Below are 224,661 nucleotides of genomic sequence, written 5' to 3'. Positions count from 1 at the left end.
ACACCGGCGCGATCATGATGCTGTTCCTGTTCGTGCTGATGCTGGTCGGCCGTGACTCCTCCGACTCGGTTGTCGAAGTCCTTCGCGGGCAACGGGTCTGGGCGGCGATCCTCGGCATCGGACTGGCCGGCCTGCTGGTCTCCGGCGTGGCCGAGGCACTGACCTCGGTCCGGCCGGTCGGGCTGAACGAGCAGAACGCGGGCGGCGGCAACGTCGCCAACATCGGCCGCTCGATCTTCAGCGACTACCTGTTCCCGTTCGAGCTCACCTCGGCGCTGCTGATCACCGCCGCGGTCGGCGCGATGGTGCTGGGCTACACCGGCAAGAAGCGCAACACCCAGCGGGAGCTCGCGGACGCGCGCTTCCGCGGCGAGCACGACCGGCCGAGCCCGCTGCCCGGTCCCGGTGTGTACGCCACGGCCAACTCGGTAGCCGTCCCGGCCCTGCTGCCGGACGGCTCGATCGCGCCGGAATCGGTGTCGGCGATCATCGAGGCCACGGCCTCGCGTGAACTGGCCGCGGACATCGAGACCGTCGCTGGTGCCATCCCGGGCCCGGACGCGCACGCGCTGAAGGCCGCCTCGACAGAGGAGGGTGACAAGTGACCCCCACCTACTACCTGCTGCTCTCGGCGCTGCTGTTCACCATCGGCGCGGTGGGCGTGCTGGTCCGGCGCAACGCGATCGTGGTGTTCATGTGCGTCGAGCTGATGCTCAACGCGGTGAACCTGACCCTGGTGACCTTCTCCAGGATCAACGGTTCGCTGGACGGCCAGGTGATGGCGTTCTTCGTGATGGTCGTCGCCGCAGCCGAGGTCGTTGTCGGCCTGGCGATCATCATGTCCATCTTCCGCACGCGTCGGACCGCGTCCGTCGACGACGCGAACTTGCTGAAGTACTAGAGGGGTAGCAGGTGTCCCAGAATCTCAGCCTTGCCGCCGCCGAGCAGGTGATCCCGGCGAGCGGACTGGCGAGCTCGGCGTGGCTTCTCATCGCGCTGCCCGCCTTCGGCGCACTCGTCCTGCTGGTAGGCGGCCGTCGCACCAACGGGTGGGGCCACCTGCTCGGCATCGCCACGGTTGTCGCCTCGTTCGCATACGGCATCGCGCTGTTCTTCGACTCCGGCAGCAGTCAGATCCAGGAGACCAAGCTGTTCTCCTGGATCGACGTGAACGCGTTGACTGTCGACTTCGGACTGCGGATTGACCCGTTGTCGATCACGTTCGTGCTGCTGATCACCGGTGTCGGGTCGCTGATCCACATCTACTCGGTCGGCTACATGGCCGACGACGACGGCAGGCGCCGGTTCTTCGGGTACCTGAACCTGTTCGTCGCGGCGATGCTGATCCTGGTGCTCGGCAACAGCTTCGTGACGCTGTACCTGGGCTGGGAAGGCGTGGGTCTCGCCTCCTACCTGCTGATCGGCTGGTACCAGAACCGCCCGTCCGCGGCCACCGCCGCGAAGAAGGCGTTCCTGATGAACCGCGTCGGTGACGTGGGCCTGGCCATCGCGATCTTCCTGCTGTTCAAGAACTTGGGCACCACGCAGTACAGCGAGGTGTTCGCGCGGATCGGCGAGCTGTCGCCCGCCACGGTCACCGCGATCACGATCCTGCTGCTGCTGGGTGCTTGCGGTAAGTCCGGCCAGTTCCCGCTGCAGGCGTGGTTGCCGGACGCGATGGAGGGCCCGACTCCGGTCTCGGCCCTGATCCACGCCGCGACGATGGTGACCGCGGGTGTCTACCTGATCGCCCGCGCCAACCCGATCTACAACCTGACCGCCGACGGCCGCCTGGTCGTGATCATCATCGGCGCGATCACGTTGCTGATCGGATGCATCATCGGTTGCGCGTACGACGACATCAAGAAAGTCCTGGCGTACTCGACCGTTTCGCAGATCGGCTACATGATCCTGGCGGTCGGCCTCGGCCCGTTCGGCTACGCGCTGGGCATCATGCACCTCGTCGCCCACGGCTTCTTCAAGGCCGGACTGTTCCTCGGGGCCGGTTCGGTGATGCATGCCATGAAGGACGAAGTGGACATGCGCAAGTACGGCGGCCTGTGGCGGATCATGCCGATCACCTTCGGCACGTTCCTGCTCGGCTACCTCGCGCTGATCGGTATCCCGCCGTTCTCCGGCTTCTTCACCAAGGACGCGATCATCGCGGCCGCGTTCGGCCAGGAAGGCTGGCGCGCCTGGGTGTTCGGCGGCGCGGCGCTGCTGGGCGCCGGGCTGACCGCGTTCTACATGACCCGCCTGGTGCTGATGACCTTCTTCGGCAAGCAGCGCTGGAAAGAGCTGAAGGCCGAGGACGGCTCGGACTTCCATCCGCACGAGTCCAAGTCCGTGATGACCGTTCCGATGATCATCCTGGCGATCGGCTCTGTCGGCGCCGGCTTCTTCTTCACCAGCGGCAACCGGTTCGTCAACTGGCTGGCTCCGTCGCTGCAGCCGCTGCAGGAAGTCGAGCACGGCGTCCTCTCGCACGGCATGATCCAGATCCTGGTGATCGGCCTGTCGGTGCTCGGTGTGCTGCTGGCCTGGCTGATCGTCGGCCGCAGGGACGTCCCGGTGGTCAAGCCCGCCAGGGTCTCGCCGGTGGTCCGTGCGGCCCGCGCCGACCTGTACGGCAACGCGTTGAACGAGGCACTGGTCGCCAAGCCGGGTACCTGGCTGGCCCGCGCACTGGTCTATGTGGACAACAAGGGCGTCGACGGCATGGTGAACGGGATCGCGGCTTCGTTCGGCGGTAGCTCCGGCAGACTTCGCCGGCTGCAGACCGGGTTCGTGCGTTCGTACGCGCTGAGCATGCTGGCAAGCGGGATCCTCGTGGTCGCCGCGCTGCTGATGGTGAGGTTCTCCTGATGAACACACAGCCGGCCGCGATGATCGCGGGTACGTCCGGCGGCGGCTCGGGTCTGTTGCTCGCGCTGCTCCTGCTGCCGCTGCTCGGCGGCATCGTGGTGGCCTTCCTGAAGGACGACCGGATGGCCAAGGTGACCGCGCTGACGGTCTCCCTGGTCGAGCTGATCCTGGTCATCCCGGCGTGGATCACCTTCGTGCCCAACGGTTCCCGGATCCAGCTGGCCTTGTCGGTCGACTGGATCCCGGCGTTCGGCGTGCACTTCTCGCTCGGCATCGACGGCATCGCGCTGACGATGATCGCGTTGATCGGCATCCTGACGCCGATCGTGATCGGCGGTTCGTGGGCCGACAAACTGCCGGAAGGCCGTGGTGCGGCGGGCTTCTACTCGCTGCTGCTGGTGATGCAGACCGGCATGGTCGGCGTGTTCGCCGCGACCGACGTGTTCCTGTTCTACGTGTTCTTCGAGGCCGTACTGGTCCCGATGTACTTCCTGGTCGGCCGGTTCGGCGGCCCGCGCAGGCAGTACGCGGCGATGAAGTTCTTCCTGTACTCGCTGCTCGGCGGGCTGATCATGCTCGCGTCGGTGATCGGCCTGTACGTGGTGAGCGCCGACTACAACAACGGTGTCGGCACGCTGGACTGGCAGACGCTGTCGAACGTGATGGACCAGGCGCCGCTGAGTACGCAGATCTGGTTGTTCCTCGGCTTCTTCGTGGCGTTCGCGATCAAGGCGCCGCTGGTTCCGTTGCACACCTGGCTGCCCGACGCGACCGCCGAAGCCCCGATCGGCACCGGCGTGCTGCTGGTCGGTGTGCTCGACAAGATCGGTACGTTCGGCTTCCTGCGCTACTGCCTGCCGTTGTTCCCGGCGGCCAGCCAGGAACTCGCGCCGCTGGTGCTGATCCTCTCGGTGCTGGGGCTGCTGTACGGCGCGATCCTGGCCACCGGCCAGAACGACATGAAGCGGTTGATGGCGTACATCTCCATCGCCCACTTCGGGTTCATCGGCCTTGGCATCTTCGCCTTCTCGACCCAGTCGATCGCCGGTTCGGCGCTGTACATGGTCAACCACGGTCTGGCGACCGGAATGCTGTTCCTGGTCGTGGGCATGGTGATCGCGCGCGGCGACTCGCGCCTGATCTCCGACTACGGCGGCATGTCGAAGGCGACCCCGGTGCTCGCCGGGCTGTTCCTCTTCGGTGGTCTCGCGGCGCTGTCGCTGCCCGGCACGAACTCCTTCATCAGCGAGTTCCTTGTGCTGGTCGGGTCGTACCCGAACGCTCCGGTCTACGCGATCCTCGGCGCGGTCGGCATGATCCTCGCCGCGGCCTACGTGCTGTGGGCGTACCAGCGGGTGTTCCAGGGCCCGGTGCGCGGCAACGCTCTGGTCAGTGTGGCGGGTGGCCCCGGCACCGCGACCGACCCGGCCAAGGCAAAGCTCAAGGACCTGGACGTGCGCGAGAAGGTCGTGCTGGCCCCGCTGGTCATCCTGATCATCTTCTTGGGCTTCTACCCGGCGCCGGTGCTGGACGTGCTCCAGCCGACGGTGGACGCAACGCTGCAGTCGGTCGGCCTGGCCGACCCAGTGGGAGGCAAGTGACGTGTTGGCTCTACAACCACCAACGCAGGCACCGATCGACGCGCCGCAGATCGAGTACGCGGCGATCCTGCCGATCCTGATCCTGCTTGGCGCGGCGTGCATCGGCGTGCTGGTCGAGGCGTTCGTGTCCAAGGCAAGCCGGTGGGCCGCACAGGTCACGCTGTCGTTGCTGTCGATCGTGGCGGCAGGCGTGGCGTTCATCGTCTACGTCACCGACTCGCCGCAGCGCGGGCTGACCACGCTGTACCGGACCATCGCGGTCGACCGGCCGGCACTGTTCCTGTGGGGCACGCTGCTTGCCCTCGGCCTCGCCGCGATCCTGCTGATCGCTGACCGGACGGTCGAGCGTGGTGGCGCCTTCGTCGCGACGGCCGGCATCCGCCCGGGCACGCTGCAGGACCGGGCGCAGGCCCAGTCGGGCGGCATGCAGACCGAGGTCTTCCCGCTCACGCTGTTCGCGCTGTCCGGGATGATGATCTTCTGCGCGTCCAACGACCTGCTGACGATGTTCATCGCACTCGAGGTGCTCAGCCTCCCGCTGTACCTGATGTGCGGTCTGGCCAGGCGGCGCAGGCTGATCTCGCAGGAAGCCGCGGTGAAGTACTTCCTGCTCGGTGCCTTCGCCTCGGCCTTCTTCCTGTACGGCCTGGCACTGCTCTACGGCTACGCGGGTTCGGTCAAGCTGGCCGACATCGCCAACGCGGCAGCGGGTTCGGCGGCGTCCGACACGCTGTTGTTCGGTGGCTTCGGTCTGCTGGTCGTGGGTCTGCTGTTCAAGGCGTCGGTCGGTCCGTTCCACGCGTGGACGCCCGACGTGTACCAGGGCGCGCCGACGCCGATCACGGCCTTCATGGCCGCGTGCACGAAGGTGGCAGCGTTCGGTGGCATCCTGCGTGTGCTGACGGTCGGCTTCGAGTCGACCAGCTGGGAATGGCGCGGCGTGCTGTGGGTCGTCGCCATCGCCTCGATGGTGATCGGCGCGGTGCTGGGTCTTACTCAGACCGACGTCAAGCGGATGCTGGCGTACTCGTCGATCGCCCACGCGGGCTTCCTGCTCGTCGGTGCGCTGGCCCTTCGTCCGGAAGGCCTGTCCGGCACGCTGTTCTACCTGTTGACCTACGGCTTCACCACGCTGGCGGCGTTCGGTGCGGTGAGCCTGGTGCGCGACTCGTCCGGTGAGGCCACGCACCTGTCCCAGTGGGCCGGTCTGGCCAAGCGGTCGCCGGTACTCGCGGCGGTGTTCACGTTCTTGCTGCTCGCGATGGCCGGTATCCCGATGACCAGCGGGTTCATTGGCAAGTTCGTAGTGTTCTCGGCGGGTATCCAGGACGGCATGACCCCGCTCGTGGTGATCGCGCTGATCGCCTCGGCCGTGGCGGCGTTCTTCTACCTGCGGGTGATCGTGCTGATGTACTTCAGCGACCCCGCACCCGACGGCCCGACGGTGACCGTGCCCGGCACGTTCACCACTGCGGCTATCACCCTCGGCGTGCTCGTCACGCTGGTTCTGGGGCTCGTGCCTGCCTTTGCCCTGGATTGGGCGGGGACGGGGACGTTCGCCTTCTAGACCTTGAGGAACCCACGCGGGTCCGGCCAGGTGACAACTTGGTCGGACCCGTTTTGGCATATGGTCACGGCGTAGAGGTACTTGTCGGGCTCGTCCTGGTCGTCGAGAGTGCTGAGTTCGGCGCTGTACATGCCGAGCTGAGCGTCCTCGGCCCGGAGCACTTCCATCGCCCAAGCGGATAGTCGCTTCGCCAGCACCTCAAGGCCGAACTCGGCCGGGTCGACTTCAAGCTGGTGAACGATCTCGTAATAAGCCCGGTTCAGATCCTGCTTGCGCAGGTCGAACAGGGTGAAGCCGTATCGGGTGCTCATCTCAAACCTCCTGTGAGAACATTGCCATCAACCGTGTCAGATAATTATCTGGCCCGCAATCCACGATCGAGTGAAAGAAGGCGCACGACAGGTGGCTGAGCCGACATCAAACCCGACCTCAAGCACCGTGCAAGCGTGGGAGCTGGGCATTCGCCTGAAACAGCGCAGGGAAGAACTCGGCATGACCGTCGCGGCCGCGGGCAAGGCGACCGGCGTGGGCGGCCCGAACTTGTCCGCGATCGAGAGCGGCAAGCGCAAGCTGGCCGCGTTCAAGCTGCCGGATGTCGCCCAGGTCTACGAGCTCTACGACCATGAGGTGTCCTATTTGGAGCGCCTGCGCGCAGGCGCAGATCGCCGCGAGTGGTACCACGACTACGAGCACATTTACTCGGACGAATTCATCCGCTTCCTCGGGTTGGAAGCGGGCGCGGCCAGGGTTCAGATCTACCAAAGCGAGGTGATTCCTGGCCTGCTGCAGACCGCTGACTACGCCCGAGCGATGATCAAGGGTGGTGGCCCTTATATCCGGCCAGTTGACGTCGACCAGCGTGTGGAATCGCGCCTGCGCAGGCAAAGGCGGCTGTCGGGGGACAACTCCCTGGACATCTCGGTGGTGTTGGGACAGGCCGCGCTGCTGCAGCGGGTAGGGGGATCCGCTGTCCTGCGGGCACAGCTTGAGCACCTCATCGAGCTGGCCGCGGAACAGGTAGATGTCAGAGTGATGCCGTTTACCGCCGGGGCTCATCCGTTGATCGGCAACTCGGCGGAACTGTTCACTTTCGCCTCGTCGAGGCTGCCCAAGGTGTTGTGGCAGGAAACCGTTACCTCACAAGCGCTTGTCGACAAGCGAAGTAAAGTTCTGGAGGCGACCGCCAGCTTGGACGACGCGATGGAACGAGCGTTGAATCGAAAGGACTCGCTGGCACTGATTCGCGAGGTGCTCAGGGAGTTGGAATGACGCGTGGGTGGTTCAAGTCGAGCCTCAGCAACCCGAACGGCAGCTGTGTCGAGGTGAACCTCGACAGCCCTGGCTTAATCCGGGTTCGGGACAGCAAGAACCCTGATGGTGGCGAGTTGCGCATACCGTCTCGCGGCTGGTTCAAGTCCACCCGCAGCAACCCCAACGGCGAGTGTGTCGAGGTGAACCTCGACGACCCGGGCTTAGTGCTCGTCCGGGACAGCAAAAATCCCGATGGTGGTGTGCTCCGGATACCCTCCGTAACCTGGAAGCGTGCTCTGCGCCACGGTCTCCAGCCCTGACCGGTCTCCCGGCCGTATCAGCGTTTACGCTGGGCGGACTGGTACCACTGCTGCCGGGGGAGCGACAACGACGTGACAGCTGAACAGACGCCTGCCGTTCCTGACCCGCGCCTGCCTTTGGGTCTGGGCGCGGCCGATCCTGACCTGGTGCGGGCCGTTGGCCTGGCCCTCTCCGACGTGGAGAAGATCCTGCACGGGGTCGCCGACAGCGATGTCTCGTTCATCGACGAGGCTGCCTTGCACCTGGTCAACGCGGGTGGCAAGCGCTTCCGCCCGCTGTTCACCCTGATCTCCTCACACATCGCCGACGGGCCGTTGCCGGAGGTCATCACCGCGGCTGCCGCCGTCGAGCTGGTGCACCTGGCGACGCTGTACCACGACGACGTGATGGACGAGGCGACCATGCGGCGTGGCGCGGACAGCGTCAACGCCCGGTGGGACAACACCATCGCCATCCTGACCGGTGACTTCCTGTTCGCTCACGCTTCCGGCCTGGTCGCCGACCTCGGCACCGACGCCGCGCGGATCATCGCCGAGACGTTCTCCGAGCTGGTCACCGGCCAGATGCGGGAGACCGTCGGACCGGCGCCCGGCGAGGACGCCGTCGAGCACTACCTCTCCGTCATCGGCCAGAAGACCGGTTCGCTGATCGCCACTGCCGGTCGCTACGCGGGCATGTTCTCCAATGCCACCCCCGAGCAGACCGAGGCGTTGCACCGATACGGCAAGATCATCGGTGCGGCGTTCCAGATCTCCGACGACATCATCGACATCGCGTCACCCGCGGCCGAATCGGGCAAGACCCCCGGCACCGACCTGCGGGAGGGCGTGAAGACCCTGCCGATGATCTACGCATTGTCCGTGGACGGCAACGACCGCCTCGCCGAGCTGCTCGCCGGACCGATCTCCGACGACGCCGAGGTCGAGGAAGCACTTGAACTGCTGCGTGGCTCGAAAGGCATGCAGCGGGCACGGGAGACCCTCGAGCAGTACGCCGAGCGTGCGCACACCGCACTCGCGCCGCTGCCCGACAGCCCTGCCCGCGACGCCCTCGAGCTGCTGACGCGGTACGTCATCGAGCGGACCCGCTAAGGCTGTGATCCATTCACCCCGTAGGGTGGAAACGGGGTGGGGACCACGAGGGAGCAAGTGGATGCAGATCTTCGGCCAGGTCTGGCTATGGAGCCTGGGGTCGTTCCTGCTAGGCGTGCTGTTCACATGGTTGTTGCTGGTCAGGCCGATACGCAAGCGTGTCGGCGAGCTGGAGGACGCCGGCTCGAACCAGCCGCGTGAGTTCAGGCAACCGACTCGGGTGGCCGAGCCGGTCGGCCCGCCGACGGGCAAGGAAGCCGACAGGTTCCTCGACGACCTTTTCGACACGCCAAAGGCACCACCGGCGCCGCCGCAGCACCACGCTCCGGTCCAGCAGCCGATCCGCCCGCCGCAGCTGCCCCCGCCGCCCATGCCGGCGTCCGCACAGCCTGGCCCGACCGCTCCGCCCGAGCTGCCACCGCCACCGATGCCGATCGCTCCGCCGGAGCTGCCGCCGCAGCCTCAGCATTCCTTCTCCTCGCGGTTGGATCCGCAGGCTCCGCCCGAGCCGCCGATCCCGGACGAGAGCGACACCGAGCTGTCGGACGCCCCGTTCCGCCAGTTCACCGAGAGCACCACGGTTTTCGTGCCGCCCGCGGACCTGCGGATGCCCGACAAGGCCGAGTCGTCGGGTGAGGACTGGTTCGCCAAGGAAGCGCCGATTTCGGGCTCGATCAACGGCACAGCGGAAGAGGCGGACCCGCACCTGATCACCGACGTCGAGGACGACGAGCAGGTGGATGCCCAGGGCACGATCTTCACCCAGCACACCACGCCGATCCCGGACGGGATGATCCGGTCACTGGACAACGAGACGCCCGCTCAGCCGGAGCCTGAGCCAGCGTCCGAAGCCGTCCAGCACTACGAGCCGGACGCGCCGGCACCGGAACCCGTCCAGCACTACGAGCCGGAGCTGCCACAGCACATCGAGCCGCCGAAGCTGCCGGATCCTGAGCCGGTCGATGTGGTCGAACCGGCTGCGACGCAACGCTTCGAGCCGGTCGCGGCTCCGGCCGCCGAGCAGGATTCGAGCCGGTCGCTGTTCGAGCCGGTCGTGCCGGTCGCTGACCAACAGGACGAGGCCGCTGTTGCCGGGTCGGACGAATTCGTCCCGCCAGGGCCGTTCGGGCCTGGGTCGGCGATGCCGCTGCCGGGCGGCGGTGCTCCCGCGCCGGAGTTCAACGTCAAGGCCAGCGTCACCGCGCTGCGTTACTGCACGCAGGACAACCCGCAGTTTGACCGGATTGTCGCGGAGGTGTGGTTCCGGTCGCCGAGTGATGCTGAACGTGTTGGTTTCCGTGTTCTGTCATAGGGTTTACAAAAAGCTCTCAGTGCTTTGTATGCCCCTAATGTCGGAGTGACGCGCACCATGGGGTCCGTTACGGTGCCTCCATGGCGGACCAGATCGGCCGACTGGGGGTTCGGCGCTGGGGACGGATCGGATATGTGCTTGGCATTGACTTGCTGGCGGTGGCCGGTGTCGTCGTCGCTTTGTCACTGATTCCGATCCCGTCGGCGAATCTGCTTCCGTTTGTGCTGCTCGCCAGTTGTGCGCTGCTTTACACCGAACTGTCCGTGCGGACGGCGGGCCGAGCCTTCTTCGACCTTAATTCGGTGTGGATGTTCGCGGCGATACTGCTGCTGCACCCGGTTCTCTCGGCATTGGTGATCACCGTTTCGTACTTCGCGCAATGGGTGCGTGTCCGGCCGGACGAGCTGTGCGACAGGACCTTCCGTGCGGCGGCGACGATTGTCGCGGGCTACGCGGCGAGCGCGTTCTTCGCGATGGTCACCGACACCACGTTCGAGCACATGCCGCGCGACATCGCCTCGTTCGCTCTGGTCGTCGGGGCCGGTCTGGTCTTCCTGATCTTCAAATGGGCTGCCATCCAAGTGGCCGACCGCACGGCTGTGTCCGCGGATTACGCAGTGGAGGCTTCGGCGATCGCGCTTGGCATCGTGCTCGCGTGGGCGCTTGTCGACTGGCCGATTGTGCTTCTGCTGATCATCGGGATAACTCTGGTGATGCATCGAACTGTGCTGATTCGTCAGTTGCGGGATCAGGCGCGAGCGGACCCGAAAACTGGGTTGCTCAATTCCGCGGCCTGGTCGAATGACGCCACCGCGTGGTTGGCGCGCGGCGAGAGCGCCGCACTGCTGATGCTCGACCTCGACAATTTCAAATCGATCAACGACAGGTACGGCCATCTGGTCGGCGACAAACACTTGAAAGGCGTCGCCGAAGTGCTCAAATCCGAAGTGCGGGCCACCGACATGGTGGGGCGGTTCGGTGGCGAGGAATTCGTGATCCTGCTGCCGGGAACGACGCAGGACGATGCAATGGCGATCGCCGAACGCATTCGCCGCCGCGTCGAAGGCTTCGCAGTGGAGGGCCTCGGCACCGTGACCGTGTCGGTCGGCGTGGCAGCGCACCCGGACCACGGCACCACCCTCGAAGAGGTGATGAACGCGGCCGATCTGGCGTTGCTGGCCGCCAAGACCGCGGGCCGCAACCGGACTCTGCTTTTCGCTGCACCTCCGGCGTAGGTCGTTGGTAACGTGCTGCTGCGGAGCGCGCAGCAGAAGATTGGCGGGAAATGCCCACGACGTTCGGGTTGTCCTTCGCGGCGGTCGACATCCTGTCCGAGGGACTGCAGCTCAATTGCCGGGTCTACCCGTTCACGATTCCGAGTTTCGGTGAGTTCGCCGAGGACCGGGTGCGGATCGCGGGCGCGATCAGGGACGACCTGATCAACCGGGGGCTCGCCGACCACCAGGGCCTCGGCCCTGAGGTGACGGCAGCCCTGCGCCTCTTCAACGACTACCAGGTCGCGGTGGCTGTGATGGGCGACGTCGATGGCGGCAAGAAGGTCTACGCCCGCGGCGCGGTCACGGCAAGACGCGGCATGGTCGTCGTCCAGGACGACCAGCTGCTGAAGTTCGAGATGATCCGCCCGGAAGGCTTGGCCCGCAGCATCGCGGCGCTGCTGCCCCCGTTGAAAGCCGGGCCCGGCCAATCAGTGACCGTGACGCGTCCCAAGGCTCAGCCAGTGCGCGTGGACGACGAGCAAGGCGGCTTCCGCCAACCCATTGCCCGCCCCACGCAAACCGCCAACCCGGCACAGATGCGTGGCGCGGAGGAGATGTTGCGCCGCAAACGCCTTGGCTCAGGCCATTTCGTGGTGACCGGCCGCGACCGCAACGGTCACGTCATCCAGGCCCCCGGCCTCGGCTGGATCGACACGGACGCGGGCCGCTATCTCGTGCAGTCCATCGACCAGGACGACGTCGAAGGCGGCACGTTCTTCCCGGCCGACAGCGCCCGGATGATCCACCAGCTCAACGAGTTGCTGAAGTCGGTCAGCTGACCTTGTCGGCCAGGGCCGCGATGACCTGAGCGATCTCCTTGGGCGCCTTGAGATCCGCGCCGTGGTCACGTCCGTGCAGCATGCATGTTTCGGTGCGCGGCATTGCCTTGGCGACGGCGTGCACCACCGAGGTGAGTCGTTCCGGGCTGCGGCCTCCGCCAACCAGCACAGTGGGCACGGTGTTGTGAGCGTAGGCAGCGAGATGGTTGCCGACCTCGTGCATCGCGTCGAGATCGTCGATCTGGCTCGGCACAAGCCTGCGGTAGTGCGGAATGAGGGCGGTGAACCCGCCGACAAGCCGGGCTTGCCATGCCGGCAGGCCGATCGCGCGATGCGTGAAGATCGCCATGGCCTTTCCGGGCTTGCCCGCTGCGATCGCCGCCCGCATCTGTTTGATGACCTCGGGCCCGGTCCAAGGCCCGTTGACCGGTAACGCTGGTTCGAAGAGCACCGCACCGGCGAACGACGACGGCGACGCCACCAGGGCTTCGAGAGCGACGACCGCGCCGGACGAGTGACCGTAGATGATCACCGGCTCGCCGACGTACCGGGCAATCGCGATGACGTCGTCGACCTCTTGAGCCACCGAACACGGCTCGAGGTCCAACCGGTACTGGCGCCGATGCACACGCAGGACACGGAACCGGTTGGCCAGGATCGCGGCGAGTTTCTTGGTCCGCGTGCCGTCGTCCAGTCCGGGTCCCAGGATCACGATGGCCCGCCCGTGGCCTTCGTCGTAGAAGCGGACATCAGTGCCGTCCGCCGAAATTGTGGTCTCCATGGTCCCTCCTTAGCAATGCTAAGGCTGACTTAGCGGCGCTAAGGTGTCAACCATGTGCGCAGCCAACCGGCCCGGTCTGACCATGCAGCTGTTGATCGAGACGGCGTTGCGCCTGCTCGATGAAGTCGGGTTGGAAGGGCTCACCGTCCGCCGGCTCGCGGCCGAGCTGGGTGTGCAGTCACCCGCCCTGTACTGGCACATCCGCACGAAACAGGAACTGCTGGACGGTATGGCTGAGCACATGATCCTGGCCGCGGGAATGGGCCCACCGGAGGACGGCGAGACGTGGCAGGAGTGGCTGGCCCGACGAGCCAGGGCCTATCGCAAGTCATTGCTCGCGCATCGCGACGGTGCTCGCATCGTGGCCAACGCCGCCTGGTTGAGCCCGCAGACGATCAAGCTGTTCAACGACGAACTGTCCGCAATGGTCGACCGCGGCTTCCCGGCCGATCTCGCGTTGCGCACCATAACGGCGCTTTCCCAGTACACCAACGGATTTGTCCTGCAGGAGCAGGCGGCATCCAGCAAAGACCGCAAGCGGCCTGTGGAACTCGACAGCTCGGGTCCGCTGTTCGTGGCCATTCGCGAAGGCGCCAGCACGATCGGCGACGACGCCTTCGACCACGGCGTTCAGGTGATCATCGATGGCACAGCCTTGGCGCTAAAGAAAAGCGGGTGAAGGCCGTGGCCTCCACCCGCTTTCACTTCGGTGCTTTTACTCGACGGTCCAGGTGTCCCGGCCGTTCAGCAGTGCCTGCAGGTCGGCAGGCTTCGTGGCCTTGGCCGTCGTGATCTGCTGGCGTGCCATGTCGTCGTACGTCGCCCGCTGGACGTTCCGGAAGATGCCGGTGACCGTGTGGGACAGGTCCTCGCCGCCGATCCGTGACAGCGCGAACGAGTACGTCGGGTCCTCGATGGTCGGGTCGTGCACGACGAGGTTGTCCTCGCCGACCTCCGAGACCTTCGCGACCTCAAGGCCGCCCCAGCCACTGCGCACGACGCCGTAGTCGCCGTCGGGGCCGAAGCGGATCGGCTCACCCTGCTGCAGCGGGATCAGCCTGCGCTCCTTCTCCTCCGGGTCCTTCAGCACGTCGAACGCGCCGTCGTTGAAGATCGGGCAGTTCTGGTAGATCTCCACCAGTGCCGAACCCCGGTGCTGCGCCGCGGCCTGCAGGACCTCGGTCAGGCCCTTGCGGTCGGAGTCCAGCGCGCGCCCGACGAACGTCGCCTCGGCGCCCAGCGCCAGCGAGATCGGGTTGAAGGGGTGGTCAAGCGACCCCATCGGCGTCGACTTGGTGATCTTGCCGGTCTCCGACGTCGGCGAGTACTGCCCCTTCGTCAGGCCGTAGATCCGGTTGTTGAACAACAGGATCTTCAGGTTCACGTTCCGGCGCAGCGCGTGGATCAGGTGGTTGCCACCGATCGACAACGCGTCGCCGTCACCGGTGACGACCCACACCGACAGGTCGGGGCGGGCCACCGCGAGACCGGTCGCGATCGACGGCGCACGGCCGTGGATCGAGTGGATGCCATAGGTGTTCATGTAGTACGGGAACCGCGACGAGCAGCCGATCCCGGAGACGAACACGATGTTCTCGCGCTTGAGGCCGAGCGTCGGCATGAACGCCTGCACGGCGTTCAGCACGATGTAGTCACCACAACCCGGGCACCAGCGGACCTCCTGGTCCGACTTGTAGTCCTTGGCGGTCTGTTTCTCGTCCGTGGTCGGAATCCCGGCAAGGCCGGGCAAACCGAGGTCGATGGCGGTCATGCCGAGACCCCCTTCACAACGTCTGTGAACACCCCTTGTAGCTCCTCTGCCTTGAACGGCAGTCCAGCCACCTTCGTGTAGCTGATCGCGTCGATCAGGTACTTGGCTCGGATCAGCATCGCCAGCTGGCCGAGGTTCATCTCCGGGATCACCACCCGGTCGTAGGAACGCAGCACGTCACCCAGGTTGGCGGGGAACGGGTTGAGGTGCCGCAAGTGTGCTTGTGCGATCGCGAGCCCGAGCTTGCGGACCCGTCGGCAGGCCGCCCCGATCGGCCCGTACGGCGAACCCCAGCCGAGCGCGAGCACCCGTGCCTTGCCGGACGGGTCGTCCACCTCAAGATCGGGCACCTTGATGCCGTCGATCTTCCGTTGGCGCAGCCGCACCATGTAGTCATGGTTAGCCGGATCGTAGGAAATCGAACCCTTTCCGTCCTGCTTTTCCAGACCACCGATCCGGTGCTGCAGGCCAGCCGTCCCAGGGATCGCCCACTCACGCGCCAATGTCTCCGGATCGCGGACGTACGGCCAGAACTCGTCCGAGCCGTCGGTCGCGTTCGGCTTGGTCGCGAACGTCACCCGCAGATCCGGCAGCGACTCGACATCCGGGATCAGCCACGGCTCCGAACCGTTGGCGATCGCGCCGTCCGACAGCAGCAGAACGGGAGTGCGGTACTCCAACGCGATCCGCGCGGCGTCCACAGCGGCGTCGAAACAGTCCGCGGGTGACTGCGGCGCGATGATCGGCACCGGCGACTCACCGTTGCGGCCGAACATCGCCTGCAACAGGTCGGCCTGTTCGGTCTTGGTCGGCAGACCGGTGGACGGGCCACCGCGCTGGACGTCGATGACGACCAACGGGAGCTCAGTCATCACAGCGAGACCGATCGTCTCGGACTTCAGCGCGATACCCGGGCCGGACGTCGAGGTCACGCCGAGCGCGCCGCCGTACGAGGCGCCGAGTGCCATGCCGATACCGGCGATCTCGTCCTCGGCCTGGATGGTCGTCACGCCGAAGTTCTTGTGCCGGGACAACTCGTGCAGGATGTCCGACGCCGGCGTGATCGGGTACGTGCCGAGCACGATCTCCAGCCCGGACCGCTGGCCCGCGGCGACGATCCCGTACGCCAGTGCGGTGTTGCCGGTGATCTGGCGGTACGTGCCGGAGTTCAGCTTGGCCGGGGCGACCTGGTAGGTCGTGGCGAAGGATTCGGTTGTCTCGCCGTAGTTCCAGCCCGCGCGGAAGGCGAGGATGTTGGCCTCGGCGATGTCGGGCTTCTTGGCGAACTTCTCCCGCAGGAACTGCTCGGTGCCCTCGGTCGGCCGGTGGTACATCCAGGACAGCAGGCCGAGCGCGAACATGTTCTTCGCCCGTTCGGCGTCCTTCTTGGAAAGACCGGTGTCCTCGAGCGCGCTACGGGTGATCGTCGCCATCGCGACCTTGTGCACCTGGTAGGAGTCCAGCGACTCGTCCTCGAGCGGGTCGGCGTCGTAGCCGACCTTCTGGAGGTTGCGCTTGTTGAACTCGTCGGTGTTGACGATCAGCGTCCCACCTGCTGGGAGGTCGCCGATGTTGGCTTTCAGCGCGGCCGGGTTCATCGCGACGAGCACGTCCGGCCGGTCGCCGGGCGTGAGGATGTCGTAGTCGGCGAAGTGCAGCTGGAAGCTCGACACACCGGGCAACGTGCCCTGTGGAGCGCGGATCTCCGCCGGGAAGTTCGGCAACGTCGCGAGGTCGTTGCCGAAGGCCGCGGCTTCGGATGTGAAGCGGTCACCGGTGAGCTGCATGCCGTCGCCCGAGTCGCCGGCGAACCGGATCACGACTCGGTCGAGCTTCGTGATCTCGGTGTGCCTGGTCGACTTCAGCGCGTGGCCGTTGGTTTCACCCTCGACACCTGTGCTCATTGGGCTCGCCTGATCCCTCTCTGTCGCAACCGCGAATTCAGTTGCTTGCCCCACTTCGAGCCTAGTCCTCGAATCTCGCGTCGGCCTCGCACCTAGCTGCAGACGGACTAGTCCTTACCTGTTACCAAAGGTAGATACCGGGCTTGGACCGGTACTCCCGAAGCGGTCTACGTCACATGCCATAAGTATATGTTACCGGTGGTAACACCTAAGAGCGGCCGGTGATCCGCGCTCGCAGCTTGTCCAGCCGCTCAGCGAACTCGGTCGACGCCATGGTCTTCACCTGCGCTCTCAACTCTCTCTCAACGGCTGTCGCATGATCGACATTGCCGGATGTCGCTCGCAAAGTTTGTTTCGTAGTACGGACGAGGTCGCGTGGGGCGTTCACCGCGCCGCTCGCCAGTTGGACGGCGGCGGCGACCGGGTCGGCGGCCAATTGCCACGCAAGACCCTTCTGAACGGCGGTTTCCGCGTCCAGGACGGTCCCGAGCAACGTCATGGCCACGGCAGTCTGCCGGTCGACCGCGCGCTGCAACATCCAGGTCATGCCGCCACCCGGGTGAATCCCAATCTGTAGGAAACGGGCGTCGAACCTTGCCTTCGGGCCCGCGATGCGCATGTCGCACGCGAGCGCCAGATTCAGGCCCGCGCCGACCGCGGCGCCGTTGACCGCGGCGATGGTCGGCAGACTGCAGTCGGCGAACGCGAGGAACCCCGCGTAGATCTTCCGAAGCCCTTCTTCGTGCGCCTCGCCGAGCGTGGTGAGATCCGCGCCCGCGCAGAAGGCGGGCGGCGCGCCCGTGACGACGATCGCGTGCACGTCCTCGTCGTTCTCGCAGGTCTGGACCACGTCGACGAGGGCTGCGGAGATGGGCAGCGTCAACGCGTTGCGCCGATCCGGGACGTTGAGCGTGACGACCGCGACCCCGTCGGCACGCTCGAGCATCACCTCGGTCATGGCAAGAACCGTACGTTGTGGACCCTCGTGTTCGACTGCACGTTCCGGTTGGTTGGACAGTCCTCAGGGCCGCGGCTCGGGCGTCGGTGATCGTTCGAGCAGAGTGGACAGCACCACGGTGGACACGGTCCGGTCGATCATGTCGACCCCGCGCAGCCGTTCGAGTGCGTCTTCGAGGTGATGGATGTCCGCGGCACGCAGGTGCACGATCGCGTCGGCGGCTCCGGAGACGGTGTAGGCGGCTACGACTTCCGGCAGCGGCTCGAGGCTGGCACGAATCTGTCCCGGAGAAACATTGCCCCGGTAGCGCACCTCGACGAACGCCTCAGTGCCCCACCCGAGCGCCTCGGGGTCGACCACGGCCGTGAAGCCACGGAGCACGCCTTTGTCCAGGAGGCGATCGACCCGTCGTTTGACTGCGGGAGCCGATAACCCGACGACTTTGCCGATCTCGGCGTAGCTGGAGCGGGCGTCGGCGACGAGCTGCGAAACGATTCGCTGATCTATCGAGTCCACACGCAACATTCTGCATGCTCAAGCGCAATACTACGAGCTTGATCGATAGCAGACGTGACCCATACATTTCGATCCATGACATCTGCGGACCGGATGCCCACGACGCGGCGGTATCTGATGTGCGCCCCGACCTACTTCGAGGTCGCCTACTCGATCAACCCGTGGATGGATCCCACCAAGCCGGTGGACCACGACCTGGTGATGAAGCAGTGGCAGACGCTGCACGACACCTACGTGGAACTCGGGCACAAGGTGGAGACCATCGAACCCCAGCCAGGACTGCCCGACATGGTCTTCGCCGCGAACTCGGCGACCGTGATCGACGGCCGCGTCCTCGGCGCCCGGTTCCGCGCCGAGCAGCGCGCGCCGGAAGCCGACCACTACCGCAGGTGGTTCAACGAGAACGGCTACCACAACGTGGTGATGCCCACGTGCGTCAACGAAGCCGAAGGCGACTTTGCCTGGACCGGCAGGTATCTGCTGGCGGGCACCGGCTTCCGTACCGACCCAGGGGCGCACGCCGAGGCCCAGGAGGTGCTGGGCGTGCCCGTGGTGTCGCTGCATCTGATCGACCCTCGCTACTACCACCTGGACACAGCGCTGTTCGTGTTGAATGAGGACGAGCCCAACGTGGCGTACTACCCGGGCGCGTTCTCCGAGGGGTCGCAGCATGTGCTTCGCCGCCTGTTCCCCAACGCTGTGATCGCGACGGCTTCGGACGCCGAGTGCTTCGGCCTGAACGGGGTGTCCGATGGCCGCAATGTCATCTTGCCGACGGAAGCGACAGGGTTGGCCGCTCAGCTGACCGCGCGGGGTTACGAGCCGATCTTCGTGGACATCTCGGAGCTGAAGAAGTCCGGCGGCGGCCCCAAGTGCTGCACCATGGAGATCCGCGGCTGACCGCCCTCAAAGACCCAAGCCCCAGGCACGGTGGGTAGTGCCTGGGGCTTGTTTCAATCTGACGTGCGCCGCGCTGCGCTTGCATGGCTGATTGCGAGCGGGCGATGCGAAGCTCATGCGCAGATCCGATGGCTGGGGCTGGTGCTGGGCGGCTTACATTGGGCCTGATGAGTACTGAACGGCGGCGGGCACGCAGGCAGCCCACCAAACTGTGGCGGGTGCCGGTGCTCCGCACCCAGCGGATCACCCCGAGGATGGCCAGGATCACGGTCGGTGGCCCGCAGATCGACGACTTCGTCGGAGCGGGCACGGACGAGAACGTGATGCTTTACCTGTACGAACCAGGGGCTGAGCTGCCTGAGCCGCTCACCCTCGAGTCGGCGCGGACCGCGATGTCGCGAGTCCGGCCGTACATGCGCACGTACACCATCCGCAGGCACGACCCCGTGACGAACGAGATCGACTTCGACTTCGTGCTGCATGGCGATCATGGACCGGCGTCGAAGTGGGCAGCCAACGCCAAGCCTGGTGACGAGGTCATCTTTGTCGGTCCGTCGCCCGCGTATCAGCCGAACCTGGACGCTGACTGGCACCTGCTCATCGGGGATGAGACGGCCCTTCCGGCGATCAGCGCGATCATGCAGGCGCTTGCAGGCAAGACCGTGAAGGCGTTCGTCGAGATCGAGGACGCTGCCGAGGAGCAGGACCTCGACGTCACCTGGGTGCATCGAAACGGTGTTTCCGCGGGCAGTGCTGAGCCGTTGGTGAAGGCCTTGACCGACGCGGAGTTCCCTGAAGGCAGGCCAGCCGTGTGGGCTGCGGGTGAGCGTCAGGTGATGCAGGCTGTTCGTGAGGTCCTGGCGGAGCGGGGCGTCGACCGCGCCGGGGTGCGGCCTGCCACCTATTGGCGGCTGGGTCACGCCGGGTCCTAACAGGAACTTCCCTTCCTACGAGAGCGTTGTTTTGAAAGGAAGTGGGGAAGGAGGGCACCGTGCACGGTCACTACAACGGGTTGAAGACAGCGCTCCTGCTGGGCGGCATGAGTGCTCTCATCCTGCTGGTCAGCTCCCTGTTCGGGCGCACTGCGCTGATCATCGGACTGCTGATCGCCCTCGGGGTGAACGCATACGCGTACTTCAACTCCGACAAGATCGCGCTGCGGGCGATGCGTGCACGCCCGGTATCGCAATGGGAACAGCCTGCGATGTACCGGATCGTGCGTGAGCTCGCGAACGCCGCGCGCCAGCCGATGCCACGGCTGTACATCAGCCCGACGCAGGCGCCCAACGCGTTCGCGACGGGCCGTAACCCGCGCAACGCCGCAGTGTGTTGCACCACAGGGATCCTGGAGATCCTCAACGAGCGTGAACTTCGCGCCGTGCTGGGGCATGAACTGTCGCACGTCTACAACCGCGACATCCTGATCTCGTGTGTCGCGGGCGCGCTGGCCAGCGTGATCAGCTTCCTCGCCAACTTCGCGATGCTGTTCGGCCTGTTCGGCGGCGACGACGAGGACCGGCCGAACCCGTTGGCGATGCTGGCGATCGCGATTCTCGGCCCGGTCGCCGCCGGCGTCGTGCGGATGGCGATCAGCCGTTCACGGGAGTACCAGGCAGACGAGTCCGGCGCCGAGCTGACCGGTGATCCGCTCGCGCTCGCTTCGGCGTTGCGCAAGCTCGAGATCGGCACGCAGCAGGCCCCGTTGGCGCCCGAACCGGCGATCGCGTCACAGTCGCATCTGATGATCGCCAACCCGTTCCGGCCGGGTGAACAACTTGCACGGCTGTTCGACACGCATCCGCCGATCGCCGAGCGAATCCGGCGACTGGAGGACATGGCACGTCGCGGACTGTGACGTCTGGCGGTGTAACAGAACCGCTTCCGCTGGGATTGTCCGAGTCATGGTGGACGGTGACATCCGGCAGCGGTTGGCCTACGGCGACCACAACGCGCTCGCCGAGGTGTACGACCTGCACAGCGCGGCGGTGTACGCGGTCGCGCTGAGCGTCACATCGGATGCAACGGTTGCCGAGGACATCACCGTCAATGTGTTCGTGAGCCTATGGCGTCGTCCGCTCTCGTATCAGCCCGGTCAGGCGAGCCTGGGGTGCTGGCTGGCCGTGCTCGCTCATCGGCACGCGGTGGAATGGTTGCGTAACAACAACATTCCCGCCCAGCGAGTGACCGTCGAACGACCCGTCGTGTTGGCGTCCCTTCCGGACCTGACCAGACAGGCCCTCGAACTGGCCTACTTCAACGGCCGGACGTACCAGCAGATCGCCATCGAGCTCGGAATCCCAGCGGGCACAGCGAAATCCCGGCTGCGGGCCGGTCTGCGCGAGCTGGCGGCGGTGCTGTGAGTGACCACGCGGCAGTGTCGTCGCTGCTTGCTGCCTGGACGATGCACGCGTGCGACAGTCTCGAGTCGGACGCCGTCGAGGATCACCTGCGGAGCTGCGAAACGTGCCGGGCCGAAGTCCGTGGACTCGCTGAAGCCACCCAATCCCTTGCCGGCAAAGGATCCCCGCCACCGAAGCGAGTGCGGGAGAAAGTGGTCACCGCCGTGGGCGCGCTCGACATTCCGCGCTATGCCAAGGCTTACGCGGCCACCGTCGCCGCACTTGACGCACTGCTCAAAGAAATCGACGCGCACCAATGGACAGGAGTCGTGGCGCACGAGCCGTGGAGCGTCCTGGATCTGGTGGTGCACCTGACCGCGACCGACAACCTGGTCGCCGACCACCTCGGACTGCACGTCCACCCCCCGGTGCAGCCCGGCGAAGACCCGGACTCACGCACAGACGTGCTGCTGGCCATGCCGCGCAGCCAAGACGCGGCATGGCGGGAATGGCGACGCCAAGCCGAAGGGATCTGCCAGGCGTTGACCAAGAAGTCACTGCCGCCCGACTTGATGCTGTCGCGTGCGTACGAAACGTGGATCCACGCCCGGGACATCGCTTTGGTGACAAACAAAGACCTGCCCCCGCCGCCACCGGATCACCTGCACACCATCGCGGACTTCGCCGCGCGCCTGCTCCCGCACGCAGCCGCGTACCGCCGCGTCGCCCGCCCAGGCAACGCCGTCCGGCTCGTGCTCGCCGGGCCCGGCGGCGGCACGTGGACGCTGCCGCTCGGCGGCCAGATCATCGGCGTCACGGTCGAAATGACCATGGACGTGATCCAGTTCTGCCTGCTCATGGCGGACAGACGAGAACCGCGCGCGGTCGACGTGATGATCCGCGGCGACGTCGAACTCGGCTACGACCTGCTGGACGCAGGCCCGGCACTAGCTCCCCGTTGACCCAGCGGCGCGGGCGACGGCCATCACGTAGTCGCCGTAGCCGGACTTGGCCAGCTTCGCGCCAAGCGCGTAGCACTCGTCGGCAGTGATGTACCCCATGGTCAACGCGACCTCCTCGAGGCACGCGATGCGCACACCCTGCCGGTGCTCAAGCACCTGCACGAACTGACCGGCCTCCAGCAGCGAATCGTGCGTACCCGTGTCCAACCACGCGAACCCACGGCCCAGATCGACCAGCTTGGCGCGGTTCTGACGCAGGTACGCCACGTTCACGTCGGTGATCTCCAACTCACCGCGAGCTGACGGCGTCAGTCCCTTGGCGATCTCCACGACCTGGTTGTCGTAGAAGTACAGGCCGGTGATGGCCCGGTTCGACTTGGGCACGGCCGGCTTCTCCTCGATGGAGATCAGCTTGCCGGAACCGTCGACCTGACCGACGCCGTACCGCTGCGGATCCTTGACCGGGTAACCGAAGAGCGTGGCGCCGTCCAACGACCACGCCTCGACCCGCAGGATCTTCGAGAAGCCCTGGCCGTAGAAGATGTTGTCGCCCAACACCAACGCGACAGAATCGTCCCCGACGAAATCAGCACCGATGATGAACGCCTCAGCCAGACCGTTCGGTGCGGCCTGCTCGGCATACGAGAAGTTCACGCCGAACTGCGAACCATCCCCGAGCAGCCGCTCGAACTGCGGCAGGTCGGCAGGCGTCGAGATGACCAGGATGTCCCGGATCCCCGCGAGCATCAACACCGAAAGCGGGTAGTAGATCATCGGCTTGTCGTACACCGGCAGCAACTGCTTGGAGACAGCCTGCGTGATCGGGTGCAGCCGGGTCCCGCTCCCCCCGGCGAGAACGATGCCGCGCATCAGCGGTAGTTGGTGAACTGGAGGGCGATCCCGAAATCCTTGTTCTTCAACAACGCGATCACATCCTGCAGGTGGTCCTTCTTCTTGCCGGACACCCGGAGCTGATCACCCTGGATCTGCGCCTGAACACCCTTCGGGCCCTCGTCACGGACCGCCTTGGCGATCTCCTTGGCCTTGTCGGCCGCGATGCCCTGCAGGATCTTGCCGGACGCCTTGTAGATCTTGCCCGACGGCTTGGGCTCGTCGGACTCGAACGCCTTCAACGAGATCCCGCGCTTGATCAGCTTCTCCTTGAAGACCTCGATCGCGGCAAGACACCGCTCCTCGGTCTCGGCCTCGACGGAAAGCGACTCCTCACCCGTCCAGTCGATCTTGGCGCCGGTGCCACGGAAGTCGAACCGGGTCGACAGCTCCTTGCCGGCCTGGTTGATCGCGTTGGTCACCTCCTGCCGGTCGACCTTGCTCACCACGTCGAACGACGGGTCCGCCACGTCACCGCACCTCCGAGTCGATCCACCAAAAACCCAGGCGATGCTACCGCTGAACGCGCAACGGGATACCCGTTGGCACCCGGCTCAGGGCGTTGGGTACAGTTTCCTCACCCCGGCGGGTTGCCCGAGTGGCCAAAGGGAGCTGACTGTAAATCAGCCGCGCAAGCTACGGCGGTTCAAATCCGTCACCCGCCACGGGCTCTGGGCGACCCTGCTCGTTGCTTTGCAACTTCGCAGGGTCGCCCTCCATTATTTTGGGGGGCCGAGCCCCCCAAGCCCCCCACGGTGCTTGTTCCTTCTGAACCAGCGCTGGGCACTTTTTGCTTGGACCAACGCAGGCGGCTTTGCCGCTTCAGCCTCAGGCTTGGCCCTTTGTGGCTTTGGCCTGTTGTTCCGGACCTCTTTGGGCCTTGTGCGGTCGGTGGCGCTTTGTCGCTTCGGCTGCGGGCTTGGCTCTCTGTGGATGTGGTCTTGTTTGTTTCCGGGCTCTTCGGGTTTTGGCTTGCTTCGTGTTGTTGGGGCTACCGTGCGTGGTTCTTCGGGTCTGTCTGATTTCAGGGCGGGACTTGGTTGGGGCGTTGTTTTGGACGCGAGAGCGCTGGCCCGTTCGGCCGGGTGGCGGCGGGATGGGTCCTGTGTGGACTGACTGGCGTCCGATGATCTTGTTGTGGTTGCTTCGTTACCCCAGATGGGCGTAGTTGGTTGTGGTCGCGATAACAGATTGGTCTCAACGTTGGTGGTGGCCGGATAAAGTCTGCGTCGCGGCATCGTTCCGCCGCGGATTCTTCGCTACCAGCCGGTTCAGGCGTGGAAACTTCGCCTGCCGTCCAAGGGGTTGGAAAGTGATCAACGTCATGTCCGTGGTGCGGCACGAACGCGCCTGGTTGTCACCGGTTCGCGAGGTCGGCGGGGACTCTGTGCCGTCGGAATGGGTGGCTATTTCGCCTGATCGGGGTACAGTAGCCCGACTGCGCAAGCTGTGGTGACGCTGTGGTGATGCCGCGACGTACCCGAGATGCCCGTACCCCGGTCGGACGAGGAGGCGGCATGGCGGAGCGACCGGATGCCGTGGAGCCGGTAGATGAGACCCCGCTTGTCCGTCGTTTCCGTTTCTACTCTGTCAGCGTTGTCATCCTCGGTTTGCTCGGGGCCCTCCTTGTCTCGTGGTGGCTCCCGCCGACCGACTACAACACCGGCCACATCTGGACCGGGTTGTTGCTGGTCGTCGGCTTCCTTGTGGCCGAGCAGCTCGCCATCAACGTCGACGTCCGCAGTGGCGTGAGCTGGTCGATCTCGTTCACCGAGATCCCGCTCGCCATCGGCCTGTTCGTCGCGCCCTTCGAACTCGTGCTGCTCGCGCACGTCATCGCGGGCGTCAGCACTCTCCTTATCCGTGGCGTGCATGACCGCGTGCTCTACAACGCGGGCGTGCTGGTGATCGAAATCAGCACCGCGTTCGCCGTGCTGCACGCTTTCCAACTTGGCCTCGACGGCGTCGGCCCCAGTTGGGCGGGCGCGTTTGTCGGCGCATTCGCCGCGCCTGTCTCGAGCACGCTGCTCGGGCTGGTCACGGTGCACGTCCTCGGCAGGCGGATGCGGCTTTCCGCGGGCATCCTGCTGGTTGGCCGCACGCTCGTGCTTGGCATGGTCAACTCCGCGGTCGGTGTCGTCGGTTACGTGGTGACCGTGCAGGAAGAGGGCGGCTGGCCGCTGATCCTGCTTGCGCTGTCCGGCTTCGGTGCGCTGTACGTCGCCTACTCCGGCCTGCTCCGCGACCAACGTGATCTTGAGGCGCTGTCCCAGGTCAGCTTGATCGTCGCGCGCTCGGGCCAGCAAGCCGCCGCGAAACCGGCGTCCGGCCTCGACGACATCGCCGCGGGCGTCGCCAACGACGAGTGGCACGCGATCGCCGAACGGATCAAGGACCAGCTGTCCGCGACCAGAGTCGTGCTGCACATCAGGTTCGATCCGCAAGCGCCGATGCGAACCATCATCGCGGGCACGGACTTGCCGCAAGAACTGAACGCTGGTGACGTGACGGGCTCCAAGGGTGACCCGTTGCTGCGTCTACCTGGCTCGCACGTACGGCATTTCCGTCGGATCGACGCGATGCCCGAGATCCGTCAGTCCTTGCTGCGTAGGGACGCGACGGAAGCGCTTGTTGTCCCATTGCGGAGCGCGAGCCACCTGCTTGGCGTTGTCGAAGCGCACGACAGGCAGAGTCGTTGGCGTGGCTTCGGTACGGCCGACATGCGCTTGATCGGCACGATGGCCAGCCACCTCGCGACCGCGTTGGACAACCGCAGGCTGCTGTCGAGGCTGCGCCACGACGCGTACCACGATCCGCTGACCGGCCTGCTCAACCGGCCGGGATTCCGGCAGGCCGCGACCGAGGCGTTGCGCTCGGACCCGCAGGCCATGGTCGTCCGGGTCGACCTCGACGTGCTGTCCACGGTCAGCGACGCGCTGGGTTACGCCTGGGGCGACCGCATGGTCTCCGCGGCGGCGCGCCGGATCCGTGACACCCTCGGCCCGGAGAGCATGATCGCGAGGCTGGAGGGCATGGGCTTCGCGGCTCTGCTGCGCAGCCGTCCGATCGACGAGATGCACGCCCTCGCGGAACGCCTGAGGGACATGCTGATCGCGCCATACGTCGTGGAACGCCTCACGCTCGACGCGGGCGCCGTCGTCGGTTACGTCTCCGCCACGATGGAAGACGAGCAGACGGTCATCGACGTGGACACCTTGCTGCAGCACGCTGACGTGGCGGTACGCGCCGCGAAGGCGGGCGGCGAGCCGGTTCGCGCGTACATGCCGAGCATGGGCCAGATCTTCCTGCGCCGGTTCCAGCTGGTCACCCAGTTCCGGCACGCGGTCGAGACCGGCCAGGTCAAGGTCCACTACCAGCCGAAGGTCGCGCTGCCCAGCCGCAACGTGCTCGGCGTGGAAGCGTTGGTGCGCTGGACACATCCGGAGTACGGCAACCTCGACCCGGACGAGTTCGTGCCCGCCATCGAGGCCGCCGGCCTGGTCGGCGCGCTCACCGGGTTCGTGATGGAGCAGGCGCTGACCAAGGTCCGCAAGTGGCTCGACAAGGGCCTGCGCATCTCGGCCGCGGTCAACATCTCCGTGCGCAGCCTCGCCGAACAGGACTTCCCCGAGCAGGTCTCGGACCTGCTGTCCCGCTACGGCGTACCGGCCGAGCTGCTGACCCTGGAGCTGACCGAGTCCGGCGTGATGGCCGACCCGCAGAAGGCACTGCCGGTGCTGCGCAGGCTGCACGCGCTCGGCGTGATCCTCGCGGTCGACGACTTCGGCACCGGCTACAGCTCGCTGGCGTACCTGCGGCAACTGCCGGTGGACGAGGTCAAGATCGACAAGAGCTTCGTGTTCGGCATGGGCACGGACCTGTCCGACCTCGCGGTGGTGCGTTCGATCGTCGAGCTCGGCCACTCACTGGGCCTGTCCGTGGTCGCCGAGGGCGTCGAGGAGGACGTGGCACGCGACCAGCTGTCCGCGATGGGCTGTGACGTCATCCAGGGCTACCTGATCTCCCGTCCGCTGTCGGAGAGCAGGCTGGAGGCCTGGTTGCAGGCCAGGACGACGAAGACGTCGGGCAGGTTGGACGAGACCGTGCTCACTCTGTTGTCCTAGAAGGGGCCCCCGGTTTTTAATCCGTGGCGAGGGTTGTGTAGAGTTCACCTCGCTCCTAGAGCACGCCCCAATAGCTCAGTCGGTAGAGCGTCTCCATGGTAAGGAGAAGGTCTACGGTTCGATTCCGTATTGGGGCTCTGTGGGCCTAGCCGTGATGTCCACCAAAGGCATCGCGGCTTGATCCATGTGGCGGTGTAGCTCAGGTGGTAGAGCAAACGGCTCATAATCGTTGTGTCGCCGGTTCAAGTCCGGCCACCGCTACGCAATTGGCAGTGGTCTGCTCGCGGAAAGCGCGAGCCGACATTGCTCCGCATTACACTGGGGGCGCTGCCCCCAGACCCCGCCCAGGGGGCAAGCCCCCTGGACCCCCAGGCGGCTGGGGGACCCTCGTTTTACTTAGGAAGGTACTGCTGTGGCTGCCACTGACGTGCGACCGAAGATCACGCTCGCGTGCGAGGTGTGCAAGCACCGCAACTACATCACCAAGAAGAACCGGCGCAACGACCCGGACCGCATCGAGCTGAAGAAGTTCTGCCCGAACTGCGGCACCCACCGCGCGCACAAGGAAACTCGCTGAGCTAGTCCCTCATGGCTCTCGATACCTCCTACATCGGGCGTACTTATCCGGCGTCACCCGTCTACGAGGTGAGCCGGGCCAAGATCCGGGAGTTCGCAGAGGCGATCGGGGACGACAACCCGCTGCACACCGACCCGGCTGCCGCACAGGCCGCCGGGTATCCGGATGTCGTCGCCCCGCCGACCTTCCTGACGATCATCAACCTGGCCGCGATCAACATCGTGATCACCGATCCGGAGCTGGGTCTGGACTACGGCCGGATGGTGCACGGCGACCAGCGCTTCACCTACACCCGTCAGGTGCACGCCGGCGACCAGCTGCGTGCCGTCGTGCACATCGACGACATCATGTACCGCGCGGGCAACGACTTCATCAACCTGCGCGCCGACATCTGGGACGCCAGCGACCAGATCGTCGTGGTCACCCGGGCCCAGCTTGTGGTGCGCGAGGCTGTGAAGCCGGAGGAGGTGCCCGCATGACCGCCGTCGGCGACGAACTCCCGCCGCTCACCGTGCAGGTCACCCGCAAGGACCTGGTCCGGTACGCCGGTGCGGCGCTCGACTTCAACCCCATCCACTGGAACGAGCCGTTCGCCAAGGAAGTCGGCCTGCCGGACGTGATCGCACACGGCATGCTCACCATGGCCTTCGCCGGTCGCGTGATCACCGACTGGACCGGCGATCCCGGCAAGATCCTCGACTACTACGTCCGGTTCACCCGTCCCGTCGTGGTGCCCAACGACGACAAGGGCGCCACTGTCGAGCTCACCGGCAAAGTCGGTGCGGTCAACGACGACGGCACGCTCCGGGTCGACATCACCGCCAAGTTCGAGGGCAAGACCGTGCTCGGCAAGGCACAGGCGGTTCTCCGCCTGCCGTGAGCAGGCCAGTCAGCATCACCCCGTGAGCATCTCGAACCGGACTTTTCGGCTCGGATGCGCTTGACTCGGGGGTTATGAACCGACGTCAGCTGTTGCTCGGCACCGGTCTTGTGGCCGGCAGCCTGGCAGTCACTGGCTCGTCCGCATCGGCTTCCGGCTGGGAGGCTGTGCGCAGCCAGTTCCGCACCGATCCGAAACTGATCAACTTCGCCCACTTCTACCTGGCCTCGCACCCGCGTCCGGTGCGCGCCCGGATCGAGTACCTCAGCCGATCGCTGGACGAGAACTCATTCGAAGCCGTGCACGGCACCAGGACCGACGAGGTCGCTGACTCGATCGCGGGCTACATCGGCGGCAAGGGCGGCGACATCGCGTTCGTGCCGAACACCACGACCGGTCTCGGCATCGTGTTCGCCGGCCTGCGGCTGCGTGCGGGCCAGGAAATCGTTGTGCACGAACAGGATCACTACTCGATGCGGCAGTCCGCGCAGCTGGCCGCGGACCGTGCCGGTGCACAGCTGCGAACCGTCAGTATGTTCGCCGACTCCGCCAAGACCACAGTGGACGAGATGGCCGCCCGGCTGCGATCCGACATCACGCCCCGGACCCGCGCGGTCGGCGTGACCTGGGTGCAGTCGAGTACCGGTGTACGTACGCCCCTTCGCGAACTCGCGGCCGTGGTGGCCGAGGCCAACCGTGGCAGGGCGGAGCAGGACCGCTGTCTGCTGGTCGTTGACGGCGTGCACGGCCTGGCGGCGGTCAACGACGACCCCGCACTGACCGGCGTGGACGTTTTCGTTGCCGGAACGCACAAGTGGCTGTTCGGGCCGCGTGGCACCGGGATCATCTGGGTGAAACCGGACGCCATCCAGCATTTCGTCCCGACTGTGCCGTCGTTCGACCCGCGGACACCGACTTCCAACCTCGGTCCCGGCGGATTTGTCGCGTATGAGCACTTGTTCGCGCTGCCTGAGGCCGTGAACTTCCACCAGCGGTTGGGACGCGGGCAGGTGACCGCGCGGATCACCGAGCTGCAAACGCAGGTCAAGGACGGGCTGGCGAAGATCCCTGGTGTGACCATGCGCACGCCCGCGGATCCCGCGGTGTCGGCAGGAGTCGCGTGCTTCGACTTCGACCGGCTGCCACCAGACGAAGTCGTGAAACGCCTGGGCGCCAAGGGAATTCAGATCACCGTGGCGCCGTACGCCACCCAGCACCTGCGGATCGGGACGTCGATCCTGAACACACCAGAGGAGATCGGCAAGGTCCTGCGAGCCCTCGCCGATCTCCGCTGAGCTACTTGGCTTCGCGCAGCAGGTCGCCCATCCGGGTCAGGCCGGTCGCGAGGTCCGCGTCGCCCAGCGCGTACGACAGCCGGAAGTAGCCGGGGGTGCCGAACGCCTCACCAGGCACCACGGCGACCTCGGCGTGCTCGAGGATCAACGCGGCGAGTTCACTGCTGGACTCGGCCCGCACCCCGCGGATCTCCTTGCCCAGCAAGGCCTTCACCGACGGGTACACGTAGAACGCGCCCTTCGGCGTCGGTACCTCGACGCCAGGGATCGCCGAGAGCATGTCCACGATCGTCCGGCGCCGCCGGTCGAACGCCTCGTGCATCTCCCGCACGGCGTCCAGTGGGCCCGAAACGGCCGCCAGGGCGGCCCGCTGGGACACGTTCGCCACGTTCGACGACAGATGGGACTGCAGGTTGGCCGCGGCCTTCGTGACGTCCTTGGGGCTGATCATCCAGCCGACCCGCCAGCCGGTCATCGCGTACGTCTTGGCGACGCCGTTGATGACCACGCACGTGTCGGCCAGCTCCGGCACGACGACCGGCATGGACTCGGCCGTGGCGCCGTCGTAGACCAGGTGCTCGTAGATCTCGTCGGTGATCACCCAGATGCCGTTGTCGACCGCCCAGCGGCCGATCGCCTCGACCTGCTCACGCGGGTACACCGCGCCGGTCGGGTTGGACGGCGAGACGAACATCAGCGCCTTGGTCCGCGGCGTGCGAGCCGCTTCCAGCTGCTCGACCGTGACCAGGTAGTCCTGGGTCTCGTCGGTCACCACCGGCACGGCCACGCCGCCGGCCAGCGCGATCGCCTCCGGGTACGTGGTCCAGTACGGCGCGGGCAAGATCACCTCGTCGCCGGGGTCGAGCAGGGTCGCGCAGGTCTGGTAGACCGCGTGCTTGCCGCCGTTGGTGACGATCACCTGGCTCGCATCCACGTCGTAGCCGCTGTCGCGCTTGGTCTTGGCAGCGATGGCCTCACGCAGTTCCGGCAGGCCCGCGGCGGGCGTGTAGCGGTGGTTGCGCGGGTCAGCGGCGGCCTCGATGGCCGCCTGCACGATCGGCTCGGGCGTCGGGAAGTCCGGCTCGCCCGCGCCGAACCCGATCACCGGACGGCCCGCCGCCTTGAGCGCCTTCGCCTTGGCGTCGACCGCGAGGGTCGCCGATTCGCTGATGCCGCCGATCCTGGCCGAAACGCGTGCTGACATGGCTGCATCGTCGCAGATCCGCCAGGTGGACGGCCCTTGGGGTGACCGCGATTTCATGGCCGCTCGGGCCTTGCCGTACACTTTCGAACTCGGAACGAAAGTCACTTTGCCCCACGCGGTCAGACCTGACAGAGTGGGGACAGTGAACCTCGTCCTTCGAGTGGTTCGAAGGCCACCCGGAGGATGAACACAGGGGCGTAGCTCAATTGGCAGAGCAGCGGTCTCCAAAACCGCAGGTTGCAGGTTCAAGTCCTGTCGCCCCTGCAAAGCAAGGACAAGGCTGGCGAGCGGAGGAACTGGCGTGAGCGAGGAGCCGGGCAAGGATCGGGAAGAGGACCAGAAGCCTCAGTCCCGTCCGGTCACCGCCGCTGCGCGGCGCGAGCGCCGTGCGTCGGCGCGTCCCGCCGCGCGCAAGGACGCCGCTCCGGCCGCCAAGGCCAAGCCGAAGGGCAAGCCCGCGGCGGAGACCGAGGCCGAGGGCAAGAAGGGCCGCGCCACCCCGTCGCGCGACGGCAAGGAAAAGCGCGTCGGCATGTTCGCGCGGCTTTTCCGGTTCCTCAAAGAGGTGGTCGCCGAGCTGCGCAAGGTCATCTGGCCGACGCGCAAGCAGATGATCACCTACACCGCGGTCGTCCTGGTCTTCCTCGCCGTGATGGTGGCCATCATCGCCGGGCTCGACCTGGGCATCGGCAGGGGCGTGCAAGCCATCTTCGGGTAAGCAAGCCGCACGCGAGATGTAGAGATAGGAAGCGAGATCACAGTGACCTCCGAGAACGGCGCCGCTGGCGGCCAGGGGCTGACCAGTCCGGCCGACGACGAGGTCGTCGCCACTCAGGACGAGGAGCTCCTCGACCAGGCGGAGACCGACGAGGACGTCGACGCTGCCGAAGAGCCGGCCGCTGCCGTCGAAGAGGCGGTCTCCGAGGACGAGGACCCGGTCGCCGAGCTGCGTGAGGCACTGCGCCGCGCGCCGGGCGAGTGGTACGTGATCCACTCCTACGCGGGCTACGAGAACAAGGTCAAGACCAACCTCGAGACCCGGATCCAGACCCTCGACATGGAGGACTACATCTTCCAGGTCGAGGTGCCGACCGAAGAGGTCACCGAGATCAAGAACGGCCAGCGCAAGCAGGTGCAGCGCAAGGTGCTGCCCGGCTACATCCTGGTCCGGATGGACCTCAACGACCCGTCGTGGAGCGCGGTCCGCAACACCCCGGGTGTCACCGGGTTCGTCGGCGCGACCTCCAAGCCGTCCCCGCTGACCATCGACGAGGTGGCGAAGTTCCTGCTGCCGCAGGTCGAGCAGACCAAGCCGGCCGCAGGCAAGCCCGCGGCCGCCGCGGCGAAGCCCACCGTCGAGGTCGATTTCGAGGTCGGCGAGTCGGTTACAGTTATGGACGGCCCGTTCGCCACGCTTCCCGCGACCATCAACGAGGTCAACGCGGACGCGCAGAAGCTCAAGGTCCTGGTGTCGATCTTCGGTCGGGAGACCCCGGTCGAGCTGTCGTTCAGCCAGGTCTCCAAGATCTGACCGGCCTGTGTAAGGCCGGCCGGCCACGCGGCGGCACGGCAGGTTCGCCGCGCGGACCCACGCAGGAAACAGGAATACGAGAATGCCACCCAAGAAGAAGAAGCTTGCAGCGATCATCAAGCTGCAGATCACGGCCGGCCAGGCCAACCCGGCACCGCCGGTCGGCCCGGCGCTCGGCCAGCACGGCGTCAACATCATGGAGTTCTGCAAGGCCTACAACGCCGCGACCGAGTCGCAGCGTGGCACCGTGGTGCCGGTCGAGATCTCCGTGTACGAAGACCGCTCGTTCGACTTCAAGCTCAAGACCCCGCCGGCCGCGAAGCTGCTGCTGAAGGCCGCCGGTGTGGACAAGGGCAGCGGCGAGCCGCACCGGACCAAGGTCGCCAAGGTGACCTGGGACCAGGTGAAGGAGATCGCCCAGCAGAAGCAGGCCGACCTCAACGCCAACGACATCGACCAAGCGGCCAAGATCATCGCGGGTACCGCCCGCAGCATGGGCATCACGGTCGAATAAGTCCACGGTCGAACAAGAACTTTTCGCAAGACATGTGGGAGGGCCTCGCGCGGCCCGCGACCACAACTGTTAGTGAGGAACAACAGATGGCAAAGCGCAGCAAGGCCTATCGTCAGGCCAGCGAGCTGGTGGACAAGGAGCGGCTGTACTCGCCGCTCGAGGCCGCCAAGCTCGCCAAGGAGACCTCCAAGGTGAAGATGGACGCGACCGTCGAGGTCGCGATCCGGCTGGGCGTCGACCCCCGCAAGGCCGACCAGATGGTCCGCGGCACCGTGAACCTGCCGCACGGAACCGGTAAGACCGCCCGGGTCATCGTGTTCGCCACCGGCGACAAGGCCGCCGAGGCCGAGGCCGCCGGAGCCGACGCGGTCGGCGCCGAGGACCTGATCGAGCGCATCCAGGGTGGCTGGCTCGACTTCGACGCCGCGATCGCCACCCCGGACCAGATGGCCAAGGTCGGCCGGATCGCCCGGATCCTCGGCCCGCGTGGCCTGATGCCGAACCCGAAGACCGGCACCGTCACGCCCGCTGTGGCCAAGGCCGTCGCCGACATCAAGGGCGGAAAGATCAACTTCCGCGTCGACAAGCAGGCCAACCTGCACCTGGTGATCGGCAAGACCTCGTTCGACAACGAGAAGCTGGTCGAGAACTACGCGGCCGCGCTGGACGAGATCCTGCGGGCCAAGCCGTCGTCGGCCAAGGGCAAGTACCTGAAGAAGGTCACCTTCACCACGACGATGGGCCCCGGTATCCCGGTGGACCCGGCTCGTACCCGTAACCTGCTCGCCGACGAGGCCGCCGCAGTCTGAGCGGCCACAGAGGCAACCGAAAGGCGGACCCGGTCCTGGGTCCGCCTTTCTTTTCGGGCAGTGATGTTACATATCCGTATACACTCTTCGTATACATGGAGGTGCAACTGCGGTGAAGCTGCCGAGGGCGGAGCGGCGCGAACAGGTTCTTGCCTGTGCCACAACGGTTTTCGCAGACCGTGGCTACGCGGCGACCGGCCTGGACGACATCGCCGATGCGGCCGGGATCAGCCGGATGATCCTGTACCGGCACTTCGAGTCCAAAGCGGACTTGTACCGTGCGGCCTGTGTCCGTGCTGGTGAACGCCTTGCCGCGGCGACGGGTGACGAGCTCACCGAGTCCACTGTGGGCGCTTTGGTGATGTGGGCTGCCAAGGAAACCGCGGAGTTCCGGTTGCTGTTCCACCAAGCCGCAAGGGAAGCGGAGTTCCGTGCGGACATCGACGAGCTGCGTACCGAGCTGATCGAGACCCTTCAGCAGCGGATGGTCGAGGTCATCCCCGACAAGCTCTGGGCCAGGTGGGCCGCGCAGCTCGCGCTGACGGTGACCGTCGAGGCGACCATGACGTGGCTTGAAGTAGGAGGCCCAGATTCTGATGAAGCCGTAGATCGGATCACCGAGACGGTCCAAGCAGTGATCACGGCGGCTGTACGGCATTGAGCCGGGGATCTAGCCGGCCTCGTCGAGGAGCAGTTTCGCGGCCACCATCGCTCCGTCGGCCCGGATCGTTCCGGCCACGGTGCTGGCTTGCGCTTGGATCTCCGGGGAAAGTGCCGTGGTGAGCGCGGCGGACAAGGAGTCCACGGTCGGAATCGAGCCCGCGTGCGCCACACCGATGCCCAGCTCAGCCACCCGGGCGGCCCACTGCGGCTGGTCCGCGATCTGGGGGACCACCACCTGGGCAGCACCCGCGCGGGCTGCCGTCGTGGTGGTGCCCGCGCCGCCGTGGTGCACGACGGCGGCCACCCGGCGGAACAATGCTTGTTGGTTGACCTCGCCGACGACGAAACAGTCGTTGGCGTCGTCGATCGGGGCCAGCTCAGCCCAGCCACGGGCGAGCAGGACCCTGCGGCCCTGTGCGCGGACTGCATCGATGGCCACCTGGGCGATGTCCTTCGGGACGTACGAGGCCATGCTGCCGAAGCCCACGTACACCGGTGGCGCGTCAGCTTCCAGAAACGCCTCCAACCCGTCGGGGAGCGGACGGGTGTCAGGCAGGATCCACGCCCCGGTCTGCACGACATTGACGTCCGTGATGCCCTGCAACGGACACAGCGTCGGATCCGCCGCCAGCCACGGCCGGTCGGTGAAGACGTAATCGCGGACGTTGTCCACCGGCGGAAAGCCGATTGCCGCTCGATGGCTGTTGAGTGCCTCGCGGTACAAGCCATTCGCCCGCTGCGAACTCTCCTCCGACAGCAGCCCGTAGAGCTGGAGGCACGCGAACACATAGCGGATGCCCAGTTTCTCGGCCACATCACGTGCACCGGCTGGCATCAAACCGGTCGCCAGCAGCACGTCACACCCCTCGGCCGCCGCCGCACCGAGCGTGTCGAACCGGGCGGCGACCAGCTCGGAAGCGAACTGGAGCGCGTCCTGCGCAGTCGGCGGCTTCGAACCGCCGACCACCGAGCGCACCGTCCGGCCCAGCGGCACCAGCGGCACGCCGACCCGTGCCAGCAGATTTACGAAATCCTCATCCGGTGGCGCGCACACCCGCACCTCCGCGCCGAGTTCCCGCAATGCCACCGCGAGCCCGACCACCGGTTCGACATCCCCGCGCGATCCCGTCGTCGTCAACAACACACGCACTATGGATCTCCATTTCCCCAGGTCCTGGCATTAGGTCGGCAATTGTGCGGTACGAGCTGGGGCTTGCCGCAAGTCCCCCAGTCCGCTATACGTTGAAGAGGGGAGGAAAACGGTGACCAGTCCAGAGTCGGCATTCAGCCATTTCGCCAACACACGCCACAAGAATTGGACGATCATCGGCGTCGCTGATTCGGCGGATGACCCTGGTGTGCGGTCGATCGAGATCTTCCAGGGCCCGGACCGCGATGAGCCACGGCTGGTACTCGCGCCCGAGGAAGTGCCCCAGTTCGTCGCGGGCCTCATCGCCACGGTCATGCCCGGTGACTTGACCGCGGAAGACTGACCTTTGATTCCGGGGGTTTCTCCCGGAAGACACCCCTGAGGCCGCGCTCTACCGTGAAGTCGTGGGGAGATATCTGATCGCGCTCGCCGCGACGCTCGCGGCCATGCAGGCCTACCACTACTTGGGGTTCTGGCCTGGGCCCGAGCCGATTCCCTTTGTCATCGCGCTGTTTCTCGCCACGGTCCAAGGGCACAGGGCGTTGGCCATCGGTGCGGCGGTCGTGGCGGCCGTGGTGGTCACGGTTCCGGCGTGGTCCTTTGAAGACCTGCCGCAGGTCCTGCCGACGCTCACGGCGGTGATCGCGATAGGTGAGATCGTGCGGATCCGGCGGGCTTATCTGCGCCAAGCCAGGCAACGAGCCGTAGACGCTGAGCGGTTGCGGATCTCGCGCGAGCTGCACGACGTGCTCGTGCATCACATGTCCGTCGTCAACGTGCAAGCTGGCGCCGCATTGCTCAGGCCACAACGCGCGAATGATGCTTTGATAATTATCAGGCAGGCTAGCCGGGATGCTCTCGACGAGGTTCGCAGCGCGCTGGGCACATTGCGGGCACCGAGCATTCGCCAGCTGGATGAGCTGATCGATCGCGTCCGAACCGACGGCCTTGTTGTCAGCAAACGGATCCGTGGGCGAACCGAGTTGCCCGCCGAGGTGGACCAGGCGGCGTACCGGGTGGTGCAGGAAGCGTTGACCAACGTCGTGCGCCATGCCGAGGCGACCAAGGTCGCGGTCCATCTCGAATGCCGTCGTGACCGGGTGACCGTCCAGGTTCGTGACAACGGCAAGGGCGGCGATGCGTTGCCGGGCAATGGCTTGACCGGAATGCGGGAACGTGTGGCCGCGCTCGGGGGCCAGTTGACCACGTCCGGCGAAAGCGGATTTCGGGTCGAGGCAAGGATTCCGTTGTGATCAGGGTGGTTCTCGTCGACGATCAGGCCTTGGTCCGGGGCGGTCTGCGGGCGATTCTCGACGGCGAGGACGACATCGACGTGGTCGGCGAGGCGGGCGACGGCGCTCAAGCGTTGCGTCTGACTGCCGAATTGCGGCCGGATGTGGTGCTGATGGACGTCAAGATGCCCGGCATGGACGGCCTCGCTGCGACCCGGCGGATCCTGGCAGACCCGATGTGCCGCGGCAGCAAAGTCGTTGTGCTGACGACGTTCGACCTCGACGAGTACGTCTACGAGGCGCTCAGGCTTGGCGCCAGCGGCTTCCTGTTGAAGGACAGCGATCCGCTGGAGCTGATTCACGGCGTGCGGGTGGTCGCGCGGGGCGACGCGATGCTCTCGCCACGCGTGACCGCGCGTCTGATTGGTGAGTTCGCGCACCGAGTCCGTCCGATGAGGAAGACCTTCGACGCGTTGACTGAGCGGGAGCGTGAAGTGATGGACCGGGTTGTGGCCGGGCTGTCCAACGAGGAGATCGCCCGCGAGTTGTTCCTCAGCCCGGCGACGGTGAAAACGCACGTCAGCCGGATCCTCGGCAAGCTCGGCGTCCGAGACCGGGTGCAGTTGGTGGTGCTCGCGCATACGACTTGAGATGTACGCGCTTCGGTCTGAAGGCCGACGAAAACGCCGGAAAAGCACCGGATTCTCGGTCTATGAAATGGATTCTTCCCCTCCTGCTAGCAGTCGCGGTCCCGGTGCCCGCCGCGGCTTCGACGGCCTGTCGAACGATCGAGCAGCTCACCCCGGACGAGCGGCTCGGCCAGCTGATCATGGTCGGCGGCGACGTCAGCCGTGCCCATGAAGTGCATGCGGGTCTGGTGAGCTTGCCGGACATGCCCGATGTGCGCAGTGCCGCCGAATTCACCCGGCGCCAGGGCAAGGACGTGCTGGTCGGCGGCGACTTCGAGCACGGCGCGATCCAGGGAATCGGCGGGACGACGGCGTACCCCCGGCCGATGGGGCTCGGCGCGACCCGCGACCCGGCCAAAGCGGCTGCCGCCGCCCTGGGGACAGCGACCGAGTTGAAACAAGCCGGGGTGGGGCTGAACCTGGCGCCGTTGGCGGACGTCAACAGCAATCCGCAGTTCCCCTTCGGAGTGCGGTCGTACGGCGAAGACCCAGGTCTGATCTCCCGGATGGTCACCGCCCAGGTCCTGGCGTACCGCTCGGCCGGAGTGGTGCCGGCCGTGAAGCACTTCCCCGGACACGGTGGTGTGAACGCGGATCCGCACTGGGAACTGCCCACTGTGGACGCCGACCGGGCCACGATGGACCGCGTGCACTTCCCGCCGTTCCGGGCGGCGATCGCGGCCGGTGCGCCGATGATCATGACGGCGCACGTCGTGCTGCGGGCGGTGGACCCGGATCTGCCGTCGACGCTGTCCAGCAGGGTGATCACCGGCATTCTGCGGTCGGAGATGGGGTTCGACGGTGTCGTGATCACCGATTCCATCCAGATGGGCGCCATCAAGGAGCGCTGGGGCATCGCGGACGCATCGGTCCGTGCCCTCAAAGCGGGCGCTGACGTGGTGCTTTCCACCGGACTGCACAGTGATCACGTCGCGATCCGGGACGCACTGCAGGCCGGCCTGACGCAGGAGCGCATCGACCAGTCGGCGGCTCGTGTCCTGAAACTGAAGTGCCAGTACCGAGGCCAAGGACTGTCCACGCGGGTCGACCCCGATCCGATCGCGCAGGCCTCGATCACGTTGCTGGACAACCGATCCAAGGCGCTGCCGTTCAACTCCCAGGCGAGGACGCTGGTCGCGGGCGTGATGGACGTCGAACCGTTGGCGCAGGCAATGGGTGCGAACTGGTGGCAGGCATCCAGCGAAAACCCGACCGACGCGGAGATCGCCGAAGCTGTCCGCCGGGTTGAGGACCAGGTTCTGGTGGCGACGTACTCCCGTGGACCTACCCTGCCCGAAGGCCAGGTCAAGCTCGTCCACGCGCTCAAAGCTGCAGGCAAACGCGTTGCCGCGGTGTCTTTGGGGGTGCCGTACGACGTCAACTCCTACCCCGACCTGGGTGCTGCTCTCGCTGCCTACGCTCAGACCCAGGTCTGGGGCCCGCTGCCACCCGCGAACGGGACCGTGATGAAGGCGCTGGCCAGGGTCGTATTCGGGGCACAGCCGGGAGGCAAGCTCCCGGTCACGGTCAGCGCGCGATATCCGTCTGGCCTAGGACTGCGGTACTAGCGCGAAGTGGTGGTCGTCGGGCTTGGTGTCGTGCAGGTCTCGGTCTCGTGGCCGGAGATGATCCAGGCCCGTTCGAAGGGCGTGAAGACGAAGACGCCCAAGGACGTGGTGCCCGGTTTGACGAACAGGGAGCACGAGCTGACGCGGATCGAAGTCGCCCCCTGGGGGATTTCGATCCGCGGGTTCCTGGTCAGCGGCGCCACGTCGGGCTTCAACTTGGCGACCGCGGCCGGGCAGTCCGCGGCCCCGAAACTCGCGGCGAACGCCGCGGCCCCCGTCGGACTGAACGACGAGCAAGCGAACGTGGCCTCACCAGCGGCGATGCTCCGGTACAAGGTGCTCATCACCTCGTTGGGCATACCCGGGGACTGTTTCGCGCCGGGCCCGGCGCCGCCCTGCACGCCGAGGCCGTCGTCCTGCGGAGCGACGTTGAACACGTCACGCAGGTACGAGCATCCCCACGCGACCGCGGCGATCACGACAGCGAGCAACAACAACCGCCGGAAGGTCTTGCTGAACAGGAACTTGACCCAGCCGGGCAGCGGCTTCTTCGGCGGCGCCGGTGTGGCGGCAGGCGGCAGCTGACCTTGTCCCTGCATCTCCTGGAACTTCAGGAACTGCTGGTACTGCTGGAACTGTTCGAACTGCTTCTGCTGTTCCGGGTCGAAGGGTGCCGGGTGGTTGGGGCGCTCGTTGTCGGCCACGTCACCATCATGCCGGGGGCGATTTGGAGCGGCAGCGTTGTGTCCCGTATCGTTGTCGCCGTTCTACCGAAGACCGCTGGTCTCTTCCCCCGTGAAGATGAAGATCCCGCAAGGGTGGCCCGCGCAGGAGGAACGAGCTTCGAAGAAGTTTTGCGCTTCTTTCTTACGCCCGTGCCTGCGCGCCGGGCGTTTCGTCTTCTCCGGGCCTGGGACAAGCGGTCGTAGCCCAGAGAGGAGGCGAACATGGCGAAGCCGGACAAGGTGGCCGCAGTCGCCGAGATCGCGGACAAGTTCCGTACGAGCTCGGCCGCCGTCGTCACGCAGTACAGCGGCCTCTCCGTGTCGCAGCTCACCACGCTGCGTCGCGCTCTCGGCAAAGACGCGTCTTACCGCGTCGCGAAGAACACCCTGGTCAAGCTGGCCGCCAAGGACGCCGGAGTTGAGGGCCTCGACGCTCTCTTCGAGGGCCCGACGGCCATCACGTTCGTCGACGGCGAGCCCGTCGACGCAGCCAAGGCTCTTCGTGACTTCGCGAAGGACAACAAGGGTCTGGTCATCAAGGGCGGCTACATGGAGGGCCGCCCGCTCTCGGTCGACGAGGTCAACAGGATTGCTGACCTCGAGAGCCGTGAGGTGCTGCTCGCCAAGCTGGCGGGCGCGATGAAGGGCAACCTCGCCAAGGCCGCCGGGCTGTTCAACGCCCCGGCCTCGCAGGTCGCTCGCCTGGCCGCCGCGCTGCAGGAGAAGAAGGCAGCAGCGGAAGCTCCCGCCGAGAGCTGAAGTTCACCCCCACCCGCTTAGCTAGAAGAAAGGAGCCGCCATCATGGCGAAGCTCAGCACCGAAGAGCTGCTCGACGCGTTCAAGGAGATGACGCTGCTCGAGCTGTCGGCCTTCGTCAAGGAGTTCGAGACCACCTTCGAGGTCACCGCGGCTGCCCCGGTGCAGCAGGTCGTCCAGGGTGGTGGCGGCGGTGCCGCCCCCGAGGCTGCCGAGGAGCAGGACGAGTTCGACGTCATCCTCGAGTCGGCCGGTGACAAGAAGATCCAGGTCATCAAGGTCGTCCGCGAGGTCGTCTCCGGCCTGGGCCTGAAGGAGGCCAAGGAGCTGGTCGAGAGCGCCCCGAAGCCGGTTCTGGAGAAGGTCGCCAAGGAGGCCGCCGACGCCGCCAAGGAGAAGCTCGAGGCCGTTGGCGCCAAGATCACCCTCAAGTGATCACCGCGGCCTGAGCCGCACCCGCAACACCAAAAGGGCCACCCCGCGCACGGGGTGGCCCTTTTTGCTGTTCAGGCCAGGTGGAAAACACGGATGTCACGGCCCGCGCGGGCGGCGTAGTGGTCGAAGACCGGGAGGATGCGCAGGATCTGTGGCCGGTGCGCTGCGATCTGATCGCGGGAGAGCAGCGTTGCGGCGACGTGGTGAGCGCGGCCGTCGGCGGTGATGACGGCCTGCGGGTGGTGCAACAAGTTGGTGCTCCACGAGGGATGGCGCGGACGACCGAAGTTCGTGGCCGCGATGAGCCAGCTGCCATCTTCGTACTGGTACGCGCACAACGGTGTCGTGCGTGCGATGCCTGTGCGGTGGCCGGTTGTCGTCAGCAGTACGGATGGCAACGCCCAGCGGCTGGGCATCCACCGCCCGCCAGTGAGCCGGTGCGTCATGAGGTCGAGTCGTGGCAGCACGTGCGGTGCGAGCAGGCCGAATACGCGGGTGCGGCCGATCCGGGTGAACAGCGGGTGGATCATCAAGCGTCCTCCCACATGGCGAAGGCTCGTTCGGCCATGGCGGTGATGGTCAGCGCGGGATTGACGCCGAGGTTATGGGGAATCGTCGAACCGTCGGCGATGTGCAGCGTCGGATAACCGTGCACGCGGTGACGGAGATCCGCAACGCTGGTGGCCGGGTTGGTACCCAGAGGACAGCCGCCGAGCGGGTGGCCGGTGACTGGCAGCGCTGCCCATGCACGGCTGCCGATCTGCTCCATGAACTTCACGGTCACGCGACCGTAGTGGCTGACGAGATGGTCGTCGCGGGCCATCGCGTTGAGGAACGCGATTTGCCCTGGTCCGATTCGACACAGCTGAACAGTGGTCGCGGCGTCCGGGCGGAAGGCTGAGGAGATGGCGACACCATCGCCCACCTTGGCGCGGGTGACATACAGCCGTTCCCCGTTGGTGCACATACGGGTGCCCAGTGCCGGAGACAGGCCGGGAAGTGCCGAGCGGCGCAGTAGTTCGGTCGTGCCCCAAGCACCTGCGGCCAATACGACGTGTTTCGCGTGCCACACCCGATCGCGGGTGTACACATCCCAGCCGTCCGACCGGGGACGCAGCTTCGTCACCTCCGCGAGGGGATGGACCCGGGCACCCACTTGTCCGGCGAGACGCAGGTAGTTCTTGGCCAACGTGTTCTTCGCACCCGTCCGACAACCGGTGGTGCAATGTCCGCAGAGCGTGCAGCTACTGAAGTCGATGCCGACACGCGTGGGGTGGAACGTCTCGACGGCGCCGAGCGCGTTCGCGGTGCGCCGCAACGCCTGATCGCCGGGGCTGAGATCGGGAACCGTCGTGGTGCCGAGCATCTGCTCCGCGCGGGCGAACCACGGGTCCAATTCGGACGACCAGTCCACGGACCGATCCCACCCCGCCGCCTGGAACACCTCAGGATCTGGTCGGTAATGCACGCCCGCGTAAGCCAGGGATCCGCCGCCGACACCGATGCCGGTCAGCACGATCAGACGCCGTCGCACCCGGACGCGGATGATCCCGCGCATCCCGATCCGCGGTGCCCAAAGCACGCGGTGCAACTGCCACGGCCCGGAAGCCAAGTCGGTGTCAGCGAAGCGTCTGCCCGCTTCCAGGACGGTGACCCGGTAGCCCTTCTCGGCCAGACGCAACGCAGCGACGCTGCCACCGAAACCTGAGCCGACCACGAGTACGTCTATACGGTCCATTAGCGCTGCGCCGTCCGTCCTAATATCGTAAGCGAAGAGTACCGATTCAGATTCGGAGTGTGATCGACTGTGGACCTGGAGCGAGCACCGCGAGCTCTGCTCCAGTCGTTCGAGGCCTGCAAGCGAGTACACGCACGAGCGCACCGCCCGTCGTATCTCGCGATCGAGTTGCTGACCGCCCAGAAGCGTCCGTACTTGCACGCGTTGTTCGCGTTTACCGCGTGGAGCGATCGCCTTGCGGACGAAGGCGAAGCGGCACAGCGCCCACAAGCCATCGCGCGGTGGCGCGCGGAAACCATGGCGGAACTGCGGGACAAGCGCAGCGGGCATTCGTTGCGACGAGCCTTCGTGCACACCGTGTCCACTTGGGACCTGGACGTCCGGCTGATCGACGAATTCCTGGCCGCGTGCGAGAAGGACAGCAGTCAACCGACCCGCTTCGCGACCTTCGCCGAGTTGCGCGGGTTTCTGCGCGGTGTTTCCGGGACGGTGGCCGAGCTGACCACGCCGCTGCTGGAACCCCTCGACGCGGGCGCGGCGGAGTCGATGTCCGTGCTGGGCGAGGCGTTCCAGATGGCCGACAACCTCAGCGACCTGGCTGCCGACCTGCCGCGCGGCCGGTGCTACCTGCCACGATGCGACCTCGACCGATTCGGGCTCACCGTGGACGACCTGGTCGGCGGTCGATCCCGGGCACACGATGCCCTGATCGGCTTCGAGGTCCGGCGGGCCCGTGGCCTGCTGGCCGAGGGCGAAGACATCGTCGCGATGCTGCACCCCTCGAGCCAGCCGTTCATCTCCGCGATGGTGCGAGGTCTCGGACTGTGGTTCGACGAGATCGCACGCCGGAAATCCCAGCTGTTCGTCGAGCAGCTCCAGGTACCGCTGCCCGACTCGTTGCTGGACGTCGAGATCCCGCAACCGCGCCGACGGCGCCGGTCCGGCCTGGTCGACCGGTTCCGCCGGATACCGAAGACGGCCGTACCCCGGCACGTCGCCGTGATCATGGATGGCAACCGGCGGTGGGCTGCCGCTCGCGGCAAGTCGGCAGTCGACGGCCACGCCGCCGGGGAGGCCGCGCTGGACCAGTTGCTGAAGAACGCGATGCGGTACGGCATCCAGTACCTGACGGTGTACGCCTTCTCGACCGAGAACTGGTCACGGCCCCGCGATGAGGTGGCTTCGCTGTTCGACCTGCTGGCCGACGCGGTGTCGCGGCTGACCCAACGGGTGCACAAAGACGGCGTACGTATCCGATGGTGCGGCCGGCGCGACAGAATTCCCGTGTTGTTGCGGGAAAAGATCGAACACGCCGAGCAGTTGACCACGGCCAACACCCGGCTGACGCTCACCGTCTGCCTGGACTACGGCGGCCGCGACGAGATCGTCAAGGCCGCGGCCACGTTGGCTGCCGACGCCGTCGCGGGCCGGATCGACCCGGCAGCCGTCGACGAATCCGGGTTCGCCCGGTACCTCCACGCACCGGACCTGCCCGATGTGGACCTGTTGATCAGGACCTCCGGCGAGCAGCGGACGAGCAACTTCCTGCCGTGGCACGTGGCCTACGCCGAGATGGTCTTCGACGACGTGCTCTGGCCTGACTTCGACGACTCGCACCTGCGTCGGGCCATCAGCACCTACGCCTCTCGTCAGCGACGCTTCGGCGGCACCCGGAAGGAGACGCGCTGATGTTGCAGGTGACCGGCATCCATAAGGCATACGGGCCGAGGAAAGTCCTGAAAGGACTGGATTTCGGCGCGCAACCGGGTGAACTCGTCGGCATCGTCGGCGAGAACGGCGCGGGCAAGACGACGTTGCTGCGGATCCTGTGTGGTGAACTCGCGCCGGACGACGGTTCAGTACGGCTGACCGGAACGCCCGGATACTGCCCTCAGCAACCGGTGCTCAATCCGGAGCTGACCGTCGAACAGCACCTGCGCTACTTCCAGGTGGCCCACAAATTGTCCACGTTGGACCGTGCCGGTGAGCTGATCGAGCAACTCGGCTTCCAGGATTACCGGGCAACCAGGGTCAAGCACCTCAGTGGCGGCACCCAGCAGAAGCTCAACCTGGTCCTCGCCCTGATGCACGATCCGTCTGTCGTCCTGCTCGACGAGCCGTACCAGGGTTTCGACTGGGACACCTATCTCCGGTTCTGGGACATCGCCGCCGCGTTGCGCACCGCGGGCAAGACCGTCGTGGTGATTTCACACCTCGCCTATGACGCCGAACGGCTGGACACGCTGTACCGGTTGCGCGACGGGCTGTTGGAAACCACAAGGAGCCGCGTGTGAACGCCTATCGCGTCGCCACCCGGTACTCGCTGGTGGAGCTGGCCCGCAATCAGCTCGCCGCGCTGGTGCTGGTGTTTCTCATCCCGATCGCGATCTCGCTCGCGTACTTCGTGATAACCCGAGAAGTACTGACCTTCCGATTGCGCACGACGGGAACGCCGATCCAGGCCGCCGGTCAGCAGGCGACCACGATCAGCTGCGCGCTCAACGCGGTGTCCCTGCTTGTCGGATTCGCGATGTTCGCTTCGGCGCACCGGGCGGGCGCTTTCGACCGGCGCCTGGCCGGCGCGGGCTACTCCAGGCTCGCGCTGGTGCTGGCGAAACTCACCACGTTGCTCGTGGCCGCCGTGATCGTCGGTGGTTACGCCACCGCCTGGATCGCCTGGTACTGGTCGATCCAGCAGCCGGTGCTGCTGTGGACCGGGATGTTCCTCACCGGAGTCGTCTACGGTGCGATCGGGTTGTTCTTCGCCCTGTTCCTGCCCGGAGAACTCGAGGGCATGTTCATCATCATCCTGATCACCGTGATCGACAACGTGCTGCAGAACCCGATCACCAACCCGGCGTCCGATGCCGGTGTGGTCACGCTGTTGCCTGGCTATGGGGCGATGCAGACATGCCTGGCAGCGGGCTTCACGGACACTGCTCCGGTCAGTCCGATCCTGCTCAGCCTCGGGTGGGCCGCCGCATTCGGGGCGATCGCGTTCGGCACGTTCGTGGTCCGCACCAGGAACCGCACTCGCGCTTGGCTGCCGGCGCTGGCGAGTGCGGTCCGGTAACGGTGCTGGGCGTCAACGCCAGCCGGTGACTTCAGTCAGACGGGCCGCGGTGATTCGGGCACCGCTGTTCTGCGAGCCGCCATACGCGTGGAACGCCAGCGAACACCAACCCGAGCAACCCGGTGACCCGGCCGGACGGTTGGTGGCCACGGCGCTGCCGCTGTTTCCGCCGATGGTGTCGTTCTGGTAGTAGAGGCGCAGCGTGTTCGACACGCGGATCTGGTCGGTCGACAGCCATTGCTGCTTGTTCTTGTCGCCGCCGTAGCCCTGGATCGTGGTCGGGGTTCCGTTCAGGGACGCGGTTGTGGCGAACGCGCCGTACCAGCCGACGGTGTTGCCGATGGTGCAGTTCAGCTTCGCGCCGCCGTAGTCGTAGTCGGGTGAGCCGGAGCTGGTCCAGCCTGAGCTGGCGCGCAGCTGGGTTGCGGTGCACGAGCCATATGGCGCTGTGTCACCGTTGTAGCCGGGGTAGAAGCGCAGTCCTGTGTAGAACGAGCCGCCGCCGCCGGAGTGCACGCAGTGCCCGGCCGTCAGCACGAGGGATGGGCCGAACATCCAGCCGGTGCAGTGCTGGCGCTCGACTCCGCCGGAAACACGGGTGATCAGCACGGTCGCTCGTGCTGGGAAGGTCGTTGTCGGGTTGACCCTGACCCGGTTGTCCGGGCCGATGATCGACTGGATTCCGGCTCCGGTGAAGCCTTCGACCTTGTGACCGGGCCGCACCGGGTCTGCTCCGACGAGTGTGGGGTCCTGGATGCCGCTGCCCTCATATGCCGGGACGCCGGTCAACACACCGCTCGCGTTCGCGGGTGCGGCGAGGACGACTCCGGCGGCCAGGACTCCGGTGAGTAACGCCGCGAGGCGTTTGCCCATGTCTCTCTCCGTCCGTTGCAGGGAAGATGCAGGGAAGACAACTGACGGTATCCAGCCGACCCCGTTACGCACAGCATCGTTAGTAGCGAATACGAACCACTGAGCTGACTGGTCTAGGGTGCAGGTCCGGGTGGCAGATATGGTCGTCGGCCGTACTAGGTAGTAACTCCTGCGGGCCCCGCTCGTTGGGTGGAACAGGTACTTGAGCTCGGGAGGGTCGATGGGCGCCGAAGTGGTGGTCGAGGGTCTCACGAAGTCCTTCGGCCGGCAGACCATCTGGCGGGATGTCACCCTGACCCTGCCGCCCGGCGAGGTCAGCGTGATGCTGGGTCCGTCCGGCACCGGCAAGTCCGTCTTCCTCAAATCCATGATCGGCTTGCTCAAGCCCGACCGCGGCAAATGCGTGATCAACGGGGTCGACATCGTGTCGTGCTCCGAGCGCAAGCTCTACGACGTCCGCAAGCTGTTCGGCGTGCTGTTCCAGGACGGCGCGCTGTTCGGTTCGATGAACCTGTTCGACAACGTCGCATTCCCGCTGCGTGAGCACACCCGCAAGTCCGAGACCGAGATCCGGCAGATCGTGCTCGAGAAGATGGAGATGGTCGGCCTCACCGGCGCGGAGCGCAAGCTCCCCGGCGAGATTTCCGGCGGTATGCGCAAACGGGCCGGTCTGGCCCGCGCGCTCGTGCTCGACCCCGAGATCATCCTGTGCGACGAGCCGGACTCCGGCCTCGACCCGGTTCGCACCGCGTACCTCAGCCAGCTGCTGATCGACCTGAACGCACAGATCGACGCGACCATCCTGATCGTCACGCACAACATCAACCTCGCCCGTACCGTTCCGGACAACCTGGGCATGCTGTTCCGGCGCGAGCTGGTCATGTTCGGGCCGCGCGAGGTTCTCCTGACTTCCGACGAACCTGTCGTCGAGCAGTTCCTCAACGGCCGCCGGATCGGGCCGATCGGGATGTCCGAGGAGAAGGACACCGCGACCATGGCCGCCGAGCAGCGGCTGGCTGACGCCGGCCACCACGACGGGTCCACTGAGGACGTCCGTGGTGTGGTGCCGCAGCTGCAGCCGACGCCCGGTTTGCCTGAGCGCCAAGGTGTCCGGCGCCGCAAGGACCGGGTGATGAGCATCCTGCACACGCTGCCGCCCGCCGCGCAGGAGGGCATCATCGAAAGCCTTACTCCCGCCGAGCAGCAGCGTTACGGCGTGCACCCGCACATGATGGCGACCGTCCCAGCTGGACACAGACCGTCTCCGACGCCCAGAAGCAACGTGGGCAGTGAGCGCATCCAGGGTGATCTCGCCGATATCCCGCAGTCGCAGTGGCAGCCGCCCCAGCAGGGCCCGGGTGGTGGCGCGTGACCGTTCGCTCCACCAGGTCGTCATTCCCTGGTGCAGGCGCGCTACGGGAGACCGGCCAGATGTTCGCCCTCGGGCTGGACGTCGTGCGCGGGTTCTTCCAGCGGCCGTTCCAGTTCCGCGAGTTCGTCCAGCAGTCCTGGTTCATCGCGAGTGTCTCGATCCTGCCGACAGCGCTGGTCGCGATCCCGTTCGGCGCGGTAATCGCGTTGCAGCTGGGATCGTTGGTCACGCAGCTCGGCGCGCAGTCGTTCATGGGCGCGGCGAGCGTGCTCGCGATCATCCAGCAGGCCGCGCCGCTGGTGACCGCGTTGCTCGTCGCCGGGGCCGGTGGTTCGGCGATGTGCGCGGACATCGGTGCACGGACCATCCGTGAAGAGATCGACGCGATGGAGGTGCTCGGTGTTTCGGCCGTGCAGCGCCTTGTCGTGCCACGGGTGCTCGCCTCGATGCTCGTCGCGGTGCTGCTCAACGGTTTGGTCAGCGTCGTCGGTGTGCTGGGTGGCTACTTCTTCAACGTGGTCCTGCAAGGCGGCACGCCCGGTGCGTACCTCGCCGGTTTCTCCGCGCTCGCGCAGCTGCCGGACCTGTGGATCAGTGAGATCAAGGCGTTGATCTTCGGTTTCATCGCCGGTGTCGTGGCCTGCTACCGCGGCCTGCACCCCGCCCCCGGCCCGAAGGGCGTCGGTGACGCGGTGAACCAGTCCGTGGTCATCACGTTCCTGCTGCTGTTCTTCGTGAACTTCGTGCTGACCACGGTGTACCTGACGGTCGTCCCGGCGAAGGGGAGCTGAGATGGCTGTCCGAGACCAACTCCGAAAGCCACTGGACGTCCTGGACAAAGCCGGCGACCAGATGTCCTTCTACGTCAGGGCATTGGCGTGGATCCCGGCCACCATCACGCGGTACATGCGCGAGACCATGCGGCTGCTGGCCGAGGTGAGCTTCGGCAGCGGCGCGCTCGCGGTCATCGGCGGCACGATCGGCGTGATGCTCGGGCTGACGTTGTTCGTCGGCACGGTCGTCGGTCTGCAGGGTTACGCGGCTCTGAACCAGATCGGCACGGCCGCGTTCGCGGGCTTCGTGTCCGCGTACTTCAACACCCGCGAGATCGCGCCCCTGGTCGCAGGTCTGGCGTTGTCCGCGACGGTCGGTTCCGGGTTCACCGCTCAGCTCGGCGCGATGCGGATCTCCGAGGAGATCGACGCGCTCGAAGTGATGGGTGTGCCGTCGTTGCCCTACCTGGTGACGACAAGGATCATGGCCGGGTTCATCGCGGTCATTCCCTTGTACATCATCGGTTTGCTGTCTTCGTACGTCGCCTCACGGACCATCACGGTCTACTTCTACGGCCAGTCCGCGGGCACGTATGACCATTACTTCGACCTGTTCCTCCCGCCGCAAGACGTGTTCTGGTCGTTCGGCAAGGTCCTGATCTTCGCCGTGCTGATCATCCTGACCCACTGCTACTACGGCTACCGCGCCAGCGGCGGCCCGGCCGGTGTGGGTGTCGCCGTCGGCCGCGCGGTGCGGACCACGATCGTCTCGGTCACCTTGCTCGACTTCTTCCTGAGCCTGGCGATCTGGGGCACTACGACGACCGTGAGGATCGCCGGATGACCACGCTCCGCCGAAGGCTGCTTGGCCTGCTGTTCATCGCGACGCTGGTCGGTTTCGTCGCGCTGAGCGTCGCGTTCTTCAACAAGTCGTTCTCGTCGTTCACCCGCGTCACGCTGACCACCGACAAGGTCGGCAACCAGTTGCAGCAGCGCTCGGACGTGAAGGTGCGCGGCCTGATCGTCGGCTCGGTGGAGAAGATCACGCCGACCGCGCACGGTGCCGAGCTCACGCTGGCACTCGATCCGGACAAAGTGGACTTGCTGCCGAGCAACGTGTCCGCGCGGTTCCTGCCGAAGACCCTGTTCGGCGAACGCTATGTGGCACTGCAGATCCCGCAGCAGCCGTCTGGCCAGTCGCTGCGCGCCGGTGATCAGATCGAACAGGACACTTCGGCGCCCGCGATCGAGGTCGAGAAGGCGCTGAACGACCTGCTGCCGGTGCTGCAAGCGGTTCAGCCGCAGAAGCTGTCCAGCACGCTGACCGCGATCTCGACCGCGTTGGAAGGCAGGGGCAAGCCGCTCGGCGAGACCCTGTCCGATCTCGGGCAGTACGTCGGTGAACTGGCTCCGCACGTTCCCCAGCTGCAGCACGATCTCCAGGCGCTGGTGAAGTTCTCGGACACCTACAGCGACGCCGCGCCGCAACTGGTCCAGGCCCTCACGGACCTGACGACGACGTCGAAGACGATCGCCGAGCAGCGCACCAATTTGTCCAATTTGTACGCGAGCGTGACCACGGCAGGCACCGACCTGAGGACGTTCCTCGCGGTGAACAAGAACAACCTGATCCAGTTCGCGGAGACCTCCCGGCCGACCTTGGAGCTCCTGGCCAAGTACGCGCCGGAGTACCCGTGCTTCCTCAAGCAGATGGCCGAGACCATCCCGGTGCTGGACAAGGCATTCGGCAAGGGCACCAACGAACCCGGCCTGCACGCCACGATCGAGATCACGGTCAACCGCGGCGCGTACAAGCCGGGTAAGGACGAGCCGCGCTACCAGGACAAGCGCGGGCCGCGCTGCTACGACTTCACGCAGTTCCCGGACCCGTTCCCGCAGCATCCGCCGGAGGGCCCGCTCAAGGACGGCTCTACACAGCCGCCCGCGGCCCGTTCGGCGCAGGACGGTGTGTTGCCGCCGAGCCTGATCGGCCAGGTCGTCGAGGGCGGTACGTCCCCGTCATCCGCTGGTTTCGGGTTGGCGAACACGCGGACCGAGCAGGAGTTCGTGGCCGCGATGATGGCCGGAAGGCTTGGTGTGGAACCTGAGCAAGTGCCCGCGTGGACGGCATTCCTTGCCGCGCCGGTGTTCCGCGGAGCGGAGGTGACCGCCAAATGAGGGGTCTCGCCGCACCGATGATCAAGCTGACGGTGTTCATCGTCGTCACCGTGGTCGCGACGGCCGTGCTCGGGATCAGCATCGCGAACACGAACCTGAGCTCCACCAACACGTACTCGGCCAGGTTCACCGACGTGACGTCGTTGCTGCCCGGCGACGACGTGCGGATCGCGGGTGTCCGGGTCGGCCAGGTGGAGGAGGTCGGGATCGCGGACCGCAAGCAGGCCGAGGTGAAGTTCTCGGTCGACGCGGGGCGGCAGCTCCCGGCGGGCGTCACCGCGACCATCAAGTTCCGCAACCTGGTCGGCCAGCGGTACATCTCGCTGGCGCAGGGCACGGGCAGCGGATTGCTCGCGCCGGGCGCCACGATTCCGTTGGAGCGCACCAGGCCCGCGCTGGACCTGACCGAATTGTTCAACGGCTTCAAGCCCTTGTTCCGTGCGCTGTCGCCGGACGACGTGAACAAGCTGTCCTACGAGATCATCCAGGTCCTGCAGGGCGAAGGCGGCACGGTCGAGTCGCTGCTGTCGCACACCGCCTCGCTGACCAAGACGATCGCGGACAAGGACGCGGTGATCGGCGAAGTGATCACCAACCTGAACGGCCTGCTGGACACCGTGAACGCCCGCGGTCAGCAGCTGAGCGACCTCGTAGTGCAGTTGCAGCAGCTGGTTTCCGGCCTTGCCGCGGACCGCAAGCCGATCGGTGACGCGATCCAGGCGTTGTCCGGGTTGGCAGGCACCACGTCCGGCCTGCTCGACGAGGCCCGCGAACCGTTGCGCAACGACATCGCCGCGCTCGGCACGTTCACCAAGAACCTCAACGACAACGAGCAGATCGTGGAGCACTTCTTCCAGTTCATGCCGGAGAAGCTGACCACGCTGACCCGCACGGCCAGCTACGGGTCCTGGTTCAACTTCTACCTCTGCTCGGCGTCCGGTCAGGTCGCGTTGCCGCCGTTGATCACCCAGCCGATCAGCATCCCGGTCGCGCCGGTCAGTCAGCCGAGGTGCAAAGGATGAGGTCTTTCCGTTCCCGCAACCCGATCACCATCGGCGTCACCGGTCTGGTGGTGATCGCGCTGGTGCTGCTGGCCGCGATCTACTCCGACGACCTGCCGATCATCGGCGGCGGCACGACGTACCAGGCCCAGTTCTCCGAGGCCGCGGGCATCAAGCCGAGCGACGAGGTGCGCATCGCTGGCGTGAAGGTCGGCAAGGTCACCGACGTGGACCTGGACGGCGACTCGGTGCTGGTGTCGTTCAAGGTCAAGGACGCCTGGATGGGCGACAGGACCAGGGCGGCCATCAAGATCAAGACGTTGCTCGGGCAGAAGTACCTCGCGGTGGAGCCGGACGGCGCGGGCACGTTGGACCCGGGCAAGCCGATCCCGCGTAACCGCACGGTCGCGCCCTACGACGTGCTGGAAGCCTTCCGTGGCCTGGCTGAGACGGTCGACGCGGTCGACACTCCGCAGCTGGCCAAGAGCTTCGAGGTGCTGACGGACACGTTCTCGAACACCTCGGACAACGTGAAGGGCGCGCTGGACGGCTTGTCCGCGTTGTCCAAGACGATCTCCAGCCGCGACGAGCAGCTGGCCCAGCTGCTGGGCAACACCGCGCAGATCTCCCAGACACTGGCCGACCGGGACGCCGAGGTCGCGAAGCTGTTGGAGGACGGCAACAAGCTGCTCGACGAGGTCCGCAAACGCAAGCAGGCCATCAGCTCGTTGCTGGACGGCACCAAGAGGCTGTCCGCGGAGCTGAAGGGCTTGGTCGACGACAACTCCAAGCAGCTCGACCCGGTGCTGGCACAGCTGGACCAGTTCACCGCGATGCTCCAGCGCAACCAGGACGACCTGGGCAAGGGCATCGAGAAGCTGGCCCCGTTCGTCCGGCAGTTCGCCAACACGCTGGGCAACGGCCGCTGGTTCGACAACTACATCTGCGGTCTGCTGCCTCCGTCCGTCGGTCCGATCAATCCGCAGGGGTGCACGCCATGACGTTCAAAACGCGCCAGGGGCGCGACCTCGGACGTGGTGTGGCGATCGCCTGCGTGCTGGCCCTCGTCGCCGCGGTGGTGCTCTGGTTCGTGCTGACGGACAACGGGAGCAAGCGCATCACGGCCTACTTCGGTCAAGCGGTCGGCCTGTACGAGGGCAACGACGTGCGTGTCCTCGGCGTCGCGATCGGGACCGTGGACAAGGTCGAGCCGCAGGGTGACCAGGTCAAGGTCGAGATGCTGATCGACCGCGACCGGGCGATCCCGATGGACGCCAGCGCGGTCGTGGTCGCCCCGAGCCTGGTCAGCGACCGGTATGTGCAGATCGCCCCGGCGTACGTGGCCGGGCCGCAGATGAACACGGGCGCCACGATTCCCCGTAACCGCACGGCGACCCCGCTCGAGGTCGACGACCTGTACAAGAGCCTGAACCGGGTGAGCACCACGCTCGGTCCCAACGGCGCCAACAAGAACGGCGCCCTGTCGGACCTGCTGGACACCCTGGCCAAGAACCTCGAAGGCAACGGCCAGGCCACCCACGACACGATCAAACAGCTCGGCCAGGCGGCCAGAACCCTGTCCGGCAGCCAGGAACAGCTGTTCTCCACAGTGGACAACCTGAACAAGTTCACCGGGACGCTGGCCGCGAGCGACAAGCAGGTCCGGCAGTTCTCCGAGCAGCTGGCCGACGTGAGCAAGTTCCTCGCCGCCGAACGCGGCAACCTGGCACAGGCCGTCGCGCAGCTGTCGACCGCGCTGGAACAGGTACAGGCGTTCATCAGGGACAACCGGGACCGCTTGAAGTCCAACGTGGACAAGCTGGCGTCGATCACGCAGGTGCTCGTCGATCAACGAGCCGCGCTCGCCGAGGTGCTTGACGTGGCTCCGCTGGCCCTCAGCAACGTCTACAACACGTACAACGCGTCCTCCGGAACGCTCGACGCCCGCGCGAACCTCAACGAGTTGACGCAGCCGCCGATCGTGATGATCTGCAAGCTGCTCGAACAAGGCACGCCCAAACAGATCCCGCCGCTGCTGTCCGACACGTGCAAGACGGTCGCGCCGCTGGTGAAGGGCCTTCCGTCGGTCGCGCAGCTGCTCACCGCCTACGACAACGGCTTCAAGCCGCAGTTCCCGGTTCCGCTGGGAGGTGGGCGATGAAGTTCCGGCGGATTGTCGGCGCCTGCGCGGGCGTGCTCGTGCTGAGCTCGTGCAGCTTCGACGGCATCTACGACCTGCCGTTGCCTGGCGGTGCCGACCTCGGCGACCGGCCGTACACGGTGAAAGCCCAGTTCCGTGACGTGCTCGACCTCGTGCCGCAGTCCGGCGTGAAGGTCAACGAAGTCCCGATCGGCCGGGTCGAGGCGATCACCCTGGCGCCGGACGGCTGGACCGCCGAGGTCACCATGAGCGTGCGCGGTGACGTGGAGCTGCCCGCCAATTCGTTCGCCCGCCTGCGGCAGTCCAGCCTGCTCGGCGAGAAGTACGTCGAGCTGGCCGCGCCGGATCCGGGCAAGGAGCAAGGAAAGCTGGCCAACGGCGCGTACATCGGGCTGGACCGGACCAACCGCAACACCGAGGTCGAAGAGGTCCTCGGGGCGTTGTCCATGCTGCTCAACGGCGGCGGCGTGGATCAGCTCAGGACAATCGCCAACGAGCTCAACCAGGTCGCGGACGGCAACGAGCCGCAGCTGCGTGCCCTGCTGACCAACACGAACAAGCTCGTGTCCGATCTGGACGCTCGGCGCGGCGACATCACCAAGGCGCTGGACGGGCTGAACAAGCTGTCCGGCACGCTGGCCGGGCAGAAGGACAAGATCGCCAAGGTGATCGACGAGATCGGCCCCGGCCTGCAGGTGCTGGCCGAGCAGCGGCCCCAGCTGGTGACCATGCTGCAGAACCTCGACCAGCTGTCGGACGTCGCCGTCGACACGGTCAACAAGAGCAAGGCCAACGTGGTCGCGGACCTCAAGGCGCTCGCGCCGACGCTGCAGAAGCTCAGCGAAGCCGGCGCGAACCTGCCGAAAGCGCTGGAGCTGCTGCTCAGCTTCCCGTTCCCGGACTCCGCGGTGGCAGGCGTGAAGGGTGACTACTTCAACCTGTACGCCAAGATCGACCTGAACCTCGGCGAGATCGTCAACAACCTGTCCCGCAGCAGGCAGAACCCGCTGCAGGACATCCCGTTGCTCAACGATCTGCTCGTCGGCAAGGAAGGCACGCAGCCGGGCGCGCCACCACCGCTCGGCGTGCCGAACCTGGACAACCAGCCCAGCACCCCGAGCAAGCCGTGCGCCAACGGCGGTGGCCTGCTCGGCTCCATCCTGGGAGGCCAGCGATGCTGACCAAGCGGACGAGGCTGCAGATCATCGCGTTCTTCGTGATCGCGATCGTCGCGGTGGTGTACGCGCTGTTCCGGTTCACCGACATCGGCAAGGTCTTCGGCCGGGACGGCTACACGGTCCGGCTGCAGCTGGCCGACTCCGGCGGGATCTTCACCAACGCCGAGGTGACGTACCGCGGTGTGCAGGTCGGCCGGGTCGGCGAGATCCGGCTGACGCGCGACGGCATCGAAGTCGACCTGGACATCCAGCCGGACGCCCCGCAGATCCCGATGGACCTGCAGGCGGTCGTGGCCAACCGGTCCGCGGTCGGTGAGCAGTTCGTGGACCTGCAGCCCAAGAAGGACGCCGGGCCGTATCTCTCCGGGAACTCGGTGATCCTCGCCGACCGGACGAAGACACCGCTGTCCACCGACCAGGTCCTGCGTGACCTCGACGACCTCGTCGTGTCGGTGCCGACCGACTCGCTCAAGACGGTCGTCGACGAGCTGGACAAGGCCTTCTCCGGCACGGGACCGGACTTGTCGCAGCTGCTCGACTCGACCGGCGAGTTCACCAAGGCCGCACGGGAGAACCTGCCGCAGACGATCGAGCTGCTGCGCAACGCCGGGACCGTGCTGGACACGCAGAACCTGGAGTCCGGCAACATCAAGTCGTTCTCCAACAGCCTGGCGCTGTTGAACGAGCAGCTGAAGAACTCGGACGGCGACATCCGCAGACTGATCGCGGCGACGCCGCAGGCGGCTGAGCAGGTCACCGGTCTGCTCCGGGAGTCGGGCACCGGGCTGAGCGTGGTCCTGGCCAACCTGCTGACCACGTCGAACATCCTGGTCACGCGCAACGCCGGGCTTGAGCAAGCTCTGGTGACCTACCCGGTGGTCGCGGTCGGCGCCCACACCGTCGCCCCGAACGACGGCACCGCGCACCTCGGCCTGGCGTTGAACATCTTCAACCCGCCGCCGTGCGTGAAGGGCTACGAAGGCACCACCCGTCGCCCCGGCGACGACCAACGGCCGGTCGAGACGAACGAGAAGGCATACTGCGCCGAGCCCGTCGGCAGCCCGATCAACGTCCGCGGCTCGCAGAACGCCCCGTACGGTGGGAAGGTCGCGGCACCATCGCAGGCGCAGATCCAAGCCAACGCGGGCAGGCCGGCGCAGCAGCTGGCGGAGCAGTCCGGCGGGTTGATCGGCGTGCTCGGCCAGCCGACGCAGCCGGGACCGCTGACCTTCCTTCAGACGCTCGGAGGATCATGACGACGAACCGCCCACTTGTTCAACGCGGGGTGCTGATCGGCTCGATCGCACTGGTCGTGCTCGCGGCCGCGTTCGCAGCGGTTTTCGGCATCTGGTGGGCCAGCGCCAGCGGTGAGGACGCCGACGTGCGCCGCGCACGCGAAGAAGTCAGCACGACCGGCGCCGCGGCCGTGGCGACGCTGACTTCGCTGGACTTCAACAACGTGGACGCGACGTACCAACGGTTCCTCGACGTGTCGACCGGCGCCGTGCACGACGACTACGCCAAGAACCAGGACGCCTTCAAAAAGCGGATCTCCGACGCCAAGGTGGTCACCACGGCAGCGGTCCGGGAGACCGCCGTGACCGACGTGAACCTGCAGAAGAAGGTCGCGACGATCATGGTCGTGGTGGACACGACCGTGAAGGAGAGCGACAAGCCGCCGACCACCAAGCGGCTGCGCATCGAGGCCGCGTTGGACCAGACCGACAACGGCTGGAAGGTCAACGCCCTGCGCCAGGTCCCGTACTCCGCCACCGGCCAGCAGTAAGGACATCGACCGTGCCACCCCCTCGTCGCCGTCCAGCCACCCCGCCAGCCCGGCGCCCCAAGGTCGCCGGCCTGCACCGGCGCACGGACCAGCAAGAGCAGCCTGAGCAAGAAGAGGCCACGCCCGCGCTCGACGTCCCCGTGATCGGCGAGGAAGCCCCTCCAGCCGAGCAGCCGACGCCGCGCGAGCGTCGGCGCGCGGCTCGTGGGCAGGAACCCGACGAGGAACCGACACCGGGTGAGCGTCGGCGCGCGGTTCGCGGGCAGGATCCGGCACCCGAGGAGGAACCGGTTTCCACGGTGACCTTGGCTTCCGGAACGCTCTCGGAGCCCGAGACGGACGAGGACGTCTGGCAGGAGCCCGAGGAGCCCGCCTCGCCCGAACCGCTGAACCTGGTGATCCCGGCGGTGCTCGTGGTGGTCGCGTTGCTGCTGGGCGGTCTGGGTTTCTTCTTCATGCAGAAGCTCAGCGACGCCCGGATCGGCGCTGGCAACGAAGTGCTGTCGGACGCCAACACGACCAAGGACGTGGTGGGCGCCGCGAACACAGCGGTGGTCTCGGTGCTGTCGTACAAGTTCGACGACATGGCCGGCGCGACGGCGCGGGCCAAGGAATACCTGGCCGGTGAGGCGATCGACCAGTACGACAAGTCGATGAAAGCACTGGAGACCGAGATCCAGACCCAGAAACTGCAGGTCGTGGTCAACCCGGTCAGCGTCGGCGTGGTCAGCCTGACCGGCGACGAAGCCCGTGTCCTGGTCTTCGCCGACCAGATCGGCACCCGAGCGGACAAGCAGCCGTCCGGCGGCCCGACCCAGTTCGCGATGAACATGCAGCGCGTCGACGGCAAATGGAAGATCGTGAAGCTCGACTTCTTCGAGACCCCCAAGTAACCCCCGCGTGTCCACCACACCAGCACGGTGAGGTGCACTTTCCGGCACCGTGAGATGCACCGTGCGAGGGAATTTCGTGGTGCCGGAGTGGTGGACACGGGTGTCGGAACAGGTCGCGGGTCCAAGTGCGGCAGCACTGGGCGGTCTCTGCCCGGCCGCGAGGCACTTTTTCGGCGGCTTGGGGCTCAACTTTCGCCAGTGGCTGGCTTTCGCCGCCGCGAAACGCGCCCGCGGCGCCGCCAGGCCGGGAATTTCATGGTGTCGCAGTGGTGGACACGGGGTGTCGGAATGGTGGACACATGAGCGGGGTGACGAGTGCATCCGTCGCGGCGGCGTAAGAATCCCAATGAATCGGTGGCGTAGGAATTGATCCTCGGGTATTCGTGGACCTTGTGCACCTCACTGTCTGTTGGGACCGTGCCGGTGACGAGCTGATCGGCGTCTTCAGCCCGCACGCGGTGGCATGGCTGCGCAGGCAAATGGCTGGATATAGCGAGTTGCTCGAGTGGCGGTATACCAAATACGCGAGTGATGACCCGACCGCTGAGGCAATCGGCTTACCACTGGCCACTCGGCCCGCCGAATATCCGCCATTGGTCGCGGCATTGCGGGAGATCATTCCGGACGAGGAGCCCGAGCTGATCCGGCTGTGGTGGGAGCCGGACGTGGTGCGCTGGCTCTACGCGGGAACCCAGGTCGTGCTGGACTCGCTGCCGGAGAGCGGCGGTGTCGTTGTCCTGCGGGAACGTCATCAGATCGAAGCGTGGCAGGCGGCCGTTCCGAACATGCGCGTCGTTTTCGGGGTGGCCGCGGGTGTCATGCCGGTGCCCGCGGGCACTGAGTCGCACCGGCACACCATGCCCAAGGCGGTTCCCGGTCGTTTCGAGCACGATCGTGATCTGACCCAGTGGTTGCGAAGGGTGGTCGACGCGCTCACGGAAATCGCCGAACCTGCGGCAACTTCGTAAGCGGATTGAACTTTCCCAATAGTGGGTATCTAGAGCATCGGGTAAGGGCGGTAGCGAAAGGCGCAGGTCGTACCGGGGAGAAACAGTTTCTGTCGTACGGCCGTTATGCAAAAACCAGGCAATGTTCGTCGATGACAAAACATCAGACACGGTTGAGTGAACAGCGGGCGCGACGGCCGGTGAACGGGGGCAACGGACGGTAGTCTCCCGCGCACAATGAAGATAGCCCTGCCCTCGCACCGCGGCACCCTGGTCGCGGTCGCCGGTGCGACGAGCCCGGCCAAGACGGAGATCGTCGACGCGCTGGCCAAGCACCTGGGCCCGGCCACGTTGACCATCGGCACCAGGTCCCATCCGGATCCTGAGTCGTCGATCGACGCACTGGCGAAAGTCGACGGGCGGGCCGCTGAGGACGCGATCACGATCGTGCGGATGGCGGAGTCGGCCGCCGTGCGGGCGAGCAACCTGGTGATCACCGCGCGCCCCGTGCTCGACGAGCTCGCCCGCTACCGGGCGGCCCGCAAGATCCGGCACGAATACGTCCAGCATCACGTGATGCGCCGAGTGGAGGACACGGTCGCCTGGGAGGCCGCCGACTACGACTTTGTAGTGTGGTCTCGGTCACCTTTTCCGTCCCCCGGGGTCCGCGCTTTCGAGGCCGCACTCAGCGAAGTGCTCAAGGATCTGTGCGTGCCGTATCACTCGCTGTGCCCACCCTTGATCAACGAAACGGTCGAACGCCTGGTAGCCTCTATCGCCCGCTAGCTGGTCCAACAGGCTTGGATTTGCTGGTCCACGTGGGTGAACACCGCGTGGCCCCTTGACTGGAGAACCGGTCAGGGTCACGCTGTTGTCGTGAGCGGGGGGCCCGTTCTGTGGCCCCTGGACAGTCGCCGCTTGTTTGGCTAGACTGCGTCTTTGCTCTGCCCACTTTCCGTGCGCCCTTACCCGAGAGCTAGGATGCTGGGCATCAAGCACCCTTGACAGTTGCGTTAGTTGCCTGCTAGCGCGGCCGCTCAACCGCTCATAGTCCCTGGAAGGACGCATCTTGGCAGTCTCCCGCGCGACCGAAGCCACTGCTGCGACCAACTCCATGTCCGGAATCCCAGGTGCGCCCAAGCGCGTCTCGTTCGCCAAGCTGAGCGAACCACTCGGCGTACCCAACCTGCTCGACCTGCAGATCCAGTCCTTCGAATGGTTCACCGGAGCCGAGGCGTGGTTCCAGCGCCGTGTCGACGCCGGTGACGAGAACCCCGTCGGTGGTCTCGAGGAAGTGCTGAACGAGATCTCGCCGATCGAGGACTTCTCCGGCTCGATGTCGCTCTCCTTCTCCGACCCACGCTTCGACGAGGTCAAGGCCTCGGTCGAGGAGTGCAAGGACAAGGACATGACCTACGCCGCACCGCTGTTCGTCACCGCCGAGTTCACCAACCACACCACTGGCGAGATCAAGAGCCAGACCGTGTTCATGGGTGACTTCCCGGTGATGACCAACAAGGGCACCTTCATCATCAACGGCACCGAGCGTGTCGTGGTGTCCCAGCTGGTGCGCTCGCCTGGCGTCTACTTCGCCACGGCCGTCGACAAGACGACCGACAAGGACGTCTTCGACACCAGGATCATCCCGAGCCGGGGTGCCTGGCTGGAGTTCGACGTCGACAAGCGCGACACCGTCGGTGTCCGCATCGACCGCAAGCGCCGCCAGCCGGTCACCGTCCTGCTGAAGGCCCTCGGCTGGACGACCGAGCAGATCAGGGAACGCTTCTCTTTCTCTGAGACCCTGCTGGCCACCCTGGAGAAGGACCACACCGCAGGGCAGGACGAGGCGCTGCTGGACATCTACCGCAAGCTTCGCCCGGGCGAGCCGCCGACCAAGGAGTCCGCGCAGACCCTGCTGGAGAACCTGTTCTTCAAGGACAAGCGGTACGACCTGGCCAAGGTGGGCCGCTACAAGGTCAACAAGAAGCTCGGCCTGACCGAGTCTTACGACACCGGGGTGCTGACCGAAGAGGACATCGTCACCACCATCGAGTACCTCGTCCGGCTGCACGCCGGCGAGACCACGATGATGGGCAAGGACGGCCGGGAGCTGCCGGTCGAGGTCGACGACATCGACCACTTCGGCAACCGGCGGCTGCGCACTGTCGGCGAGCTGATCCAGAACCAGATCCGGGTCGGCCTCTCCCGGATGGAGCGGGTCGTCCGTGAGCGGATGACCACCCAGGACGTCGAGGCGATCACGCCGCAGACGCTGATCAACATCCGTCCGGTGGTCGCGGCGATCAAGGAGTTCTTCGGAACCTCCCAGCTGTCGCAGTTCATGGACCAGACCAACCCGATCGCGGGCCTGACGCACAAGCGTCGTCTCTCGGCCCTCGGCCCGGGTGGTATCTCCCGTGAGCGCGCCGGCATGGAGGTCCGTGACGTCCACCCGTCGCACTACGGCCGGATGTGCCCGATCGAGACCCCTGAAGGTCCGAACATCGGTCTGATCGGTTCGCTGTCGTCCTACGGGCGGGTCAACCCGTTCGGCTTCATCGAGACGCCGTACCGCAAGGTCGTCGACGGCCGGGTCACCGACCAGATCGACTACCTGACCGCCGACGAGGAAGACCGTTACGTCAAGGCGCAGGCCAACTCGCCGACCGACGCCGACGGCAACTTCGTCGAGGACCGCGTCCTGGTCCGTACCAAGGGCGGTGAGGTCGAGTACATCGACCCGCACGGTGTCGACTACATGGACGTCTCGCCGCGCCAGATGGTGTCGGTCGCGACGGCCATGATCCCGTTCCTCGAGCACGACGACGCCAACCGCGCCCTGATGGGTGCGAACATGCAGCGTCAGGCCGTGCCGCTGCTGCGTAGCGAGTCGCCGCTGGTCGGCACCGGTATGGAGCTGCGTGCCGCGGTCGACGCCGGTGACGTGGTCGTGGCCAGCAAGGCCGGTGTGGTCGAGGAGCTGTCCGCGGACTTCATCACGGTGATGGCCGACGACGGCACCCGCCAGACCTACGGGCTGCACAAGTTCCGCCGCAGCAACCAGGGCACGTGCATCAACCAGAAGCCCATCGTCAACGAGGGTGACCGGGTTGAGGTCGGCCAGGTCGTCGCGGACGGTCCGTGCACCGAAGACGGCGAGATGGCGCTGGGCAAGAACCTGCTCGTGGCGATCATGCCGTGGGAAGGCCACAACTACGAGGACGCGATCATCCTGTCGCAGCGTCTCGTCCAGGACGACGTCCTGACCTCGATCCACATCGAGGAGCACGAGATCGACGCCCGCGACACCAAGCTGGGTGCCGAGGAGATCACGCGGGACATCCCGAACGTCTCCGAGGAGGTCCTGGCCGACCTCGACGAGCGCGGCATCATCCGGATCGGTGCCGAGGTCCGCGACGGCGACATCCTGGTCGGCAAGGTCACGCCCAAGGGCGAGACCGAGCTGACCCCGGAGGAGCGCCTGCTGCGTGCCATCTTCGGTGAGAAGGCCCGCGAGGTCCGCGACACCTCGCTGAAGGTGCCGCACGGTGAGACCGGCAAGGTGATCGGTATCCGCGTGTTCTCCCGCGAGGACGAGGACGAGCTGCCCCCGGGCGTGAACGAGCTGGTCCGCGTGTACGTGGCACAGAAGCGCAAGATCCAGGACGGCGACAAGCTCGCCGGCCGCCACGGCAACAAGGGTGTCATCGGCAAGATCCTCCCGGTCGAGGACATGCCGTTCCTGCCGGACGGCACGCCGGTCGACGTCGTGCTGAACACCCACGGTGTGCCGCGTCGTATGAACATCGGCCAGATCCTCGAGACTCACCTCGGGTGGCTGGCCAAGACAGGCTGGAAGATCGACGGAAACCCGGAGTGGGCGGCGAAGCTGCCGGAGGAGCTCTACAACGTCGAGCCGGACACGAACACCGCGACCCCGGTGTTCGACGGCGCGAGCGAGGAGGAGCTGACCGGTCTGCTCTCGTCGACCCTGCCCAACCGGGACGGCGAGCGGATGGTCAACAAGGACGGCAAGGCGGTCCTGCTGGACGGCCGTTCCGGCGAGCCGTTCCCGTACCCGGTCGCAGTCGGCTACATGTACATCCTGAAGCTGCTGCACCTGGTGGACGACAAGATCCACGCCCGGTCGACCGGCCCGTACTCGATGATCACCCAGCAGCCGTTGGGTGGTAAGGCGCAGTTCGGTGGCCAGCGCTTCGGTGAGATGGAGTGCTGGGCGATGCAGGCCTATGGTGCGGCCTACACGCTGCAGGAGCTGCTGACGATCAAGTCCGACGACGTCGTGGGCCGCGTGAAGGTCTACGAGGCGATCGTCAAGGGCGAGAACATCCCGGAGCCGGGTATCCCGGAGTCCTTCAAGGTGCTGCTCAAGGAGCTGCAGTCGTTGTGCCTGAACGTGGAGGTCCTCTCCAGCGACGGCGCCGCGATCGAGATGCGCGACGGGGACGACGAGGACCTGGAGCGCGCCGCCGCGAACCTCGGGATCAACTTGTCCCGCAACGAATCGCCGTCTGTTGACGACGTTGTGAACTGACCTCGCCGAGGTGAGGGTCACCAGGCCCTCACCTCGCCTGATCCCCCCGAACATGCTGTCTTCAACCAAAGGGGAGAAGAACCGACGTGCTTGACGTCAACTTCTTCGACGAGCTCCGTATCGGCCTGGCCACCGCGGACGACATCCGTCAGTGGTCGTATGGCGAGGTCAAGAAGCCGGAGACCATCAACTACCGCACCCTGAAGCCGGAGAAGGACGGGCTCTTCTGCGAGAAGATCTTCGGTCCGACCCGGGACTGGGAGTGCTACTGCGGCAAGTACAAGCGGGTCCGCTTCAAGGGCATCATCTGTGAGCGCTGTGGCGTCGAGGTGACCCGCGCGAAGGTCCGCCGTGAGCGCATGGGCCACATCGAGCTGGCCGCGCCGGTCACGCACATCTGGTACTTCAAGGGTGTGCCGTCCCGGCTGGGCTACCTGCTCGACCTGGCGCCGAAGGACCTCGAGAAGATCATCTACTTCGCGGCCTACGTGATCACCGGTGTGAACACCGAGCTGCGGCACAACGACCTGCCCACTCTCGAGTCCGAGATGAGTGTCGAGCGCAAGCAGGTCGAGGCCCGTCGCGACGCCGACATCGAGGCGCGGGCCCAGAAGCTCGAGGGCGACCTCGCGCAGCTGGAGGCCGAGGGCGCCAAGAGCGACGTGCGCCGCAAGGTCAAGGAGGGCGGCGAGCGTGAGATGCGCCAGCTGCGCGACCGGGCCCAGCGTGAGCTGGACCGGCTCGACGAGATCTGGAGCACCTTCACCAAGCTCGACGTCAAGCAGCTGATCGCCGACGAGCTGCTGTACCGCGAGCTGGTCGACCGCTACGGCGACTACTTCACCGGCTCGATGGGTGCCGAGGCGATCAAGACGCTCGCGGGCAACTTCGACGTCGACGCCGAGGCCGAGAACCTGCGGGAGACCATCCGCAGCGGCAAGGGCCAGAAGAAGCTGCGCGCGCTCAAGCGCCTGAAGGTCGTCGCGGCCTTCCAGTCGACCCGCAACTCGCCGATGGGCATGGTGCTGGACTGCGTTCCGGTCATCCCGCCGGACCTGCGGCCGATGGTCCAGCTCGACGGTGGCCGGTTCGCCACCTCCGACCTGAACGACCTGTACCGCCGGGTGATCAACCGGAACAACCGGTTGAAGCGGCTCATCGACCTCGGCGCGCCCGAGATCATCGTGAACAACGAGAAGCGGATGCTGCAGGAGGCCGTCGACGCGCTGTTCGACAACGGCCGCCGTGGCCGTCCGGTCACCGGTCCCGGTAACCGGCCGCTGAAGTCGCTGTCGGACTTGCTGAAGGGCAAGCAGGGCCGGTTCCGCCAGAACCTGCTGGGCAAGCGAGTCGACTACTCCGGCCGTTCGGTCATCGTGGTCGGTCCGCAGCTCAAGCTGCACCAGTGCGGTCTGCCCAAGGCGATGGCGCTCGAGCTGTTCAAGCCGTTCGTGATGAAGCGGCTGGTCGACCTCAACCACGCGCAGAACATCAAGTCCGCCAAGCGGATGGTCGAGCGTGCTCGCCCGGCCGTGTGGGACGTGCTCGAAGAGGTCATCACCGAACACCCGGTGCTGCTCAACCGTGCACCGACGCTGCACCGCCTCGGTATCCAGGCCTTCGAGCCGCAGCTGGTGGAAGGTAAGGCCATCCAGCTGCACCCGCTGGTCTGTGAGGCGTTCAACGCGGACTTCGACGGTGACCAGATGGCGGTGCACCTGCCGCTGTCGGCCGAGGCCCAGGCCGAGGCCCGGATCCTGATGCTGTCGTCGAACAACATCCTGTCGCCCGCGTCGGGTCGTCCGCTGGCCATGCCGCGTCTGGACATGGTCACCGGTCTGTTCCACCTGACCAGGCTGGACGAGAAGGCACCCGGCGCAGGCCTGGCGTTCTCCTCGCCCGCCGAGGCGATCATGGCCTTCGACCGCAAGGTCATCGGCCTGCAGGCGCCGGTGAAGATCCGGATCAAGAACCGTCAGCCGAACAACGGCTCGACGCCGGAGGGCTACGAGCCGGGCAGCACCTGGCTCGCGGAGACCACTCTTGGCCGGGTCCTGTTCAACGACCTGCTCCCCGAGGACTACCCGTTCATCAACGAGCCGATGCCCAAGAAGCGTCAGGCCGCGATCGTGAACGACCTCGCCGAGCGGTACCCGATGGTCACCGTGGCCCGGACGCTGGACAAGCTGAAGGACGCGGGCTTCTACTGGGCCACCCGGTCCGGTGTCACCATCGCCATCTCCGATGTCGTGGTGCCGCCGAACAAGGCCGAGATCCTCGACCAGTACGAGCAGAAGGCCGACGCGGTCGAGAAGCGCTACCAGCGTGGTCAGCTCTCGCACGCCGAGCGCAACAACGAGCTCGTCAAGGTGTGGACGCAGGCCACTGAGGACGTCGCCAAGGCGATGGAGGAGAACTTCCCCGAGGACAACCCGATCCCGGTGATCGTGAAGTCCGGTGCGGCGGGCAACATGACCCAGGTCCGGTCGCTGGCCGGTATGCGTGGTCTGGTGTCCAACCCGAAGGGTGAGTACATCCCCCGGCCGATCAAGGCGAACTTCCGCGAGGGCCTGTCCGTGGGTGAGTACTTCATCGCCACGCACGGTGCCCGTAAGGGTCTGGCCGACACCGCGCTGCGTACCGCCGACTCGGGTTACCTGACCCGTCGTCTGGTGGACGTGTCGCAGGACGTCATCGTGCGTGAGATCGACTGTGGCACCAGCCGCGGCATCCAGATGCGGATCGGTGAGAAGACGCCGGACGGCAAGGTCCTGCGCGACCAGCACGTGGAGACCAGTGTCTACGCGCGCACGATCGCTGAGGACGTCACCGACGCCGAGGGCAACATCATCGTCAACCGCGGTGACGACCTCGGTGACCCGGCGCTGAACCGCCTGATCGACAGCGGTGTGGTGCGGGCCAAGGTCCGCAGCGTGCTGACCTGCGAGTCGGCCGTCGGTGTCTGTGCCATGTGCTACGGCCGCTCGATGGCGACCGGTCAGCTGGTCGACGTGGGTGAGGCCGTCGGTATCGTCGCCGCCCAGTCGATCGGTGAGCCCGGTACGCAGCTGACGATGCGTACGTTCCACCAGGGTGGTGTCGCCGGTGACGACATCACCACCGGTCTGCCCCGTGTCCAGGAGCTGTTCGAGGCCCGTCAGCCGAAGGGCAAGGCGCCGATCGCCGACGTCGACGGCCGCGTGCGGATCGAGGACGGCGACCGGTTCTGGAAGATCACGCTGATCCCGGACGACGGCAGCGAGGAGATCGTCTTCGACAAGCTGTCGAAGCGTCAGCGCCTCGCGGTGACGCCGGACGGCCCGCTGGCGGACGGCGACCACGTGTCGGTCGGCCAGCAGCTCCTCGAAGGTACGCCTGACCCGCACGAGGTGCTGCGCGTGATGGGCCCGCGGGCCGCACAGATGCACCTGGTCGAAGAGGTCCAGAAGGTGTACCGGGCGCAGGGTGTGTCCATCCACGACAAGCACATCGAGGTGATCGTCCGGCAGATGCTGCGCCGGGTCACGATCATCGACAGCGGTTCGACCGACTTCCTGCCCGGTTCGCTGCCCGAGCGTGCCGACTTCGAGTCGCAGAACCGCCGGATCGTCTCCGAGGGCGGCGAGCCCGCCTCCGGTCGTCCGGTGCTGATGGGTATCACCAAGGCGTCGCTGGCCACTGAGTCCTGGCTCTCCGCGGCCTCCTTCCAGGAGACCACGAAGATCCTGACCGACGCGGCCATCAAGGGCGCGAGCGACAAGCTCGTCGGCCTGAAGGAGAACGTCATCATCGGTAAGTTGATCCCGGCTGGTACGGGCATCAACAAGTACCGCAACATCCAGGTCCAGCCGACCGAAGAGGCCCGGGTCGCCGCGTACGCGATCCCGTCCTACGACGACGGCTACTACACCCCGGATGTGTTCGGCACCGGCACCGGTGCCGCGGTTCCGTTGGACGACTACGACTTCGGCCGCGACTACCGCTGAAGCTAGTTAGGAAAGCGAAGGCCCCCAGTGCACCCGCACTGGGGGCCTTCGTCATGAGCGGTGTCGGTCCTGTCCGCGACGTGACCCGGAAGCACATCGCCGCATGCTCCAACGGGCCGAGGAGACCTTGCGGACCGGCGAGGAACCGGCTGACGTCGTTTCCGCTGATGGCGTGAAAGCGCTGATCCGGGAGCGGCTGGGTCTGTCAATCAGGGCGTAGTGCGGTGAGCAATTTCTGCAGTGCGCTCTGGGCTGTTGCCGAGCTGAACGGGCCGACTGCCACGATCGCGGTGACCAAAGCCGAGGCCTCGCCTGGGGTGAGCTGGATCGGTGGCAGCAGGGAGCGGGCGTCGATCGAGTAGCCGCCGCCGGGGCCGGTCTGGATCCGTAGGGGCAGCCCGGCGTCGCGCAACCGGGCCACGTCACGCTCGATTGTCCGCGTGCTCACGCCAAGGTCCGCGGCAAGCGTTTGCGCGCTGGTCAGGCGGGGTGCGCGGGCGCGCAACTGCTCGATCAGGGCGTGCTGGCGTTCGACCATCGGCTCCACAACAACCTCCGATCACCGACACAGCCCTGTCGGTGACCTCACGTTAGCGTCGATCGTATGAACTGGCGTGAACAGCTACTCAGCCAACTCGAGTTCTACTGGGACCAGAACCTGTGGCCGCGTGTGCAGGGCCTCACCGACGAGGAGTATTTCTGGGAACCCGTCGAGAACATGTGGAGCATCCGCAAACAGCCCGATGGCTCTTTCCTTGCCGACTGGCAATACCCGGCGCCTGAACCGCCGCCGGTGACCACGATCGCGTGGCGCCTTTCGCACATCGCGATCGGGTGTTTCGGGCTACGCGCCAGCGCGCACTTCGGCGACGGGTCGCTGACCATGGAAACCGTTTCGTGGCCGGGAAACGCGGAAACGGCAGTGACAATGCTGCGCGATACGTACGAAGCCTGGGTCGACGGCGTGAAGACCGTTGACCTGGCAGCTCCGGTGGGCGAGGCCGAGGGGCCATGGGCCGAGCATCCGTTCGCCGCACTGGTTCTGCACATCACTCGGGAGGTTTGCCATCACGGCGGCGAAATCGGTGTGCTGCGGGACCTGTACCGGGTTTCGCACTGACTGATCCATGCATGGCCTGTGAGATTGCCGCGCGCCTGTAGATTCAGCCACTGTTCACTCGATATGCCTGGACCGTGAAGGAACTACGTGCCACCGCGATCGCGGTGGCCAGTCTGATGGTCATGACACTGGGGACCGTGCCGACGGCTGCCGCGGCGGACGACACGGCGAAGAAACTCAACGCGGCAGACTTCAAACTGCGCCGCTCGGCCAACGACGCGGACTACACCAAGCTTGTCAACGCGCTGCCGAACGCGGACGTCAAGTCCGTTTTGGACAGTGCAAACCGGACCGCCATCCGGATCCCCACGGCGGACGGGGAACGGATCACGCCGAACTTCGCGGCGGGCTTCCTGTGGCAGGAGGGCGATGACAAGACGCCGGACTGGTACCCGCAGGGCATTACGACGAGCAGCGACGCCCTCGACTCCGGGGTCTGGCAGGACCGCAAGGTCGTCTTGGTCTCGTGGTACGGCCGACGACACCAAGATCGGCCGCGCGGCTGACGGCACGTACTACGCCTACGGCTATCAGTACGTGTTGCCGCGCAAGTTCACCTATGAGCGTGACAACAACAACGTCCGGTTCTCGGCCATCTCACTGGACCGTTCGACGACGCCGGACAGCGTCCTCGTCACCGAGTACGACGAGGTTGGCGACGGCTCACGGTTGTTCCGCTGGAACATCAACTACGAGACCCGCGAACTGTCCGACACCACCGCCGACTGGGCCTACCAGGTCAACATCCGGGCCATGCAGGGCGCCGCGGCCATCAAGGGCGGCGAAGGGCCTGACAAGTCCTGGTACTACATCACCCGCAGCAACGGCAGGGACAAGCGCGGCGACCTGCTCGTCTGGCAGCCGGGCAAGCTCGCCACCATCTACGAGGGCACTTGGATGATGGGCCCTGAGGACATGACCTACCGACCGTCCACCGACGAGATGTGGACCGTGAACGAGTATCCGAACGATCGGTACGTCATGTCAGTCACTGCTGATCGTTTCCGTCCGTAGTTTCCGTGTAGGCGGCGGTCGTACGGTCGGCCGCCGGCTGCGCCCACTCCGGGTCCTCGCCACCGGCGACGCCCGCCTCGCCCCAACGCGAACTGCTGTCCCGCACGAACTGTGCGCCCTGGGGCGAGGTGGTCCACTCTTCCTCTGGCGGCAACGGCTTCTCGGCCAGATATGCCGCCAGGCTCGCCAGCGACAGATCCCAGCCGACGCCGCTCGCGCCTGGGCCGTAGAGCTCCCAGTGGTCGTTCACCGGCATGGTGTGCTCCAGTTCGAATCGGGTCCCGTTCGCCTCCGCGGTCAGCTTCACCTCGACCCAGCTGGTGACCCCGTCGTACTCCCACGTCAGCGCGAAGCTCTTGGGCGGATCGCAGCGTTCGACCGTGCCGCTGGCGTTGCCTTCGATCGCGTACCTGCCGCCGAGCTTCAGCTCGCCGGAGACCGGCGCGAACCAGCGCACCAGGCGCTCGGGGTTCGTGCACGCGTCCCAGACGTCCTCGATCGCCGCGTCGTACGACTGGGCGAGGACGATCGACCGTCCTTCGCCCGCGTTGACCTGGCGCTTTGTGACTGTCCGGCGGACGGCGTCGATCTGCTCGATGAGATCCATGCGGCCAATCTAACAGTCACAGCTTATATAAGGCAACGCTGCTACTGGCGTGGTTCCCACTTGAAGAACCGGTGCGCCGCGAACCCGAGCACGAGCAACCACCCGATCGTGGCGACCAGGGCGACCACTGGAGTCGACCCGGCCCAGCCCTCGGCCACCAGGTGCCCCGCGCTCGCCATGGGCAGTGCGGAGGCAATGGTGGCGACTGTCTCGTCGGAGGTCCGAGCCAGGAAGGCTCCTGCCAGTGACAGCGCCAGCACCGGAATCACGGTGATCTGAGTGGCTTCGACACTCCGGGAGAACGCGGCCGTCACGATGCCCGCGAGCAACGCCGCGGGCAGGCCGAGCAGCAGTCCAATGAGGACGACGCCGACCTGTGACGGCATGGGCGCGCCGATCGCCATCGTGAACCCGAAGTAGATCACGATCTGCGCGATGCTGACGACCATGATCGGTCCGGCGATCCCGGCGAACACGCCGTTGTCGGTCAGCTCAGAGGTGCGGAGCCGTTGCAGGACAAGCGATTGCCTGCGGGCCGTGAACACCATCGTGCTGACCAGGACCACCGACAACCCGAGCAACATGACGTAGGAGAAGCCAAGTTGTGCCGGCCAGTCCGAAGCGGGCATGTCCCGCAACTGCCAGGCCGTGAAGCACAGCAGTGCGGGCACGATCAGCACCGAGACCAGGGTGAGCTTCTTGCGGAACAGCAGCCGCAGCTCCGTCAACGCCAGGTGGACGACCATGGTCACGCCTTTCCGATCGCGAGGAAGATCTCCTGCAGTGACGCCTGGGTGGCGTTCAGGTCGTGCAGCCGGATCGCGTTGCGGTCCGCCCACAGCAGCAGTTCGTACAGGTCTGCCTGCATGTCCCGGGTCTGCACGGTCAGCTGCCCGTTGTCCAGCGACACCTCACCGAGCAGCTTCGGCAGTTCGACGTCCGGCACCTTGGCGGTGATCCGGGCGGGCTGCTCGGACAGCACCTGCGACAGCGTCCCGGCGACCTGGATCCGGCCTTCGTGCATGATCGCCACGTGATCGGCCAGCGCCTGCGCTTCCTCCAGGTAATGCGTGGTCAGCAACACCGACGTGCCCGTGTCACGCAGGTGTTCCACCGTCTCCCAGAGCTGCTGGCGTGACTCCGGGTCCAAGCCGGTGGTCGGCTCGTCCAGGATGACCAGCGGCGGCCGCCCCCAGATCGCCAATGCGAAATCCAGCCGCCGCCGTTCTCCCCCGGAGAGCTTCTCCACCGGCACGTCCGCCCGGTGTGACAGCTCCACTGTGGACAGCAGGCTCCGCGCCGAGTCCTTGCGGCTGGTCAGCCCGGCCCACAGGTTCAGCGTCTCCAGTGTGGTCAGCTCGCCGATCAGCCCGGTCTGCTGGGACATCACACCGGTGCGCGCGCTCAACGCGGGCCGGTCGGCGAACGGATCGAGACCGAACACCCGCACCCGCCCGTCCGCGGGCTTGCGGAACCCCTCGATGATCTCCAATGTTGTGGTCTTGCCTGCGCCGTTCGTCCCGAGCAGCGCGAAGATCTCCCCCTGGCGAACCGTGAAGTTGACTCCCGCGACTGCGACGAACTGCCCGTAGCGATAGGTCAACCCGGACACTTCAATCACGTTCATGCCACAAGACTCGCCGAACGCCGGCACGGTCAGTAGTCGTCGCCGTCATGACCTGGGATGACAGGTGTCATGTGCTGTTACGTTGAAGAACGTGTCGGAGACCGCCCTGGAGCCGTTGCGCCGGATGACCCGCAGGATGCTGCTGTTCACCGAGCTCATCGTGCTGCTGCCGCTCTTCTTCCTGCTGCGGGAGGGCAGCAACCCGTATGTGCTCGTGGTGATCGGGATCGGCACGGTCGTGATCATCGTGGTGCGGATGCGCGACACCCTGAGCCTGATGCGCGGGTCGTGGCAGCCCTTTCCCGACAGCCACGTCTTCGGTCTGTCGGCGCTGGCGCTCGGGATGACCGGCCTCGCGTGCGCGATCGACGCGGGTGCGGGTGGTTTCAGCACGATGTTCGTCGGTATGGCGGCGTCCGAATTCTTCGTCGCCCGAGCACTGCGCGACGCTTGGCGCAGAGTCGGCGTCGTTGTCGTGGTCGAGGTCGCGCTGCTCACGGTCGTGCTTATGCTCACCGGGCAGCGGGACTTGCTGGACAACGTGCTGATCGGATCGTTGATCATGACAGTCGTGCTGTCCCTCAGCGTCGGCCTGACGTACCGCCAGTGGGAAGGTGCGCTCAAGCTCGAACAGGCCCGCCGGGACGCCGCCGAGCTCGCCGCGACCAGGGAACGCCTGCGGCTGGCCGAAGATCTGCACGACATCCTGGGACACGCACTGGAAGTCGTGTCGCTGAAGAGTGAGCTGGCGGTCCGGCTGACCGATCAGGAGAAGTCGAAAGCCGAAATGGTCGAGGTACAACGCTTGGCCCGCAACGCTTTGCGTGACGTGCGCGCGCTCGCGCAGGGCAACCGGCCGACCGACTTCGCCACCGAGCTCACCGGTGCCCGCACACTGCTGGACTCCGCGGGGATCTCGTGTGACTTCAGCGCTGACCCGGCCGTGCTGACCAACGGCGAACGGGACCTGTTCGGCCGGGTACTCCGGGAAGCCATGACCAACGCGTTGCGGCACTCCGATCCCCGCAGCTGTGGTGTTTCCCTGGTGGCCAAACCGAATGAGGTGGTCCTGCGCGTGGTGAACGACGGCGTGGCGCCGCTCCGATCGGCCGAGGACGGCAGTGGCCTGGCGAGCCTCGCCAGGCGGGTCAAGGAGGCCGGCGGTTCGTTCACGGCCGGGACGGTCGATCCCGCGTCCTTCGAGGTGATTGCGAGCCTGCCGAGATGATCCGCGTGGTACTGGCCGACGACGAGCAACTGACCAGGCAGGCCGTGGCTTCTTTGCTGGGGCTCGAACCCGACCTGGAAGTGGTCGCGGACGTCGACGACGGCTCGAAAGCGTTGCTGGCCATCGCCGAACACCGGCCGGACGTGGTCGTCCTCGACCTCGAAATGCCCACAATGGACGGCCTGCGGGTGCTCGAGCTGACCGACGTGAAGGCGATCATGCTCACCCGGCACGCCCGGCCAGGTGTGCTGCGGCAAGCGTTGTCGTTGGGCGCCAAAGGCTTCTTGGCGAAAACGGCGCCTGCGGCGTTGCTGGCGGACGTGATCCGCCGCGTGCACGCCGGAATGCGTTACGTCGACCCGGAATTCGCGGCCGAAGCGCTCGCGGAGAACCCGTGCCCGCTCACTGATCGGGAGCTCGAAGTCCTCCGCATGGTCGACGATTCCCGTACCGCACCGGACATCGCGCGCGCCTTGAACCTCTCGTCCGGGACCGTGCGCAACTACGTCTCGTCCGCGATGGCCAAACTCGGCGCCAGGACTCGCGCCCAGGCAGCCCGAATGGCCCGTGACAACGGCTGGATCTAGGTCGGGGCGAACGGGAAGCCTTCGTAGAAACCGGCTTCCTGGGGTGGGCTGTTGCCGAACTCAAGGCAGGCCAGGTCGGCGAGTTGCTGGATCGGCTCGGCCAGCTCGATTCCCTCGACGTGGTGCTCTGGGATTTGCCGTGACCCACAAGAGGCTCCGGCCAACGAGCCGGCGATGGCCCCGGTTGTCGCGGTGTCACCGGAGATGATCAACGCGGGCCCAAGCGCGTTGGGGAACCTGAGGCTGGCGTTGGCGGCTCTCGCGCCGATCGCCAGCGCGCCGAGCGCGGTCGTGCTGTCGCCGAACCCGTCCATCGTGGCCGGGTCAAGCCGGGGAGGCTCGAAGATCGCCTTGTGCACCGCGGTCAGCGCCGCTGAGACGGGTTCGTGGTGTTCCCAGCTTTGCAGTGCGTCCAGCGCAGCCACGATGGCGCGCTGCAGGTCTCCGCTGTCGAAAGCATGCTGCAGCATCACGGCGTACGCGCCTGCGGACAGGTACGCATTGGGATGTCCGTGCGTCATCGCGCCGATTCGTGCGCCGATCTCGAACACCACGGACGAGTCGTCGCTCCACAACGCCGCGACTCCGGACCTCAGCAGCGCGGAGTTGCCCTGCGAGTCGTTGATCGGCTGCTCGACCGTGCCCAGTTCACCGCCCTCGGCGTACGTCCGGATCGCCTCGACCGTGGTCCGGTCGGCCCATCGGCGCTGGAAAAGCTCGCTGTTACTGGGGAACCACCCGTCCTGCTCGGCCAGCAACCAGCGCCGCAGCGACCGCCTGATCTCCTCGAGACGGTCGGTTTCGTGCCAGCTGCTGCGGATGTGCGAGCGGATCATCGCGTCGACGCCGAGCAGGGTGAGTTGCATGTCCGACGTGATCGCGCCGGGGCGGCCGAACACGTCGGCGAATTCGCCCGGGCCCAGTGGCCCGTACTTGTGCACGATCGCCGGGCCGCTGTCGAACCGCACCCCGGAGCCGAGCGCGCCACCGACCGCAGCGCCGTAAAGCCAGCCGCGGACCGACAGCATCATGGTCCTCGGGTCGGCGTTGCGCAGGCCCGATCGCATCACGTACCTCCGTCCGAACTGGCCGCCGCGGCCGGGACCTCCACGATCTGGCCCCACTTCAGGTAGTAGCCGGTCGGGTTGGCGAGGAAGTACGCCTGCGTGCCGGACGACTTCGTGAAACAGGACAGGACCTGCCACTGGCCGGTCAGCCGCAACCGCCGCGGCGTGGGCGACACCTCGGCCGACGGCGGCACGATCTGGTCGAACGACGTGCCCGGCGGGTACAGCATCAGCGAGGTGGTGTCGCCGAACTGGTCCACCTCGAAGTCGGTGACGTGGATGTACGAGAACCGCTCGAAGTTGTCGCCGAGGGAGGGATCCGGCGGGCTTGGCTGGTTGAGCACCTCCCACGCCTCGATCAACTCACCCTCTTCGCGCTGCAGGTTCGGGTAGTTCTGGTAGATCTGGCCGATGATGAAGGTGGCGGCCTGTGAGACAACGTCGAAGACGTGCTCCAGTTCGCGCCGGTCTTCGTTGGCCCAGTACCAGAACGCGGCGTACCGGTCGCCTTCGCGGACCAGGCACCAGGCTTCGTCCTTGATCTCGCCGAGGCTGTAGTAGCGCGTGCTGACCTGGTAGCGGATCGCGAAGTCGCGGATCGCGAAGACGGCGCGATCCCAGTCGTCGCGGACAGTGGCTTCCGGCTCGGGCCGGTCCATGGCCAACGCGGACGCCCGGCCCATCGCGATCCTCGGCACCGAACGGGGAACCTGGTAGTCCACCGACCGGATGTGGTCGACCAGATCCGGCGCGGGCGGGACGTTGTGCTCACGTAGGTAGTACGCGACGGCGGCGGACCACACCCACTTGCCGTCGGTCAGGAAGGCCATCGGGACCTTGTCTTCCCGCTCCGGGTGCAACAAGTCCGGCGACAACCCCCGTGACGACAGGACAACCGCGCACGACTCCAAATAGGACAGGATGCTGTCCCGCTCGGCGCTGGCGATCGCGGGCCGATAAGCGACCGGCCGCTGGTTCGGGGCGATGCCGTCAAAAACCCTGGCGAGCAAGGAATACGGCTTTTCTTCCTGCTCTTGCTGGGTTCGTGCGTTTTCCACCGCGGACTGGTAGCCGCTGAGCACCTGACTGGTCAACCAGTCCGGCATGGCAGCCGCCTGCCTTGGCAGGTAACGCAATTCATCAAGATAATCACCGGGCTCGAAGCCGTCACCCGGCTCATCGTCGTACTCGACAACGGCCGGGGCACCCCGGTTGAGCTGATAACGCGCGCTGCACCACGTCTCATGGCCAGGCCTGTACGACACCATCCGAAGCCGGTGGAACCATTGCCCGACAATGGCGGGCGGCGACCAATGCAGAACCTTGTCGCCCTCCATGGTGACCTTGGCGACGAGCACCATCCGACCGCCGATGGCCCGGCAGTTGATCTCGATCCGCTGCCACCCCTGAGGCGCACCGGCGACGACAGCAATGCTCAAGTCCGTCACAGCCGAGGCAGTGTTGGGCGCGACATCCTCGTCGGCGTTGACCAACAAAGGGAACCTGGGAAAGCCCTTGGTGACGCGCAAACTGTGCCGGTGCTGCGTGACCACGGTGTCCGAATCCGGCGCGACATACCCAAGAATCGGGTCAACGTGATCCAACCCGTCCACGCGCAGCGTGAAAACAGCCTCCGGAAGACTCCGGGAAAGACGATGGACGAACGTGCCGTCCTCAAGCCGCTCGAATTCGGCTGACGGTGTGATGGCAGGCGGGGCCACCAAGTCGACAGTGCCATCCGGACCTTCGGAGCACTTGTAGACGATGCCCTGGTGGACCGCGAACAACTGGTCCGTCATTCCCCTGCCTCCCCGTTATCCGCACTAGGCGTCTGTCCACTGGTGCTTTCCTGCTTCGGCGGCAGGATGGTGTGGAAGGTGTTCTGTGGTTCTTCGCCTGCGGCTCGGCGGGCGAATTCGTCTTCCCACATCGTGAACGTCTGTTTCCGCAGTTGGGTGACGAGAGCTCGCTCTTGAGGTCCGAGCTGCCGTCGCTCTTGTTCCGCTTGTTCGCGGATGCCTTTGATGGTGTCGTACAACGCGAAGATCGGCCCGTCACCACGCAGGTAGTAGGCGCGTTCCGCTTCGGTGGCGTCGATGAACTCGGCGTCGTTGACGCGGTCAATGTCCGCGTGCACGTCGAACAGAATGCGGTCGATCAGGTCTGTCGCGAGGTCGAATTCTGCTGCGCGGAGGTTGAGCCGGTGGCCGTACAGGTTGCCCTCGGCGTCTTCGGTGATCCGGTACGTGCTGTTGAAGTACTTGTAATAGCTCGGTACCGGGATCAGGTTCACGCTCATTCGCTTGCCTCCCGCTTCGGCGGCAACGTGCTGCGGAAGGTGTTCTGTGGTTCTTCGCCTGCGGCTCGGCGGGTGAATTCGTCTTCCCACATCGTGAACGTCTGCTTGCGCAATTGGGTGACCAAGGCATTTTCGTGGGGTTCGAGCCGGTTTCGCCCCTCACGTTCGGCTTGGTCGATGATGCCCTGGATGGTGTCGTACAGCGCGAAGATCGGTCCGTCTCCGACCAGGTAGCGGGCGCGTTCGCGCTCAGTCGCGTCGATGAACTCGGCCTCGTCGATTTCATCGATATCCGCGTGCACGTCGTACAGGACCCGGCGGATCAGGTTTGTCGCGAGGTCGAACTCTCCGGTGCGCAGATTGAGCACGTGGCCGTACAGGTTGCCCTCGGCGTCTTCGGTGATCTTGTAGGTCTTGTTGAAGTACTTGTAGTAGCTCGGTACTGGGATCAGGTTCGTCATTCTTCTGATCCGCCTTCTCGTTCTTGGAGTGCGCGTTGGTAGAGGGCTCGCTGACGCAAGAGGATCGCGTTCTCGAGAGCTCGCTCCTGGTTGCTCATCTCGCGTTCCTCGCTCGTCGCGATCGATTGGAGATCGCGGCGCACTTCGTAGAGCGCGTGGTCCCACTTGGCCACTACTTCGACCTTCGCCAAGTGCAGCCGGAACTCGCCGATATGACCGTTGGGCAGCCGCACGTTCATCTGTATGTCGCAGTACCCACTGCCTTGTGGTTTCTGGAACCGGTCCTTGTAGCGAACGATTTCGAAACCGGTGCCGTCCTTGATGACTGCCTTGTCCCGCAGCACGGCGAGCGCGTCGTAGATCTGGTCGAGCCGGTCGAAGACGATCATCGAGCCGACCAGGTCGACCAGTCTGGACGGGTCGCCGTCGTAGTCGTCGTTGATCTTCTTCATGGCCCGCTCGGGGTCTTTGAGGGTTTTCGGGTTCCGGTGGCCCGCGGTTCCACCGAGATCCTTGGCGATCGGGCTGACGATGTCGATCAGTGCCTGCTGGGCAGGCCGCCCTGTCTTGTACATGCCGTCAAGGAATCGCCGGACCGCTGCCTCGTCATCCGTCCGGTGCCAGATCTCTTTGTAACCGGGCTGGTGCAGATCCTTTTCCGGGGTTGGGACAACTCGATCGGCCATCGCCTGGGACGCCCGTTGCTGCACCTCGTCGACCTCTGGGCCCTGTGCTTTGGGCGAGGCCGCGATCTCATCGTTGATCGCCTCGTGGCCGCGTGTGTCCACATCTTCGACGGCCTTGATCAGGTGGGGGATCGCGTCGGGGTGGACCAGCAGCGACGCCAATGTCTTCGGCGTGTGCAGCAGGGAGCGTTCCAGGTAGTCGGTCCGCTCGATCACCTGCACCAGATCTGGGTGGTTGCCGAGGCGGCCGGTGATCACGTCGCGGACCGGCAGTTCGACCTTGTCGTCGCCGATCTTGACTTCGATCTGGGCGTCGGTGTTCAGCGCCGCCTGGACTTCCGGACGGTCGAGATACCTGGCGACGTCCTCGACCGTGTACGGCGTCCGTGGTGGGGGACTGTCGTCCTCGCTGCGGCTGTAGGCCGAAGACGGTGCGTCGGTCGGCACGTCCTTGCCCCATGTCGGCGTGTGCCCCGGTGGGTACGGGCTGCCGTCGGGCGGGAGCGGTTTGCCGTCCGGGCCGAACCTCGTCCACTCGCCGTTCGGTGGCCACTTTGGACGAGTCTCGCCGCGTTCTGTTGGTGTGTCGTCGGTCTGCGCGGCGAACAAGTTGCCGTCGTAGTCGGCCCACGCGTCGCTGTGCGGGGCGGTGACTTCGATGCCAAGGCGTTGGGCCAGGCGCGCGGCGACGCCGTCGAGTTCCTTGCCTGTGCCGCAGCCGGTCAGCAGGATCGGTGTCTTTCCGTCCCAGTCCGGGTTGGCGTGCAGGATCTCCGCGATGTCCGCGTCGCCGATGTTCATCTTGCCCGACCGGACCGTGTGGGCCGAGCCGTGCATGTCGACGACGAAGTAGCCGGGGATCGGCCTGATCTGCTTCGCGGTGTAGTGGTGGTTCTTCTCCGACGTGTCGAAGATCGCCATGCCCGACTTGGTCGCGACCATGTCAGGGCGGAGGCGGTCCAGACGCTCGTCGCTCAGCTCACCGAGCCGTTCGCCGAGCGGTTTCTCGTTGCGTGGCTGCGGTTCGCGCTCGGCGATCTCCTGGACCGGCTGACGCGTGCCCACGTCATCGCCGTCGGCGACCTCCCGCAGCCAGTTGGACACGTCCCGCGCCGGTTGTTGCTGCTGTTGCCAGTCCCGCTCGGTCGTGGTGACCGGCGGACCCTGGTGCGCGGGCGGCTGCGCCGGTTGCTGGTTCGGCGCAGGTTGCGTCTGGTGGTACTGCGGCCGTGGCACCGGTTGCGTCGGCTGGCTCGGGGCGGGCCTGGGTGGCGGTGGCGCCGCGTTCGGGTTCGGCCCGAAGCCTGGCTGTCCACTGGGGACGGGGCGATGTTGTTGCGGTGGCGGCAAAGGTGCCGGGTGCGACCGCTGCGGAGGCGGCTGCAGCTGACCCTGGTGCTGCTGCCACGCGTTCGGTGCCGGCGCGGGGCGCCGCGGCGGCGGGATCTCCTCCAGCTGCAGGTGGAGGGTGTTCGTGTCCTTGTGGAACCCGTGGCCGACGACCTTGAACCTGGTGCCAGGACCGAAGAGGACTTCACGCTCGTGCGGGTTGTGCGACAGCGCCGAGACATCGCGGCCGGTGTACGACCGGATCTGCATCCGCACCTGGCCGTCGATCGGCCGATGCACGTTCGGGCCCGATGCGCTGGTGAATGAACGCTCGGTGACCTCCATGCCCTGCTGGTACCGGGCAGCGAACTGCTCGGGGAAGTTCGTCCGCACAACGCGAGTGACGACGCCCTGGTGGATCGGCATCTTGTTGAGCGCGGAACTGGCCATGCGGATCTGCGCTTCATGGCGCTGCAGCGTGGGGAAGTCGTTCTCCCGCAACGCCTTGTTGACCGTGACGGCGGTGTTGTGCGCGGTGTACCCGCGCAACGCGATCAGCTCGTCACGCGGAATGTGCCGCAGATGCGGGTTGCGGGCGAGGGCTTCGTCAACCCTTCGCGCGTCCTGCTCGAACCAGTTACGCGGGATCTCCTGCCGCATCCGGACCGCGTCCTGTTGCGTGGCATGGAAATCCGGCCGGTTCTCGAAGAACAGCGGGGCATCCGGTGGCGCGAGCGGTGCGCCCTGCGGTCGATACTCCGGACGCAGCACGTCAGTGGGCCGTGCGTCATGCAGATGTGACGGCGGCGGCGGTCCAGCCCGCCGCGTCCAGTCATGGCGATCGGCCTGAACGGGCCGATGGGTGGACGGATCCTGCCCGAACTGCGGCGGGTGCTCACCACGACGGAAGGCGCGGCTGGGCCCGTTGTCCCCGACATCGCGCCAATCCGGCGTGTGCCCAGGCGGCGACGACTGGGTGTGCGGCGTGCTCGTCCCGTCGGCCTTGAAGGTCTTCCACTCGCCATTAGGCGGCCAACCCGGCCGGAAGTCGCGTTTGGGATCGTGCTGCGAGCTGCTGGCGAACAAGTTGCCGCGCTCGTCGACCCATGCGTCCTTGGTCGGCGCCGTGACCTCACCGCCGAGCTCGCGCGCAAGCTGCGACGCGACACCGTCAGCCTTGGCACCGGTCTGACAGCCGACGAGAAGAATCGGCTGCTTCCCATCCCACCCAGCGGCCCGGATGATGTCCGCAGTGTCCTTAATGGACACGTTATCCCGCTGGCCCGCCATGAGCTTGTCGGAAGTGCCGTGGACATCGACGACGAAATGCGTCGGATGCGGCGGGACTCCGTAGGCAGAACTCCTGTGCGAGTTGAACTTGTGGTCGTGCCGCGCAATGAGAACGCCCGCCTGCGTCGGCTTGACGAAATTGCGGAGGTCTTTCAGGTGCGCGGGCAGCTGGATGGAACTCGGCCGCGGTGCGGGCGGTTGCTCGTTGCCGGTCCTCGCAGGCGGCAGGTCGAGATCGCCGCTGACGGAGAAGGCGGTTGGAGAGCGGAGTGGTCCCGCGACGGCTGCAGGCTGTTCGGAGCCGTGGGTGTCCGTGGTGTGCGGGGTGGGGCTTGGGCCGGGTTGGCCTGGCGTGGGGCCCGTTGGTCCAGGTTGACCGTGGACGGGGCCGCCGGCTCGTGCCGGGTCACCGGTTGGGCCGGGCGTTGGTGAGGGTCGGTCGGTGGGCGATGGTCCGTCGGTGCGGCTGGGTGTCGGTCCGCCGCCAGGCCGGGCGGAGTCGCTGGGTTGGCTGCCTGTGGGCGACGGGCCGGTGTGGGTTGGTGCCGGACTGCCTGGCCGTGTCGGGTCGCTGGCGGTGCCGGGGGTTGGTCCGGCTTGGCGGGTTGGGCCTCCGCTGGGCGTGGGGCTGGCTGGCCGTGCGGGGTCGCTGGTGCCGCCAGGGTCGCCGGTGGTGCGTGGTCCGGGCGTGGGACGTGGCGTTGGGGACTCGGAGCCGCCCGGCCGTGCCGGGTCTGTGGTGGTGCGGGGACCCGGCACAGGGGTTTGTTGACCACCCGGTTGGCGTGGCACGGGCGCCTCGGCTGCGGTCGGCCGGGGTGTCCCTTGTGGACCATCCGAGGGGGATGGATCGTTCGAGCGGGAGGTTTGGGCTGGAGTGAGCGGCGGCGTCGACTGAGTGGGTCCGGCCACCTGGGTGATTGAGCCAGGGCTGGTTCCCGTGGTGGGGCCGGTGTCTCGCACCATGCCGCCGGGGGTTGGCGCTGGGGTCTCGCGGACTGCGCCGCCCTGCTGGCTGGGTGCTGGGGTTGCCGGTGTGGCTGGACCTCGGTCGGACTGTTGACCGATGGGTGTGTTGCCGAGCCGGTCCGTGCCTGGGGTTGGGCCGCTGGATGGCGGACCCGCCACTGGGCTGCCGCCAGGTGTGGACGGTGTGTGAGTGCCGCCGCCTGCGCCACCCGCTGGACCCGCCATGGGGGCCGCCATGGGCATAGGTGCGGCACCCACTGGGCCGCCTGTTTGTCCCGAGGTGGGGCTTGGACCAGGCGTGGGACCGCCCGGCGCCGGTGTCGGGCTTGGCGTGGGGCCGCCCGCGACTGGACCGCCCGGAGTCCCGCCTGCGATCGGTCCGCCGGGCGTGGGGCCGCCGGGTGTAGCGCCGGTGACAGGCCCGCCGGGAGTGGGGGCACCGGGGATACCGCCGGTGGCAGGTCCACCGGGCGTCGGGCTGCCTGGGGTAGCACCTGCGACAGGTCCGCCGGGCGTTGCACCGCCGCTGGGGGTCGGTCCGCCGGGCGTGGGACCACCGGGAGTCGGCGTTCCTCCAGTGACCGGGCCTCCGCCGGGTGTAGGACCGCCGCTGCCAGGGACAGGACCGCCCGGAGTGCCGCCGGTGGCAGGTCCACCTGGGGTGGCGCTGCTGGGACTTGGGCTGCCTGAGGCCGGACCGCCCACGCCGGCACCGGTTGCCGGACCGCCTCCCGATCCACCAGCACCAACTGGGCCGCCGCCGGAAGACACCGCGCCTCCGGGACTAGAAGCGCCTCCACCGGAAAACCCTGCAGGCCCACCACTGGACGGCGCGCCTGAGCTCAGACCCGACGTGCTCGGCGCCGCCGACGCCCGAGGAGCCCCACCACCAGAAGAACCAGAAGAACCAGAAGAACCAGAAGAACCACCTGAAGTCCCACCGCTCGCGGGCGGAGGCGGTGGCGCCCCTTGTGAAGCACCAGCAGTCGACGCACTGCTTGAAGTCGCCTGCGGCGGAGGCATTGCCGCGCTTGGCCGAGACGAAGAGTCCTGGAACGCCGAAGGCTGCGAAGACTCTCCAGTCTGGACAGGCCGAGGCGAAGGCGTCGAGTCCGAAGTGGACGAGGAGGACGATGAAGCCGGCGGTGGGGCCAGTCCCGATTGGACAGTCCCGGTGTCCTCGGACACGTCCGGCACGTCAAGGTCCGTATCAACCCCGGCGACGTGCTGTTTCGCCCCGCTCAAGCCTCCGCTGACCCCGCCGGACGACGCGCCTTGGGCCACGTTCTCCAGGCTGAAGTTGCCGGAGATCGCGCCTTCCACCGCGGCCGTCGCCGCGCCGGTCACGCCTTCCTGTACCGCTTCCCGTGCGACGCTCTTGGCGAGTCCGTCGCCGAAGCCTTCGCCGAGGACCTTGCCCGCGCCCGCCGACGCCGCTCCGCCGAGCACTCCGCTGATCGCGCCGGACTTCACCGCGTCCAGGGTCAGGCCCGCGTCGAATTCCTCCCGCGTTCCCTTCGCCATCTGGAACAGCTGGATGCCCGCGTCGATCGCCACGTTCGCGGCGACCTCGGTCGCCACCGAGAACAGCATCCGGCGCAGCAGGCTCTTGCCCACCTGCTCACCCAGCCGCTGCACCAGGTTTCGGAAGATCGTCACGATCACCTGGCGCGTGGCCAGCTGCGCGGGCAGGATCCCCGCAAGCGAGCCGCCGAAGGTCGCGAACGCCGCCGCCGTCAACGCGATGATCTGGATCAGCAGCGCCGCCAGTGCCGCCCAGATCGACAGCTTCGCGTACTCGATCTGCATCGCGCAGTTGCGGCAGGCTTTCGCCAGCGCCTCCGAGCCTTCTTTCAGCTTCTCGAACGCCGCTTCGTCGCCGCCGACGAACTTCTTCCAGAATTCATCGAACTGTTGCGCGGCTTCACCTTCCATGTTGCCGCGCGCCTCTTTGACCGCACTGTCCGCGGCTTTCATCGCCGCGTCGATGTCCTGTGCCGCGCTCTCCCAGACCTCGGCGAGGCGGATCATCGCGTCCTCGTTGCCCTTCGGCCATTCACCGCCGAGCACCCATGGCGCGATGTCCTTGACGAACTCGGGTGGCTCCATGATCGCCATAGGTCAGACCTGCGTGTTGTCGAAGGTCTGCGCGCTGGATTTGTCCGTGCCCTCATGGGCGTCGGCTTGCGCTTTGAGGTTCTTGGCGATCTGCGTCAACGCCGCCGCGACGTCACCGACCGCTTTGCTGATCGCGTCCGCCGCGGGCACGTAGTCCTTCGCGAAGTTCTGGCCCGACTCGTCGTCGCCCCACGGCTGGCCCTCCGCCTGCAGCTTCGCTTTCAGGTCACTGGCGTCCTTGGTGAAGTCCGTTCCCACGCCGTCGAGTCGCGTCGCACTCCCGCGCACCCCGTCGGGGTTGATCTTCAACTCGCTGCTCATCGCCAATGACCCCCTCAGTCCCGGCGGAACATCTGCTGGTTGCCGTAGTAGTCGTCGTCCGCTACCGGCTCTGACGGACGGGAACGCGAATGCGTTTCCTCTTCTTCGTCCTCCGGTGGGTCGATCCGGAACAGATCACGCAACGACGGTGCTCCCGGCACCAGATCCGGCAGGTCGATCATGTCCTCGTCCGGGGTGAACTGGCTCGCCTCGCGCTGCACCTCGGTCCGCACGCCTGCCGCTGCTTTGCGGATCACACGTGTGATCTCCGACGCCAACTGCTCGGGCGTGCGCTCGTACGCGCGCGATGTGAGCGACAGTTCCGTCAGGTTGCCGGTCATGTCCACCCTGGCCCTGATCACACCGTCGTTCGACTCCGCTTCGCCGGTCAGCGCGCTCATCCGGGCCTGCGCCTCTTTGAGGTCGTCAGTGCGCCTGCGCACCTCTTCCATCATCTGGTCGACCTGGCGGCGCAACTCCGCGTTGCGCTCCGCCATGCGCTCGGCGTCGAAATCCGGTTCGGACAAGGCCCCGGCTCCCATCGGTGACAGCTGACTTGCGGAATGTACCCGGCTGTGCAGACAGCGGTGGGTCCTTCGGCCCAACCGATACTTCGCAGCTGGGAATAACTCGGTGTCCAGCCGTTGTTAACCCAACGTGCCGGTCTGCCCGACCCCCGTTTTGCCCGCGCGGAACGGGCCAGGTATCTTTGCTAATCGTGCCTGACTGATGTCGGGCCGCTCCGTGTGCCTGTCGTCGGTGAAATCCACGACGCAACCGGCACGGAGACCTCCCAAACCCCGTTGGGATGCCGCGGTTGTTGTCAGTGGCGCTGTCCCGCACGGGCCGACGAGGAAGGGCGACACGCCCGACCTCGGGTTACGGCGGGGCCAGGGGGAACACAGCAGAACCACGGACAACCGCCATGAAGAAGCAGTCGTAGAGAAAGCCGGTCCATGCCCACGATCCAGCAGCTGGTCCGTAAGGGCCGCCAGGACAAGGTCGCCAAGACCAAGACCGCGGCGCTCAAGGGGAGCCCGCAGCGGCGCGGTGTGTGCACGCGTGTGTACACCACCACGCCCAAGAAGCCGAACTCGGCGCTGCGCAAGGTCGCCCGTGTCAAGTTGACCAGCGGCATCGAGGTCACCGCCTACATCCCTGGTGAGGGTCACAACCTCCAGGAGCACTCGATGGTGCTCGTGCGTGGTGGCCGTGTTAAGGACCTCCCGGGTGTTCGTTACAAGATCATCCGCGGCTCACTGGACACGCAGGGCGTGAAGAACCGCAAGCAGGCTCGCAGCCGCTACGGCGCGAAGAAGGAGAAGAGCTGAGATGCCCCGCAAGGGACCGGCCCCCAAGCGGCCGCTGATCTCCGACCCGGTCTACAGCTCCCCGCTGGTCACCCAGCTGATCAACAAGGTGCTGAAGGACGGCAAGCGCTCCGTGGCCGAGAAGATCGTCTACGGCGCGCTGGAGGGTGCTCGCGACAAGACGAGCACCGACCCGGTCGTCACGCTCAAGCGTGCGCTGGACAACGTCAAGCCGGCCATCGAGGTCAAGCCCCGCCGTGTCGGTGGTGCCACCTACCAGGTGCCGATCGAGGTCAAGCCGGGCCGCAGCACCACTCTCGCACTTCGCTGGCTGGTCAGCTACGCGCGTAGCAGGCGCGAGAAGACCATGGTCGAGCGCCTCATGAACGAGCTGCTCGACGCGAGCAACGGTCTCGGGGCGAGCGTCAAGCGCCGCGAGGACACGCACAAGATGGCTGAGTCCAACAAGGCCTTCGCCCACTACCGCTGGTGATCTAGCCAGCCCAACGACTCTGCAAGACAGGGGAAGATTCTCGTGGCACTCGACGTGCTCACCGACCTGGCCAAGGTCCGCAACATCGGGATCATGGCTCACATCGACGCGGGTAAAACCACGACGACCGAGCGGATCCTGTTCTACACCGGGATCAACTACAAGATCGGCGAAGTGCACGACGGCGCCGCGACGATGGACTGGATGGAGCAGGAGCAGGAGCGCGGCATCACGATCACGTCCGCCGCGACGACCACTTACTGGGCCGACCACCAGATCAACATCATCGACACGCCTGGCCACGTGGACTTCACCGTCGAGGTGGAGCGTTCGCTCCGCGTTCTCGACGGTGCCGTCGCCGTTTTCGACGGCAAGGAAGGTGTCGAGCCCCAGTCCGAGCAGGTCTGGCGGCAGGCCACCAAGTACGACGTCCCGCGGATCTGCTTTGTCAACAAGATGGACAAGCTGGGCGCGGACTTCTACTTCACCGTGCGCACCATCTCGGAGCGGCTCGGCGCCAAGCCGTTGCCGATCCAGCTGCCGATCGGTGCCGAGGGCGACTTCATCGGTGTCATCGACCTGATCCACATGCGCGCGCTGACCTGGCGCGGCGAGGTGAAGAAGGGCGAGGACTACACGATCGAGGAGATCCCGGCCGACCTTCTCGACAAGGCCAACGAGTACCGCGAGGCGCTGATCGAGGCCGTCGCGGAGACCGACGACGACCTGATGGAGAAGTACCTCGGCGGCGAGGAGCTGACGGTCGAGGAGATCAAGGCCGCGATCCGCAAGATCACCATCTCGCGCAGCGCGTACCCGGTTCTCTGCGGCTCGGCGTTCAAGAACAAGGGCGTGCAGCCGATGCTGGACGCGGTCATCGACTACCTGCCGTCCCCGTTGGACGTGCCGGCGGTCCAGGGCACCCTGGTCGACGGCGAGACGGAGGCCTCCCGCCAGCCGTCCACCGACGAGCCGTTCTCGGCGCTGGCGTTCAAGATCGCCGTGCACCCGTTCTTCGGCAAGCTCACCTACATCCGGGTCTACTCCGGCCGGGTCGCCACCGGTTCGCAGGTGATCAACTCGACCAAGGAGCGCAAGGAGCGCATCGGGAAGCTCTTCCAGATGCACTCCAACAAGGAGAACCCGGTCGGCGAGGCCATCGCGGGCCACATCTACGCCGCGATCGGCCTGAAGGACACCACCACCGGTGACACCCTGTGCGACCCGCAGCAGCCGATCATCCTCGAGTCGATGACCTTCCCCGACCCCGTCATCGAGGTCGCGGTCGAGCCGAAGACCAAGGCCGACCAGGAGAAGCTGTCGACCGCGATCCAGAAGCTGGCCGAGGAGGACCCCACCTTCAAGGTCAAGCAGGACGAGGAGACCGGCCAGACGATCATCGCGGGCATGGGCGAGCTGCACCTCGACGTGCTGGTCGACCGGATGCGCCGCGAGTTCAAGGTCGAGGCGAACATCGGTAAGCCCCAGGTGGCCTACCGCGAGACCATCCGCAAGACGGTCGAGAAGCTGGACTACACCCACAAGAAGCAGACGGGTGGGTCCGGTCAGTTCGCCAAGGTCATCGTCAAGCTGGAGCCGTTGGCGACCACGGACGGCGCGCTGTACGAGTTCGAGAACAAGGTCACTGGTGGCCGCGTTCCGCGTGAGTACATCCCGTCGGTGGACCAGGGTGCGCAGGACGCCATGCAGTACGGCGTGCTCGCCGGCTACCCGCTGGTCGGCCTGAAGCTGACCCTGCTCGACGGTGCCTACCACGAGGTCGACTCGTCGGAAATGGCGTTCAAGATCGCCGGTTCGATGGTGCTCAAGGAGGCCGCGAAGCAGGCCAGCCCGGTGCTGCTCGAGCCGTTGATGGCGGTCGAGGTGACCACCCCTGAGGACTACATGGGTGACGTCATCGGTGACCTGAACTCCCGCCGTGGCCAGATCCAGGCCATGGAGGAGCGCAGTGGCACGCGTGTCGTGAAGGCGCTCGTTCCGCTGTCGGAGATGTTCGGCTACGTCGGCGACCTGCGGTCGCGGACCCAGGGCCGCGCGAACTACTCCATGCAGTTCGACTCCTACGCCGAGGTTCCCACGAACGTGGCGAAGGAGATCATCGCAAAGGCGACGGGGGAATAGCCCCGAAAACCGGAGCACCACACAACGTGTGGGCTCTCCGGGGTTCCCCCCGGGGTCCGCACAACCGACCCTGATGACCCGGCAGGGCGAAGAGAAATCTATTCTTCGCCCTTTCGGATAAGAACAAGTCCAGGAGGACAATCCAGTGGCGAAGGCGAAGTTCGAGCGGACCAAGCCGCACGTCAACATCGGCACCGTCGGTCACATCGACCACGGCAAGACGACGCTTACCGCGGCCATTTCCAAGGTCCTGCACGACAAGTACCCGGAGTTGAACCCCTTCACGCCGTTCGACGAGATCGACAAGGCGCCGGAGGAGAAGCAGCGCGGTATCACCATCTCGATCGCTCACATCGAGTACCAGACCGAGAAGCGGCACTACGCGCACGTCGACTGCCCGGGTCACGCTGACTACATCAAGAACATGATCACCGGTGCCGCCCAGATGGACGGCGCGATCCTGGTGGTCGCCGCGACTGACGGCCCGATGCCGCAGACCAAGGAGCACGTGCTGCTGGCCCGTCAGGTCGGCGTGCCGTACATCATCGTCGCCCTGAACAAGGCCGACATGGTGGACGACGAGGAGATCCTCGAGCTCGTCGAGCTGGAGGTCCGCGAGCTGCTGACCGAGTACGAGTTCCCGGGCGACGACGTCCCCGTGGTCCGCGTCTCGGCGCTGAAGGCCCTCGAGGGCGACCCGGAGTGGGCCGCCAAGCTGCTCGAGCTGCTGGACGCGGTGGACGAGAACATCCCCGAGCCGCAGCGTGAGACCGACCGGCCGTTCCTGATGCCGATCGAGGACGTCTTCACGATCACCGGTCGTGGCACGGTCGTCACCGGTCGTATCGAGCGTGGCGTCGTGAACGTCAACGAAGAGGTCGAGATCCTCGGCATCAAGGAGAAGGCCATCAAGACCACCGTCACCGGTGTCGAGATGTTCCGCAAGCTCCTTGACCAGGGCCAGGCCGGCGACAACGTGGGTCTGCTGGTGCGTGGTGTCAAGCGTGAGGACGTCGAGCGCGGCATGGTTGTTGCCAAGCCGGGCACCTCGACCCCGCACACCGAGTTCGAGGCGCAGGTCTACATCCTGTCCAAGGACGAGGGTGGCCGCCACACGCCGTTCTTCCAGAACTACCGCCCGCAGTTCTACTTCCGTACGACCGACGTGACCGGCGTCGTGACCCTCCCCGAGGGCACCGAGATGGTCATGCCGGGCGACGACACGAAGATGACCGTCCAGCTGATCCAGCCGATCGTGATGGACGAGGGCATGCGGTTCACCATCCGTGAGGGTGGCCGGACCGTGGGCGCCGGTACGCTGACCAAGATCATCAAGTGATCTAGGTCCGAATATCGGACCCCGATTTGGACGCCGTATTTCGGTATGGCATCCTGTATAAGTTGCTCGTCGTGGGGCGGCCGGGTTTCCGCCAGGAAACCGGCCGCCTCCGCGCGAGGGCAGTGGCCTCGATCTTCGGGTGTCGCTGCCGCGAAGGACAAAACAAGGGTTATGCCGGAAATTCTGTTGAGCTTCTGGCCGCCCGTCCCACGACGTCAGGTTCTCTCCCTGCAGATCAACCGCGGGTGGAACGAAATGACTGTGGGACCGGTCTGTGAAAGTTGGGCGACACGCCCGACCGCGTGGACCGGGAACCATGACTTGTGAACAGGGAGAGCGGAGCCTCCACGGCTGTACGCAGCCAAGCGCTCTGACAGGGACATCACGGAAGGAACGGCAAAGCCACCATGGCGGGACAGAAGATCCGCATCCGGCTCAAGGCCTACGACCACGAGGCGATCGACGCCTCCGCGCGCAAGATCGTCGAGACCGTGACGCGTACCGGCGCTCGGGTCGTTGGGCCAGTGCCGCTGCCGACCGAGAAGAACGTCTACTGCGTCATCCGCTCGCCGCACAAGTACAAGGACTCGCGCGAGCACTTCGAGATGCGCACGCACAAGCGTCTGATCGACATCCTCGACCCGACGCCGAAGACGGTCGACGCGCTGATGCGCATCGACCTGCCGGCCAGCGTCGACGTCAACATCCAGTAAGCGCCTGCGCGCGAGAAACGCAGCGGAGAGAACGAGACCATGTCTGACAGGCAAGTGAAGGGCATTCTGGGCACCAAGCTCGGCATGACCCAGGTCTTCGACGAGTCGAACCGGGTCGTCCCGGTGACCGTCGTGCAGGCCGGGCCGAACGTGGTGACCCAGGTACGCACCCAGGACAACGACGGCTACACCGCGGTGCAGCTGGCCTTCGGGGCCATCGACCCGCGCAAGGTGAACAAGCCGCAGACCGGGCACTTCACCAAGGCCGGCGTGACCCCTCGGCGAGTGCTCGCCGAGCTGCGCACCACTGATGCGGACTCATACGAGGTCGGCCAGGAGATCACCGCAGAGGTGTTCGAGGCAGGCACCGTCATCGACGTCACCGGCACCAGCAAGGGCAAGGGCACCGCGGGTGTCATGAAGCGGCACGGCTTCAAGGGTTTGAGCGCCTCGCACGGTACCCAGCGCAAGCACCGCTCCCCGGGTTCGATCGGCGGGTGCGCCACCCCGGGCCGCGTGTTCAAGGGCTTGCGGATGGCCGGCCGCATGGGTCACGAGAAGGTGACCACCCAGAACCTGACCGTCCACCGGGTCGACGCCGAGTCCGGCCTCATCCTGATCAAGGGTGCGGTTCCGGGCCCCAAGGGCGGCCTGGTGTTCCTCAAGAGCGCCGCGAAGGGTGGTGCGTGAAATGACCAGCGTTGACGTTCGCACCCCGGACGGCAAGACCGACGGCTCCGTCGAGCTGCCCGCGGGCATCTTCGACGTGCAGGCGAACATCCCGCTGATGCACCAGGTTGTCGTCGCCCAGGAAGCCGCAGCGCGGCAGGGCACGCACGACACCAAGACTCGCGGCGAGGTTCGCGGTGGCGGCAAGAAGCCGTACCGCCAGAAGGGCACCGGCCGGGCACGTCAGGGTTCGACCCGCGCTCCGCAGTTCGTCGGCGGTGGCGTTGTGCACGGTCCGACTCCGCGGGACTACAGCCAGCGGACCCCCAAGAAGATGAAGGCTGCCGCGCTGCGTGGCGCTCTCTCCGACCGGGTTCGTGCCGGGCAGCTGCACGTCGTGTCCTCTTTGGCCACCGGCGAGCAGCCATCCACGAAGGACGCCCGCAAGGTGCTCGCCGACATCACCAGCGCGCGCAACGTTCTCGTTGTGCTCACCCGGGATGACGAGCTGAACCTGCTGTCGGTGCGCAACCTGCCGAACGTGCACGTGTTGTGGCCGGACCAGTTGAACACCCGCGACGTGCTCTTCGCCGACGACGTGGTGTTCACCAAGGACGCGTACGAAGCCTTCGTGGCCGGCCCGATCGCGGGTCGCTCGGCCAAGGCGACCGCTCGCTCCAGTGAAGTTGAGGAGGAGTCGAAGTGATTCCCGACCCCCGCGACATCCTGCGCGCGCCGGTCATCTCGGAGAAGTCCTACGGCCTTCTCGAGGAGAACAAGTACACGTTCCTGGTCCACCCGGACGCCAACAAGACCGCCATCAAGATCGCGGTCGAGAAGGTGTTCGGCGTGAAGGTCATCAGCGTGAACACGCTGAACCGGCAGGGCAAGCGCAAGCGCACCCGGACCGGCTTCGGTAAGCGCAAGGACACCAAGCGCGCCATCGTGACGTTGTCCGCTGACTCGAAGCCGATCGAGATCTTCGGCGGCCCGGCCGCCTAAGGGAACGAGGAACTCGCAGAGATGGGCATCCGCAAGTACAAGCCGACGACGCCGGGCCGTCGCGGCTCCAGCGTCTCGGACTTCGCCGAGATCACCCGTGATCACCCGGAGAAGTCGCTGGTCCGGCCGCTGAACAAGAAGGGCGGCCGCAACGCGCACGGCAAGATCACCACCCGGCACAAGGGTGGCGGTCACAAGCGTGCGTACCGGCTGATCGACTTCCGTCGCAACGACAAGGACGGCATCCCGGCCAAGGTCGCGCACATCGAGTACGACCCCAACCGGACCGCGCGCATCGCGCTGCTGCACTACGCGGACGGCGAGAAGCGCTACATCATCGCGCCGGACAAGCTGCGTCAGGGCGACCCGATCGAGAACGGCCCCAAGGCCGACATCAAGCCGGGTAACAACCTGCCGCTGCGCAACATCCCAGTCGGCACCGTGGTGCACGCCATTGAGCTGCGTCCCGGCGGCGGCGCCAAGATCGCCCGGTCCGCAGGCGCCAGCGTTCAGCTGGTCGCTCGCGAGGGCTCGCTGGCGCAGCTGCGGATGCCCTCGGGCGAAATCCGCAACGTCGACGTCCGCTGCCGCGCCACTGTCGGTGCGGTCGGCAACGCCGAGCAGTCCAACATCAACTGGGGCAAGGCCGGCCGGATGCGGTGGAAGGGCAAGCGCCCGACCGTCCGTGGTGTGGCCATGAACCCGGTCGACCACCCGCACGGTGGTGGTGAGGGCAAGACCTCCGGTGGTCGCCACCCGGTGAACCCGGCCGGTAAGCCCGAAGGCCGTACTCGCCGCCGTAAAGCGAGCGACCGGATGATCGTCCGTCGCCGCAAGACCGGTAAGAAGCGCTGAGCAGGAAGGGAGTGAACCATGCCGCGTAGCCTGAAGAAGGGCCCGTTCGTTGACGACCACCTGCTCAAGAAGGTGGATGCGCTGAACGAGTCCGGCAAGAAGACGGTGATCAAGACTTGGTCCCGCCGGTCCACGATCATTCCGGACATGCTGGGGCACACGATTGCGGTGCACGACGGCCGCAAGCACGTCCCGGTGTTCGTCTCGGAGGCCATGGTCGGGCACAAGCTGGGCGAATTCGCCCCGACCCGCACCTTCAAGGGCCACATCAAGGACGACCGGAAGTCCCGCCGCCGCTGAGCGGCGCGCCTAGAACACGAACCAGCAAGGGGTAAGCAGCGATGAACGCCCGTGACGAAGCCGCGGTGGAGGAACTTCCTACCGCCGTGGCTCGGGCTCGCTACGTGCGCACCACGCCGATGAAGGCACGCCGCGTTGTCGAGCTCATCAAGGGACGTAACGCCAGCGAGGCCCTGGCCGTGCTCCAGTTCGCGCCGCAGGCCGCCAGCGGTCCGGTCGCGAAGGTGCTCGCCAGTGCCATGGCTAACGCCGAGAACAACCTGAGCCTCGACCCGGAGACGCTCTGGGTGAGCAAGGCGTATGTGGACGAGGGCCCGACGCTCAAGCGGTTCCGTCCGCGTGCGCAGGGCCGTGCGTACCGCATCCGCAAGCGCACCAGCCACATCACGGTCGAGGTCGTATCGCGTCCGAAGCCCGAGGCCGCTCGTAAGCCGGGCCGCAAGGCCGCGAAGAAGACCAGTGAGAAGGGAAGTGCCAGCTAGTGGGTCAGAAGATCAACCCGCACGGCTTCCGCCTGGGTATCACCACTGACTGGAAGTCCCGCTGGTACGCGGACAAGCAGTACGCGGAGTACGTGGCGGAAGACGTCAAGATCCGGAAGCTGCTGTCCAAGGGCATGGAGCGCGCCGGCATCTCCAAGGTGGAGATCGAGCGGACCCGTGACCGTGTCCGGGTGGACATCCACACCGCGCGTCCGGGCATCGTCATCGGCCGTCGTGGTGCCGAGGCCGACCGCATCCGCGGTGAGCTCGAGAAGCTGACGAAGAAACAGGTCCAGCTGAACATCCTCGAGGTGAAGAACCCCGAGTCGGACGCTCAGCTGGTCGCGCAGGCAGTCGCCGAGCAGCTGTCCAACCGTGTCGCCTTCCGGCGCGCGATGCGTAAGGCCATCCAGTCGGCCATGCGCTCGCCGCAGGTCAAGGGCATCCGGGTGCAGTGCGGTGGCCGTCTCGGCGGTGCCGAGATGTCCCGCTCGGAGCACTACCGCGAGGGTCGCGTCCCGCTGCACACGCTGCGCGCGGACATCGACTACGGCTTCTTCGAGGCCCGTACCACCTTCGGCCGTATCGGCGTGAAGGTCTGGATCTACAAGGGTGAGGTCGTCGGCGGTCGCCGTCAGCACGACGCCACTCAGAACGCCACGCAGGAGCGCGCCCCGCGCCGCGAGCGTCCGAACCGGCCTCGTCGTTCCGGTGCCGCAGGCACCACCGCGACGAGCACCGAGGCCGGGCGTGCCGCAGCTGAGGCCGCGCAGGCGCCGTCCGAAGCCCCCGCGGCTCCGGAGGCCAAGGCAAATGGGGAGGGCTGAGCAGTGCTCATCCCACGCAAGGTCAAGCACCGCAAGCAGCACTCGCCGAAGCGCAGTGGCGCCGCCAAGGGTGGCACCAAGGTCAACTTCGGGGAGTACGGCATCCAGGCGCTCGAGCCTTCGTATGTGACGAACCGGCAGATCGAGTCCGCGCGTATCGCCATCAACCGGCACATCCGCCGTGGTGGCAAGGTGTGGATCCCGATCTTCCCGGACCGTCCGCTGACCAAGAAGCCCGCCGAGACCCGGATGGGTTCCGGTAAGGGTTCGCCCGAGTACTGGGTGGTCAACGTCAAGCCGGGTCGCGTGCTGTTCGAGATGAGCTTCCCGAACGAGGCCGTGGCGCGTGAGGCACTGCGCCGTGCGATCCACAAGCTGCCGATGAAGTGCCGCATCGTGACGCGTGAAGGTGGTGACTTCTGATGGCCGCTGGAGTGACTGCGTCCGAGGTGCGTGAGCTGACCGAGGAGGAGCTGGTGCTCCGCCTGCGCGAGGCCAAGGAGGAGCTGTTCAACCTCCGGTTCCAGATGGCCACCGGCCAGCTGGACAACAACCGCCGGCTGCGCACGGTGCGGCGGGACATCGCCAAGATCTACACAGTGATGCGGGAGCGCGAACTGGGCTTGTCGGCTTCCCCTGACGAGACCGATGCGAACGAAGGTGCCGCATGACCGAGCCAACTACTACGGAGACGACTGAGGAGGCTCGCGGCCGCCGCAAGGTGCGCGAGGGCTACGTCGTGTCCGACAAGATGAACAAGACGATCGTGGTCCAGCTCGAGGACCGCAAGAAGCACCCGCGGTACTCCAAGGTCCTGCGCACCACCAGCAAGGTGAAGGCGCACGACGAGGAGAACACCGCCGGTGTCGGCGACCGGGTCCTGCTCATGGAGACCCGTCCGCTCTCGGCGACCAAGCGCTGGCGCCTGGTCGAGATCCTCGAAAAGGCCAAGTAAGACACAGCTATTGACCGCGCGTATCAGGTCGGAAATCTGCTACGCCACAACGGGTCAGGGAGAGACAGTGATTCAGCAGGAGTCGCGGCTGCGCGTCGCCGACAACACCGGTGCCAAGGAGATCCTTTGCATCCGTGTTCTCGGCGGTTCGGGTCGGCGCTACGCGGGCATCGGCGACATCATCGTCGCCACCGTGAAGGACGCCATCCCGGGTGCCGGCGTGAAAAAGGGTGACGTCGTCAAGGCCGTCATCGTTCGTACCGCCAAGGAGCGTCGCCGTCCGGACGGTTCTTACATCCGGTTCGACGAGAACGCCGCGGTGCTCATCAAGAACGACACCGAGCCGCGTGGTACCCGCATCTTCGGCCCGGTCGGCCGTGAGCTGCGGGACAAGAAGTTCATGAAGATCATTTCGTTGGCGCCGGAGGTGCTCTGACCATGAAGGTGAAGAAAGGCGACACGGTCGTCGTCATCGCCGGCAAGGACAAGGGTGCCAAGGGCAAGGTCATCCAGGCCTACCCGAAGGACAACAAGGTCCTGGTCGAGGGCGTCAACCGGATCAAGAAGCACACCAAGATCACTCAGACCCAGCGTGGCGCGCAGTCCGGCGGGATCGTGACCCAGGAGGCCCCGATCCACGTCTCCAACGTCATGGTCGTCGCCGACGGCAAGGCCGTCCGCGTCGGGTACGAGACCAACGACGAGGGCCGCAAGGTTCGCGTGGCCCGCGGCAAGGGCAACGGGAAGGAGATCTGATCATGACTACGGCTGAGAAGACCATCCCGCGGCTCAAGGCCCGCTACCGCAGCGAGATCGCTCCGGCACTGCACAAGGACTTCTCCTACGAGAACGTCATGCAGATCCCCGGCGTCGTGAAGATCGTCGTGAACATGGGTGTCGGTGACGCCGCCCGTGACGGCAAGCTGATCGAGGGCGCGGTCCGCGACCTGGCCACCATCACCGGCCAGCGTCCGGAGGTTCGCAAGGCCCGCAAGTCCATCGCGCAGTTCAAGCTGCGTGAGGGCATGCCGATCGGCGCGCGCTGCACGCTGCGCGGTGACCGGATGTGGGAGTTCCTCGACCGTCTGCTGACGATCGCCCTCCCGCGTATCCGCGACTTCCGTGGCCTGTCGCCCAAGCAGTTCGACGGCAACGGCAACTACACGTTCGGTCTGAACGAGCAGTCGATGTTCCACGAGATCGACCCCGACTCGATCGACCGCCAGCGCGGCATGGACATCACCATCGTGACCACCGCGACCAACGACGACGAAGGCCGGGCGCTGCTCAAGCGTCTGGGCTTCCCGTTCCGGGAGAACTGATCCATGGCCAAGAAGGCGTTGATCCACAAGGCCGCGCAGAAGCCGAAGTTCAAGGTTCGCGGTTACACCCGCTGCCAGCGCTGCGGTCGTCCGCACTCCGTGTTCCGCAAGTTCGGCCTGTGCCGGATCTGCCTGCGGGAGATGGCGCACCGCGGTGAGCTGCCCGGCGTGAGCAAGTCCAGCTGGTAAAGGCGAACCCGCCTCTACCTCCCATTTCGCCGTAGGCCTCTCGGCATCGAGGGGAACCCCGGCGAGAAAGGTTGACAGGTCACCATGACGATGACCGACCCGATCGCAGACTTCCTGACCCGTCTGCGCAACGCCAACTCGGCGTACCACGACGAGGTCGTGCTGCCCCACTCGAAGCTCAAGCAGAACATCGCGGAGATCCTCAAGCGCGAGGGTTACATCGCGGGGTACCGCTCCGAGCAGGGTGAGAAGAGCAAGCTCCTTGTGGTCGAGCTGAAGTACGGCCCCAACCGTGAGCGCAGCATCGCCGGTCTTCGCCGGATCTCCAAGCCGGGCCTGCGGGTGTACGCGAAGTCGACCAACCTTCCGAAGGTCCTCGGCGGCCTCGGCGTGGCGATCATCTCCACGTCGACCGGCCTGGTGACCGACCGGCAGGCCAACAAGCAGGGTGTGGGCGGGGAAGTCCTCGCCTACGTCTGGTAGGAGAAGGGGAGGAAAGGCATGTCCCGCATCGGAAAGCTGCCGATCACCGTCCCCTCCGGGGTCGATGTCCAGATCGACGGTCAGACGGTCAACGTCAAGGGGCCGAAGGGCACCCTGACGCACACCATTGCCGAGCCGATCACCGTCGAGCGCGCCGAGGACGGCACGCTGCAGGTGAAGCGGCCCAACGACGAGCGCCAGAACCGGGCCCTGCACGGCCTGACCCGCACGCTCGTCAACAACCTCGTCGTCGGCGTCACCGCCGGGTACGAGAAGAAGCTTGAGATCCACGGCGTCGGTTACCGTGTCGCACTCAAGGGCACTGAGCTCGAGTTCTCGCTCGGCTACAGCCACTCGATCAAGGTGCCTGCCCCCGAGGGGATCACCTTCGCGGTCGAGACGCCCACGCGGTTCTCGGTCAGCGGAATCGACAAGCAGCTCGTCGGTGAGGTCTCGGCCAACATCCGCAAGCTGCGCAAGCCCGACCCCTACAAGGGCAAGGGCGTCCGCTACGCGGGCGAGAAGATCCGCCGCAAGGTCGGAAAGACGGGTAAGTGACATGAGCGAAGCGACAGTTACCAAGCGCAAGCCGGTGGGCAAGGACATCTCCACCCGCCGCCGGGTTGCCCGTACGCGCCGTCACTTCCGGCTCCGCAAGAAGATCAGCGGAACGCCGGCCCGTCCGCGCCTGGTCGTCAACAGGTCCTCGCGGCACATCGCCGTGCAGCTGATCGACGACCTGGCCGGTGTCACCATCGCCGCGGCGACCTCCTTCGAGGCCGACGTGCGTGCGCTGGACGGCGACAAGAAGGCCAAGGCCACCAAGGTCGGCCAGCTGATCGCGGCCCGCGCCAAGGACAAGGGCGTCGACAAGGTCGTGTTCGACCGGGGTGGCTACGACTACCACGGCCGGATCGCGGCGCTCGCCGACGCGGCCCGTGAGGCGGGGCTGGAGTTCTGATGAACACCCGCGAAGCAATCGAGAACGGAAGGAACGCCTGATGCCGGGACGTACACGGCAGGGTGGCGGCTTTGGCGGTCAGGGCGGTCAGGGCGGCAACGACCGCGGTGACCGCCGGGACCGCAGGGACCGCCGCGACGGTGGCCGTGGCGGAGCGGCCCAGGAGAAGACCCCGCACCTCGAGCGCGTGGTTGCCATCAACCGCGTCGCCAAGGTCGTGAAGGGTGGTCGTCGCTTCAGCTTCACCGCCCTGGTTGTTGTGGGTGACGGCGACGGTCAGGTCGGCGTCGGCTACGGCAAGGCGAAGGAGGTGCCCGCCGCGATCGCGAAGGGCGTGGAGGAAGCCAAGAAGAACTTCTTCCGCGTGCCCCGGATCGCCGGCACCATCCCGCACCCGATTCAGGGCGAGGACGCCGCTGGCGTCGTGCTCCTGCGTCCGGCAAGCGCCGGTACCGGTGTCATCGCCGGTGGCCCGGTGCGCGCCGTGCTGGAGTGCGCGGGCGTCCACGATGTGCTGTCGAAGTCGCTGGGTAGCGACAACGCCATCAACATCGTGCACGCGACCGTCGCCGCGCTGAAGGGCCTGCAGCGTCCGGAGGAGGTGGCCGCCCGCCGCGGTCTGCCGCTCGAGGACGTCGCCCCCGCCGCCATGCTGCGTGCGCGTGCACAGGCTGGAGCGTGACATGGCGAAGCTGCAGATCACCCAGGTCAAGAGCAAGATCGGCACCAAGCACAACCACCGCGAGTCGCTGCGCACCCTCGGGCTGCGCAAGATCCGCCAGAGCGTGGTGCGTGACGACACCCCCGAGGTCCGCGGCCTGATTCACACGGTCCGTCACCTCGTGGTCGTCGAGGAGGTCAACGACTGATGGCCATCAAGCTGCATCACCTGCGCCCGGCCCCGGGTGCCAAGTCCGACAAGGTTCGCGTCGGTCGTGGTGAGGGCTCGAAGGGCAAGACCGCCGGCCGCGGCACGAAGGGCACCAAGGCCCGCAAGAACGTGCCAGCCCGGTTCGAGGGTGGGCAGATGCCCATCCACATGCGGCTGCCGAAGCTCAAGGGCTTCAAGAACCGCTTCCGCGTGGAGTACCAGATCGTCAACGTCGGCGACCTGGCCACGCTGTTCCCCGAGGGCGGCAAGGTCGGCGTGCTCGACCTGGTCGCGAAGGGCGCGGTCCGCAAGGGCCAGCTCGTCAAGGTCCTCGGTGACGGCGACATCGCCGGTGTGAAGCTGGACGTCACCGTCCACGCCTTCTCCGGCAGCGCGATCGAGAAGATCACCGGCGCGGGCGGCACGATCAACAAGCTGTGACGCCCCAGCGCTGAAAGGCCCGCCAGGTCCCGTACCTGGCGGGCCTTTTCGTTTGTACTGAACGGGGTTGTCCCGGGCGGAGGCTGCCGCCAAGGTCGCGTCATGGATCTCTCGAACCGCCGCCGCTGGATCGCGAGTGCGGTGTTGTCGTTGCTCGCGGCCGGTTCCCTTGCCCTCGCGGCGTTTCTCCCGCTGTACGTCAGCGCTGACACTTCGGAGTTCGGTGTGGACGTCTCGTTCACCGTCACGGTGATCGGGTGGCAGAGCACGGTCTATCCGCAGGTGTTCGGTGCCGCTTTGGCTTTGGCCGCAGGTGTTCTCGCGTTCCGGTGGAAGGGCGGGCGCCTCTTTTTGGTCGCGTCCGGCGCGTTCAATCTCGGTGTCATGTGGATGTTGTTGACGCTGTACCCGCCACTTCGGGCCGAGGTCGACCTGGGGCCCGGCTTCTGGTGCCTGATCGGCGGAGCGCTCTTCACACTGCTCGCCGCGCTCGCCGTCTTCGGCCGGTCTGCCAAACGGGAGCCGATTGCCGGGCCGTGATCGGGTCGTGTCATCGACCTGTCACGCTCTGTCGCGTGTGGCACTTGCAGCGCCTGGTCGGCGCCATCCTCGCGCTGGCCGCGGCGATCCTGTTGTTGGTTTCGCCGTTCTTCCCGCTGTTCATCGGGCACGTGACAGCCAGGGCGGCGGATTTCACGATGACCATCGACGGTTGGGGCTTCGACACAGATGCGCCACAACGCGTCGGTGCTGTCGCGGTGAACGCGTACGGCTTGATCTTCGCCGCAGTGCTGTTGTTCGTAGGAACGATCCTCACGTTCGTCGGCGCACGTAATGCCGCCACACCAAGCAATCGGCGCATTGCTGCCACCGGTATGGGCATCGTTACCGCGTTCACCCTTGGTGTCGCGGTGACTGTGCTTCCTCAGCTCACCAACTGGGTGGACACGTTCCGTTCGACCGGACTGGCCAATGCCAGCGTCGACACGTCGGTCGGCATCGGCTTCTGGATGATGGCCGCCGGGACTCTCGTCGCACTGGCTGCCAGCGTCATCGCCGTCCTGCCTTTCCGGGACAGGGAGCCGGAAACGCCGCCGTACGGCATCCCGATGCCCGTGCAATCCGAGCAGCCGCCGTCTTCCGGTAGCTGAACGCATTACTGTCTAACCACATGGAGCAGGTCGTCTTACTGGACGAGGCCGGGCAGGCCATAGGCACCGCGGACAAGGCAACGGTCCATCACGAGCAGACTCCGCTACACCTCGCGTTCTCGTCGTACGTCTTCGACGAGCACAACAGGTTCCTGCTCACCCGCAGGGCGCTCAGTAAGCGCACTTGGCCGGGGGTCTGGACCAATTCCTGCTGTGGGCACCCCGCGCCCGGTGAGGCGATACGTGACGCTGTTATCCGCCGCCTGAAGACCGAGCTCGGTCTCGATGTCGACACGATCGAGCTCGTGCTGCCCAAGTTCCGCTACCGGGTCGCCATGCCGGACGGCGTCGTCGAGAACGAGATGTGTCCCGTCTACCGGGTCACCGTGACCGGCGATCCGACGCCGGATCCCAGCGAGGTCGAGGACTTCGAATGGGTTTCCTGGCCGCCCAGCCGGGAGCTCTCTCCCTGGGCTGAACTGCAGTTGCCTCAGCTCAAAGCGCTCGGTGCGGACCCGCTGCGGTGGCCTGCCGCCGACCCCGCCGACCTTCCCTCCGCGGCGGGCTGATCAATGCGCCGGACGGGGGGTGCGGAGGCCCCACACGAGGCTGTTAGAGTCGAGGACACGCTTCGGGACAAATGTGCCCCGAAGCGTTCGTGGCTTGTGTTCCCGCCGGTGCAATCACCGGCCCATTCGTTCGCCGGCAGGATGCCGGTGACGCGAGGAGGTCTTGCGTGCTAGGCGCCTTCCGCTCGGCTCTCGCGACGCCGGATCTGCGCAAGAAGATCCTGTTCACGCTCGGGATCATTGTGCTGTACCGGGTGGGTGCCCTGCTGCCTTCGCCAGGGGTTTCGTACCCGAACGTGCAGGCATGTCTCGCCAACGTCCAACAGGACGGCATCTACTCCCTGCTGAACCTGTTCAGCGGTGGTGCTTTGCTCCAGCTGTCCGTTTTCGCGCTGGGCATCATGCCGTACATCACGGCGAGCATCATCATCCAGCTGCTGACCGTGGTCATCCCGCGGTTCGAACAGCTGAAGAAGGAAGGCCAGGCGGGCCAGGGCAAGCTGACCCAGTACACCCGTTACCTGACGATCGCGCTGGCGATCCTGCAGGCCACCGGCATCGTGGCGCTGGCCGACCGCGGTCAGCTGTTCGGTGACTGCCCGCAGGACATCATCCCGGGCGACCGCATCTTCACCCTGATCCTGATCGTCGTCACGATGACCGCCGGTACGGCCGTCATCATGTGGCTGGGCGAGCTGATCACCGAGCGCGGCATCGGTAACGGCATGTCGCTGCTGATGTTCGTCAACATCGCGGCGCGCATCCCTTACGAGGGCAAGATCATCTGGGACAAGGGCCCGATCACCTTCACCGTGATCTGCCTGTTCGGTCTGGCCATCATCGCCAGCGTCGTGTTCATGGAGCAGGGCCAGCGTCGTATCCCGGTCCAGTACGCCAAGCGCATGATCGGCCGCCGGATGTACGGCGGAACCTCGACCTACCTGCCGCTGAAGGTCAACCAGGCCGGTGTCATCCCGGTGATCTTCGCGTCGTCGCTGCTCTACCTGCCCGACCTGATCTCCCGGTTGATCGGCGGCGCACAGGACTCCGGCTGGCAGCGCTGGATCCAGAGCTACCTGGTCCAGCAGGACAGCTGGGTGCACATCCTGGTGTACTTCTCGCTGATCATCTTCTTCACGTACTTCTACATCACGATCACGTTCAACGTGAACGAGCGTGCTGAGGAGATGCGGAAGTTCGGTGGCTTCATCCCCGGCATCCGCCCTGGACGTCCAACCTCGGAATACCTGAGTTACGTACTGAGCCGCATCACCCTGCCCGGCTCGATCTACCTTGGCATCATCGCGATCCTGCCGAACTTCTTCCTGTCGGTGACTGGATCGGGGAACAACCAGAACTTCCCGTTCGGTGGTACCGCGGTACTGATCATGGTCGGCGTCGGCCTCGACACCGTGAAGCAGATCGAGAGCCAGCTCATGCAACGTAACTACGAAGGGTTCCTCAGGTGACACGACTCGTTCTGGTCGGCCCGCCTGGCGCGGGCAAGGGCACGCAGGCCGGGACGCTCAGCGCAAAGCTCGGCGTGCCCCACATCTCCACCGGCGACCTGTTCCGTGCCCACATCGGGGACGGAACAGAGCTCGGCCGCAGCGTCCAGGCGTACCTCGACGAGGGCCAGCTCGTGCCCGACGAGGTCACCAACGAGATGGTGCGCGAGCGGCTCGCCGAGCAGGACACCAAGGGCGGCTTCATCCTCGACGGCTTCCCGCGCAACATCCCGCAGGCCGAGGTGCTCGCCAAGATCCTCGCCGAGTCGGGCCACAAGCTGGACGCGGTCGTCCAGTTCCAGATCGACGAGGACGTGGTCGTGGCCCGGCTGCTCGGCCGCGGCCGCAAGGACGACAACGAGGAAGTCATCCGCCACCGGCAGCACGTGTACCGGTCGGAGACCGAGCCGCTGCTGAACTTCTACCGCGACATCGTGGTGACGGTCGACGCGGTCGGTGAGGTCGACGAGGTCACCAACCGCGTACTCAACGCGCTGGACAAGTGAGCAAGGGTGGTCTGCTCGGCATGTTGCGCGGGCGCCAGTCGATGATCGAGATCAAGTCCCGTGGTGAACTCGAGGCGATGCGGGCGGCGGGCCTGGTTGTGGCCCGCGCCCTCGACCTGCTCACCAAGGCGGTCAAACCCGGCGTGAGCACGGCGGAGCTGGACGAGCTCGCCGAGCAGACGATCAGGGACGCCGGTGCGGTGCCGTCCTTCAAGGGCTACCACGATTACCCGGCGTCGATCTGCTCCTCGGTGAACGAGCAGGTCGTCCACGGCATCCCGGCCGCCGACCAGGTCCTGGCCGAGGGTGACCTGATCTCGATCGACTGCGGCGCGATCCTCGACGGCTGGCACGGCGACGCGGCTGTGACCGTCGCCGCCGGTGAGATCCGCCCCGAAGACAAGCTGCTGTCCGAGGCTACTCGCACAGCGCTGTACGCGGGCGTAGAGGCCCTCGTGGTCGGCGCGAAGCTGTCGGACGTCTCCCACGCCATCGAGCAGTCCATCCTGCGCTCAGCGAAGGCGGACGGCGTCAAATACGGCATCATCCGCGACTACGGCGGCCACGGCATCGGCACCGAGATGCACATGGAGCCGTACCTGTCGAACTACGGCAAGCCCGGCAAGGGCCCGCGCCTGGTCGAAGGCATGGCCATCGCCGTGGAGCCGATGCTGACCCTCGGCGACCACCGCACGGACGAACTCGACGACGGCTGGACAGTCGTGACCGTCGACAAGTCCCGCGCCGCCCACTGGGAGCACAGCGTCGCCATCACCGCTGACGGCCCCTGGATCCTGACAGCTCCCGAGTAACCGGCGGACACGGCGGGCGTGGGGTAGGGCCAGCCCCACCAAAAGCGTAGGGATGACGCCATCCACCTGCGGGTCTTGCCCGGGGACGATTGTCCGGGTGACCGATGACTTCGCCCCTGACCTGATCCGCGTGACCGACCTCGACCGCAAGGTGGTCGAGGCGCGGCTGCGGCTGGCGCACAGCGACGGCAGCCTGACCCTGGACGAGCTGGACGAACGTCTGGCGAATCTTTGGTTGACGAAAACCCGACGGGACCTGGCCGGGCTCACCAAGGACCTGCCCGCGCCGCTGCCGCCGTCCCCGCCACCACCTCCGCCCAAGCCGAACCACGCGCGCACCGCGATGCGCGTGCTGACCGCCATCTGGCTGTCCGTCAGCGTCATCAACCTGGTGATTTGGCTGATGGTGTCGCTGATCAACTTCGATCCGGCGTACCCGTGGTTCCTCTGGCCGCTGCTGCCGCCAGGGGCCGTTCTCGGCGTACTCTGGTGGTTGGGTGTCGGACGTACCCGCAGCTAGGACCCCCGATTTGGGGTCCGATGGCAGGGTGCGTACACTGGATTGGTGGCGCGCACGTAGCGCCGGTCTCGTTGTGCGGTTTTTTCATCTGATGAACCCTCGCGTGCCCGGTCTTGGCGTGCCCAGTACGAAGTAAGTCACCGTCACGAAACGCGGAGGACATGGGCAAGAAGGACGGGGCCATCGAAGTCGAGGGTCGCGTGGTCGAACCTCTCCCCAACGCGATGTTTCGCGTTGAACTGGAGAACGGCCACAAGGTTCTCGCGCACATCAGTGGCAAGATGCGGCAGCACTACATCCGTATCCTGCCTGAGGACCGGGTCGTCGTGGAGCTTTCGCCGTATGACCTGACCCGTGGGCGCATCGTCTACCGCTACAAGTAGTGACCTTTACCAGGCTTGAACAGGAGAGCTGAGGCGTGAAGGTCCAGCCGAGCGTCAAGAAGATCTGCGACAAGTGCAAGGTGATCCGCCGGCACGGTCGCGTCATGGTGATCTGCGAGAACTTGCGTCACAAGCAGCGCCAGGGCTGACAACAGCACAGAGGACCTCCTATGACCTGCCGGATCACACGGATCCGGCGTACCCCCGGACTCCAGGCCGGGGCCCGGGCTCACCGAGTCATCCCGGGGCGGTCAGGGAGCAGACCTGGAGCAATTCATAAGGAGAAACCGCCGAAATGGCACGACTCATGGGTGTCGACCTCCCCCGCGAGAAGCGGTTGGAGATCGCACTTACCTACATCTTTGGCATCGGGCGCACCCGCTCCAAGGAGCTGCTGAACGCGACCCAGTTGTCTCCCGACCTTCGCGTCAGGGACCTGTCCGACGAGGACGTCCTGAAGCTGAGGGACTACATCGAGGAGAACTACAAGGTCGAGGGTGACCTCCGCCGTGAGGTCCAGGCCGACATTCGCCGGAAGATGGAGATCGGCTGCTACGAGGGCCTGCGCTGGCGTCGTGGTCTGCCAGTCCGCGGTCAGCGGACCAAGACCAACGCACGCACCCGCAAGGGCCCGAAGAAGACGGTCGCCGGCAAGAAGAAGGCCGGAAAGAAGTGAGCCAGTACTGCGGCAGGACGCTCAAGCTCGTCACGCAGTCGCGGCGTGGCCGGTCCGCCATGCGGGCCACCCTCGTCGCTCCGCAGAACGCCCGCCCAGAGGCACTGCGGGACCTGTACCTCGACGCCGGTACTCGTATCCGGCGCGGGTCCGTCGCTCCTTCACCCACTCGCGCTTCAAAGTAGGAGAAACCCGAAGCAATGCCACCCAAGTCTCGTACTGGCGCCGTCAAGAAGGTGCGGCGCAAGGAAAAGAAGAACATCTCCCACGGGCATGCTCACATCAAGAGCACGTTCAACAACACGATCGTCTCGATCACCGACCCGCAGGGCAACGTGATCAGCTGGGCCTCCAGCGGCCACGTCGGCTTCAAGGGCTCGCGTAAGTCCACGCCGTTCGCCGCCCAGATGGCCGCGGAGAACGCCGCCCGCAAGGCCGCCGAGCACGGCATGAAGAAGGTCGACGTGTTCGTCAAGGGCCCGGGCTCCGGCCGGGAGACCGCGATCCGTTCGCTGCAGGCAGCCGGCCTCGAGGTCGGCACGATCCAGGACGTGACCCCGCAGCCCCACAACGGCTGCCGCCCGCCCAAGCGGCGCCGGGTCTGAGGCACGGGGAGGAGTAAGAACAAATGGCTCGTTATACGGGACCTGCCACGCGCAAATCGCGTCGGCTCAAGGTTGACCTCGTCGGCGGCGACAAGGCGTTCGAGCGCCGCCCCTACCCGCCCGGCCAGCACGGCCGCGGTCGGATCAAGGAGAGCGAGTACCTGCTCCAGCTGCAGGAGAAGCAGAAGGCGCGCTTCACCTACGGCGTGCTCGAGCGTCAGTTCCGCAAGTACTACGACGAGGCTGTCCGCCAGCAGGGCAAGACCGGTGAGGTCCTGCTCCAGCTGCTGGAGTCGCGTTTGGACAACGTGGTGTACCGCGCGGGCCTCGCGCGTACCCGTCGCCAGGCGCGCCAGCTGGTCAGCCACGGTCACTTCCTGGTCAACGGCGTGAAGGTGAACGTGCCGAGCTACCAGGTGACCAAGTTCGACATCATCGACGTGAAGCCGAAGTCGATGCCGACGCTGCCGTTCGAGGTCGCCAAGGCGACCCTCGGCGACCGCCCGGTGCCGGCCTGGCTGCAGGTCGTTCCGTCGAACCTGCGGATCCTCGTGCACCAGCGGCCGGAGCGGGCGCAGATCGACGTGCCCGTCCAGGAACAGCTGATCGTCGAGTTCTACTCGAAGTAAGACTTGATACGCCCCGGCGTTCCGATAGCGCCGGGGCTCCATTTCCAGGCATCAAATAGCGGGTGCCTCAGGGAAGGAAACGAAGAAAGTGCTTATCTCACAGCGTCCCAGCCTCGCCGAAGAGCCGGTGAGCGAGACCAGGTCCCGGTTCGTCATCGAGCCGCTCGAGCCTGGCTTCGGCTACACGCTCGGCAACTCGCTGCGCCGGACCCTGCTGTCCTCGATCCCGGGGGCCGCGGTCACCAGCATCCGCATCGACGGTGTGCTGCACGAGTTCACCACCGTTCCCGGGGTGAAGGAAGACGTCACCGACATCATCCTGAACCTCAAGGAGCTCGTCGTCTCGTCCGAGGAGGACGAGCCGGTCACCATGTACCTGCGCAAGCAGGGCCCTGGTGAGGTCACCGCCGGAGACATCGTGCCGCCGGCCGGTGTCACCGTGCACAACCCCGATCTGCACATCGCCACGCTGAACGGCAAGGGCAAGCTGGAGATCGAGCTGGTCGTCGAGCGGGGCCGTGGTTACGTGCCCGCGGTGCAGAACAAGCAGGCCGGTGCCGAGATCGGCCGGATCCCGGTTGACTCGATCTACTCGCCGGTGCTGAAGGTGACCTACAAGGTCGAGGCGACTCGTGTCGAGCAGCGCACGGACTTCGACAAGCTGATCCTGGACGTGGAGTCCAAGCCGTCGATCACCCCGCGCGACGCGGTGGCATCGGCTGGTAAGACCCTGGTCGAGCTGTTCGGCCTGGCGCGTGAGCTGAACGTCGATGCCGAGGGCATCGAGATCGGCCCGTCGCCCGCGGAGGCGGACACCATCGCCGCCTACGCGATGCCGATCGAGGACCTCGACCTGACGGTCCGTTCGTACAACTGCCTCAAGCGCGAGGGCATCCACACCGTGGGTGAGCTGGTTTCGCGCAGCGAGGCGGACCTGCTGGACATCCGCAACTTCGGTGCGAAGTCGATCGACGAGGTCAAGATGAAGCTCGTCAGCCTCGGCCTCGCGCTCAAGGACAGCCCGCCCGGGTTCGACCCGACCGCGGCCGCGTCCGACTACCCGGCCGACGGCGGTTGGGCGAGTGCGGCGGACAGCAGCGTCGACACCAGCCACGACGACGGCCAGGACTACGCCGAGACGGAGCAGCTCTGAGTCCCTTGTGGACGCTCAAGAGCGGACATATCTAGGAGCTAGGAAATGCCCACCCCCACGAAGGGTCGCCGCCTCGGCGGGTCTCCGGCGCACGAACGGATGTTGCTGGCCAACCTGGCCACCTCGCTGTTCACGCACGGCCGGATCACCACCACGGAGGCCAAGGCCAAGCGGCTGCGTCCGTTGGCCGAGCGCCTGATCACCAAGGCCAAGCACGCGCACCTGGCCAACGAGGAGTACGCCAAGGCGACTCCCGAGGCCGAGCGCAAGGACAAGTACAGCGAGAGCGGCTTCAAGACCAGCCCGGCCGCGCTGCACCACCGTCGCGAGATCACCAAGGTGATCCGCAACAAGGACGTCGTGCACCGGTTGCTGGCCGAGATCGGCCCGTTCTTCGTCGACCGCGACGGCGGCTACACCCGGATCGTCAAGACGTTGCCGCGTAAGGGCGACAACGCCAAGATGGCGATCATCGAGCTGGTCAACGAGAAGACCGTGACCAGCGAGGCGGAGAAGGCCCGCGGCACCAAGTTCGCCAGGAAGTCCGAGACCACCGAGGTCGCGGCTGAGGCGGACGCCGACGTGACCAAGGTCGAGGACCAGGACGCCGACGCGCCCGAGTCCGCAACCAAGGACGCGACCGAGGAGCCCACCGAGGGCGCCGAGGCTTCCGCCGAGGAGAAGTCCGAGAAGAAGGACGAGTCCTGACGGATCAGTTCGACCAGGAGCCCGTCGCCCCCACTGGGGACGGCGGGCTCCTGCGCGTACGCCTGGACATTTCCTACGACGGCACGGATTTCTCCGGCTGGGCCCGTCAACCCGCCCGGCGCACAGTGTGTGGAGTCCTGGAGGACACCCTCGCGCAGGTTCTCCGCCTGCCTTCGGTGCGCCTCACGGTCGCGGGTCGCACGGACGCTGGTGTGCACGCGACCGGCCAGGTCGCCCACGTGGACCTGCCTTCCGTGCCCGAGGCTTATCGCCTGAACCGCGCCTTGCCAGGCGATGTCCGGATCCTGGGCGTCTCCGAGGTCTCGCCGGACTTCGACGCCCGCTTTTCGGCGCTGCGCAGGCATTACACGTACCGCGTGTCCGACGCGGTGGTGTCCCCCTTGCAGCGCAACCACATCGTGGCCTGGCCGCGCCAGCTGGACCTGTCCTTGATCAACGCGGCCGCCCAGACCTTGCTGGGAACACACGACTTCGTGGCCTTCTGCAAACGCCGCGAGGGCGCCACGACCATCCGTGAACTCCAACGCCTCACCTGGCACCGCTCAGGCGACGTACTGGTCGCCGAGGTCTCCGCGGACGCCTTCTGCCACTCGATGGTCCGCAGCCTCGTCGGCGCCCTTTTGGCCGTGGGAGAGGGAAAGCGCCCGGTCGAATGGCCCGCGAAACTCCTCACCGCCGAGGCCCGTTCCAGCGAAGTGACCGTCGCCCCGGCCCACGGCCTCATCCTGACCAAAGTGGACTACCCAGCGGACACCGACCTCGCCGCCCGGGCTGCGGAAACCCGCAACGTCCGAACCCTCGCCTAGAGAGCGTGTCCACCTTTGCGGCACCGTGTGTCCACCATTCCGGCACACTGAGATGCACTTTCCTGCACGGTGAGTTCTCTTGTGGGGTTCCGTTTCTGGCTGTTCCAGCGGTGTTGGGTTGGGTGAATTACCGCGTGTCTGCCTTTGCGGCACGCGTGAGTCCTCCATCCGACTCGCCACCAGCCGCGCTGGTAGCCGCCGTGCGCCGCGGATGGAGCGACTCCCACGCCGCAAAGGCAGACACGCGCGACGCTGGTTCGCACCCTGCTCACACGCGCCTCGCTGGCGCTCGGCCCGTGTTCACGGGTGCATGCCCTGTTTCCCCTGTGATGTCCGGGGACGCTCCTGTGCAGGGTCAGGAGCGTCCCCGGCTGCAGGGTCCTTGATTCCTTACTGCTGAACGAAGACCAGGCGGTTCGGGGAACCCGAGCCGGGGCTGGTGATCACGTTCGTGGTCGAGCGCTGGATCAGCGCGCTCTGCACCGCCGCCGGGGTGGCGCCGGTGTTGGCCGACAGGTACAGCGCGGCAACGCCGGCGACGTGCGGTGCCGCCATCGAGGTGCCGCTGATGTTGTTGGTCGCGGTGTTGCTGGTTGCCCATGCCGACACGATGCTCTGGCCCGGCGCGAAGATGTCCGTGCAGTTGCCGAAGTTCGAGAACGAGGCGCGAGCGTCCGTGTTCGTCGATGCGTTGACCGTGATGGCCTCGGTGACACGAGCCGGCGAGAAGGTGCAGGCGTTGGTGTTGGAGTTACCCGACGCGATCGAGTACGTGACGCCTGCCTGGATCGAGCGGCGCACGGCGTTGTCGATCGAGGTGTTGGCGCTGCCCCCGAGGCTCATGTTCGCCACGGCGGGCTTGCGGTGGTTGGCGGTCACCCAGTCCACACCGGCCACAACCTGAGCGGTGGTGCCGGAGCCGGAGCAGCTGAGCACACGCACGGCGTAGAGCTGCACGCCCTTGGCCACACCATATGCGGTGCCGCCGACAGTTCCGGCGACGTGGGTGCCGTGGCCGTGGCAGTCGTTCGCTGTGCCGCCTGAAGTGATCGCGTCGAAGCCGGTGCGGGCGCGGCCACCGAAGTCGTTGTGCGTCAGGCGGATGCCGGTGTCGATGATGTACGCGTTCACATTGGACGCTGTGGTCGGGTACGTGTACGCGTTGTTCAGCGGCCGGTTGCGTTGGTCGATCCGGTCAAGGCCCCACGACGGCGGGTTGTTCTGCGTCGCGGTGATGTGCACCATCTGGTCGGCCTGGACGTACTCCACCGCTGGGTCTGCGGCGAGCCTGCGGGCTTGCTTCGCGGTCATGTCCGCGGCGAAGCCATTCAATGCGGCCTGGTAGGTGAACTTGACCGCACCGCCGTACTTCTTGGTCAACGACGCCGCGTTTTCCGGCGTGTTCTTCAGCGCGACGATGTAGGAGTTCGGCACCACGTCAGCCGCGTTCGCGTCAAGAATCGTGCCTTCCGCGGCGTGCGCCGGCGTGGCCAGTCCGATTGTCGCGGCGAACAGCACCGCGATTCCGGCTGTGCCCGTGAAGCGGGCAGCCTTCGATACTCGCATCCTCTGGTCTCCTTCTAGCAGGGCGTCTGCGTCGCTGGAAAGCGACACAGACGAGTTGAAGGGAACGAACTACACATTTGTCCGAGACCAGGGCGTTACGCAAGAGAACGGCGTAACTTCGGTGGGTCACGTATCCCCAGAAAGGTTTTCTGGGAATGAATTGGCCCGTTCAGCGCACAAGTAATTCGGCTGAACGGGCCAACGCTGAGACGATTAGATCGTCAACGTCCACTTGTTGAGGTTTCCGCTGTCACCACTCAGGGTGTCCTGCACCCGAAGCGTCCAGGAACCGTTGGCGTCGTCCGGCGACAGGTTGACCGTGTAGGTCTCGACGACGTTGTCCCCGCTGTCGCCGCTGCTGGGCTCCTTCAGGGTGCGGACGGTGCCGCTCGGCGAGACGAGGTCGATCTTCAGGTCGCCGCGCCAGGTGTGGGTGATGTCCACCGCGACCTTGCCCGCGGTCGAGCCCTTCTTGCCCGAGCACTCCGACACCGAGATGGAGCTGTTCACCGTGGCCCGGTCCGGGATCGGGAAGTCGGTGTCGTTGGTCTTGGTCGCGCAGGTCACGGGCGGCGGTTCAGTGCCGCCGGAACCCGTGTACAGCAGCTTGTTCGGCGATCCGGTGCCAGGACTGGTCACCTTCTCGCTGGTGGCCGCGTTGGTCAGCGCGTCACTGACCTGCTGCGGGGTCGCGCTGGTGTTGGCCGACAGGTACAGTGCGGCCGCGCCTGCGACGTGCGGTGTCGCCATGGACGTACCGCTGATGTTGTTGGTCGCCGTGTCGTTCGTGCTCCACGACGACACGATGTTCTGGCCCGGCGCGAAGATGTCCGTGCAGTTGCCGAAGTTCGAGAACGAGGCACGGGCGTCGGTGTTCGTGGTGGCGTTCACCGTGATCGCCTCAGGCACGCGTGCCGGCGAGTAGCTGCACGCGTTGGCGTTGGAGTTACCCGAGGCGATGGCATACGTGACACCCGCTGCGATCGATCGCTTCACCGCGTTGTCCAGAACCGTGTCGGCGCCGCCACCGAGGCTCATGTTGGCGACCGCGGGCTTCACGGCGTTGGCGGTCACCCAGTCGATCCCGGCGACGACCTGGGCAGTGGTGCCGGAACCCTGGCAGTTCAGCACGCGGACCGCGTAGAGCTTGACGCCCTTGGCCACGCCGTACTGCGAGCCACCGACGGTGCCCGCCACGTGGGTGCCGTGGCCGTGGCAGTCGTTGGCCGTGCCGCCCTGGTCGATGGCGTCGAAACCGGTCACCGCGCGGCCGCCGAACGTCTGGTGTGTCAGGCGGATTCCGGTGTCCAAAATGTACGCGTTCACATTGGACGCCGTGGTCGGGTACGTGTAGGAGTTGTCCAGCGGCAGGTTGCGCTGGTCGATCCGGTCGAGCCCCCACGACGGCGGGTTCGGCTGGGTGTCGTTGATCGTGAACGTCTTGTTGGCTTGGACGTACTCGACGGCCGGGTCGGCGGCCAGTTTGCGGGCCTGCGCCTCGGACATCGTCGCGGCGAAGCCGTTCAGAGCGGACTTGTACGTGTGCGTCACGCTGGCGCCGTACTTCTGGCTCAGCGCGGACGCGGTCTGCGGCGTGTTCTTCAGAACGACCACAAAGGAATCTTTGACCGCGCCTGGGGCGTCGAGGCCAAGAATCTGGCCCTGTGCCGCCGACGCGGGCGCGGCCAGCCCGACCGTCGCGGCGGCGACCGCGGCGATCCCAGCGATGCCCGTGATCCGGGCGGCCCGAGTTACACCCATCCTCTGATCTCCTTCTTGCAGGGCGTGCACGGCCTGTGACTGCGTCCAGGCCGCGCACGTGGGAAGGACGATCTTCAGAGTGAAGTGTGGTCAGGTGACAACACAAGGTCACATCGGGGGTTTACATATTCCCAGAATTATGTCAATCGCCCCGGCGAATAGGTCCGAGGATCTGTTGTTCCCGCTGTGTGGTGAACAATCGCAATGGCCGCCACAAGTTCGCGCCCAAGGCCACGACCTGGTCGTCCTGGAGCGACGTGAGCTGGTTGATCAAGTGCGCGGGCAGTCGCCAAATGCGTTGCGCGAGTTGCGCCTGGCCTGCCGGAAGTCGTTGCATGAGCACAAGATCAGCCGCGTTCGCGGTCGCACCGGCCTGCGGGTGCAAATACGGCAAAACGTAAATCGTGGTTTGCCATGGCGTTCTCGGCGGGAACAGTTCCTGCGGCGTCGGGCCGCCGTCGTGCACGACGAGTAGCGGGCTGTCCTCGGTCGGCCGGGGCAGTTCGACCGGGCTGAGCCTGCGGATCTGCACGAGCGGAACCGGGCGACCGTCCGGGCCGGTGCCCGCCGCCTTCGCCAGCACCTGCCACTTGGTCGGACGACCGGTCGCGATCACCACCCACGCGCCGACCGCCATCGCGCGCAACGCCGTCTGCAGCGCCAGGTACATCCCACCGACCAGGACGATCCTGGTCGGTGCCGGGCGGAGGGCCGACACGATCAGCGGCTCGCCGCCCATGCCCATGCCGAGAACCATGCCGCCGCGATCGCCGGACAGGCTGACGTGGTCGAGCATCTCCGGCGAGACCGTGAATTCCGGTGCGACGCCCTTGTTGAGTCCCTGCGTGTCCAACAGCCTGCTGGAACCGCTCACACCGCACCTCCAAGCGGCAACGTGGCTGCGAGACCGGCGACCTGCAGGCCACGCAACGGGGTCAGGGTGATCCCGAGCTTGTCGGAGAGCTCCTCGAGCTTGCCGTCGGCGGCGTCGAGTTCACCTGGCGTCCGTGCGCTGACCCGCACGAGACCACGCACACCGATCTGGTTGTCCTCCACGCCAGGAGAAAGCGACAACGCGATCGTCGACGACAACGCCCGCACACCGGTCAACGAGTTCAGGCTCGTCGCGACCTTTCCGTTGGGCCAGCCCGTGATCGCGTAACTCGCGTGGCCCACGCCAGCCGCGGTCACACCCGACCACTTCTCCTGCAAGCTGACCCGCGCGTTCGTACCGGCGACCGCGGTGAGTTCGGCCGACGAGATGCCTGCCTTCAACAACTCGTCCGGGTCCAACGGCCGTGTCGGCACGCCACGTGACTCAAGCGCGTTGCGGACACGGGAAAGCGCACCGATCAGCGCGCGGTGCGCACCGACGACACCGCCGCCACGCTCACGAACCGCTGCGGGACAACGACTCGGGTCAAGGCGTACGGCCACCCAGGTGGTCCGTCGCGCGGCTGCGGGCAACGGCCCGAGCACCTCGAGATACGCGCCGAGAGCGGGCGAGTTGGGCGGCAGCGACGTGCTTCCCGGGTAGCAGTGCCAGATCACCTGGATCGCGTCGAGCACCACACCACGGTCCTCAAGGCACGGTGCCAGCGCGCCGAGCGGCAGGCTCGGCAGCGTGTCGGCCTGCGTGACCAGGCTCGGCGTGGGGTCGACGAGCAGCACAGCGGTCCACGTGCCGTCGTGCCACGCCAAACCCAGCGGGTTGCGCTCGTGGTCCTGGCCGTGGGCGACAACGAGGTCCGGCACGGCCAACCGCAGCAACGCGACGCGCGCGTCCTCTGGGCCGGTGACGGCCGCGGCACTGTCCGCGGCCACCTGCTCCATCGAGATCGGGGCTGAGGGCTTCGTCACTCTGCCGTGCGACCGGAACGTGTACCGCGTGGTCAAGCTCACCCACTGCGGGAACCAGCGGCCACGCCACCGGATGAACGCGAACAGCAGCGCCACCACGACAACGCCGATCGACACGTACAGCAGGCTCGTGTTGATCGCCAGCAGGATCAGGCCGATGGCCAGGCCCAGCTCCACCACGACCAGGTTGGTCACCGGCAGCGCGCCAAGGCTCGCGCCGGTCTGCCTTCTGCGTGCGGAGATCGGGATCTTGGGCGTGCTGGGCGGCTGCGGCTGCGGCATCGGCCCGGTGCCACCAGGCGGAGTGCCGCCCGGCGGACGCTGGCCCGGCGGCGGACCGGGCGGGCCGGGTGGGCGCCCACCAGGAGGCCTGCCGCCCGGTGGCGGTCCTCCCGGCGGCATTCCACCAGGTGGCCCACCGCCTGGCGGACGTCCCCCCGGCGGTGGTCCGCCATGACGTGGAGGCGTGGTCACCGACATCCCTATCCGTCTCTTCCCCTCGATGGTCAAGCTGGTCAACCCCAGTTCACCGGAACTGCCAGCCCTCGCCTTCTGGTACGGCTATCCTGCGGAACCGTACCGCGACAGGGAGAGCTGCAGGCCGAGAATGCCCTCAACACCGACGACAAAGTCTCAGGTTCAGGCGTATCGCTTCGTGCTGCGAAGGATGCAGTCCGCGCTGGTCCGTAAGGACGCAGTGATGCTGCACGATCCGATGCGCACGCACTCGCGTGCGACCGCCGTCGGGATCATCCTCGGCGCGATCGGTGTGCTCGGGTTCGTGATCGTTGGCCTGCTGTCACCCAAGCCGGCCCTGCCGGACAGCGGGATCATCATCGCCGAGCCGTCCGGCACGGTGTACGTGGTCTCCGGCAATCCGAAGACGCTGACACCCACGTTCAACCTGGCGTCCGCCCGGTTGCTGATGCTGGCCCAGCAGAACCAGGGCCAGAGCAACGGCGGCGGCTCGGACAACGCGGACACCCCGGCGACCCCGCCGGAGAACCCCAGGGTGATCGCGGACAAGGACCTCAAGGACATCCCGAAGCGGCAGCTGACCGGGATCATGAACGGCCCGCAGCTGCTGCCCACCGACGACCAGCGGATCACCGACAACTGGGCGGTGTGCGACCGGATCGTGATCGACCAGTCGTTGCCGGAGGCCCAGCAGGCGAAGGGCATCGAGACCACGGTGCTCGCCGGGGTCAGCGACCTGAACAGGGAGCTGCAGCCAGGCGAGTCGCTGCTGGTGCAGGCGGAGAACAGGAAGACCTACCTGGTCTACCGCACGCCCAGCAACGTCAACGAGCGCAACTCCAACGCGGTGCGCGCCGAAGTGGACATGACGAAGAAGGCCGACGGCACGAAGTCGGCCGAGGCGCAGGCGCTCAACCTGGACGAGGGCGACATCCGCCGGATCAGCACCGGCATGCTGAACGCCATTCCGGAGGTGAAGGCGCTCAGCGCGCCGACCATCTCCGGCAGCGGCACGTCCGACCTCGGTGTCCCGGTCGGTGCGGTGTTCGTGGTGCAGAACGCCAACAACCGTGACTACTACGTCCAGTACAGCGACGGCATCGAGCGGATCAAGTCGACCACGGCCGACCTGATCAGGTACGAGAAGTCGGCGGGTGGCGCGAGCATCCCGGAGGTCTCGCCGGACCGGATCGGCTCGCAGACCATCCAGAACCGGATCGACGACAACCTGTCGCCGGAGACCCCGCCGGACGTGCTCAAGGCGCAGGCCGCGGGCAACTCGGTGGCGTGCCTCGGCTGGAGCCTGCAGGGCACTGGCGACGCACGCGACGGCCACACGTCGCTGCACATCAGCGGTGAGCTGCCCATCCCGAAGGACGCGTCGGGCACCCGGATGCAGCCGCTGAAGATCTCCACCCCGAGTGCGGACGGCCAGAAGCTCGACGGCTTCTTCATGCCGCCGGGCCGGGCAGCGGTGGCCAGGGGCTCGTCGTCCAAGGCGGACTTCGACCGCGGCCCGATCTACCTGATCTCCGACCGTGGTGTGAAGTATGGCATTCCGGACACCAGGACCGCGGGCGCGCTCGGCCTCGACAAGCAAAGCCCGGCGCCGGACGCGATCGTGAGGCTGTTGCCGGACGGGGCTTCGTTGTCGGCGAAGGACGTCAACCGCAGCTACGACACGGTGCCGTTGGATCCGAACGCGGGCCGGGTGGAACCGCCGCCCGCACAAGCGGGCCAGCCCGCCAGCGGCGGCAACTAACCGGTGGTTTCCATCGTCACGAATGTCCCGGTGACCTTCACCGGCGTTCTGGCGAGGGTGACCGTGCAGGCCTGGTGGGCACCGGAGCAGCCGCCGCCTTCCCAGCCTGCGAACACATAGGTGTAGCCCGGCGGCGGGAACAGATTCGGCGCGGCGTGCAGCTCGATCTTGTCGCCGGGATAGCCGTAGACGACGAAATCGCCGTTGGGACTGGCGCAATGGCCTGCGGGCCCCTTGTGAACAGTGATGGTGCCTGGCGTGGAGTGGCCACCGCAGATCACTGTCAGAGCGACCTGCGCGTTTTCCTTCCAGGTCGCCCGCACCTCGGTCTCAGTGGCTGATGCCGTGAAGTTGTCGGTACCGGGTTTCGGTTTTCCGGGACTGGGCGTGGCTGGATTGGCCGGTGGCGGTGTTCCCGGCCCGCCGGTGGCTGGGATTGTCAGGCCTTTGCTGGGGTTCTTGGCGTCGTATTTCGCGGTGGGCGTGACCGTGCCGTCCAGCTGGATGACGCCCGCTTTCTCGGACATCAGGTCGTTGTAGAAAACCACGCCGTCCTTGGTGAGCAACTGGAAGGCGGCACCGGTGTCCAGGACTTTCGGTTTGCCGACCACCGCGGAGCGCTGTAGATCGATGATCCACACCTCGCCGGTGACGTAGTTCGGCACGAACAACCGGTTGCCGCTTTCCACCGGGGCGCCGAAATCACTGTTCCCGGCGAGCGGAATCACCTTGGAGCAATCACTTTCCAGCAGATCGCAGACGGTCAGCACACCGCGTTTGTGGACGACGTAAAGGCGTTCGTTGTGCGGTGAGCCGCTCGCTCGCAGCACATCGTCCGGGCGGATGTCGAGTTGGATCGTGTCGATGGCTGACGCGGTCGTGCTGCTGAGGCTGATGGCCCGCGCGCCTTTCCGGTCGATCACCACCGGATGCCCGTTGGTCAGCGTGATCAGGCTGTCACCCGGCTCGGCGACGTCGTGCAACGACCGCTGTCCGTCGCGGACTTTGGCGACCTTGCCGGTCGCCGGGTCGATCGACCAGAACACGCCGTCGTCGTCGACGGTCGCGGTGCCCGCGGTGAGCTTGTCCGCCACGGAGATCATCTCGCCGCGTCGTTGCAGGGTTCGAGGGTCGGTGTCGGCAAGGATGCCCCGCCGGTTGTCCACTGTGTACAGAGCGGTACGGCCGGGGATGACCGTGAGGTCGCCGGACGCGTCGGCGATCGGCGTTGCCGGTGGGCCCACGTCGAACGTCGCGCCGTCGATCCGGCGGATCGTGCCCGCGCTCTTGTCGACGGCGTACGCGGTGGAGCCCTGCTGCACAACGTCGAGCGAGTTACCGCTCGGCGCCACCTGAACCTGTGCCGACACCTCGGCAGTCATACCGTCGAGCAGCGTCACCTGACCGACCTTGCCGGACGCCAGCCACGCCGCACCGGACAGCAAACGCGTGTCCTGTACGGGGTTGCCGTCGCCGAACGCAGCTACACCGGCGACCGCGAGCGTCGCGACCGCCGCCAACCCGAAGCCCCTGATTGCACGCATCGGGCCGAAGCGTGCCGACACGACTCGGAGTGCGACAGGGTGCGTGCACCTAGATCGCCCGGGAAAAGATCCCGGCAATCGGAACCAGGCGGCGGCGCGTGGCGTCGGAGGCGGCAAAGCAGTTATCGCTGGGGAGGTAACTCATGGCCGGTGTGAAGATCGATCCGGACGCGGTCGCCGGCTATGCGAAGACCATGGCCGCCGGTGCGGACCGCCTGGACAGCACGGCGCTGACCCTGAACGGCTCCTTGGGCACCGAGGCGTTCGGCGAACTCGGACGCCAGGTGCGCACGGCGGACGCGTACTCCCGCGCCGCAAGCACACTGCGCGATCAACTGACCAGAGCCATCGAGACCCTGAACGCCGCATCGGACACGCTCACGCACGTCGCCGAGCGCTACCAGTCGAGCGACAAGGACACCGTCCACACGATGAAACGGGCGGAGAACCCATGAACAACCTCGACTACCTGTCGCAGCTGTGCAGGGACCTCGGGGTGCCCGACATCGTCGAGGAGTACTTCGCCCCAGTGGTGGGCCGCTGGAGCGACATGCACGAAGAAGCGGACCGGTGGCGCGCGGCAGCGACAGCGGCCGACGAGGTGACAGCGAGCCTGAACAAACCCCTCGGCGCGCTCGACGCGGCCTGGGAAGGCAAAACCGCGGACTCCTTTGTGGACTACATGCAGACGGTCGGTCTCGCGGGCAACGACATGTCGGACGCGATGCACGCCATGGCAAAGGTCCTGGACAAAACGGCCGACGGAATCCGCGAGATCGTGATGGAGATGGGCGACGTCCTGTCCGACACGGCGGAAGCAAGCGCCCAGTCGATGGCCATGCCACTGGGGGAAGAGCGGACCCGCCAGCACATCGAGACCATGCGCAAGCCGATCCGGGAGTCCTTCGAGTCGGTCCGGCAGGTGCTGGAGGCGTTCGTGAACCTGTGCGACGGAGTCGACGGTTCGAAGGCGTTCGAGCGAGTGAAGATGTCGCACACGTACCCGACGGAGAACTGGACGGTGGACATCGACGTGCCCGCCGAGCCTCCGGCGCACCAGACGGCTGAACCGGCGGCCGCATCTGTTGGCGGCAGCGGGGCTGCCGGTGTGGGCGGTGGCGGAGCCGCTGCCGTTGGCGGGCCGCCCGCTTCCCTTGGTGGGCCACCCGCCAGTCCGCCTGCGCCCTCAGGCCCCGGGGTTTTCGCCGCGATCGGCGAGGTGAACCCGGCCCCGCCGCCTCAACAGGCAGCCGCTGCGGCGGCGGCCAGGCCAGCCGCGGCCGGTGGGATGGGGATGGGCGGCGGGATGATGGTGCCGCCGATGATGTTCGGTGGTGCCCCTGGCGGCGGAAGCCAGGAGCACACCAACAAAACCCGTGTCGTCAGCGACCCCAACGACCTCTTCGGCGAACCGGCTGATGCCTCGCCGTCAGTGATCGGTGACGAGGACTGACTACTTGCTGTCGCCCCGCCAACGGGCGATGTCCTCTTCGGTCACCTCCACCGGTCCCTCCGCGGGCTGCGTGATCCTGATGTGGTTGCCGAACGGGTCACGCAGCGCGCAGTCGATGCCGTACGGCTGCTGCGTGGGCTTCTCGGTGAACTCGACGCCCTTGGCGCTGAGCGTGTCGTAGGTCTTCTGGCAGTCGTCGGTGTTGAGGATCGCCGCGACACCGAGTGCGCCCTTGGTGACCAGGTCCCGCACCTGCGCGGCAACCTCGTCGCTGAGTGACGGCGGCCCCGGAACTTCGAGCAGGATTTGCCGGTCCGGGTCGGACGGGAGGGCGACGGTGAGCCAGCGCATGAAGCCCATGTCGACGTCGGAGGCGATCTGGAAGCCCAGCTTGCCGACGTAGAAGTCGAGGGCCTCGTCCTGGTCGAGGACATGGACGGAGTGAATGCTGATCCGGGTGAACATGTCCCGAACCCTATGGCCGCCGCGGCCGGGCCTCCTTATCCAAAACTACTCGGTTTGCTCCACGCTTTGACGAAGCAAACCGGGACGTGCACGGGCCGCGTGCGAGCCCGGTACTCGGAAGGCGATATGCCGACGATGGCACGGAACGTGCGGCTGAACGTGCCGAGGCTCTCGAACCCGACCTGAGTGGACACATCGGTCACAGTGACCGAAGTGGACCGGAGCAACGCCATCGCCCGCTCGATCCGCCGCCGCTGCAGATAGCGGTGCGGCGTCTCACCGAAGGTCGCCCGGAACGAGCGAGTGAAGTGGGTCGGCGACATCAGAGCGATCCGGGCAAGGGCAGGGACGTTCAGCGGAGCGGCGAACTCCCTGTCCATGGCATCCCTGGCCCGCAGCAGCCGTCGGTTCTGATCCTCACCCGGGCTGAACACAAAGCAATGGTAGTCAGCGCGGTACGCGCAGGCCCGCGGTGAGAAGCTCGACCATTCGCCGTGCGTCGTAGTCGGGATCGCTGTCCGCGCCGATACAAAGGTTGCCGACGCCACGCATGAACTCGTACGCCCCGACGTCGGAGCGGATCTCACCCGACTCGGCCGCAGCCTTGAGCAGTTCGGTGCACACCGGCAGCAGACGGTCGAGGAAGTAGGAGTGCAGGGCGTCGAACTGGGCGCTGTCTGATCTGAGCGCCGCGGCGAGTCCGTGTTTGGTGACCAGGAAATCGACGAAGAGGTTGATCCATTGGCCGAGTGCGGCGTGCGGGCTGGCGCTGGTGGCCAGCAGGGCAGGCCCGGCCTCGGCGCACGCTTCGACCTGGTGGCGGTAGACGGCGATGATCAAGTCCGACCGAGTCGGGAAGTGGCGGTAGATCGTCGCCGTTCCGACGCATGCCTTGGCTGCGATGTCGCGTACGGGTGCTTCCACGCCTGACGTCACGAAGACCGCGGCTGCCGCTTCGAGCAGGGTCTCCTTGTTGCGTTGGGCATCTGCCCGCTTGGCCCGCGTATCCGCCATCGCACTCCTCCACGTTGCTAAACGGGACAACGTTCCGTATCGTTAAACGGGACAGGGTTCCGTTTAACCAATCATGGCAGAGCAAGGGCTGGCAGCCAAGCCAAGCCCTGTTCGGCGCTGCCGTTTTCGAAAGGACCATCGGCTGGCATGCCGACCACATCCCGGCCTCGTTTCGGGATCATGACCGCGCCCTCGCAGGTCGACTACCACGACATCCTGCAGGTCTGGCGAGCGGCGGACGCGATCCCGCAGATCGAGCACGCATGGCTGTACGACCACCTGATGCCGATCTTCGGCGAGCCGAACGGCCCAACCCACGAAGGATGGACACTGCTCGCGGCCCTTGCCGCCCAGACCCGACGCCTCCGCATCGGCGTGATGGTCACCAGCAACCGTTTCCGGCCACCCGCACTACTGGCCAAGATCGCCACAACTGTCGACGTCGTCTCGGGTGGACGCCTCGACTTCGGAATCGGTGTCGGCTCACGACCCAGCCACCCGATAGCCAGGCGTGAGTACGAAGCGCACGGCCTGCCCTACCACGACACCGAACACGCGCTGGGGAATTTCGCCGAAGCGTGCACCGTCATCCGTCGACTGTGGACCGAGACTGAGCCGTTCGACTTCCACGGCGACTACGTCCAGCTGACCGGAGCGTTCGGCAACCCCAAACCGGTCCAGCGTCCCCACCCGCCGATCCTCATCGGCGGACGTTCCTCCGCGACGCTACGGGTGGCCGCCGAACACGCCGACCTGTGGAACATCCCCGGCGGAGACATCGAGGACGCTGCCCGGCGCAGCGCACTGCTGGACCGCTACTGCAAGGAAATCGGTCGCGACCCCGCCTCGATCACCCGCTCGATCCACCTCCACGTCGACTACGACCAGCCTGGCGCATGCAGGACCGCGATCAGCGAAGCGACCGACGCCGGTTTCAGGCACATCGTCCTCGGACTGCCCTCGCCCTATCCCGCTGACGTCGCACAGTGGGTCGCCGACGAGCTCATCACATCAACCACGAAGTAAGGGAATCACCCATGGACGTTGGCAAGGCCACTCCCATCGTTTCCGTGAAACCGATCGTGCTGCCGGCTCCAGACCGTGGTGTGGACGTGCGAGTACGCGTGTCCGCGCCCGTGACCGGGCACGATCTGCCGATTGTTGTTCTCTCGCACGGCTTTGGCTCGTCGCTGGACGGCTACGGCCCATTGGCGGACTACTGGGCGGCGCACGGCTTCGTGGTCATCCAGCCCACTCACCTCGACTCGCGAACGCTGAACATCCCGCCGGACGATCCGCGGACACCACGGATCTGGCGCTTTCGAGTCGAGGACATGAAACGCGTCCTCGATCAGCTTGATCTCCTGGAAGCCGCCGTTCCCGGCTTGGCAGGGCGCACCGACCGAGACCGCATCGCCGCCGCAGGGCACTCCTTCGGCGGCCAGACAGCGGGAAACCTGCTGGGCTTGCGAGTCATCGATCCGGAAACCAAGCAGGGCGAGGACCTGTCCGACGCGCGGATCAAAGCGGGCGTGCTGTTCGCCACGGCGGGACTGGGCGGAGCGGACCTGTCACCGTTCGCGGCCGAGCACTTCCCGTTCATGAACCCGAGCTTCGCGGACATGGCCACGCCTGCCCTCGTGGTCGCGGGGGATCAGGACGACTCCCCGCTGACTGTCCGAGGCCCTGACTGGATGACCGACCCGTACTTTCTAAGCCCCGGCGACAAGAGCCTGCTCACGCTGTTCGGGGCAGAACACTCGCTCGGTGGCATCCCTGGCTACGAAGCGAAGGAGACCACCGATGAGAACCCCGGACAAGTCGCCCTGATCCAGCGGGTGACCGCGGCCTACCTGAGGCATGCGCTCGGCATCGAGGAGTCGAGTTGGCAGCAGGAGCAGAAAGCCTTGCGGGACAGCCCATTGGGCCGGCTTGACGTGAAGTGACCGGATCCCCGGTCACGGCTCGTCCATCCGGTGCGGACGAAAAACGGGGCGCCCCTTGTCCTGGGGCGCCCCGTCTCTGCCTTGCCGCTCAGTCCGGCTGGATCCACGAGGTGTGGATCAGTTGCTGGCCCTGCTTGCGGGTGATCAGCACGCCTCGGCCGGGTGGCAGTGGCTTGGACTTGTACGTGCCGAGCAGGACGCCTTCGTCCTTGCTCGCGCTCATCACCAGGCCGGGGGCGGAGAGTTCCTTCAGCTTGCCGATGATCGGGTCGAAGGACGCACGCGACGCACCACCGGATCGGCGGGCGACGATCATGTGCATGCCGACGTCCTTGGCTTGCGGGAGGAACTCCTGCAGCGGCTGCAGCGGGTTTCCGCCTTGGGTGGCCACCAGGTCGTAGTCGTCGACGATCACGAACAACTCCGGGCCGGACCACCAAGAGCGGGTCTTCAGCTGCTCCTGCGTGGTGTCGGGACCGGGCAGCCGCTTCTTCAGCGAGCTGACGACGTCGCGCATCATGTCGTTGAGCTGGTTGGCCGAGACCGCGTAGCCCAGCAGGTGTCCGGTGTTGATGAAGCCGAGCATGGTGCGGCGGTAGTCGACGAGCAGGACCACCACTTGGTCTTCGGAGTAGCGCTCCATGATGCCGCGCGTGATGTTGCGCAGCAGGTTCGTCTTGCCGGACTCGCCGTCGGCGAACGCCAGGAAGTGCGGCTCGGCGTCGAAGTCGAGGTATACGGGCGCCAGCTCGTCCTCGTTGACACCGATCGGGATCAACCTGGTGTTGCGGTGCTTGTCCATCTTGATCAGGTCGTCGTACGACATCATGTCCGGCAGCAGGCGGATCGCCGGTGCCGACGGGCCACGCCAGAACTGCCTGATCTTCGCCGTCGCGTCCTGCACACCGGCACCGATGTCCTCGGCCTTCGGCGAACCGTCGATACGCGGCAGACCCACAAGGAAGTGCAGCTTGTCCCGGGTCAGACCACGGCCGGGACGACCGGCCGGCACGTTCACCGCGACGCGGCGGTCGATGTCCGACTCGGTCGGGTCACCCAGCCGCAGCTCGAACCGGGTACCCATCAAGTCCTTCACCGCCGGGCGGATCTCGGCCCACCGGTTGGCGGCCACGAGCACGTGCACGCCGTACGACAGACCCTGCGCGACCAGGTTGACCACCTGCGCCTCGAGGGCCTCGAACTCCTGCCGGAAGTTCAGCCAGCCGTCCACGATCAGGAACACGTCACCGAAGGGGTCCTCGGTGATCTGGCCCTGCCGCTTGCGGTTGCGGAACTCGACCATCGAGTCGATGCCGAGGTCACGGAACATCTGCTCGCGTTCGGTGATCAACGAGGTGATCTCGGCGACCATCCGCCGGGCCAAGTCGGGGTCCAACCTGGACGCCACACCGCCGACGTGCGGCAGCCCACGCAGCGACGCGAGCGTTCCACCACCGAGATCGAGGCAGTAGAACTGCGCTTCCTGCGGCGTGTGCGTCAACGCCATCGACATCACAAGCGTTCGCAGCAGCATCGACTTGCCGGACTGCGGACCACCGACGATCGCCGCGTGACCCGCGGCACCGGAGAAGTCCGCCCACAGCAAGTCGCGCCGCTGCTCGTACGGCTTGTCGATGATGCCGAGCGGAACCTGGAGGCGGCCGTTGGCGAAGTGCCCCGGCACCGTCATACCGCGGTCCTCGGTGGGCTGCAGCGGGGACAGCAGCTCGTCCAACGTGCTCGGAGTCTCCAGCGGCGGCAGCCACACCTCATGCGCGGGCGGGCCTTGCTTGTACAGCCGCTTGACGATGACGTCGAGCTCGCTCTCCTCGGCGCCGCCTTCCGGCTTCTGCTCCTTGGGCTGCTCGATCGGCCGGATCGGCTCCTTGGGGATCTCGATGAAGTCCGGCACGAACAGCCGCGGCCGCTTGTCGCTGGTCACCGGCGCCGACGGGCCCGCGGTCTGCATACCGGCAGGCCGGTACGGACCGGACACATAGGACGCCTTGAACCGCACCATGCTCGAGGTGTCGAACTTCAGATACCCGGACCCTGGAATGGAAGGCAGCTCGAAGGCGTCCGGAACACCGATGGCCGCACGGGATTCCGCCGCGGAGAAGGTCTTCAGACCGATCCGGTACGACAGGTGCGAGTCAAGGCCGCGCAGCTTGCCTTCTTCCAACCGCTGCGACGCCAGCAACATGTGCATCTGCAGCGACCGGCCAAGACGTCCGATCGCGACGAACAGGTCGATGAAGTCCGGCTTGGCGGACAACAACTCGGAGAACTCGTCGACCACGATGAACAACGCGGGCAACGGGTCGAGGTCGGCGCCGTTCTCCCGCGCCTTCTCGTACTCCCAGACGTTCTTGAAGTTGCCGCCGTTCTTCAGCGCTTCCTGGCGCCGGTTCATCTCACCGGCCAGCGCGTCCTTCATCCGGTCGACCAGCGTCAGGTCGCCCTGCAGGTTGGTGATGGTCGCGGCGACGTGCGGCGCGTCGTCAAGACCGAGGAACGTGGCACCACCCTTGAAGTCGACGAGGACGAAGTTGAGGATCGTCGACGAGTGCGTCGCCAGCATGCCGAGCACCAGCGTGCGGAGGAACTCCGACTTACCGGAACCGGTGGCGCCGATGCACAGGCCGTGCGGGCCCATGCCCTCCATCGCCGCTTCTTTGATGTCCAGCTCGACGGCCTGGCCGAATTCGCCGACACCGAACGGGACCCGGTAGCGGTCGCGGACTGGCCGTGGCCGCCACGCCTGCTGCACGTCGAACGTCATCGGGTCGCCCGGGATGCCGAGCAGTTCCAGCAGCGTCGGGTTGGACAGCAGCGGCTCTTCCTCGCCGGAGTCCGCGGCGCCGGTGCCGAGCCGGTACGGGGAAAGCTTGCGCGCCAACGCTTCCGCCTCGGCGATGGTCAACGTGTCCGGCGCGCCGAACCATTCGACGCCGCTCTGGCCACTGCGCGCGCCGAGCCGCGTGGGCTCGACGACCAGCCGCAGGCCGCGTCGCGAGGTCAGGTTGCCGAGCGAGTCGGACAGGTCGAGCAGCGTGACGCCGATCAGGCCTTCTTCGAGGATGATCTGCTCTTCACGGGTGACGTCGCCGTCGTCGATCACGATCACGATGTGCGGCTGGTCGGGCTGCGGCGGCGCGTTGCGGGTGAACCGCTGCCGGTCGCGCAGCTGATCGTCCAGCCAGTGCTCGATCTGGGCGAGTGAACCGGCCATCAGCCGCATCTGGCCGATGCCGTCGACCAACGTCGGGTGCTGGACGTGCGGCAGCCACTTCGCCCACTCCCACTCGGCCTTGGCGCGGCCCGCCGTCACCACGGCGACGATCACGTCGTCCGGGGTGTGGAACGTCACCAACTGGGCGAGCATCGCCCTGGCCAGCGCGCGGGTCAGTTCCTTCTCGCCGGAGAAGCTGACCGCGGCGAAGTTGCGGATCGCCAGCGAGATCGGCAGGTCCGGGACGATCGAGTGGGCGCGCACGAACCGGCGCAGCGCCAGCGTGGCGATCGGTTCCAGCTCGTCGACCGGTCCGGTCTGCGGCGGCACGAGCCGGGTCGCCAGCCGGGTGGACGCCCGGCCGACCCGCAGGTGGCAGAAGTCCGCATCGGACTGACGGCGCTCCCACATCCGCCGGGAGGACTGGGCGATGGACCACAGCGCCTCGGGGTCGGGGTGGATCCACTCCCGCTCCAGCCGCTGGTCGCGAGCGGCCTCACGGGCCCGGTCGCGCATCTGGCCGAGGTAGCGCAGGTAGTCCTTGCGGTCCTCGTTCATCTCGGCCTTCTTCTGCCCGCCGCTGCGGCCACCGCCGCCTGCGAACATGCCGACCATCGAGAACATCATCATGACCGGGAACAGCAACGTCATCGGGTTGCGCGCCTGCGGACCGCCGAGGGTGAACATCATCACGACCATGCCCAGCATCGCCACGATCATGACGACCGGCATCATCTTCATCACGATGCTGCCGGGGATGACCCGAGGAACCTCAGGTGGCGGCTCGAGGTGCACCTCGCCGCCAGGCGGCCGGGGTGCGGCGAGACGTGGCATGCGCTTGAACTGCAGCGTGCTCACGGTGTGGGCCCCTCTTCGACGTTCGACAGACGTACATATCGCGGAACCGCCAGCGGAGGCGATCCCGGTGCGGCCATACTAGGGGCGCCCACCGACTCCGATGCGCCATTCGGTGAAGAAGTACCCGGCCAAGTGGGCGAGAGGCATAGGGTCAGGCGGACATTCCGCAGAAGCTCGAAGGGGGCAGGCGTGGCTACCGGTACGACGGTGTTCAGCAGGGTGACTGTCGTCGCGCCGAGAACGCGCATCGACGTCGCACTTCCCGCTGACGTATCAGTGGCTGATCTGCTGCCGATGCTGCTGGACATGGCCAACGAGAAAACACCGGACGGCGGCGCCCGCCACGGCGGGTGGTGCCTGGCGAAGCTGGGCGACAGCCCGCTGGAGCCAAGCCGCACGCTGGGTTCGTTGGGCATCGTCGACGGCGACATGTTGCAGCTGCGCAAGCGCAACGAGAACCCGCCGCCACCACTGTACGACGACGTGGTCGACGCGATCGCGGAGTCGAGCCCGGACAGCTTCCGGCCGTGGACCAAGCAGACGGCCAACCGCATCGGCTACGTCGCGGGCGCGCTCGCGTTGGTCATCGCGGCTGTCGCGGTGTTCCTGGGCGGCCCCGTCCAAGGCGGCTCCCAGCTCGCCGCGGCGATCGCGGCCGGTGCGACCGCGGTGCTCGCGGTGGCCGCCGGTGCCGTGGTCGCGCGGGCCTACCAGGCGTCGACCGCGGGCGTGCTGATCGCGGCGGCCGGCGGTCTGCCGATGGCGTTCGTGAGCGGCATGTACATCGTGCCGGACAGTCTCGGCGCGGCGAACTTCCTGCTCGGCTCGGCCCTGATGGGCATCGTGGCCTCGGCGTCGATCATGGTGATCGGTGCGGGCGTGACCACGTTCGTCGCGGCCGGAACGGCTTCGGTGTTCGGCATCCTGGCGTTCACCGTCGGCACGCTGATCGACCACCCGGCTCCGGGCATCGCCGCGGGCACGGCCGCCGCCGCGCTCGCAGGCATCTCGATGTTGCCGAGGCTGACGATCCAACTGGCCAAACTGCCGCTGCCGAACGTGCCGGGCAGTGCGGAAGACCTCAAAGAAGACACGGCCATGCCGGACTACCGCTCGATCGAGCGGCGCGCGGGCCTGGCGCACGAGTACATGACCGGCATGATCGTCGGTAGCGGGATCGTGGCCGCGATCTCCGCGATGATCAGCGCGACGGCCCCGGGCGTCTGGGGCATCATCACCGCCATCGTGGTCACGCTCGTGCTGCTGCTGCGCGGCCGGACGTACGCCAACGGCAGCCAGGCAGTCGCCTTGCTCGCGACCGGCATGCTGTCTGCTGCGGGTGTGCTGATCGGGTGGCTGGTCGTGGCCAGTGCGTTCGACCGTCTGCTGTGGGTGTTCGGCGCGCTGCTGCTGATCGCGGCCGGCGCGCTGGTGCTCGGCGTGATCTTCCCCGAGCAGAAGTTCTCCCCGCCGCTGCGCCGTGGTGTGGAGATCTTCGAGGCGATCTGCATCGCGGCCGTGCTGCCGCTGGCACTCGCCGTGATGGACCTGTACTCGACGTTGCGGCACTTGAACTTCAAGATCTGATGGCCAGGACAACGACGAAGATCGCGTCGGTGGTGGCCGCCGCGGGTTTCCTGGCGGCCAACCCCGCCCATGCCCAGCAAAACGCCTCAGGCCCGGTACCCGAGAAGGTCAACCTGAGCCGGCCCGTGGTGCGCGACACCCAGGCGCCGCCGACCAACGTCGAATATTCGCTCAAGGGCCAGTGCATGGGCTCGTTGAACGACGGCAACGTGGTGCTGCCCAACAAGCCGTGGGGGCAACAGCAGCTGCGGATCGAGGAAGCGCACAAGTTCGCCACTGGCAAGAACCAAGTGGTCGCGGTGATCGACACCGGCGTGCGCGGCGATCACCCGTACTTCAACGGCCGCGTGCTCAAGGGCGCTGACTACGTAAGCAAGAACTCCAATTCCTTCGACGACTGCGACGGGCACGGCACCGAGGTCGCAGGCATCATCGCGGCGCGCAGCCCAGATCTGACCAAGATCGGCTTCACCGGGGTGGCGCCGGACGCGAAGATCCTGGCCATCCGGCAGTCCAGCGAGCTCTACAAGGGCACACCCGCACCGACTCAGGAAAAGCCCAACCCGGGCGAGCAGACCGCGGGTGACCTGAACACGCTGGCGCAGGCGGTCGTCCACGCGGCGAACCGGCAGGACGTCACCGTGATCAACATGTCGGTGGACAACTGCAGGCTGGCGTCCTTCGCGATGTCCGAGCCGGAGCGGGATCTGCAACGAGCCCTGCGGCACGCGGTCGACCAGGGCAAGGTCGTCGTGGCGTCGGCCGGCAACCAGGGCCCGATCTGCACGGACCCGCGCAACGGGCCAGACCCGAAGAACCCGACGCACATCGTGACGCCGCCGTGGTTCGCCGACGACGTGATCTCGGTGGCCGCGGTGAACCGCAAGGGCAACCTGGCACCGTTCAGCGTGCAGGGACCGTGGGTGAGCGTGGCCGCGCCGGGCACGGAGATCATCTCGCTGGACCCGGGCGGGACGCTGGCGAACCAGACGTTCCAGGGCCAGCAGAAGACCGAGATCCAGGGCACCAGCTTCGCGGCGCCGTACGTCGCGGGGCTCGCGGCGTTGATCCGTGAGCGGTTCCCGCAGCTGTCCGCGCGGCAGGTGATGAACCGGATCAAGATGACCGCGCAGCACCCAGCGGCCCCGGGCGGCCGGGACAACCTGGTCGGCTACGGGATGATCAACCCGATCGCCGCGCTGACCGCGATGGTGCCCGCGGAATACCAGATCCCCAACGACAAAGCGGAGAACATGCCGGCGAGCATGCCGCCGATCCCGCCGAAGGACTGGACGGCGATGACCATCGCGCTCATCGGCGCGGGCGGTGGCGTGGTGATACTGCTGCTGACGTTGTTCGTGATGCACGCCATCCGCCGCAACAAGGGCGAACCTCAGTCCTGAGAGGACGGTGCCCCCGGCCGTGGGGGCACCTCGTCAGTTGGACCGGTACGCGCCGATCACCAGCGCCGCTCCGACGGCCGCGACAGTGAGGTTGGCGTAGAGCTCGTAGCCGGCCAGGAAGTCGATGTTCGGGATCACCCAGCGGTTCACCGAATTCAGGATGAACCCGAAGAACGGCTGGTAGAACAGGTGGTCGATGGTGCCGCTGATCCCGATCAGCAGCAGCACGACACCCAGGAACGAGATGGCCTTCCGCATGGTCGTCAAAGCTACGAATCAGCAGGCCGGTGGCGGATCGGCCGGAGGAACCGGATTCCTCCGACCAAAGTATCAAGTTTCCGGCTCCGCTCTTCTTCCCGCGTACAGTCCCGGAAATATGAAGCGTCGCCGCGTCCGTGACTGGCTCGTGGACACCATGCTGTTCTTGTTCGCGGCGCTGATCGGATTGCTCGCGGCGGCGGATCGGTTGAACGGCAACGCGCCGATGCCGGACCCGCGGTGGCTCTTCGACGTCGACCAGATCCTCGGCCTGCTCGCGTGCGGCACGATCTGGATCCGCAAGCGCTGGCCGGTCCAGGTGTGCCTGACCCTGCTGGCTGTCGGGACGATCTCCGAGCTGAGCGCGGGCGCGATGATCGTCTCGCTGTTCACCGTCGCGGTGCACCGGCCGCCGAAGGTCTCGTTGCCGGTGTTCGGGGTGAGCATGGCGGCCGCGGGGATCTTCGTGATCGTCCGTCCTGATCCGGGTGGGCCATGGGGGACGATCGTCTGGGCACTGATGCTCCAGGGCGCGGCGGTCGGCTGGGGCCTGTTCATCCACCACCGCCGTCAGCTGATCATCTCGTTGAAGGACCGGGCCGATCGGGCCGAGACCGAGGCGCAGTTGCGTGCGCACCAAGTCAGGGAAGAGATCGCCAGGGAGATGCACGACGTGCTCGGCCACCGGCTTTCGTTGCTGAGCGTGCACGCGGGCGCCCTCGAGTACAACCCGGCCGCGGCCACCGAGGACATCGCCAGAGCGGCCAAGGTGATCAGGGAAAGCGCACACCAGGCCCTGCAGGACCTGCGTGAGGTCATCGGGGTGCTGAGGGCACCGGTCGGGGAGTTGCCGCAGCCGACGTTCGCCGACATCAACACCTTGATCAACGAGTCGCGCCGGGCCGGGATGACGGTGCGGCTGCACCAGCAGCTGCCCAGGCCGGTACCGGACCTGGTCGGCCGGACCAGCTACCGGATCGTCCAAGAAGGACTGACCAACGCCCGCAAACACGCGCACGGCCAGCCGGTCCGGGTATCGCTGACCGGTGGACAAGGCGAGGGCATCACAGTCGAGGTGTTCAACACGCTCAACGAACCGGTGCCGTCGGAAACCGACAGCCAGGGCCTGAAGGGGTTGGCGGAACGCGTGGCACTCGCCGAAGGACGACTGGAGCACGGACCGACCACCGACGGATGGCGTTTGCGGGCATGGCTACCGTGGCCTGCGTGACGACCTCTGTCCTGATCGTCGATGACGACGCGTTGGTCCGTGCGGGCCTTGTCATGATGTTCGGCGGCGCACCCGATATCGCCGTTGTCGGCGAAGGGAAAGACGGCACCGAAGTGCTGCCGTTGGTCGACACGCACGCGCCGGACGTCGTGCTGATGGACATCCGGATGCCCGGGATGGACGGGCTGTCGGCGACCGAGGTGCTGCGGGCGCGTCCCGACGCGCCCGAGGTGATCATCCTGACCACCTTCGACGCGGATGCCCACGTACTGCGGGCATTGCGCGCGGGTGCGGCGGGGTTCCTGTTGAAGGACACCCCGCCGGGGGAAATCGTCGAGGCGGTCCGCCGGGTGGTCCAGGGCAATCCGGTGCTGTCCCCGGGGGTGACCAGGCGGCTGATCGACCGGGTCGCCGAGACCGGTGAGGACCGGCGCCGCGCTCAGGCCCGTGACCGGCTTGACCTGTTGTCAGATCGGGAGCGGGAGGTGGCGGTGGCGGTCGGCCAGGGCAAGTCGAACGCGGAGATCGCGGCGACGCTGTACCTGAGCGTGCCGACGGTCAAGACGCACGTCTCCAGCGTGTTGACGAAAATGGAGCTGAACAACCGGGTGCAGATCGCGCTGCTGGTGCATGACGCGGGCCTGCTCGACTGACCAGCGGCAAGCGTTTGCGCCCACGCGATCAGCGACAAGGCAGGCACCCCCTACGATTCGAACAAGCTTCGAGTTCTCCGGGGGTGACTGGGTAGATGACGCTGCGCGTCGCCGTGGACTTCGGGACGTCCAGCACGTGTGTCGCCGTGTCGCACAACGGCCGCGAACCGCAGGTCGTCGCGATGGACGGGCGTCCGGTGCTGTCCTCGGCGGTGTACGCGTCGCCCGACGGCACGTTGTTCGTCGGACTGGAGGCCGAACGTCAGGCCGCGGTCGACCCGTCGCGCTACGAGCCCAACCCCAAACGCCGGATCGACGAACCAGAGCTGCTGCTCGGCAACAGCGTGGTCCCTGTCAGGGAAGCGATCCGCGCGGTACTCACCCGTGCCGTCCAGGAAGCACGCCGGTTCGCCGGTGGTGCCCGGGTGGACCAATTGGTGTTGACGCACCCGGCCGACTGGGGCGGTATCCGCACCCGGGTGCTCCGCCAGGCCGCCAACGGTCTGTCCGAGCGCATTTCCCTTGTGCCGGAACCAGTCGCGGCTGCGGTGTTCCACGCCGAGAACCTGTCAGGGCAGGCCGACACGATCGCTGTGCTGGACATCGGTGGCGGCACTGTGGACGTGAGCGTGGTCAGCCGCGCGGGCAACCCAGGCCACGGATTCCGAGTGCTGGCAACGAAAGGCGACCCGTCCTTCGGTGGCGCGGACGTCGATCAGGCGCTGCTGCAACACGTCGGCCGCCTGGTGTCCAACACGGACCCGGACGCGTGGCGGTCGCTGATCGAAGGCCGTGAGCTCGCCGACCGCAGGCGCAGACGGGTCGTCTCGCAGGATGTCCAGGGCGCCAAGGAAACCCTCTCCCGGCACACGTACACCGACGTACCGATGCCGGTTCCGTTCGCCGACGCGCACGTGACCAGGAACGACCTCGAGCAGTTGATCACGGCCCCGCTGGGGCGGGCCGTCGAGCTGACCGCCGCCGCGATCCGTGAGTCCGGTGTCCAGCCCAACCAGGTTTTCCTGGTCGGTGGCTCAAGCCGGATCCCGATGGTGGCGCGGCTGGTGCACGAGCGGATCGGGATCATCCCGACCACTCTCGACCAGCCGGAGACGGTCGTGGCCCGTGGCGCGCTGAAGGCCGTGCCCGGCGAAGTGCCTCAGGTCCAGCAGGTTCACCAGATCCAGACGGTCCGGGTGCCGCCCGTGCAGCCACCGCGCCCGATGGCACCCCCGCCGCCGCAGCAGTTCGTTCCGCCGCCCTCGCCGCCGAAACGCGGCAGTAAGAAACCGTGGATCCTCGGTGGTGCGGCGGCAGCGGTCATCGCCGCGGTGGTGGTTGTGGTTCTTGTCCTGACATCAGGCGGGGCGACCCCGCCCGCGGCTCCACCCGGCCGCACGATCGCCCAGTTCGACTACGAGTTCACGATGCCGCAGGACTGGAAGCAGGTCGCGGCGGACACGACCTACCGCGAGGTCCGGGTGAAACCGGAAGGCGCGGAACAAGGCCTCGACACGATCATCGTCCAGGAGCTGGCGCTGGCCTTCGACCCGGCGGCCGAACGGGAACGTGCGGTCGGCGGGCTGCGGCAGAAGTACCAGCAGTCCACCAACCTGAGACTGTCCGATCTGAACGAAAACGGCCGGTTCGCCGACCGGGCCGTGGTCTCCTACCGCCAGCAGGTCGACAACGCGACCGTGGAGTGGTTCGTGCTGTTCGAGAAGCGCGCCCAGGTCAGCATCGGGTGCGAGTACACGCCGGCCGGCCGCGACCGGGTGATGGCTGCCTGCGACCAAGTGGTCCGCACGATGAAGGTGAACTGATGTCGCAGAGCTTCGACGAGGCGATGGCCAAGTTCTCCGGCGAGGTCGACGACGCGGTGAGCCGCGCGCGCCGGGCCGCGGCCGAGGCCCGTGAGCTCACCGCGCGGTTGCGAATCGAGAGCCGGGAAGCGCCCGATGCGCCGCCGGTTCCCCAGACGAGTGACGAAGACGACGACTTTTCACAAGAGCAAATCATGACCCGCGACTAGCGGTCCAATCGGCATAACCGCAGGTCGATCGGGGTTTTTCGGCATTCGCATTCGCATCGATAAACCCCGGTTCCGCAGTCTGGCGTTTACTAGAGCAACTACCTCGAAACTTCTGCGGACAGGGTGGAACCGGAGCTGGCAGGGTCTGCGTCGGAAGGGTTGTACGAACAAAGAACGTACCGACCAGAACTTCAAGAAGGGGGTAACTCCCAATGCCGAATGGCGCCGTTGAAATTACGCCGGACATGCTGCACAAGGCTTCCGTGGACGCTGCCAACGTCCGTGAGGCGCAGCAGGGCCACATCACCCACTTGCGCAACCAGCTGGCGCAGCTCGAGGGTGCCTGGGAAGGCGCGGCAGCACAGGCGTTCCACTCGCTGGTCGCCCGGTTCAACACCGCCGCTGACAAGATCCTGCAGGACCTGCAGACCATCAGCGAGAGCCTCGCCTCGTCGGCCAAGATGTACGGCCACCAGGAAGAGGCCGCGCAGCAGACCTTCAGCAAGGCCGAGGGTGGCTTCACCTTCTGATCCGTCGCGCGGATCGCTCGCTTCTGTCAGAACTTCTCACTTCATTCGCTTGAGCCAGACTTTCTCATTGGGAGGAACCAGAAATGCCAGACGGTCGGATTAAGGTCGAATTCGCTGCTGTCGAGGCCGCCGGTGCGCAGATCAAGGGCACTGCCGCCAAGATGGACGGCGAGCTGGACACCCTGCGCAGCCAGCTGGCTCCGCTGGCCGAGGCCTACAAGGGTGCGGCCCGCGACGCGTGGGACGCGACGCAGCAGTCCTGGAACACGGCGCAGAACGACCTGAACCAGGTCCTGGCCCAGATCGGTGCCGCGACCACCCAGGCCGCCGCCGACTACTTCGAGACCGAGAGCGGCGTGAAGCGTCTCTGGGGCTGAGCCGCCCGAAACGACGAGGGACCCCGGGTGACCGGGGTCCTTTTCTTTGTCGCGGGACTTCAGCCGCGGAGCGCGCCGAGCCGGGCCCAGAAATCGTCGGAAGCGGCCTTGTCCGCCAACGCGGTGGTCTGGTCGGCCGCGGGCAACGGTGGGAAGTCGTCGGCGGCGGAGCGGCCGCGTGCCTCGTAGCCGACTTCGAGCTGAACTTTGCCGCCCTTGCCGGGAACCTCGCCCTTGACCTCGACCGTGCGCAGCGTCCCGTCGGCGTTCACGACGATCTTGGTGGGGAAGGTCCGGCCCATCATCTCCGGTTCGACCAGGGCGGTGATGTCCGCGGGGATCGGGATGACCGAGTTGTCGATGAACGCCTTCAACGTGATCCCGGTCCGCACTTCGGTTCCGCCGTCGGCCAGCCGTGTGCCTTGTGGACTGACCCCGCCACCCTTGGTGGACTGGTCCATCGCGTCGACGAGCTTGCACAGCGTCTGCAGACCGGAGATGGCACAGGCGAATCCGGAAACCGGGTTGGCCGGTCCGGAGACCCACGGAGTCGGCGCGAGCTTGGCGTAGCCGGGACCCAGCCGGATGTACTCGCGGTCGCCATCGGCCGGGCGGTAGAGGTCGTAGTCGAAGCCGGGGTGCGACGTGGACTTGATCTTGGTGATCAGTGCGGGCGGGTCGCCCCTCATGCTGACGTTCACCTCGGAGCCGGACCGCTTGTCCTTGATCACGCCGTACCGGTAGACCGTGCCACGGAAGTCGGTCGCGTCCTTGACGTAGGTCTGGATCGCCGAGACACCCTGGTTGTACAACCGCTCACCCGCCGCTTTGGCGTCCGCCGGATTCGCCACCGGTGAACCGGCCACGGACTGGCCGCACCCGGCGACGAGTGCCACCGCGGCGAGTGCCAACCTGGTTACGCGCATCACGTCCCCCTGGAGTGAAGTCCCAGATCGGGAGGCTATCGCAGGGGCGCAGGCCCGGCCGTCCGGTCGCGTTAAGAGGGGGCGTTTTGACCCTCCGGGAGCGCACCAGGTATCTTCTATCGTTGTTGTGCGGCGCGGCGTGTGACTACTCGCGCCCTTGGTGGGTCCGACCTGCCGTGGGTTCGGCCCGCACAGGTACCCAGACGCAAGTTTTGACGATGAGGTAGACCCGTGCCCACGTACAGCCCGAAGCCCGGCGAGGTGGCCCGCGCCTGGCACGTGATCGATGCCGAGAACGTGGTACTCGGCCGCCTTGCCACGCAGGTCGCAACCCTGCTGCGCGGCAAGCACAAGCCGACCTACGCCCCGCATGTGGACACTGGTGACTTCGTCGTCATCGTGAACGCCGAGAAGGTTGTCCTCACCGGCAGCAAGCGGGATCAGGCTTTCGCCTATCGGCACAGCGGTTACCCCGGCGGACTCACCAAGAAGTCCTTCGGCGAACTGCTGGACACCCGCCCCGACCGGCTCGTCGAGAAGGTCGTCAAGGGCATGCTGCCGAAGAACAAGCTCGGCCGTGCCCAGGGCAAGAAGCTCAAGGTCTACGCCGGCCCTGAGCACCCGCACACGGCGCAGCAGCCGACGCCCTTCGAGATCACCAAGGTTGCCCAGTGAGTGAAGAGAACCTGACCGCCGAGAACGTCGACGCCGTCGACGCCCCCGAGCTCGACCAGCCTGAGGCCGTCGAGGTCACTGAGGCCACCGAGGCCACCGAGGAAGCTCCGGCGCCTGCTCCGGTCGTGCGTGTCCCCGCCCCTGGCGAGGTCGCTCAGACCGTCGGCCGCCGCAAGGAGGCCGTGGTCCGCGTTCGGCTGACCCCTGGCACCGGCCAGTTCAAGCTGAACGGCAAGAGCCTCGAGGACTACTTCCCGAACAAGGTGCACCAGCAGCTCATCCGTGAGCCTCTGGTCACTGTGGACAAGCCCGAGCTCTTCGACGTGCGCGCCAACCTCCGTGGCGGCGGCATCACCGGCCAGGCCGGTGCGCTGCGCCTGGCGATCGCCCGTGCGCTGATCGAGCTGGACGCCGAGGACCGCCCGGCGCTGAAGAAGGCCGGCTTCCTGACCCGTGACCCGCGGGTGAAGGAGCGCAAGAAGTACGGCCTGAAGAAGGCCCGCAAGGCGCCTCAGTACAGCAAGCGCTGACGTTTTTCAGCCCGCAAACGGGAGCAGCAGGTTTTCTCTGCTGCTCCCGTTCTGCTCTTCAGGGAGGTTGCATTGAGCCGGTTGTTCGGCACCGACGGCGTGCGTGGGCTTGCGAACGTCGACCTGACACCGGAACTGGCCATGGCGGTCTCTGCCTCCGCGGCCCGAGTGCTGGCCGAGCACGACCGTTCGCACCGCCCGGTCGCGGTGGTCGGGCGTGACCCGAGGGCCAGCGGCGAGATGCTGCAGGCAGCGGTCGCCGCGGGCCTCGCGTCGGCGGGTGCGGACGTGCTGCAGGTGGACGTCATGCCGACGCCTGGGGTGGCCTATCTAGTCGACAACCTCGGCGCCGACCTTGGCGTGATGATCTCCGCGTCGCACAATCCCATGCCGGACAACGGGATCAAGCTCTTCGCCGCGGGCGGCCACAAGCTGCCGGACGACGTCGAGGACGAGATCGAAGCCGGGCTCGACGCGAAGGTCCAGCGGCCGACCGGTGCCGGTGTCGGCCGGATCTACACGGTGCCGGACGCCCTTGACCGCTACATCGAGCACTTGCTGGCCGCGACGCCGCAGCGGCTCGACGGCCTGAAGGTCGTGGTGGACTGCGCGAACGGCGCTGCTTGGGCCGCCGCACCGCGTGCCTACCGTGAGGCGGGCGCCGACGTGATCGCGATCCACGCGTTGCCGGACGGCGAGAACATCAACGACAAGTGCGGTTCGACACACATCGACACGCTGCGCGAGGCCGTCGTCGCTGAGGGCGCGGACATGGGAATCGCGCACGACGGCGACGCTGACCGCTGCCTGATGGTGGACGCTCAGGGCAACCTGGTGGACGGCGACCAGATCATGGCCGTGCTCGCGTTGGCGATGAAGGACCGTGGTGAGCTCGTGGAGAACACCCTGGTCGCCACGGTGATGAGCAACCTGGGGCTGCACCTCGCGATGCGCGCCGCCGGTGTGACGATTCGCACCACGGCTGTCGGCGACCGCTACGTGCTGGAGGAGTTGCGCAACGGCGGGTACTCGCTGGGTGGCGAGCAGTCCGGGCACGTCCTGCTGCCGAGCCACGCGACCACCGGCGACGGCCTGCTCACCGCGATGGGGGTGATGGCCCGCGTCGCCGCGACCGGCAAGTCGCTGGCCGAGCTGGCCGGCGTGATGCAGCGCCTGCCGCAGGTGCTCGTGAACGTCAAGGTCGCCGACAAGGCCGCGGTCGCGCAGGCCTCGTCGGTCAACGACGCGGTCGCCGAGGTCGAGGCGGAGCTGGGCGAGTCCGGCCGGGTGCTGCTGCGTCCGTCGGGCACCGAGCAACTCGTCCGGGTGATGGTCGAGGCGACCAGCGAAGCAGCTGCGGAGGCCGCGGCGAACCGCCTGGCCGGAGTGGTCTCGGCAGTCTCCTGATTGCCCTTCGGGACGGGGGCGGAGTGGTTACGCTCAGCGCGTGACGTACGGTCCGCCCCCGAACCAGCACTGGCACCAGCCGCCACCTCCTGGTCCCTTCGGGCCGCAAAAGCCGCCGTTGCCCGGAAATCTGGTGACGCTCGGAATTCTGGGCCTCCTGCTTGGTGTCGCCTGTGTCCTTGGCGCCAACGTTCTTTCTCTGATACCCGCGCTCGTCGCCATCGCCGGCGGAATCATGGTCTTCACCCGGCAGCGCGCGGGCGCGATCCTGCTTGCCGTCTCCAGTGGCCTCGTGCTGCTGCTGACAGTGCTCGGTGTGGTGCGTGAGCTGGCCAACGTGCGGCTCAACCTGGGCTACCGGATCAACCTCGAGCTCGAGGACGACTGGATGGACCTGCTGCGCCTCGTGCTGGCGATCGCGGTCCTGGTGTTCTCGCTCATCCCGCAGACCACACAGGCGCTGACGGGCTCACAACCCATGCCGCGCCCAGGTCCACCTGGTCCGCAGCCTCCTGGTTACCCTCCACAACCGCCGGGATATCAGCAGCGGCCCCCGACGTGGAGGTAATCCGATGAGCTACGGCCCGCCCCCGAACCAGGGCTGGCAGCAACCCCCGCCAGGGTGGGGCCAGCCAGTCATGGGGCCACGCAAACCGCCCTTGCCGGGAATCGTGGTCACGCTCGGCATCCTGGCGATCGTGTACGGCCTGCTCGTCGGCATCGCACAGGGCTTCAGCGGCGGCATCATCGCGTTCGCCCTCAGGGTGGTGACCGCCATCCTGGCGCTGGTCGGCGGAATCATGCTGATGAACCGAGCGCGCGCGGGCGCCATTCTCCTGACGGTGTCGGGCGGCCTGGGCACACTCCTTTTCGCGCTGTCCTTCTTCCGCGTGCCGTTCGTCGGCAGCCCGCCCGGTTTCAACCAGTGGTTCGACCTGCTCGAAGACGGCCTTCCCCTGCTACAGGGACTATTCGCCATCGCAGTGCTGGTGCTGTCGCTGCTGCCGGTGGTGACCAAGGCAGCCGAGCAGTCCGGTCCGCCCGGTCCTCCTCCGCCAGGGCCACCCGGCCCGCCCGCATTCGGGCCGCCCGGACCGCCACCACCCGGGTACGGTCCACCGCCTCCCGGCTATGGTCCGCCACCCCAGCAGCCACCGCCGCCGAACTGGCGGCAATAGCGCCGTTCACCCGTCGCCACCTGGGTGACCTGGGTACATTCCTTACCGGACGAAAGACGATGGCACCGATCGCGCTCCCCGCGCGTCGAAGTCGAGAACGTTGTCGAAGTGGAGTAAGGGGGAGCCATGCCAGAAGGCAAAGCCGATATCAAGATGGACCCAGAGGGGCTGAAGACGGTCGTCCCCCTGATGCAGGACATCAGTATCGGGCTCAGCACGATGGCCACGTACGTCAAGAACGCCAAGCTCCAGCCCAACCACTTCGGCCAGACGAACAACGCCGCGTCCGCGGGTAACTTCTCCCGGTCGGCTCTCGACCAGTTGTCCGCGTCGGTGACCACTGCCCAGCAGTACGCCGCATCGATCGTCACCGCGCTGCAGCAGACCCTGGGCGTGACGACGCAGACCGAGCAGAAGAACCAACAGTCCTTCAAGAACCAGGCGGTGTGACGAGATGCCGCAGCCTGTACAGGACGACGCCGGCCGCATCCTGATCGAACCGGACGTCGATCAGACGACCGCGCGCAAGATGATCGACGACGCGATCGCCCGCTGGAACAAGGAACTGTCCAGCGGCAGCGGCAACGGGGAGCTCTACAAGCGCTGGCAGCACCACCAGGTCTCGGGCAACCGGTTCATGAAGGAGCCCTGCTGGGGCGATCACAAGGACCAGCCGGAAGGCGAGATGCTCGAGAAGCTCAAGGCGATCGAGTTCGGGCCGATCCTGGAATCCGCGATGCGGCTGACCAACACGGGCAAGTTCGTGTCCGAGTCGGTCAACGCACAGCTGACCGCCACCGCCAGCCTCACCGGGGACTACTGGCAGGACCAGAACGGCCAGACCGCGATCGACAAGATAAACGCGCTGAAGACGGCCGGCACGCAGTACACCGACGCGGTCAACAGGTTCGCCACGCATCTGGCCGGATTCGCCAACGAGTCGAAGAAGTGCATCCAGCGCCTTGTCGACTTCGCAAGCCGGGACACGAACGAGTTCTTCAACAACTACCTGGCCAACGACGAACACGTGGACATCGACCACTTCGCCGAGGCCATCGACGAGATCGACGAGTCGTTGCAGAGCGGCCACACCGATGGCCCGCTCATGCAGCAAGTTCCGTACAACCTGGAAGTCGCCCGGAGCCGGACACCGGGCCTGATCATTTACTACGGCCCCGTTTCCACCTGGTACTCCGATGTGGAAAAAGGCAGGCTGGACAACTTCTGCGAGAAGTACAGCGCCAATGTCGGGAACTTCCGCCGGTTGATCAAAGAGTGCTACACGACGATCGACGGCCACCTGCAGAACCTGCTGAACGCCTCAAGCGGCCTGCCGTTCCAGCCGTTCGCCAAGCTGGACGAGCTCGCCAAGGGCGGTGGTGACAAGCCGAAGGACCCGCCGCCAGAGGAGAAGAAGCCGCCGGAGGAGAAGAAGCCGGAGGACAAGCCGGGCAACACCGGTGGTCCCGGAGACACCGGCGGACCAGGCAACACCGGCGGTCCTGGCAACACCGGTGGTCCCGGCAGCACTCCGCCTCCGCCACCTCCTCCGCCTCCGCCGTCGACCGACGACCCGAAGGCAGTCGACCCCGGTACGACCGACCCGAGCGACGTGCCGGGCGAGCCGGTGGCCGACCCTGGCAGCAAGGCCGGCCCGGGCACGGGCGAGACCGTCACCATCGAGGAGGGTGGCAAGAAGATCTCGGTCACCAGCCCGGACAGTGAGGGTCACGTCAAGGTGACCGTCGACGACGGCACCGGCCAGCCGAAGACCTACGACATGGACTTCAGCCAGCCGACCGCGGCCGGGACGCCTGGCGCGCCGGGTACTGGCACCCCAGGCGCGGGTGTTCCGGGTACGGCAGGCCAACCGCAGCTGGGCCCGGACGGTCAGCCGGTGCTTGGGCCCGACGGCCAGCCGGTGCAGACCTTGCCCGCGCCCGCACCGGAGACGTTGACGCCAGGCCCCGACGGCAAGATCGTGCTGGAGGACGGCAACGTCACCATCACCGCCGAGCACCCGCCGGGCCAGCCGGACGTGGTCAAGCTGACCGTGGACGACGGCACCGGCGAACCGACGACGTACACGCTGGACTACAGCGACCCGACCAACCCACAGGTGGACAAGCCGGAGCCGGCGGTGGCCACGCTCGACGGGCAGCCGGTGGCTGAAGCACGTCAGGCCGCTGCCGCCCAGGCTCAAGGCTTCGGCGGTTCCTTCGAGACTGACGTGCCACGGCAGGACTTCGCCGGCGCGGGCGCGCCGGCGGGAACGGCCGAGGCCTCATTCGGTGGTGGATCCGGCAACGAGCAGCAGCTGCAGTCGGTGCCTGGCTCGGACCAACCGGTGCAGACCACGAGCACGCAGGCCGTCGCAGCGGACTTCGGTGGTGGCGGCGACGCTGGATTCGGCGACTCGTCGTGGTCGACGCAGGGTGACCTGTTGTCCGGCGGCGACGACGACTTCAACCAGGTCGCGCCCGCGGCCGGTGAAGCCGGGCTCGCAGCCATTCCCGATGACGGTGGCCAGCAAGCAAGCCCGAACCAGGCGGCCGGTATGGGCGGCATGCCGATGATGGGTGGCATGGGCGCCGGCGGTGCCGGTGGTGGCGATGCCGAGCGAAGTGGCGGACAGTGGTCGGTGACGGGTGATCTGTTCGCCGACGAGAACGAGCCGGCCCGGATCGCCGGTGTGCTCGACGAAGACGTCAGGTAAGGAGTCCGCGCGTGTTCGAGATCGACTACTCCGACCCTGAGGTTCGTCGCATCCTCGCCTCCTACGAGGACGTGACCGCACGGTTCGAGTCGGCGGCCAACGAGATCGCCATCGAGTACCGGGAGCAGAACGAGAAGATCGAGGAAGAGCACCGGCAGTTGACCGAGGAGAACCGCGAGTTCTACGAGCGGCTTGAGGCAGAGAAGCGGCAGGCGCAGGAGGAACAGGCGCCGTCGCCGTGGACTGCGCCGCAGCGGGAGACCGTGTTGTCCTTCGGCGAGTTCGAAGACGAGCAGCCGAAGCAGGACGCGTGGTCGACGCCGACACCCCCGATGGGCTTCCCGCCGCCACCGCCGATCCCGGATCCGGTGCCGGAGGCGGAGGCGTTCCGGGAGGCGGCACCGGAACCGGTGATGAAGTTCGGCAGCTTTGACGACGACGAAGAGCCTGCTCCGCCCGTTCGCCAGCAACCGCAGGCTCAGTCGGGCGGCAGGCGCCGGGCGCGGGAAGATGACGACGACGACATGTCCGGCCAGAGTTGGCTGCGTTGAGCTTCCTGGGCTGAAAGCGTTGGGGGCGAAGAATGACAGGGCGCAAGGACAGGCTTGAGGTCAACCACGAGCTTGTCACCGCGATCAGCAAGGAGATGACCGAGTTCGGCGCCGCGTTGGGCACAGCGCGGGAGTACGCGCATGCCGACAACGGGTTGACCGCGGACAAGTTCGGTGTGATCGCGGCGCGCACCGGCGTCGGCGAGTCGTACACGCAGCTGCGCGAGTCTCTGCGCGCTGTGTTGGACAAGGCGACGCCGACGGTGGACGCGCTGGCGGAGGCGTTGGCCAAGGCACAGCAGAAGACTGTCGAGGCGGATGCCGAGGTGGCGGCGCGGATCAGGAGCGCGGGCAATGACCTCCGATGACATCATCGCCCCGCTGAAACCGGTCAACACCAAGGACATCGACTCCACGACCGAACTGCTCGAGACGTTCAAGTGGTTCAAGGACAACCTGTCCACTAGGACTGGCCGGTTCGGCGAGCTGTACCAACGCTGGAACGGCCACCCGGCCAGCAAGATGGGTGCCCGTGGGTGGGCGGCCCGGCCGTGGAATGCCGAAGACGACCGGATGATCGACGACCTCGGCGGCATCGACTTCGGCCCGATGCTCGGCGACGTCGAGCGGTTCGGCAACCTGCGTGCCTCGACTGACGAGATGCGCGGGACTGCGGACTCGATCCGCAACCGGCTGACCGACGCGTGGTCGGGGCCCGCGGCCGAGGCAGCGGTGGAGAAACTGGACCAGCTGGGCAAGGCGTCGACGAAGTACCGGGACACGCTCAACCAGTTCGCGGCGGCACTGGATTCTGCCCGTACCACATCGAAAGAAGCGATCACCGAGCTGAAAACCGCGGTGGGCGGCCAAGTCAAGCAGTTCACCCTGTCCGAGGGCGTGGATCTCCGGCGCCAGCAAGCGGATCGGCTCGATGTCGCGATGGCCGGCGGACCGCCGTTCGGTCGTCCGTTCACTGTGGAGGAACTGACCCGTCCGTCCACAGTGGACCTCAATCATGGCGGTGCCGGCGGCCAGTGGTGGAGCAACGAGACCATCAACGCGCTGGACGCCATGTGCGACAGCTACTTCAACGCGATCTCGACGCTGCGCAAGCTGATCGATGAGACCACGACGGCGATCGCGAACTCGTGGAGCGCGTTGAACGAAGCGCTCAAACGTATCCAGGCCACCGGCGACCTCGACCCGTTCGGCAAGATCGCGGGATCGTCGACGTCGGCCAAGCCCTCGCCGCAGATCAGCGTCCACTCGCAGTCGGCCGATCGCGTCGGCGTCACCGTTGACGGCAAGCGGTACGAGATGGACTTCGGCCGCCAGGAACCCGCCGCGCCACCCCCTCCACCACCGCCGCAACCCGTGAACCCCGCGATGGGCGGCGGTCCTCCGCCAGGTGGCGGCGTCGGTGCTGGTGGTGGTGGCAGTGGAGGAGGCGGCGGCGGTGCGCCGAGCGGCGGCTCGACCCCGCAATCACCGTTGCCACCAGGCTCAATGGCCGGCATCCAGGCACCCGCTGCACACGACGCCCCGGAGGGACGGCCTGCCGGACCGCCCGCGGGCGCACCGGCGGGCGCGCCTCCCGCTGGCGGCATGCCGATGGCTGGCATGCCGATGGGCGGTGGCGGCGGTCAGGGCGGTGACCAGGAACGCCAGAGCAAGTGGCGTACCCAGGGCGATCTTTTCGACGACGCCGTGGAACTGGCTGTACCCATGGTGATCGGCGATGACGACCCGTACGGCGCATTCGGCCCGAAGGACAAGAAATGATCGACGAATCCGACCCGGCCGTCGTCGCCATGCGCGCCCAGTTCGCCGAGATCTCCGCACGGCACCGCGCGGGCGTCGCGCAGTCCATGGCGGAGTACCAGCAGGGCGAAGCCGCGAACAAGGCGTACCAGGAGGAAGTCGCGCGCCGGGAAGCCGCCGAGCAGGCCACGGCCAAGCCACCCGAGCCTGAGCAGAAGAACCCGTGGCTCAGCCGTCGGACCGCACCCCGGCCCGCACCGCCCGACGACGGCGAAGAAACCGGCTACTACTCAAACACCTGGATGCAGAACCGGTGATTCCTGGATCTTGGCGCCCCTGACGTCGTGCTCCAGCAGTTCGTCGTAGGCGCTCGTGCCGGTCAGGTGCTTGAGGAAGAACGCGGTCAGCAGCGCACGTGAAATCCGCTGGGTCTTGCGTTGTCCCTTGCCCGCCAACAGCAACTGGCTCCAGTGCCGTCCCTCGGTGAACCCGAGGTGCCCGGCTTTCGGCAGCTCACGGACCTGCACCGGCCCGGCCCACGCGCGGGCGATCAGTTCGGCGTTGCCGACCGGCGGCGCGACGAGGTCCAGCCCGGCGGTCAGGTGCAGCCCTGGCATCCGGCAGTGCCGTGCGGCCTCCACTGCGGACGGCCGCGCCTCAGCGGCCGCCAACGTGGCCACGGCGCGGACCCGTGGGTCCTCGGCAGCGGCCAGCACCGCGCTCCCGCCGCCGAAGCAGTGCCCGGCGATCCCCAACCGATCGGGTGAAACTCTGACCTGTCCTTCGCCCAGCTGCACGGAGACGCACGTCTGCAAAGCCGTCCGCAGATCCGCCGCGAACAGCCGGTGCGACCCAAGTGGACCCACGTGCGTGCTCGGCGCGGCCACGACGATGCCGTGCGTCGCGAGGTGACGCATCAGGCCGCGGTAGCGCAGCGGTGGCTGCAGCCACCCGTGGCCGAACGCGACGGCCGGCAGATCACGGCCTGACGTGGGCGTGAAGAGCACCCCGGGCTGCCCGACCAGGCCAAGGTCACCGCGCAACACCGAGTGCGGGCCGGGAAGTGCCAGGTCGTGGGCCAGTTGCTTGGCGCGTGCCATGGGGCGACGTTATCCGATCCACCCGCGGGTCACCCGCTCACCCGTGACTTGGCCAACTCCGTCACGGTTGAGAAGGACGCTCAGCCGTCAGCCTGTCGGCGGCCGCGTGTGCCGCACGCTCGTCATGGTCGTGTGGGTCGCTCACGGACAGTCCGGGCGAGACCTCCGTACCCGCGACGGGCCCAGCGGACTGCTGGAGCGTGTGCGTCACTTCGTGGGCCAGCGTGTGATAGCCCTCGGAGGTGCTCGGGTTGTAGACGCCCGAGTTGAAGAAGACGTCCTTGCCCGTGGTGAACGCACGCGCGCCCAGCTGGTCCGACAGATTGGCGGCCGCGGAGTCCGTGTGCAGCCTGACGTCACCCAGCGACTGACCGAGACCGCTTTCCATCTGGGTCCGCAGCTGAGCAGGCAACGGGCTCCCGCCGCCGAGCCGGCCACGGATCTGATCGGCGACGTTGCCGCCAGGCAGGCCCTCCGACTCGCCCGCGATGAGTCGCGCCACCATCTGGTTGCCGCCCGCGAGGACAGCGTCGCCACTGGCCTTGGCTTCCGGCTCGGGTGCGCTGTGCGCCCGTTGCCGTTCGCTCGCCGGCTCTTCGGCGCGGATCCGGTCAGGCTCCATGCGATCAGGCTAGACGCCGGGGCGACCATTTCATACGGATGGCGATGACCAGGACCCTGCGGTCCGGCCGTTGCTGGTAAACGGTCACGATGAACGTGCCCGCTTTGGCGCCCCTTCGGGCTAGGAAGTCCTCGGCGCACGCGCGGGTGTACGTCGTCAGCCATGCCTGTTTACGCTCCGGCGGCTGGCTGAAGCACCAGCCTTGGTCTTCGACCGTCTCGGTGAACTCGTGGATCCGGGTCGTTTTGTCGATCTCACGGCGGTACTCGATCTCATGGGTGTAGTTCCAGGTCATCACGTTGACCGGATGGTCGGCCTTGAGGTCACTGGCAACGATTCCCGATCCCGCGACTTGACCGCCGTGGCCGTACGGTTGTTGATATGCGCGGAGTGTGGACGACGGGCCGGGTCAAGGCCGCCGAGCAGCAGCTGTTCAAGACCGTGCCGGAACCGACCCTGATGCGGCGGGCTGCCTTCGGGGTCGCGGTCTGCGCCGCCGAGCTGCGGCCCAGGAAAGTCCTCCTGCTGGTTGGTGCCGGTAACAACGGCGGCGACGCGCTCTGGGCGGGCGCTTTCCTGCGCCGCCGGGGTATCGCGGTCGACGCGATCCTGCTGAAACCCGAGCGCGCCCACGAGGAAGGGCTCAAGGCGTTTCGACGAGCCGGTGGCCGGATCGTCACCGAACCCGGCCCGGCGGACGTGGTGGTCGACGGAATTGTCGGCATTTCCGGGAAAGGTCCGTTGCGCCCGGAAGCGGCCGAGCTCGTGGCCAAGATCGACGCACCCGTCATCGCGATCGACCTGCCGAGCGGAGTCGATCCGGACACAGGCGCCGAGGACGGCCCATGCGTGGATGCGGCCATCACCGTCACATTCGGCGGCCGCAAGCCGGTGCACGCGCTGAGCGCGAGGTGCGGCGAGGTCCGTGTGCTCGACATCGGGCTCGGGGAAGCGTTGGGCGAGCCGGATTTCGGGATCATCGATCGCTTCGATGTCGCCGACGCGTGGCCGATTCCCGGACCAACGGACGACAAGTACACCCAGGGAGTCACGGGCATCGCCGCCGGATCGGCGACTTACCCCGGTGCCGCGGTGCTGTCCGCCAGCGGTGCCGTTCTCGCGACGTCCGGGATGGTGCGCTACGCCGGGACCGCGGCTGAGGTCGTGAGCCAGCGGTGGCCGGAAGTCGTTGCCACGGGAGCGATCGAGGACGCGGGCCGGGTCCAGGCATGGGTTGCCGGCCCAGGCATCGGCACGGGTACCGCGGGCCGTGAGCTGATGGAGTACGTCCTCGGGGTCGGTGTTCCGGTCTGCGTTGACGCTGACGGGATCACCCTGCTCGCGGAGCACCCAATGTTGTGGGACCGCCGCGACCCGGATACCCCGGTTGTGTTGACGCCACACGACAGGGAGTTCGCCCGGCTCGCCCCGCTCGGCAAAGACCGTGTCGCGTCAGCGAAATCTCTCGCGAAGCGCGTCAACGCTGTCGTGCTTCTCAAGGGCTCCAACACAATCGTCGCGGCTCCGGACGGGCGTGTGCTGGTCAACCAGTCTCCGTCGGCGTGGTTGGCTACGGCTGGTTCGGGTGACGTCCTGTCCGGCATCCTCGGCGCACTGCTTGCCGCGGGCATCGATCCGTGGCTCGCTGCCGGATGCGCGGCCTACGCCCACGCCCACGCTGGGACCATCGCAGCTGATGGCGCGCCCGCCCCGGCATCCATGATCGCCGCAGCCCTGTCAGACACGATCCGCTGGCTGCGCGGATGATCGGAACGCTCCTCGGTAAGCCGCCGGGGTCGTTCCGACCACGCGTTTGAAGCGTTCACGGAAGGCAGTCGGCGAGCCGAAACCGACCTGGGCGCCGATCAGCTCGACCGGATCGGACGTGGACTCGAGCAGGTGCTGCGCCCGGCGGACCCGTGCCAGGTGCAACCACTGCAACGGTGACGTGCCCATCTGCTCACGGAACCGGCGGTTCAGCGTCCGCGCGCTCATCCCGGCGTGCCCGGCGATGTCCTCAAGGGACAGGTCACGGTCCACATTGTCCTCCATCCACCGCAACACGGGTTCCAGCTCGGATCCCTGTGGCGTCGGCGGATGGGGGTGCACGATGAACTGGGCCTGCCCGCCTTCACGTTCCAACGGCATCACCGAAAGCCGGGCGGCGTCGGCCGCCGCCGCTGAGCCGTGGTCGCGCCGGATCAAGTGCAGGCAAAGATCAAGCCCGGCCGCGGCACCCGCTGACGTCAGGAACTGCCCGTTGTCCACATAGAGCACATCCGGGTCGACGACGACGGCCGGGAACCTCTCCGCGAAGGCTTTCGCGGCAACCCAATGCGTTGTCGCGCGTTTGCCGTCGAGAAGCCCGGTCGCGGCGAGGACGAACGCACCGGCACAGATCGAAGCGATCCGCGTGCCGGCCGCGGCTGCTGACCGCAATGCCTCGATCACATCGGCGGGAACGGGCGCACGAGCGTCCGCGCAGCCGGGAATCATGATCGTGTCCGCGTCGGCCAGCCCGTCGAGGCCCCAGGCGGGCTGCAGCTTGAACGTCCCGGTGTCGACCGTCGAGGTGCCGCACACCCGGACCTCGTAGCCAGGCGTGCGGCTGAAGACCTCGATCGGCGTGGCCAGGTCGAACGGGATGACCTTGTCGAGCGCGAGGATCGCCACAACGTGCATGGACACAGTATGGCGAGAATCTGTTGATACCTGTCCTTCTCGCCAGTTCTGCCGGGCGTGCCGAGTAGCTAGCTTCACGCCGTGACCAAGTTCTTCCTGTCAGTGCACGTCATCGCGGCAATCATCGCGATCGGCCCGGTGACGGTGGCCGCCAGCATGTTCCCGGCCGTCGCACGCAAAGGTGACGTCGCGACGCTCACCACCCTGAACCGCATATGCCGTGTCTACGCCGTCGTGGGTGTCGCGGTGCCGACGTTCGGGTTCATGACCGCGAGCGCGATGGGCATCCTCGGTGAGACTTGGTTGATCGTTTCGATCGTGCTGACCGCGATCGCGGCCGCCGTGCTCGGCTTGGTCATCCTGCCGACCCAGGCCGAGGTGCTCGACGCGCCGGCGAGAAACGCCAGGCTGGCCATGTACACCGGGCTCTTCAACGTGCTGTGGGTGATCGTGACCGTGCTGATGATCGTTCGTCCCGGATCGACCATCGGTGTATGACCTGTCCTCCCTAAGTGTGAGGCGCGCACTGGCGGGGAAATGTCATTGTGTGGGAGTGAAATGGTCAGCATTGGCACTGACGACGATCGGACTGCTGGGGTTGGTCGCCGGCTCGGCGAACGCCGCCCCGGTCACTCTGGTGCACACCGATCGCGGGCCTGTCCAAGGCGCCGTGACGGGTGAAGTCCGTTCGTTCCAAGGGATTCCGTTCGCCGCGCCGCCGGTTGGCGCATTGCGCTGGCGCGAGCCACAACCCGCGGCACGCTGGCAAGACCCCTTGGATACCACCAAACCACGCGGAATATGCGCCCAGTTACCAGCTTTCACGCCAGATGAATCGGTCAATGAGGACTGTCTGTACCTCAACGTCACCACACCCAAGCGACCGAACCGGCCGTTGCCGGTGATGGTGTGGTTCCACGGCGGTGGCTTCATCAGCGGCGCCGCGACCCAGTACAACCCGGCCAACCTGGTCAGCCAAGGCGACGTTGTCGTGGTGACGGTCGCATACCGGCTGGGCCCGTTGGGCTATCTGGCGACGCCCGGCTTGACCGAGGAGGCGGGAAACCAGTCCGGGAACTACGGTTTCCAGGACCAGCTGGCCGGATTGCGCTGGGTACAACGCAACGCGGCCATGTTCGGCGGAAATCCCAACAATGTCACGGTCTTCGGTGAGTCGGCAGGTGCCGCGAGCGTGTGCGCCTTGATCGCGTCACCATTGGCCACGGGCCTGTTCCACAAGGCCATCGGGCAGAGCTACAGCTGTGCCGGCGACACGTACACGCAGGAGGCGGCGTACACGGCGGGCGCCGGGTTCACCTCCCGGATCGGCTGCACGGATCCCGCGTGCCTGCGGGCCAAGCCGGTCAAGGACCTGCTGGCCGCGTGGAAGGAGAGCTACCCGGTCGTCGGCGGCCGTGAACTTCCTTCGCAGCCGAAGGACGCGATCAAACAGGGCAAGTACAACCACGTGCCAGTCATGTGGGGCAACAATTTGGACGAGATGCGGCTGTTCGTCGGCATGAACTACGACGGCGTCGGCAAGCCGGTGACCGCGCAGCAGTACGAGCAGATCACACGGGACAGGTTCGGACCGGTCGCGGATCAGGTGCTGGCCCGTTACCCGGCCGGTGCCTACCCCACGCCGAGTATGGCGTTGGCTGCCTGGCAGACCGACGAGCCAGGGTTCGTGAGTACCTGCAGCCACGTCAACAGCTACAAGTTGTTCAAGCCCGGGGTGCCGGTGTACGCGTACCAGTTCACCGACCGGACAGCGCCGGCGACCATCGACTGGCCAGGCTTCGAGGAGGGCGCGTCGCACGCCTCCGAGCTGAACTACCTCTGGGGCCACGTCTTCGGTGCGCCGTTGAACCCGGCGCAGGAGCCGTTGTCCAAGACCATGGTCCGCTACTGGACGACGTTCGCGCACACCGGGAACCCGAACAGTCGTGACGTGCCCGAGTGGAAGCGGTACGAGTCCGACGCGGACGTCCAGGAACTCGGCTTGTCCAGGGTGGCGCCGAAAGACCCGGCGACAGAGAGCCACTGCGCGTTCTGGGCCGGACTACAGCCTTAAGCGGCACCCGACTCATACCAAAGGGTGAAGCGGGCACTGGTCGGCGCTGCCACTCTGTAAGGGTGAAATGGCGAGGATTGGTACTCACGACGATTGGTCTATTGGGGTTGATGGCCAGCCCGGCTAAAGCCACACCAGCCACACTCGTGCACACCGATCGGGGACCGGTCAAAGGCGTCGTGACCGGCGAAGTCCGCTCGTTCCATGGAATTCCGTTCGCCGCGCCGCCTGTCGGGGCATTGCGCTGGCGCGAGCCGCAACCGGCGGCGCGGTGGCGGGATCCGTTGGACGCCAGCAAACCGCGCGACTTCTGCGCCCAGCTCCCCGGCTTCGGGCCGGCCGAGTCGGTCAACGAGGATTGCCTGTACTTGAACGTCACCACGCCGAAACGGACGCACCGGCCGTTGCCCGTGATGGTGTGGTTCCACGGCGGTGGCTTCACCAGCGGTGCCGCGGCCCAATACGACCCGGTCAAGCTTGTCACGCAAGGCAATGTGATCGTCGTGACGGTCGCATACAGGCTGGGTCCATTGGGCTATCTGGCGACGCCCGGCTTGACCGAGGAGGCGGGAAACCAGTCGGGGAACTACGGTTTCCAGGACCAGCTGGCCGGACTGCGCTGGGTGAAGCGCAATGCGGCGGCGTTCGGCGGAAACCCAGGGAACGTCACGATCTTCGGTGAGTCAGCGGGTGCCGCGAGCGTCTGCGACATGATCGTGTCCCCATTGGCCAAGGGCCTGTTCAACAAGGCCATCGGGCAGAGCTTCAGCTGTGACGCGGAAACGACAACACCAGAGGTGGCGTACGCGACCGGAGCCGAGCTCTCGTCGAAGGTCGGCTGCACGGACACGGCATGCCTGCGGGCCAAGCCGGTCAAGGACCTGTTGACCGCATGGCCAGGTGGTGCCCCGGTGGTCGGTGGACGTGAACTGCCGTTGCAACCGCCAGATGCGATCAAGCAGGGCAAGTATCACCACGTGCCGTTGTTGTGGGGCAGCACATTAGATGAAGCACGCCTGTTCGTCGGGTTGACGTACGACGGTGCGGGCAAACCCGTGACCGCGCAGCAGTACGAGCAGATCACCAGGCAGACGTTTGGTCCGGCCGCGGACCAGGTGCTGGCCAGATACCCGGTCGGCAACTACTCGACCCCGAGCATCGCGCTGGCCACGTGGCAGACGGACACGCCAGGAGCCCTGTCCACATGCAGCCACTTGAACAGTTACAAGTTGTTCAAGGCCGGGGTGCCGGTCTACGCGTATCAGTTCACCGACCGGACGGCGCCTGCCATCTTCGACTGGCCAGGCTTCGACGAGGGCGCCGCCCACGCCTTCGAACTGAACTACCTGTGGGGCCGACTGTTCGGCAACCCGTTGAACCCGGCGCAGGAAGCGTTGTCCAGGACCATGGTTCGCTACTGGACGACGTTCGCGCACACCGGAAACCCCAACGGCCACGGGACACCGCACTGGAAACGCTTCAAGTCCGACGCGGACGTCCAGGAGCTGGGGTTGCCCAGGGTGGCGCCGAAGAATCCTGCTGTGGAAAGCAATTGTGCGTTCTGGGCGGGGCTGGAACGTTCTGGGAGTGGTCGCTGAGATTGAGGCAGGTGGCTGGCCTGGCGCAAGCTGGGCCAGCCACGCTCGTGTTCACTGAGGGCGGGGCCCGCGTACACCGGAACCCGACCGCCCACGGCGTGCCCGAGTGGAAGCGCTGCAAGTCCGGCGCGGATGTCCAAGGGCCTAGCCCTGCCTTGCGTCGCGTCGAAAAATGTGGCTGTGGAAAGCCATTGCGCGTCTGAACAGAACAGAAGCCCTAAGTAGGGCTCGCGTCATACCAAAGTTCGACGCGGTGAAGTGGCCATCACTGTCATCGTGGACGAGTGAAATGGCGGGGATTGGTACTCACGACGATTGGTCTACTGGGGTTGTTGGTCAGTCCGGCAGCCGCCGGGCCGGCCACGCTCGTCTTCACTGATCGCGGACCTGTCCAGGGGGCCGTATCGGGGGAAGTTCTTTCGTTCCAAGGGGTTCCGTTCGCCGCGCCGCCTGTCGGCGCGCTGCGTTGGCGTCCGCCGCAACCGGCGGCGCGGTGGCGGGATCCGTTAGACGCCACCAAGCCGCGCGAAATGTGCGCTCAACTGCCGGGGCTGTGGCCGGAGGAGTCGGTCAACGAGGACTGCTTGTACCTGAATGTCACCACGCCCAAGCGAAAGCATCGGTCCTTGCCCGTGATGGTGTGGTTCCACGGCGGCGGTTTCCTCAACGGCGCCGCAACCCATTACGACCCGGTCAAGCTTGTCACGCAAGGCGATGTGATCGTCGTGACGGTCGCCTACCGGTTGGGTCCGTTGGGGTATTTGGCGACGCCACGCTTGACCGCGGAGGCGGGGAACCAGTCGGGGAACTACGGTTTCCAGGATCAACTGGCTGGATTGCGTTGGGTGAAGCGCAATGCGGCGGCGTTCGGCGGAAATCCGGGCAACGTCACGGTCTTCGGTGAGTCGGCCGGCGCAGGCAGTGTGTGCGGCATGATCGTGTCGCCGTTGGCCAAGGGGTTGTTCCACAAGGCCGTCGGGCAGAGCTTCAGCTGTGACGCCAAGACCTACACGCGAGAAAAGGCCTACGCCCAAGGCGCGCAGTTCTCGTCGAGGGTCGGCTGTGCCGACTTGTCCTGCCTGCGAGCCAAGCCGGTCAAGGACATGCTCACCGCGTGGGAGGACGGTTATCCGGTCGTCGGTGGACGCGAGCTGCCGTTGCAACCACCGGATGCGTTGGAGCAGGGCAAGTACAACCACGTGCCCGTGATGTGGGGCAACAACTTGGACGAGATGCGGCTGTACGTCGGGACGACCTACGACGGCGACGGCAAACCGGTGACCGTGCCGGATTACGAGGAGCTCACCCGGGAGGAGTTCGGCCCGGCTGCGGACAAGGTGCTGGCCAAGTACCCCGTGGGCAACTACGCCAGCCCGAGCATCGCGTACGCGACATGGCTGGGCGACGCACCGGGCCAGCTGTCGACTTGCAGCCACATGAACACCTACAGGTTGTTCAAGGGTGAGGTGCCGGTGTACGCGTACCAGTTCACCGACCGGACAGCGCCATCCGTCGGCGACTGGCCCGGATTCGAGGAAGGCGCTGCCCATGCCTTTGAACTGAACTACCTGTGGGGTTGGCTGTTCGGTGAGCCGTTGAACCCGGCACAGGAAGCGTTGTCCAGGACCATGGTTCGTTACTGGACAACATTCGCGCACACCGGAAACCCGAACGGCCGTGGTGTGCCCCAGTGGAAACGCTACAAGTCCGACGCGGATGTCCAGGAGCTCGGTCTGTCCAGAGTGGCTCCGAAAAACCCGGCTGTGGAAAGCAATTGCGCCTTCTGGGCGGGATTGCAGCGCTAAGCAGTCAAGGCGAGAATCAGCGTGGCGCCTGCCAATGCCAGGCAGGCGCCCGGATAAACAATGTTGTGGTACACGCGAGTCTTGAGGTGAATGCCGACCGCTCCGATGAAGAACAGCACAAGGCCGACCGCGGCCGCGATACCCAGGAACTCGAATCCGGCGAGTCCGGCGGCGAGGCCCAAGGCTCCGGCGAGTTTGAGCAGGCCGAGTGGGAACACCCATGATTGCGGCACGCCGAGTTCGGCCGAGTTGGCCAGCACGAATTTCGCCCGGGCGAAGTCCGCGATCGCGGCGAATGCGTTCACCGCGATCGTGGCGACGGCGACGATGACATAAGACGTCGACATCAGAACATCCGGTAGGCGCCGAGGACCTCGAACGGCTCGGGCGAAGGCGCCGGGCCGACGGCCAGTTTGGCCACGGTGGCCTGCAGGTTCCGGGCCGCTTCGATACCGGGCAACGGGTTCTCGACGCCGTCGGCCACCTCCAGCAGCGCCATGAACTGTTCGCCGCTGCGCAGGTACGCGTACCGAATGCCTTGCGGCTGCTCGGCGTCCACGGCTTCGAAGGCGGTGCGAACCGCCTCTGTCACCGAAGAAACCTCATCCGGCGGAACGGTGTATCGGATCATCAGAAGTGCCATGCCTCAACCGTGGTCCGGCTTCCGGCTTGCGTCTAATACACGCATCCATAACCTGATGGAATGGATGTGGATACGCGGTTGCTGCGCTACTTCGCCATGGTCGCCGAGGAGGGCAACCTGACCAGGGCAGCGGAACGGCTCTTCGTGTCCCAGCCTGCGCTGACCAAACAGGTCAAGCAGCTGGAGAACCTCCTCGGCGTGCAGCTGTTCACCCGTTCACGCGCCGGAATGGCCCTCACCGAACCGGGGAGAACGTTGGCGCAACAGGTTCCTCACCTGCTGAAGGACTGGGACCGGGTCCTGCGGGACACCAAAGGCTCGGCCAGCCGCGCAGCGAAGGTCCTCCGGGTCGGATTCCTTGCCAGCGCGGCAAACGAGGCCACGCCGGAGATCATCGCCGCCTTCACCGAGCGGCGACCGGGCTGGCGCGTGGAGATGCGGCAGGCCACGTGGTCGAACCCCAGCGCCGGCCTTGACGAGGGCGACGTCGACGCGGCTCTACTGCGGATCCCGTTTCCCGGTCAGGAAAAATGGCACGTGAAAGTTCTGCTCACCGAACCTCGGTGGGTCGTACTGCCGTCGGCGCATCCGCTCGCGACCCGCGACCGGATCGATTTCCGCGACCTGTGGAACGAGCCATTCGTGGCCGCACCTGCGGAAACGGGCTGGTGGCGGGACTATTGGCTGGCCGCCGATCAACGAGAGGGCCACGAACCCCGCATCGGCGCCGTCACCGAAACCCCGGACGACTGGCTGAGCGCGATCGCCAACGGCTACGGCATCGCGCTCGCACCCGAGTCCGCAGCCCGCTTCTACGCCCGCCCGGGCGTGACGTATCGGCCGGTCGCTGGTGTCTCGCCGACCCAGGTCGGTGTCGCGTGGGCGAGTGAGGACAACCCAGTCGTCGGTGACTTCGTCCAGTGCTGCCTAAGCGCGCTTGACCCCGAGGGTCATCAGGCGTGACACGTAAGCCGCGAGTTCCGCTGGGGTCCACGGTTGCTTTTCCACGATCAGCATCCGGCCGCAGCTCTCGCAGATCGAGGCGAGCAGTTCCGCCAGTACCGGGGCTTTGCGCTCGGTGTCCTCGACGTTGATGGTGGCCAGGTACATCACGACCAGGTCGCGCAGCCTGCCGAGGATCGTCTCCCGTGCCGCGCGAACCCGCTTGGCCACAGGAGAATCAGAGGTACGGGACGACTCGAACACCACTCGCCACGAGTCCGGAGCCTCGGTCGCCGCGATCAGAAAAGCCTCAAGGCCTTGGCCGATCAGGGCTTCCAGGTTCTCGAAGTCCGGCATCTTCGGCAATGCCGCGATCACCGCGTCGATGAGTCGTTTCTCCTCCCTGCCGAGCAGGGCGAGCAATAACTCGTCACGGTTGCGGAAGCATTCGTACACCACCGGTTTGGTGACTCCGGCGGCGTCCGCGACCGCTTGCATCGAAGTTCCGCGATAGCCGTGTGCCAGGTAGACCTGCAGCGCCGAGTCAAGAATGAGGGGCCGTCGTTTTTCTGGGCCCAAATGCGCCGCCCGCCGGCGGACCGCCCTGTCTTGCGCCACCGAACGAACTTACAGTATCCCCCGCATGAGTGATGGCATTACCACACCAGTTTGTCTAACCGGACAACGCGGCAGTGGCTCTGGCCAGCAAAGATCGCAGGGTTTTCCGTTCGTCCTCGGTGAACTCGGCGGCGAGTCCGCGCTCGACCGCGACCGCCCGTTCATCGGCTTTGTCGAACGCGACCTGTCCTGCCTCGGTCAGCCGTGTTTCCAACATGTTCCGGTGCCACGGGTGCGGCGTGCGCACGATCAGCCCGGCCGATTCCAGGTTCTGCAGGATCGTGGTCATCGTCTGCGGGGTCACCAGGCACAGCCGGGCCAGCGCCGCGGCTGAGATGCCGGGGTTGTCGCTGAGGAACAGCAACGCCGAGTACTGCGGGACGGTCAGCCCGCTCGGCTTCACGGCGGCTTGTTTGGCGGCCATCAGCGCGTCCACAGCCACCTTCAGGTCGGCTCCCAGGCGCTCCTTGATCGGCATCCGCACATCAACATGCTACTTCTCGACAGAGTATTGACCATCATCAGAACTCTGATTACTGTTCGTGCCCTGATCGAAAGAGGGGTTCGAATGAAGAGACTGGTCCTGTTAGTTCTGGCCGGTTTGCTGGCGATCACCGGGACCGCGTCGGCAACCGGGCTGCCGCGCGTGATCAACGGGTACGGGGAGACGCTTCACCCGGAAGGGGTGGCGTGGGATCCGACCAGGCAGGCGTTCCTGGTCAGTTCGATCGTGCGCGGCACCATTTCCGTTGTCGGGCCGGACGGCAAAGCCCGCACCCTGGTCAACGACCCGGCGCTGACGCAGCCACTCGGCGTGCACGTCGACGCCCGGCGCAACCGCGTGCTGACCGCGTACAGCCAAGGCCTCGGCATCTTCGAACTGTCCACCGGCCGCACGCTGCACCTGGCCAAGTTCGGCAAGGCGCCGAACGACCTGGCGATCGACTGGTTCGGCAACGCGTACGTCACCGACCCGCCCGGCGACACGATCTACAAGGTCGACGTGAACGGCACTGTGACTCCATTTGTCACAGACAAGCGGTTGGCTGGCGCCGCGTACGGGATGAACGGCGTCGTCTGGCACCCGGCCGGATTCCTGCTGGTCGTGCACTACGAGAACGGCAAGCTGTTCAAGGTGACCAGGAACACGGTGACCGAGGTCGCCATCGCCAAGCCGCTCGTCGGCGGTGACGGCCTGGCGTTCCAACGCGACGGTTCACTCGTCGTCGTGACCAACAAGCTCGGTGTCCCTGGGGAAGACGCGGTGACTGTGCTGCGGCCGCGGAGCCTCTGGGCAAGTGCGGTAGTGACCAGGCACACACAGACGCCGATTTCCGCGCCAACCACGGCCGCAGTAACGCCATACGGCACATATGTGGTCCACGGCAGGTTGGACTGGCTGTTCAACGAGCAGAAGCTGTCCAACGAGTTCTTCCTGAGCCGGATCTAAAAGGCGAGCCGTAGCAAACATGTGCGAGCATGGGCGACGTTATGTCCGGTCAATACGCGCCGCGTGCGGAGACGATCGTCGATCTCGACGCTCTGCGGCACAACGTCGCCCTGCTCGCCGAGCGCGCCAAGGTGCCGGTGATGGCTGTCGTGAAAGCCGACGGCTACGGCCACGGCGCCGTCCCGATCGCGAAGGCAGCGCTTGAGGCGGGCGCGACCTGGCTCGGAGCGTGCTCCGCGGTCGAGGCCCTCACCCTGCGCGAAGCAGGCATCGAGGCGCCCATCCTGGCTTGGCTGTACGGGCCGGGCGAGGACCTTTCGGACGCCATCGCCGCGGGCGTGGACCTCGGCGTGTCCAGCATGGACGAGCTGCGCGCGGCCGAGGGCGCCGCGATCCACCTCAAGATCGACACGGGCCTGAACCGCAACGGCTGTCCCCCCGAGGAGTGGCCGGAACTCGTCCGAGCCGCCCGTGACCACAACGTCCGGGCGATCTGGTCGCACTTCGCCTCCGCCGATGAGCCCGGTGACCCGTCGGTCGACCGGCAGGCCGAGCGGTTCGAGCAGGCGTACGAGATCGCGGTGGCCGAAGGCCTCAAGCCGATGCGGCACATCTCGAACTCCGCGGCCACGCTGACCCGGCCGGATCTCGCGTACGACATGGTCCGCGTCGGGATCGCCATGTACGGGCTCAATCCCGTGCCGCAGCAAGAGGACCTGCGGCCGGTGATGACCTTCCGGTCCAGTGTGGCCAGTGTGAAACGCACGCGTGCCGGTGAAGGCGTGTCCTACGGCCTGACCTGGATCGCCCAGCAGGACACCACACTCGCCCTCGTGCCAGTTGGCTACGGGGACGGCGTGCCACGTGGACTGTCCGGCAAGCTCGAAGTCTTCGTCGCCGGGCACCGGCGCCCGGTCGTCGGCCGGGTGTGCATGGACCAGATCGTGGTCGACTGCGGCGACGACAAGGTGCGCCCCGGCGACGAGGTGATCCTGTTCGGACCTGGTGACCGCGGCGAGCCGACGGCCCGGGAATGGGCCGACAACCTGGGCACCATCGACTACGAGATCGTCACGAACATGTACCGGCCCCGGGTGGTTCGCCGCTATGTGGGGGCGCGAGGGTGAACGGCCGGATCGCGGGTCTGATCGGCGGAGCGGTGGGTGTCGTGGCAACTGGAGCGGCGATAGGTGCTGCCATTTACTCCAAACGCCGCGATATCGAGGATATGTACGCCGATGAGCCCTTGGGGCTCCTGCCGCCGAGCCGGACCAGCACGGTCGCGGCCGACGACGGTGTGCCTTTGTCGGTTGAGGAAGTGGACCCCGATGACGGTGGCACGCCGGAGATAACCGTCGTGCTGGTGCACGGTTTCGCGCTGAGCCGCAAGTCGTGGCACTTCCAGCGCCGGATGTTCGCCGAGCAGACCGACCCGCGGGTCCGGCAGGTCCTCTACGACCAACGCAGCCACGGCAGGTCCGCGAGGGCGAGCGAGGAGTCGAGCACGATCGACCAATTGGGCCGGGATCTCGCTGCGGTGTTGCGCGCGATGGTGCCCAAGGGCCCGATGGTCCTTGTTGGACACTCGATGGGTGCGATGACCGTCATCGCGTTGGCCGAACAGGAACCCGAGCTTTTCGCCGACCGTGTCCGCGGCGTGGCGTTGATCGGTACGTCCGCCGGTGAGATCGGTGCGAGCGGCCTGCCCCGCCCGCTTTTGTCCCGCTACAACCCGTTGACCCGCAGCATGGGCACGCTGGCCGACTGGCAGCCGGGGCTGGTCGAACTGGTCCGGGCAGCGGGTGGTCAGTTGACGCGGCGCGCGGTCCGGTTGATCGCGTTCGGCGGCCGGAGCGTCAGCCCACGGCTGGTCGACTTCATGATGGAGATGCTCGACGTCACCCCGGTCCGGGTGCTCGCCGACTTCATCGAGACGTTGGGCAGTCACAACCGGTACAAGGCGTTGGTGGGTCTGCAGCACTGTTATGTGCTTGTGCTGAGTGGTGACCATGACCGGATGACGCCGTACTCGCACGCGGAACGGATCGCCGAGGAACTGCCGGACGCGAAGCTGATCCGGCTGCGCGGCGCCGGGCACATGGTGATCCTCGAACAACCCGACCAGGTCAACGCGCACCTGGTCGATCTGGTCAGGCAATGCGTCAGTGGTCGTGGCGCAGGACGTAGATGGTGGCGGCGCAGGGCATGATCTCCCTTCCAACTCCTGAAGACACAGTCGAGTTCGGGCAGAAGCTCGGCAAACTGCTCGGCGCGGGCGACCTGGTGTTGCTCGCCGGCCCGTTGGGTGCCGGGAAAACCGTGCTGGTGCGCGGAATCGCGGCCGGTCTTGGCGTGCAGGGCCGGGTCAGCTCGCCCACGTTCGTGATCGAGCGGGTGCACAAACCCGGTTCGCCGGACGGCGTTCCGCTGGTGCACGTCGATGCCTACCGGTTGATCGGCCACGTCGAGGAGGTCGACGACCTCGACCTCGACTCGGATCTGACGTCGTCGGCCGTGGTGATCGAGTGGGGCGAAGGCCTGGCCGAGCAGCTGGCCGACGACTATCTGGTGGTACGCCTGGAAAGGCGGCCGGACGACACTCGGATAGCCCGTCTTGAGCCGCATGGCGACTGGACTTCCCGGGTCGCGCAGCTCACGTGACGATCGTCGCGCCACGTTTGACGGTCCGGATCACCGGCGCGGTCTCGATCTGCTTGATCGCGTCGAGTGAGGCGATCTTCGTGGTCAGGTACCGGTAGAACGTCGGCACGTCACGGCAACACGCGGTGGCGCCGATGTTCGCTGTGCCCGTCATCGCCGCGACGAAGACGATCTCCGGGTGCGAGGCCAGGATTTCACCGGTGCGCTGGATTTCCGAAGGCGCGACGGACATCCACATCTGTGTCTCGCTCATCAACCCGATGGCCGCGGAGTTGATGTCCACGTCGAAGTACACCGCGCCGCACTCGCGCAGGTAGTCGAGGCGTCGGCGGACCGTCGACTCGGACCAGCCGGTCGCCTTGGCCAGTTCTGCGAAGCCCGCGCGGCCGTCCAGTTCCAGGACGGCCAGCATCCGCTGATCGGCCTCGTCCAACGGGATGATCTCGTCCGTTATGGACAGTGGCGGCAGCAGTGCCTCGACTTGGTCAGGCGTGAGGGCGTCGAGCACCGACGGGTAGATGGCCTCGTCCCCGAGGAACACGTTGAGGATGCTGTGCGCGCTGACGTCGATGACCCGTGGGGTTTTCGGAAGTTGCTGCAACAGCAGGTTGTCCGGTTCCTCAGGGCTGGTCGACTGCGCGACACAGGTGATCTCGGTGCCACCCGAGTTCATCTGCACCCAGTACGTCCTTGGCCTGCGCGCCAGCGCTCTGGCCACGGCGAGCGCGGCGCTGGGCTCGACCCGGATCCGCAGGTACCAACGGACTTGCCCGACCCGCCACGGCGCGGTCTGCCCGACGACGGTGGCGATCGACTCCGCGCGCAGCCGACGGTATCGCCGGGCAATGGTCTGGTCCGACACACCCAGCACGTCGGCGATCTTGCTGAACGGCGCCCGGCCGTCCACTTCGAGCGCATGGATCAACGCCCGGTCGACGTCGTCGATCTCAGCCGACAAGAGTGGCACCCCGTTTCACCGTGCGGATCACCGGAGAGGTCTCGATGTGGTTGATCGCCTTGAGCGCCGCGACCCTGGTGGTGAGATAGCGGTAGAACGCGGGGACGTTCCGGCAGTTCACCGAGGCGATCAGATTCGACGTGCCGGTGATGGCCGCCGCGAACGCGACTTCCGGATGTGCGGCCAGTGCCTCACCGACGCTCACGATCTCGGCCGGGGAAACCGACATCCACATCATCGCCTCGCACGAGAAGCCCAGTAGCTGGATGTCCATGTCCAAGTCGTAGAACAAGGCCCCGACGTCGTGCAGGTAGTCGAGACGTCGGCGAACCGTCGATTCGGACCAGCCGGTCGCCTTGGCCAGTTCCGCGAAGCCCGCGCGGCCGTCTTCCTCCAGCACCGCAAGCATTCGGTGGTCCGCTTCGTCCAACACGACCACTTCGTCGGTGGGGTGGGTCTCGGGTTGCAGCCGTGCCACCTGTTCCCTGGTCAGGGTCTCGACCAAGCCGAGATGCTCGGCCGGGCCACCGAAGAACACGTGCAACAGGCTGTGCGCGGTGACTTCGCTGACCCGTGGCGTGCGCGGAAGTTGTTGCAGGAGAAGAGCATCCGTGTGCTCAGCGGTGTGCGACTGCGCGACGCACCCGATTTCCGTGCCACCCGAGAACATCCGGACCCAGTAGGTGTCCGACCGCCTGGCCAAGGCGGACGCGAGGGGCAACGCGGTCGCCGGAGCGCACTTGATCCTGATGTACCAGCGGACGTGGCCCACCCGCCACGGCACCGTCTGACCAACGACCCGAACCGCCTGAGTCGAGCGCAGTCTGCGGTAACGCCGGGCGACGGTCTGATCCGACAGACCCAGCACATCGGCGATCTTGCTGAACGGTGCTCGCCCGTCGATGTTCAACGCGTGGATCAACGCGTGATCAGTCTCGTCGAGCTGCACGGTGCCACGGTAGCCAGCGATGTCGGTTTCCGCCAGCGAGGCGGTGGGAATGTCGAAAAGCGCCGGACGCCCCGCCCTGGTGGCAATCCTGACCGTCGGCCAGCAATCCTCGGCTGCGTTCTGAGTCGTAAGGAGATCGACATGGGGAAGTGGTCACCGCTGGTGGCGGTGTGCCTCGGGGGGTTCATCCTGCTCGTCGACGTCACGATCGTGACGATCGCGCTCCCTGACATGGCGCGCACCCTCAGCGCTTCGCTCAACGGCCTGCAATGGGTCATCGACGCCTACGCCCTCGCCCTCGCCGCCCTGGTGCTGGCGAGTGGGTCGTTGGCCGATCAGATCGGCCGGAAACGGACATATCTGGGCAGTCTGGTGATTTTCGGCGTCGCGTCCCTCGCATGTGGACTGGCGCCGAGCATCGAGGTGCTGGTGCTCGCCCGGGCCGTACAGGGCATTGGGGGTGCGGCGATGCTGGCGACGACGTTGGCGATCGTCAACGTCACGTATCACGGCCGGGATCGCGGGGTCGCGCTCGGCATCTGGGGTGTGGTGGCCGGGGCGGCCGCCGCGGTCGGGCCGGTGGCGGGCGGCCTGCTCACCGAGTTCCTCGGCTGGCGGTGGATTTTCCTGATCAACATCCCGATCGCGATCGTGGCGATCTGGTTGACCATGAAGGTCGTCACCGAGTCGAACAACCCGCATGCCAAGGGCGTCGACGTGCCAGGTGTTGTGACGTTCACGGCGGGCACGGGCGCCGTCACGTTCGGGCTGATGGAGGCGGGGCAGCATGAGTGGGGTTCGGGCCGTGTGCTGGGCTGGATCGCTGCGGGCGTGGCCGTCCTGATCGTTTTCGTTGTGCTGCAAGCTCGCAGTGACAAGGCGATGCTGGATCTCAAGCTGTTCCGGCAGTTGTCGTTCTCGGTGATCCTGCTCGCGGCGATGGCGTTCTCGTTCGCGGCTTTCGCGTACACGCCGTTCATGTCGGTGTGGCTGCAGCAGCGGCTTGAGTTGCAACCGTTGTCAGCCGGGCTGGTGATGCTGCCGATGAGCGCGGCCGCGCTTGTGATCGCCGGTATCTTCGGCAGGCACATGCACTTGGTTCCGTTCCGGTACACGCTCAGCATCGGGCTCGGCGTGATCGGGATGGGAGCCCTGTTGCTGACGACCGGCGACAGCTGGATCGTCACGTTGCCAGGGCTTGCAGTCGCGGGCGTCGGCGTCGCTGTGACAGGACAAGCGTTGCCTGGCGCGATCATGGCGACGGTTCCGCACCATCGCGCGGGGATGGCTTCCGGTGCGCTCAACACATTCCGGCAGCTGGGCATGGCTGTGGGTGTCGCGGTTCTGGGCACAGTCGTCGCGCACGCCCCGACCTTCGAAGGCGGACTCGAGACGGCCTATGTGGTCTCGGGCGTCGTCGGCATCGTGGTCGGTGTGGTCGCCCTCGCCTTTGTCACGTCACGCAATGCCGTCCACAATCCCCAGGTCGAGCAAGTCCTGAGGACGGAGGCGTAGCTGGTCGGCGAGGTCGTCACCCGCCTCGCGTTTGAGGATCGCGGCAGCCAGTTCCGGTGCGATGACGGAGAAGTACGCGTCCGGCGTGATCCAGGTCCGGCCGGCTCCGGCGAGTGCGAGCGCGCCGCCGGAGCCGCCTTCGCCGATCACCAGCGTGGTCACCGGGATATGGGCCGCGGCCACGGCGGTGAACACGCCGGAGATCGAGTCGGCCAGGCCTGCCGCCTCCGAGGCGGAGTCGTTGGCGGCACCCGGTGTGTCGACCAACGTCAGCACCGGGATCCCGAACAGGTCGGCCATCGTGATCAACCGGCTCGCGGTGCGGTACCCGGCAGCGCGGGTCGCGGTTCCGGTCTGTGCGGCGAAAGCGATCGATCGGCCACCACGCCAGCCGATCCCGCACAACACCCCGGGATCCACTCCACCGGCCCGGTCTCCGCTGATCAACTGGTAAGCGTCGAAATAGGACTCCAGATATGCCGCGGCACGCGGACGCCCGGCATCGCGTGCTCGCATCACTGCTTCCCACCCGGTGGCCGGAAGTTCCGTCCCGCCAAGGGCTTTCGGGATCTCGGCGGGCTCGGGTGTGCCACCTGTCAACAGTTCCAGCCACGTCGCCAACACCACGGGCAGCGAGTCCGGCGTCACCACGGCATCGATGAGACCGGCCGCGAACTGGCCCTCGGAGGTGAACACCGGGTGATCGGCGTCCTCGGCCGACCGTACGCGACTGCCGCCGAAAGCGACCTGGGCACCGGAAAGGCCGAGGATCACGTCGGCGCCGGCGCCGAGTGACGCCCACACCCCGCCGGTCGTGGGATTGCGCAGCACAGCGATGTGCGGGATCCCGCTTTCGCGGTTGAGATGACATTCCCTGGCCACGCGCTGCAGTTGCAGCAGCGAGAACATGCCTTCCTGCATCCGGCTGCCACCGGTCGCCAGCAACGAGACCACCGGCGTCCCGTTCGCACGAGCCGTGGACAGGGCGTGCACCAGGCGATCACCGGTCGCGGTGCCGACCGAGCCGCCGAGGAACCGGAAGTCGAACTCGATCAGCATCACGTCGATGTCGCCGATCAGCACCTGGCCGTAGGTCACCGACTCATCGGCGCCGGTCTGCTGCCTGGCACGGGCCAAGGTTTCCGGATAGCCAGGCCAGTTCAGCGGATCACTGGCCGAGGGCACGCTTTGTCACCTTGCCCATGTCGTTGCGCGGCAACGCGTCCAGGAACCGCACGACCCTTGGGCGTTTGTGTGGCGTGAGCAGCTTGGCGACGTGGTCGATCAGTTCCTGCTCGTTGGGCCGCTCACCGGCGGGCACGATCCACGCGACGATCCGTTCGCCGAGGTCGTCGTCCGGCTCACCCGTCACCGCGACCTCGGCGACCCCCGGGTGTTCCAGGAGGACGTTCTCGATCTCGCCGGCGCCGATCTTGTAGCCACCGCTCTTGATCAGATCGGTGGCCCGGCGGCCCACGATCCTGACGTACCCGTCTGGGTCCACAGTGGCCACATCACCGGTGCGGAACCAGCCGTCCCGAAACGCTTCCGCGGTCGCGTCCGGGCGGTTGAGGTACTCGAGGAACAGGTTCGGGCCGCGCACTTCGATCTCGCCGATCTCGCCGTCCGGCAGCTGGTTGCCTTGCTCGTCCACGATCCGCAGGTCGACGCCGTCGACCGGCGGGCCGACCGTGCCCGGCCTGCGCTCGCCGTCGGCACGGACACTGCAGTTCATCAGCGTCTCGGACATGCCGTAACGCTCGACGATCCGCTGGCCGGTCGCCTTGAAGATGCGTTCGTGATCGCTGGCAGGCAACGCGGCTGACCCGGACACGAGCAGCCTGGCCTGCCCGACCGCCTTCGCCAGCGCTGGATCGGCCTCGGCGTCGGCCGCGAGCCGGTGGTACATCGTCGGTACGCCGAACATCATCGTGGCGTCACCGGCGAGTTCGCGTGCGACGGCTTCGGACGAGAACTTACCGATGTGCCGGACGGAGCCGCCGCGCCGCAACGGTCCCACGATGCCGAGGATCAAGCCGTGCACGTGGAACAGCGGCAGCCCGTGCACAAGGACGTCGTCGGACGTCCACTGCCACGCGGTCGCCAGCGCGTCCAAATTGGACACAATGGCCCTGCGGGGCAGGACGACACCCTTGGGCGGCCCGGTCGTACCGGACGTGTACACGATGAAAGCGGGCTGTGCGTCGGCGATGTCGAGCTCGGGCAGCGGCGCGGACGCGGTGATGTCGATGTCTTCTTCGCCGAGGTTCAGGTCCGGCTTGCTGTCGGTGAGGATGTGCTCGAGTTCGCGTGAGCCGATCTTGGGGTTGATCGGGACCACCGGGATCCCGGCGACCAGCGCGCCGACCACGGCGACCGCGGTCTGAATGGTCGGGGTCGCCCACACGGCGACTCTCGACTTGCCCTGGATCTGCGCGGCGACAGCGCCCGCGGCCCCGGCCAGCTGCCGGTAGGTCAGTTCCGCGTCGTTGAAGCGCAGTGCGGGGCGGTCGGCAGCCCGGGTCAGCTCACCAAACATGCAAGCCACTATGCCGGGGCCACGTGTGATCAGCCCAGTGTGGTGAGAGACACCTCCCACAACCGCTCGGCCGTCTCGGGGTTGAGCGCGTACGGCGCGACGCCCGAGAACTCGCCTGGTTGACGCGTCTTGGCCTCGTTGCTGTCTTCGAAGTACTTGCCGCCGACACCGTCCAACTCCGGCGAGGTCGCGACGTAGATGGACGTGGCCGCGCCTTGAGCAGGCGTCTTGCGGAACATCGAGCCGCCGACCTCGCTGCGCAGACGCTCGAGCTCCGACTCGGGCATATGCCGTTGCAGGTTGGTCGCGATGGAGCCGGGGTGCAGGGCGTTCGCGAAGATGCCGGCGTCCGCCCAGCGCCGCGTGGCCTCGACGGCGAACAGGATGTTGGCCGTCTTGGACTGGCCGTAGCCAAGCCACGGTGTGTACTCACGCCACTGGAAGTGGATGTCGTCGAACACGATCGGCGAGAACAGGTGTCCGCTGGAGGCCACGGACACGATGCGCGCACCGTCAGCGGCGGCGAGGGCTGGGTAGAGCCCGGTGGCCAGGGCGAAGTGGCCGAGGTGGTTGGTGGCGAACTGCAGTTCCCAGCCTTCGGCCGTGCGGGTGAGCGGCGGCGCCATCACACCCGCGTTGTTGATAAGGATGTGCAGCGGGCCTTCCCACGCGTCGACGAGGGCTTTGACGGAGGCCTGCGACGACAGGTCAAGCGGGGCGACGTGGGCCTTGATCTCGTCGGCGACTCTCTGCCCCGCGTTGACGTCGCGAGCGGCGATGGTCACCTCTGCGCCTGCGTTGGCGAGTACGCGTGCGGTCTCGGTGCCGATACCGGACGCGCCGCCAGTGACGATCGCGCGCTTGCCGGTGAGGTCGACTCCGGCGATGACTTCGTCGGCGGTGCTGGTCTTGTCGAATGACATGGTGTCGGTGTCCTTGCCAGTAGAATCTGAAACGGAGGAACCTCCGCTACGACTCCAGGTTATGCGGAGGCGCCTCCGTTTGCAACTCGCTGAAGGAGGCCCAGTGGCGGCGCGACCCATGCGCGCGGACGCGCAGCGCAACCGAGACCGGCTGATCGAGGCCGCTGTACGAGCGTTTTCGCACGACGGCCCCGAGGTGACGCTGGAAGCGATCGCCAAGGACGCCGGAGTGGGGATCGGCACGCTCTACCGGCACTTCCCCACCCGGGAAGCGCTTGTCGACGCGGCCTACCGGAACGAGTTGACCAAGCTGATCGACGCGGCCCCGGACCTACTGTCGGCGATGGAACCCGACGTGGCGCTGCGCACGTGGATGGACCACTTTGTGGCGTACATGACTACGAAGCAGGGGATGGGTGACGCACTGAAGGCGCTGATCGCGTCCGGCGGGAACCCGTTCAAGGACAGCCGTGAACGTCTGATGCAAGCGCTACGCCAGTTGCTGGACGCCAGCGTCGACGCGGGCAAGATCCGCGCGGACATCGACGCCTGGGACATGCTGGTCAGCCTCAGCGGCGTCGCGCTCGCTGGTGAGCAGGCCAAGCATGAGCAGATCGGCCGCCTGCTCGACCTGCTCATGGACGGCCTGCGCTACCGCTCCTGACCTGGGCAAACCGCGGAACTGTCGTACCCTCACGGTAACGTTGAAATTAGGGGTTCCCCCATGGGAATTGGTGTTGCGGTGAAGCGTGCCTTGGGGCGGAATGGTTACCGCCCCGTGGTGGCGCCGAGGTGTGGCTCCAGCTCACGCAGCAACGCGTGCTTCGGCCGCGCGCCCACCATCGAATGCACCAGCTCACCGTCGCGGTACAAGTTCAGCGTCGGCGCGCCCATGATCCGCTGGGACCGGGCCGTTTCCACCGCCGTGTCCACGTCCACCTTCACGATCTGCACGACCTCAGCGAGCTCGGTCTCCAACTCCGCCAGCACCGGCCCGATCATCCGGCACGGCGGGCACCACGTCGCCCAGAAGTAGACGAGCACCGGCCGTTCTGCTGAGGCCAGGTGGGCGGTGAACGTCGAGTCCGTCAACGCGAGCATGGGCGTTTCCTCTCCGAGACTGTTTCCAACTGCGCCGCCAGCCGGTCGCGGATCTCGCTGAGCCGCGCTATGCCCGCGTTGAGCTCGGCCAGTTTGCGGCGGTAGACCTCGATCGACGCCGGGCAGACGTCTCCGGCGGCGTGCCCGGCCCGCAGGCATTCGACGAACGGGCGGGTTTCCTCCAGTGCGAAGCCGATCTCGAGCAACGAGCGGATTTCCTGGACGAGCCGCAGGTCGTTCTCGTCGTACTCCCGGTGCCCGTTCGCCGCTCGTCTGGCCGGCAGCAGGCCCTGGGCTTCGTAGTACCGCAGTGACCGTGTGCTCGTGCCCGCGCGCTGGGCCAGCTCGCCGATCCGCATCATGTCCTCCACGCTAGGCCTTGACACCGGCGTCAAGTCCAGGATGCGTACTCTTGGTCAGTGCTCGTTCTCGCCCTTGACACCGCCACACCCGCGGTCACCGCTGGTGTCGTCGACTTCGACCACGAAGGTCTGGCCCGCACGCTGGCCAGCCGGGTCACGGTCGACGCCCGCGCGCACGGCGAGCTGCTGACCCCGCACACCAAGGAGGCGCTGGCGGAGGCCGGGCTGGACTACGCCGACCTGGACGCCGTGGTGTGCGGTTCGGGCCCAGGGCCGTTCACCGGCCTGCGGGCCGGCATGGTCACCGCGGCTGCCGTCGGCCAAGCGCTTGCCAAGCCCGTCTACCCGGTGTCGACGCTCGACGCCATCGCCGCCGACTTCCCCGAGGTCCACCGACTTCTCGTGGTCACGGACGCCCGTCGCAAAGAGGTCTACTGGGCGCGCTACGAGAACGGCCACCGCGTGCAGGGCCCGGACGTGAGCAAGCCGGCCGAACTCGAGGACGTCGAAGCCGACCTCGTGGTCGGGGCGCAGTTGCTGCAACGGTCCGTCGAACCTGCGTCGCCGAGCCCGGCAGGCCTTGTCATGGCAGCCTCGCATCTGTTCGGACAGACGCCACCCCCGCTCACTCCGCTCTACCTGCGCAGGCCGGACGCTGTCGAGCCAGGTGCTCGCAAGCGGGTGAGCCGGGCGTGACCGTCCGACTCGCCGCACTGCGCACCGAGGACCTGCCGAGGTGCGCTGAGCTGGAGAAACTGCTCTTCCCGGGTGAGGACCCGTGGAGTGTGCAGGCTTTCCAGTACGAGTTGGAGAACGGCAACTACTACATCGGCGCGCACGTGGACCCTGACGGGTTGGTCGGCTACGCGGGCATTTCCGAGCTCGGCGGCCCGGGCAACTACGAGTGCGAAGTGCACACCATCGGTGTGGACCCCGAATTCCAGGGCAAGGGCATCGGCAAGGCGTTGCTGCGCGACTTGCTCGACCGCGCGGATCAGTTGCACGCACCCGTCTTCCTCGAGGTGCGGACCGACAATGTGCCCGCGATCAGCCTCTACGAGGCGCACGGCTTCGAACGGATCGGTCTGCGCAGGCGGTACTACCAGCCGTCCGGCGCGGACGCGTACACCATGGCAAGGCCGGGGAGACCCCAGTGAGTGAATACAGTGAGTGACAAGATAATTCTCGGCATCGAGAGCTCCTGCGACGAGACCGGCGTCGGCATCGTCCGGCTCGGTTCCACCGGCGAGATCACCCTGCTCGCCGACCAGGTCGCGTCCAGTGTGGACCAGCACGCCCGGTTCGGCGGTGTGGTACCGGAAGTCGCCAGCCGCGCCCACCTCGAGGCGATGGTGCCGACCATGGACCGCGCACTGGACGAGGCCGGAATAAGCCTGTCCAATGTGGACGCGATCGCGGTGACGTGCGGTCCTGGTCTGGCAGGCGCGTTGCTTGTCGGTGTGTCCGCGGCGAAGGCCTACGCCGCCGCGTTGGACGTTCCGTTGTACGGCGTGAACCACCTTGCCGGACATGTGGCCGCGGATACCTTGCAGCACGGGGCTTTGCCGTCGGAGTGCCTGGCATTGCTGGTGTCCGGTGGGCACACGCAGTTGCTGAAGGTCGAGGACCTGGCCGGCAAGATCACCGAGATCGGCTCGACCATCGACGACGCCGCAGGCGAGGCGTACGACAAGGTGGCCCGGATCATCGGCCTGCCCTATCCCGGCGGCCCGCCCATCGACAAGGCGGCCAAGCAGGGCGACCCGAACGCGATCAAGTTCCCGCGTGGCCTGACCGGTCCGCGTGACCCGAAGTTCGACTTCTCGTTCTCCGGGTTGAAGACCGCGGTCGCGCGCTGGGTCGAGGGGCAGGAAGCGGACGGCAAGCCGATCCCGGTCGACGACGTCTGCGCGTCCTTCCAGGAGTCCGTCGCGGACGTGTTGACTGCCAAGGCTGTTCGCGCGGCGACCGAACTCGGCATCGGCACGCTCGTGATCTCCGGTGGTGTCGCGGCGAACTCACGGCTGTCCGGCCTGGCGCGGGAACGCTGCGCGCAAGCCGGGATCGAGCTGCGTGTGCCTCGACCCCGGCTGTGCACCGACAACGGCGCGATGATCGCCGCGTTGGGCGCGCACCTCGTCGCTGCCGGTGTCCGTCCTTCATCTCTTGAACTGCCAACGGATCCAGGTCTGCCCGTCGACACGGTGTACGTCTAGCGCCAGAACGACGGGCGGACGTCCACATCGTCGGCGTTGACGAACATGATCCGGTGTCCGAACTGGATCTGCAGGTACTTCGTCTTGCCCCGGACCACGGTGTGGTTCGCGGGATCGAAGGTGGTCGCCCAGTAGTACTCGGACTGCAGAGCCTGGCCGAGCGAGTACCGCTCACCCGCGGAGAACGTGTACTGCAGCGGAGCCAGGGCCTGTGGCGTGATGTGCGCCGGGTACGCCGCGGCTTCCGGATATGCCCTGCCGTACACCGGAACTGTGGCTTTGCCCTGCTTCGGCGTCACCACGAACCCGACGCCACCAACGGCGTTCGGCGCCTTGCGCGGGTTGTGGAACCAGCCCTTCTGGCCCAGGTACCAGATCGCGGTCCAGTCGCCACGCACTTCGGCGACCGCGTACTGCTGACCGGTTTCCACCCGGCTGCTGTGGTCGGAGATCTCCATCGTGCCCGGTGATCCGTCCGGCCGCAGACCAGGGTCCTTGAGCAGCGGGGAATTCGCGTCCGGCGCGGTGTGCAGGATGACCGAAGTGGACCCACGCGGCGTGCACGGCTCACCGGCCTTGACACAGCCGATGAAGGCGGGCTTGTTGGTCGCGAAGTCCGGCTTGATCGTGACAAGGCCGAGGTTGCCGGTGGACCGGAACGGCGCGCCGAGCAGGTCGAAGTAGTGCGCCCAGTCCCAGTAGGGGCCCGGGTCCCAGTGCATTCCGCGTACCGTCGCTGGAGTCGTGCCGGGAACGTTGTCGTGGCCGATGATGTGCGCGCGGTCCAGCGGAATCCGGTACTTCGCCGCCAGATAGCGGACCAATTTCGCGGACGAGCGGTACATCGCCTCGGTGTACCAGGTGCCGAGCTTGGCGAAGCCTTCGTGCTCGAGGCCGATCGACTTGGCGTTGATGAACCAGTTTCCCGCCTGCCAGGCCACGTCCTTGGCCTTCACGTGCTGGGCCACGTGCCCGTCGGCCGACCGCAGGGAGTACTGCCAGCTCACGTACGTCGGGTCCTGGACCATCTTGAGCACGCCGTCCCACTGGCCCTCGGTGTCGTGGATGACGATGTACTTGATCTCCTGCGACTCCGGCCGGTTGGCCTTGTCGTGGTTGCCGTAGTCGTTGTCGGGAAGCTCTTGGTACGGCGCGGGAATCCACTCGCAGGCCAGGGTGCGGGGACACTCCGTGTTGTCCGAAGAGGACTTGCGCAGGCCCAGCTTGTCGAGCTGCTGCTTGTTCGGCTGCACGGAGGTCGCCGCCAGCTTCACGCGTTGCCCGTCGTCGGTGACCCGCTCGACGCCTTGGTTGATGGTCGCGAAGACCTCATCCGCGAAGGTTGCGGCGGACCCCGTGTCACCGGCGCCCCCGTAACGCGCCACGGCGCCGTACCAGTCGGCCGCGTTGTCGCCGACGGCACCGATTTCCTTCTGGTACTTGGCAAGCAGGGCCGCGCCGCCGCGGATATTCTGCTTGGCGTCGGCCCGCAGGTCCTCAGTGGATACACCGGTCAGTGCTGCCGCGTTGTTGACAGTCTGCAGCTTCGGCAGTTGCTCGACCGGCGGTCCGGGCTCCGGGTCCAGCCGCGGACGCGAGTCGTCACCGCGAGGGTCTTCGGTGCCCTCGTCGTGGTGTGTGCCGCCGGTGTTCGCAGTACGCACGTCAGTCAGGTGCATTGGGCCGTAACCGGCGCTGGTGCTCGGGGTCCCGGCATTGGCGTCCCACCGGGACTCCAGGTAGGACACTCCCAGCAGCACGCTTTCCGGCACACCGAATTCGGCCGCGGCCGCGCGGAAATCACGCTGCCGCGCCTGATCGGCTGGTTCGGCACTGGCCGGGGTCACGCCGAGCACGAGCCCGGTGACCGTGGCCAGGATGAGGGCAGGACGCATGACGGTTTCTCCCCTTGTTAAGGTCATGCTTACTCTGCGGCCAGGCGCCCTGCCCGTCAATAAGTTGCGTCCAATCAGCCTAGTTGGTGGCTGACTTACGCCGGGTGCAGACTCCGATCGCGATCAGCGACCACGAAGCTGGCAGCGGTGGTCGCCTCGGCGCCCGGCTGCCGCACGTACGGCAGGATCCGATAGTCGGCCCGAAGCTCGTCGGCGGTGAACTTGGTCCGGATGTACCCGCGCCGGTTCTTGTGGAACTTGACGTGCGGGTTCTCCGCGAGCACCCCGGCATTCGGGTCGTCGTTGCCGTCACCGCCACTGGTGATGGACGTGGTGACGAACTCGGTGGCGAGTCCCCGCGAGGTGGGGTCGGTGTAGTCCGACTTGGTCTCCGCCGCCCAGTGCCGGTGCACGTCACCGGTCAGCACAACGCCGTTGCGGGTCTTGCCAAGGCCTTCGGCGATCCTGTCCCGGTTGGCCTTGTAGCCGTCCCATGCGTCCATGTTGTAGCCCTGGTTCACGCCGGGCGTGAGGTCGATCTGGGAGAAGAACACCTGCTGCCCCAGCACATCCCAGCGAGCCCGCGAGCGCCGCAGCCCGTCGAGCAGCCACCGCTCCTGTTCCTCGCCGGTGATCGACCGCGTCGGCTCGAGCCGCGCGTCGCAGTTCGGCTTGACGCCGTCGCCGCAAGCCTGGTCGTCGCGGTACTGCCGGGTGTCGAGCATGTGGAAGTTGATCAGCCCGCCCCACTGCAGCCGCCGGTAGAGCTGCATGTCGATGCCACGTGGCCGGGCGGTGCGCCGCAGCGGCATGTTCTCGTAGTACGCCTGGAAAGCGTTCTTCCGGCGCTCAAGGAAGTTCGGGTCCGGCTGCTCAGGAACCTCGTCAGCCCAGTTGTTCTCGGTCTCATGATCGTCCCAGACCACTAGCCACGGCGCGGTCGCGTGCGCGAGCTGAAGGTCCGGGTCGGTCTTGTACTGCGCGTGCCGCAGCCGGTAGTTCTCCAGCGTACGAGTCTCCGGGCCGAGCACCTGCCGCACATCGTTGGCACCAGCGGCATATTCGTACTGGTAGTCACCAAGGTGCAGGATCAACCCGGGCTCGTCCTCGGCAAGCCGCTTGTACGCGGTGAAGTGCCCGGCGCCGAAGTGGCTGCAGGACGCGAAACACATCGTCAGATCGGTCCGGGTGATGCCGGGAGCGGGAGCGGTGCGAGTCCGCCCGGCCTCCGAAATGTGGCCCTGTGTACGGAATCGGTAGAAGTACTCCGAGCCCGGCCGCAGGCCCTCGACCTCGACGTGCACGCTGTGCGCCGACTGTGGCCGGGCGAGCTCCACACCACGCCGGACAGTTCTGCGGAACCCCTCGTCGGTCGCGATCTCCCACTCAACGAAGTAAGCACGATCCGGCATCCCGCCAAGACCGTTGTCCGCCAACGGATTCTGCGCCAACCGCGTCCACAGCACGACGCTGTCGTGATACGGGTCGCCGGACGCGACACCGAGCGTGAACGGGTCCGTGAGCTTGTCAGCGGACGCACTCGCCTGCGTGGATCCCAGTGCTGTCAAACCTAAAGCCGCTGCGCCGCCGAGGAGCACCGAGCGGCGTGAGGGTGTGGTGGGGACGGACACAGTACCTCCCAGTTCGGGGTCTACTGGATCGTCACCCTCACCCGGGAGTACGAAGGCCATCCCAAGATCGGGTTATCCGGGGATGAACAATCCGGATCCCGTCCTGGGTTGTCAACAATTCACCGCCGGATGGCGTAGTCGCCGAGCGCCGGCTCCAATGCGCTGAACGCGACACGTGCGTGCTCGGCGACGGTTCTCGCTATGTCGGCGTTGTCGTGACCTTCGAGCGTGTGCCGCACAGTCTCGTCGAACAGCAACCTGAGTACGCCGATCAACTGGATGGCGGCGACTCTGGGCAGGATGTCGTCCGGCTCGGCGCCGGTCTCGCTCGCCAGCGTGCCGGCGAGTGCTTTTTCGCGATCGTCGTGGAACTCCCGCAGGCGTGCCACCAACGCCGGGCTGTCCATGATCATTCGAGCGAACACCGGGCCGGAGAAGCCGATGACCGGATCGTGTTCGGCGACCGCGGCGAGGTAGGAACGGCGCAACGCGGCCAGAGCCGACTCGCCGGGCGCGCGCTCCTCGACGGTCTTGGCGGGTTGCCGTACGAACTCGTCGTGCATGTCGAGCGCGAGGTCTTCCTTGCGCGGGAAGTAGTTGGTGACGGTCATCTTGGCGACCTGCGCGGCGGCCGCCACCTCGGCGATGGTCACGTTGTCGAAGCCGCGTTCGAGGAACAGCCTCGTGGCCTCGTTGGAGATGCTTTCCCTGGTCTGGCGCTTCTTCATGGCCCGGAGGCCGGTCTGTGCCCTGCTCACGACCTCACTATACATAGGTTCGGCCAAAATTTATGCTTGACATATTTATAGGTCGGACATAAGTTTAGGTCCAGTCAGGCAGAAAGGAGCCGCGCATGCCTCGCAGTACTGGACCGGTCCTGCCGAACCGGCGTGATCGAGTGCAGCCCCCGCCCAGGCGGCAGCCGGTGCCCATGCCGCACCACCGGCCCCGCCGGATCCCTGGCCGTCGCTGAAAGGAATCTGTTGGACCACCTCACCAAGTTCCCGCTGCTGACCGCCGAGCAGGAAGTGCGGCTCGGCGCACGCATCGAGGCCGCGACGCTGGCGCAGCAGGACACCGGCCTGACCGAAGCCGAGCGGAACAGGATCGTCGCCGACGGCAGGCGCGCCAAGGAACACATGATCAAGGCGAATCTGAGACTGGTCGTCTCGATCGCCCGGCGCTACAGCGGACTGCCGCTGGTGGACCTGATCCAGGAAGGAACGATCGGCCTGATCAGAGCCGTGGAGAAGTTCGACCACCGCAGAGGACTGAAGTTCTCCACCTACGCGGTGTGGTGGATCAAACAGGGCATCGGGCGGGCGCTGGCCGACCAGAGCCGGACGATCCGGCTGCCCGTCCACCTCGTCACCGTGCTCAACGCGGTGACAAGGGCCCGCCGGGTTCTCATGGTCGAGCTCGGCCGGGAACCCACCGCCGCCGAGCTCGCGACCCGGCTCGACCTGCCGGTGCAGAAGGTCGAACTGGTGCTGCGGCAAGAGAAAGAACCGCTGTCGCTGCACACCCCGCTTGGCGACGACCTCGAGCTGGGCAACCTGATCGCCGATGCCGCACCGGATCCGTCGTCCCTGGTCGCTGCCGCGATGCTGCGGCAGGACGTGGACCGTGTACTGAAGACACTGTCCGAAAGAGAGGCTGAGGTGATCGCGCTGCGGTTCGGCCTGAACGACGACCAGCCCCGCACGCTGGATGAGATCGGCACCCACTTCGGCCTGACGCGTGAACGCATCCGGCAGATCGAAGCCAAGGGAATGGCGAAACTCCGCCGCTCCCGCGAACTGGCGGATCTCGTCGCCTGACAGGCCCTTCGCTTGTCACGAATGGACGAGGAGTGAGCATGACGTGACAGACAACCTTGCCACCAAAGAGAAACGGCGCCCCTCGCGAGGGGCGCCGTTCTGCTTGGTACAGCTCAGTGGCCGTGGCCATGTCCGTGACCGTGTCCGGCCGCGGGTGGCTCTTCTTCCTTCTTCTCCACGACCGAGCTCTCGGTGGTCAAGACCATGCGGGCGATGGACGCCGCGTTGGTCACTGCCGAGCGGGTGACCTTGACCGGGTCGATGATGCCTTCGGCGACGAGGTCGCCGTAGGTCAGCTTGGCCGCGTTGAGGCCGTGGCCCCAGTCGCCCTCGCGGACGCGGTGCACCACGACCGCGCCTTCGAGACCGGCGTTGCTGGCGATCCAGTGCAGCGGAGCGGTCAGCGCCTCGCGCACGATGGCGACACCGGTCGCTTCGTCACCGGTCAGGCCGAGGTTGCCCTCGAGTTCCTTGGCCGCGTGCACGATCGCCGAGCCGCCGCCGGGCACGATGCCTTCCTCGACCGCTGCCTTCGTCGCCGCCACCGCGTCTTCGATGCGGTGCTTGCGCTCGTTCAGCTCGGTCTCGGTTGCCGCACCGACCCGGATCACCGCGACGCCGCCTGCCAGCTTGGCCAGGCGCTCCTGCAGCTTCTCCCGGTCCCAGTCCGAATCGGACGCTTCGATCTCCTTGCGGAGCTGCTCGATGCGGGCCTGGACCTCGGCCTTGTCGCCACGGCCCTCGACGATCGTGGTCTCGTCCTTGGTCACCACGATCCGCCGGGCCGAGCCCAGCACGTCGAGGCCGACCTCGGCGAGCTTCATGCCGATCTCGCTGGAGATCACCTGGCCGCCGGTGACGAACGCCAGGTCGTCGAGGAACGCCTTGCGGCGGTCACCGAAGAACGGCGCCTTCACGGCAACGGCCTTGATCGTCTTGCGAACCGAGTTGACCACCAGGGTGGACAGGGCTTCGCCCTCGATGTCCTCGGCGACGATCAGCACCGGCTTGCCTGCCTGGACGATCTTCTCCAGGATCGGCAGCAGGTCCGCCAGCGCGGAGATCTTCTCCCGGTACAGCAGGATGAAGGCGTCCTCGAGGACAGCTTCCTGCGCCTCGAGGTCGGTCGCGAAGTGCGCCGAGATGTAGCCCTTGTCGAACTGCACACCCTCGGTGATGACGAGCTCGGTGGCCAGCGTGGAGGACTCCTCCACGGTGATCACGCCGTCCTCGCCGACCTTCTCGATGGCCTCGCCGAGCAGCGCGCCGATCGACGCGTCCCGCGAGGTGACCGTGCCGACCTGGGCGATGTTGTCGCGGCCCTTGATCGGGGTGGCCTTGGCGAGCAGCACCTCGACGACCTTGTCCACGGCCGCCTGGATGCCACGGCCGAGCGCGGTCGGGTTCGCACCCGCCGCGATGTTGCGCATCCCGACCCGCACGAGGGCCTGGGCGAGCACGGTCGCGGTGGTGGTGCCGTCACCGGCCACATCGTTGGTCTTGGTGGCCACGCTCTTGGCGAGCTGCGCACCCAGGTTCTCGAACGAGTCGTCCAGCTCGATCTCGCGTGCCACGGTGACACCGTCGAGCGTCACGGTCGGGCCGCCGAACTTCTTGGCGAGCACGACGTGCCGTCCGCGCGGGCCCAGAGTCACCTTGACCGCGTCGGCCAGCTTGTTGACCCCGCGCTCGAGTGCCCGACGAGCGTCCTCGTCGAAGCTGATCTGCTTGGGCATTTACAACCTCTCTATATGACAAACACCCCGGAAGCCCCGGTGAAGGGGCCGCCGGGGCGCTTGACGTTGAGTGGCAGGTCGTCAGTTGATGACGGCCAGCACGTCGCGGGCGGAGAGGATCAGGTACTCCTCGCCGTTGTACTTGACCTCGGTGCCGCCGTACTTCGAGTAGATGACGACGTCGCCGACGCTGACGTCCAGCGGGACGCGGTTGCCGTTGTCGTCGATGCGGCCCGGGCCGACGGCCAGGACCTTGCCCTCCTGGGGCTTCTCCTTGGCGGTGTCCGGGATGACAAGACCGGACGCGGTCGTCGCCTCGGCCTCGCTGGCCTGAACGACGATCTTGTCCTCGAGCGGTTTGATGTTCACGCTCACGGGTGTGACCTCCATGGGTCTTCCAAAGCGTTGGCAGGTACCTACAGCGGCTCCTGGCCACCCCGCCGTCGCGGGTGCCGGGGCGGTGTCGGGTGCCGTGCAACTAGCACTCTACCCAGTCGAGTGCCAATGCTTCAACGAGGCCCCGGGCACTCGGTGGCCGGGGTGTCCGGCCGACCGTCCCACCCGGGCAATTCGGGCCAGGTAGTGGCATTCTCCGAAATCCTGCGAATCGGCACACCGCTGGTTATGCTCCCGCCACAAGGGTGGGATTCACGGCTGGGGACGGGGAATGAGCTATCCGCAGGGGCCGCAGTACGGCGGCTATCAACAGCAACCGCAACCAGGCGGTTACCCGCAGCAACAGGGCTATCCGCCACAGCCGGGATATCCCCCGCAATATCCGCCACCCCAAAAGAACAACAACGCGTTGGTAATCGTGCTCGCCGGTGTCGCCGCGGCCGCCGTGATCGCGTTGGTGCTCGTTCTTGTGCTGTCCGGAAAAGACGACGAGGGCAGTGGCGCCCCGGCGAGCAGCCAGGAAGCGCGGCCACCCGGCGCACCCGAGGTCTCCATTCCAGGGCCCAACGCGAGCAGGCCGAACAGGCCCAGCGGGAACAACAGGCCGAGCAGCGGCAGCGGCACCGGCGCGCCAAGCGCGGACGCCCTGGCCCGCACGGCGGCGGACGCCATCACCCGCCGCTCGACCAGAGAGGTCGACATGTTCGCGTGCACCAGCACCGCGGCCAGCGAGCTCAAGCGGGAGATGTCACGGCTGCCTGCGGGCTCGACCGCGACGGTCGAGGACGTCCAGGAGTCTGGCTCGACCGCACAGGCCAGGATCAAACTGGACATGAGCGGCCAGACCCAGACCATCACGCTGGAGATGCGCGAGTCCAACTCGAAGTGGTGCGCGAGCGGCATCTGACAACGGCGACTAGTCGGGCGCGGCGAACTGGTCAAGCGCGGTGATCATCGCTCCGGAACTGTCGTACCCCCGGAGTAACGTGAAAATCAGGGGTTCCCCCGACGGAATTGTTGTTGCGATGGCGCATGACCGCAGGTCGGTCAAGCAGCTTGTCCACTGTAGACATACGAACGGCGCCCCGGTGGGCGCCGTTTCGTGGATTCAGTTGTCTTGAGGGAAGCGGGTCATGTGCCCGCGCCGACGAAACTTCGTTTGCGGGACTTGATGATGTTGTCTCGTTCGGACTCGGAGAGCCCGCCCCATATCCCGTACGGCTCGTGTACCGCGAGTGCGTGTCTCCGGCACAGTTCCAGGACGGGGCAGGCGCGGCAGATCGCTTTCGCCCGCGCCTCCCGCCTGCTGCGTGCCGGTCCCCGCTCGCCGTCAGGGTGGAAGAAGAAGGCGCTGTCCATACCGCGACAGCTACCTTCCAGCTGCCAGTCCCATACGTCCGCGTTGGGGCCGGGAAGCCTGCGCGTATCCGCCATCGTGGCCCGCCTCCTCGTTGCAGTGGAGAGGACGTCAGTACTCCATTCGGTCCAACGAAGGCGACAGTAGAACCGCGCCAATACTTGTTCAAGGGTGATCACCTAGAGATCACCCAATCCAGTAACCGGTCCACTACGCACAGCGCAGGGTCACCTCGTCGGTGCACAGCGTCGCGAGGAAACGATCACTCCGTCGGAATTTCGACGTACCTATGCGTTACCGACGATGAGTCCGCTGTGTCCAGAGAGCTCAGGTTGCCGCGCGCGAGGTCCGGCTTGACGATGAACAGCGTGGCGACGGGGCCGGATTCCATGCTCGGCATCACCCTGCAGGGGGAGGTGCCCGAACCGTCATTGCCGGTGGCAGCCGTGGCGCGCCGGCTCGGCGTCGCGCCGGCGACCCTGCGGACGTGGGATCGGCGGTACGGCCTTGGCCCGCGTGACCACACCACGGGCAGGCACCGGCGCTATAGCCCGGACGACGTCGCCCGCCTCGAACTCATGCAGCGCGCCCTACTAAGAGGTGCGTCGCCTGCCGAAGCCGCCGAGTACGCGCTCAAAGCCCACGCCGAGCCCGACATGCCCAAGCCGAAGCCTGTCGAGGAAGTCCCGGACGATTCCACGTTGGCCAAAGGTCTCGGCCGGGCGGCGCTCGCGATGGACACCTTGAGCGTGCAGCAGCTGCTCATCGAGGCCATCGAGGCTGATGGCGTGGTCGCGTGCTGGGACCGGGTGGTGCGGCCGGTGCTGACCGCGGTCGCTGGACGGTGGGCGCACTCGGGTGCGTGCGTCGAGGTGGAGCACCTGCTCAACGAATGTGTCCTGGCAGCGATGATCGCGGCGACCCCGCTGCTGACCCAGGCCCGCAACCCCCGGCCGGTATTACTGTCGTGTGCTCCCGAGGAGCGGCACAGCTTGCCGCTGTATGTACTGCGCGCCGCGCTCGCTCGCCGGGAGGTCGGCACCCAGATGCTCGGCGCCGCGCTCCCGGCCGACGCGCTCGCCTCGGCTGTCCGCCGGACGGCTCCGGCCGCGATAGTCCTCTGGGCCCAACTTCCGCGTTACGGCGATCCGACGGTGTTCGAACGGGTGCCCAGGACCCGGCAGAAGACCAGGATGTTCGGATGCGGTCCGGGGTGGGCCGCGGTCCAGTTGCCCGACCAGGTACAACGGCTCGACGCGTTGGCCGAGGCGGTCGACCAGATACCCAGCGCGCCGTACCGACTGGTGTGGAGGCAACGCGCCGGCTCGTCTCGGCCAACCCGCAGGCGAACGTCATCGTGTTCGGAGCGCCGGACGACGCGGGCAGCATCGCCGCCGCGATCGCCGGTGGAGCCCGTGGTTACCTGCGCTGGGACGCCTCGCGTCCCGAGTTGGTCGCCGCACTGGCCCACACCCTGGCCAGCACCTCGGTGCCCGCGCCGCGTCAGCCCTCGGACCCGGGTGTCCAGCTGACCGACCGCGAGCTGCAGGTGCTGCGTGGGATGAGCCAGGGCAAGAGCAACGGCCAGATCGGCCGTGAGCTCTACCTGTCCGAAGACACTGTGAAGACCCACGCTCGGCGGCTGTTCCGCAAGCTGGGCGTGCGCGATCGTGCCCAAGCTGTCGCGCATGGTTTCCGCCGGGGTCTGGTTTCCTAGCGGCGGATCGACGACTATCTACAACGTGGTGCGGCCCGGGGGTTGGTGACCTCGGGCCGTTCCGCATGCCGGAAACGACAGTGACCGCAAGGCCGCGTAAGACACGTCGGTCCTCAGTGGTCGGATCCGACTACAAAGCCCCATCCGGCGGTTAGTCCGCTTGGGGGTGACCGGTACGGTGAGGAAGTTGTCACCGTGACGGGGGATACTCCGCGCACGGTGACGGTTACTGTCGGACGCCTACGAGTAACGCCAAGGCTGTTGTCTGCGATGACGAATTTGGGGGACGGACTGGACGCTTCAGTGAGCGCTGCCGTCGAGGGTGACCCTCAGGCGGTCGGTCGTGTATTGGCGTCCATACGTCCCCTCGTGGTGCGGTACTGCCGCGCACGGGTCGGTAGGCAGGAACGTTCATTCGCTTCGGCGGACGACGTCGCCCAGGAGGTGTGCCTCGCGGTACTCACAGCTCTGCCGAGCTACCGCGATCAAGGCAGGCCATTCCTGGCCTTTGTGTACGGCATCGCCGCGCACAAAGTGGCAGACGCTCATCGAGCGGCTGCGCGTAACCGTTCGGAGCCAGTGGCCGACGTACCTGACGAACCGGAAACCGACGCGGGTCCAGAACAACGGGCGATGCAAGGCGAGCTGACCAGGCGCATGAAGCAACTGTTGGACGTCCTGCCCGACAAACAACGCGAGATCGTGGTGCTGCGGGTGGTCGTGGGGCTGTCCGCGGAGGAGACCGCCGAAGCGGTGGGATCGACTCCAGGGGCCGTCCGGGTGGCCCAGCACCGCGCTTTGGCACGGCTACGAAAGACTCTGTCAGCGGAGGAGGTGGTCTGAATGGCCGACCGGCACGAAAGTGACGGCAGAGAGTCACCCGAGTCGCCGCAGACCGGCCGATCGGGTGACCATCACCCGGTCACCTCGGGCGCTATGTCCACGGAACGTGACGATACCCACGTTTCGACAGAAAATGAATACTTCTCGGCACTTGACCTTGAAGAGGCCGACGACCTGGCGCAGGTGCGCGCGGACGACGCGCTGCTTGACGCCCTTGCGGCCAAGACCAACGGTGATGCCGAGTCCGTGGACTTCGACGACGAGCAGCTCAACGCGCTGCTGCTCGCGTGGCGCCAGGATGTGGACAGTGTCCCCGTACCGGAGATCGTGGACACCAAGACCGCTGTGGCGACTGTCACCGCGGCACGATCGGCACGGAGACGCAGGCCACGAATGCTCGTCCCGGTCGCGGCGGCTGCCGCCGTGCTCGCGGTCGCGTTCGCTGGCGTAGGGATGGCTGCGCGGGAAGCCGAACCCGGCGACGCGCTCTGGGGTTTGAGCAAGGTCCTCTACGCGGATCACGCACGCTCGGTGGAAGCCGCCAAGTCCGTGCGCACCGACTTGAACGACGCACAGCAAGCACTGGAACAAGGCAAGATCAACGAGGCGAAGGACGCACTGGCCGCCGCGGGCAGCGCGCTGCCGGACGTCTCCAGCGAGGACGGCAAGGACGTGCTGCAGGCCGAGCACGAGTCCCTGCTCGAGCAGCTGACCATGGGGCCCTATCCGCCTCCGGTGACGTCGACGGTGCCCCGCTCCGACTCGTCCAAGCCGCCGGCGAGTTCCTCGTCGACGACTCCGACGCCGAGCTCTCCGCCATCGCAGCAGCCGTCGAACCCGTCGAACTCCGAGCCGCCGTCGTCCAGTTCGTCCTCGGGCAACCCGCCGAACTCGGGCAGCAACGGCAGCGGTGACCCCGGCAGCGGGCCGCCGCGCAGCGAGACGCCTGGTGACGGTGGCAGGCCTGGTGACGGCAGCGTCGGCACCGAGGCCGTGGAGCCGCAGACCAACACAGGTTCCTGAAAAGCAGACAAGTCAACCCTCGTGGGTGGTCACTCGAAACCGACTGACCACCCACGAGGGTTGACCCGTCTCTAGCGGGCGTTCTCCGACGCGGTCACGCCGTCCGCGTAGCCACGGCAGTACTCCCAGCTGACGTACGCGCCTGGGTCTGGATCGAACGCGGGCTCGTGCGGACGCATCCGGCCGTCGGTCAGCAGCTGCTCAAGGCTGGCCCGCAGCAAGGCCCAGTCGTGGTAGTGCGGCTCTTGGCACTCGCCGCAGTCCACGACCACGCCCTTGACCCCGCGGTGCTCCAGCAGGGCCTGGTAGACGGCCAGGTCGGACAGGTCGGTCAGCAGTTCGGCCCGCTCGTCCTCTCCCATCGGGTGCTCGACCTCGTCGTCGTGGTCGATGATGGCCCGGGCGGGGTCGTCCGGGTCGCCCGCGAAGGGGTCTGGGGGCAATGAGTCGTGCGGCACGGTCTCGCACGGTACCGGGCGGGCCAAGGGCCGTGTCCAGATACCATGAGGTGAACTCCTCTCGCCTGGGAAAACGCCAGGCGAGCGCATACATCAGGCGTAGGAAAGGCCAGCGACCACCATGACCAGCGAGCTCACCGCCCATCAGGTGCCGGGCAAGTTCGCGATGCTCGGCTTGACCTTCGACGACGTCCTGCTGCTGCCTGCCGCGTCCGATGTGGTGCCCAGCGAGGTTGACACCCAATCGAAGCTGTCTCGCAACATAACGTTGCGCGTTCCGCTCGCTTCGGCGGCGATGGACACGGTCACCGACGCGCGGATGGCCATCGCCATGGCCCGTCATGGCGGCATCGGCGTCCTGCAGCGCAACCTGCCGATCGACGTGCAGGCCACCCAGGTGGAGACGGTGAAGCGCTCCGAGGCGGGCATGGTGACCGATCCGGTGACGTGCTCGCCGGAGGACACGCTGGCCGAGGTGGACGCGATGTGTGCGCGCTACCGGATCTCCGGCCTGCCGGTCACCGACGCCGAGGGCGTGCTCGTCGGCATCATCACCAACCGCGACATGCGCTTCGAGGTGGATCACACCAAGAAGGTCAGCGAGGTGATGACCAAGGGGCCGCTGGTCACCGCCCAGGTCGGCGTCTCGGCCGAGCCCGCGCTGGGCCTGTTGCGCAGGCACAAGGTGGAGAAGCTGCCGATCATCGACGGCGCGGGCAAGCTGCGTGGCCTGATCACGGTGAAAGACTTCGTCAAGACCGAGCAGTACCCGCTGGCCACCAAGGACCCGGACGGCAGGTTGCTCTGCGGTGCGGCGATCGGCGTGGACGAGAACGCGCACAAGCGGGCGATGGCCCTGGTGGACGCGGGCGTCGACGTGATCATGGTGGACACCGCGCACGGACATCAGCGCAACGTCGTCGAAATGGTCGCCCGGCTGAAGAAGGAACTCGGCGATGTCGTGGACATCGTCGGCGGCAACGTGGCGACCCGGGCCGGCGCCCAGGCTTTGGTGGACGCGGGCGCCGACGGCGTGAAGGTCGGTGTCGGACCGGGCTCGATCTGTACGACGCGGGTGGTCGCGGGCGTTGGCGTGCCGCAGATCAGCGCGATCTACGAGGCTGCGCAAGCGTGCCGCGCCGCGGGCGTGCCTGTGATCGGCGACGGTGGCATCCAGTACTCCGGCGACATCGCCAAAGCGATCGCCTCGGGTGCTTCGACTGTCATGATCGGCGGCCTGCTCGCCGGAACGGCCGAGGCGCCCGGCGAAGTCATCCTGGTCAACGGCCAGCAGTTCAAGACGTACCGGGGAATGGGGTCGCTCGGCGCGATGCAGGCGCGCGGCGAGGGCAAGTCGTACTCCAAGGACCGGTACTTCCAGGACGACGTGCTGTCCGAGGACAAGCTTGTGCCCGAAGGCATCGAGGGACGCACGCCGTACCGCGGCCCGCTTGCCAACGTTGTCCACCAGCTCATCGGCGGACTGCGTGCGGCCATGGGCTACACGGGCTCGCACAGCATCGCCGAACTGCAGGAAGCTCAGCTCGTTCGAATCACCGCGGCAGGCCTGAAGGAAAGCCACCCGCACGACATCACGATGACCGTCGAAGCGCCCAACTACGTGAAGCGCTGAGGACGATGGCAGCAGGAGGACATCAAGTGCGGGACCTTGTCGAGATCGGCATGGGCCGGACGGCCCGGCGCGCCTACGAGCTTGACGACATCGAGATCGTGCCGTCGCGCCGGACGCGCTCGTCCAAGGACGTGTCCACGGCATGGCAGCTCGACGCGTACCGCTTCGAGATCCCGTTGGTCGCGCACCCGACCGACGCGATCGTCTCGCCGCGCACCGCGGTGGCGATCGGCGAACTCGGCGGCCTCGGCGTGATCAACGCGGAAGGTCTGTGGGCCCGTCACTCCAATGTGGACGATGTGCTCGACCGGCTCGTGGACGCCGCCGAACGGGCAAGCGAGACGTCCGACGTGACAAAGGTGTTGCAGGAACTGCACTCCGCGCCGATCCAGGCGGACCTGGTCGCGCAGTCGATCAAGGAGATCAGGGACTCCGGTGTCACGGTCGCTGCGCGGGTCAGCCCGCAGCGCGCGGGCGAGCTGACCCCGGATCTCGTTGCGGCAGGCGTGGAAATCCTGGTCGTGCAGGGCACGATCGTGTCGGCGGAGCACGTGGCCCGCGACGGGGAACCGTTGAACCTCAAGAAGTTCATCGAGGACCTCGACATCCCGGTAGTCGCCGGTGGCGTGCACGACTACCGCACCGCGATGCACCTCATGCGCACAGGCGCAGCGGGCGTCATCGTCGGCTACGGCTACAGCAGCGGCGTCACGTCAACGGACAGCGTGCTCGGCATCGGCGTGCCAATGGCAACCGCGATCGTCGACGCAGCGGCCGCACGCCGCGACTACCTCGACGAGACCGGCGGCCGGTACGTACACGTGCTCGCCGACGGTGGCATCGAGACCAGCGGCGACATCGCCAAGACCATCGCCTGCGGCGCCGACGCGGTCATGCTCGGCGCGCCGTTGGCCGCCGCGAGCGAGGCTCCAGGCGGCGGGTTGTACTGGACCGCTGCCGCGGCGCACCCGTCGTTGCCGCGCAGCCGCGTCGTCCCCGCCGCGGAGAGCGAGGTCGATCTGCGCAAGCTGCTGTTCGGCCCGTCCACCGACACCGATGGCATGCACAACCTCTTCGGCGCGCTGCGCAGGGCGATGGCCAAAACGGGATACTCGGACCTGAAGGAGTTCCAGAAGGTCGGCCTGACGATCCGCGGCTGACCCCATCAAGGTCGGGTCTGGCGAACAGGGACTGGCCCCATCAAGGCCGGGTCTGGCGATCAGAGGCTGAATCACTTGTCAAGCTGTGCGTCGATCATCCGCTGGATTTCCTCCCGGCCTGCGGCGCCCAGCGCGCCCGCGAGTGCGGCGGCGAGCTTCTCGAACTGGTCAGGAAAGGGAAGTTCGCCAAGCGCCGCACCGAGTTCAGCGACTGTCCACGGTGAACCATCGCGGCTTACTTGTGCGCCAGGAGACCAGCCGTTGTTGATCGTGACGGTGCAACCGTGCAGCCTTGGAACTGGATGGCCGCCTCGCTCGTTGCCGAGTTCGGAAGGCGCGCGGGGGGCGGCGCTGACCGCGGGAGCTTGTGCGCGAGGGACCGCACTGACCACCGGTACTTGTGCGCTGGGGCCGGTGCTGACCGCGGGTACCTGGGCGCTGGGGAGGGCGCCGGCCGCGGGAACTTGCCCGCGAGGGGCGGCGTCGACCGCGGGAACTTGCCCGCGAGGGGCGGCGTCGACCGTGGGTACTTGCGCGCTGGGGACGGTGCCGACCGCGGGTACCTGCGCGCGAGGGACCGCGCTGACCCCGAGTACCTGACCGGTCAGCGGGCAGTCCTCGGTAGCGAGATAGGCGGCGACCGGCGCGATCGCCTGAGGATCCGCGTTGACCCCTGGCACTTCGAGGGTGAGCCGGGTGCGGGCCATCGACGGCGAGATGCAGTTGACCCGCACGCCATGGCGGGCGAGTTCGAGCGCGTTGGAGATCGTCATCGCGGCGACGCCCGCGTTGGCAGCTGCGTAGTTCGCCTGTCCAGGCAACGGGTTCACGAGTCCGGAGCCGGATGAGGTGTTCACGATCGCCCGGTCGACACGGATTCCGGCCGCGTGCTGCGCTTGCCAATAGCGCGCTGCCCACCGGCTGACTGCGAACGTGCCCTTCAGCTTCACCGCGACCACGTCGTCGAACTGGCTCTCGGTCATGGTGGTCATGGCGCGGTCGGCCTTGATCGTGGCGTTGTTCACCACGACGTGCAGGTCCCCGAACGTGTCGATGGCTGTCTGAACCATGCGCTGGGCGCCGTCCCAGTCGCTGACGCTGTCGGTGTTCGCCACTGCCTCACCGCCGCGGGCAACGATCTCGTCGGCGACGGCGGCCGCGACTGCTGCGTCACCTCCCGTGCCGTCCGGCTCGACGCCCGGGTCGTTGACCACGACCTTCGCGCCTTCAGCGGCGAAGAACAGCGCTTCCGCACGTCCGATCCCGCGACCTGCGCCGGTGATGAGAACGACGCGTCCGGCCAGTGCTCCCATGATGCCCCCAATGCTGCACGAGATGAATAGATGCATCGAGTGTAGCAATTCATCGACTGTCGTATAGTCCTCGCGTGACTGAGGGGCGCCGAGAGCGCAAGAAGCAGCGCACACGCCAGGCGCTGATCGAGGCGGCTGTCGAGTTGTTCGAGGCCAAAGGCTTCCAGGACACGACAGTCGCCGAGATCGCGGAGGCTGCCGACGTCTCGACGAGGACGTTCTTCCTGCATTTCCCGACGAAGGAAGACGTGCTGCTCGCCAACGCCGAGTGGCGGTTTGACCTTGGCGTACAGGCAATCGCCGAGCGGAAGGCGGGTGAATCGGTTGCCGATGTGCTGCGGCGTGCGGCGCAGGAGATGATCACCGATGCCTGGCAGACCGATCTGCCCGACGGGCTCGCCGCGCTGCGGGCGCGCCTGATCGCGACCGTGCCCGCGCTCCAGGCGGGTCTGGCGCAGCGCTTGCTCACCGGGCAGGCCGTTCTGATCGACGCGGTGCACCAGTCGTTTTCCGATCAGCTCCCGGTGATCGACGCTGCCGCGCTGGTCGGTGGGGTCCTGGGTGCGATCAATGCCGCTGCCCTGGTCAGCCTGCAGCGGGGCGACGGACCTGACGATGTGCGTGCGGCGATGAGCCGTGCCCTGGAGTTGGCGCTCGGAACTCGTGAAATCGGGACGGGGTTGGGGTAACTGGGTGCTAGAAATCACCCAGACCTCTCCAAACCGACCTGGGGGTTGGCGTGCGCAAGATCGTGGTCCGTGGCGACGGCTTCGCCTTGGCTGAACTCGCCGATGGCGATCGCGAGTACCTCGATGAACACAGTGACAAGGCGTTCGACGTGGACCATGACGGACGCGACATGCCGATCCAGTATCCCGTCCACCGGCTGGCGATCACCGACGAGAGCGGCAGGGAGCTGCTCGGTCAGGTGACGTGGCACCCGGTCAGCTACGGGCCGTCCTATGGCTGCCTGGCGTGGAATTTCGGCCGGCACCTGCTGCCCAACAAACGTGGCAAGGGGATCGGCACCGCCGTGCTCAAGGCCCTTGTCCGGCACCTGTTCGCCACGACCGACGTCGACCGGATCGAGGGCAGTACGGACGTGACCAACGTGCGCGCGCAGAAATCCCTTGAAAAGGCGGGTTTCACCCGGGAAGGTGTGCTGCGCGGCGCACAGTTACGCGGGGGGAAACGCCAGGACATGATCAGCTACAGCCTGCTGCGGACGGACCCGATCCCGTGACCGCACGCGAGATCGTGGTGAAGGGTGACGGCTTCGCTCTCGCCAAGGTGCTGGACGGCGACAAGGACTTCCTGTCCGCGCGCCAAGACAGCGCCTTCGACCCGGACCGGGATGATCAGCCACCTCCGCTGGAGGTCTCTCGGGTAGTGGTGACCACGCCGGACGGCGTCGAACTGCTCGGTGACATGACCTGGCACCCGGTGGACTACGGGCCGTCAGTCCGGTCGCGGGCGTTCGACCTCGGTATCGGCTTGCTGCCCACGGTCCGGAAGCGCGGTATCGGCAGCGCGGCGACGCGGGCGCTGGCCCTCTACCTGTTCGAAACGACACCGGCCAACCGGGTCCAGGCGAGCACAGATATTACGAACATCCCAGCTCAGCGGGCATTGGAGAAGGCCGGGTTCACTCGCGAGGGCGTCGTGCGGGGCGCGCAGCTGCGGGGTGGTGAGCACCGTGATCTCGTCGCGTACAGCTTGCTCCGAACGGACGTTACTGGCGAGAAACTTACTCCTAGTCAGAACGCGTCCGCCGAACTAGATTCGAGGGATGGTTGACTACGACGTCATCGTCGTCGGCTCGGGTTTCGGTGGCAGCGTCGCCGCGCTCCGGCTGACCGAGAAGGGCTACCGCGTCGCCGTGATCGAGGCGGGCAGGCGGTTCGCCGACGACGAGTTCGCCAAGACCTCGTGGGACCTGCGCCGCTACCTGTGGGCGCCCGCGGTCGGGTGCTTCGGCATCCAGCGCATCCACCTGCTGCGGGACGTGATGGTGCTGGCCGGTGCGGGCGTCGGCGGGGGTTCGCTGGTCTACGCGAACACCCTCTACCGCCCGCTCGACCCGTTCTACCAGGACAAACAGTGGGCGCACATCACTGACTGGCGCGACGAGCTGGCGCCGCACTACGACCAGGCGAGCCGCATGCTCGGCGTTGTGACCAACCCGACCGTGACGGCATCCGACGAGGTCATGCAGAAGGTGGCCGCGGAGATGGGCGTCGCGGACTCGTACCACCCGACACCGGTCGGCGTGTACTTCGGCAAGCCGGGTGAGACGGTCGACGACCCGTTCTTCGGTGGCGCCGGGCCCGCGCGCACCGGCTGCACCGAGTGCGGCTCGTGCATGACCGGCTGCCGGGTGGGCGCCAAGAACACGTTGATGAAGAACTACCTGTACCTGGCCGAACAGGCCGGTGCCAAGATCATTCCGCTGACCACGGTCACGGGCCTCGCCGAGCGCGCGGACGGATCGTTCGAGGTCGCGATCCGCAAGACGGGAACGCGGTTCCGGCACACGCTGACCGCGTCGCATGTGGTGCTCGCGGCCGGCACGTGGGGGACGCAGCAGCTGCTGCACCAGATGCGCCGGTCCGGCGCGCTGCCCAGGCTTTCCGCCAGGCTCGGCGAGCTGACCAGGACGAACTCCGAGGCGATCGTCGGTGCGGCCCGGCTGAAGGTGGATCCCGCAAGGGATTTCAGCCACGGTGTCGCGATCACGTCGTCGATCCACCCGGACGCGAACACGCACATCGAGCCTGTGCGTTATGGCAAGGGCAGCAACGCGATGAGCCTGCTGCAGACGATCGCCACCGATGGCGCGTCCGACGTGCCACGTTGGAAACAAGCGCTGCGGTTCATGGTGAAACACCCGATCCAGACCGCGCGGTTGCTCAACGGATATCGGTGGAGCGAGCGGACGGTCATCCTGCTCGTGATGCAGTCGCTGGACAATTCGATCACGACCTATGTGGACAAGCGCGGAAAGTACACGTCCAAACAGGGCCACGGCGAACCCAATCCGTCCTTCATCCCCGCCGGTCATCAGGCGAACCAGTTGACCGCCAAGCACATCGGCGGGGTCGCGGGCGGAACGTGGGGCGAGATCTTCGATGTACCGCTCACCGCGCATTTCATCGGCGGCTGCCCGATCGGCGAGGATTCGTCGACCGGCGTGATCGACCCGTATCACCGGGTGCACAACTATCCTGGTCTGTCCGTTGTGGACGGGGCGGCGATCACGGCCAACCTGGGTGTCAACCCGTCACTGACCATCACCGCGCAGGCCGAGCGCGCATTCTCGTTGTGGCCCAACAAGGGCGAAGCCGATCCACGGCCGGACCAAAGATCACCGTATCGACGGATTGACGCGGTTGCGCCTAGGTCGCCCGCCGTGCCCGCATCGGCTCCGGGGGCGTTGCGGTAAAGGAGACTACTCATTTCGAGCGACATTTTGTAGTCTCACCTGGGCAGTTATGCATCTGACGACAATGTCGTGCAAAGAGTCGCCGGACGCCCGATGATGGAGATGTCGGGAGGAGTCGGGGATGATGGATCGGCGTGCATTTTTGCGGGCCGCGGGACTGGCCGGAGCCGGTACTGTTTTCGCGGGCTGTTCATCAACCGGAACAACGACGCCCGGCGGCCAGCCCACGACAACGTTGCCTCTGCCGCCGACCACGACGACGGTTATCGTCCCACCGCCCCCGCCGAACTGGGAATCCTTGCGCGCCAGGATCAGCGGCACACTTCTGCTGCCCGGCGAGAAGGACTTCGACACGGCACGGCAGGTCTACAACCCGCTGACCGACACACGCAAACCGGTCGCGATAGCGCGGTGCGAAACCCCGGAGGACGTCCAGGCCTGTGTCGCGCTCGCGGCCGAGTCGAAAGTCCCGATCGCGGCACGAAGCGGCGGGCACAGTTACGCGGGTTATTCGATCCCGGAATCGGGCCTGCAGGTCGACCTGTCGGAGATGAAGGCGATCACCGTCCGTCCAGACGGGACAGTGCGGATCGGAGCGGGTGCCCGGCTGACCGACGTCTACACCGAACTGGCCAAAGCGGGAAAGTGCCTGCCTGCCGGGTCCTGCCCGACTGTCGGGATCGCCGGGCTGACACTGGGCGGTGGAATCGGTGTGCTGTCCCGCAAATTCGGCCTGACGTGTGACCGTCTCGACGCCGCATCCGTGGTCACGGCGGACAGCCGAATCGTCGAGGCCTCCGCGTCCGCGGGAGCCGACCTGTTCTGGGCATTGCGGGGCGGCGGTGGCGGGAATTTCGGAATCGTCACGGAATTCGTCTTCGGGACAGTTCCCGCGCCCGCGCTCACCGTGTTCACGATGCGATTCCCGGCCGGATCGACAACGGATGTCCTCGGCGCGTGGCAGCAGTGGATCGGCACGACGCCGCCCGAACTGTGGTCCAACATCATCGTCGTGGGCGGCGCCCAGGCGCCCTCCTGTGAGGTCAGCGGCTGCTTTGTCGGCTCGCCCGGTGAACTGAACGGCTTGCTCGCCGGGCTGAAGGTCCGGCCGTCTTCCCGTGTGGTGCAAGCAAAGGAATACCTCGACGGAATGCGGTTCTTCGCAGGAAGCAGCCAGCGTCAGTCCTTTGTGGCCTCTTCGCGGATGCTGCCCGGCCCGGTGGACCCCGCCAAGATCACCAGGGTGATGACCGGCCGGCCAGGATTGGACCTGCTGGTCGACGCCCTCGGCGGAGCGGTCGCGGACCTGGCACCGTCCGACACGGCGTTCCCGCACCGCAAAGCCTTCGCCAGCGCCCAGATCTACATGAAGACGGACGCGGCAGGCGCGGCCCGCGCCACGACGCAGGTCGGCGAGGTCCGTGACGCGCTGACCGAGTTCACCGGCGCGACCGGGTACGTCAACTACATCGACCCGACCATGCCGGACTGGGCCACCGCGTACTACGGCGCCAACCTGCCGCGCCTGCAGCAGATCGCCAAATCGGTTGATCCCAACCGCGTTTTCGCCTTCCCGCAAGCCATCCCGCAGTCCGCAAGTTAGCTGCCGAGGCACACGAACGGCCGGCGCAGCGGATCGACTGCCACCGCGTCGGCCAGTGCCACCGCGGGTGAAGCACCCGAAGCCAAAGCCCGGTGGTAGTCGTCCATAGCCGCGGCGGCAGGCAGATCGCCGACACGGCTTGCCGCCGCGACAACGGTTCCCACGCCACCGGCCAGCAATGCCCCGGCGAACCCCAGAGCTTCGTCACCCGGCCGGATCCGGTTGAGCGCGAGCTCGCAAGCCGCGAGCACGACTTGCTGGGGAGGTCGGTGCAACCGCGCCAACTCGTGCGCGAACAAAGCACCGTCGACCAGTTCGAGTCGGGAGAACAACGCGTTCTCGGCTTCGTGTTCTCCATGTGCCGCAATGTGAACGAGTTCGGCGCCGTCCAAGCTCTCCAGCACCGCGAACGAAGTCGCGTCGTCACCGGCGAGCAATGTGGCCTTCTCGTAGTGCGCGGCCAGCTTGTCGATCTCACCGATGGCAGCCGACAAGCCCGGCCCGCGAACCAAAGCCGTATGTCCGGAATGGACCGGTGAACTCGATGCCGCGATCCACGCGGTCGCCGAGGGTGCGACGACCACCGGCCGCGACTGCAGCGAAGGCAAAGCACCCCACGGAACCGCGTAGAGCGCGCCTGTCGGCACGATCACCAAGTCTCCAGTCAGCTCTGCCAGTGGACGCATCAGCTGCGCGTCCAGTGCGGCTGCGTGCTTACGGGCCGAAGTCGAGATCGCCTCGAACAAGGGCTCTGGCAAGTGATCCGGTGCCATCGCGTTGAGATCCGTGTGCAGGCGCAACGCGTTCTCGGTGGCTACGGCCGCGGAACCAAGCCGCACGAGCTGGACGCGGCCCTGCGTCAGTACCACGGCCAGCATGGCGTCCTCGGACACCGCGAAGCTGATCAGCGTGCGAGAACCGAGTTGCGCCAACACCTCTGAGACAGCGGCGACCGGGCGGGGTTTGCCCCAGCGGGACGCTGCGTGCCAGCCGAGGCGCATCGCGGCTCGTTGGCGTTCGGCGTAGCGGGAGCGCAGCTTCGTCGTCGGCCGACCGTCCAGTTTGGCCTGTCGCAGCGCGTAGCCGAGGTTGCGGATCTCCGCGATCAGCTCGACCAGCTGAGGGTCGTCGATACCGGAAACCGGTTCGTAGCGGTACATCTGCGCACGAGTCTGCTCGAGCCAGCCGAACATCCGGCGGGCTTCGGCGGCCGACTCACCACCGTCGAGGACCAACCGGACGGCGAGGTCACCGAGTTCCTGACCGTGGATGGCGGTCGCGGACACGAGCTCCAACCCGCCCAGGCGATCACGGGCGCGGCCGAGGTCGTTCAAGCCCGCGCGTGCCTGGGCGAACGCCTTACGCCGGTTTCCCACAGCTGCCGCAAGCTCGGCGCGCGTCAGGCGCAGCAGCATCCGTTGCTCGATCGGGGCGAGCGGGCCTGGCCTGCTCAACGTGTCGAGCAGGGCCGCCGCCTCGGAGATGTTGCCGCGCCGCACTTCCAGTCGTGCGGCCAGCGTGCGTGCGATCGCGGCTTCATCCATCAGCCGTACGGACGTGAGCTCGTCCGCCAGCTGACTGGCACGCGATGGCAGTGACGCGGGAATGTTGGTGTCACGCCAGGCGCGTGCGACGTCGACGCGCAACCCGATGAGCGCCGCGACGGCCGCCCACGCGTCACTGCCACGGCGTTTGAAGCGGCGTCGCGCGGAGTTGGCCATCTTGTGGCCGAGCGTGAGGTTGTCCTCCATAAGCGCCGCCGTCGCACGCATCAGCTCGGCTTCGGCGAGGTCCTGCTGGACGCGTTCCGCCTGCATCTGCGGCAGCACGTCGTCGAGGTGCTTGGCGACCTCGTCGGCCAGGCCGGCGGAGATCAACGCCTGCGCTTGGTCGATCCTCAGCCGCGGCAGCATGTACGGACCCAGCTCCAGGTAGTCCTGCTCGGCCTGCTGGTAGTACCGCAGCGCCTCCGGGATATCACCCGACCGCAGGTACAGGTCGCCCAGCTGGTGGCGGATGTAGGCCACCCGGAGCGCCAGGTTGTTGTCCATGCCCAGGGTGATGGCCATGGTGAGGTTGATGAACGCGGGCTCGATCTGGCCCATCTCCAGGAACGCCTGACCCCGGTTGGCATTCGCCGCGACCAACGAGTCGATCACCCGCACCGGGTCTTCCGCGCCCAGCTCGAGGTGCCGTTCGTTGTGCGCGACCGCGGAGTCCAGCAGCGGGATGCTTTCCTCGTACCGTCCACTGCGGATCAGCATGCCCGCGTGGTTGCCGTCGATCGCCGCGACGAGCTCGGCCTTGGCGCGTTCGTCGGTGAGCGCGTCGACCGCGGGCCGCAGTTCGTTGATCCTGGCGATGCCCCTGGCCAGCGTGCCGGACTCGGCCTCGCTGAAGGCGAGCGTGATCAGAATGCGGGTACGGGCGCGGATCCAGTCGACATCGGTGCTCGGCCCGGCTTTGTCCAACAGCGCGAGCGCCTTGCGCAGCAGGACGCGCTCCTGCTTGTAGCGGCCGGTGTGGCCGACTTCCACTGCCCTTCTGTGCAACTGCCGCGCCTTGTCGACCACTTCTGCGGTTGACCGGTGCGTCCCTTCGGTCGGGCGTGTCGCGGGCACTGGTCTATGAGACCACAGAAGGTCAACAAGGCATGCCCGCCGACCGGCTACAGCCGGGCGACGGGCATGTGATCGATATCAAGGCTGGGTCGTCGGCTGGCTGTCGGGCTGGGTGGGGGTGCCACCACTGCTGTCGACCGGGCCGCCCGTGTGGTGCACAGGGCCGTCGGTCTGCTCGCCACCGGCGACGATGACCGGTCCGTCCTGGCCGGCCACAGGGATGTCGGTCTGGTCGCCGTCCTCGACGTCGATATCGATGACTGGGACGCCCGTGTGGTGCACCGGGCCCGTGGGCCGCAGCGGGGCCTTCTTGGGCTTGACCAGACCGTCGAGGTCTTCGTTCTCGGTGTTGGCGGTCGTCATTAGCGGTCCCTCCTCGTAACGCGCGCTGGGCACGTGTCCCCTGACCAGAGTCACCGAGCGGCGGCTTGTCGACTCTGGGTGTTCAAGTGCGGTTCTCCCCACAAGAACCGGCCTGAATGTACCGCACGAATGGAGGAATGGGAATTACTCAGGGAAACGGGACCTAGATCGAATTACTCCGATTGTGACTCAAATGATCCAATTAGAGGCTAACGTTTGTCAGCACCGTTATCCGTTCCTCGGTCAGGTCGATCATGGCTGATCGGACACCTTCCCTGCCGAAGCCGGAACCCTTGATCCCGCCGTATGGCATCTGGTCTGCACGGAATGACGGAACGTCACCGATGATGACGCCGCCGACTTCGAGTTCGGCGCCCGCGCGAGTCGCGGTCGGCAGATCACGGGTGAACACGCCGGCCTGCAAACCGTAGGCCGATGAATTCACCCGATCGAATGCGTCGTCGTTACCGTCCACAATTGACACGGCGAGCACCGGGCCGAAGACCTCCTCGGCCCAGACCTTGCTGTCCTCCGGCGCGTCCAGCAGCAGCGTCGGCTCGACCAGCGTGCCCTCGCGATGCCCGCCGGCCAGCAGTTTCGCGCCGCGCGAAGTCGCTTCCTCGATCCACGACTGGATACGGGCCGCGGCGGCCTCGTCCACCACCGGGCCGACCTCGACGTCAGGGTCGTGCGGGTCGCCGTTGCGCAGCCCGCGAACCGCGTCGACGAGCTTGCCGATGAACTCGTCGGCGATCGCCCGGTCCACAAGCACCCGCTGCACCGCGATGCACGACTGCCCGGCCTGGTAGTTGCCGAACGTGGCGATCCGCTGGGCGGCGAAGTCCAGGTCGTCCCAGTCCGCGCAGACCACGGCCGCGGCGTTGCCGCCCAGTTCGAGCACGAAGTGCTTGCGCGGCGCGGCATCCATCAACGACCAGCCCACCGGGCCGGACCCGGTGAACGACACCACCGGCAGCCGCTCGTCGCGCACCAGTCCGGCCGTCGCCTCGTTGCCGATGGGCAGCACCGAGAACGCACCGTCCGGCAGGTCGGTCTCGGCCAGCAGTTCGCCGAGCACCAAAGAAGACAGTGGGGTACGCGGCGCGGGCTTGATGATGATCGGCGCGCCGACCGCGAGCGACGGCGCGACCTTGTGCGCCACCAGGTTGAGCGGGAAGTTGAACGGCGCGATGCCCAGCACCGGACCGCGCGGGAACCGGCGGACCAGCGCGACCCGGCCGTCCGCGCTCGGGTCGGTGTCCAGCCGCTGTATCTCACCGCCGAACCGGCGTGCCTCCTCGGCGGCCACCCGGAACGTCGAGACCGCCCGCTTGACCTCGACTTCGGCCCACCTCAACGGTTTTCCGTTCTCGGCGGTGATCAGCTCGGCCAGTTCCTCGGCCTGCTCGGCCAGGCCACGTGAGACGTGCTCAAGCGCGTCGGCCCGGACGTGCGCGGGCGTGCGCCGGAATTCGGCGGCGACAGCCGCTGCCGCCGCGACGGCGCGTTCGATCTGCTCGGGGCCAGGGACCGCGACCGTGGCGACCTCGGAACCATCGAACGGGTGATGCACAGTCAGTGCTTCCACGCCCTGCTCCGGGCGTCCCGCGATCCAACAGGGCCGAGGTGTGGGCGTGTAAGCATCCATAGTGTCCAACGTAGTCACTCCAGCGAGTGCTTGACCAAATACCAGGGGTGAGCCTCTTCACCCAATGAGTAGATCGGCAGGCGTGCCTGGGATGCTTGACCTGCGTCATCCGAGAGGAGCTATGCAAGTGTCCGACGCCAGCGCCCGGCCCGTGCTCGTCGTCGACTTCGGCGCCCAATACGCCCAGCTGATCGCCCGCCGCGTGCGCGAGGCCCAGGTGTACTCCGAAGTCGTCCCGCACACCGAGTCCGTCAAGGAGATGGTCGCCCGCGACCCGGCCGCGATCATCCTGTCCGGCGGGCCCGCGAGTGTCTTCGTCGACGGTGCCCCCAGCGTCGACCCGGCCCTGTTCGACTCCGGTGTGCCCGTGTTCGGCATCTGCTACGGCTATCAGGCGATGGCCCGTGGTCTTGGCGGCACGGTCGAAGCGACCGGGATCCGTGAGTTCGGCCGGACCGAGTTGTCGGTGTCCGGCGGTGTGCTGCACGACGACCTCCCCGGCAAGCACCCGGTCTGGATGAGCCACAACGACAGCGTCACCAAGGCGCCAGAAGGCTTCGAGGTCACCGCGTCCAGCGACGGCGCCGCAGTCGCCGGGTTCGAGAATGTCGAGCGCAGGCTCGCCGGTGTGCAGTACCACCCCGAGGTCGGGCACTCCCCGCACGGCCAGGAAGTGCTGCGCCGCTTCCTGCACGAGATCGCCGGCATCCGTCCCGAATGGACAGTCGCGTCCATTGTGGAGGACCAGGTCGCCGCGATCCGGGCGCAGGTCGGTGACGGCCGGGCGATCTGCGGGCTCTCCGGCGGCGTCGACTCCGCGGTCGCCGCGGCGTTGGTCCAGCGGGCCATCGGCGACCGGCTGACGTGTGTCTTCGTCGACCACGGCCTGCTGCGGGCCGGTGAGCGCACACAGGTCGAGCGCGATTTCGTCGCCGCGACGGGCGTCAACCTGGTCACTGTGGACGCTCGGGAACGCTTCCTCAACGCGCTGGCCGGGGTGACCGACCCGGAGGAGAAGCGCAAGATCATCGGCCGCGAGTTCATCCGCGTCTTCGAGCAGGCCGCGCGCGACCTGAAGACCGAGGAAGGCGTCGACTTCCTCGTCCAGGGAACGCTTTACCCGGACGTCGTCGAGTCCGGCGGCGGCGCGGGCGCGGCGAACATCAAGAGCCACCACAACGTCGGCGGCCTGCCGGACGACCTGGAGTTCCAGCTCGTCGAGCCGCTGCGCACGCTGTTCAAGGACGAGGTCCGCCGGGTCGGCCTTGAGCTGGGGCTGCCGGAGACGATCGTGCACCGCCAGCCCTTCCCCGGGCCCGGCCTGGCGATCCGGATCATCGGTGAGGTCAGCGAGCACAACCTGGAGGTCCTTCGCGCGGCCGACTCGATCGCCCGTGAGGAACTCACCTCCGCCGGTCTTGACCGCGACATCTGGCAGTGCCCGGTCGTGCTCCTCGCGGACGTTAGAAGCGTTGGCGTGCAAGGAGATGGCCGGACATACGGGCACCCGGTCGTGCTGCGCCCGGTGTCGTCCGAGGACGCCATGACCGCGGACTGGACGCGGTTGCCCTACGACGTGCTTGAGCGGATTTCGACCCGTATCACCAACGAGGTGCCCGAGGTCAACCGTGTCGTCCTCGACGTCACGAGCAAGCCCCCGGGCACCATCGAGTGGGAATGACATCCGTGGGTGGTCATCGGGTTCGGATGACCACCCACGTGCTTTGTCAGCCGCCGCTGTTGGCGCGGATCCAGCTGGCCAGCGCGGACGTGTCGACGTAGATCGACGGGCCGGTCGCGCAGGTCGAGCTGCCGTTGCCGGACCGGCTGGTCGCGCCGATCAGCTGCCACACGCCGTTGACGCGCTTGACCTGCGGGCCACCGGAGTCGCCGTAGCAGGCACCCGAGTTGCCACCCGGGTTGTTGGTGCAGATCTCAGTCGCGCCACGGATACCGAGGCACCGGCTGTCAGCCACGATCGACGTGTCCAGCTCCTGCAGGCCGATCGGCGCGCCACAGCCACCGCGGATGGGGCAGGTCTGGCCCCAGCCGATGATGCGGGTGGCGGTGCCCACAGCGCCCGACTCCGCCGCGAGCGCGATCGGCGCCTGCGGCACCGAGCTCGCCAGCTGCAGCACGGCGAGATCGGCGGACGGGTGAGCGATCCGGCGGGACACACGAGCCACCGAACCACCGCTGGTCCGGTTGGTCGTGCCGACGCGCACCTGGGCAGGCGTACCGCAGTGGGCCGCGGTCACCACCCAGTTCGGCTTGATCAGCGAGCCGCCACAGGAGTGGCCGCCTGAGCTGGACTGCAAGGAAACCATGAACGAATAGACTTCAGAGGCCGGGCGGCCGTTGACAATCATCGGTTCGACGCCTGTTGGCTGATCCGCTTGAGCCGCTGCGGCTGGGATGACCAGACCAGCGAGAGCGACTCCAGCGGTGAACAGGCCGGCGAGCAGGGACCGTGCCTTCATTCCAGTTCTCCTTATTGTGTCCCCGGAGTGATCCGGGTCACGGAGAACCGTAGAAAAGGCCGTTATAGCAAGGTAACCGTCAGAAGTAGGGAAGAAATCCCAATTGCCTCAAACGAGACGGCGGTCCGACGCCCAGCGGGAGAGCTCATACCGGTTCGACAGCTGGGTTTTGCGAAGCACGCTCGAAACGTGTGTCTCCACCGTCTTGACCGATATGAACAGCTCGGACGCGATCTCCTTGTAGGCGTAACCGCGCGCCAGCAACCGAAGCACGTCCCGCTCGCGCGGGGTCAACAGGTCGAGTTCGGGGTCGCTGATCGGCGCCGAGCCCGGCCGGTCGGCGAACGCGTCGAGCACGAACCCCGCCAGCCGCGGCGAGAACACCGCGTCCCCTTCGGCCACGCGCACGACTGCCCGCACCAGTTCCTGGCTGGAGATCGTCTTCGTGACGTATCCACGCGCACCGGCCCGGATCACGGTGATCACGTCTTCGGCCTGGTCGGAAACCGACAGGGCGAGGAACACCACCGCCGGGTGCGTCGGGCGGACCTTGCGCAGCACCTCGGCGCCACCGCCGTCCGGCATGTGCACGTCCAGCAGCACCACGTCGGGCAGCTTCGCGGCGATCCCGGCGACCGCCTCGCCGACTGTCCCCGCCTCGCCGACCACCTCGACCTCGTCGGTGATCGAGTCCAGTTCGGTGCGCACGCCCGCACGGAACAACGCGTGGTCGTCCACCAGGAAGACCCGGACTTTGCGGGTGGTCTCCGAGGACTGCACTGTCTCGCTCACGCCTTGGCCTCTCTTCCGGCATTGCGCGCCGAAGCGGTGGTCCTCGGCATCTCGAGGTGCACTTCGGTGCCTTCGCCGAGGGCGGTGCGGATGCGCACCGAACCCCCGTTGCGGTCCATCCTGCCCTTGATGGAGTCGGCAAGGCCATGCCGGTCGCCCGGAACAGCCGTTTCGTCGAAGCCTTTGCCCCGGTCCCGCACGAAGATGTTCACCCGATCCGGTTCCACCTCGGCGTACACGCTGACCTCGGCCACCCCGGCGTGCTTGGCGGCGTTCACGGTCGCCTCCCTGGTCGCCTGGACCAGCGCGGTCAGCTTCTCGTCCAGTTCGCAGTCGCCGACGACGACCTGCTGGACCTTGATCGCGAACGTGTCCTCGACCTCACCGCACGCCACCTCGACGGCTCCGGAGAGCATCGACGGCTCGCTGTTGACCTGGTGGGTTCCTTCGCCGCGGCTGTAGCCGGACGGGCCGTACAACCAGGTCCGCAGTTGACGTTCCTGGCCACGCGCGAGCCGCAGCACCTCGCGGGGCGTCTCGGCCTGCTTCTGGATCAGCGCAAGCGTTTGCAGCACGGAGTCGTGCAGGTGAGCGGCGATTTCGGCGCGCTCTTCGGTCCGGATGCGCTTGCGGCGCTCGTCGCCCAGGTCACGGACGACCCGCAACCACCACGGCACGGTCACGGCCGCGACACCGAGCAGCACAGCCAGCACAGCGGCGATGACGAACTGGGGTTGGTCGTAGTTGCCGACGGCCTGCAGCAAGAACGCGGCGACACCCGACACGACCAGCCCGATACCGGACAACGTGCGCACGAACGCGCCACGCTCGCCCTTGCGCCGCTCGTCGGCCTCCCGCCAGACGATCGCGGAGCCGATCACAGCCAACGCCAATGCCGCACCGGCCCAGCCGTTGAACGTGCCGGTCAATGAGCCACCGGCGATCGCGACACCGACGCCCAGCGCGATCAGCCCGATCGCCTGCTGACGCTCCTTGGTCGAGATCGGCGCCGCCTCGGCCTCCGGATCCTGCTGCGGCACGAACGCCCACAACAGGCCGTACACGATCACGCCGACGCCACCGGCGGCCGCCAACGCGGCGAACGCCAGCCGTACCCACAGCACGTCGACGTTGAGATGGTCGGCGATGCCACCGGCTATGCCCGCGATAGTCCGCCCGGAACGCCGCCGGTACATACGGTTGAATTCCGGCGTCGTCAGCGCCTTGGTGTCTCGCCTGAGCTGCAAACCCACACAAGAATGGTCACACGCGCGCGCAAACGGGTCATCAGGGAAGGACCCGGGGACAAGCTCAGGGGCGGTCCCTGATGTGTAAGCCCCGGTGGCGGCTCATCCTTGTCACTGTGAGTGGAACGCAGCGACAGCAGGACCATCCGTTGGCCGGGGCGGAGGACACGCTGAAGGACTTCTGGACGAACCGGCCGAGGCGGCCGAGGCGTGGCCGGAAGATAGCGGGCGTCGCGGCGGCCATCGCCAACCGTTACCAGATCGACCCGGTCCTGGTCCGGGTCCTGCTGGTGGTCTCGGCCATCTTCGGCGGCGCCGGCCTGATGATCTACATCGCCGGCTGGCTGTTCTTCCCGGACGAGCGCGACCAGGAAGCACCGCTGCCCGCGCTGGTCGGCCGTGGCCGCAGCAGTACCGGGTGGTTCTTCACGTTGTTCCTGTGCGCGGTGCTGTTCGGTGCCTCGATCTGGACTTTCAACGGTGAGGGTGGTGCGGGGATCGTCGGCCTCGCCTTGCTGCTGACGGGACTGTTCCTGCTGCACCGCGGCCGTGGATCGCTCGCGCCGCGGACTCCGCCGCCACCGCCGCTGGTCACGCAGCCGACGATGCCGCTGGGGACGGACATGAACGCGCAAACCAGCCAGCAGCCCGTACCGCCGCAACCAGACGAGCGGACCGGCCCGCCCGCGTGGGACCCGCTCGGTGCCGCGCCGTTCGCCTGGGACCTGCCGGACCCGGCGCCGGCTCAGCCTGAGCCGCAACCGCCCGCTCCGAGGCGCAGGCGGTCCGCGATCGGCGGGATCACGCTCGGTGCCGCGCTTGCCGTCGGTGGTGCGTGTGCACTGGTCGCGCCGCACGTCTCCTGGCTGACACCGGGGCACATCATCGGCATCGTGCTGGCCATCGTGGGCCTCGGCATGGTCGGTGGCTCGCTGATGGGCGGTGGTCGTGGCCTCATCGGTCTCGCGGTCCCGTTGGCACTGGCCGGTTTCGTCTTCACGACCGCGACCAGCGGACCCGTTCCGTACGACTCGGGCCAGGACTGGGGCACCATCACGTCCCGGCCGACGTCGGTGGCGATGGTCGCACCCAACTACAGCGTCGGTGGCGGCACCGTCGAATTGGACCTGACCGCGCTGCCGAACACCGGCGAAGTCCACACCTCGCTCTACGCGGGACTGGGCAACGTGTCGGTGCTCGTCCCCGCGAACGCGGACGTGGACGTCACCTGCGACGCCGGGCTCGGATCAGTCGATTGCCTTGGCGTGGAACAGAACAAGACCGACGCGCATGTCAATACGGTCGACAACGGCACCGACGGTGCCGGCGGCCTCAAGATCTACTTGGACGCCCGGGTGAACTCCGGGACCGTGGAGGTGCGCCGTGGCTGACGACACGGAGAAGACCGAACGCAAGCGCGTCGACCTGCTGACCCTCTTCGCCGGAATCGCGACGCTGGTGCTCTCGGCCTACGTGCTGACCGACGGCCAGACCTGGTTGCCGTCCTTCGACGCGCGCTGGCTGCTCGCCGGCGGCGCGGTCCTGGTGGGCCTGCTGCTACTCGGCAGCTCGGTCCGCCGTCGCAACCGCTGATCCGACTGGGGCCGCGGCCACAGCGGGAACCACGAGTTCCGGCTTGGCCGCGGCTTTGGGTTGCCAACGGGTCATGCCCACCCCCAGGAGGACCACGACCATGCCGGCCACCACTCGCAAGGTCACCGGCTCGCCAAGCACGATCGCGCCCAGCAGCACGGAAACCACGGGCAGCAGATAGCCGACGGCAGTCGCCGCGACCGCGCCCTCGTCCGCGATCAGCCGGTAGTTCAGGGCGAACGCGAACCCGGTACCGAAGACGCCGAGGATCACCACGGCGACCACGCCAAGCGGGTGCCAGGTGATCGGCTCGAAGCCGTCGATCGGCAGCAGCAACGTGCTCAGCCCGGCCGCGGTGACCAGCTGCGCGGCCGACAAAGCGATCGGCGCCGTGCCCTTCCCGGACAGCTTGAGACCGATGTACGTGTAGCTGACGGCGTAGCTCGCGGCGGCACCGAGGATCGCGAGGGCGCCCCAGCTGGTCAGCCCGCCTGCCTGCCACGGCGCGAAGATCAACAGCGTGCCGCCGAAACCGACGACCATGCCGAGCATGCGCAGCGAGAAAAGCTTGCGTTCCTGCCGGAGCAGCACGCCGATCAACAAGGCCCACAACGGTGTTGTGGCGTTGAGCACACCGGCGATGCCGGAATCGACCGTCTGCTCACCGAAACCGAAGAGGAAGAACGGCAGCGCGTTGCCGAAGAACGCGGCAAACGCCAGGTGAGCCCAGATTTTGGGGTCCTTCGGCAGCCGCTGTCTGCCTGAGTAGCACAGCACGACGAGCACGGCGGCGCCGAGCAGGATCCGGCCGATCGCGATCTGCCCCGGAGACATGGACTGCAGCGCGAACTTGATCCAGAGGAAGCTGGATCCCCACAACAGAGCCAAAAGACCCATCCGCACCAGCGTGCCCTTGCTGCCCACCGCGAACTCCCATCGTTGACTCGAGACCAACGATGCATCCGCTAACTAGCTAGAACAAGTGAATATAAGTGCATCGACCGTTAAGCAAAGCTGTATGGTGGTGGCATGCTCGACGTACGCAGGATGCAGCTGCTCAGGGCGGTCGTGACCAGCGGATCCGTCACCTCGGCGGCCGGGAACCTCGGTTACACGCCGTCCGCGATCAGCCAGCAGCTGGCCGTGCTGGAGAAGGAAGCCGGTGTGGCCCTGCTGGAGCGGGTCGGGCGCGGCGTCCGCGCGACCGCGGCGGGACGTCTGCTGACCGAGCACGCGGCGATCATCAGCAAGAACCTGTCCGACGCCGAAAGCGCGCTGCGTGACCTCAAGGAAGGCAAGACCGGGCAGCTGTCGATCAGGTACTTCTCCACGGCAGGCGTCGCGCTCGTCCCGCCTGCCATGGCACAGCTGAAGAAACACCATCCCGGCGTGCAGATCGACCTGAAGCTGATCGATCCGGAAGACCCGCTGCCCGAGGTCGAGGAGGGCCGGGCGGACGTGGCGATCGTTGTCTTCCCCCGGATGAACCCGCCCCGCCGCGGAGTTCAGCTGATCCACCTGATGCACGACCCGTTGCGGGCCGTGTTGCCGCGCGGCCACCGCCTGGCGAACAAGCGGTTCGTGGATCTGGCGGACTTGGCGGAAGAACCCTGGGTCAGCACGGACATGGTGCCGGGCCCGTGCTCGGACCTGATGCTGAACGCTTGCGCCGCAGCGGGTTTCACCCCGAACATCGCCGTGGAGTCGGAGGATTACGCGTCTTCACAAGGATTTGTGGCCGCAGGCCTCGGCGTCGCGTTGATTCCCAAGCTGGGGCTGGACACCACGCACTTCGGGGTGGTCGCCAAGCGGGTCCGCAGGCCGGAGCCGATCAGGGAGATCTACGCCGCGATCCGCGAGTCAAGCGCGGAAAATCCTGCGGTACAAGCGTTTCTCACGGCCTTGCACGAAGTGGCTGCTCGGATCACGAGCTGATCAGGCCGCACCTGACTTGAAGCTGTCGATCATCAGCTTGCCGTTCTGGACGACCACGACGAACGAGTAGGACTCGCGGCTCTCCGAGCCGTCTTTCTTCTTGAACCGCACGGTACCGCGGACGTTTCCCTTGTCGTCCTGGCTCGTGTCGGTGATCCGGACGTCCTGCATCTCGCCGTAGAAGTTGAAATAGCCGTCCCTGCCGTTGGACAGGCCCTGCGCCTTCGGGGTGAGCAACGCCCACCCCGCATCGGGGTTCTCCGGCAGCAGGTCGTAGTAGCTCTCGACGAAGTTCGCCGCGTCTTCCAGGCTCGCGCCGTCTTGCTCGTCGGTGCTCGACGCAGTCGAGGAAGGCGTGGAGGACGGCGGTGGCGTGGTGGACCGCTTGACGGCCGGCGGTCCGGTCTGGGTGACCGTGACCGGTGGCAGCGGAGCCAGGGTCGACGGGTTCTGCTGCGCGTTCGTCGGCTTCGAGTTGGTGAACATGCTGGCGACCAGGACGCCTACAGCGGCCGCGCCGATGATCGCGAGGACCGTCAGCACGATCTTGCGGACGTCCCTGCGGGGTCTTGGCTCCGCAGGCGTCGGCTCGCGTCTTGGCTGCGGCCCGATCGGCGGCTGGTTGCCACGCGGCGGCGTGCCGGGAGGCGGCGGACCCATTTGCTGGAAACCACCGGGCGGCGTACGACGCGGCTCAGCGAGCGGGTTGGCGTCGATGCGTGTGGCCGGGTGGCCCGAGGGTTGCGGCACCGGGGGAGGCGGTGGAGGCGCCTGAATTCGCTGGGCGACGGTCGGGCCGTCGTAGTTGCCGCTGAGCAGTCCAGGCGGCACCGGGCGGCCCGCCGAGATCGCGGTCAGCGCCTCCTTGGCGGCGGCCATGGTCGGCCGCTCCTCCGGCTCGGTCCGCAACAGGCGCATCAGCAGCGCGGTCAGCGGGCCCGCCTGCCGAGGCGGGCTGATCTTGCCCGCGGCGACCGCGTGCAGCAGCGCGAGCGTGTTCTCGCTCAGGCCGAACGGGGAATGTCCCTCGACGCAGATGTACAGCGTCGAGCCGAGGGAGAACACGTCCGAAGCGGGCGTGGGCTCCATCCCCTTGGCGACCTCGGGAGCGAGGTACGCGGGCGTCCCGGCGAGCATCCCGGTCGCCGTCACGGTCACGTCGCCGACCGCGCGCGAAATGCCGAAGTCGGTGATCTTGACCGAGCCGTCGCCGCCGAGCAGCACGTTCGCCGGCTTGATGTCGCGGTGCACGATCCCGGCCGCGTGCGCGGCCACCAGACCGGAGGCCACCTCGGCGCCGATCCTGGCCGCTTCCTGCGGTGGAATCGTGCCCCTGTCATCCAGCTCGGCCGCGAGGCTGCGGGACGGCAGGTACTCCATCACCAGCCACGGCTGGCCGTCGTCCTCGACCACGTCGTAGACCGTGATCGCGTTCGGGTGCTGCAGCCTGGCCGCGATCCGGCCTTCCCGCATGGAGCGGAGCCGGCCTTCCTCGGCCTGCGCGGCGCTCAGGCCGGGCTGCGTCAACAACTGCTTGACCGCGACTGTGCGGTGCAACCGCTCGTCGTGCGCTTGCCAAACGACGCCCATGGCGCCGCTGCCGATGCGCTGTCCCAGTCGGTATCGACCCGCCACCAGGCGGTCTTCGTCGGAGGGCAACGCCTAACTCCCGTACGGCTGGATGTCTGCGACCAAGGACTCTACTTATGTGTCGTTTGGGCGCGCGCGGAGGTTGCTTTGGTTTACGGAGTATTCGAGCTTGACGCCGGCGGTCCCGACGGCTTCGACGAGGAGCTCGACGAAGACGGTGGCTTGGAACTGGTTGTCGTCGGGGGCGGCGACGAGCTGGATGTGGTCTTCGGCGGCTCGGTCGATTTCGGTGTCGACCTCGGGGTCTGTCGCTGCGACGACGACGTGCTCGACTCGGTGGTCGTCTCCGTGAAGGTGAAGGTCGGCACCGAGCTGGTCGTGGTCTGCGAGCTGTTCACGTTCGACGGCGACGGATCCTGCTTTTGCTCGTTCGCGCTCGCCGCGATCAGCCAGCCACCCAGCGCCAGAACCAGCGCGGCCATCACACCGGCCAGGATGTACGGCCGCTTGGACTGCTTCTGCGGTGGCGGTGGCGCAGCCGGACGGACGCCCGTGCGCGAGCGTGCGCTCGGCGGGGCGACGGCCCTGGTGCGCGGGTCGGTGGATGGACCGGCGAACACTGTCCGTGTCTCCGGCACGTCCGGGTGGTCACCGCGAGCGACCGCGGCCAGCATGTCCCTGGCGTACGCGGCGGTCGGGCGGTCCTCGGCCTCCGTAGCCAGCAGCGCGATCAGCACCGGCGTCAGCGGGCCTGCCTGCTGCGGCGGGTTGATCTTGCCCGCGGCCACGGCGTGCAGCAGGCCGAGCGTGTTCTCGCTCAGGCCGAACGGCGGCTCGCCTTCGACCGCCGCGTACAGCGTGGAGCCGAGGGAGAAGACATCGGTGGGTGGTGTCGGGTCCTTGCCGTACGCCACCTCAGGCGCCAGATAGGCGGGAGTTCCGGCGATCAGGCCGGTCTTGGTCACGGTGACGTCGTCGCTGGCCCGGGAGATGCCGAAGTCGGTGATCTTCACCGAGCCGTTGTCGGCCAGCAGGATGTTGCCCGGCTTGATGTCCCGGTGCACGATGCCCGCGGCGTGCGCGGCGGCCAGCGCGGCCGCGATCTGCGCGCCGATCGCGGCGACCTCGAGCGGCGGCAGCGCACCGCGCTCCTTCATCGCCGCGGCCAGGCTCTGGCTCGGGACGTACTCCATGACCAGCCATGGCGCGTCGTCCTCGTCGACGACGTCGAAGACCGTCACAGCGTTCGGGTGGTGCAGTTTCGCGGCGATCCGGCCCTCACGCTGCACGCGTTCGAGTGCCTCGTTGATCTCGTCCTGCGACAGGCCGGTCTGCAGCAGGACCTGCTTGACGGCGACGACTCTGTTGAGCCGTTCGTCCCGCGCCTGCCAGACGACGCCCATGGCGCCGGTGCCGATGCGATGCACGAGCCGGTAGCGACCGGCTACCAGTCGGCCTTCGTCGCTCACGACACCTCCTTGCCCGCGAACTGCTCGCCGGCGATCTTCTCTGTCAGGCGGACAACCCCAAGGACCGCCTCCAGGCTATGCGCTCACTCTTCGCGCACGACCACAAGACCGTTACCTGGATACGAATGCCACCGGCGTGTCGGACTGCCCGGCGCGGAGAATGAGACCAACGCCACACACCGGCCCACTCCTCGGGGCGTGCCCAGCTTAGCCCGATCGGGGGTCACATTGGTGACGCGAGGTGCTTCAAGCGTCCCAAACGGGTGTAACACTTCGGCAGAGTCAGCTCCGTTGGGCTGAGACGATCTCGGCGCCGGTGATCCGCTTCGGCTGGCTGTCAGTGACCCTGAGCAGCTGTTGTACCCGGGCGGTGTCGCCATCGGGCAGCACCATCTCGACGACGGCCAGCAACGCTCCGTCACCACGCGGCTGCACATCCACGACTCGAATGTTGCGAGCTTGCGACCAAGAGTTCAGGAAGTGGGACAGATCGGTCTGCCGCAGCAGCCCGTCCAGCAGGCTGACTGCCTGCTGCGGCTGGCTCGCCAGCAGCTTGTAGTACTCCCGGACCAGCTCGATGTCGGTCGGCGCGGTGTTGGCGGCCGCGGCGGGCGGTGAGGTGGGGCTCGAGAGCTTCTTGCCGTCGACCGGACGGCGGCCGCCGGGGTTCTCCACGCTCGTGGAGGCGCTGCCCTTGTTGGGCACCGGCATCTCCGTGGTGATCCTCGGCGCGTTGCCCGCGGTCAGCGTGAACATGTTGGGCAGCATCGCCTGCTCGTTGGTCATCTCGGCCACGGGCCGGTCGACGACGCCCGGCTCGGACTGCCGCCTGGTGTTGATGATCGAGGCGGCGGCGATGGACGCGCACAGCACCGCGGTGGCCACGCCGAGACCGGCGAGTTTGGCCAGCTGCCCGCTGCGGGCGGGCTGACGGCGGTGATGGGAACTGGGAGCGGGCGACGGTTGTGGCTGCTGCGCCTTGGTGACCGGCGGCATCGGCTCCGTGTCGATGCCTGCTGGCATCACCTCGGTGACGGCCTCGTCGCGGGGCGGCAGGTGAACCGGGGTCGGCCGGTTCTTGATCAGCTCCGCAACGGTGATCGACCCGGCTCTGATGTGCCGGCGACCAGACGTCGGACGCTCCACTGGTTACTTCCTTGCGTGTGTGTCACTGCTACTCGGGTGTCGAGTCACGGAGGGCCACATCAGGTTTCACCCGTTCGGGGTTCTCAGCGGCGCTGTCTGTACCTCGACTGGGCCAGCGGTTACCGCCGGCACTGTCGGTATCGGCCCGTTCGGCCCAGGACTTAATGGGTAATCTCAGAACTTATTTTCGGATCCCGGCCAGAGGTGAATTTCAGCCTCCTGCGCTCGGTGAACGTGGTCCCGTCCGCCTTGGTGACCTTCACCTCACTGACCGTCGTGCCCTGGTTCGGGTCGATGCTGATCCGCCGCACCTCGATCCGCTTGATGTCGGCGTAGCGCTCGCGGAACGCCTGCTCACCCTGGCCACGCATCTCGCCGGTGGTCATCTGGAACGCCGTGCCCGGGTTGCTGGTGATCTGGTTGTAGAACGCCTCGGTCCGGTCGCCGATCTGCTTCGGGTCGTTGGTCGCCAGCGCCCGTTTCGGCGTGGTCTCCCTGACCGGCGGGGTGTACGGCGGCGGAGCCACGGAGCTGGACGTCTGCGGGGCGCTGGGCCGCACGCCGCTGCTGCTGGTGGCCGGCGCGCCCGCCGTGCCACGGATGGACTGGCTGTGCCCCGGCACGACCGTGGATCTCTCCACGCTGCGGCTGGTGGTTGGCCTTTGAGTGGCGATCTGTGGCGCGTCGGAGGCGTCCAGGTACATCGGCGCGCTCGGGACACCGGGCAGGGCGTCGATGGTCTCGGTGTTCTTGGGCCTGCCGACCAGCGCGGCGGCCGCGAACGCGAGACCGAAGACCACCGCGAGCGAGGCGCCGATGGCGAACCACGCGGCTTTTCGCCAGCTCTTCGGCGGGGTGACGGAGGCGGGGATGGTGCCGAGGTCGAACTTGCGCAGGCCGGGAACGGTCGTCTCGGCCGCGGTCGGCGGCGGAACGGGGTCAGGGCGGGCATGGGCGGGTGGATGCGCGTGGCTGACTTCCGGCGTCCACGTGCCATGCGAATGCCGGTGGCGGCCCTGTTCTGGTTGATGCTCCCCGCTGGTCATGTAGATGTGACCCTTCTCACTGCCGGTCATGACGCGACTACTCATGATCACGGCATGGCGACCACACGAGCGCTAAGAAGGGTCCTCGAAACAACGGGCCGCGCGGGTCGCGCGCGGTCCGGTTCGAAGGGCCCGTCAGTGCTCACCTACGCCAGGGTATGCCTGACGCTCCGCGCGTAGAAACGCTGGTAGGGCCCAACATTCGTTGCCACACGACCGGGTGAAGCTTCTTGACAAGCCGGGTTTATGAGTCGGTTTTGTACTTCTTCTGGGTCGACTCCAGGGACTTCACGGCCACGGCGCCGGAGCCGCCGCCGATCAGGATCGCGAGGATGTCGACGAAGCCGCTACCACCGGTGAGCAACAGCCCGAGCAGAGCTCCGGCCGTCGTCACACCGGCGACCGGCCACCGGGAACGGACGTATTGGGCGATCGGCCCGCCACCCGCCCGCTTGTTCGCCGCCGAGTTCAGCAGCGCCAAGTACCCGACGTGGGCGAGGGTGGCCACCAGGGCCACGATGACGATGATCACGGCGATCAGGTCCAGCATGCTTCCAGTGTGCCTGTTCGGCACGCCTACCCGGATGGGTGATCGCCCTGATATTTCGGTGTCGGACTTCTTCTTGCTCCGATCGGACCGGCTTTGCCGGTCGTTCCCACCCCGCCGGCACCGCGCGGGGATTGCCCGGCGTCATGGGCGGGGTGGCGTCGTCTGCTCAGCGGCCCAGTCGGCCGCGCCCCAGGTTGAGCAGCGCCATCGCCAGCTGACGGCCCTCGGGGCCGAGCTCCCGGTAGCGAGCCAGGACGTCCATCTCGCGGTTGTAGACGATGCGCGGGCCGCCTGCGGCCATCCGCGCCGCGCCGATCGTCTTGGACACTTCGACGCGGCGTTTCACCAGGCGGAGGATCTCCGCGTCGAGCCAGTCGATCTCTTTGCGCAGCGCGTCGATGTCTTCGGCTGCGGTCCCGTTCTCAGTGGTCGGGGTCATCGGCATTCCTTGTCTGTGAGGAGGCCTGGCCCGGGAGAACGAAACCCCCGGGTCCGAGGACTCCGGGGGCTTCGTGGTGTCTGGTGGCGTCAGATGACCACGGGAGCCGGAGTCCGGGTCCCGTAGAAAAAGTAAAAGCGCTCTGTCCGCACGCAGTTATCTTGACACAACCGCCGGACGAACGTCGAGCGCCGACAGTTGGACATCCTCGCCGGGCTCCTTGACAGCCTTGTCCAACCGCCGAAAAAGCTTGGTCATGATCACGCCGCCGATGATCACACCGCCGCCGACCAGCGCGAACGACAGCAGACCCGGGTCGATGACCTGGCTGGCGCCGGACAGCGCGGCCCCGACCGCGGTCCACAGCGCCGCCCACACCACCGCGGAGATCGCCGCGAAAGCGATGAACTTGCGCAACGGCATCCGCAACGTCCCGGCGAGCACCGGTGCCAGCGTGTGCGCCACGGAGACGAACCGCGCTGTCACCAGCAACCAGCCGCCTGATTCCCCAACCAGGCGCTCGGCTTGTGCCCACCGCTTCGGGCCGGCCTTGCGGCCGACCCAGCCGTGCTTGATCGCCGGCCCCGACCAGCGACCAAGCGCGTAACCACCCAACTGGCCCGCGACGCATCCCGCGGCCGCCACCGCCCCCGCAAGCGGCGACCACGCGACGTGCAACACCCCGATGCACGCGCCGACGAGCACTTCCCCTGGCAGGACGACGCCGATCACGACGCTCGTCTCGAGGAACGACAGCACGAAGATCGTCACCAGCACCGCGACCGGTGACAGCGCGGTGAGGTCTGGCATCAGGCCTTCGAACACGTTCCCCACTCCCCGTTCTTTCTCTCCTCCAACTCCCTGTTCAAGACTGTCGCCCGCGGCAGGCGAATGGATCAGGGATGAGCCCCGGAAAACCCCGGAAACGGACCCCGAACTCCTGGTGAAGCCCCCTGAGAAAGGAGTACTCCGCCACCCGCTACCCAGGCGAACCATTTACCGGCTGGTTCTATGCCCGACGAACTTGGCGCGAGTCCGCCAGCGATCCTTGCCACGTCGTAGCTGGTCAGTGCTCGATCTGCACATGTGTGCGAGGCGGTGCGAGGTTTTGTCGGCCCGGGCGAGTACCTTTGTTCGCGATGAGCGCCTTGTTCGAGCTTCCCGGCACCACACCTGTCAACCCGGCCGTCGCCGCCCTGCTTGAAGGGCTGAACGACCGGCAGCGTCAGGCTGTCGAGCACAGCGGTACGCCGCTGCTCGTCGTCGCCGGCGCGGGCTCGGGCAAAACCCGTGTGCTGACAAGGAGAATCGCCTACCTGCTGGCCGCACGGGACGTGCACCCCGGTCAGATCATGGCGATCACCTTCACCAACAAGGCCGCCGCGGAGATGAAGGAGCGCGTCGCCGATCTGGTCGGCGGGCGCGCCAAGGCGATGTGGGTCTCCACGTTCCACTCGATGTGCGTGCGGATCATGCGGCGCGAGGCCAAGACCATTGGCATGTCGTCGAACTTCTCGGTCTACGACTCCGACGACACCCGCAGGCTGATCACGTTGGTGGCCAGGGATCTCGACCTCGACCCGAAGCGGTACTCCGCGCGGTCGCTGGCCGTGCAGATCTCGAACCTGAAGAACGAGCTGATCGACTACGAGGCCGCGGCTTCCCGCGCGTCCAACGACTTCGAGCGCCGGACCGCCGAGGTGTACGCGGTCTACCAGCAGCGGCTGCAGCAGGCCAACGCCTTCGACTTCGACGACCTGATCATGAAGTCGGTCGAGCTGCTGCAGATGTTCCCGGAGGTCGCCGAGTACTACCGGCGCCGCTTCCGGCACGTGCTGGTCGACGAGTACCAGGACACCAACCACGCGCAGTACATGCTGGTGCGTGAGCTGGTCGGGGTCGGCGCGGGTGACATCCCGCCGGGCGAGCTGTGCGTGGTCGGTGACGCGGACCAGTCGATCTACGCGTTCCGTGGCGCGACGATCCGCAACATCGAGGAGTTCGAGCGGGACTACCCGGACGCGACCACGATCAAGCTCGAGCAGAACTACCGCTCGACGCAGACCATCCTGTCCGCGGCGAACGCGGTCATCTCGCGCAATCCCGGCCGGATCGACAAGCGGCTGTGGACCGACTCGGGTGACGGCGAGAAGATCGTCGGCTACGTCGGCGACAACGAGCACGACGAGGCCGCTTTCGTCGCTGGCGAGATCGACAAGCTGGTCGACCACGGCGACGCGCGCAACGGCGACATCGCGGTGTTCTACCGGACCAACAACCAGTCCCGTGTCTTCGAAGAGATCTTCATCCGGCTCGGGCTGCCGTACAAAGTCGTTGGCGGCGTTCGGTTCTACGAGCGCAAGGAAGTCCGCGACGCGCTGGCGTACCTGCGGGTGCTGGCCAACCCCGAGGACACCGTGTCGCTGCGGCGGATCCTGAACGTGCCCAAGCGCGGCATCGGCGACCGGGCGGAAGCCGTGGTCGCGGCGCATGCCGAGCAGCAGCGGATCTCGTTCAACGCGGCGCTGCGCAAGGCCGCGGCAGGCGAGGTCCCGATGCTCAACCCGAGGTCGGAGAAGTGCATCGCCGGGTTCGTCGAACTGCTCGACTCGCTGCGGGAACTGGTCGACGACGGCGTGGCCGAGCTGCTCGAAGCGATCATCGACCGCACCGGCTACCAGGCCGAACTCGAGGAGAGCGACGACCCGCAGGACGCGACCAGGCTGGACAACCTCCGCGAACTGATCACCGTGGCCAGGGAGTTCGCCGAGCTCCCGCCCGCGATCGAGGACGAGGAGACCGTCACGCCGCTCGGCACGCTTGAGGGGTTCCTTGAGCGCGTGTCGTTGGTGGCGGACGCCGACCAGGTGCCGGATGCGGATTCCGACGGCGTGGTCACCCTGATGACGTTGCACACCGCCAAAGGTCTCGAATACCCGGTCGTGTTCAGCACCGGCTGGGAGGACGGGATCTTCCCGCACATGCGGGCGTTGTCCGATCCGGTCGAGCTGGCCGAGGAACGGCGCCTGGCATATGTCGGGATCACGCGAGCGCGTGAACGGTTGTACCTGTCGCGTGCCGTGATGCGGTCCGCGTGGGGCCAGCCATCGACCAACCCGGCGTCCCGGTTCCTCGACGAGATCCCGCCCGAGCTGATGGAGTGGCGTCGTCTCGAGCCGTCACGGCGTTCGTCCGGTCCGTCGACCGCGACGACGTGGAGCCGTTCCGGGTCGGATTCGGCGCAGGCCAGGATCGCCAAGCAGGGCATGCGGTCGACGTCGTTCAAGGGCTGGCAGGACACGCCGGCGCTGAAGCTCGAAGCGGGCGACCGCGTCAACCACGACAAGTACGGCCTCGGCACGGTCGTGGCGACCGATGGAACGGGTCCGCGCGCCACTGCCACGATCGACTTCGGCAGCTCCGGCACGATCCGGCTGATGCTGATCGGCAGCGTCCCGCTAGTGAAGCTCTAGCGATCGCGGCAGCCCGAACCACGGGAGCACGCTGTTCTCGAAGCGGGTCATGGCGCAGATCTTGGTCCCGGTGAGGCTGAGGACGTACAGGCCGACTCCGTGGTGGATGCCGTCCGGGCCGCGCAGGTACGCGCCGAACGCGGGCTGACCGTTGGCGCGCGTCGGCACGAGCTCGAATCTCCGGCCTGCGTCGAACAACCTGGCGCAGAAGCGGGCCACGAGGTCTCGTCCTTCGTATTCGAAGGGCATCGGCGGCATCGAGATGAAGACGTCGTCGGTCAGCAGCGCCACCAGCGCGTCGACATCGGCTGACTGCCAAGCGCGGACGAACTTCGCCACGATCACTTCCTCGGCAGGTGAGTCCGGGCGCGGCCGGTGTCTCAAACCGGCGCGGGCGCGCTTGAGGGCGCTGTTCACCGAGTCGACGGTCGAATCCAGCATGCTCGCCACTTCCTTTGCCGAGAAGCCAAGGACATCACGCAGGATGAGCACGGCGGTCTGGCGTGCCGGCAGGACTTGCAGGGCGGTCACGAACGCCAGCGAGATGGATTCGGTCTGCTCGTACTGAGCGCCTGGATCCAGGAGGACGTCGGGATACGGCTCAAGCCACACCACCTCGCCGAGCCGAGTCGGTTCGGGCGGTTCGACGCCCGGCACGTCCCATTGCTTGGCAGGTCGGCGGCTCGCCGATCGACGGGCGTTGAGGCACCGGTTGGTGGCGATCCGGTAGAGCCACGTGCGCAGCGACGCACGCCCCTCAAACCCCTTGAAACCTTGCCACGCAGCCAAAAGCGTGTCCTGCAGCGCGTCTTCGGCGTCCTGGAACGACCCGAGCATCCGGTAGCAGTGCACCTGCAGCTCGCGCCGGTGCGGTTCGGTCAGCTCTTGGAACGCGGCGGCGTCTCCGGCGCGTGCCTTCGAGATCAGGTCGGCTGTCACTGTTCGCATTCTGAGTGGACACCGGCGGAGGGGCGAACTGGGCGCCCAGTCCGGGGTTGCTGCGGTGTCCGTATCACCATGTTGCTGAAAGACAAGATCGCAGTGATCTACGGAGCCGGTGGCGGGATTGGCGGTGCCGTCACGCGTGCCTTCGCGCGCGAGGGAGCAAAGCTCTATCCCGCTGACCACGAACAGGTCGACACACTCGACGAACAGGCTGTGGACAGGCACTTGAAGTGCGTGATCGCCGAAGCCGGCCGGATCGATGTCTCGTTCGACGCGATCGGCGTCCCGAATTCGGAGATCCTGGGCGTCCCGCTGACCGAGTTGGCTGTTGAGCAGTTCGGCATGCCGATCACCGCCTACACGAGGTCGTACTTCCTGACCGCTCGGCTGGCCGCGCGACACATGATTCCTCGCAAGTCGGGAGTGATCATGACCGTCACGGCACTTCTCTCCCGGACAGGCAGCCCGTTGGTAGGCGGCTACGGCCCTGCACAGGCCGCCAAGGAGGCGCTCACCCGGAACCTTTCCGCCGAACTCGCGCCGCACGGCATCCGCGTCGTCGGCCTGCGCCCGCAGGGCATGCCGGAGACGCGCACGATCAGGGACGCCTTCGAACCACGCGCCAAGTCGTCGGGCATGAACTGGGACCAGTGGCTGGAATTCCTCGCCGCCAGGACCCACCCGCGAAGGCTCATGACGCTCGAGGAGATGGCGAACATGGCAGTGTTCATGGCGTCCGACAAAGCCAGTTCGATGACCGGCACTACGGTTAACCTCACCATGGGCACTCTGGATGACTAGAGACTTAGGGGTCCGCGTTCAGGGACGCCTACGGGTATTCCCCGATGCGTGCCGTCGCGGGGCGAGGCCAGTATTTGAATTACTGGATCAAACTCGTTCTGGGGAGACACGTGAATACCAAACCTGTTCAAGAAGCCGTCAGCAAGTGGTTCAAGCAGACGGCGGGTGGTGACCAGCGTCCGGTCCTTTTCGACATCGACGAGACATATCCGGCGCTGCGTAGTCTCGACAATTCCTACGCCGATATCCGCAGCGAGCTCGACGAGGTCCTCGCCGACCGCGCGACGCTGCCAGCGTATCACGATCTAGACCCTGACCAGGCAACAATCTCGAACGTCACCCCGAACGAGTGGAAGATCTTCTACCTGTGGGCGATGGGTGAACGAGCCGAACCGAACGCCTCGAAATGCCCGAAGACGACGGCGTTGCTGGCGTCGATCCCGAACGTGTTCCAGGCGTTCTTCTCCATTCTGGAGCCCGGAAAGTCCATTCCTGAGCACGAAGGTCCGTATTGTGGCTATTTGCGCTACCACCTTGGGCTGAAGGTGCCGGACGACGCGCCGCCAAGCATTCGGGTGAAGGACCACTGGTACACCTGGCAGGAAAAGCAGAGCGTGCTGTTCGACGACAGCTGGAACCACGAAGTGGTCAACGAGAGCACCGGTGAGCGAATTGTCCTGATTGTCGACGTGCTGCGCCCGATGCCGCTGCCGCAGACCATCGTGAACAAGGGCGTCGCCCTCGCCGCCCGCTACGTCTACGGCCGCAAGGTCCTCGAGCGCGCCGCCCAGCCCCGCAAGCAACCGGCCCCAGCCACAGCCACAACCTGACCTGGGCATTCGACCAACAGTTCGAAAACTGTCGTACCCCTCTGCTTGACTGCCTGCATGCCAGAAAACCGCACCAAGCAGGGGGTTACCCAATGGACGACATCTTGTTCCGCGCGCTGGCTGACCGCGTGGGCCGCTACCTGGACGGCGTTGATCGCCTGTCTTCGGCGCAGCCGTGGGAAGTGGGCCGGGAACTGCGCAGGCTCAGCGGAGCCTGGCGCTCGTTGCTCGGCCAGCACGCGCCCACGGGTCGCAAACGACGATGCGTGGGCTGTCAGTCGCCGCGAGGCTCACCGGCCATGTGTTCGGTCTGGCGGGTGGCCTGCGGCTGGTTTGTCAGAGCTTGACGCCCTTGCCCGACAGCCAGCTGGCCGGGTTCATCTTGCGGCCGCTGGAGTCCCAGATCTCGAAGTGCAGGTGGGTCCCGGTGGACTGGCCACGGTTGCCCATCCGCGCGATCTGGTCGCCCGCCTTGACCTTGGCGCCTTCGCGGACCGTGATCGAGTCCATGTGGCCGTAGACGCTGATCGTGCCGTCCGGGTGCTGGATGCGCACCCACAGGCCGAAGCCGCTGGCGGGGCCTGCCTCGATCACGACGCCGTCGGTGACCGCGCGGATCGGGGAGCCGAACTTGCCCGCGATGTCGACGCCGAAGTGGGTCGTGCCCCACCTGGCGCCGAAGCCGGAGGTGAAGACGCCGTCCGCGGGACGGACGAACTTGACGCGAGCCTTCTCGGCGGCCGCTTCGGCTTCCTGCTGGAGCTTTGCCGTGCGGTTGGCGATCAGCTGCGCGCTCTGGGTCAGCTTGCGGGCTTCGACGCCCGCGTCGCTGACTTGCGCGACGGTGAGGACCTCGGGAGCGATGGTCGTGGCGCGGGAGTCGCCGCCAACGCCGAACGCGGCGGACGCGTCTCCGGAGTTGGCCAGCGGCGCGACGTCGTCGCTGTTGGAAGCACCTGCCTTGAGCGTCTGACCAGCTGCTGCGGCCGCGAAAGCACCAATGGCCACAGCTGCGACGACGACACGACCACGCAGTGCGGATGGCGGCGCCGGAAGCCGGTGCGCGCCACGCTCTACGCGTTCGTCACTGGAGGTGCGGTCAAGCGCCTCCAGCATCACTGCAGACTGCTGCTGCCCGCCGGGGGAGCGGTGTCGAGACAAAGCCTGCCCTTCTGCCTCGGGGAGATCCGGGCGGCACCTCGGCTCGCGGGGACGAGCTCTGGCGTGGACACCGGGCGGGGGATCCCGGGTGAGTGATTTCGGGGGAACCACTCGCGTCCTGGCCGTGACCGGACCGTGACAACGGACCGGGGGACAGTAACCAAGGGAGACAGCAGAGGGCAACTTCCCCGACGGATCTTGTGCCGTTCGAGGAGCGGGCACAAGTCACTGATCAGTAACTATTACCCAAAGTTAAGTCGGTATAACACGACCAGATGTGACGTGCGTTACGCCAACCGGGCGGTTATGAGCGTTACTCGGTCGCCCGCGACCGTTCGGCGCACGATTCGCGCCGTTACTCGATCTGGGTAGGCCCCATGCGCCTTATGCAACCCGCCGGCGACTTCACCCCGAGTCGCCGGCCGTCCCCGCTTGCCCGTTTATCCCGTCCGGCAGGCCTGTCGACCGTTTCCCCTGGTCGTCGGGCCTGTTCTTGCCTCGCGTCCTATATGACGCCCCGACTCCGCAGGAGGTTGTCTCTGTCAACCCACCAACTCGAAGAAACATTCCACCCCGGCCATCCGCCGCACCACACCCAACGCCCCGAACTGCCCTTTCCCGCATCAGCCCATGCACTTTCCAACACCCCGACGAGATGCCCGCTCCGGCACGGTGTGTCCACCGTTCTGGCACCCCGAGATGCACACACCGGCACGGTGAGATGCCCGTTCCGGCTGGGTGAGATGCCTTCTGTGGCCTGGCGAGGTGTGTGTTCCGCCACAGCGCGAGACGTGCGCGGGCCGGTGAGGTGCGCGTTCCAGCACCGCGAGATGTCCGCTCCGACACGGCGTGTCCACCGTTCCGGCACCGCGAGATGCGCATACCGGCACCCATGGGCCCGGCCGCTTGGTCGCGCCGGTCGGCCGTGTCCGCTTTGTCCAGTCGTCTCGGTCCTGGTGCCGCCGTGGCACTTCCGTCGTGCATAACTTGGTTGGCGCTCGTGTGACCTGGTGTGTTGCCTTCCGCAGGTGTGGCGGGAGATTCGGGACGTGATCGCCTTGCTAGGTTCGGGGCGATGAATTCGCGGATCCGATCGTCGGACACCCGGGTGGGGACCGGCCCGACCGCTGGTGAGACTGGAGACCTGGTGCCGGAACGGCTTGAGGTACCGGCGTTGTTGAAGGTGGCGGTCGTCGTGGCCGCCGCTGGCGCGGCATTGCTGGCGATAGGTCCCGGTGTCGGCGTGCTGCAAGGCGCGCCCCCGGCGGCGTACGGCAGCGGGCCCCTCCTCATCGTTCTCGCGGTGGTGCCGGTCCTGGTCGCCATTGGACTCTTGATCGCCGGTAAGCCCGTGGGCTCGGCTGGTGTTCTGGTCGGCGCCGCGTTCCTCGCGCCCGGCCGGGCACTGCTCGACCTCCAGTTCGCGGCGGATGCTTTGGTGGCGTCGCGGCCGGAACTGGTTGTGCCGACCGACCTTGCGCCGTTGGCGGCGGGCGCGGGTACGTGGCTGCTGGTTGCCGGGCACGTCCTCACGTTGGTGGCCGGCGCCATGGTGATCGTGCGTGCGGGTGCCCAGCCGGGCACGCCGGTGGCCGCGGAGTTCGAGGACTCTGAGCCGGAGTCGCGCAAGCGGTTGCTTGGGTGGGGGCTGTTGTTCGGCGGGCTCGCGACCATCGGGTTGCTGATGCCACCGTTCCGTTCGGCCAACGCCTTCCTGCTCGACCTTGACCTGACCAACGGGCCAGGGCTGGTGATGACAGGGGGGCTGCTGATCGCGCTGGCGGCCATCCTCGGGTGCGTGTTCGGAGGTACGGCGCGGACACCGAAGATGGGCCGGGGTGTCCTCATTGGTGTCGCCCTGGCGATCCTCGCGGTCGTCCTGCCCAGCCAGATCGCAGCGAGCACTGTGGACTGGCTGGAGTCCGACTGGCGTTCCTACATGGCGACCGCCGGTGCCGTCGGTCTTGTCGGCGTGGCTGTGTGGCCGAGCGGCCTTGCGTTGAAGCGCAAGGAAAGCAAGCCGCTTGACCAAAGCGGCGACCGGGTGCACATGGTCGCCGGTGTGCTGGCGATCCTCGCCGGTATCGCCGCGATCCTCGGCCAGGCGACCGAACTGTTCGTCGTCGAGATCCCGACCGACGTCCCGATCAACCAGACCGACGAGCTGATCATCCTGTCCGGCGTGCGCCCGGGTTCGTTCGCCAACCGGTTGCTGTTGCCCGCTGGGATCCTGGTGATCCTGCTTGGCGTGCTGTTGCTGATCAAGCCGATCGCCCGGATCTTTCGTCCAATGTTGAGCGTCGCGTGGGTCGGCGTCCCGCTCGCGGGTTTTCTGGCCTTGGACGCGGTGGTCACGGCGACTTCCACGAGTGGCGCGATCCGTGCGGGCGCGTCGACGTGGTGGACGTTGGCCGCGGTCGTGCTCGCGGTGGCCGCGGCGATCACCGCCGGTGCGGCCGGTGCGATCGAACGGGATGACGTCGATCTGACCGATCGGTCATCGAACATCATCCTGATGGCGCCGATCGCGGCCGCGATGTTGTTCGCCGTCGGAGCGTTCGGATTGCCGACGATGCGTGCCGATCAATATGTGGCGCCTGGGATCTGGTCGAATTTCCGAGTCGCGTCCTGGGGTCTGGTTGTGGCGCTGCTGGCGGTGCTCGTCGCCGCCGTCGTCGCGGCGCGTAGCCGTCCGGCGCGAGGTGCGGCGCTGATGTTCGGTGCGGCGGGCGTGGTCGCGGTGCACGCGTTGGAAGTCCCCATGACTGGCGCACGAGCTGAGGGATCGGCGGCCGCGGCAGGAACCTGGCTGGCTCTCGCGACCATCGCCGCGCTGGTGATCAGCGCCTTCGTGGCGTTGGCGGTACGACCTGAGCCCGCACGCCGTCGATGATCCGGTTGCTGCTCGTCGAACTGGAACCTGACGACATCGAAACGCAGAGCTTGGCCCGTGCGCTGCGCGACAGCGGCGTTGAGGTCGTCTACGCCAAAGCCGGGTCCGCCGAGGAGATCGCTCGTGCGGCCGAACAAGAGGACGTACGGGCCGTCGGACTGGTCGTCCGGAGCGACGAACATCGCCTGATCGGTACAGAACTGGCCACGCGGACCGTGGTGTTCGCCACTGCGGAGGGCGACGAACAGGCCCTCCGAGCGGCCGGAGTCAAGGCGATTTTCCGGCCAGGCAACGCTGAAGGCGTCGTGAGCTGGGCAAGCACGCTCAAGCCCGATCACGAGCGGTGACCGACCTCACCAGTACCGACGGCCCGGCCCAAGACGCAGGTCGCTAGGGTCGTTCCGTCCAACGCAGTGCATATGGTGGAGCAGGAGCTCTCAGTGGACCTGTACGAGTACCAGGCGAAGGACCTCTTCGCCGCCCACGGAGTGCCGGTACTGCCGGGCTCCGTGGCTGACAACCCCGAAGACGCCAAGGCGATCGCGGCCGATCTGGGTCAGCGCGTCGTCGTCAAGGCACAGGTGAAGACCGGTGGCCGCGGCAAGGCGGGCGGCGTGAAGCTGGCCGACGACCCGGAGGACACCAAGACCAAGGCCGAGGCCATCCTCGGACTGGACATCAAGGGCCACGTGGTCCGCCGGGTGCTGGTGACGCCGGCGTCCGAGATCGCCGAGGAGTACTACTTCTCGTTCCTGCTCGACCGCGCCAACCGCAAGTTCCTCGCGATGGCCTCCGTCGAGGGCGGCATGGACATCGAAGAGGTCGCCGCGACCAAGCCCGAGGCGCTGGCCAAGGTCCTGATCGACCCGATCGAGGGCGTCGACCTTGCCAAGGCGAACGAGATCGTGGCGCAGGCGAAGTTCCCCGAGGCGATCGCCGGCCAGGCCGCCGAGGTCGTCGTCAAGCTGTGGGAGACCTTCGTTTCCGAGGACGCCACGCTGGTCGAGGTGAACCCGCTGGTCCGCGACCCGCAGGACCAGATCATCGCGTTGGACGGCAAGGTCACGCTGGACGACAACGCGTCCTTCCGCCACCCGGCGCACGCGGACCTCGTCGACATCGCCGCCGAGGACCCGCTTGAGGCCGCCGCCAAGGCGAAGGACCTCAACTACGTCAAGCTCGACGGCCAGGTCGGCATCATCGGCAACGGCGCGGGCCTCGTCA

Annotated in this window: 231 protein-coding genes, 4 tRNA genes and 3 pseudogenes (2 of these 238 running past the window's edge); 163 read left to right on the top strand and 75 right to left on the bottom strand. The window is 66.7% G+C overall.

Going from position 1 to position 224,661, the window contains the following annotated elements; translation table 11 throughout:
- The 5 genes from B9C43_RS13280 to nuoN all read left to right on the top strand — a co-directional run.
- Positions 1-605: the 3' portion of an NADH-quinone oxidoreductase subunit J gene (locus B9C43_RS13280; protein ID WP_143446307.1), read on the top strand. 229 nt of this gene lie to the left of the window's left edge; 605 of the gene's 834 nt are visible here — the last part of the coding sequence; its start codon lies off the left edge, out of view; its stop codon occupies positions 603-605.
- Positions 602-901, top strand: coding sequence for an NADH-quinone oxidoreductase subunit NuoK (nuoK, locus tag B9C43_RS13275; protein WP_033390939.1), 300 nt, complete (start codon positions 602-604; stop codon positions 899-901). The genes B9C43_RS13280 and nuoK overlap by 4 nt, the downstream gene beginning before the upstream one ends.
- A gap of 65 nt (positions 902-966) precedes the next feature.
- Entirely contained in the window at positions 967-2,865 is a 1,899-nt protein-coding gene (gene nuoL / locus B9C43_RS13270; RefSeq protein WP_084428078.1) for an NADH-quinone oxidoreductase subunit L, read from the top strand.
- The gene (locus B9C43_RS13265; RefSeq protein WP_235038585.1) at positions 2,865-4,466 is read left to right on the top strand and encodes an NADH-quinone oxidoreductase subunit M; all 1,602 of its coding nucleotides are present in this window, start codon (positions 2,865-2,867) and stop codon (positions 4,464-4,466) included. Before nuoL ends, B9C43_RS13265 begins: the two co-directional genes overlap by 1 nt.
- A 1-nt stretch (position 4,467) precedes the next feature.
- A complete protein-coding gene (gene nuoN, locus B9C43_RS13260) occupies positions 4,468-6,033 on the top strand; it encodes an NADH-quinone oxidoreductase subunit NuoN (protein WP_084426461.1) in 1,566 nt (521 codons plus the stop codon).
- On the opposite strand, the gene B9C43_RS13255 is transcribed toward nuoN, so the two are convergent.
- A complete protein-coding gene (locus B9C43_RS13255; RefSeq protein WP_033390937.1) occupies positions 6,030-6,344 on the bottom strand; it encodes a hypothetical protein in 315 nt (104 codons plus the stop codon). The genes nuoN and B9C43_RS13255 overlap by 4 nt on opposite strands.
- A 91-nt stretch (positions 6,345-6,435) precedes the next feature.
- Here B9C43_RS13255 and B9C43_RS13250 point away from each other — a divergent pair, with 91 nt between their 5' ends.
- The 6 genes from B9C43_RS13250 (at position 6,436) to B9C43_RS13225 (ending at position 12,064) form a co-directional block, all read left to right on the top strand.
- Entirely contained in the window at positions 6,436-7,302 is an 867-nt protein-coding gene (locus B9C43_RS13250; protein WP_235038584.1) for a helix-turn-helix domain-containing protein, read from the top strand.
- Entirely contained in the window at positions 7,299-7,604 is a 306-nt protein-coding gene (locus B9C43_RS13245; RefSeq protein ID WP_084426459.1) for a DUF397 domain-containing protein, read from the top strand. The genes B9C43_RS13250 and B9C43_RS13245 overlap by 4 nt, the downstream gene beginning before the upstream one ends.
- A gap of 72 nt (positions 7,605-7,676) precedes the next feature.
- Positions 7,677-8,696 carry a polyprenyl synthetase family protein gene (locus tag B9C43_RS13240; RefSeq protein WP_084426456.1) on the top strand — a complete coding sequence of 340 codons (1,020 nt, stop codon included), beginning with the start codon at positions 7,677-7,679 and terminating at the stop codon, positions 8,694-8,696.
- Positions 8,697-8,757: 61 nt separating this feature from the next.
- Positions 8,758-10,008 carry a sunset domain-containing protein gene (locus B9C43_RS57510; protein WP_084426454.1) on the top strand — a complete coding sequence of 417 codons (1,251 nt, stop codon included), beginning with the start codon at positions 8,758-8,760 and terminating at the stop codon, positions 10,006-10,008.
- Between the two features lie 80 nt (positions 10,009-10,088).
- Entirely contained in the window at positions 10,089-11,243 is a 1,155-nt protein-coding gene (locus tag B9C43_RS13230) for a GGDEF domain-containing protein (RefSeq protein ID WP_084426452.1), read from the top strand.
- A 50-nt stretch (positions 11,244-11,293) separates the two neighbouring features.
- The gene (locus B9C43_RS13225; protein WP_084426449.1) at positions 11,294-12,064 is read left to right on the top strand and encodes an ESX secretion-associated protein EspG; all 771 of its coding nucleotides are present in this window, start codon (positions 11,294-11,296) and stop codon (positions 12,062-12,064) included.
- Here the strand turns inward: B9C43_RS13225 and B9C43_RS13220 are convergent.
- On the bottom strand, positions 12,057-12,845 hold the full coding sequence (locus B9C43_RS13220) for an alpha/beta fold hydrolase (protein WP_084426447.1): 789 nt from the start codon (positions 12,843-12,845) through the stop codon (positions 12,057-12,059). The two genes, B9C43_RS13225 and B9C43_RS13220, sit on opposite strands and share 8 nt — an antisense overlap.
- Before the next feature lie 52 nt (positions 12,846-12,897).
- Here B9C43_RS13220 and B9C43_RS13215 point away from each other — a divergent pair, with 52 nt between their 5' ends.
- Complete coding sequence (locus B9C43_RS13215) at positions 12,898-13,524, top strand: TetR/AcrR family transcriptional regulator C-terminal domain-containing protein (RefSeq protein WP_084426445.1); 627 nt, start codon at positions 12,898-12,900, stop codon at positions 13,522-13,524.
- Positions 13,525-13,560: 36 nt separating this feature from the next.
- Here B9C43_RS13215 and B9C43_RS13210 read toward each other — a convergent pair whose 3' ends face one another.
- From B9C43_RS13210 to B9C43_RS13195, 4 genes are all read right to left on the bottom strand, one after another.
- On the bottom strand, positions 13,561-14,616 hold the full coding sequence (locus tag B9C43_RS13210; protein ID WP_033390925.1) for a 2-oxoacid:ferredoxin oxidoreductase subunit beta: 1,056 nt from the start codon (positions 14,614-14,616) through the stop codon (positions 13,561-13,563).
- Positions 14,613-16,520, bottom strand: coding sequence for a 2-oxoacid:acceptor oxidoreductase subunit alpha (locus B9C43_RS13205; protein ID WP_084426443.1), 1,908 nt, complete (start codon positions 16,518-16,520; stop codon positions 14,613-14,615). The genes B9C43_RS13210 and B9C43_RS13205 overlap by 4 nt, the downstream gene beginning before the upstream one ends.
- A gap of 208 nt (positions 16,521-16,728) precedes the next feature.
- Complete coding sequence (locus B9C43_RS13200) at positions 16,729-17,478, bottom strand: enoyl-CoA hydratase (protein ID WP_084426441.1); 750 nt, start codon at positions 17,476-17,478, stop codon at positions 16,729-16,731.
- Between the two features lie 63 nt (positions 17,479-17,541).
- Positions 17,542-17,994 carry an Lrp/AsnC family transcriptional regulator gene (locus tag B9C43_RS13195; RefSeq protein WP_033390932.1) on the bottom strand — a complete coding sequence of 151 codons (453 nt, stop codon included), beginning with the start codon at positions 17,992-17,994 and terminating at the stop codon, positions 17,542-17,544.
- A 75-nt stretch (positions 17,995-18,069) separates the two neighbouring features.
- Between B9C43_RS13195 and ddaH the strand changes: the two genes are divergently transcribed.
- From ddaH to B9C43_RS13170, 5 genes are all read left to right on the top strand, one after another.
- Positions 18,070-18,894 carry a dimethylargininase gene (ddaH, locus tag B9C43_RS13190; RefSeq protein WP_084426439.1) on the top strand — a complete coding sequence of 275 codons (825 nt, stop codon included), beginning with the start codon at positions 18,070-18,072 and terminating at the stop codon, positions 18,892-18,894.
- Between the two features lie 167 nt (positions 18,895-19,061).
- A complete protein-coding gene (locus B9C43_RS13185) occupies positions 19,062-19,826 on the top strand; it encodes a siderophore-interacting protein (RefSeq protein WP_084426437.1) in 765 nt (254 codons plus the stop codon).
- 59 nt (positions 19,827-19,885) lie between these two features.
- Positions 19,886-20,749, top strand: a complete 864-nt coding sequence (gene htpX / locus B9C43_RS13180; RefSeq protein WP_033390931.1) for a zinc metalloprotease HtpX — start codon at positions 19,886-19,888, stop codon at positions 20,747-20,749.
- A 46-nt stretch (positions 20,750-20,795) separates the two neighbouring features.
- A complete protein-coding gene (locus B9C43_RS13175; protein WP_084426435.1) occupies positions 20,796-21,254 on the top strand; it encodes an RNA polymerase sigma factor in 459 nt (152 codons plus the stop codon).
- Positions 21,251-22,195 (top strand): maleylpyruvate isomerase family mycothiol-dependent enzyme, encoded by a 945-nt coding sequence (locus B9C43_RS13170; RefSeq protein WP_084426433.1) that lies wholly within the window; start codon positions 21,251-21,253, stop codon positions 22,193-22,195. Before B9C43_RS13175 ends, B9C43_RS13170 begins: the two co-directional genes overlap by 4 nt.
- Here B9C43_RS13170 and rfbA read toward each other — a convergent pair.
- Entirely contained in the window at positions 22,181-23,065 is an 885-nt protein-coding gene (gene rfbA / locus B9C43_RS13165) for a glucose-1-phosphate thymidylyltransferase RfbA (RefSeq protein ID WP_084426431.1), read from the bottom strand. The two genes, B9C43_RS13170 and rfbA, sit on opposite strands and share 15 nt — an antisense overlap.
- Complete coding sequence (locus B9C43_RS13160; protein WP_033390917.1) at positions 23,065-23,556, bottom strand: YajQ family cyclic di-GMP-binding protein; 492 nt, start codon at positions 23,554-23,556, stop codon at positions 23,065-23,067. The genes rfbA and B9C43_RS13160 overlap by 1 nt, the downstream gene beginning before the upstream one ends.
- Positions 23,557-23,670: 114 nt before the next feature.
- Here B9C43_RS13160 and B9C43_RS13155 point away from each other — a divergent pair.
- The 8 genes from B9C43_RS13155 (at position 23,671) to B9C43_RS13120 (ending at position 29,962) form a co-directional block, all read left to right on the top strand.
- Positions 23,671-23,751 (top strand) — tRNA-Tyr (locus B9C43_RS13155).
- An 852-nt stretch (positions 23,752-24,603) separates the two neighbouring features.
- Positions 24,604-27,210 carry a putative bifunctional diguanylate cyclase/phosphodiesterase gene (locus B9C43_RS13150; RefSeq protein ID WP_084426429.1) on the top strand — a complete coding sequence of 869 codons (2,607 nt, stop codon included), beginning with the start codon at positions 24,604-24,606 and terminating at the stop codon, positions 27,208-27,210.
- A 64-nt stretch (positions 27,211-27,274) separates the two neighbouring features.
- A tRNA-Thr gene (locus B9C43_RS13145) sits at positions 27,275-27,347 on the top strand.
- A 51-nt stretch (positions 27,348-27,398) separates the two neighbouring features.
- A tRNA-Met gene (locus B9C43_RS13140) sits at positions 27,399-27,471 on the top strand.
- A gap of 151 nt (positions 27,472-27,622) precedes the next feature.
- On the top strand, positions 27,623-27,787 hold the full coding sequence (rpmG, locus tag B9C43_RS13135; protein WP_033384328.1) for a 50S ribosomal protein L33: 165 nt from the start codon (positions 27,623-27,625) through the stop codon (positions 27,785-27,787).
- A gap of 11 nt (positions 27,788-27,798) precedes the next feature.
- Complete coding sequence (locus B9C43_RS13130) at positions 27,799-28,266, top strand: FAS1-like dehydratase domain-containing protein (protein ID WP_084426427.1); 468 nt, start codon at positions 27,799-27,801, stop codon at positions 28,264-28,266.
- On the top strand, positions 28,263-28,667 hold the full coding sequence (locus tag B9C43_RS13125) for a MaoC family dehydratase (RefSeq protein ID WP_084426425.1): 405 nt from the start codon (positions 28,263-28,265) through the stop codon (positions 28,665-28,667). Before B9C43_RS13130 ends, B9C43_RS13125 begins: the two co-directional genes overlap by 4 nt.
- Before the next feature lie 74 nt (positions 28,668-28,741).
- The gene (locus tag B9C43_RS13120) at positions 28,742-29,962 is read left to right on the top strand and encodes an aminotransferase class V-fold PLP-dependent enzyme (RefSeq protein WP_084426423.1); all 1,221 of its coding nucleotides are present in this window, start codon (positions 28,742-28,744) and stop codon (positions 29,960-29,962) included.
- A gap of 1 nt (position 29,963) precedes the next feature.
- On the opposite strand, the gene B9C43_RS13115 is transcribed toward B9C43_RS13120, so the two are convergent.
- Positions 29,964-31,166, bottom strand: a complete 1,203-nt coding sequence (locus B9C43_RS13115; RefSeq protein WP_084426421.1) for a pyridoxal phosphate-dependent aminotransferase — start codon at positions 31,164-31,166, stop codon at positions 29,964-29,966.
- Between the two features lie 191 nt (positions 31,167-31,357).
- Here B9C43_RS13115 and B9C43_RS13110 point away from each other — a divergent pair.
- From B9C43_RS13110 to B9C43_RS13085, 6 genes are all read left to right on the top strand, one after another.
- Positions 31,358-31,430, top strand: a tRNA-Trp gene (locus B9C43_RS13110).
- A 37-nt stretch (positions 31,431-31,467) separates the two neighbouring features.
- Positions 31,468-31,884 carry a preprotein translocase subunit SecE gene (gene secE / locus B9C43_RS13105; protein ID WP_051895779.1) on the top strand — a complete coding sequence of 139 codons (417 nt, stop codon included), beginning with the start codon at positions 31,468-31,470 and terminating at the stop codon, positions 31,882-31,884.
- Between the two features lie 42 nt (positions 31,885-31,926).
- Entirely contained in the window at positions 31,927-32,697 is a 771-nt protein-coding gene (gene nusG, locus B9C43_RS13100) for a transcription termination/antitermination protein NusG (RefSeq protein WP_033384325.1), read from the top strand.
- 82 nt (positions 32,698-32,779) lie between these two features.
- Positions 32,780-33,211: a 50S ribosomal protein L11 gene (rplK, locus tag B9C43_RS13095; RefSeq protein WP_033384323.1), complete on the top strand. Its 432-nt coding sequence runs from the start codon at positions 32,780-32,782 to the stop codon at positions 33,209-33,211.
- A gap of 86 nt (positions 33,212-33,297) precedes the next feature.
- On the top strand, positions 33,298-34,020 hold the full coding sequence (rplA, locus tag B9C43_RS13090) for a 50S ribosomal protein L1 (RefSeq protein ID WP_033384321.1): 723 nt from the start codon (positions 33,298-33,300) through the stop codon (positions 34,018-34,020).
- A gap of 112 nt (positions 34,021-34,132) precedes the next feature.
- Positions 34,133-34,681: a TetR/AcrR family transcriptional regulator gene (locus B9C43_RS13085; protein WP_235038583.1), complete on the top strand. Its 549-nt coding sequence runs from the start codon at positions 34,133-34,135 to the stop codon at positions 34,679-34,681.
- Between the two features lie 9 nt (positions 34,682-34,690).
- Here the strand turns inward: B9C43_RS13085 and B9C43_RS13080 are convergent, their stop codons facing one another.
- Positions 34,691-35,833 (bottom strand): glycosyltransferase, encoded by a 1,143-nt coding sequence (locus B9C43_RS13080; protein WP_084426418.1) that lies wholly within the window; start codon positions 35,831-35,833, stop codon positions 34,691-34,693.
- Between the two features lie 112 nt (positions 35,834-35,945).
- Here B9C43_RS13080 and B9C43_RS13075 point away from each other — a divergent pair, with 112 nt between their 5' ends.
- The 4 genes from B9C43_RS13075 to B9C43_RS13060 all read left to right on the top strand — a co-directional run bounded on the left by B9C43_RS13075 (position 35,946) and on the right by B9C43_RS13060 (position 39,322).
- On the top strand, positions 35,946-36,176 hold the full coding sequence (locus tag B9C43_RS13075; protein ID WP_084426416.1) for a hypothetical protein: 231 nt from the start codon (positions 35,946-35,948) through the stop codon (positions 36,174-36,176).
- Positions 36,177-36,237: 61 nt separating this feature from the next.
- Complete coding sequence (locus B9C43_RS13070; RefSeq protein ID WP_084426414.1) at positions 36,238-37,086, top strand: sensor histidine kinase; 849 nt, start codon at positions 36,238-36,240, stop codon at positions 37,084-37,086.
- Positions 37,083-37,715 (top strand): response regulator, encoded by a 633-nt coding sequence (locus B9C43_RS13065; RefSeq protein WP_033384309.1) that lies wholly within the window; start codon positions 37,083-37,085, stop codon positions 37,713-37,715. Before B9C43_RS13070 ends, B9C43_RS13065 begins: the two co-directional genes overlap by 4 nt.
- Before the next feature lie 62 nt (positions 37,716-37,777).
- A complete protein-coding gene (locus B9C43_RS13060) occupies positions 37,778-39,322 on the top strand; it encodes a glycoside hydrolase family 3 protein (protein ID WP_084426412.1) in 1,545 nt (514 codons plus the stop codon).
- Here B9C43_RS13060 and B9C43_RS13055 read toward each other — a convergent pair.
- On the bottom strand, positions 39,319-40,026 hold the full coding sequence (locus B9C43_RS13055; RefSeq protein ID WP_084426410.1) for a hypothetical protein: 708 nt from the start codon (positions 40,024-40,026) through the stop codon (positions 39,319-39,321). The two genes, B9C43_RS13060 and B9C43_RS13055, sit on opposite strands and share 4 nt — an antisense overlap.
- 243 nt (positions 40,027-40,269) lie before the next feature.
- Here B9C43_RS13055 and rplJ point away from each other — a divergent pair, with 243 nt between their 5' ends.
- Together rplJ and rplL are read left to right on the top strand one after the other, a co-directional pair.
- Positions 40,270-40,806, top strand: coding sequence for a 50S ribosomal protein L10 (rplJ, locus tag B9C43_RS13050; RefSeq protein WP_033384306.1), 537 nt, complete (start codon positions 40,270-40,272; stop codon positions 40,804-40,806).
- Positions 40,807-40,849: 43 nt separating this feature from the next.
- On the top strand, positions 40,850-41,239 hold the full coding sequence (gene rplL / locus B9C43_RS13045; RefSeq protein ID WP_084426408.1) for a 50S ribosomal protein L7/L12: 390 nt from the start codon (positions 40,850-40,852) through the stop codon (positions 41,237-41,239).
- A gap of 71 nt (positions 41,240-41,310) precedes the next feature.
- Here rplL and B9C43_RS13040 read toward each other — a convergent pair whose 3' ends face one another.
- Both B9C43_RS13040 and B9C43_RS13035 read right to left on the bottom strand, forming a co-directional pair.
- Positions 41,311-41,769 carry a nitroreductase/quinone reductase family protein gene (locus B9C43_RS13040; protein WP_084426406.1) on the bottom strand — a complete coding sequence of 153 codons (459 nt, stop codon included), beginning with the start codon at positions 41,767-41,769 and terminating at the stop codon, positions 41,311-41,313.
- The gene (locus B9C43_RS13035) at positions 41,769-42,977 is read right to left on the bottom strand and encodes an FAD-dependent oxidoreductase (protein ID WP_084426404.1); all 1,209 of its coding nucleotides are present in this window, start codon (positions 42,975-42,977) and stop codon (positions 41,769-41,771) included. The genes B9C43_RS13040 and B9C43_RS13035 overlap by 1 nt, the downstream gene beginning before the upstream one ends.
- Positions 42,978-43,046: 69 nt before the next feature.
- Here B9C43_RS13035 and uppS point away from each other — a divergent pair, with 69 nt between their 5' ends.
- Genes uppS through B9C43_RS13020 form a run of 3 tightly spaced genes read left to right on the top strand, consistent with a single transcriptional unit; the run spans position 43,047 to position 46,050 of the window.
- Entirely contained in the window at positions 43,047-44,666 is a 1,620-nt protein-coding gene (uppS, locus tag B9C43_RS58445) for a polyprenyl diphosphate synthase (RefSeq protein ID WP_084426402.1), read from the top strand.
- The gene (locus tag B9C43_RS13025) at positions 44,666-45,271 is read left to right on the top strand and encodes an ABC transporter ATP-binding protein (RefSeq protein WP_033384290.1); all 606 of its coding nucleotides are present in this window, start codon (positions 44,666-44,668) and stop codon (positions 45,269-45,271) included. The genes uppS and B9C43_RS13025 overlap by 1 nt, the downstream gene beginning before the upstream one ends.
- Positions 45,268-46,050 carry a hypothetical protein gene (locus B9C43_RS13020; protein WP_033384288.1) on the top strand — a complete coding sequence of 261 codons (783 nt, stop codon included), beginning with the start codon at positions 45,268-45,270 and terminating at the stop codon, positions 46,048-46,050. The genes B9C43_RS13025 and B9C43_RS13020 overlap by 4 nt, the downstream gene beginning before the upstream one ends.
- A gap of 12 nt (positions 46,051-46,062) precedes the next feature.
- On the opposite strand, the gene B9C43_RS13015 is transcribed toward B9C43_RS13020, so the two are convergent.
- The gene (locus B9C43_RS13015) at positions 46,063-46,923 is read right to left on the bottom strand and encodes a trypsin-like serine peptidase (protein ID WP_051895769.1); all 861 of its coding nucleotides are present in this window, start codon (positions 46,921-46,923) and stop codon (positions 46,063-46,065) included.
- Positions 46,924-47,143: 220 nt separating this feature from the next.
- On the opposite strand from B9C43_RS13015, the gene B9C43_RS13010 reads away from it, so the two are divergent.
- The 16 genes and pseudogenes from B9C43_RS13010 to B9C43_RS58440 form a co-directional block, all read left to right on the top strand.
- Positions 47,144-48,295: an ABC transporter ATP-binding protein gene (locus B9C43_RS13010; RefSeq protein WP_051895766.1), complete on the top strand. Its 1,152-nt coding sequence runs from the start codon at positions 47,144-47,146 to the stop codon at positions 48,293-48,295.
- 59 nt (positions 48,296-48,354) lie between these two features.
- Positions 48,355-49,086, top strand: coding sequence for an MlaE family ABC transporter permease (locus tag B9C43_RS13005; RefSeq protein ID WP_084426400.1), 732 nt, complete (start codon positions 48,355-48,357; stop codon positions 49,084-49,086).
- Position 49,087: 1 nt separating this feature from the next.
- Entirely contained in the window at positions 49,088-49,912 is an 825-nt protein-coding gene (locus B9C43_RS13000) for an MlaE family ABC transporter permease (RefSeq protein WP_033384286.1), read from the top strand.
- Positions 49,909-51,246: an MCE family protein gene (locus B9C43_RS12995; protein WP_084426398.1), complete on the top strand. Its 1,338-nt coding sequence runs from the start codon at positions 49,909-49,911 to the stop codon at positions 51,244-51,246. Before B9C43_RS13000 ends, B9C43_RS12995 begins: the two co-directional genes overlap by 4 nt.
- Positions 51,243-52,268 (top strand): MCE family protein, encoded by a 1,026-nt coding sequence (locus B9C43_RS12990; RefSeq protein WP_033384282.1) that lies wholly within the window; start codon positions 51,243-51,245, stop codon positions 52,266-52,268. Before B9C43_RS12995 ends, B9C43_RS12990 begins: the two co-directional genes overlap by 4 nt.
- On the top strand, positions 52,265-53,248 hold the full coding sequence (locus B9C43_RS12985; protein WP_033384280.1) for an MCE family protein: 984 nt from the start codon (positions 52,265-52,267) through the stop codon (positions 53,246-53,248). The genes B9C43_RS12990 and B9C43_RS12985 overlap by 4 nt, the downstream gene beginning before the upstream one ends.
- Positions 53,245-54,408 carry an MCE family protein gene (locus tag B9C43_RS12980; protein WP_033384295.1) on the top strand — a complete coding sequence of 388 codons (1,164 nt, stop codon included), beginning with the start codon at positions 53,245-53,247 and terminating at the stop codon, positions 54,406-54,408. Before B9C43_RS12985 ends, B9C43_RS12980 begins: the two co-directional genes overlap by 4 nt.
- Positions 54,405-55,589, top strand: a complete 1,185-nt coding sequence (locus B9C43_RS12975; protein WP_084426396.1) for an MCE family protein — start codon at positions 54,405-54,407, stop codon at positions 55,587-55,589. The genes B9C43_RS12980 and B9C43_RS12975 overlap by 4 nt, the downstream gene beginning before the upstream one ends.
- Positions 55,583-56,842: an MCE family protein gene (locus B9C43_RS12970; RefSeq protein ID WP_084426394.1), complete on the top strand. Its 1,260-nt coding sequence runs from the start codon at positions 55,583-55,585 to the stop codon at positions 56,840-56,842. Before B9C43_RS12975 ends, B9C43_RS12970 begins: the two co-directional genes overlap by 7 nt.
- Entirely contained in the window at positions 56,839-57,372 is a 534-nt protein-coding gene (locus B9C43_RS12965) for a hypothetical protein (protein WP_084426392.1), read from the top strand. Before B9C43_RS12970 ends, B9C43_RS12965 begins: the two co-directional genes overlap by 4 nt.
- Before the next feature lie 11 nt (positions 57,373-57,383).
- On the top strand, positions 57,384-58,265 hold the full coding sequence (locus B9C43_RS12960) for a hypothetical protein (RefSeq protein WP_143446306.1): 882 nt from the start codon (positions 57,384-57,386) through the stop codon (positions 58,263-58,265).
- A 383-nt stretch (positions 58,266-58,648) separates the two neighbouring features.
- Complete coding sequence (locus B9C43_RS12955) at positions 58,649-59,233, top strand: DUF2017 family protein (protein ID WP_160096498.1); 585 nt, start codon at positions 58,649-58,651, stop codon at positions 59,231-59,233.
- Positions 59,234-59,449: 216 nt separating this feature from the next.
- The gene (locus B9C43_RS12950; RefSeq protein ID WP_033384270.1) at positions 59,450-59,998 is read left to right on the top strand and encodes a hypothetical protein; all 549 of its coding nucleotides are present in this window, start codon (positions 59,450-59,452) and stop codon (positions 59,996-59,998) included.
- A gap of 283 nt (positions 59,999-60,281) precedes the next feature.
- Positions 60,282-63,767: a DNA-directed RNA polymerase subunit beta gene (gene rpoB / locus B9C43_RS12945; RefSeq protein ID WP_033384269.1), complete on the top strand. Its 3,486-nt coding sequence runs from the start codon at positions 60,282-60,284 to the stop codon at positions 63,765-63,767.
- Positions 63,768-63,853: 86 nt separating this feature from the next.
- Complete coding sequence (locus tag B9C43_RS12940; protein ID WP_033384267.1) at positions 63,854-67,753, top strand: DNA-directed RNA polymerase subunit beta'; 3,900 nt, start codon at positions 63,854-63,856, stop codon at positions 67,751-67,753.
- Positions 67,754-67,832: 79 nt separating this feature from the next.
- Positions 67,833-67,973, top strand: a pseudogene (locus tag B9C43_RS58440) (DUF6247 family protein); the annotation flags it as partial.
- Here the strand turns inward: B9C43_RS58440 and B9C43_RS12935 are convergent.
- Complete coding sequence (locus B9C43_RS12935; RefSeq protein ID WP_084426386.1) at positions 67,959-68,291, bottom strand: helix-turn-helix transcriptional regulator; 333 nt, start codon at positions 68,289-68,291, stop codon at positions 67,959-67,961. The pseudogene B9C43_RS58440 and the gene B9C43_RS12935 sit on opposite strands and share 15 nt — an antisense overlap.
- A gap of 66 nt (positions 68,292-68,357) precedes the next feature.
- On the opposite strand from B9C43_RS12935, the gene B9C43_RS12930 reads away from it, so the two are divergent.
- From B9C43_RS12930 to B9C43_RS12920, 3 genes are all read left to right on the top strand, one after another.
- On the top strand, positions 68,358-68,873 hold the full coding sequence (locus tag B9C43_RS12930) for a DinB family protein (protein ID WP_084426384.1): 516 nt from the start codon (positions 68,358-68,360) through the stop codon (positions 68,871-68,873).
- Positions 68,874-68,947: 74 nt separating this feature from the next.
- Positions 68,948-69,379 (top strand): hypothetical protein, encoded by a 432-nt coding sequence (locus B9C43_RS12925; protein ID WP_084426382.1) that lies wholly within the window; start codon positions 68,948-68,950, stop codon positions 69,377-69,379.
- A 31-nt stretch (positions 69,380-69,410) separates the two neighbouring features.
- Positions 69,411-69,887, top strand: coding sequence for a hypothetical protein (locus B9C43_RS12920; protein ID WP_084426380.1), 477 nt, complete (start codon positions 69,411-69,413; stop codon positions 69,885-69,887).
- Here B9C43_RS12920 and B9C43_RS12915 read toward each other — a convergent pair.
- From B9C43_RS12915 to B9C43_RS12905, 3 genes are read right to left on the bottom strand one after another with little or no spacing between them, the layout of a single operon-like run.
- On the bottom strand, positions 69,862-70,494 hold the full coding sequence (locus B9C43_RS12915) for an SRPBCC family protein (RefSeq protein ID WP_084426378.1): 633 nt from the start codon (positions 70,492-70,494) through the stop codon (positions 69,862-69,864). The two genes, B9C43_RS12920 and B9C43_RS12915, sit on opposite strands and share 26 nt — an antisense overlap.
- A 41-nt stretch (positions 70,495-70,535) precedes the next feature.
- The gene (locus tag B9C43_RS12910; protein ID WP_084426376.1) at positions 70,536-71,240 is read right to left on the bottom strand and encodes an ABC transporter permease; all 705 of its coding nucleotides are present in this window, start codon (positions 71,238-71,240) and stop codon (positions 70,536-70,538) included.
- A gap of 2 nt (positions 71,241-71,242) precedes the next feature.
- A complete protein-coding gene (locus tag B9C43_RS12905) occupies positions 71,243-72,121 on the bottom strand; it encodes an ABC transporter ATP-binding protein (protein ID WP_084426374.1) in 879 nt (292 codons plus the stop codon).
- 91 nt (positions 72,122-72,212) lie between these two features.
- Between B9C43_RS12905 and B9C43_RS12900 the strand changes: the two genes are divergently transcribed.
- Both B9C43_RS12900 and B9C43_RS12895 read left to right on the top strand, forming a co-directional pair.
- Entirely contained in the window at positions 72,213-73,349 is a 1,137-nt protein-coding gene (locus B9C43_RS12900; protein WP_143446305.1) for a sensor histidine kinase, read from the top strand.
- On the top strand, positions 73,346-73,936 hold the full coding sequence (locus B9C43_RS12895) for a response regulator transcription factor (protein WP_033384246.1): 591 nt from the start codon (positions 73,346-73,348) through the stop codon (positions 73,934-73,936). The genes B9C43_RS12900 and B9C43_RS12895 overlap by 4 nt, the downstream gene beginning before the upstream one ends.
- On the opposite strand, the gene B9C43_RS12890 is transcribed toward B9C43_RS12895, so the two are convergent.
- From B9C43_RS12890 to B9C43_RS12860, 7 genes are read right to left on the bottom strand one after another with little or no spacing between them, the layout of a single operon-like run.
- Positions 73,933-75,003: an ADP-ribosylglycohydrolase family protein gene (locus B9C43_RS12890; RefSeq protein ID WP_084426370.1), complete on the bottom strand. Its 1,071-nt coding sequence runs from the start codon at positions 75,001-75,003 to the stop codon at positions 73,933-73,935. The two genes, B9C43_RS12895 and B9C43_RS12890, sit on opposite strands and share 4 nt — an antisense overlap.
- Positions 75,003-76,802 (bottom strand): hypothetical protein, encoded by a 1,800-nt coding sequence (locus B9C43_RS12885; RefSeq protein ID WP_084426368.1) that lies wholly within the window; start codon positions 76,800-76,802, stop codon positions 75,003-75,005. Before B9C43_RS12885 ends, B9C43_RS12890 begins: the two co-directional genes overlap by 1 nt.
- Positions 76,799-77,302 (bottom strand): hypothetical protein, encoded by a 504-nt coding sequence (locus B9C43_RS12880; RefSeq protein WP_200825538.1) that lies wholly within the window; start codon positions 77,300-77,302, stop codon positions 76,799-76,801. The genes B9C43_RS12885 and B9C43_RS12880 overlap by 4 nt, the downstream gene beginning before the upstream one ends.
- Positions 77,299-77,763: a hypothetical protein gene (locus B9C43_RS12875; RefSeq protein ID WP_084426366.1), complete on the bottom strand. Its 465-nt coding sequence runs from the start codon at positions 77,761-77,763 to the stop codon at positions 77,299-77,301. Before B9C43_RS12875 ends, B9C43_RS12880 begins: the two co-directional genes overlap by 4 nt.
- Positions 77,760-84,155 (bottom strand): WXG100-like domain-containing protein, encoded by a 6,396-nt coding sequence (locus tag B9C43_RS12870; protein ID WP_143446304.1) that lies wholly within the window; start codon positions 84,153-84,155, stop codon positions 77,760-77,762. Before B9C43_RS12870 ends, B9C43_RS12875 begins: the two co-directional genes overlap by 4 nt.
- 3 nt (positions 84,156-84,158) lie before the next feature.
- Positions 84,159-84,476 (bottom strand): WXG100 family type VII secretion target, encoded by a 318-nt coding sequence (locus tag B9C43_RS55540; RefSeq protein WP_143446303.1) that lies wholly within the window; start codon positions 84,474-84,476, stop codon positions 84,159-84,161.
- A gap of 14 nt (positions 84,477-84,490) precedes the next feature.
- Positions 84,491-85,018 carry a YbaB/EbfC family nucleoid-associated protein gene (locus B9C43_RS12860; RefSeq protein ID WP_084426360.1) on the bottom strand — a complete coding sequence of 176 codons (528 nt, stop codon included), beginning with the start codon at positions 85,016-85,018 and terminating at the stop codon, positions 84,491-84,493.
- 414 nt (positions 85,019-85,432) lie between these two features.
- Between B9C43_RS12860 and rpsL the strand changes: the two genes are divergently transcribed.
- The 40 genes from rpsL (at position 85,433) to truA (ending at position 109,877) form a co-directional block, all read left to right on the top strand.
- Entirely contained in the window at positions 85,433-85,807 is a 375-nt protein-coding gene (gene rpsL, locus B9C43_RS12855) for a 30S ribosomal protein S12 (protein ID WP_025361387.1), read from the top strand.
- Position 85,808: 1 nt separating this feature from the next.
- Positions 85,809-86,279, top strand: coding sequence for a 30S ribosomal protein S7 (gene rpsG, locus B9C43_RS12850; protein ID WP_033384230.1), 471 nt, complete (start codon positions 85,809-85,811; stop codon positions 86,277-86,279).
- A gap of 42 nt (positions 86,280-86,321) precedes the next feature.
- On the top strand, positions 86,322-88,421 hold the full coding sequence (gene fusA / locus B9C43_RS12845; protein WP_084426358.1) for an elongation factor G: 2,100 nt from the start codon (positions 86,322-86,324) through the stop codon (positions 88,419-88,421).
- Positions 88,422-88,566: 145 nt separating this feature from the next.
- Positions 88,567-89,760 carry an elongation factor Tu gene (gene tuf, locus B9C43_RS12840; protein WP_033384229.1) on the top strand — a complete coding sequence of 398 codons (1,194 nt, stop codon included), beginning with the start codon at positions 88,567-88,569 and terminating at the stop codon, positions 89,758-89,760.
- Positions 89,761-90,167: 407 nt separating this feature from the next.
- Entirely contained in the window at positions 90,168-90,473 is a 306-nt protein-coding gene (gene rpsJ / locus B9C43_RS12835) for a 30S ribosomal protein S10 (protein WP_003938093.1), read from the top strand.
- Between the two features lie 39 nt (positions 90,474-90,512).
- On the top strand, positions 90,513-91,163 hold the full coding sequence (gene rplC, locus B9C43_RS12830; protein ID WP_033384228.1) for a 50S ribosomal protein L3: 651 nt from the start codon (positions 90,513-90,515) through the stop codon (positions 91,161-91,163).
- A gap of 1 nt (position 91,164) precedes the next feature.
- A complete protein-coding gene (rplD, locus tag B9C43_RS12825; RefSeq protein WP_033384227.1) occupies positions 91,165-91,848 on the top strand; it encodes a 50S ribosomal protein L4 in 684 nt (227 codons plus the stop codon).
- A complete protein-coding gene (gene rplW / locus B9C43_RS12820; RefSeq protein WP_033384225.1) occupies positions 91,845-92,144 on the top strand; it encodes a 50S ribosomal protein L23 in 300 nt (99 codons plus the stop codon). The genes rplD and rplW overlap by 4 nt, the downstream gene beginning before the upstream one ends.
- A 21-nt stretch (positions 92,145-92,165) precedes the next feature.
- The gene (gene rplB / locus B9C43_RS12815; protein ID WP_033384223.1) at positions 92,166-92,999 is read left to right on the top strand and encodes a 50S ribosomal protein L2; all 834 of its coding nucleotides are present in this window, start codon (positions 92,166-92,168) and stop codon (positions 92,997-92,999) included.
- 18 nt (positions 93,000-93,017) lie between these two features.
- The gene (gene rpsS / locus B9C43_RS12810) at positions 93,018-93,299 is read left to right on the top strand and encodes a 30S ribosomal protein S19 (protein ID WP_033384221.1); all 282 of its coding nucleotides are present in this window, start codon (positions 93,018-93,020) and stop codon (positions 93,297-93,299) included.
- 41 nt (positions 93,300-93,340) lie between these two features.
- Positions 93,341-93,781 carry a 50S ribosomal protein L22 gene (gene rplV, locus B9C43_RS12805; RefSeq protein ID WP_035880244.1) on the top strand — a complete coding sequence of 147 codons (441 nt, stop codon included), beginning with the start codon at positions 93,341-93,343 and terminating at the stop codon, positions 93,779-93,781.
- Complete coding sequence (gene rpsC / locus B9C43_RS12800) at positions 93,781-94,608, top strand: 30S ribosomal protein S3 (protein ID WP_084426356.1); 828 nt, start codon at positions 93,781-93,783, stop codon at positions 94,606-94,608. The genes rplV and rpsC overlap by 1 nt, the downstream gene beginning before the upstream one ends.
- A gap of 3 nt (positions 94,609-94,611) precedes the next feature.
- Positions 94,612-95,031, top strand: a complete 420-nt coding sequence (gene rplP, locus B9C43_RS12795; RefSeq protein WP_033384217.1) for a 50S ribosomal protein L16 — start codon at positions 94,612-94,614, stop codon at positions 95,029-95,031.
- Positions 95,031-95,279 (top strand): 50S ribosomal protein L29, encoded by a 249-nt coding sequence (gene rpmC / locus B9C43_RS12790; RefSeq protein ID WP_033384216.1) that lies wholly within the window; start codon positions 95,031-95,033, stop codon positions 95,277-95,279. The genes rplP and rpmC overlap by 1 nt, the downstream gene beginning before the upstream one ends.
- Positions 95,276-95,563 (top strand): 30S ribosomal protein S17, encoded by a 288-nt coding sequence (gene rpsQ / locus B9C43_RS12785; RefSeq protein WP_033384215.1) that lies wholly within the window; start codon positions 95,276-95,278, stop codon positions 95,561-95,563. Before rpmC ends, rpsQ begins: the two co-directional genes overlap by 4 nt.
- A 67-nt stretch (positions 95,564-95,630) precedes the next feature.
- On the top strand, positions 95,631-95,999 hold the full coding sequence (rplN, locus tag B9C43_RS12780; RefSeq protein ID WP_033384214.1) for a 50S ribosomal protein L14: 369 nt from the start codon (positions 95,631-95,633) through the stop codon (positions 95,997-95,999).
- A 2-nt stretch (positions 96,000-96,001) separates the two neighbouring features.
- Positions 96,002-96,319 carry a 50S ribosomal protein L24 gene (rplX, locus tag B9C43_RS12775; RefSeq protein WP_033384250.1) on the top strand — a complete coding sequence of 106 codons (318 nt, stop codon included), beginning with the start codon at positions 96,002-96,004 and terminating at the stop codon, positions 96,317-96,319.
- Between the two features lie 2 nt (positions 96,320-96,321).
- A complete protein-coding gene (rplE, locus tag B9C43_RS12770; RefSeq protein ID WP_033384213.1) occupies positions 96,322-96,885 on the top strand; it encodes a 50S ribosomal protein L5 in 564 nt (187 codons plus the stop codon).
- Between the two features lie 3 nt (positions 96,886-96,888).
- Complete coding sequence (locus B9C43_RS12765) at positions 96,889-97,074, top strand: type Z 30S ribosomal protein S14 (RefSeq protein WP_033384211.1); 186 nt, start codon at positions 96,889-96,891, stop codon at positions 97,072-97,074.
- Between the two features lie 84 nt (positions 97,075-97,158).
- Positions 97,159-97,557, top strand: coding sequence for a 30S ribosomal protein S8 (rpsH, locus tag B9C43_RS12760; protein WP_033384209.1), 399 nt, complete (start codon positions 97,159-97,161; stop codon positions 97,555-97,557).
- 18 nt (positions 97,558-97,575) lie between these two features.
- Complete coding sequence (gene rplF, locus B9C43_RS12755; RefSeq protein WP_033384207.1) at positions 97,576-98,115, top strand: 50S ribosomal protein L6; 540 nt, start codon at positions 97,576-97,578, stop codon at positions 98,113-98,115.
- A 1-nt stretch (position 98,116) separates the two neighbouring features.
- Positions 98,117-98,518: a 50S ribosomal protein L18 gene (rplR, locus tag B9C43_RS12750; protein ID WP_035880241.1), complete on the top strand. Its 402-nt coding sequence runs from the start codon at positions 98,117-98,119 to the stop codon at positions 98,516-98,518.
- A 40-nt stretch (positions 98,519-98,558) separates the two neighbouring features.
- A complete protein-coding gene (rpsE, locus tag B9C43_RS12745) occupies positions 98,559-99,200 on the top strand; it encodes a 30S ribosomal protein S5 (protein ID WP_033384205.1) in 642 nt (213 codons plus the stop codon).
- A 1-nt stretch (position 99,201) separates the two neighbouring features.
- Positions 99,202-99,387 carry a 50S ribosomal protein L30 gene (gene rpmD / locus B9C43_RS12740; protein WP_033384204.1) on the top strand — a complete coding sequence of 62 codons (186 nt, stop codon included), beginning with the start codon at positions 99,202-99,204 and terminating at the stop codon, positions 99,385-99,387.
- Complete coding sequence (gene rplO, locus B9C43_RS12735; RefSeq protein WP_200825586.1) at positions 99,384-99,830, top strand: 50S ribosomal protein L15; 447 nt, start codon at positions 99,384-99,386, stop codon at positions 99,828-99,830. The genes rpmD and rplO overlap by 4 nt, the downstream gene beginning before the upstream one ends.
- A 102-nt stretch (positions 99,831-99,932) precedes the next feature.
- Complete coding sequence (locus tag B9C43_RS12730; protein WP_084426354.1) at positions 99,933-100,370, top strand: hypothetical protein; 438 nt, start codon at positions 99,933-99,935, stop codon at positions 100,368-100,370.
- A gap of 35 nt (positions 100,371-100,405) precedes the next feature.
- Positions 100,406-100,981 carry a hypothetical protein gene (locus B9C43_RS12725; RefSeq protein WP_084426352.1) on the top strand — a complete coding sequence of 192 codons (576 nt, stop codon included), beginning with the start codon at positions 100,406-100,408 and terminating at the stop codon, positions 100,979-100,981.
- A 20-nt stretch (positions 100,982-101,001) separates the two neighbouring features.
- Complete coding sequence (idi, locus tag B9C43_RS12720) at positions 101,002-101,550, top strand: isopentenyl-diphosphate Delta-isomerase (RefSeq protein WP_084426350.1); 549 nt, start codon at positions 101,002-101,004, stop codon at positions 101,548-101,550.
- 167 nt (positions 101,551-101,717) lie between these two features.
- On the top strand, positions 101,718-103,019 hold the full coding sequence (gene secY, locus B9C43_RS12715; RefSeq protein WP_084426348.1) for a preprotein translocase subunit SecY: 1,302 nt from the start codon (positions 101,718-101,720) through the stop codon (positions 103,017-103,019).
- On the top strand, positions 103,016-103,564 hold the full coding sequence (locus B9C43_RS12710) for an adenylate kinase (RefSeq protein WP_033384193.1): 549 nt from the start codon (positions 103,016-103,018) through the stop codon (positions 103,562-103,564). Before secY ends, B9C43_RS12710 begins: the two co-directional genes overlap by 4 nt.
- 41 nt (positions 103,565-103,605) lie before the next feature.
- Positions 103,606-104,376: a type I methionyl aminopeptidase gene (map, locus tag B9C43_RS12705; RefSeq protein ID WP_033384195.1), complete on the top strand. Its 771-nt coding sequence runs from the start codon at positions 103,606-103,608 to the stop codon at positions 104,374-104,376.
- A gap of 97 nt (positions 104,377-104,473) precedes the next feature.
- Complete coding sequence (locus tag B9C43_RS12700; protein WP_051895757.1) at positions 104,474-104,896, top strand: DUF1707 SHOCT-like domain-containing protein; 423 nt, start codon at positions 104,474-104,476, stop codon at positions 104,894-104,896.
- A gap of 161 nt (positions 104,897-105,057) precedes the next feature.
- Complete coding sequence (infA, locus tag B9C43_RS12695; RefSeq protein WP_033384191.1) at positions 105,058-105,279, top strand: translation initiation factor IF-1; 222 nt, start codon at positions 105,058-105,060, stop codon at positions 105,277-105,279.
- Between the two features lie 35 nt (positions 105,280-105,314).
- Positions 105,315-105,428 (top strand): 50S ribosomal protein L36, encoded by a 114-nt coding sequence (gene rpmJ / locus B9C43_RS12690; protein WP_010148647.1) that lies wholly within the window; start codon positions 105,315-105,317, stop codon positions 105,426-105,428.
- A 146-nt stretch (positions 105,429-105,574) separates the two neighbouring features.
- Positions 105,575-105,955: a 30S ribosomal protein S13 gene (rpsM, locus tag B9C43_RS12685; RefSeq protein WP_033384189.1), complete on the top strand. Its 381-nt coding sequence runs from the start codon at positions 105,575-105,577 to the stop codon at positions 105,953-105,955.
- Positions 105,956-106,155: 200 nt separating this feature from the next.
- On the top strand, positions 106,156-106,560 hold the full coding sequence (rpsK, locus tag B9C43_RS12680) for a 30S ribosomal protein S11 (protein ID WP_033384187.1): 405 nt from the start codon (positions 106,156-106,158) through the stop codon (positions 106,558-106,560).
- A 23-nt stretch (positions 106,561-106,583) separates the two neighbouring features.
- Positions 106,584-107,189, top strand: coding sequence for a 30S ribosomal protein S4 (gene rpsD, locus B9C43_RS12675; protein WP_033384186.1), 606 nt, complete (start codon positions 106,584-106,586; stop codon positions 107,187-107,189).
- Between the two features lie 88 nt (positions 107,190-107,277).
- A complete protein-coding gene (locus B9C43_RS12670; RefSeq protein WP_084426346.1) occupies positions 107,278-108,342 on the top strand; it encodes a DNA-directed RNA polymerase subunit alpha in 1,065 nt (354 codons plus the stop codon).
- A gap of 45 nt (positions 108,343-108,387) precedes the next feature.
- Positions 108,388-109,050 (top strand): 50S ribosomal protein L17, encoded by a 663-nt coding sequence (gene rplQ, locus B9C43_RS12665; protein ID WP_084426344.1) that lies wholly within the window; start codon positions 108,388-108,390, stop codon positions 109,048-109,050.
- 62 nt (positions 109,051-109,112) lie between these two features.
- Positions 109,113-109,877 carry a tRNA pseudouridine(38-40) synthase TruA gene (gene truA, locus B9C43_RS12660; protein ID WP_084426342.1) on the top strand — a complete coding sequence of 255 codons (765 nt, stop codon included), beginning with the start codon at positions 109,113-109,115 and terminating at the stop codon, positions 109,875-109,877.
- A 390-nt stretch (positions 109,878-110,267) separates the two neighbouring features.
- On the opposite strand, the gene B9C43_RS12655 is transcribed toward truA, so the two are convergent.
- From B9C43_RS12655 to eccE, 4 genes are all read right to left on the bottom strand, one after another.
- Positions 110,268-111,443, bottom strand: a complete 1,176-nt coding sequence (locus B9C43_RS12655; RefSeq protein WP_084426340.1) for a S8 family peptidase — start codon at positions 111,441-111,443, stop codon at positions 110,268-110,270.
- A gap of 213 nt (positions 111,444-111,656) precedes the next feature.
- Entirely contained in the window at positions 111,657-113,204 is a 1,548-nt protein-coding gene (locus B9C43_RS12650) for a S8 family peptidase (protein ID WP_084426338.1), read from the bottom strand.
- Between the two features lie 142 nt (positions 113,205-113,346).
- Positions 113,347-114,000, bottom strand: coding sequence for a hypothetical protein (locus B9C43_RS12645; protein ID WP_380145735.1), 654 nt, complete (start codon positions 113,998-114,000; stop codon positions 113,347-113,349).
- Positions 114,001-114,074: 74 nt separating this feature from the next.
- Positions 114,075-115,259, bottom strand: a complete 1,185-nt coding sequence (eccE, locus tag B9C43_RS12640) for a type VII secretion protein EccE (RefSeq protein WP_033384175.1) — start codon at positions 115,257-115,259, stop codon at positions 114,075-114,077.
- Between the two features lie 412 nt (positions 115,260-115,671).
- On the opposite strand from eccE, the gene eccB reads away from it, so the two are divergent.
- Complete coding sequence (gene eccB, locus B9C43_RS12635) at positions 115,672-117,303, top strand: type VII secretion protein EccB (protein ID WP_084428073.1); 1,632 nt, start codon at positions 115,672-115,674, stop codon at positions 117,301-117,303.
- Here eccB and B9C43_RS12630 read toward each other — a convergent pair.
- A complete protein-coding gene (locus tag B9C43_RS12630; RefSeq protein ID WP_143446301.1) occupies positions 117,300-118,847 on the bottom strand; it encodes a hypothetical protein in 1,548 nt (515 codons plus the stop codon). The two genes, eccB and B9C43_RS12630, sit on opposite strands and share 4 nt — an antisense overlap.
- Positions 118,848-118,990: 143 nt before the next feature.
- On the opposite strand from B9C43_RS12630, the gene B9C43_RS12625 reads away from it, so the two are divergent.
- On the top strand, positions 118,991-119,302 hold the full coding sequence (locus B9C43_RS12625; RefSeq protein WP_084426332.1) for a WXG100 family type VII secretion target: 312 nt from the start codon (positions 118,991-118,993) through the stop codon (positions 119,300-119,302).
- Complete coding sequence (locus tag B9C43_RS12620) at positions 119,299-120,300, top strand: WXG100 family type VII secretion target (protein ID WP_084426330.1); 1,002 nt, start codon at positions 119,299-119,301, stop codon at positions 120,298-120,300. The genes B9C43_RS12625 and B9C43_RS12620 overlap by 4 nt, the downstream gene beginning before the upstream one ends.
- Here the strand turns inward: B9C43_RS12620 and B9C43_RS12615 are convergent, their stop codons facing one another.
- From B9C43_RS12615 to B9C43_RS12605, 3 genes are all read right to left on the bottom strand, one after another.
- A complete protein-coding gene (locus B9C43_RS12615) occupies positions 120,301-120,765 on the bottom strand; it encodes a VOC family protein (protein WP_084426329.1) in 465 nt (154 codons plus the stop codon).
- A 35-nt stretch (positions 120,766-120,800) separates the two neighbouring features.
- Positions 120,801-121,145, bottom strand: coding sequence for a helix-turn-helix domain-containing protein (locus B9C43_RS12610; protein ID WP_084426327.1), 345 nt, complete (start codon positions 121,143-121,145; stop codon positions 120,801-120,803).
- Between the two features lie 67 nt (positions 121,146-121,212).
- Positions 121,213-121,779: a TetR/AcrR family transcriptional regulator gene (locus tag B9C43_RS12605; RefSeq protein ID WP_084426325.1), complete on the bottom strand. Its 567-nt coding sequence runs from the start codon at positions 121,777-121,779 to the stop codon at positions 121,213-121,215.
- Between the two features lie 147 nt (positions 121,780-121,926).
- Here B9C43_RS12605 and B9C43_RS12600 point away from each other — a divergent pair, with 147 nt between their 5' ends.
- Both B9C43_RS12600 and B9C43_RS12595 read left to right on the top strand, forming a co-directional pair.
- Positions 121,927-122,805, top strand: a complete 879-nt coding sequence (locus tag B9C43_RS12600) for an LLM class flavin-dependent oxidoreductase (RefSeq protein WP_084426323.1) — start codon at positions 121,927-121,929, stop codon at positions 122,803-122,805.
- An 11-nt stretch (positions 122,806-122,816) separates the two neighbouring features.
- Positions 122,817-123,725, top strand: coding sequence for an alpha/beta hydrolase family protein (locus B9C43_RS12595; RefSeq protein WP_084426320.1), 909 nt, complete (start codon positions 122,817-122,819; stop codon positions 123,723-123,725).
- An 88-nt stretch (positions 123,726-123,813) separates the two neighbouring features.
- Here B9C43_RS12595 and eccCa read toward each other — a convergent pair whose 3' ends face one another.
- Positions 123,814-127,815 (bottom strand): type VII secretion protein EccCa, encoded by a 4,002-nt coding sequence (eccCa, locus tag B9C43_RS12590; protein WP_084426318.1) that lies wholly within the window; start codon positions 127,813-127,815, stop codon positions 123,814-123,816.
- 189 nt (positions 127,816-128,004) lie between these two features.
- Here eccCa and eccD point away from each other — a divergent pair, with 189 nt between their 5' ends.
- Both eccD and mycP read left to right on the top strand, forming a co-directional pair.
- Positions 128,005-129,402: a type VII secretion integral membrane protein EccD gene (gene eccD / locus B9C43_RS12585; RefSeq protein WP_084426316.1), complete on the top strand. Its 1,398-nt coding sequence runs from the start codon at positions 128,005-128,007 to the stop codon at positions 129,400-129,402.
- Positions 129,402-130,805, top strand: a complete 1,404-nt coding sequence (gene mycP, locus B9C43_RS12580; RefSeq protein ID WP_084426314.1) for a type VII secretion-associated serine protease mycosin — start codon at positions 129,402-129,404, stop codon at positions 130,803-130,805. The genes eccD and mycP overlap by 1 nt, the downstream gene beginning before the upstream one ends.
- 33 nt (positions 130,806-130,838) lie before the next feature.
- On the opposite strand, the gene B9C43_RS12575 is transcribed toward mycP, so the two are convergent.
- Positions 130,839-131,063 (bottom strand): hypothetical protein, encoded by a 225-nt coding sequence (locus tag B9C43_RS12575; protein WP_033384142.1) that lies wholly within the window; start codon positions 131,061-131,063, stop codon positions 130,839-130,841.
- A gap of 118 nt (positions 131,064-131,181) precedes the next feature.
- Between B9C43_RS12575 and B9C43_RS12570 the strand changes: the two genes are divergently transcribed.
- From B9C43_RS12570 to B9C43_RS12545, 6 genes are all read left to right on the top strand, one after another.
- Entirely contained in the window at positions 131,182-132,294 is a 1,113-nt protein-coding gene (locus B9C43_RS12570) for a sensor histidine kinase (RefSeq protein ID WP_084426312.1), read from the top strand.
- Complete coding sequence (locus B9C43_RS12565; protein ID WP_033384150.1) at positions 132,273-132,947, top strand: response regulator transcription factor; 675 nt, start codon at positions 132,273-132,275, stop codon at positions 132,945-132,947. The genes B9C43_RS12570 and B9C43_RS12565 overlap by 22 nt, the downstream gene beginning before the upstream one ends.
- A 95-nt stretch (positions 132,948-133,042) precedes the next feature.
- A complete protein-coding gene (locus B9C43_RS12560; RefSeq protein ID WP_084426310.1) occupies positions 133,043-134,770 on the top strand; it encodes a type VII secretion-associated protein in 1,728 nt (575 codons plus the stop codon).
- The gene (locus B9C43_RS12555) at positions 134,770-134,979 is read left to right on the top strand and encodes a hypothetical protein (RefSeq protein ID WP_084426307.1); all 210 of its coding nucleotides are present in this window, start codon (positions 134,770-134,772) and stop codon (positions 134,977-134,979) included. Before B9C43_RS12560 ends, B9C43_RS12555 begins: the two co-directional genes overlap by 1 nt.
- 212 nt (positions 134,980-135,191) lie before the next feature.
- Positions 135,192-135,509, top strand: a complete 318-nt coding sequence (locus B9C43_RS12550) for a WXG100 family type VII secretion target (RefSeq protein WP_084426305.1) — start codon at positions 135,192-135,194, stop codon at positions 135,507-135,509.
- A gap of 83 nt (positions 135,510-135,592) precedes the next feature.
- Positions 135,593-135,886: a WXG100 family type VII secretion target gene (locus B9C43_RS12545; RefSeq protein ID WP_033384136.1), complete on the top strand. Its 294-nt coding sequence runs from the start codon at positions 135,593-135,595 to the stop codon at positions 135,884-135,886.
- A gap of 59 nt (positions 135,887-135,945) precedes the next feature.
- Here the strand turns inward: B9C43_RS12545 and B9C43_RS12540 are convergent, their stop codons facing one another.
- Positions 135,946-136,812: a hypothetical protein gene (locus B9C43_RS12540; RefSeq protein ID WP_084426303.1), complete on the bottom strand. Its 867-nt coding sequence runs from the start codon at positions 136,810-136,812 to the stop codon at positions 135,946-135,948.
- Between the two features lie 231 nt (positions 136,813-137,043).
- Between B9C43_RS12540 and rplM the strand changes: the two genes are divergently transcribed.
- The 11 genes from rplM (at position 137,044) to B9C43_RS12485 (ending at position 145,947) form a co-directional block, all read left to right on the top strand.
- A complete protein-coding gene (gene rplM / locus B9C43_RS12535; RefSeq protein WP_033384134.1) occupies positions 137,044-137,487 on the top strand; it encodes a 50S ribosomal protein L13 in 444 nt (147 codons plus the stop codon).
- Positions 137,484-138,017 carry a 30S ribosomal protein S9 gene (gene rpsI / locus B9C43_RS12530; RefSeq protein WP_035880214.1) on the top strand — a complete coding sequence of 178 codons (534 nt, stop codon included), beginning with the start codon at positions 137,484-137,486 and terminating at the stop codon, positions 138,015-138,017. The genes rplM and rpsI overlap by 4 nt, the downstream gene beginning before the upstream one ends.
- 72 nt (positions 138,018-138,089) lie before the next feature.
- Entirely contained in the window at positions 138,090-139,424 is a 1,335-nt protein-coding gene (gene glmM / locus B9C43_RS12525; RefSeq protein ID WP_084426301.1) for a phosphoglucosamine mutase, read from the top strand.
- 40 nt (positions 139,425-139,464) lie between these two features.
- Positions 139,465-139,992 carry a hypothetical protein gene (locus tag B9C43_RS12520; protein ID WP_033384132.1) on the top strand — a complete coding sequence of 176 codons (528 nt, stop codon included), beginning with the start codon at positions 139,465-139,467 and terminating at the stop codon, positions 139,990-139,992.
- 4 nt (positions 139,993-139,996) lie between these two features.
- Entirely contained in the window at positions 139,997-140,602 is a 606-nt protein-coding gene (locus B9C43_RS55530) for a hypothetical protein (RefSeq protein ID WP_143446299.1), read from the top strand.
- A gap of 126 nt (positions 140,603-140,728) precedes the next feature.
- Entirely contained in the window at positions 140,729-141,052 is a 324-nt protein-coding gene (locus tag B9C43_RS12510; protein WP_033384131.1) for a hypothetical protein, read from the top strand.
- 4 nt (positions 141,053-141,056) lie between these two features.
- Positions 141,057-143,318, top strand: coding sequence for a hypothetical protein (locus tag B9C43_RS12505; protein WP_084426297.1), 2,262 nt, complete (start codon positions 141,057-141,059; stop codon positions 143,316-143,318).
- 11 nt (positions 143,319-143,329) lie between these two features.
- The gene (locus tag B9C43_RS12500; protein ID WP_033384127.1) at positions 143,330-143,869 is read left to right on the top strand and encodes a hypothetical protein; all 540 of its coding nucleotides are present in this window, start codon (positions 143,330-143,332) and stop codon (positions 143,867-143,869) included.
- Between the two features lie 32 nt (positions 143,870-143,901).
- The gene (locus tag B9C43_RS12495) at positions 143,902-144,237 is read left to right on the top strand and encodes a hypothetical protein (RefSeq protein ID WP_084426295.1); all 336 of its coding nucleotides are present in this window, start codon (positions 143,902-143,904) and stop codon (positions 144,235-144,237) included.
- On the top strand, positions 144,224-145,651 hold the full coding sequence (locus tag B9C43_RS12490) for a WXG100 family type VII secretion target (RefSeq protein WP_084426293.1): 1,428 nt from the start codon (positions 144,224-144,226) through the stop codon (positions 145,649-145,651). Before B9C43_RS12495 ends, B9C43_RS12490 begins: the two co-directional genes overlap by 14 nt.
- Positions 145,648-145,947 (top strand): hypothetical protein, encoded by a 300-nt coding sequence (locus B9C43_RS12485; RefSeq protein ID WP_033384117.1) that lies wholly within the window; start codon positions 145,648-145,650, stop codon positions 145,945-145,947. Before B9C43_RS12490 ends, B9C43_RS12485 begins: the two co-directional genes overlap by 4 nt.
- Here B9C43_RS12485 and B9C43_RS12480 read toward each other — a convergent pair.
- The 3 genes from B9C43_RS12480 to B9C43_RS12470 form a co-directional block, all read right to left on the bottom strand.
- On the bottom strand, positions 145,921-146,730 hold the full coding sequence (locus B9C43_RS12480; RefSeq protein WP_084426291.1) for a dienelactone hydrolase family protein: 810 nt from the start codon (positions 146,728-146,730) through the stop codon (positions 145,921-145,923). The genes B9C43_RS12485 and B9C43_RS12480 overlap by 27 nt on opposite strands.
- 61 nt (positions 146,731-146,791) lie before the next feature.
- The gene (locus B9C43_RS12475; protein ID WP_033384114.1) at positions 146,792-147,352 is read right to left on the bottom strand and encodes an eCIS core domain-containing protein; all 561 of its coding nucleotides are present in this window, start codon (positions 147,350-147,352) and stop codon (positions 146,792-146,794) included.
- A gap of 4 nt (positions 147,353-147,356) precedes the next feature.
- A complete protein-coding gene (locus B9C43_RS12470; protein ID WP_084426289.1) occupies positions 147,357-147,647 on the bottom strand; it encodes a hypothetical protein in 291 nt (96 codons plus the stop codon).
- An 86-nt stretch (positions 147,648-147,733) separates the two neighbouring features.
- Here B9C43_RS12470 and B9C43_RS12465 point away from each other — a divergent pair, with 86 nt between their 5' ends.
- Positions 147,734-149,119: an NAD(P)H-hydrate dehydratase gene (locus tag B9C43_RS12465; protein WP_084426287.1), complete on the top strand. Its 1,386-nt coding sequence runs from the start codon at positions 147,734-147,736 to the stop codon at positions 149,117-149,119.
- Here the strand turns inward: B9C43_RS12465 and B9C43_RS12460 are convergent.
- A complete protein-coding gene (locus B9C43_RS12460) occupies positions 149,090-150,034 on the bottom strand; it encodes a GlxA family transcriptional regulator (RefSeq protein WP_084426285.1) in 945 nt (314 codons plus the stop codon). The genes B9C43_RS12465 and B9C43_RS12460 overlap by 30 nt on opposite strands.
- Before the next feature lie 81 nt (positions 150,035-150,115).
- Between B9C43_RS12460 and B9C43_RS12455 the strand changes: the two genes are divergently transcribed.
- The 4 genes from B9C43_RS12455 to B9C43_RS12440 all read left to right on the top strand — a co-directional run bounded on the left by B9C43_RS12455 (position 150,116) and on the right by B9C43_RS12440 (position 155,511).
- Complete coding sequence (locus B9C43_RS12455) at positions 150,116-150,532, top strand: hypothetical protein (protein ID WP_084426283.1); 417 nt, start codon at positions 150,116-150,118, stop codon at positions 150,530-150,532.
- Positions 150,533-150,587: 55 nt separating this feature from the next.
- Entirely contained in the window at positions 150,588-152,108 is a 1,521-nt protein-coding gene (locus B9C43_RS12450) for a carboxylesterase/lipase family protein (protein ID WP_160096495.1), read from the top strand.
- A 110-nt stretch (positions 152,109-152,218) separates the two neighbouring features.
- Positions 152,219-153,706, top strand: coding sequence for a carboxylesterase/lipase family protein (locus tag B9C43_RS12445; protein ID WP_084426279.1), 1,488 nt, complete (start codon positions 152,219-152,221; stop codon positions 153,704-153,706).
- Positions 153,707-153,990: 284 nt separating this feature from the next.
- Positions 153,991-155,511, top strand: a complete 1,521-nt coding sequence (locus tag B9C43_RS12440) for a carboxylesterase/lipase family protein (RefSeq protein WP_084426277.1) — start codon at positions 153,991-153,993, stop codon at positions 155,509-155,511.
- On the opposite strand, the gene B9C43_RS12435 is transcribed toward B9C43_RS12440, so the two are convergent.
- Both B9C43_RS12435 and B9C43_RS12430 read right to left on the bottom strand, forming a co-directional pair.
- Positions 155,508-155,858, bottom strand: coding sequence for a DoxX family protein (locus B9C43_RS12435; RefSeq protein ID WP_084426275.1), 351 nt, complete (start codon positions 155,856-155,858; stop codon positions 155,508-155,510). The genes B9C43_RS12440 and B9C43_RS12435 overlap by 4 nt on opposite strands.
- The gene (locus B9C43_RS12430) at positions 155,858-156,154 is read right to left on the bottom strand and encodes a hypothetical protein (protein ID WP_084426273.1); all 297 of its coding nucleotides are present in this window, start codon (positions 156,152-156,154) and stop codon (positions 155,858-155,860) included. Before B9C43_RS12430 ends, B9C43_RS12435 begins: the two co-directional genes overlap by 1 nt.
- 60 nt (positions 156,155-156,214) lie before the next feature.
- Between B9C43_RS12430 and B9C43_RS12425 the strand changes: the two genes are divergently transcribed.
- Positions 156,215-157,117 carry a LysR family transcriptional regulator gene (locus B9C43_RS12425; RefSeq protein ID WP_084426271.1) on the top strand — a complete coding sequence of 301 codons (903 nt, stop codon included), beginning with the start codon at positions 156,215-156,217 and terminating at the stop codon, positions 157,115-157,117.
- Here the strand turns inward: B9C43_RS12425 and B9C43_RS12420 are convergent.
- Positions 157,082-157,714 carry a TetR/AcrR family transcriptional regulator gene (locus B9C43_RS12420; RefSeq protein WP_063751041.1) on the bottom strand — a complete coding sequence of 211 codons (633 nt, stop codon included), beginning with the start codon at positions 157,712-157,714 and terminating at the stop codon, positions 157,082-157,084. The two genes, B9C43_RS12425 and B9C43_RS12420, sit on opposite strands and share 36 nt — an antisense overlap.
- 55 nt (positions 157,715-157,769) lie before the next feature.
- A complete protein-coding gene (locus B9C43_RS12415) occupies positions 157,770-158,192 on the bottom strand; it encodes a MarR family winged helix-turn-helix transcriptional regulator (protein WP_033384085.1) in 423 nt (140 codons plus the stop codon).
- 90 nt (positions 158,193-158,282) lie between these two features.
- On the opposite strand from B9C43_RS12415, the gene B9C43_RS12410 reads away from it, so the two are divergent.
- Genes B9C43_RS12410 through tsaE form a run of 4 tightly spaced genes read left to right on the top strand, consistent with a single transcriptional unit; the run spans position 158,283 to position 161,825 of the window.
- Complete coding sequence (locus tag B9C43_RS12410; RefSeq protein ID WP_160096491.1) at positions 158,283-159,164, top strand: SMP-30/gluconolactonase/LRE family protein; 882 nt, start codon at positions 158,283-158,285, stop codon at positions 159,162-159,164.
- A gap of 29 nt (positions 159,165-159,193) precedes the next feature.
- Positions 159,194-160,291: an alanine racemase gene (gene alr / locus B9C43_RS12405; protein WP_380144846.1), complete on the top strand. Its 1,098-nt coding sequence runs from the start codon at positions 159,194-159,196 to the stop codon at positions 160,289-160,291.
- Positions 160,288-161,373, top strand: a complete 1,086-nt coding sequence (locus B9C43_RS12400; RefSeq protein ID WP_033384083.1) for an alpha/beta fold hydrolase — start codon at positions 160,288-160,290, stop codon at positions 161,371-161,373. Before alr ends, B9C43_RS12400 begins: the two co-directional genes overlap by 4 nt.
- Positions 161,352-161,825 (top strand): tRNA (adenosine(37)-N6)-threonylcarbamoyltransferase complex ATPase subunit type 1 TsaE, encoded by a 474-nt coding sequence (tsaE, locus tag B9C43_RS12395; protein ID WP_033384082.1) that lies wholly within the window; start codon positions 161,352-161,354, stop codon positions 161,823-161,825. The genes B9C43_RS12400 and tsaE overlap by 22 nt, the downstream gene beginning before the upstream one ends.
- Here tsaE and B9C43_RS12390 read toward each other — a convergent pair.
- Positions 161,818-162,783, bottom strand: a complete 966-nt coding sequence (locus B9C43_RS12390) for an Lrp/AsnC family transcriptional regulator (protein WP_084428071.1) — start codon at positions 162,781-162,783, stop codon at positions 161,818-161,820. The two genes, tsaE and B9C43_RS12390, sit on opposite strands and share 8 nt — an antisense overlap.
- Positions 162,773-163,732: an Lrp/AsnC family transcriptional regulator gene (locus B9C43_RS12385; protein ID WP_084426265.1), complete on the bottom strand. Its 960-nt coding sequence runs from the start codon at positions 163,730-163,732 to the stop codon at positions 162,773-162,775. The genes B9C43_RS12390 and B9C43_RS12385 overlap by 11 nt, the downstream gene beginning before the upstream one ends.
- 141 nt (positions 163,733-163,873) lie before the next feature.
- On the opposite strand from B9C43_RS12385, the gene B9C43_RS12380 reads away from it, so the two are divergent.
- Positions 163,874-165,247 carry an MFS transporter gene (locus B9C43_RS12380; RefSeq protein WP_084426263.1) on the top strand — a complete coding sequence of 458 codons (1,374 nt, stop codon included), beginning with the start codon at positions 163,874-163,876 and terminating at the stop codon, positions 165,245-165,247.
- On the opposite strand, the gene B9C43_RS12375 is transcribed toward B9C43_RS12380, so the two are convergent.
- From B9C43_RS12375 to B9C43_RS12365, 3 genes are read right to left on the bottom strand one after another with little or no spacing between them, the layout of a single operon-like run.
- Entirely contained in the window at positions 165,191-166,432 is a 1,242-nt protein-coding gene (locus tag B9C43_RS12375; RefSeq protein ID WP_084426261.1) for a carboxyl transferase domain-containing protein, read from the bottom strand. The two genes, B9C43_RS12380 and B9C43_RS12375, sit on opposite strands and share 57 nt — an antisense overlap.
- Positions 166,416-167,786 (bottom strand): acyl-CoA synthetase, encoded by a 1,371-nt coding sequence (locus B9C43_RS12370; protein ID WP_084426259.1) that lies wholly within the window; start codon positions 167,784-167,786, stop codon positions 166,416-166,418. Before B9C43_RS12370 ends, B9C43_RS12375 begins: the two co-directional genes overlap by 17 nt.
- A gap of 29 nt (positions 167,787-167,815) precedes the next feature.
- Complete coding sequence (locus tag B9C43_RS12365; protein WP_084426257.1) at positions 167,816-168,709, bottom strand: SDR family NAD(P)-dependent oxidoreductase; 894 nt, start codon at positions 168,707-168,709, stop codon at positions 167,816-167,818.
- 103 nt (positions 168,710-168,812) lie between these two features.
- Here B9C43_RS12365 and B9C43_RS12360 point away from each other — a divergent pair, with 103 nt between their 5' ends.
- The gene (locus tag B9C43_RS12360) at positions 168,813-169,373 is read left to right on the top strand and encodes a TetR/AcrR family transcriptional regulator (protein WP_235038579.1); all 561 of its coding nucleotides are present in this window, start codon (positions 168,813-168,815) and stop codon (positions 169,371-169,373) included.
- A 104-nt stretch (positions 169,374-169,477) separates the two neighbouring features.
- Here B9C43_RS12360 and trxA read toward each other — a convergent pair whose 3' ends face one another.
- Positions 169,478-169,810 (bottom strand): thioredoxin, encoded by a 333-nt coding sequence (trxA, locus tag B9C43_RS12355; protein WP_084426253.1) that lies wholly within the window; start codon positions 169,808-169,810, stop codon positions 169,478-169,480.
- On the bottom strand, positions 169,798-170,169 hold the full coding sequence (locus B9C43_RS12350; protein WP_033384077.1) for a MerR family transcriptional regulator: 372 nt from the start codon (positions 170,167-170,169) through the stop codon (positions 169,798-169,800). The genes trxA and B9C43_RS12350 overlap by 13 nt, the downstream gene beginning before the upstream one ends.
- 60 nt (positions 170,170-170,229) lie before the next feature.
- Between B9C43_RS12350 and tsaB the strand changes: the two genes are divergently transcribed.
- Genes tsaB through tsaD form a run of 3 tightly spaced genes read left to right on the top strand, consistent with a single transcriptional unit; the run spans position 170,230 to position 172,388 of the window.
- Positions 170,230-170,868 (top strand): tRNA (adenosine(37)-N6)-threonylcarbamoyltransferase complex dimerization subunit type 1 TsaB, encoded by a 639-nt coding sequence (gene tsaB / locus B9C43_RS12345; protein ID WP_084426251.1) that lies wholly within the window; start codon positions 170,230-170,232, stop codon positions 170,866-170,868.
- On the top strand, positions 170,865-171,329 hold the full coding sequence (gene rimI / locus B9C43_RS12340; RefSeq protein ID WP_084426249.1) for a ribosomal protein S18-alanine N-acetyltransferase: 465 nt from the start codon (positions 170,865-170,867) through the stop codon (positions 171,327-171,329). Before tsaB ends, rimI begins: the two co-directional genes overlap by 4 nt.
- A 9-nt stretch (positions 171,330-171,338) precedes the next feature.
- The gene (gene tsaD, locus B9C43_RS12335; RefSeq protein ID WP_084426247.1) at positions 171,339-172,388 is read left to right on the top strand and encodes a tRNA (adenosine(37)-N6)-threonylcarbamoyltransferase complex transferase subunit TsaD; all 1,050 of its coding nucleotides are present in this window, start codon (positions 171,339-171,341) and stop codon (positions 172,386-172,388) included.
- Here the strand turns inward: tsaD and B9C43_RS12330 are convergent.
- From B9C43_RS12330 to B9C43_RS12320, 3 genes are all read right to left on the bottom strand, one after another.
- Positions 172,385-174,283, bottom strand: coding sequence for an N-acetylmuramoyl-L-alanine amidase (locus B9C43_RS12330; RefSeq protein ID WP_235038578.1), 1,899 nt, complete (start codon positions 174,281-174,283; stop codon positions 172,385-172,387). The two genes, tsaD and B9C43_RS12330, sit on opposite strands and share 4 nt — an antisense overlap.
- 95 nt (positions 174,284-174,378) lie before the next feature.
- Complete coding sequence (locus B9C43_RS12325) at positions 174,379-175,974, bottom strand: alkaline phosphatase D family protein (RefSeq protein ID WP_084426243.1); 1,596 nt, start codon at positions 175,972-175,974, stop codon at positions 174,379-174,381.
- Between the two features lie 59 nt (positions 175,975-176,033).
- On the bottom strand, positions 176,034-176,672 hold the full coding sequence (locus tag B9C43_RS12320) for a TetR/AcrR family transcriptional regulator (RefSeq protein WP_084426241.1): 639 nt from the start codon (positions 176,670-176,672) through the stop codon (positions 176,034-176,036).
- A 225-nt stretch (positions 176,673-176,897) separates the two neighbouring features.
- On the opposite strand from B9C43_RS12320, the gene B9C43_RS12315 reads away from it, so the two are divergent.
- Entirely contained in the window at positions 176,898-177,734 is an 837-nt protein-coding gene (locus B9C43_RS12315; protein WP_235038576.1) for a sigma-70 family RNA polymerase sigma factor, read from the top strand.
- Positions 177,735-177,847: 113 nt separating this feature from the next.
- Here B9C43_RS12315 and groL read toward each other — a convergent pair whose 3' ends face one another.
- Both groL and groES read right to left on the bottom strand, forming a co-directional pair.
- The gene (gene groL / locus B9C43_RS12310) at positions 177,848-179,470 is read right to left on the bottom strand and encodes a chaperonin GroEL (protein ID WP_084426239.1); all 1,623 of its coding nucleotides are present in this window, start codon (positions 179,468-179,470) and stop codon (positions 177,848-177,850) included.
- An 81-nt stretch (positions 179,471-179,551) separates the two neighbouring features.
- Positions 179,552-179,860 carry a co-chaperone GroES gene (gene groES / locus B9C43_RS12305; RefSeq protein WP_033384045.1) on the bottom strand — a complete coding sequence of 103 codons (309 nt, stop codon included), beginning with the start codon at positions 179,858-179,860 and terminating at the stop codon, positions 179,552-179,554.
- Between the two features lie 277 nt (positions 179,861-180,137).
- Between groES and B9C43_RS12300 the strand changes: the two genes are divergently transcribed.
- The gene (locus B9C43_RS12300) at positions 180,138-180,773 is read left to right on the top strand and encodes a hypothetical protein (protein ID WP_084426237.1); all 636 of its coding nucleotides are present in this window, start codon (positions 180,138-180,140) and stop codon (positions 180,771-180,773) included.
- 224 nt (positions 180,774-180,997) lie between these two features.
- On the opposite strand, the gene B9C43_RS12295 is transcribed toward B9C43_RS12300, so the two are convergent.
- The gene (locus B9C43_RS12295; RefSeq protein ID WP_084426235.1) at positions 180,998-181,300 is read right to left on the bottom strand and encodes a WhiB family transcriptional regulator; all 303 of its coding nucleotides are present in this window, start codon (positions 181,298-181,300) and stop codon (positions 180,998-181,000) included.
- A gap of 282 nt (positions 181,301-181,582) precedes the next feature.
- Here B9C43_RS12295 and B9C43_RS59930 point away from each other — a divergent pair.
- From B9C43_RS59930 to B9C43_RS12275, 4 genes and pseudogenes are all read left to right on the top strand, one after another.
- Positions 181,583-181,840, top strand: a pseudogene (locus B9C43_RS59930) (MerR family transcriptional regulator); the annotation flags it as partial.
- 665 nt (positions 181,841-182,505) lie between these two features.
- A pseudogene (locus B9C43_RS12285) lies at positions 182,506-182,940 on the top strand (response regulator transcription factor); the annotation flags it as partial.
- A gap of 270 nt (positions 182,941-183,210) precedes the next feature.
- Complete coding sequence (locus B9C43_RS12280) at positions 183,211-183,783, top strand: sigma-70 family RNA polymerase sigma factor (protein ID WP_033384041.1); 573 nt, start codon at positions 183,211-183,213, stop codon at positions 183,781-183,783.
- Complete coding sequence (locus tag B9C43_RS12275; protein ID WP_084426231.1) at positions 183,784-184,806, top strand: anti-sigma-D factor RsdA; 1,023 nt, start codon at positions 183,784-183,786, stop codon at positions 184,804-184,806.
- 71 nt (positions 184,807-184,877) lie between these two features.
- Here the strand turns inward: B9C43_RS12275 and B9C43_RS12270 are convergent, their stop codons facing one another.
- Entirely contained in the window at positions 184,878-185,264 is a 387-nt protein-coding gene (locus tag B9C43_RS12270; RefSeq protein WP_033384034.1) for a DUF5319 domain-containing protein, read from the bottom strand.
- Between the two features lie 121 nt (positions 185,265-185,385).
- Here B9C43_RS12270 and guaB point away from each other — a divergent pair, with 121 nt between their 5' ends.
- A complete protein-coding gene (guaB, locus tag B9C43_RS12265; protein ID WP_084426229.1) occupies positions 185,386-186,897 on the top strand; it encodes an IMP dehydrogenase in 1,512 nt (503 codons plus the stop codon).
- Between the two features lie 26 nt (positions 186,898-186,923).
- Positions 186,924-188,057: a GuaB3 family IMP dehydrogenase-related protein gene (locus B9C43_RS12260; protein WP_084426227.1), complete on the top strand. Its 1,134-nt coding sequence runs from the start codon at positions 186,924-186,926 to the stop codon at positions 188,055-188,057.
- A 71-nt stretch (positions 188,058-188,128) separates the two neighbouring features.
- On the opposite strand, the gene B9C43_RS12255 is transcribed toward B9C43_RS12260, so the two are convergent.
- Complete coding sequence (locus B9C43_RS12255) at positions 188,129-189,370, bottom strand: SDR family NAD(P)-dependent oxidoreductase (RefSeq protein WP_084426225.1); 1,242 nt, start codon at positions 189,368-189,370, stop codon at positions 188,129-188,131.
- A 74-nt stretch (positions 189,371-189,444) separates the two neighbouring features.
- On the opposite strand from B9C43_RS12255, the gene B9C43_RS12250 reads away from it, so the two are divergent.
- From B9C43_RS12250 to B9C43_RS12230, 5 genes are all read left to right on the top strand, one after another.
- Complete coding sequence (locus B9C43_RS12250) at positions 189,445-190,059, top strand: TetR/AcrR family transcriptional regulator (protein ID WP_084426223.1); 615 nt, start codon at positions 189,445-189,447, stop codon at positions 190,057-190,059.
- A 50-nt stretch (positions 190,060-190,109) separates the two neighbouring features.
- Positions 190,110-190,613 (top strand): GNAT family N-acetyltransferase, encoded by a 504-nt coding sequence (locus tag B9C43_RS12245; protein WP_051895710.1) that lies wholly within the window; start codon positions 190,110-190,112, stop codon positions 190,611-190,613.
- Positions 190,610-191,167, top strand: a complete 558-nt coding sequence (locus tag B9C43_RS12240) for a GNAT family N-acetyltransferase (RefSeq protein ID WP_084426221.1) — start codon at positions 190,610-190,612, stop codon at positions 191,165-191,167. Before B9C43_RS12245 ends, B9C43_RS12240 begins: the two co-directional genes overlap by 4 nt.
- Entirely contained in the window at positions 191,160-192,812 is a 1,653-nt protein-coding gene (locus B9C43_RS12235) for an FAD-dependent oxidoreductase (protein ID WP_084426219.1), read from the top strand. The genes B9C43_RS12240 and B9C43_RS12235 overlap by 8 nt, the downstream gene beginning before the upstream one ends.
- 121 nt (positions 192,813-192,933) lie before the next feature.
- Positions 192,934-194,415, top strand: coding sequence for an FAD-binding oxidoreductase (locus B9C43_RS12230; protein WP_084426217.1), 1,482 nt, complete (start codon positions 192,934-192,936; stop codon positions 194,413-194,415).
- Here B9C43_RS12230 and B9C43_RS12225 read toward each other — a convergent pair.
- The 3 genes from B9C43_RS12225 to B9C43_RS12215 form a co-directional block, all read right to left on the bottom strand.
- Positions 194,412-197,036, bottom strand: coding sequence for a CHAT domain-containing protein (locus B9C43_RS12225; RefSeq protein WP_143446297.1), 2,625 nt, complete (start codon positions 197,034-197,036; stop codon positions 194,412-194,414). The two genes, B9C43_RS12230 and B9C43_RS12225, sit on opposite strands and share 4 nt — an antisense overlap.
- Before the next feature lie 78 nt (positions 197,037-197,114).
- Positions 197,115-197,399, bottom strand: a complete 285-nt coding sequence (locus B9C43_RS12220) for a hypothetical protein (RefSeq protein WP_033384023.1) — start codon at positions 197,397-197,399, stop codon at positions 197,115-197,117.
- 202 nt (positions 197,400-197,601) lie between these two features.
- Positions 197,602-199,047 carry an aldehyde dehydrogenase family protein gene (locus B9C43_RS12215; RefSeq protein ID WP_084426213.1) on the bottom strand — a complete coding sequence of 482 codons (1,446 nt, stop codon included), beginning with the start codon at positions 199,045-199,047 and terminating at the stop codon, positions 197,602-197,604.
- A gap of 121 nt (positions 199,048-199,168) precedes the next feature.
- Between B9C43_RS12215 and guaA the strand changes: the two genes are divergently transcribed.
- A complete protein-coding gene (guaA, locus tag B9C43_RS12210; protein ID WP_084426211.1) occupies positions 199,169-200,728 on the top strand; it encodes a glutamine-hydrolyzing GMP synthase in 1,560 nt (519 codons plus the stop codon).
- Positions 200,729-200,774: 46 nt separating this feature from the next.
- Here guaA and B9C43_RS12205 read toward each other — a convergent pair whose 3' ends face one another.
- From B9C43_RS12205 to B9C43_RS12195, 3 genes are all read right to left on the bottom strand, one after another.
- Positions 200,775-201,527, bottom strand: coding sequence for a S1 family peptidase (locus tag B9C43_RS12205; protein ID WP_084426209.1), 753 nt, complete (start codon positions 201,525-201,527; stop codon positions 200,775-200,777).
- A gap of 108 nt (positions 201,528-201,635) precedes the next feature.
- Positions 201,636-202,319 (bottom strand): response regulator, encoded by a 684-nt coding sequence (locus B9C43_RS12200; protein WP_327222290.1) that lies wholly within the window; start codon positions 202,317-202,319, stop codon positions 201,636-201,638.
- Entirely contained in the window at positions 202,316-203,515 is a 1,200-nt protein-coding gene (locus tag B9C43_RS12195; RefSeq protein WP_084428067.1) for an ATP-binding protein, read from the bottom strand. The genes B9C43_RS12200 and B9C43_RS12195 overlap by 4 nt, the downstream gene beginning before the upstream one ends.
- A 167-nt stretch (positions 203,516-203,682) precedes the next feature.
- Here B9C43_RS12195 and B9C43_RS12190 point away from each other — a divergent pair, with 167 nt between their 5' ends.
- Positions 203,683-204,957 (top strand): PspC domain-containing protein, encoded by a 1,275-nt coding sequence (locus tag B9C43_RS12190; protein WP_235038574.1) that lies wholly within the window; start codon positions 203,683-203,685, stop codon positions 204,955-204,957.
- Positions 204,950-205,159, top strand: a complete 210-nt coding sequence (locus tag B9C43_RS12185; RefSeq protein WP_033384012.1) for a hypothetical protein — start codon at positions 204,950-204,952, stop codon at positions 205,157-205,159. Before B9C43_RS12190 ends, B9C43_RS12185 begins: the two co-directional genes overlap by 8 nt.
- Here the strand turns inward: B9C43_RS12185 and B9C43_RS12180 are convergent.
- The gene (locus tag B9C43_RS12180) at positions 205,124-206,083 is read right to left on the bottom strand and encodes a DMT family transporter (protein ID WP_407657088.1); all 960 of its coding nucleotides are present in this window, start codon (positions 206,081-206,083) and stop codon (positions 205,124-205,126) included. The genes B9C43_RS12185 and B9C43_RS12180 overlap by 36 nt on opposite strands.
- A gap of 105 nt (positions 206,084-206,188) precedes the next feature.
- On the opposite strand from B9C43_RS12180, the gene B9C43_RS12175 reads away from it, so the two are divergent.
- Positions 206,189-207,094, top strand: a complete 906-nt coding sequence (locus B9C43_RS12175; protein ID WP_033384011.1) for a LysR family transcriptional regulator — start codon at positions 206,189-206,191, stop codon at positions 207,092-207,094.
- On the opposite strand, the gene B9C43_RS12170 is transcribed toward B9C43_RS12175, so the two are convergent.
- From B9C43_RS12170 to B9C43_RS12140, 7 genes are all read right to left on the bottom strand, one after another.
- Positions 207,095-208,684 carry a serine/threonine-protein kinase gene (locus tag B9C43_RS12170; protein WP_084428063.1) on the bottom strand — a complete coding sequence of 530 codons (1,590 nt, stop codon included), beginning with the start codon at positions 208,682-208,684 and terminating at the stop codon, positions 207,095-207,097.
- A gap of 152 nt (positions 208,685-208,836) precedes the next feature.
- Positions 208,837-210,153 carry a serine/threonine-protein kinase gene (locus tag B9C43_RS12165; protein WP_084426205.1) on the bottom strand — a complete coding sequence of 439 codons (1,317 nt, stop codon included), beginning with the start codon at positions 210,151-210,153 and terminating at the stop codon, positions 208,837-208,839.
- 282 nt (positions 210,154-210,435) lie between these two features.
- Positions 210,436-211,299, bottom strand: coding sequence for a hypothetical protein (locus tag B9C43_RS12160; RefSeq protein WP_084426203.1), 864 nt, complete (start codon positions 211,297-211,299; stop codon positions 210,436-210,438).
- Between the two features lie 161 nt (positions 211,300-211,460).
- Positions 211,461-212,375, bottom strand: a complete 915-nt coding sequence (locus B9C43_RS12155; RefSeq protein WP_084426201.1) for a hypothetical protein — start codon at positions 212,373-212,375, stop codon at positions 211,461-211,463.
- 214 nt (positions 212,376-212,589) lie between these two features.
- Positions 212,590-212,895, bottom strand: a complete 306-nt coding sequence (locus tag B9C43_RS12150; protein ID WP_084426199.1) for a hypothetical protein — start codon at positions 212,893-212,895, stop codon at positions 212,590-212,592.
- Positions 212,896-213,061: 166 nt separating this feature from the next.
- The gene (locus tag B9C43_RS12145) at positions 213,062-213,340 is read right to left on the bottom strand and encodes a chorismate mutase (protein WP_051895695.1); all 279 of its coding nucleotides are present in this window, start codon (positions 213,338-213,340) and stop codon (positions 213,062-213,064) included.
- Between the two features lie 150 nt (positions 213,341-213,490).
- On the bottom strand, positions 213,491-214,168 hold the full coding sequence (locus tag B9C43_RS12140; protein WP_051895694.1) for a DedA family protein: 678 nt from the start codon (positions 214,166-214,168) through the stop codon (positions 213,491-213,493).
- Positions 214,169-214,473: 305 nt separating this feature from the next.
- On the opposite strand from B9C43_RS12140, the gene pcrA reads away from it, so the two are divergent.
- Positions 214,474-216,807 carry a DNA helicase PcrA gene (gene pcrA, locus B9C43_RS12135; protein WP_033383992.1) on the top strand — a complete coding sequence of 778 codons (2,334 nt, stop codon included), beginning with the start codon at positions 214,474-214,476 and terminating at the stop codon, positions 216,805-216,807.
- Here the strand turns inward: pcrA and B9C43_RS12130 are convergent.
- Positions 216,793-217,746, bottom strand: a complete 954-nt coding sequence (locus B9C43_RS12130) for a sigma-70 family RNA polymerase sigma factor (protein ID WP_235038573.1) — start codon at positions 217,744-217,746, stop codon at positions 216,793-216,795. The two genes, pcrA and B9C43_RS12130, sit on opposite strands and share 15 nt — an antisense overlap.
- A 78-nt stretch (positions 217,747-217,824) precedes the next feature.
- On the opposite strand from B9C43_RS12130, the gene B9C43_RS12125 reads away from it, so the two are divergent.
- Together B9C43_RS12125 and B9C43_RS12120 are read left to right on the top strand one after the other, a co-directional pair.
- Positions 217,825-218,553 (top strand): SDR family NAD(P)-dependent oxidoreductase, encoded by a 729-nt coding sequence (locus B9C43_RS12125; protein WP_084426193.1) that lies wholly within the window; start codon positions 217,825-217,827, stop codon positions 218,551-218,553.
- Between the two features lie 110 nt (positions 218,554-218,663).
- Positions 218,664-219,383 carry an aspartyl/asparaginyl beta-hydroxylase domain-containing protein gene (locus B9C43_RS12120; protein ID WP_051895692.1) on the top strand — a complete coding sequence of 240 codons (720 nt, stop codon included), beginning with the start codon at positions 218,664-218,666 and terminating at the stop codon, positions 219,381-219,383.
- Between the two features lie 336 nt (positions 219,384-219,719).
- On the opposite strand, the gene B9C43_RS12115 is transcribed toward B9C43_RS12120, so the two are convergent.
- Positions 219,720-220,499 (bottom strand): M23 family metallopeptidase, encoded by a 780-nt coding sequence (locus B9C43_RS12115; protein WP_084428061.1) that lies wholly within the window; start codon positions 220,497-220,499, stop codon positions 219,720-219,722.
- A 1,120-nt stretch (positions 220,500-221,619) separates the two neighbouring features.
- Here B9C43_RS12115 and B9C43_RS12110 point away from each other — a divergent pair.
- From B9C43_RS12110 to sucC, 3 genes are all read left to right on the top strand, one after another.
- Positions 221,620-223,437, top strand: coding sequence for a hypothetical protein (locus B9C43_RS12110; RefSeq protein WP_084426189.1), 1,818 nt, complete (start codon positions 221,620-221,622; stop codon positions 223,435-223,437).
- Entirely contained in the window at positions 223,434-223,784 is a 351-nt protein-coding gene (locus B9C43_RS12105) for a hypothetical protein (RefSeq protein ID WP_084426187.1), read from the top strand. Before B9C43_RS12110 ends, B9C43_RS12105 begins: the two co-directional genes overlap by 4 nt.
- 93 nt (positions 223,785-223,877) lie before the next feature.
- Positions 223,878-224,661 carry the 5' portion of an ADP-forming succinate--CoA ligase subunit beta gene (gene sucC, locus B9C43_RS12100; protein ID WP_084428059.1) on the top strand. It continues 395 nt past the right edge of the window, so the window shows 784 of its 1,179 coding nt (coding positions 1-784); it begins with the start codon at positions 223,878-223,880; its stop codon lies beyond the right edge, outside the window.

This window comes from Kibdelosporangium aridum (assembly GCF_900176515.1).
Taxonomy (GTDB): Bacteria; Actinomycetota; Actinomycetes; order Mycobacteriales; family Pseudonocardiaceae; genus Kibdelosporangium; species Kibdelosporangium aridum.
The sequence above is the reverse complement of the archived record's forward strand: the minus strand, read 5'-3'. Positions and strand labels throughout refer to the sequence as shown.

Coding starts and splice junctions, on each gene's coding strand:
- B9C43_RS13265 (WP_235038585.1), top strand. CDS start 2,865: ATGAACACACAGCCGGCCGCGATGATCGCGGGTACGTCCGGCGGCGGC.
- B9C43_RS13255 (WP_033390937.1), bottom strand. CDS start 6,344: ATGAGCACCCGATACGGCTTCACCCTGTTCGACCTGCGCAAGCAGGAT.
- B9C43_RS13245 (WP_084426459.1), top strand. CDS start 7,299: ATGACGCGTGGGTGGTTCAAGTCGAGCCTCAGCAACCCGAACGGCAGC.
- B9C43_RS57510 (WP_084426454.1), top strand. CDS start 8,758: ATGCAGATCTTCGGCCAGGTCTGGCTATGGAGCCTGGGGTCGTTCCTG.
- B9C43_RS13230 (WP_084426452.1), top strand. CDS start 10,089: ATGGCGGACCAGATCGGCCGACTGGGGGTTCGGCGCTGGGGACGGATC.
- B9C43_RS13225 (WP_084426449.1), top strand. CDS start 11,294: ATGCCCACGACGTTCGGGTTGTCCTTCGCGGCGGTCGACATCCTGTCC.
- B9C43_RS13220 (WP_084426447.1), bottom strand. CDS start 12,845: ATGGAGACCACAATTTCGGCGGACGGCACTGATGTCCGCTTCTACGAC.
- B9C43_RS13215 (WP_084426445.1), top strand. CDS start 12,898: ATGTGCGCAGCCAACCGGCCCGGTCTGACCATGCAGCTGTTGATCGAG.
- B9C43_RS13210 (WP_033390925.1), bottom strand. CDS start 14,616: ATGACCGCCATCGACCTCGGTTTGCCCGGCCTTGCCGGGATTCCGACC.
- B9C43_RS13205 (WP_084426443.1), bottom strand. CDS start 16,520: ATGAGCACAGGTGTCGAGGGTGAAACCAACGGCCACGCGCTGAAGTCG.
- B9C43_RS13200 (WP_084426441.1), bottom strand. CDS start 17,478: ATGACCGAGGTGATGCTCGAGCGTGCCGACGGGGTCGCGGTCGTCACG.
- ddaH (WP_084426439.1), top strand. CDS start 18,070: ATGACATCTGCGGACCGGATGCCCACGACGCGGCGGTATCTGATGTGC.
- B9C43_RS13185 (WP_084426437.1), top strand. CDS start 19,062: ATGAGTACTGAACGGCGGCGGGCACGCAGGCAGCCCACCAAACTGTGG.
- B9C43_RS13175 (WP_084426435.1), top strand. CDS start 20,796: ATGGTGGACGGTGACATCCGGCAGCGGTTGGCCTACGGCGACCACAAC.
- rfbA (WP_084426431.1), bottom strand. CDS start 23,065: ATGCGCGGCATCGTTCTCGCCGGGGGGAGCGGGACCCGGCTGCACCCG.
- B9C43_RS13150 (WP_084426429.1), top strand. CDS start 24,604: ATGGCGGAGCGACCGGATGCCGTGGAGCCGGTAGATGAGACCCCGCTT.
- B9C43_RS13130 (WP_084426427.1), top strand. CDS start 27,799: ATGGCTCTCGATACCTCCTACATCGGGCGTACTTATCCGGCGTCACCC.
- B9C43_RS13125 (WP_084426425.1), top strand. CDS start 28,263: ATGACCGCCGTCGGCGACGAACTCCCGCCGCTCACCGTGCAGGTCACC.
- B9C43_RS13120 (WP_084426423.1), top strand. CDS start 28,742: ATGAACCGACGTCAGCTGTTGCTCGGCACCGGTCTTGTGGCCGGCAGC.
- B9C43_RS13115 (WP_084426421.1), bottom strand. CDS start 31,166: ATGTCAGCACGCGTTTCGGCCAGGATCGGCGGCATCAGCGAATCGGCG.
- rplK (WP_033384323.1), top strand. CDS start 32,780: ATGCCACCCAAGAAGAAGAAGCTTGCAGCGATCATCAAGCTGCAGATC.
- rplA (WP_033384321.1), top strand. CDS start 33,298: ATGGCAAAGCGCAGCAAGGCCTATCGTCAGGCCAGCGAGCTGGTGGAC.
- B9C43_RS13060 (WP_084426412.1), top strand. CDS start 37,778: ATGAAATGGATTCTTCCCCTCCTGCTAGCAGTCGCGGTCCCGGTGCCC.
- rplJ (WP_033384306.1), top strand. CDS start 40,270: ATGGCGAAGCCGGACAAGGTGGCCGCAGTCGCCGAGATCGCGGACAAG.
- rplL (WP_084426408.1), top strand. CDS start 40,850: ATGGCGAAGCTCAGCACCGAAGAGCTGCTCGACGCGTTCAAGGAGATG.
- B9C43_RS13040 (WP_084426406.1), bottom strand. CDS start 41,769: ATGATCCACCCGCTGTTCACCCGGATCGGCCGCACCCGCGTATTCGGC.
- B9C43_RS13035 (WP_084426404.1), bottom strand. CDS start 42,977: ATGGACCGTATAGACGTACTCGTGGTCGGCTCAGGTTTCGGTGGCAGC.
- B9C43_RS13025 (WP_033384290.1), top strand. CDS start 44,666: ATGTTGCAGGTGACCGGCATCCATAAGGCATACGGGCCGAGGAAAGTC.
- B9C43_RS13015 (WP_051895769.1), bottom strand. CDS start 46,923: ATGGGCAAACGCCTCGCGGCGTTACTCACCGGAGTCCTGGCCGCCGGA.
- B9C43_RS13010 (WP_051895766.1), top strand. CDS start 47,144: ATGGGCGCCGAAGTGGTGGTCGAGGGTCTCACGAAGTCCTTCGGCCGG.
- B9C43_RS13005 (WP_084426400.1), top strand. CDS start 48,355: ATGTTCGCCCTCGGGCTGGACGTCGTGCGCGGGTTCTTCCAGCGGCCG.
- B9C43_RS13000 (WP_033384286.1), top strand. CDS start 49,088: ATGGCTGTCCGAGACCAACTCCGAAAGCCACTGGACGTCCTGGACAAA.
- B9C43_RS12995 (WP_084426398.1), top strand. CDS start 49,909: ATGACCACGCTCCGCCGAAGGCTGCTTGGCCTGCTGTTCATCGCGACG.
- B9C43_RS12990 (WP_033384282.1), top strand. CDS start 51,243: ATGAGGGGTCTCGCCGCACCGATGATCAAGCTGACGGTGTTCATCGTC.
- B9C43_RS12985 (WP_033384280.1), top strand. CDS start 52,265: ATGAGGTCTTTCCGTTCCCGCAACCCGATCACCATCGGCGTCACCGGT.
- B9C43_RS12980 (WP_033384295.1), top strand. CDS start 53,245: ATGACGTTCAAAACGCGCCAGGGGCGCGACCTCGGACGTGGTGTGGCG.
- B9C43_RS12975 (WP_084426396.1), top strand. CDS start 54,405: ATGAAGTTCCGGCGGATTGTCGGCGCCTGCGCGGGCGTGCTCGTGCTG.
- B9C43_RS12970 (WP_084426394.1), top strand. CDS start 55,583: ATGCTGACCAAGCGGACGAGGCTGCAGATCATCGCGTTCTTCGTGATC.
- B9C43_RS12965 (WP_084426392.1), top strand. CDS start 56,839: ATGACGACGAACCGCCCACTTGTTCAACGCGGGGTGCTGATCGGCTCG.
- B9C43_RS12950 (WP_033384270.1), top strand. CDS start 59,450: ATGAAGATAGCCCTGCCCTCGCACCGCGGCACCCTGGTCGCGGTCGCC.
- B9C43_RS12935 (WP_084426386.1), bottom strand. CDS start 68,291: ATGGTCGAACGCCAGCACGCCCTGATCGAGCAGTTGCGCGCCCGCGCA.
- B9C43_RS12930 (WP_084426384.1), top strand. CDS start 68,358: ATGAACTGGCGTGAACAGCTACTCAGCCAACTCGAGTTCTACTGGGAC.
- B9C43_RS12915 (WP_084426378.1), bottom strand. CDS start 70,494: ATGGATCTCATCGAGCAGATCGACGCCGTCCGCCGGACAGTCACAAAG.
- B9C43_RS12910 (WP_084426376.1), bottom strand. CDS start 71,240: ATGGTCGTCCACCTGGCGTTGACGGAGCTGCGGCTGCTGTTCCGCAAG.
- B9C43_RS12905 (WP_084426374.1), bottom strand. CDS start 72,121: ATGAACGTGATTGAAGTGTCCGGGTTGACCTATCGCTACGGGCAGTTC.
- B9C43_RS12895 (WP_033384246.1), top strand. CDS start 73,346: ATGATCCGCGTGGTACTGGCCGACGACGAGCAACTGACCAGGCAGGCC.
- B9C43_RS12890 (WP_084426370.1), bottom strand. CDS start 75,003: ATGCGATCGGGCCTGCGCAACGCCGACCCGAGGACCATGATGCTGTCG.
- B9C43_RS12885 (WP_084426368.1), bottom strand. CDS start 76,802: ATGACGGACCAGTTGTTCGCGGTCCACCAGGGCATCGTCTACAAGTGC.
- B9C43_RS12880 (WP_200825538.1), bottom strand. CDS start 77,302: ATGAGCGTGAACCTGATCCCGGTACCGAGCTATTACAAGTACTTCAAC.
- B9C43_RS12875 (WP_084426366.1), bottom strand. CDS start 77,763: ATGACGAACCTGATCCCAGTACCGAGCTACTACAAGTACTTCAACAAG.
- B9C43_RS12870 (WP_143446304.1), bottom strand. CDS start 84,155: ATGGCGATCATGGAGCCACCCGAGTTCGTCAAGGACATCGCGCCATGG.
- B9C43_RS55540 (WP_143446303.1), bottom strand. CDS start 84,476: ATGAGCAGCGAGTTGAAGATCAACCCCGACGGGGTGCGCGGGAGTGCG.
- B9C43_RS12860 (WP_084426360.1), bottom strand. CDS start 85,018: ATGGGAGCCGGGGCCTTGTCCGAACCGGATTTCGACGCCGAGCGCATG.
- rpsL (WP_025361387.1), top strand. CDS start 85,433: ATGCCCACGATCCAGCAGCTGGTCCGTAAGGGCCGCCAGGACAAGGTC.
- rpsG (WP_033384230.1), top strand. CDS start 85,809: ATGCCCCGCAAGGGACCGGCCCCCAAGCGGCCGCTGATCTCCGACCCG.
- rpsJ (WP_003938093.1), top strand. CDS start 90,168: ATGGCGGGACAGAAGATCCGCATCCGGCTCAAGGCCTACGACCACGAG.
- rplC (WP_033384228.1), top strand. CDS start 90,513: ATGTCTGACAGGCAAGTGAAGGGCATTCTGGGCACCAAGCTCGGCATG.
- rplD (WP_033384227.1), top strand. CDS start 91,165: ATGACCAGCGTTGACGTTCGCACCCCGGACGGCAAGACCGACGGCTCC.
- rplB (WP_033384223.1), top strand. CDS start 92,166: ATGGGCATCCGCAAGTACAAGCCGACGACGCCGGGCCGTCGCGGCTCC.
- rpsS (WP_033384221.1), top strand. CDS start 93,018: ATGCCGCGTAGCCTGAAGAAGGGCCCGTTCGTTGACGACCACCTGCTC.
- rplV (WP_035880244.1), top strand. CDS start 93,341: ATGAACGCCCGTGACGAAGCCGCGGTGGAGGAACTTCCTACCGCCGTG.
- rpmC (WP_033384216.1), top strand. CDS start 95,031: ATGGCCGCTGGAGTGACTGCGTCCGAGGTGCGTGAGCTGACCGAGGAG.
- rpsQ (WP_033384215.1), top strand. CDS start 95,276: ATGACCGAGCCAACTACTACGGAGACGACTGAGGAGGCTCGCGGCCGC.
- rplX (WP_033384250.1), top strand. CDS start 96,002: ATGAAGGTGAAGAAAGGCGACACGGTCGTCGTCATCGCCGGCAAGGAC.
- rplE (WP_033384213.1), top strand. CDS start 96,322: ATGACTACGGCTGAGAAGACCATCCCGCGGCTCAAGGCCCGCTACCGC.
- B9C43_RS12765 (WP_033384211.1), top strand. CDS start 96,889: ATGGCCAAGAAGGCGTTGATCCACAAGGCCGCGCAGAAGCCGAAGTTC.
- rpsH (WP_033384209.1), top strand. CDS start 97,159: ATGACGATGACCGACCCGATCGCAGACTTCCTGACCCGTCTGCGCAAC.
- rplF (WP_033384207.1), top strand. CDS start 97,576: ATGTCCCGCATCGGAAAGCTGCCGATCACCGTCCCCTCCGGGGTCGAT.
- rplR (WP_035880241.1), top strand. CDS start 98,117: ATGAGCGAAGCGACAGTTACCAAGCGCAAGCCGGTGGGCAAGGACATC.
- rpsE (WP_033384205.1), top strand. CDS start 98,559: ATGCCGGGACGTACACGGCAGGGTGGCGGCTTTGGCGGTCAGGGCGGT.
- rpmD (WP_033384204.1), top strand. CDS start 99,202: ATGGCGAAGCTGCAGATCACCCAGGTCAAGAGCAAGATCGGCACCAAG.
- B9C43_RS12730 (WP_084426354.1), top strand. CDS start 99,933: ATGGATCTCTCGAACCGCCGCCGCTGGATCGCGAGTGCGGTGTTGTCG.
- idi (WP_084426350.1), top strand. CDS start 101,002: ATGGAGCAGGTCGTCTTACTGGACGAGGCCGGGCAGGCCATAGGCACC.
- map (WP_033384195.1), top strand. CDS start 103,606: ATGATCGAGATCAAGTCCCGTGGTGAACTCGAGGCGATGCGGGCGGCG.
- infA (WP_033384191.1), top strand. CDS start 105,058: ATGGGCAAGAAGGACGGGGCCATCGAAGTCGAGGGTCGCGTGGTCGAA.
- rpsM (WP_033384189.1), top strand. CDS start 105,575: ATGGCACGACTCATGGGTGTCGACCTCCCCCGCGAGAAGCGGTTGGAG.
- rpsK (WP_033384187.1), top strand. CDS start 106,156: ATGCCACCCAAGTCTCGTACTGGCGCCGTCAAGAAGGTGCGGCGCAAG.
- rpsD (WP_033384186.1), top strand. CDS start 106,584: ATGGCTCGTTATACGGGACCTGCCACGCGCAAATCGCGTCGGCTCAAG.
- rplQ (WP_084426344.1), top strand. CDS start 108,388: ATGCCCACCCCCACGAAGGGTCGCCGCCTCGGCGGGTCTCCGGCGCAC.
- B9C43_RS12655 (WP_084426340.1), bottom strand. CDS start 111,443: ATGCGAGTATCGAAGGCTGCCCGCTTCACGGGCACAGCCGGAATCGCG.
- B9C43_RS12650 (WP_084426338.1), bottom strand. CDS start 113,204: ATGGGTGTAACTCGGGCCGCCCGGATCACGGGCATCGCTGGGATCGCC.
- B9C43_RS12645 (WP_380145735.1), bottom strand. CDS start 114,000: ATGCTCGACCACGTCAGCCTGTCCGGCGATCGCGGCGGCATGGTTCTC.
- eccB (WP_084428073.1), top strand. CDS start 115,672: ATGCCCTCAACACCGACGACAAAGTCTCAGGTTCAGGCGTATCGCTTC.
- B9C43_RS12630 (WP_143446301.1), bottom strand. CDS start 118,847: ATGCGTGCAATCAGGGGCTTCGGGTTGGCGGCGGTCGCGACGCTCGCG.
- B9C43_RS12625 (WP_084426332.1), top strand. CDS start 118,991: ATGGCCGGTGTGAAGATCGATCCGGACGCGGTCGCCGGCTATGCGAAG.
- B9C43_RS12620 (WP_084426330.1), top strand. CDS start 119,299: ATGAACAACCTCGACTACCTGTCGCAGCTGTGCAGGGACCTCGGGGTG.
- B9C43_RS12615 (WP_084426329.1), bottom strand. CDS start 120,765: ATGTTCACCCGGATCAGCATTCACTCCGTCCATGTCCTCGACCAGGAC.
- B9C43_RS12610 (WP_084426327.1), bottom strand. CDS start 121,145: ATGGACAGGGAGTTCGCCGCTCCGCTGAACGTCCCTGCCCTTGCCCGG.
- B9C43_RS12605 (WP_084426325.1), bottom strand. CDS start 121,779: ATGGCGGATACGCGGGCCAAGCGGGCAGATGCCCAACGCAACAAGGAG.
- B9C43_RS12600 (WP_084426323.1), top strand. CDS start 121,927: ATGCCGACCACATCCCGGCCTCGTTTCGGGATCATGACCGCGCCCTCG.
- B9C43_RS12595 (WP_084426320.1), top strand. CDS start 122,817: ATGGACGTTGGCAAGGCCACTCCCATCGTTTCCGTGAAACCGATCGTG.
- mycP (WP_084426314.1), top strand. CDS start 129,402: ATGGCCAGGACAACGACGAAGATCGCGTCGGTGGTGGCCGCCGCGGGT.
- B9C43_RS12575 (WP_033384142.1), bottom strand. CDS start 131,063: ATGCGGAAGGCCATCTCGTTCCTGGGTGTCGTGCTGCTGCTGATCGGG.
- B9C43_RS12570 (WP_084426312.1), top strand. CDS start 131,182: ATGAAGCGTCGCCGCGTCCGTGACTGGCTCGTGGACACCATGCTGTTC.
- B9C43_RS12565 (WP_033384150.1), top strand. CDS start 132,273: ATGGCTACCGTGGCCTGCGTGACGACCTCTGTCCTGATCGTCGATGAC.
- B9C43_RS12560 (WP_084426310.1), top strand. CDS start 133,043: ATGACGCTGCGCGTCGCCGTGGACTTCGGGACGTCCAGCACGTGTGTC.
- B9C43_RS12555 (WP_084426307.1), top strand. CDS start 134,770: ATGTCGCAGAGCTTCGACGAGGCGATGGCCAAGTTCTCCGGCGAGGTC.
- B9C43_RS12550 (WP_084426305.1), top strand. CDS start 135,192: ATGCCGAATGGCGCCGTTGAAATTACGCCGGACATGCTGCACAAGGCT.
- B9C43_RS12545 (WP_033384136.1), top strand. CDS start 135,593: ATGCCAGACGGTCGGATTAAGGTCGAATTCGCTGCTGTCGAGGCCGCC.
- B9C43_RS12540 (WP_084426303.1), bottom strand. CDS start 136,812: ATGCGCGTAACCAGGTTGGCACTCGCCGCGGTGGCACTCGTCGCCGGG.
- B9C43_RS55530 (WP_143446299.1), top strand. CDS start 139,997: ATGAGCTACGGCCCGCCCCCGAACCAGGGCTGGCAGCAACCCCCGCCA.
- B9C43_RS12510 (WP_033384131.1), top strand. CDS start 140,729: ATGCCAGAAGGCAAAGCCGATATCAAGATGGACCCAGAGGGGCTGAAG.
- B9C43_RS12505 (WP_084426297.1), top strand. CDS start 141,057: ATGCCGCAGCCTGTACAGGACGACGCCGGCCGCATCCTGATCGAACCG.
- B9C43_RS12495 (WP_084426295.1), top strand. CDS start 143,902: ATGACAGGGCGCAAGGACAGGCTTGAGGTCAACCACGAGCTTGTCACC.
- B9C43_RS12490 (WP_084426293.1), top strand. CDS start 144,224: ATGACCTCCGATGACATCATCGCCCCGCTGAAACCGGTCAACACCAAG.
- B9C43_RS12485 (WP_033384117.1), top strand. CDS start 145,648: ATGATCGACGAATCCGACCCGGCCGTCGTCGCCATGCGCGCCCAGTTC.
- B9C43_RS12480 (WP_084426291.1), bottom strand. CDS start 146,730: ATGGCACGCGCCAAGCAACTGGCCCACGACCTGGCACTTCCCGGCCCG.
- B9C43_RS12475 (WP_033384114.1), bottom strand. CDS start 147,352: ATGGAGCCTGACCGGATCCGCGCCGAAGAGCCGGCGAGCGAACGGCAA.
- B9C43_RS12470 (WP_084426289.1), bottom strand. CDS start 147,647: ATGACCTGGAACTACACCCATGAGATCGAGTACCGCCGTGAGATCGAC.
- B9C43_RS12465 (WP_084426287.1), top strand. CDS start 147,734: ATGCGCGGAGTGTGGACGACGGGCCGGGTCAAGGCCGCCGAGCAGCAG.
- B9C43_RS12460 (WP_084426285.1), bottom strand. CDS start 150,034: ATGCACGTTGTGGCGATCCTCGCGCTCGACAAGGTCATCCCGTTCGAC.
- B9C43_RS12445 (WP_084426279.1), top strand. CDS start 152,219: ATGGCCAGCCCGGCTAAAGCCACACCAGCCACACTCGTGCACACCGAT.
- B9C43_RS12435 (WP_084426275.1), bottom strand. CDS start 155,858: ATGTCGACGTCTTATGTCATCGTCGCCGTCGCCACGATCGCGGTGAAC.
- B9C43_RS12430 (WP_084426273.1), bottom strand. CDS start 156,154: ATGGCACTTCTGATGATCCGATACACCGTTCCGCCGGATGAGGTTTCT.
- B9C43_RS12425 (WP_084426271.1), top strand. CDS start 156,215: ATGGATGTGGATACGCGGTTGCTGCGCTACTTCGCCATGGTCGCCGAG.
- B9C43_RS12415 (WP_033384085.1), bottom strand. CDS start 158,192: ATGCCGATCAAGGAGCGCCTGGGAGCCGACCTGAAGGTGGCTGTGGAC.
- B9C43_RS12410 (WP_160096491.1), top strand. CDS start 158,283: ATGAAGAGACTGGTCCTGTTAGTTCTGGCCGGTTTGCTGGCGATCACC.
- alr (WP_380144846.1), top strand. CDS start 159,194: ATGGGCGACGTTATGTCCGGTCAATACGCGCCGCGTGCGGAGACGATC.
- tsaE (WP_033384082.1), top strand. CDS start 161,352: ATGGTGGCGGCGCAGGGCATGATCTCCCTTCCAACTCCTGAAGACACA.
- B9C43_RS12380 (WP_084426263.1), top strand. CDS start 163,874: ATGGGGAAGTGGTCACCGCTGGTGGCGGTGTGCCTCGGGGGGTTCATC.
- B9C43_RS12370 (WP_084426259.1), bottom strand. CDS start 167,786: ATGTTTGGTGAGCTGACCCGGGCTGCCGACCGCCCCGCACTGCGCTTC.
- B9C43_RS12365 (WP_084426257.1), bottom strand. CDS start 168,709: ATGTCATTCGACAAGACCAGCACCGCCGACGAAGTCATCGCCGGAGTC.
- trxA (WP_084426253.1), bottom strand. CDS start 169,810: ATGCTCGCGTTGACGGACTCGACGTTCACCGCCCACCTGGCCTCAGCA.
- B9C43_RS12350 (WP_033384077.1), bottom strand. CDS start 170,169: ATGCGGATCGGCGAGCTGGCCCAGCGCGCGGGCACGAGCACACGGTCA.
- B9C43_RS12330 (WP_235038578.1), bottom strand. CDS start 174,283: ATGCGTCCTGCCCTCATCCTGGCCACGGTCACCGGGCTCGTGCTCGGC.
- B9C43_RS12325 (WP_084426243.1), bottom strand. CDS start 175,974: ATGGCCTTCGTACTCCCGGGTGAGGGTGACGATCCAGTAGACCCCGAA.
- groL (WP_084426239.1), bottom strand. CDS start 179,470: ATGCCCAAGCAGATCAGCTTCGACGAGGACGCTCGTCGGGCACTCGAG.
- groES (WP_033384045.1), bottom strand. CDS start 179,860: ATGGAGGTCACACCCGTGAGCGTGAACATCAAACCGCTCGAGGACAAG.
- B9C43_RS12300 (WP_084426237.1), top strand. CDS start 180,138: ATGAGCTATCCGCAGGGGCCGCAGTACGGCGGCTATCAACAGCAACCG.
- B9C43_RS12295 (WP_084426235.1), bottom strand. CDS start 181,300: ATGGCGGATACGCGCAGGCTTCCCGGCCCCAACGCGGACGTATGGGAC.
- B9C43_RS12280 (WP_033384041.1), top strand. CDS start 183,211: ATGACGAATTTGGGGGACGGACTGGACGCTTCAGTGAGCGCTGCCGTC.
- B9C43_RS12275 (WP_084426231.1), top strand. CDS start 183,784: ATGGCCGACCGGCACGAAAGTGACGGCAGAGAGTCACCCGAGTCGCCG.
- guaB (WP_084426229.1), top strand. CDS start 185,386: ATGACCAGCGAGCTCACCGCCCATCAGGTGCCGGGCAAGTTCGCGATG.
- B9C43_RS12255 (WP_084426225.1), bottom strand. CDS start 189,370: ATGGGAGCACTGGCCGGACGCGTCGTTCTCATCACCGGCGCAGGTCGC.
- B9C43_RS12235 (WP_084426219.1), top strand. CDS start 191,160: ATGGTTGACTACGACGTCATCGTCGTCGGCTCGGGTTTCGGTGGCAGC.
- B9C43_RS12230 (WP_084426217.1), top strand. CDS start 192,934: ATGATGGATCGGCGTGCATTTTTGCGGGCCGCGGGACTGGCCGGAGCC.
- B9C43_RS12220 (WP_033384023.1), bottom strand. CDS start 197,399: ATGACGACCGCCAACACCGAGAACGAAGACCTCGACGGTCTGGTCAAG.
- B9C43_RS12215 (WP_084426213.1), bottom strand. CDS start 199,047: ATGGATGCTTACACGCCCACACCTCGGCCCTGTTGGATCGCGGGACGC.
- guaA (WP_084426211.1), top strand. CDS start 199,169: ATGCAAGTGTCCGACGCCAGCGCCCGGCCCGTGCTCGTCGTCGACTTC.
- B9C43_RS12205 (WP_084426209.1), bottom strand. CDS start 201,527: ATGAAGGCACGGTCCCTGCTCGCCGGCCTGTTCACCGCTGGAGTCGCT.
- B9C43_RS12195 (WP_084428067.1), bottom strand. CDS start 203,515: ATGTACCGGCGGCGTTCCGGGCGGACTATCGCGGGCATAGCCGGTGGC.
- B9C43_RS12175 (WP_033384011.1), top strand. CDS start 206,189: ATGCTCGACGTACGCAGGATGCAGCTGCTCAGGGCGGTCGTGACCAGC.
- B9C43_RS12170 (WP_084428063.1), bottom strand. CDS start 208,684: ATGGGCGTCGTTTGGCAAGCGCACGACGAGCGGTTGCACCGCACAGTC.
- B9C43_RS12155 (WP_084426201.1), bottom strand. CDS start 212,375: ATGACCGGCAGTGAGAAGGGTCACATCTACATGACCAGCGGGGAGCAT.
- B9C43_RS12150 (WP_084426199.1), bottom strand. CDS start 212,895: ATGCTGGACCTGATCGCCGTGATCATCGTCATCGTGGCCCTGGTGGCC.
- B9C43_RS12145 (WP_051895695.1), bottom strand. CDS start 213,340: ATGCCGATGACCCCGACCACTGAGAACGGGACCGCAGCCGAAGACATC.
- pcrA (WP_033383992.1), top strand. CDS start 214,474: ATGAGCGCCTTGTTCGAGCTTCCCGGCACCACACCTGTCAACCCGGCC.
- B9C43_RS12125 (WP_084426193.1), top strand. CDS start 217,825: ATGTTGCTGAAAGACAAGATCGCAGTGATCTACGGAGCCGGTGGCGGG.
- B9C43_RS12115 (WP_084428061.1), bottom strand. CDS start 220,499: ATGCTGGAGGCGCTTGACCGCACCTCCAGTGACGAACGCGTAGAGCGT.
- B9C43_RS12110 (WP_084426189.1), top strand. CDS start 221,620: ATGAATTCGCGGATCCGATCGTCGGACACCCGGGTGGGGACCGGCCCG.
- B9C43_RS12105 (WP_084426187.1), top strand. CDS start 223,434: ATGATCCGGTTGCTGCTCGTCGAACTGGAACCTGACGACATCGAAACG.